The sequence below is a fragment of the Thermoactinospora rubra genome (genome assembly GCF_002093975.1).
GTDB classification, from domain to species: Bacteria; Actinomycetota; Actinomycetes; order Streptosporangiales; family Streptosporangiaceae; genus Nonomuraea; species Nonomuraea rubra_A.
In genome coordinates, this window is sequence record NZ_MSZZ01000005.1 from 57,672 (window position 1) to 282,270 (window position 224,599).

Annotated in this window: 213 protein-coding genes, 4 tRNA genes and 1 riboswitch (2 of these 218 only partly in view); of the genes, 120 read left to right on the forward strand and 97 right to left on the reverse strand. The window is 72.1% G+C overall.

Features of this window, described 5'->3' with window-relative positions:
* From BSB02_RS41510 to BSB02_RS17245, 5 genes are all read left to right on the forward strand, one after another.
* Positions 1–1,150, forward strand: the 3' portion of a protein-coding gene (locus BSB02_RS41510; RefSeq protein ID WP_206184753.1) for a serine/threonine-protein kinase. The gene continues 959 nt to the left of window position 1, outside the view; 1,150 of the gene's 2,109 nt are visible here — the last part of the coding sequence; the start codon falls outside the window, past its left edge; its stop codon occupies positions 1,148–1,150.
* Positions 1,151–1,157: 7 nt separating this feature from the next.
* Positions 1,158–2,921 (forward strand): serine/threonine-protein kinase, encoded by a 1,764-nt coding sequence (locus BSB02_RS17230; protein WP_084960004.1) that lies wholly within the window; start codon positions 1,158–1,160, stop codon positions 2,919–2,921.
* Positions 2,922–2,988: 67 nt separating this feature from the next.
* Positions 2,989–4,287: a serine/threonine-protein kinase gene (locus BSB02_RS17235; RefSeq protein WP_084960005.1), complete on the forward strand. Its 1,299-nt coding sequence runs from the start codon at positions 2,989–2,991 to the stop codon at positions 4,285–4,287.
* Between the two features lie 250 nt (positions 4,288–4,537).
* Positions 4,538–5,317, forward strand: coding sequence for an electron transfer flavoprotein subunit beta/FixA family protein (locus tag BSB02_RS17240; RefSeq protein ID WP_084960006.1), 780 nt, complete (start codon positions 4,538–4,540; stop codon positions 5,315–5,317).
* Between the two features lie 20 nt (positions 5,318–5,337).
* Positions 5,338–6,291, forward strand: a complete 954-nt coding sequence (locus BSB02_RS17245; protein WP_084960007.1) for an electron transfer flavoprotein subunit alpha/FixB family protein — start codon at positions 5,338–5,340, stop codon at positions 6,289–6,291.
* Positions 6,292–7,149: 858 nt separating this feature from the next.
* On the opposite strand, the gene BSB02_RS40615 is transcribed toward BSB02_RS17245, so the two are convergent.
* Entirely contained in the window at positions 7,150–7,320 is a 171-nt protein-coding gene (locus tag BSB02_RS40615) for a hypothetical protein (protein ID WP_158088660.1), read from the reverse strand.
* Positions 7,320–7,658 (reverse strand): hypothetical protein, encoded by a 339-nt coding sequence (locus tag BSB02_RS17250; RefSeq protein WP_084960008.1) that lies wholly within the window; start codon positions 7,656–7,658, stop codon positions 7,320–7,322. Before BSB02_RS17250 ends, BSB02_RS40615 begins: the two co-directional genes overlap by 1 nt.
* 224 nt (positions 7,659–7,882) lie before the next feature.
* Here BSB02_RS17250 and BSB02_RS17255 point away from each other — a divergent pair, with 224 nt between their 5' ends.
* The 4 genes from BSB02_RS17255 to BSB02_RS17270 all read left to right on the forward strand — a co-directional run bounded on the left by BSB02_RS17255 (position 7,883) and on the right by BSB02_RS17270 (position 10,320).
* The gene (locus BSB02_RS17255) at positions 7,883–8,941 is read left to right on the forward strand and encodes a helix-turn-helix domain-containing protein (RefSeq protein WP_240506476.1); all 1,059 of its coding nucleotides are present in this window, start codon (positions 7,883–7,885) and stop codon (positions 8,939–8,941) included.
* Positions 8,942–8,953: 12 nt separating this feature from the next.
* Positions 8,954–9,529 (forward strand): HD domain-containing protein, encoded by a 576-nt coding sequence (locus BSB02_RS17260; RefSeq protein ID WP_084960009.1) that lies wholly within the window; start codon positions 8,954–8,956, stop codon positions 9,527–9,529.
* Between the two features lie 62 nt (positions 9,530–9,591).
* Positions 9,592–9,810 (forward strand): VOC family protein, encoded by a 219-nt coding sequence (locus tag BSB02_RS17265; protein ID WP_240506477.1) that lies wholly within the window; start codon positions 9,592–9,594, stop codon positions 9,808–9,810.
* Between the two features lie 102 nt (positions 9,811–9,912).
* A complete protein-coding gene (locus tag BSB02_RS17270) occupies positions 9,913–10,320 on the forward strand; it encodes a hypothetical protein (RefSeq protein ID WP_084960010.1) in 408 nt (135 codons plus the stop codon).
* Between the two features lie 27 nt (positions 10,321–10,347).
* Here BSB02_RS17270 and BSB02_RS17275 read toward each other — a convergent pair whose 3' ends face one another.
* Complete coding sequence (locus BSB02_RS17275) at positions 10,348–11,541, reverse strand: MFS transporter (protein WP_084960011.1); 1,194 nt, start codon at positions 11,539–11,541, stop codon at positions 10,348–10,350.
* A gap of 71 nt (positions 11,542–11,612) precedes the next feature.
* Positions 11,613–12,113 (reverse strand): TetR/AcrR family transcriptional regulator, encoded by a 501-nt coding sequence (locus BSB02_RS17280; protein WP_143590803.1) that lies wholly within the window; start codon positions 12,111–12,113, stop codon positions 11,613–11,615.
* Between the two features lie 97 nt (positions 12,114–12,210).
* On the opposite strand from BSB02_RS17280, the gene BSB02_RS42285 reads away from it, so the two are divergent.
* From BSB02_RS42285 to BSB02_RS17290, 3 genes are all read left to right on the forward strand, one after another.
* Entirely contained in the window at positions 12,211–12,537 is a 327-nt protein-coding gene (locus BSB02_RS42285) for an ATP-binding protein (RefSeq protein WP_240506479.1), read from the forward strand.
* Between the two features lie 26 nt (positions 12,538–12,563).
* Entirely contained in the window at positions 12,564–13,652 is a 1,089-nt protein-coding gene (locus BSB02_RS17285; protein WP_240506480.1) for an ATP-binding protein, read from the forward strand.
* Between the two features lie 106 nt (positions 13,653–13,758).
* The gene (locus BSB02_RS17290) at positions 13,759–14,913 is read left to right on the forward strand and encodes a cysteine desulfurase family protein (protein ID WP_084960012.1); all 1,155 of its coding nucleotides are present in this window, start codon (positions 13,759–13,761) and stop codon (positions 14,911–14,913) included.
* Here the strand turns inward: BSB02_RS17290 and BSB02_RS17295 are convergent.
* Positions 14,906–15,961 carry a DUF695 domain-containing protein gene (locus BSB02_RS17295; protein WP_084960013.1) on the reverse strand — a complete coding sequence of 352 codons (1,056 nt, stop codon included), beginning with the start codon at positions 15,959–15,961 and terminating at the stop codon, positions 14,906–14,908. The genes BSB02_RS17290 and BSB02_RS17295 overlap by 8 nt on opposite strands.
* Positions 15,962–16,029: 68 nt before the next feature.
* Between BSB02_RS17295 and mnmA the strand changes: the two genes are divergently transcribed.
* Positions 16,030–17,088, forward strand: a complete 1,059-nt coding sequence (gene mnmA / locus BSB02_RS17300) for a tRNA 2-thiouridine(34) synthase MnmA (RefSeq protein WP_084960014.1) — start codon at positions 16,030–16,032, stop codon at positions 17,086–17,088.
* On the opposite strand, the gene BSB02_RS17305 is transcribed toward mnmA, so the two are convergent.
* Complete coding sequence (locus BSB02_RS17305; RefSeq protein ID WP_084960015.1) at positions 17,075–17,710, reverse strand: MBL fold metallo-hydrolase; 636 nt, start codon at positions 17,708–17,710, stop codon at positions 17,075–17,077. The genes mnmA and BSB02_RS17305 overlap by 14 nt on opposite strands.
* A gap of 59 nt (positions 17,711–17,769) precedes the next feature.
* On the opposite strand from BSB02_RS17305, the gene BSB02_RS17310 reads away from it, so the two are divergent.
* Both BSB02_RS17310 and ligA read left to right on the forward strand, forming a co-directional pair.
* The gene (locus BSB02_RS17310) at positions 17,770–18,756 is read left to right on the forward strand and encodes a methionine synthase (protein WP_084960016.1); all 987 of its coding nucleotides are present in this window, start codon (positions 17,770–17,772) and stop codon (positions 18,754–18,756) included.
* Positions 18,757–18,855: 99 nt separating this feature from the next.
* Positions 18,856–21,030: an NAD-dependent DNA ligase LigA gene (gene ligA / locus BSB02_RS17315; RefSeq protein WP_084960017.1), complete on the forward strand. Its 2,175-nt coding sequence runs from the start codon at positions 18,856–18,858 to the stop codon at positions 21,028–21,030.
* Positions 21,031–21,266: 236 nt separating this feature from the next.
* On the opposite strand, the gene BSB02_RS17320 is transcribed toward ligA, so the two are convergent.
* Positions 21,267–22,607 carry an FAD-binding oxidoreductase gene (locus BSB02_RS17320; RefSeq protein ID WP_084960018.1) on the reverse strand — a complete coding sequence of 447 codons (1,341 nt, stop codon included), beginning with the start codon at positions 22,605–22,607 and terminating at the stop codon, positions 21,267–21,269.
* Positions 22,608–22,769: 162 nt separating this feature from the next.
* Between BSB02_RS17320 and BSB02_RS17325 the strand changes: the two genes are divergently transcribed.
* On the forward strand, positions 22,770–23,663 hold the full coding sequence (locus tag BSB02_RS17325) for an RNA polymerase sigma-70 factor (protein ID WP_084960019.1): 894 nt from the start codon (positions 22,770–22,772) through the stop codon (positions 23,661–23,663).
* Positions 23,664–23,691: 28 nt separating this feature from the next.
* On the opposite strand, the gene BSB02_RS17330 is transcribed toward BSB02_RS17325, so the two are convergent.
* Positions 23,692–24,561, reverse strand: coding sequence for a bifunctional helix-turn-helix transcriptional regulator/GNAT family N-acetyltransferase (locus tag BSB02_RS17330; protein ID WP_084960020.1), 870 nt, complete (start codon positions 24,559–24,561; stop codon positions 23,692–23,694).
* Between the two features lie 47 nt (positions 24,562–24,608).
* Here BSB02_RS17330 and BSB02_RS17335 point away from each other — a divergent pair, with 47 nt between their 5' ends.
* From BSB02_RS17335 to BSB02_RS17360, 6 genes are all read left to right on the forward strand, one after another.
* Positions 24,609–24,824, forward strand: a complete 216-nt coding sequence (locus BSB02_RS17335) for an EF-hand domain-containing protein (RefSeq protein WP_084960021.1) — start codon at positions 24,609–24,611, stop codon at positions 24,822–24,824.
* Positions 24,825–24,984: 160 nt separating this feature from the next.
* On the forward strand, positions 24,985–27,030 hold the full coding sequence (locus BSB02_RS17340; RefSeq protein ID WP_084960022.1) for a putative bifunctional diguanylate cyclase/phosphodiesterase: 2,046 nt from the start codon (positions 24,985–24,987) through the stop codon (positions 27,028–27,030).
* A 142-nt stretch (positions 27,031–27,172) separates the two neighbouring features.
* Complete coding sequence (gene gatC / locus BSB02_RS17345; RefSeq protein WP_084960023.1) at positions 27,173–27,472, forward strand: Asp-tRNA(Asn)/Glu-tRNA(Gln) amidotransferase subunit GatC; 300 nt, start codon at positions 27,173–27,175, stop codon at positions 27,470–27,472.
* A gap of 76 nt (positions 27,473–27,548) precedes the next feature.
* Entirely contained in the window at positions 27,549–29,039 is a 1,491-nt protein-coding gene (gene gatA / locus BSB02_RS17350) for an Asp-tRNA(Asn)/Glu-tRNA(Gln) amidotransferase subunit GatA (RefSeq protein ID WP_084960024.1), read from the forward strand.
* An 8-nt stretch (positions 29,040–29,047) separates the two neighbouring features.
* Positions 29,048–30,535 carry an Asp-tRNA(Asn)/Glu-tRNA(Gln) amidotransferase subunit GatB gene (gatB, locus tag BSB02_RS17355; RefSeq protein WP_084960261.1) on the forward strand — a complete coding sequence of 496 codons (1,488 nt, stop codon included), beginning with the start codon at positions 29,048–29,050 and terminating at the stop codon, positions 30,533–30,535.
* Between the two features lie 230 nt (positions 30,536–30,765).
* A complete protein-coding gene (locus tag BSB02_RS17360) occupies positions 30,766–32,064 on the forward strand; it encodes an MFS transporter (protein WP_240506481.1) in 1,299 nt (432 codons plus the stop codon).
* Here BSB02_RS17360 and BSB02_RS17365 read toward each other — a convergent pair.
* From BSB02_RS17365 to BSB02_RS17375, 3 genes are read right to left on the reverse strand one after another with little or no spacing between them, the layout of a single operon-like run.
* Positions 32,039–33,556, reverse strand: coding sequence for a tripartite tricarboxylate transporter permease (locus BSB02_RS17365; RefSeq protein WP_084960026.1), 1,518 nt, complete (start codon positions 33,554–33,556; stop codon positions 32,039–32,041). The two genes, BSB02_RS17360 and BSB02_RS17365, sit on opposite strands and share 26 nt — an antisense overlap.
* On the reverse strand, positions 33,557–34,114 hold the full coding sequence (locus tag BSB02_RS17370) for a tripartite tricarboxylate transporter TctB family protein (RefSeq protein ID WP_084960027.1): 558 nt from the start codon (positions 34,112–34,114) through the stop codon (positions 33,557–33,559).
* Complete coding sequence (locus BSB02_RS17375) at positions 34,114–35,091, reverse strand: Bug family tripartite tricarboxylate transporter substrate binding protein (protein ID WP_084960028.1); 978 nt, start codon at positions 35,089–35,091, stop codon at positions 34,114–34,116. The genes BSB02_RS17370 and BSB02_RS17375 overlap by 1 nt, the downstream gene beginning before the upstream one ends.
* Positions 35,092–35,227: 136 nt before the next feature.
* On the opposite strand from BSB02_RS17375, the gene BSB02_RS17380 reads away from it, so the two are divergent.
* From BSB02_RS17380 to BSB02_RS17390, 3 genes are all read left to right on the forward strand, one after another.
* On the forward strand, positions 35,228–36,757 hold the full coding sequence (locus tag BSB02_RS17380) for an ATP-binding protein (protein ID WP_240506482.1): 1,530 nt from the start codon (positions 35,228–35,230) through the stop codon (positions 36,755–36,757).
* On the forward strand, positions 36,754–37,446 hold the full coding sequence (locus BSB02_RS17385; RefSeq protein ID WP_084960029.1) for a response regulator: 693 nt from the start codon (positions 36,754–36,756) through the stop codon (positions 37,444–37,446). Before BSB02_RS17380 ends, BSB02_RS17385 begins: the two co-directional genes overlap by 4 nt.
* Before the next feature lie 112 nt (positions 37,447–37,558).
* Complete coding sequence (locus tag BSB02_RS17390; protein ID WP_084960030.1) at positions 37,559–39,526, forward strand: VanW family protein; 1,968 nt, start codon at positions 37,559–37,561, stop codon at positions 39,524–39,526.
* On the opposite strand, the gene BSB02_RS17395 is transcribed toward BSB02_RS17390, so the two are convergent.
* Positions 39,523–40,569 (reverse strand): PQQ-dependent sugar dehydrogenase, encoded by a 1,047-nt coding sequence (locus BSB02_RS17395; RefSeq protein ID WP_084960031.1) that lies wholly within the window; start codon positions 40,567–40,569, stop codon positions 39,523–39,525. The two genes, BSB02_RS17390 and BSB02_RS17395, sit on opposite strands and share 4 nt — an antisense overlap.
* 18 nt (positions 40,570–40,587) lie before the next feature.
* Here BSB02_RS17395 and BSB02_RS17400 point away from each other — a divergent pair, with 18 nt between their 5' ends.
* The 5 genes from BSB02_RS17400 (at position 40,588) to ilvC (ending at position 47,997) form a co-directional block, all read left to right on the forward strand.
* Entirely contained in the window at positions 40,588–41,481 is an 894-nt protein-coding gene (locus BSB02_RS17400; RefSeq protein ID WP_084960032.1) for a 2-hydroxyacid dehydrogenase, read from the forward strand.
* A 257-nt stretch (positions 41,482–41,738) separates the two neighbouring features.
* Complete coding sequence (locus BSB02_RS17405) at positions 41,739–44,354, forward strand: putative bifunctional diguanylate cyclase/phosphodiesterase (RefSeq protein WP_240506483.1); 2,616 nt, start codon at positions 41,739–41,741, stop codon at positions 44,352–44,354.
* A 379-nt stretch (positions 44,355–44,733) separates the two neighbouring features.
* Positions 44,734–46,461: an acetolactate synthase large subunit gene (locus tag BSB02_RS17410; protein WP_084960033.1), complete on the forward strand. Its 1,728-nt coding sequence runs from the start codon at positions 44,734–44,736 to the stop codon at positions 46,459–46,461.
* Positions 46,458–46,982, forward strand: coding sequence for an acetolactate synthase small subunit (ilvN, locus tag BSB02_RS17415; protein ID WP_084960034.1), 525 nt, complete (start codon positions 46,458–46,460; stop codon positions 46,980–46,982). The genes BSB02_RS17410 and ilvN overlap by 4 nt, the downstream gene beginning before the upstream one ends.
* Positions 46,983–46,995: 13 nt before the next feature.
* On the forward strand, positions 46,996–47,997 hold the full coding sequence (ilvC, locus tag BSB02_RS17420; RefSeq protein ID WP_206184754.1) for a ketol-acid reductoisomerase: 1,002 nt from the start codon (positions 46,996–46,998) through the stop codon (positions 47,995–47,997).
* A gap of 12 nt (positions 47,998–48,009) precedes the next feature.
* On the opposite strand, the gene BSB02_RS17425 is transcribed toward ilvC, so the two are convergent.
* Complete coding sequence (locus BSB02_RS17425; protein WP_084960035.1) at positions 48,010–49,410, reverse strand: MFS transporter; 1,401 nt, start codon at positions 49,408–49,410, stop codon at positions 48,010–48,012.
* Positions 49,410–50,351, reverse strand: coding sequence for an NAD(P)-dependent oxidoreductase (locus BSB02_RS17430; protein ID WP_084960036.1), 942 nt, complete (start codon positions 50,349–50,351; stop codon positions 49,410–49,412). The genes BSB02_RS17425 and BSB02_RS17430 overlap by 1 nt, the downstream gene beginning before the upstream one ends.
* An 84-nt stretch (positions 50,352–50,435) precedes the next feature.
* On the opposite strand from BSB02_RS17430, the gene BSB02_RS17435 reads away from it, so the two are divergent.
* Positions 50,436–53,621 (forward strand): AfsR/SARP family transcriptional regulator, encoded by a 3,186-nt coding sequence (locus tag BSB02_RS17435; protein ID WP_084960037.1) that lies wholly within the window; start codon positions 50,436–50,438, stop codon positions 53,619–53,621.
* A 609-nt stretch (positions 53,622–54,230) separates the two neighbouring features.
* On the opposite strand, the gene BSB02_RS40625 is transcribed toward BSB02_RS17435, so the two are convergent.
* The 5 genes from BSB02_RS40625 to BSB02_RS17460 all read right to left on the reverse strand — a co-directional run bounded on the left by BSB02_RS40625 (position 54,231) and on the right by BSB02_RS17460 (position 56,456).
* Positions 54,231–54,401, reverse strand: coding sequence for a hypothetical protein (locus BSB02_RS40625; protein ID WP_158088661.1), 171 nt, complete (start codon positions 54,399–54,401; stop codon positions 54,231–54,233).
* A 161-nt stretch (positions 54,402–54,562) separates the two neighbouring features.
* Complete coding sequence (locus tag BSB02_RS17450) at positions 54,563–54,868, reverse strand: hypothetical protein (RefSeq protein WP_084960040.1); 306 nt, start codon at positions 54,866–54,868, stop codon at positions 54,563–54,565.
* A 9-nt stretch (positions 54,869–54,877) separates the two neighbouring features.
* A complete protein-coding gene (locus BSB02_RS17455) occupies positions 54,878–55,519 on the reverse strand; it encodes a hypothetical protein (RefSeq protein WP_143590805.1) in 642 nt (213 codons plus the stop codon).
* A 440-nt stretch (positions 55,520–55,959) separates the two neighbouring features.
* Entirely contained in the window at positions 55,960–56,130 is a 171-nt protein-coding gene (locus BSB02_RS40630; protein ID WP_158088662.1) for a hypothetical protein, read from the reverse strand.
* Positions 56,130–56,456, reverse strand: coding sequence for a hypothetical protein (locus tag BSB02_RS17460; protein WP_084960042.1), 327 nt, complete (start codon positions 56,454–56,456; stop codon positions 56,130–56,132). Before BSB02_RS17460 ends, BSB02_RS40630 begins: the two co-directional genes overlap by 1 nt.
* 280 nt (positions 56,457–56,736) lie before the next feature.
* Between BSB02_RS17460 and BSB02_RS17465 the strand changes: the two genes are divergently transcribed.
* Complete coding sequence (locus BSB02_RS17465) at positions 56,737–57,468, forward strand: phospholipase D-like domain-containing protein (protein ID WP_206184755.1); 732 nt, start codon at positions 56,737–56,739, stop codon at positions 57,466–57,468.
* An 8-nt stretch (positions 57,469–57,476) separates the two neighbouring features.
* On the forward strand, positions 57,477–57,944 hold the full coding sequence (locus tag BSB02_RS17470; RefSeq protein ID WP_084960044.1) for an NUDIX hydrolase: 468 nt from the start codon (positions 57,477–57,479) through the stop codon (positions 57,942–57,944).
* 480 nt (positions 57,945–58,424) lie between these two features.
* Here BSB02_RS17470 and BSB02_RS17475 read toward each other — a convergent pair whose 3' ends face one another.
* Entirely contained in the window at positions 58,425–59,216 is a 792-nt protein-coding gene (locus BSB02_RS17475) for a CAP domain-containing protein (protein ID WP_084960045.1), read from the reverse strand.
* 264 nt (positions 59,217–59,480) lie between these two features.
* Positions 59,481–61,013: a D-alanyl-D-alanine carboxypeptidase/D-alanyl-D-alanine endopeptidase gene (gene dacB, locus BSB02_RS17480; RefSeq protein ID WP_084960046.1), complete on the reverse strand. Its 1,533-nt coding sequence runs from the start codon at positions 61,011–61,013 to the stop codon at positions 59,481–59,483.
* 167 nt (positions 61,014–61,180) lie between these two features.
* Between dacB and BSB02_RS17485 the strand changes: the two genes are divergently transcribed.
* Positions 61,181–62,470, forward strand: coding sequence for an MFS transporter (locus tag BSB02_RS17485; protein WP_084960047.1), 1,290 nt, complete (start codon positions 61,181–61,183; stop codon positions 62,468–62,470).
* Here the strand turns inward: BSB02_RS17485 and BSB02_RS17490 are convergent.
* Complete coding sequence (locus BSB02_RS17490; protein WP_084960048.1) at positions 62,439–62,993, reverse strand: DUF1707 and FHA domain-containing protein; 555 nt, start codon at positions 62,991–62,993, stop codon at positions 62,439–62,441. The genes BSB02_RS17485 and BSB02_RS17490 overlap by 32 nt on opposite strands.
* Positions 62,994–63,079: 86 nt before the next feature.
* Between BSB02_RS17490 and BSB02_RS17495 the strand changes: the two genes are divergently transcribed.
* Genes BSB02_RS17495 through BSB02_RS17505 form a run of 3 tightly spaced genes read left to right on the forward strand, consistent with a single transcriptional unit; the run spans position 63,080 to position 66,785 of the window.
* Positions 63,080–63,586: a PadR family transcriptional regulator gene (locus BSB02_RS17495; RefSeq protein WP_084960049.1), complete on the forward strand. Its 507-nt coding sequence runs from the start codon at positions 63,080–63,082 to the stop codon at positions 63,584–63,586.
* On the forward strand, positions 63,583–64,257 hold the full coding sequence (locus BSB02_RS17500) for an ABC transporter ATP-binding protein (RefSeq protein ID WP_084960050.1): 675 nt from the start codon (positions 63,583–63,585) through the stop codon (positions 64,255–64,257). Before BSB02_RS17495 ends, BSB02_RS17500 begins: the two co-directional genes overlap by 4 nt.
* The gene (locus BSB02_RS17505; RefSeq protein ID WP_084960051.1) at positions 64,254–66,785 is read left to right on the forward strand and encodes an ABC transporter permease; all 2,532 of its coding nucleotides are present in this window, start codon (positions 64,254–64,256) and stop codon (positions 66,783–66,785) included. Before BSB02_RS17500 ends, BSB02_RS17505 begins: the two co-directional genes overlap by 4 nt.
* On the opposite strand, the gene BSB02_RS17510 is transcribed toward BSB02_RS17505, so the two are convergent.
* Positions 66,766–67,521 (reverse strand): class I SAM-dependent methyltransferase, encoded by a 756-nt coding sequence (locus BSB02_RS17510; protein WP_084960052.1) that lies wholly within the window; start codon positions 67,519–67,521, stop codon positions 66,766–66,768. The genes BSB02_RS17505 and BSB02_RS17510 overlap by 20 nt on opposite strands.
* Before the next feature lie 73 nt (positions 67,522–67,594).
* Positions 67,595–68,461 carry a hypothetical protein gene (locus BSB02_RS17515; protein ID WP_084960053.1) on the reverse strand — a complete coding sequence of 289 codons (867 nt, stop codon included), beginning with the start codon at positions 68,459–68,461 and terminating at the stop codon, positions 67,595–67,597.
* 247 nt (positions 68,462–68,708) lie between these two features.
* Here BSB02_RS17515 and serA point away from each other — a divergent pair, with 247 nt between their 5' ends.
* Positions 68,709–70,298, forward strand: coding sequence for a phosphoglycerate dehydrogenase (gene serA, locus BSB02_RS17520; protein ID WP_084960054.1), 1,590 nt, complete (start codon positions 68,709–68,711; stop codon positions 70,296–70,298).
* A gap of 431 nt (positions 70,299–70,729) precedes the next feature.
* Here serA and BSB02_RS17525 read toward each other — a convergent pair whose 3' ends face one another.
* The 3 genes from BSB02_RS17525 to BSB02_RS17535 all read right to left on the reverse strand — a co-directional run bounded on the left by BSB02_RS17525 (position 70,730) and on the right by BSB02_RS17535 (position 74,592).
* On the reverse strand, positions 70,730–73,168 hold the full coding sequence (locus BSB02_RS17525; protein ID WP_084960055.1) for a PEP/pyruvate-binding domain-containing protein: 2,439 nt from the start codon (positions 73,166–73,168) through the stop codon (positions 70,730–70,732).
* Complete coding sequence (locus BSB02_RS17530; RefSeq protein WP_084960056.1) at positions 73,165–73,863, reverse strand: TetR/AcrR family transcriptional regulator; 699 nt, start codon at positions 73,861–73,863, stop codon at positions 73,165–73,167. Before BSB02_RS17530 ends, BSB02_RS17525 begins: the two co-directional genes overlap by 4 nt.
* 159 nt (positions 73,864–74,022) lie before the next feature.
* The gene (locus BSB02_RS17535) at positions 74,023–74,592 is read right to left on the reverse strand and encodes a C40 family peptidase (protein ID WP_158088663.1); all 570 of its coding nucleotides are present in this window, start codon (positions 74,590–74,592) and stop codon (positions 74,023–74,025) included.
* Positions 74,593–74,620: 28 nt separating this feature from the next.
* Positions 74,621–74,767: riboswitch (cyclic di-AMP (ydaO/yuaA leader) on the reverse strand.
* Between the two features lie 100 nt (positions 74,768–74,867).
* Between BSB02_RS17535 and BSB02_RS17540 the strand changes: the two genes are divergently transcribed.
* Together BSB02_RS17540 and BSB02_RS17545 are read left to right on the forward strand one after the other, a co-directional pair.
* Entirely contained in the window at positions 74,868–75,920 is a 1,053-nt protein-coding gene (locus tag BSB02_RS17540) for a 3-isopropylmalate dehydrogenase (RefSeq protein ID WP_084960058.1), read from the forward strand.
* 164 nt (positions 75,921–76,084) lie between these two features.
* A complete protein-coding gene (locus BSB02_RS17545) occupies positions 76,085–77,182 on the forward strand; it encodes a branched-chain amino acid aminotransferase (RefSeq protein WP_084960059.1) in 1,098 nt (365 codons plus the stop codon).
* Between the two features lie 516 nt (positions 77,183–77,698).
* Here BSB02_RS17545 and BSB02_RS39710 read toward each other — a convergent pair.
* Positions 77,699–78,928, reverse strand: a complete 1,230-nt coding sequence (locus BSB02_RS39710) for a WD40 repeat domain-containing protein (protein WP_143590807.1) — start codon at positions 78,926–78,928, stop codon at positions 77,699–77,701.
* Between the two features lie 1,052 nt (positions 78,929–79,980).
* Here BSB02_RS39710 and BSB02_RS17550 point away from each other — a divergent pair.
* Entirely contained in the window at positions 79,981–80,949 is a 969-nt protein-coding gene (locus tag BSB02_RS17550; protein WP_143590809.1) for an NsdA family TPR-like regulatory protein, read from the forward strand.
* Positions 80,950–81,197: 248 nt separating this feature from the next.
* On the opposite strand, the gene BSB02_RS17555 is transcribed toward BSB02_RS17550, so the two are convergent.
* Positions 81,198–82,355 (reverse strand): SRPBCC family protein, encoded by a 1,158-nt coding sequence (locus BSB02_RS17555; RefSeq protein WP_143590811.1) that lies wholly within the window; start codon positions 82,353–82,355, stop codon positions 81,198–81,200.
* Positions 82,356–82,622: 267 nt separating this feature from the next.
* Here BSB02_RS17555 and BSB02_RS17560 point away from each other — a divergent pair, with 267 nt between their 5' ends.
* Positions 82,623–83,390, forward strand: coding sequence for a bestrophin-like domain (locus tag BSB02_RS17560; protein WP_084960062.1), 768 nt, complete (start codon positions 82,623–82,625; stop codon positions 83,388–83,390).
* On the forward strand, positions 83,378–83,890 hold the full coding sequence (locus tag BSB02_RS17565; RefSeq protein ID WP_084960063.1) for a hypothetical protein: 513 nt from the start codon (positions 83,378–83,380) through the stop codon (positions 83,888–83,890). Before BSB02_RS17560 ends, BSB02_RS17565 begins: the two co-directional genes overlap by 13 nt.
* On the opposite strand, the gene BSB02_RS17570 is transcribed toward BSB02_RS17565, so the two are convergent.
* Both BSB02_RS17570 and BSB02_RS17575 read right to left on the reverse strand, forming a co-directional pair.
* Entirely contained in the window at positions 83,891–84,463 is a 573-nt protein-coding gene (locus tag BSB02_RS17570) for a Uma2 family endonuclease (protein WP_084960064.1), read from the reverse strand.
* Positions 84,464–84,565: 102 nt separating this feature from the next.
* Positions 84,566–85,204: an O-methyltransferase gene (locus BSB02_RS17575; protein WP_084960265.1), complete on the reverse strand. Its 639-nt coding sequence runs from the start codon at positions 85,202–85,204 to the stop codon at positions 84,566–84,568.
* A gap of 23 nt (positions 85,205–85,227) precedes the next feature.
* Here BSB02_RS17575 and BSB02_RS17580 point away from each other — a divergent pair, with 23 nt between their 5' ends.
* The gene (locus BSB02_RS17580) at positions 85,228–85,896 is read left to right on the forward strand and encodes a DsbA family protein (protein WP_084960065.1); all 669 of its coding nucleotides are present in this window, start codon (positions 85,228–85,230) and stop codon (positions 85,894–85,896) included.
* Positions 85,897–86,056: 160 nt separating this feature from the next.
* The gene (gene cimA, locus BSB02_RS17585) at positions 86,057–87,634 is read left to right on the forward strand and encodes a citramalate synthase (protein WP_084960066.1); all 1,578 of its coding nucleotides are present in this window, start codon (positions 86,057–86,059) and stop codon (positions 87,632–87,634) included.
* A 46-nt stretch (positions 87,635–87,680) separates the two neighbouring features.
* Here the strand turns inward: cimA and BSB02_RS17590 are convergent, their stop codons facing one another.
* Complete coding sequence (locus BSB02_RS17590) at positions 87,681–89,312, reverse strand: heparinase II/III family protein (protein WP_240506484.1); 1,632 nt, start codon at positions 89,310–89,312, stop codon at positions 87,681–87,683.
* Positions 89,313–89,478: 166 nt separating this feature from the next.
* Here BSB02_RS17590 and BSB02_RS17595 point away from each other — a divergent pair, with 166 nt between their 5' ends.
* Positions 89,479–90,060, forward strand: a complete 582-nt coding sequence (locus tag BSB02_RS17595; RefSeq protein WP_084960067.1) for an HD domain-containing protein — start codon at positions 89,479–89,481, stop codon at positions 90,058–90,060.
* A 6-nt stretch (positions 90,061–90,066) separates the two neighbouring features.
* Here BSB02_RS17595 and BSB02_RS17600 read toward each other — a convergent pair whose 3' ends face one another.
* From BSB02_RS17600 to BSB02_RS17615, 4 genes are all read right to left on the reverse strand, one after another.
* Positions 90,067–90,672, reverse strand: coding sequence for a nitroreductase family protein (locus tag BSB02_RS17600; protein WP_084960068.1), 606 nt, complete (start codon positions 90,670–90,672; stop codon positions 90,067–90,069).
* Positions 90,672–91,919, reverse strand: a complete 1,248-nt coding sequence (locus BSB02_RS17605; RefSeq protein WP_084960069.1) for a metal-dependent hydrolase family protein — start codon at positions 91,917–91,919, stop codon at positions 90,672–90,674. Before BSB02_RS17605 ends, BSB02_RS17600 begins: the two co-directional genes overlap by 1 nt.
* A gap of 117 nt (positions 91,920–92,036) precedes the next feature.
* Positions 92,037–93,488 carry a golvesin C-terminal-like domain-containing protein gene (locus BSB02_RS17610; RefSeq protein ID WP_143590813.1) on the reverse strand — a complete coding sequence of 484 codons (1,452 nt, stop codon included), beginning with the start codon at positions 93,486–93,488 and terminating at the stop codon, positions 92,037–92,039.
* Between the two features lie 115 nt (positions 93,489–93,603).
* Positions 93,604–95,034 (reverse strand): N-acetylmuramoyl-L-alanine amidase, encoded by a 1,431-nt coding sequence (locus BSB02_RS17615; RefSeq protein WP_084960071.1) that lies wholly within the window; start codon positions 95,032–95,034, stop codon positions 93,604–93,606.
* 140 nt (positions 95,035–95,174) lie between these two features.
* On the opposite strand from BSB02_RS17615, the gene BSB02_RS17620 reads away from it, so the two are divergent.
* Together BSB02_RS17620 and gltX are read left to right on the forward strand one after the other, a co-directional pair.
* Complete coding sequence (locus tag BSB02_RS17620) at positions 95,175–95,939, forward strand: fumarylacetoacetate hydrolase family protein (RefSeq protein ID WP_084960072.1); 765 nt, start codon at positions 95,175–95,177, stop codon at positions 95,937–95,939.
* Positions 95,932–97,305 (forward strand): glutamate--tRNA ligase, encoded by a 1,374-nt coding sequence (gene gltX, locus BSB02_RS17625; RefSeq protein WP_084960073.1) that lies wholly within the window; start codon positions 95,932–95,934, stop codon positions 97,303–97,305. Before BSB02_RS17620 ends, gltX begins: the two co-directional genes overlap by 8 nt.
* Here gltX and BSB02_RS17630 read toward each other — a convergent pair.
* Positions 97,199–98,470 carry an MATE family efflux transporter gene (locus BSB02_RS17630; RefSeq protein ID WP_084960074.1) on the reverse strand — a complete coding sequence of 424 codons (1,272 nt, stop codon included), beginning with the start codon at positions 98,468–98,470 and terminating at the stop codon, positions 97,199–97,201. The two genes, gltX and BSB02_RS17630, sit on opposite strands and share 107 nt — an antisense overlap.
* Positions 98,471–98,526: 56 nt before the next feature.
* On the opposite strand from BSB02_RS17630, the gene BSB02_RS17635 reads away from it, so the two are divergent.
* Together BSB02_RS17635 and BSB02_RS17640 are read left to right on the forward strand one after the other, a co-directional pair.
* Positions 98,527–99,072, forward strand: coding sequence for a PadR family transcriptional regulator (locus BSB02_RS17635; protein ID WP_084960075.1), 546 nt, complete (start codon positions 98,527–98,529; stop codon positions 99,070–99,072).
* Between the two features lie 17 nt (positions 99,073–99,089).
* Positions 99,090–99,884 (forward strand): NAD(P)H-binding protein, encoded by a 795-nt coding sequence (locus tag BSB02_RS17640; RefSeq protein ID WP_084960076.1) that lies wholly within the window; start codon positions 99,090–99,092, stop codon positions 99,882–99,884.
* 47 nt (positions 99,885–99,931) lie between these two features.
* Here BSB02_RS17640 and BSB02_RS17645 read toward each other — a convergent pair whose 3' ends face one another.
* The gene (locus BSB02_RS17645; protein WP_084960077.1) at positions 99,932–101,905 is read right to left on the reverse strand and encodes a M3 family metallopeptidase; all 1,974 of its coding nucleotides are present in this window, start codon (positions 101,903–101,905) and stop codon (positions 99,932–99,934) included.
* Between the two features lie 150 nt (positions 101,906–102,055).
* Between BSB02_RS17645 and BSB02_RS17650 the strand changes: the two genes are divergently transcribed.
* From BSB02_RS17650 to BSB02_RS17660, 3 genes are all read left to right on the forward strand, one after another.
* Positions 102,056–102,127 (forward strand) — tRNA-Gln (locus BSB02_RS17650).
* Between the two features lie 211 nt (positions 102,128–102,338).
* Positions 102,339–102,414: transfer RNA gene (locus tag BSB02_RS17655), tRNA-Glu, on the forward strand.
* Between the two features lie 20 nt (positions 102,415–102,434).
* Positions 102,435–102,507, forward strand: a tRNA-Glu gene (locus BSB02_RS17660).
* Positions 102,508–102,855: 348 nt separating this feature from the next.
* Here the strand turns inward: BSB02_RS17660 and BSB02_RS17665 are convergent.
* Both BSB02_RS17665 and BSB02_RS17670 read right to left on the reverse strand, forming a co-directional pair.
* Complete coding sequence (locus tag BSB02_RS17665; protein WP_084960078.1) at positions 102,856–104,571, reverse strand: hypothetical protein; 1,716 nt, start codon at positions 104,569–104,571, stop codon at positions 102,856–102,858.
* 60 nt (positions 104,572–104,631) lie between these two features.
* The gene (locus tag BSB02_RS17670; protein ID WP_084960079.1) at positions 104,632–105,348 is read right to left on the reverse strand and encodes an IclR family transcriptional regulator; all 717 of its coding nucleotides are present in this window, start codon (positions 105,346–105,348) and stop codon (positions 104,632–104,634) included.
* A gap of 83 nt (positions 105,349–105,431) precedes the next feature.
* Here BSB02_RS17670 and leuC point away from each other — a divergent pair, with 83 nt between their 5' ends.
* From leuC to BSB02_RS17690, 4 genes are all read left to right on the forward strand, one after another.
* The gene (gene leuC / locus BSB02_RS17675; RefSeq protein WP_084960080.1) at positions 105,432–106,817 is read left to right on the forward strand and encodes a 3-isopropylmalate dehydratase large subunit; all 1,386 of its coding nucleotides are present in this window, start codon (positions 105,432–105,434) and stop codon (positions 106,815–106,817) included.
* Between the two features lie 10 nt (positions 106,818–106,827).
* Entirely contained in the window at positions 106,828–107,415 is a 588-nt protein-coding gene (gene leuD / locus BSB02_RS17680; RefSeq protein ID WP_084960081.1) for a 3-isopropylmalate dehydratase small subunit, read from the forward strand.
* Positions 107,394–107,624 carry an SCO5555 family protein gene (locus tag BSB02_RS17685; protein WP_084960082.1) on the forward strand — a complete coding sequence of 77 codons (231 nt, stop codon included), beginning with the start codon at positions 107,394–107,396 and terminating at the stop codon, positions 107,622–107,624. The genes leuD and BSB02_RS17685 overlap by 22 nt, the downstream gene beginning before the upstream one ends.
* 91 nt (positions 107,625–107,715) lie before the next feature.
* Positions 107,716–108,015: an HU family DNA-binding protein gene (locus BSB02_RS17690; RefSeq protein ID WP_084960083.1), complete on the forward strand. Its 300-nt coding sequence runs from the start codon at positions 107,716–107,718 to the stop codon at positions 108,013–108,015.
* Between the two features lie 39 nt (positions 108,016–108,054).
* Here the strand turns inward: BSB02_RS17690 and BSB02_RS17695 are convergent, their stop codons facing one another.
* Positions 108,055–108,261: a hypothetical protein gene (locus tag BSB02_RS17695; RefSeq protein ID WP_084960267.1), complete on the reverse strand. Its 207-nt coding sequence runs from the start codon at positions 108,259–108,261 to the stop codon at positions 108,055–108,057.
* A 57-nt stretch (positions 108,262–108,318) separates the two neighbouring features.
* Here BSB02_RS17695 and BSB02_RS17700 point away from each other — a divergent pair, with 57 nt between their 5' ends.
* Positions 108,319–109,536 carry an MFS transporter gene (locus tag BSB02_RS17700; protein WP_158088664.1) on the forward strand — a complete coding sequence of 406 codons (1,218 nt, stop codon included), beginning with the start codon at positions 108,319–108,321 and terminating at the stop codon, positions 109,534–109,536.
* Here the strand turns inward: BSB02_RS17700 and cofC are convergent.
* Entirely contained in the window at positions 109,502–110,134 is a 633-nt protein-coding gene (cofC, locus tag BSB02_RS17705; protein ID WP_084960085.1) for a 2-phospho-L-lactate guanylyltransferase, read from the reverse strand. The genes BSB02_RS17700 and cofC overlap by 35 nt on opposite strands.
* An 82-nt stretch (positions 110,135–110,216) precedes the next feature.
* Between cofC and BSB02_RS17710 the strand changes: the two genes are divergently transcribed.
* Genes BSB02_RS17710 through BSB02_RS17720 form a run of 3 tightly spaced genes read left to right on the forward strand, consistent with a single transcriptional unit; the run spans position 110,217 to position 113,066 of the window.
* A complete protein-coding gene (locus tag BSB02_RS17710; protein ID WP_143590815.1) occupies positions 110,217–110,951 on the forward strand; it encodes a lysophospholipid acyltransferase family protein in 735 nt (244 codons plus the stop codon).
* Between the two features lie 4 nt (positions 110,952–110,955).
* On the forward strand, positions 110,956–111,966 hold the full coding sequence (locus BSB02_RS17715) for an NAD(P)H-dependent glycerol-3-phosphate dehydrogenase (protein ID WP_084960087.1): 1,011 nt from the start codon (positions 110,956–110,958) through the stop codon (positions 111,964–111,966).
* Positions 111,967–111,977: 11 nt separating this feature from the next.
* The gene (locus BSB02_RS17720; RefSeq protein ID WP_084960088.1) at positions 111,978–113,066 is read left to right on the forward strand and encodes a D-alanine--D-alanine ligase family protein; all 1,089 of its coding nucleotides are present in this window, start codon (positions 111,978–111,980) and stop codon (positions 113,064–113,066) included.
* A gap of 20 nt (positions 113,067–113,086) precedes the next feature.
* Here BSB02_RS17720 and BSB02_RS17725 read toward each other — a convergent pair whose 3' ends face one another.
* Both BSB02_RS17725 and BSB02_RS17730 read right to left on the reverse strand, forming a co-directional pair.
* Entirely contained in the window at positions 113,087–113,506 is a 420-nt protein-coding gene (locus tag BSB02_RS17725) for a DUF3515 family protein (protein WP_084960089.1), read from the reverse strand.
* Positions 113,503–113,736, reverse strand: coding sequence for an Lrp/AsnC family transcriptional regulator (locus tag BSB02_RS17730; protein WP_084960090.1), 234 nt, complete (start codon positions 113,734–113,736; stop codon positions 113,503–113,505). Before BSB02_RS17730 ends, BSB02_RS17725 begins: the two co-directional genes overlap by 4 nt.
* A gap of 127 nt (positions 113,737–113,863) precedes the next feature.
* Here BSB02_RS17730 and BSB02_RS17735 point away from each other — a divergent pair, with 127 nt between their 5' ends.
* The 3 genes from BSB02_RS17735 to thiD all read left to right on the forward strand — a co-directional run bounded on the left by BSB02_RS17735 (position 113,864) and on the right by thiD (position 116,960).
* The gene (locus tag BSB02_RS17735) at positions 113,864–114,814 is read left to right on the forward strand and encodes a thiamine-phosphate kinase (RefSeq protein WP_084960091.1); all 951 of its coding nucleotides are present in this window, start codon (positions 113,864–113,866) and stop codon (positions 114,812–114,814) included.
* 138 nt (positions 114,815–114,952) lie between these two features.
* Complete coding sequence (locus tag BSB02_RS40635; RefSeq protein ID WP_158088665.1) at positions 114,953–116,161, forward strand: hypothetical protein; 1,209 nt, start codon at positions 114,953–114,955, stop codon at positions 116,159–116,161.
* A 4-nt stretch (positions 116,162–116,165) separates the two neighbouring features.
* Positions 116,166–116,960, forward strand: coding sequence for a bifunctional hydroxymethylpyrimidine kinase/phosphomethylpyrimidine kinase (thiD, locus tag BSB02_RS17745; protein ID WP_084960093.1), 795 nt, complete (start codon positions 116,166–116,168; stop codon positions 116,958–116,960).
* A 33-nt stretch (positions 116,961–116,993) separates the two neighbouring features.
* Here thiD and BSB02_RS17750 read toward each other — a convergent pair whose 3' ends face one another.
* From BSB02_RS17750 to rpmB, 3 genes are all read right to left on the reverse strand, one after another.
* Complete coding sequence (locus BSB02_RS17750; protein ID WP_084960094.1) at positions 116,994–117,419, reverse strand: PIN domain-containing protein; 426 nt, start codon at positions 117,417–117,419, stop codon at positions 116,994–116,996.
* On the reverse strand, positions 117,416–117,691 hold the full coding sequence (locus tag BSB02_RS17755) for a hypothetical protein (protein WP_084960095.1): 276 nt from the start codon (positions 117,689–117,691) through the stop codon (positions 117,416–117,418). Before BSB02_RS17755 ends, BSB02_RS17750 begins: the two co-directional genes overlap by 4 nt.
* 168 nt (positions 117,692–117,859) lie before the next feature.
* Positions 117,860–118,045 (reverse strand): 50S ribosomal protein L28, encoded by a 186-nt coding sequence (gene rpmB / locus BSB02_RS17760; protein WP_084960096.1) that lies wholly within the window; start codon positions 118,043–118,045, stop codon positions 117,860–117,862.
* Between the two features lie 216 nt (positions 118,046–118,261).
* On the opposite strand from rpmB, the gene BSB02_RS17765 reads away from it, so the two are divergent.
* From BSB02_RS17765 to BSB02_RS17835, 14 genes are all read left to right on the forward strand, one after another.
* Positions 118,262–119,815: a DAK2 domain-containing protein gene (locus tag BSB02_RS17765; protein ID WP_084960097.1), complete on the forward strand. Its 1,554-nt coding sequence runs from the start codon at positions 118,262–118,264 to the stop codon at positions 119,813–119,815.
* A 44-nt stretch (positions 119,816–119,859) separates the two neighbouring features.
* Entirely contained in the window at positions 119,860–122,037 is a 2,178-nt protein-coding gene (gene recG, locus BSB02_RS17770) for an ATP-dependent DNA helicase RecG (protein ID WP_084960098.1), read from the forward strand.
* 471 nt (positions 122,038–122,508) lie between these two features.
* Positions 122,509–123,072 (forward strand): 16S rRNA (guanine(966)-N(2))-methyltransferase RsmD, encoded by a 564-nt coding sequence (rsmD, locus tag BSB02_RS17775; RefSeq protein WP_084960099.1) that lies wholly within the window; start codon positions 122,509–122,511, stop codon positions 123,070–123,072.
* 14 nt (positions 123,073–123,086) lie between these two features.
* Entirely contained in the window at positions 123,087–123,563 is a 477-nt protein-coding gene (gene coaD, locus BSB02_RS17780; RefSeq protein WP_084960100.1) for a pantetheine-phosphate adenylyltransferase, read from the forward strand.
* A gap of 54 nt (positions 123,564–123,617) precedes the next feature.
* Positions 123,618–124,181 carry a YceD family protein gene (locus BSB02_RS17785; RefSeq protein ID WP_084960268.1) on the forward strand — a complete coding sequence of 188 codons (564 nt, stop codon included), beginning with the start codon at positions 123,618–123,620 and terminating at the stop codon, positions 124,179–124,181.
* Position 124,182: 1 nt separating this feature from the next.
* Positions 124,183–124,362 carry a 50S ribosomal protein L32 gene (gene rpmF, locus BSB02_RS17790; RefSeq protein WP_084960101.1) on the forward strand — a complete coding sequence of 60 codons (180 nt, stop codon included), beginning with the start codon at positions 124,183–124,185 and terminating at the stop codon, positions 124,360–124,362.
* Between the two features lie 217 nt (positions 124,363–124,579).
* On the forward strand, positions 124,580–125,323 hold the full coding sequence (gene rnc / locus BSB02_RS17795; protein ID WP_420855864.1) for a ribonuclease III: 744 nt from the start codon (positions 124,580–124,582) through the stop codon (positions 125,321–125,323).
* A 2-nt stretch (positions 125,324–125,325) separates the two neighbouring features.
* Positions 125,326–126,186, forward strand: coding sequence for a bifunctional DNA-formamidopyrimidine glycosylase/DNA-(apurinic or apyrimidinic site) lyase (gene mutM / locus BSB02_RS17800; RefSeq protein WP_084960102.1), 861 nt, complete (start codon positions 125,326–125,328; stop codon positions 126,184–126,186).
* Positions 126,183–126,467 (forward strand): acylphosphatase, encoded by a 285-nt coding sequence (locus BSB02_RS17805; protein WP_084960270.1) that lies wholly within the window; start codon positions 126,183–126,185, stop codon positions 126,465–126,467. The genes mutM and BSB02_RS17805 overlap by 4 nt, the downstream gene beginning before the upstream one ends.
* Before the next feature lie 190 nt (positions 126,468–126,657).
* Positions 126,658–126,852, forward strand: coding sequence for a hypothetical protein (locus tag BSB02_RS17810; RefSeq protein WP_084960103.1), 195 nt, complete (start codon positions 126,658–126,660; stop codon positions 126,850–126,852).
* Between the two features lie 237 nt (positions 126,853–127,089).
* Positions 127,090–130,839 carry an AAA family ATPase gene (locus BSB02_RS17815; protein ID WP_084960104.1) on the forward strand — a complete coding sequence of 1,250 codons (3,750 nt, stop codon included), beginning with the start codon at positions 127,090–127,092 and terminating at the stop codon, positions 130,837–130,839.
* Positions 130,840–130,883: 44 nt separating this feature from the next.
* On the forward strand, positions 130,884–132,059 hold the full coding sequence (gene ftsY, locus BSB02_RS17820) for a signal recognition particle-docking protein FtsY (RefSeq protein ID WP_084960105.1): 1,176 nt from the start codon (positions 130,884–130,886) through the stop codon (positions 132,057–132,059).
* 353 nt (positions 132,060–132,412) lie between these two features.
* Complete coding sequence (locus BSB02_RS17830) at positions 132,413–134,038, forward strand: tetratricopeptide repeat protein (protein WP_084960107.1); 1,626 nt, start codon at positions 132,413–132,415, stop codon at positions 134,036–134,038.
* 4 nt (positions 134,039–134,042) lie between these two features.
* Complete coding sequence (locus BSB02_RS17835; RefSeq protein WP_084960108.1) at positions 134,043–135,254, forward strand: MFS transporter; 1,212 nt, start codon at positions 134,043–134,045, stop codon at positions 135,252–135,254.
* On the opposite strand, the gene BSB02_RS17840 is transcribed toward BSB02_RS17835, so the two are convergent.
* The 4 genes from BSB02_RS17840 to BSB02_RS17855 are packed head-to-tail and all read right to left on the reverse strand — an operon-like array spanning position 135,208 to position 138,421.
* Positions 135,208–135,597 (reverse strand): pyrophosphohydrolase domain-containing protein, encoded by a 390-nt coding sequence (locus BSB02_RS17840; RefSeq protein WP_084960109.1) that lies wholly within the window; start codon positions 135,595–135,597, stop codon positions 135,208–135,210. The genes BSB02_RS17835 and BSB02_RS17840 overlap by 47 nt on opposite strands.
* Before the next feature lie 10 nt (positions 135,598–135,607).
* Positions 135,608–136,390, reverse strand: a complete 783-nt coding sequence (locus BSB02_RS17845) for an ABC transporter ATP-binding protein (RefSeq protein WP_084960110.1) — start codon at positions 136,388–136,390, stop codon at positions 135,608–135,610.
* A gap of 1 nt (position 136,391) precedes the next feature.
* A complete protein-coding gene (locus tag BSB02_RS17850) occupies positions 136,392–137,432 on the reverse strand; it encodes a FecCD family ABC transporter permease (RefSeq protein ID WP_240506485.1) in 1,041 nt (346 codons plus the stop codon).
* Positions 137,429–138,421, reverse strand: a complete 993-nt coding sequence (locus BSB02_RS17855; RefSeq protein WP_240506486.1) for a FecCD family ABC transporter permease — start codon at positions 138,419–138,421, stop codon at positions 137,429–137,431. Before BSB02_RS17855 ends, BSB02_RS17850 begins: the two co-directional genes overlap by 4 nt.
* Before the next feature lie 98 nt (positions 138,422–138,519).
* On the opposite strand from BSB02_RS17855, the gene BSB02_RS17860 reads away from it, so the two are divergent.
* On the forward strand, positions 138,520–139,482 hold the full coding sequence (locus tag BSB02_RS17860; RefSeq protein WP_084960112.1) for an ABC transporter substrate-binding protein: 963 nt from the start codon (positions 138,520–138,522) through the stop codon (positions 139,480–139,482).
* Between the two features lie 14 nt (positions 139,483–139,496).
* Here the strand turns inward: BSB02_RS17860 and BSB02_RS17865 are convergent, their stop codons facing one another.
* Complete coding sequence (locus BSB02_RS17865) at positions 139,497–140,570, reverse strand: PLP-dependent cysteine synthase family protein (RefSeq protein ID WP_084960113.1); 1,074 nt, start codon at positions 140,568–140,570, stop codon at positions 139,497–139,499.
* Positions 140,571–140,800: 230 nt separating this feature from the next.
* Here BSB02_RS17865 and BSB02_RS17870 point away from each other — a divergent pair, with 230 nt between their 5' ends.
* The gene (locus BSB02_RS17870) at positions 140,801–141,379 is read left to right on the forward strand and encodes a sigma-70 family RNA polymerase sigma factor (RefSeq protein WP_143590817.1); all 579 of its coding nucleotides are present in this window, start codon (positions 140,801–140,803) and stop codon (positions 141,377–141,379) included.
* A gap of 12 nt (positions 141,380–141,391) precedes the next feature.
* Here the strand turns inward: BSB02_RS17870 and BSB02_RS17875 are convergent, their stop codons facing one another.
* Both BSB02_RS17875 and BSB02_RS17880 read right to left on the reverse strand, forming a co-directional pair.
* Positions 141,392–142,249 (reverse strand): ATP-binding protein, encoded by an 858-nt coding sequence (locus BSB02_RS17875; RefSeq protein ID WP_084960115.1) that lies wholly within the window; start codon positions 142,247–142,249, stop codon positions 141,392–141,394.
* Positions 142,250–142,262: 13 nt separating this feature from the next.
* Entirely contained in the window at positions 142,263–143,096 is an 834-nt protein-coding gene (locus tag BSB02_RS17880; RefSeq protein ID WP_084960116.1) for a DMT family transporter, read from the reverse strand.
* Between the two features lie 32 nt (positions 143,097–143,128).
* Here BSB02_RS17880 and BSB02_RS17885 point away from each other — a divergent pair, with 32 nt between their 5' ends.
* The 4 genes from BSB02_RS17885 to BSB02_RS17900 all read left to right on the forward strand — a co-directional run bounded on the left by BSB02_RS17885 (position 143,129) and on the right by BSB02_RS17900 (position 146,923).
* Positions 143,129–143,704, forward strand: a complete 576-nt coding sequence (locus BSB02_RS17885) for a helix-turn-helix domain-containing protein (RefSeq protein ID WP_084960117.1) — start codon at positions 143,129–143,131, stop codon at positions 143,702–143,704.
* Positions 143,705–143,834: 130 nt separating this feature from the next.
* Entirely contained in the window at positions 143,835–144,632 is a 798-nt protein-coding gene (locus tag BSB02_RS17890) for a polysaccharide deacetylase family protein (RefSeq protein WP_084960118.1), read from the forward strand.
* 45 nt (positions 144,633–144,677) lie between these two features.
* Positions 144,678–145,328 carry a DUF2461 domain-containing protein gene (locus tag BSB02_RS17895; RefSeq protein WP_084960119.1) on the forward strand — a complete coding sequence of 217 codons (651 nt, stop codon included), beginning with the start codon at positions 144,678–144,680 and terminating at the stop codon, positions 145,326–145,328.
* 137 nt (positions 145,329–145,465) lie between these two features.
* Entirely contained in the window at positions 145,466–146,923 is a 1,458-nt protein-coding gene (locus BSB02_RS17900) for a DUF2079 domain-containing protein (protein ID WP_084960120.1), read from the forward strand.
* On the opposite strand, the gene BSB02_RS17905 is transcribed toward BSB02_RS17900, so the two are convergent.
* The 3 genes from BSB02_RS17905 to BSB02_RS17915 form a co-directional block, all read right to left on the reverse strand.
* Positions 146,904–149,420 carry a hypothetical protein gene (locus BSB02_RS17905; RefSeq protein WP_143590819.1) on the reverse strand — a complete coding sequence of 839 codons (2,517 nt, stop codon included), beginning with the start codon at positions 149,418–149,420 and terminating at the stop codon, positions 146,904–146,906. The two genes, BSB02_RS17900 and BSB02_RS17905, sit on opposite strands and share 20 nt — an antisense overlap.
* 127 nt (positions 149,421–149,547) lie before the next feature.
* Positions 149,548–151,401, reverse strand: a complete 1,854-nt coding sequence (gene typA / locus BSB02_RS17910) for a translational GTPase TypA (protein WP_143590821.1) — start codon at positions 151,399–151,401, stop codon at positions 149,548–149,550.
* Positions 151,402–151,485: 84 nt separating this feature from the next.
* Positions 151,486–152,049 (reverse strand): TetR/AcrR family transcriptional regulator, encoded by a 564-nt coding sequence (locus tag BSB02_RS17915; RefSeq protein ID WP_084960123.1) that lies wholly within the window; start codon positions 152,047–152,049, stop codon positions 151,486–151,488.
* Between the two features lie 90 nt (positions 152,050–152,139).
* On the opposite strand from BSB02_RS17915, the gene BSB02_RS17920 reads away from it, so the two are divergent.
* Positions 152,140–152,880 (forward strand): AMP-binding protein, encoded by a 741-nt coding sequence (locus BSB02_RS17920; RefSeq protein WP_084960124.1) that lies wholly within the window; start codon positions 152,140–152,142, stop codon positions 152,878–152,880.
* A 9-nt stretch (positions 152,881–152,889) separates the two neighbouring features.
* The gene (locus BSB02_RS17925; protein WP_206184756.1) at positions 152,890–153,669 is read left to right on the forward strand and encodes an alpha/beta hydrolase; all 780 of its coding nucleotides are present in this window, start codon (positions 152,890–152,892) and stop codon (positions 153,667–153,669) included.
* 203 nt (positions 153,670–153,872) lie between these two features.
* Here BSB02_RS17925 and BSB02_RS17930 read toward each other — a convergent pair whose 3' ends face one another.
* Complete coding sequence (locus BSB02_RS17930; protein ID WP_084960125.1) at positions 153,873–155,306, reverse strand: aldehyde dehydrogenase; 1,434 nt, start codon at positions 155,304–155,306, stop codon at positions 153,873–153,875.
* A gap of 197 nt (positions 155,307–155,503) precedes the next feature.
* Here BSB02_RS17930 and BSB02_RS17935 point away from each other — a divergent pair, with 197 nt between their 5' ends.
* Both BSB02_RS17935 and BSB02_RS17940 read left to right on the forward strand, forming a co-directional pair.
* A complete protein-coding gene (locus BSB02_RS17935; RefSeq protein WP_084960126.1) occupies positions 155,504–156,394 on the forward strand; it encodes a coiled-coil domain-containing protein in 891 nt (296 codons plus the stop codon).
* A 107-nt stretch (positions 156,395–156,501) separates the two neighbouring features.
* Positions 156,502–157,098, forward strand: a complete 597-nt coding sequence (locus tag BSB02_RS17940) for a dihydrofolate reductase family protein (RefSeq protein ID WP_084960127.1) — start codon at positions 156,502–156,504, stop codon at positions 157,096–157,098.
* Here BSB02_RS17940 and BSB02_RS17945 read toward each other — a convergent pair.
* Together BSB02_RS17945 and BSB02_RS17950 are read right to left on the reverse strand one after the other, a co-directional pair.
* On the reverse strand, positions 157,074–157,598 hold the full coding sequence (locus BSB02_RS17945) for a GNAT family N-acetyltransferase (protein ID WP_084960128.1): 525 nt from the start codon (positions 157,596–157,598) through the stop codon (positions 157,074–157,076). The genes BSB02_RS17940 and BSB02_RS17945 overlap by 25 nt on opposite strands.
* A complete protein-coding gene (locus tag BSB02_RS17950) occupies positions 157,595–158,941 on the reverse strand; it encodes a GH1 family beta-glucosidase (RefSeq protein ID WP_084960129.1) in 1,347 nt (448 codons plus the stop codon). The genes BSB02_RS17945 and BSB02_RS17950 overlap by 4 nt, the downstream gene beginning before the upstream one ends.
* A 45-nt stretch (positions 158,942–158,986) precedes the next feature.
* Here BSB02_RS17950 and BSB02_RS17955 point away from each other — a divergent pair, with 45 nt between their 5' ends.
* A complete protein-coding gene (locus BSB02_RS17955) occupies positions 158,987–159,613 on the forward strand; it encodes a TetR/AcrR family transcriptional regulator (RefSeq protein WP_084960130.1) in 627 nt (208 codons plus the stop codon).
* A gap of 84 nt (positions 159,614–159,697) precedes the next feature.
* On the opposite strand, the gene BSB02_RS17960 is transcribed toward BSB02_RS17955, so the two are convergent.
* A complete protein-coding gene (locus BSB02_RS17960; RefSeq protein ID WP_084960273.1) occupies positions 159,698–160,627 on the reverse strand; it encodes an aldo/keto reductase in 930 nt (309 codons plus the stop codon).
* A gap of 90 nt (positions 160,628–160,717) precedes the next feature.
* Here BSB02_RS17960 and BSB02_RS17965 point away from each other — a divergent pair, with 90 nt between their 5' ends.
* Both BSB02_RS17965 and BSB02_RS17970 read left to right on the forward strand, forming a co-directional pair.
* Positions 160,718–161,077: a MerR family transcriptional regulator gene (locus tag BSB02_RS17965; protein WP_084960131.1), complete on the forward strand. Its 360-nt coding sequence runs from the start codon at positions 160,718–160,720 to the stop codon at positions 161,075–161,077.
* Between the two features lie 36 nt (positions 161,078–161,113).
* On the forward strand, positions 161,114–162,550 hold the full coding sequence (locus BSB02_RS17970) for a penicillin-binding transpeptidase domain-containing protein (RefSeq protein WP_084960132.1): 1,437 nt from the start codon (positions 161,114–161,116) through the stop codon (positions 162,548–162,550).
* Between the two features lie 18 nt (positions 162,551–162,568).
* On the opposite strand, the gene BSB02_RS17975 is transcribed toward BSB02_RS17970, so the two are convergent.
* Positions 162,569–164,431, reverse strand: a complete 1,863-nt coding sequence (locus tag BSB02_RS17975; RefSeq protein WP_084960133.1) for an ABC transporter ATP-binding protein — start codon at positions 164,429–164,431, stop codon at positions 162,569–162,571.
* Between the two features lie 230 nt (positions 164,432–164,661).
* On the opposite strand from BSB02_RS17975, the gene BSB02_RS17980 reads away from it, so the two are divergent.
* The 3 genes from BSB02_RS17980 to BSB02_RS17990 all read left to right on the forward strand — a co-directional run bounded on the left by BSB02_RS17980 (position 164,662) and on the right by BSB02_RS17990 (position 167,760).
* The gene (locus BSB02_RS17980; protein WP_084960134.1) at positions 164,662–165,948 is read left to right on the forward strand and encodes an ABC transporter substrate-binding protein; all 1,287 of its coding nucleotides are present in this window, start codon (positions 164,662–164,664) and stop codon (positions 165,946–165,948) included.
* A gap of 61 nt (positions 165,949–166,009) precedes the next feature.
* Positions 166,010–166,894: a carbohydrate ABC transporter permease gene (locus BSB02_RS17985; RefSeq protein ID WP_206184757.1), complete on the forward strand. Its 885-nt coding sequence runs from the start codon at positions 166,010–166,012 to the stop codon at positions 166,892–166,894.
* On the forward strand, positions 166,891–167,760 hold the full coding sequence (locus BSB02_RS17990; protein ID WP_084960136.1) for a carbohydrate ABC transporter permease: 870 nt from the start codon (positions 166,891–166,893) through the stop codon (positions 167,758–167,760). Before BSB02_RS17985 ends, BSB02_RS17990 begins: the two co-directional genes overlap by 4 nt.
* Here the strand turns inward: BSB02_RS17990 and BSB02_RS17995 are convergent.
* Complete coding sequence (locus BSB02_RS17995; protein WP_084960137.1) at positions 167,735–168,733, reverse strand: DUF5937 family protein; 999 nt, start codon at positions 168,731–168,733, stop codon at positions 167,735–167,737. The genes BSB02_RS17990 and BSB02_RS17995 overlap by 26 nt on opposite strands.
* 58 nt (positions 168,734–168,791) lie before the next feature.
* Here BSB02_RS17995 and BSB02_RS18000 point away from each other — a divergent pair, with 58 nt between their 5' ends.
* Entirely contained in the window at positions 168,792–169,982 is a 1,191-nt protein-coding gene (locus BSB02_RS18000; RefSeq protein WP_084960138.1) for an MFS transporter, read from the forward strand.
* On the opposite strand, the gene BSB02_RS18005 is transcribed toward BSB02_RS18000, so the two are convergent.
* Positions 169,960–170,934 (reverse strand): LacI family DNA-binding transcriptional regulator, encoded by a 975-nt coding sequence (locus tag BSB02_RS18005; RefSeq protein WP_420855865.1) that lies wholly within the window; start codon positions 170,932–170,934, stop codon positions 169,960–169,962. The two genes, BSB02_RS18000 and BSB02_RS18005, sit on opposite strands and share 23 nt — an antisense overlap.
* A gap of 82 nt (positions 170,935–171,016) precedes the next feature.
* Here BSB02_RS18005 and BSB02_RS18010 point away from each other — a divergent pair, with 82 nt between their 5' ends.
* The 3 genes from BSB02_RS18010 (at position 171,017) to BSB02_RS18020 (ending at position 173,965) form a co-directional block, all read left to right on the forward strand.
* Positions 171,017–172,186 carry a CynX/NimT family MFS transporter gene (locus tag BSB02_RS18010; protein ID WP_084960140.1) on the forward strand — a complete coding sequence of 390 codons (1,170 nt, stop codon included), beginning with the start codon at positions 171,017–171,019 and terminating at the stop codon, positions 172,184–172,186.
* Positions 172,187–172,227: 41 nt separating this feature from the next.
* Positions 172,228–172,869 (forward strand): (2Fe-2S)-binding protein, encoded by a 642-nt coding sequence (locus tag BSB02_RS18015; protein WP_084960141.1) that lies wholly within the window; start codon positions 172,228–172,230, stop codon positions 172,867–172,869.
* Positions 172,870–172,930: 61 nt separating this feature from the next.
* Positions 172,931–173,965 (forward strand): glycerophosphodiester phosphodiesterase, encoded by a 1,035-nt coding sequence (locus BSB02_RS18020; protein ID WP_240506487.1) that lies wholly within the window; start codon positions 172,931–172,933, stop codon positions 173,963–173,965.
* Here the strand turns inward: BSB02_RS18020 and BSB02_RS18025 are convergent.
* Together BSB02_RS18025 and BSB02_RS18030 are read right to left on the reverse strand one after the other, a co-directional pair.
* A complete protein-coding gene (locus BSB02_RS18025; RefSeq protein ID WP_084960143.1) occupies positions 173,940–174,437 on the reverse strand; it encodes a cysteine dioxygenase in 498 nt (165 codons plus the stop codon). The two genes, BSB02_RS18020 and BSB02_RS18025, sit on opposite strands and share 26 nt — an antisense overlap.
* A complete protein-coding gene (locus BSB02_RS18030; RefSeq protein ID WP_084960144.1) occupies positions 174,421–175,290 on the reverse strand; it encodes an amidohydrolase family protein in 870 nt (289 codons plus the stop codon). Before BSB02_RS18030 ends, BSB02_RS18025 begins: the two co-directional genes overlap by 17 nt.
* 179 nt (positions 175,291–175,469) lie before the next feature.
* Here BSB02_RS18030 and BSB02_RS18035 point away from each other — a divergent pair, with 179 nt between their 5' ends.
* Complete coding sequence (locus BSB02_RS18035; RefSeq protein ID WP_240506488.1) at positions 175,470–176,426, forward strand: LacI family DNA-binding transcriptional regulator; 957 nt, start codon at positions 175,470–175,472, stop codon at positions 176,424–176,426.
* 33 nt (positions 176,427–176,459) lie between these two features.
* Here the strand turns inward: BSB02_RS18035 and BSB02_RS18040 are convergent, their stop codons facing one another.
* Together BSB02_RS18040 and BSB02_RS18045 are read right to left on the reverse strand one after the other, a co-directional pair.
* A complete protein-coding gene (locus tag BSB02_RS18040) occupies positions 176,460–177,833 on the reverse strand; it encodes an aromatic amino acid lyase (RefSeq protein ID WP_084960146.1) in 1,374 nt (457 codons plus the stop codon).
* Between the two features lie 36 nt (positions 177,834–177,869).
* Positions 177,870–178,244, reverse strand: a complete 375-nt coding sequence (locus BSB02_RS18045; protein WP_143590829.1) for a phage holin family protein — start codon at positions 178,242–178,244, stop codon at positions 177,870–177,872.
* 133 nt (positions 178,245–178,377) lie between these two features.
* Between BSB02_RS18045 and BSB02_RS18050 the strand changes: the two genes are divergently transcribed.
* Positions 178,378–178,653, forward strand: a complete 276-nt coding sequence (locus BSB02_RS18050; protein WP_084960148.1) for a hypothetical protein — start codon at positions 178,378–178,380, stop codon at positions 178,651–178,653.
* Here the strand turns inward: BSB02_RS18050 and BSB02_RS18055 are convergent.
* Complete coding sequence (locus BSB02_RS18055) at positions 178,650–179,309, reverse strand: FAD:protein FMN transferase (protein ID WP_158088666.1); 660 nt, start codon at positions 179,307–179,309, stop codon at positions 178,650–178,652. The genes BSB02_RS18050 and BSB02_RS18055 overlap by 4 nt on opposite strands.
* 165 nt (positions 179,310–179,474) lie before the next feature.
* Here BSB02_RS18055 and BSB02_RS18060 point away from each other — a divergent pair, with 165 nt between their 5' ends.
* The 3 genes from BSB02_RS18060 to BSB02_RS18070 all read left to right on the forward strand — a co-directional run bounded on the left by BSB02_RS18060 (position 179,475) and on the right by BSB02_RS18070 (position 181,182).
* Positions 179,475–179,867: an OsmC family protein gene (locus tag BSB02_RS18060; RefSeq protein ID WP_084960150.1), complete on the forward strand. Its 393-nt coding sequence runs from the start codon at positions 179,475–179,477 to the stop codon at positions 179,865–179,867.
* A 272-nt stretch (positions 179,868–180,139) separates the two neighbouring features.
* Positions 180,140–181,063: a nucleoside hydrolase gene (locus tag BSB02_RS18065; protein WP_084960151.1), complete on the forward strand. Its 924-nt coding sequence runs from the start codon at positions 180,140–180,142 to the stop codon at positions 181,061–181,063.
* A 45-nt stretch (positions 181,064–181,108) separates the two neighbouring features.
* Positions 181,109–181,182: transfer RNA gene (locus BSB02_RS18070), tRNA-Lys, on the forward strand.
* Positions 181,183–181,264: 82 nt separating this feature from the next.
* Here BSB02_RS18070 and BSB02_RS18075 read toward each other — a convergent pair.
* Positions 181,265–182,392: a TolB-like translocation protein gene (locus BSB02_RS18075; RefSeq protein WP_084960152.1), complete on the reverse strand. Its 1,128-nt coding sequence runs from the start codon at positions 182,390–182,392 to the stop codon at positions 181,265–181,267.
* A 118-nt stretch (positions 182,393–182,510) separates the two neighbouring features.
* Positions 182,511–182,894, reverse strand: coding sequence for a hypothetical protein (locus BSB02_RS18080; RefSeq protein ID WP_084960153.1), 384 nt, complete (start codon positions 182,892–182,894; stop codon positions 182,511–182,513).
* Between BSB02_RS18080 and BSB02_RS40640 the strand changes: the two genes are divergently transcribed.
* Complete coding sequence (locus BSB02_RS40640; RefSeq protein WP_158088667.1) at positions 182,872–183,045, forward strand: hypothetical protein; 174 nt, start codon at positions 182,872–182,874, stop codon at positions 183,043–183,045. The genes BSB02_RS18080 and BSB02_RS40640 overlap by 23 nt on opposite strands.
* A gap of 156 nt (positions 183,046–183,201) precedes the next feature.
* Here the strand turns inward: BSB02_RS40640 and BSB02_RS18085 are convergent, their stop codons facing one another.
* The 5 genes from BSB02_RS18085 to BSB02_RS42300 form a co-directional block, all read right to left on the reverse strand.
* Positions 183,202–184,107, reverse strand: coding sequence for an NAD(P)-dependent oxidoreductase (locus BSB02_RS18085; RefSeq protein ID WP_084960154.1), 906 nt, complete (start codon positions 184,105–184,107; stop codon positions 183,202–183,204).
* A 347-nt stretch (positions 184,108–184,454) separates the two neighbouring features.
* Positions 184,455–184,928 carry a hypothetical protein gene (locus BSB02_RS39720; protein ID WP_143590831.1) on the reverse strand — a complete coding sequence of 158 codons (474 nt, stop codon included), beginning with the start codon at positions 184,926–184,928 and terminating at the stop codon, positions 184,455–184,457.
* Positions 184,929–184,935: 7 nt separating this feature from the next.
* Positions 184,936–186,657 carry an alpha/beta hydrolase gene (locus BSB02_RS18090; RefSeq protein WP_084960155.1) on the reverse strand — a complete coding sequence of 574 codons (1,722 nt, stop codon included), beginning with the start codon at positions 186,655–186,657 and terminating at the stop codon, positions 184,936–184,938.
* Positions 186,658–186,945: 288 nt separating this feature from the next.
* Complete coding sequence (locus BSB02_RS42295; protein ID WP_338064349.1) at positions 186,946–187,266, reverse strand: RidA family protein; 321 nt, start codon at positions 187,264–187,266, stop codon at positions 186,946–186,948.
* Entirely contained in the window at positions 187,188–187,352 is a 165-nt protein-coding gene (locus BSB02_RS42300) for a hypothetical protein (protein WP_240506489.1), read from the reverse strand. The genes BSB02_RS42295 and BSB02_RS42300 overlap by 79 nt, the downstream gene beginning before the upstream one ends.
* Positions 187,353–187,460: 108 nt before the next feature.
* Here BSB02_RS42300 and BSB02_RS18100 point away from each other — a divergent pair, with 108 nt between their 5' ends.
* The 6 genes from BSB02_RS18100 (at position 187,461) to BSB02_RS18125 (ending at position 195,574) form a co-directional block, all read left to right on the forward strand.
* On the forward strand, positions 187,461–188,393 hold the full coding sequence (locus BSB02_RS18100) for an SUMF1/EgtB/PvdO family nonheme iron enzyme (RefSeq protein WP_084960156.1): 933 nt from the start codon (positions 187,461–187,463) through the stop codon (positions 188,391–188,393).
* Positions 188,394–188,636: 243 nt separating this feature from the next.
* Positions 188,637–190,346: an ATP-binding protein gene (locus BSB02_RS18105; RefSeq protein ID WP_143590833.1), complete on the forward strand. Its 1,710-nt coding sequence runs from the start codon at positions 188,637–188,639 to the stop codon at positions 190,344–190,346.
* A gap of 11 nt (positions 190,347–190,357) precedes the next feature.
* The gene (locus tag BSB02_RS18110; protein ID WP_084960158.1) at positions 190,358–191,497 is read left to right on the forward strand and encodes an exonuclease SbcCD subunit D; all 1,140 of its coding nucleotides are present in this window, start codon (positions 190,358–190,360) and stop codon (positions 191,495–191,497) included.
* Positions 191,497–193,914 carry an AAA family ATPase gene (locus tag BSB02_RS18115; protein WP_084960159.1) on the forward strand — a complete coding sequence of 806 codons (2,418 nt, stop codon included), beginning with the start codon at positions 191,497–191,499 and terminating at the stop codon, positions 193,912–193,914. Before BSB02_RS18110 ends, BSB02_RS18115 begins: the two co-directional genes overlap by 1 nt.
* The gene (locus BSB02_RS18120; protein WP_084960160.1) at positions 193,911–194,852 is read left to right on the forward strand and encodes a hypothetical protein; all 942 of its coding nucleotides are present in this window, start codon (positions 193,911–193,913) and stop codon (positions 194,850–194,852) included. The genes BSB02_RS18115 and BSB02_RS18120 overlap by 4 nt, the downstream gene beginning before the upstream one ends.
* A gap of 134 nt (positions 194,853–194,986) precedes the next feature.
* Positions 194,987–195,574: a hemerythrin domain-containing protein gene (locus BSB02_RS18125; RefSeq protein WP_084960161.1), complete on the forward strand. Its 588-nt coding sequence runs from the start codon at positions 194,987–194,989 to the stop codon at positions 195,572–195,574.
* On the opposite strand, the gene BSB02_RS18130 is transcribed toward BSB02_RS18125, so the two are convergent.
* The 3 genes from BSB02_RS18130 to BSB02_RS18140 are packed head-to-tail and all read right to left on the reverse strand — an operon-like array spanning position 195,571 to position 199,289.
* A complete protein-coding gene (locus tag BSB02_RS18130; RefSeq protein ID WP_084960162.1) occupies positions 195,571–196,416 on the reverse strand; it encodes an amidohydrolase family protein in 846 nt (281 codons plus the stop codon). The two genes, BSB02_RS18125 and BSB02_RS18130, sit on opposite strands and share 4 nt — an antisense overlap.
* Positions 196,417–196,421: 5 nt before the next feature.
* The gene (locus BSB02_RS18135) at positions 196,422–197,270 is read right to left on the reverse strand and encodes a DUF4429 domain-containing protein (RefSeq protein ID WP_084960163.1); all 849 of its coding nucleotides are present in this window, start codon (positions 197,268–197,270) and stop codon (positions 196,422–196,424) included.
* A gap of 18 nt (positions 197,271–197,288) precedes the next feature.
* A complete protein-coding gene (locus BSB02_RS18140; RefSeq protein WP_084960164.1) occupies positions 197,289–199,289 on the reverse strand; it encodes an amylo-alpha-1,6-glucosidase in 2,001 nt (666 codons plus the stop codon).
* A gap of 61 nt (positions 199,290–199,350) precedes the next feature.
* On the opposite strand from BSB02_RS18140, the gene BSB02_RS18145 reads away from it, so the two are divergent.
* Positions 199,351–200,406 (forward strand): glycosyltransferase family 4 protein, encoded by a 1,056-nt coding sequence (locus BSB02_RS18145; RefSeq protein ID WP_084960165.1) that lies wholly within the window; start codon positions 199,351–199,353, stop codon positions 200,404–200,406.
* Here the strand turns inward: BSB02_RS18145 and BSB02_RS18150 are convergent.
* The 9 genes from BSB02_RS18150 to BSB02_RS18190 all read right to left on the reverse strand — a co-directional run bounded on the left by BSB02_RS18150 (position 200,387) and on the right by BSB02_RS18190 (position 210,155).
* Complete coding sequence (locus BSB02_RS18150) at positions 200,387–201,052, reverse strand: response regulator (RefSeq protein ID WP_084960166.1); 666 nt, start codon at positions 201,050–201,052, stop codon at positions 200,387–200,389. The two genes, BSB02_RS18145 and BSB02_RS18150, sit on opposite strands and share 20 nt — an antisense overlap.
* 19 nt (positions 201,053–201,071) lie before the next feature.
* A complete protein-coding gene (locus tag BSB02_RS18155; protein WP_143590835.1) occupies positions 201,072–202,193 on the reverse strand; it encodes a sensor histidine kinase in 1,122 nt (373 codons plus the stop codon).
* Positions 202,194–202,219: 26 nt separating this feature from the next.
* A complete protein-coding gene (locus tag BSB02_RS18160) occupies positions 202,220–202,933 on the reverse strand; it encodes an ABC transporter permease (RefSeq protein ID WP_084960168.1) in 714 nt (237 codons plus the stop codon).
* Entirely contained in the window at positions 202,930–203,817 is an 888-nt protein-coding gene (locus BSB02_RS18165) for an ABC transporter ATP-binding protein (protein WP_084960169.1), read from the reverse strand. The genes BSB02_RS18160 and BSB02_RS18165 overlap by 4 nt, the downstream gene beginning before the upstream one ends.
* A gap of 78 nt (positions 203,818–203,895) precedes the next feature.
* Complete coding sequence (locus BSB02_RS18170; RefSeq protein WP_084960274.1) at positions 203,896–204,156, reverse strand: dsRBD fold-containing protein; 261 nt, start codon at positions 204,154–204,156, stop codon at positions 203,896–203,898.
* Positions 204,157–204,212: 56 nt separating this feature from the next.
* A complete protein-coding gene (locus BSB02_RS18175; protein WP_084960170.1) occupies positions 204,213–205,130 on the reverse strand; it encodes a sugar kinase in 918 nt (305 codons plus the stop codon).
* Entirely contained in the window at positions 205,127–206,236 is a 1,110-nt protein-coding gene (locus tag BSB02_RS18180; RefSeq protein WP_084960171.1) for a winged helix DNA-binding domain-containing protein, read from the reverse strand. The genes BSB02_RS18175 and BSB02_RS18180 overlap by 4 nt, the downstream gene beginning before the upstream one ends.
* A gap of 11 nt (positions 206,237–206,247) precedes the next feature.
* Positions 206,248–209,631: a protein kinase domain-containing protein gene (locus BSB02_RS18185; RefSeq protein WP_084960172.1), complete on the reverse strand. Its 3,384-nt coding sequence runs from the start codon at positions 209,629–209,631 to the stop codon at positions 206,248–206,250.
* A 38-nt stretch (positions 209,632–209,669) separates the two neighbouring features.
* Positions 209,670–210,155, reverse strand: coding sequence for a shikimate kinase (locus tag BSB02_RS18190; protein ID WP_084960173.1), 486 nt, complete (start codon positions 210,153–210,155; stop codon positions 209,670–209,672).
* Between the two features lie 37 nt (positions 210,156–210,192).
* Here BSB02_RS18190 and BSB02_RS18195 point away from each other — a divergent pair, with 37 nt between their 5' ends.
* Both BSB02_RS18195 and BSB02_RS18200 read left to right on the forward strand, forming a co-directional pair.
* Positions 210,193–210,438, forward strand: a complete 246-nt coding sequence (locus tag BSB02_RS18195) for a DUF6458 family protein (protein ID WP_084960174.1) — start codon at positions 210,193–210,195, stop codon at positions 210,436–210,438.
* A gap of 1 nt (position 210,439) precedes the next feature.
* Entirely contained in the window at positions 210,440–210,835 is a 396-nt protein-coding gene (locus BSB02_RS18200) for a ChaB family protein (protein WP_084960175.1), read from the forward strand.
* 63 nt (positions 210,836–210,898) lie between these two features.
* On the opposite strand, the gene BSB02_RS18205 is transcribed toward BSB02_RS18200, so the two are convergent.
* Genes BSB02_RS18205 through BSB02_RS18215 form a run of 3 tightly spaced genes read right to left on the reverse strand, consistent with a single transcriptional unit; the run spans position 210,899 to position 214,040 of the window.
* Positions 210,899–212,725, reverse strand: coding sequence for a transketolase (locus BSB02_RS18205; RefSeq protein WP_084960176.1), 1,827 nt, complete (start codon positions 212,723–212,725; stop codon positions 210,899–210,901).
* A gap of 20 nt (positions 212,726–212,745) precedes the next feature.
* The gene (locus BSB02_RS18210) at positions 212,746–213,768 is read right to left on the reverse strand and encodes an SDR family oxidoreductase (protein ID WP_084960177.1); all 1,023 of its coding nucleotides are present in this window, start codon (positions 213,766–213,768) and stop codon (positions 212,746–212,748) included.
* A 2-nt stretch (positions 213,769–213,770) separates the two neighbouring features.
* Positions 213,771–214,040, reverse strand: coding sequence for a hypothetical protein (locus BSB02_RS18215; RefSeq protein WP_084960178.1), 270 nt, complete (start codon positions 214,038–214,040; stop codon positions 213,771–213,773).
* A gap of 70 nt (positions 214,041–214,110) precedes the next feature.
* On the opposite strand from BSB02_RS18215, the gene BSB02_RS18220 reads away from it, so the two are divergent.
* The 4 genes from BSB02_RS18220 to BSB02_RS18235 all read left to right on the forward strand — a co-directional run bounded on the left by BSB02_RS18220 (position 214,111) and on the right by BSB02_RS18235 (position 217,794).
* The gene (locus BSB02_RS18220; protein WP_240506490.1) at positions 214,111–215,106 is read left to right on the forward strand and encodes a DNA topoisomerase IB; all 996 of its coding nucleotides are present in this window, start codon (positions 214,111–214,113) and stop codon (positions 215,104–215,106) included.
* Between the two features lie 67 nt (positions 215,107–215,173).
* A complete protein-coding gene (locus BSB02_RS18225; RefSeq protein ID WP_084960179.1) occupies positions 215,174–215,422 on the forward strand; it encodes a BON domain-containing protein in 249 nt (82 codons plus the stop codon).
* Positions 215,415–216,137 carry a metallophosphoesterase family protein gene (locus BSB02_RS18230; protein WP_206184758.1) on the forward strand — a complete coding sequence of 241 codons (723 nt, stop codon included), beginning with the start codon at positions 215,415–215,417 and terminating at the stop codon, positions 216,135–216,137. The genes BSB02_RS18225 and BSB02_RS18230 overlap by 8 nt, the downstream gene beginning before the upstream one ends.
* A gap of 100 nt (positions 216,138–216,237) precedes the next feature.
* Complete coding sequence (locus BSB02_RS18235) at positions 216,238–217,794, forward strand: amidohydrolase family protein (RefSeq protein ID WP_084960181.1); 1,557 nt, start codon at positions 216,238–216,240, stop codon at positions 217,792–217,794.
* On the opposite strand, the gene BSB02_RS41090 is transcribed toward BSB02_RS18235, so the two are convergent.
* The gene (locus BSB02_RS41090; protein WP_020543887.1) at positions 217,784–217,933 is read right to left on the reverse strand and encodes a GPGG-motif small membrane protein; all 150 of its coding nucleotides are present in this window, start codon (positions 217,931–217,933) and stop codon (positions 217,784–217,786) included. The two genes, BSB02_RS18235 and BSB02_RS41090, sit on opposite strands and share 11 nt — an antisense overlap.
* A 60-nt stretch (positions 217,934–217,993) precedes the next feature.
* On the opposite strand from BSB02_RS41090, the gene BSB02_RS18240 reads away from it, so the two are divergent.
* Positions 217,994–218,947 (forward strand): LLM class F420-dependent oxidoreductase, encoded by a 954-nt coding sequence (locus BSB02_RS18240; RefSeq protein ID WP_084960182.1) that lies wholly within the window; start codon positions 217,994–217,996, stop codon positions 218,945–218,947.
* A gap of 1 nt (position 218,948) precedes the next feature.
* Here BSB02_RS18240 and BSB02_RS18245 read toward each other — a convergent pair whose 3' ends face one another.
* Together BSB02_RS18245 and BSB02_RS18250 are read right to left on the reverse strand one after the other, a co-directional pair.
* Positions 218,949–219,431 (reverse strand): DUF6328 family protein, encoded by a 483-nt coding sequence (locus BSB02_RS18245; protein ID WP_084960183.1) that lies wholly within the window; start codon positions 219,429–219,431, stop codon positions 218,949–218,951.
* Positions 219,428–219,910 (reverse strand): DUF1360 domain-containing protein, encoded by a 483-nt coding sequence (locus BSB02_RS18250; RefSeq protein ID WP_240506491.1) that lies wholly within the window; start codon positions 219,908–219,910, stop codon positions 219,428–219,430. The genes BSB02_RS18245 and BSB02_RS18250 overlap by 4 nt, the downstream gene beginning before the upstream one ends.
* A 60-nt stretch (positions 219,911–219,970) precedes the next feature.
* Between BSB02_RS18250 and BSB02_RS18255 the strand changes: the two genes are divergently transcribed.
* Entirely contained in the window at positions 219,971–220,567 is a 597-nt protein-coding gene (locus tag BSB02_RS18255) for a nucleotidyltransferase (RefSeq protein ID WP_084960184.1), read from the forward strand.
* A 77-nt stretch (positions 220,568–220,644) separates the two neighbouring features.
* On the opposite strand, the gene BSB02_RS18260 is transcribed toward BSB02_RS18255, so the two are convergent.
* The 3 genes from BSB02_RS18260 to BSB02_RS18270 form a co-directional block, all read right to left on the reverse strand.
* Complete coding sequence (locus BSB02_RS18260; RefSeq protein ID WP_084960185.1) at positions 220,645–221,007, reverse strand: PRC-barrel domain-containing protein; 363 nt, start codon at positions 221,005–221,007, stop codon at positions 220,645–220,647.
* Positions 221,008–221,076: 69 nt separating this feature from the next.
* Positions 221,077–223,263: an accessory Sec system translocase SecA2 gene (gene secA2 / locus BSB02_RS18265; RefSeq protein WP_084960186.1), complete on the reverse strand. Its 2,187-nt coding sequence runs from the start codon at positions 223,261–223,263 to the stop codon at positions 221,077–221,079.
* Positions 223,264–223,364: 101 nt separating this feature from the next.
* On the reverse strand, positions 223,365–224,243 hold the full coding sequence (locus tag BSB02_RS18270) for a DMT family transporter (RefSeq protein ID WP_084960187.1): 879 nt from the start codon (positions 224,241–224,243) through the stop codon (positions 223,365–223,367).
* Between the two features lie 207 nt (positions 224,244–224,450).
* On the opposite strand from BSB02_RS18270, the gene BSB02_RS18275 reads away from it, so the two are divergent.
* On the forward strand, positions 224,451–224,599 hold the start of the coding sequence (locus BSB02_RS18275) for a VOC family protein (protein ID WP_084960188.1). It continues 220 nt past the right edge of the window; only the first 149 of its 369 coding nucleotides appear in the window; it begins with the start codon at positions 224,451–224,453; its stop codon lies off the right edge, out of view.

The following is a 224,599-nucleotide window of genomic DNA, read 5'->3' on the forward strand; positions in this document are numbered from 1 at the left end:
TCCCGGGGCCGCGAACCCGCCTGTTAATCCGCCCGCGAGCCCGCCTGTGAGCCCGGCGGGGAGCCCCGCGACGGGCGGGCACCCGGCCGCCGACGCCACGCCGCCGGTGTCGGCCCGCACCGACCGGCAGCGCGCCGACCAGCAGCAGGGGGCCCAGCAGCATGGCGCCCCCCAGCACGGCGCTCAGCAGCCCGGAGCCCAGCAGCACGGCGCCCCCCAGCACGGCGCCCGGCAGCCCGGGTCGGGGCCGCAAGCCGCGCCGCCGCAGCCCGACCAGGGCGACCCGTTCCCCACCCGCCGCGTGTCTCCGGAGGAACTGCGCAGGATGCGGGAGGAGTCCCAGCCCTGGAACAACCACGCCGCCCCGCCGCCCGAGGGCGACGTGCCCACCCGCAGGGTCCGCTCCGGCGCGTCCGACTTCGCCCGCGTCAGCGCCCCCCAGCCGCCGCCCTACGTCCCGCCCCCCGCGCCGCCGCCCCAGACGCCGTATCCGCCCGACCTGTCCACCAAGCGCGAGCCGTACATCCCGGGCGCCCGGCCAGGGCGCGCGCTCGAACGTTCCAGGGCGTACGGCGCGGCCGGGGCGATGCTGCTGATCGTCATGATCGTCGTCGCGGCCCTCGCCCCGGTGCTGGTCGCGGCCGTCGTCCTGCCCGCGGCCGTGCTGCTGCGCGCCGCCGACCTGGCCCAGCAGCAGCTCATCGGCCGGCGGCCGACCGGGCTGGCCGCCTTCGACGTCCTGCGCGTGCTCGCCTACCCCAAGGCGCTGGCCAAGTCGATCGGCGTCACGCTCGCCCTGGTCTTCTACGGCGCCATCCTCGCCCTGCCCGTCACGCTGCTGCTGACCGTGATCGTCAAGATGCAGCCGGCGAACGCGCTGGCGTGGGGCGCGGCGGTGGCGCTGTGGACCATCTGCGCCGGCCCCGGCGTGGAGGGGCCGAGCCGTCAGATGCGCAGAACCCTGTCCTCCCTCGTACCCTCGAGGGCAGGGGCGATCGCCATGGCGGGGGTCTTCGGCGTGATCGCCGCGCTGTCCTTGGTGCTGGCGTACCAGACAGTGGGCGACGACCCGCCCCGGGAGGCAAACTGGACACCAGTGGACGTCGAGCTGGTGACTGACAGGCTCGACGAACTGCGAAACAGGGGGTAGCAGCCGGATGAGCGCAGGCAACACCCAGGCACCCGAGCGGATTGGCCCGTACCGATTGGTCAGGAAGATCGGCGAAGGTGGCATGGGTGTTGTCCACCTCGGGCTCGACGAGGACGGCCGCGAGGTCGCCATCAAGGTGCTCCACCCGCACGTGGCGGCCGACCTCAAGGCACGCGACCGGCTGATCCGCGAGGTCGAGACCATGCGGCGGGTGCGCAGCCCGTTCGTGGCCTCGGTGCTCGACGCCGAGCTGGTGGGGCGGGAGCCGTACGTCGTGACCCGCTTCGCCCCCGGCCGCACGCTCGAGGACATCGTGCTCAGCGACGGCCCGCTGGGCGCCCGCGAGGTGATCCGCCTGGCCCAGGGCCTGTGCCAGGCGCTCGTGGCCATCCACGCCGCCGACGTCATCCACCGCGACCTCAAGCCGTCCAACGTCATGATGGTCAACGGCGAGCCGCTGGTGATCGACTTCGGCATCGCGCACCTGGTCAACGCCACGCGGCTGACCCAGACCGGGATGTTCGTCGGCACGCCCGGCTACCTCGCCCCCGAGATCATCCGCGACGCCGAGATCACCCAGAAGGCCGACGTGCACGCGCTGGCCTCCACGGTGTTCTTCGCGGCCGCCGGGGTGCCGCCGTTCGGCACGGGCGCGTTCGAGGTGATCTGCTACAACATCATGGAGGGGCGTCCGCAGCTGGACAAGGCGCCGGTGTGGCTGCGCGGCTGGCTGGCCAGGGCGCTGGCGGTCGACCCCGACGAGCGGCCCACCGCCCAGGAGCTGCTGCGCATGGCCCGCGCGCTCGACCCGCGGGTGACCACGTTCAACGAGGTCCCGCCGCCGAACCGGTCCACCCCGTCGGGCACGAAGGTCCTGCCCAGCAAGCAGACGTACTCCGACCTGCTGCCCCCCGTGGAGTACGGCAGGCCCGCCCCCGAGCCGCCGCGCACGCGCCGGCAGCCCGAGGTGAAGCCGCCGCCGTACGTGCCCGCGCCGATGAGCGCCCGCCCGGTCGCCCCGCCGCCCCGTCCCGACCAGCGGGTGGCCGGGTATCCGGCGCCGCCGTACACCCCGCCGGCCTACACCCCGCCACGGCAGCGCAAGAAGTACGTGGTCGGCAGCCAGCTCGTCGGCGGGCTGCTGCTGGCGGCCCTGGTGGGGCTCACGGTGATGATGCCGGTCGTGATGAGCGTCGTGGGCATCACGCTGGCGCTGGTGCTGCGCATGGGCGAGTACCTCTTCGGCGACCTGGTCAAGCGCCGCCAGGCGCGCGGCGGCGCCAGCGCGGCCGACCCGCTGCTGGTCGTCGTCGGCACGCCGTGGGCGCTGGTCAAGTCCTTCCTCATCACGCTGGTCCACGTGCCGCTGGCGCTGCTGTTCGGCCTGTGCGTGTACGGCGTGGCCCGCTGGGGCGGCGGGTTCGACACCAACCAGGCGATCGCCTACGCGGCCGGCGGGCTGGTGGCGGGGCTGTTCGTGCTGCCCGGCGGCGGCGCGCCGCGCAAGGCCGTCGCCCGCACGCTGACCTCGGTCCTGCGCACGCCCGGCGCCGCCCTGGTGGCCGCCCTGGTGGCCGGTACGGCGGCGGTCATCGTGGTGATGTTCGCGCTGGGGCAGGAACCCACCTGGGAGCCCTGGCGCGCGCCGAGCACCGTGCTGAAGGAGCTCACCGACAACGCCAGGGACAGCGCGACGGGCCTGGTCACAGGGATGATCGACGACCTGATGCGCAGCCTGGGCCTGGGATTCCTGTCTCCCTGGGGTCCATGACGGTCTCCCGGGGGCGCTGAGGGAAGGGCGGCCTGTCCGGGTCGTCCGGGTCGCTGAAGGGAGCGGCATGGGCGAGACCACTCTGGGGCCCTACCGGCTGCTGTCGGAACTGGGCGCCGGAGGCTTCGGCCGGGTGTACCTCGCGCTCGACCCCGAGGGGCGCACGGTGGCGGTCAAGGTGCTCCACCCCCAGGTGGCCGCCGACGCGGCGGCGCTGGCCAGGCTGGCGCGCGAGGTGGAGACCATGCGGCGCGTGCGGGGGCCGCACGTGGCCGAGGTGCTCGACGTCTCGCTCGACGGGGCCAGGCCGTACCTGGTGACCCGTTACATCCAGGGCAAGCCGCTGTCGGCCCTGCCGCTGCCGGTGGCCGACCTGCCGCGGCTGGCGCGCGGCCTGGCGGCGGCGCTGGCCGCGATGCACGACGCCGGGGTGGTCCACCGCGACCTCAAGCCCGCGAACGTCATCATGTCGGAGGGCGAGCCGGTGGTGATCGACTTCGGCATCGCGCGGGCGTTCGACTCGCTGGCGGCCACCGCGCCGGGCGCGGTCATCGGCACGCCGGGGTACCTGGCTCCCGAGGTGATCGAGGGCCGTCCGGCGGGGCCCTCGGCGGACGTGTTCTCCTTCGGGGCGACGCTGGCCTTCGCGGCGACGGGGCGGCATCCGTTCGGGGAGGGGCCGCTGCCGGCGGTGGCCTATCGGGTGGTGCACCACGAGCCCGACCTGGAGGGCGTGCCGGGCTGGCTGGCGCCGCTGCTGGCCGACTGCCTGCGGCGGGAGCCCGCCGAGCGTCCGACGGCGGCGCTGATCCGCGAGCGGCTGGGGGTCCTCGCCGGTACGGCGGCGCCGTACCGGGACGTCGTGGAGGCCGTGCCCGCGGGCGCATCCTCCCCGGTGGTGGGCACGTCCCCCGGCGTGTCCTCCTGGGACGCCCGCTCCCGGGACCGTGGGGCGTCCGGCGGTCCGGGCGTCCACGACCTGCCCACCAGGCAGTGGGGTGCGGCCAGGCGCCGGGGCTCGTCGGTCGAGGAGGCGCTGGCCCGGCAGCGGGAGAAGGTGCGCAGGCGCTGGGTGATCGGCTCCGGGCTGTTCGTGTCGCTGCTCGCGGCGGCGGCCAGGACGCCGCTGCCCGAGGTGTCGCTGTTCCTCATCGCGGCCTACGCCCTGGCCGTGGTGGCCGACGCGGGGGTGGGGCTGGTGTCGCGCAGTCCCTTCAAACGGGCGCGCCTCGTCGTGGACTTCGCGGGAATCGCCGGGACGGCGGTGCTGTGGCTCGTGCTGAGCAGCGTGTTCAGCCCCTTCACGCTGGCGCTGTTCGCCGTCACCGTGCTGGTCGCCGGGGTGATCTTCCTGTTCACGGCCTGAGGAGCTGCTCCGGAACAAAGTTCGGTAAGGTGCGGGGTGGGAGAGTTTGCCCCGAAGCTACCCATGGGTAACATAACTCGGGAGACCGCTGTTATGAGCCCGCGGGGCACCTGGCAGTCTGGTCGGGGGGAGGGAGCCGACCCGGACCCTGGGAGCGGCGGAGCCGGTCCAGGGGGCGAGGCGAGGCGGACTCGACCCAGCAGTGAAGCAGGAATCCGAGCATGCGATCACGGGAGGTCGGCCACCGGCCATGAACATCGTCGTCTGCGTGAAGCAGGTCCCCGACACGGCGACCGAGCGCAAGCTCCGGTCCGATGACAAGACGCTCGACCGCGACGCCGCCGACGGCGTGGTCAACGAGCTTGACGAGTACGCGGTCGAAGAGGCGCTGAAGCTCAAGGAGGCTCACGGCGGCGAGGTGACCGTCCTCACCATGGGCCCGGCCAAGGCCACGGAGACCATCCGCAAGGCGCTGGCCATGGGCGCCGACAAGGCGGTCCACCTCAGCGACGACGCGCTCCACGGCTCCGACGCGCTGTCCACCTCCTACGCGATGGCCCAGGCGCTCCGCAAGATCGGCTTCGACCTGGTGATCCTGGGGTCGGAGTCCACCGACGCGCGCACCGGCGTGCTGCCCGCGATGCTGGCCGAGCGCCTCGGCGTGCCCCAGCTCACGCTGGCGCGCAAGGTGGAGGTCGACGGCTCCTCGATCGCCATCGAGCGGCTGACCGACTACGGCTACGACAAGGTCGAGGCCTCGCTCCCGGCCGTCGTGTCGGTCGTGGAGAAGATCAACGAGCCGCGCTACCCGTCCTTCAAGGGCATCATGGCGGCCAAGAAGAAGCCGGTGGAGACGCTCGGCATCGCCGACGCCGAGATCGACGCCGCCCAGGTCGGCCTGGGCGCCGCCTGGTCGGAGGTCGTCGACTTCGCCGCCGCCCCGCCGCGCGCGGCCGGCACGATCGTCAAGGACGAGGGCGACGGCGGCGCCAAGCTCGCCGACTTCCTCGCGTCGAAGAAGTTCATCTGAGAGCCGGGGTTTGAGCTGACATGTCGGAAATTCTCGTACTCGTTGAGCACGTCGACGGCGAGGTCAAGAAGGTCACCCTCGAACTGCTGACGCTGGCCCGCTCCCTGGGCACCCCGGCCGCCGTGTGGGCCGGGCCGGGCTACTCCGGCGACGCCAAGGCCAAGCTGGCCGAGTACGGCGCGGAAAAGATCTACGTCGCCTCGTCCCCGGACATCGTGGACTACGTCGTGGCCCCGAAGGCCGAGCTGCTCGCCCAGCTCGTGTCCTCGGCCTCCCCGGCCGCCGTCCTGGTCGCCGCCACGGCCGAGGGCAAGGAGATCGCGGGCCGCCTGGCCGTCAAGACCGACTCGGGCGTCATCACCGACGCCGTCGGCCTGGGCGAGGGCTTCGTCGCCGACCAGTCCATCTTCGGCGGCGGCGTCAACGTCCACTCGCGCGTCACCAAGGGCACGCCCATCGTGGCGGTCCGCCCCAACTCCACGCCTCCCTCCCCCGCCCCGGCCGCCGGGACCGAGGAGGAGGTCTCCGTGACCCTCTCCGACGCGGCCCGCGCGGCGCGCATCGTCGACCGGGTCAAGCAGGAGAAGGGCGCGCGGCCCGAGCTCACCGAGGCCGCCATCGTGGTCTCCGGCGGGCGCGGCGTCGGCTCGGCCGAGAACTTCTCGATCATCGAGGAGCTGGCGGACTCGCTGGGCGCCGCCGTCGGCGCCTCGCGCGCCGCGACGGACGCCGGGTGGTACCCGCACCAGTTCCAGGTCGGGCAGACGGGCAAGACGGTCTCGCCGCAGCTGTACATCGCGGCCGGCATCTCCGGGGCCATCCAGCACCGGGCCGGCATGCAGACCGCGAAGACCATCGTGGCGATCAACAAGGACCCGGAGGCGCCGATCTTCGAGCTGGCGGACTTCGGCGTGGTGGGGGACCTCCACCAGGTCGTCCCGCAGCTCACCGAGGAGATCAAGAAGCGCAAGTAGCGCTTCACTGCTGGCTCGGCCCATGCCCTTGTGTTCCACAAAGGCATGGGCTTCGCTCCGCGCCTGAGTGCTCAGGTTGCGCTTCGTGGGAGGCGTCCTTCGGACGCCTCCCACGCCCCCGATGCGAGGGGACTGCCATCCCCTCGCGCTCCCGGGGCGCGAACCCGCTCCAGAATCGCTGATTGTGTGACCGTGCCGGGCATGGCCTTCGGGCGATCAGGTGATTCGACACCGGATCTGGTGGCGGGCGAAGCCATGGGTCCGGTTACCAGTGGCTCTCACGCTTCTTGTGCCACTCTCGGCTGACTGGTGCGGATTCTTGTGGCCTCTATGGCAAGGGCGAACCCGTGGCCGTCGCCGAAACCCGGAGGACGTAGCGCTGCGGGATAATGGGGATGTTTAGCTCTATCTATATAGATATCTTTACTTAAAGGTGATTGTGGACTTAATGGTAGAAATGTCTTGCTAGCCGAAAGTGCTCCAGAACGACCTCTCCGTCGTCTAAAGTTGCAGGTCGCTCAGTATGCTCCCCGCGCGCGGGGATGGTCCTCGACGTGACGATCAGGTCGACGCTGTCGTCGGATGCTCCCCGCGCGCGCGGGGATGGTCCCGGAGATCGCGATACAGCTCTAGCCGTACTGCAATGCTCCCCGCGCACGCGGGGATGGTCGCAGCTTGGATGATCCGGCCCACGCTCTTGGAAGGGGTACGGCGGCGCGGGATGCGGCGTTGTTCCAGCCACCCGGAAGGCTGGAAGATCACCGCGCCGCCGTACCGTGTGCGGGCGCGATGGAGCGGGGACGGGGCATCCTCGTGACCGCGCCCACCCGAGGATGTGCCGCCCCATCGCGCCCCGTCTCAGGGGTCGAGGTCGTCAGGCAGGGCGAGGTAACGAGCGATCACTGCGCGGCCATCCGAGCTGGCCAAGGCATTCTCCCAGGAGCCGAAGAAGGTGATCAGACAGTCACAGACGTACTGCGAGCTGGGCGAACCGCTGGTCAGCGAGAAGAGGCTCGACACCGAGTACATCAACGGTCACCGTCCTCGACTGCTGTTGACTTGTCATGGGTGGCGCGCAGATCCCGGTACCGGAAGGCGATGCGCTGGGCGGCCCGCTCCGGGTCGTGAGCCGGATGCCAGGCGTAGACCGTCCTCTTCCGGCGGTCGTCCCAGCTCGCACGCCACCAGAACCGGTCACCGTCGCACCACACCACCAGGCCCACCCAGACGGACACCAGAGCGAGCCCGTACCCGTCGTGAACGTCGGCCTCGATGCCCAGTTCCCGCAGAGCCAGCCGTAGCCGCACGGCTGACGCCACGGGGGCTGGCTCATCGGCGGGCGTGGCCGTGTCATAGAGCACCTGCATGATTCCATCCGGATCAGTCGGTTCGGGTGACCGTTGAGAGTTACGCTGGGTTGTGCTGTCCGCGCTGGTCGTAACGGTAGGGCCGGCGTATCCGACGGAAAACTGACCGGATGTACGAGTGGTGACGGTGATGGTAGGGACTCATGACTCCTCCTGGCTCCGCAGCACTGACCAGCGGTCGGGGTAACGCGGAACGCGCCCGAGAGGGCCGCATCTCAGGCTATGTGCTGAAGGTCATCCGAGAGTCGATCGGTCTTACCCAGGAGCAGTTCGCCGAGCACCTCGGCGCGGACACGACGACGATTCAAGGGTGGGAGACGGGCAGGCGGCCGCTCATGGCGATGCCTCTCGGCTCCTTCTTGCGGCTGCGTCACGTGCTGGTTCGCATGGGGACACGTTCGCAACTGATCACACAGTTGGAGACCGCGCTTGAGGCGGACCGCTTCATCGGCTACGTCATGGGATGTGAGCGAAATGACCCCATCCGGCCTGACCACCTTCTGGCGACATGGGTGATCACTCGTCGCTTCACCGACTTGTTGGTCTGGCCGTTCACGCAGCAACCTCCGTCGGTGCTGGCCGACGCGAGCAGGACGATCACTCGGCGAGGCCCGGTCGCCACTGCCCCCCGTCTCCTCCCCGAGGAACGGGCGCACTTCTTCGACCATCTCAAGATGGCGGCCGAGCGCGCCGACATCGCCGATGCCTCCGGCCTTCTGCTCCGTCGCCAGGCCCGTTACGTGGCCGGTTTCGATGACCGCCCGGACACCGCCGAGTGGCTGCGGCACATGCAGAAGGCCGAAGAACGGCGCGCCGGCAGAAGCCGCGAGTGGACACCCGCATGGGCAGTCATCCGGTCGGGTGCGCACTCCCTTGCCCGGCTCGGTGACCGTGAGGGGCTGCGCCACTTCATTCGCACAAGGCTCGCAGACGAGCCCTGCGAGGTCGCCAACCTCAACTACTGGGCGTACTGGCTCGGCGAGGTTCCCGACTCGCAGACCACGGACCTTTTCATGGTCGAGCTACGACCCGAGCAGTGGCGGGGGACCACCGTCCTGCGCCACCTCGCCGGCAAGCTGGACATGGCTAATCCCTACGTCGATGTGGTCGTGCACACGATCTGGGCGCTGGTCATGCTGTGCCCTTCAGCGCTTCACGGCCGACTCTCGGTGGAGCTCGAAGACGGCGCAACGCGCATGCTGGACGAACCGGAACTCTCATCCCAGGCTCGCCGCGAGCTTGAGGCAGTCCTCTACGCTCTGCGCATGATCCACCGAGGTTGAGAGGAGCCCCACGTGACGGACGACCTGTCCCGGCTGTCGGGATGGCTGAACGAGGTCGGCCTGCTCAAGCGGTACAAGCGGACCGGATGGCTGATAGCCGGGGTCCGTGACCCCGAGAGCATCGCGGAGCACTCCTTCCGCACCGCCGTGATCGCAGCCGTGATCGCCGCCTTGGAGGGGGCCAACCCGGAGCGAGCGGCGTTCCTCAGCCTCTTCCACGACACCCAGGAAACCCGAGTCACCGACATCCCCTACATCGGCAAGCGCTACCTCAAGGCCGCCGCAAACGAGGACGTCACCACTGACCAGATGCGGGGACTGCCCTCCTCTGTCGCTGACACGATCACCAACGCGGTTGGGGAGTACGAAGAGAAGATTTCTCGCGAAGCGGTCTGCGCACGCGATGCCGACAAACTCGAATGCCTCATCCAGGCGATCGAGTACCGCGAGCAGGGGCATCAGAACGTGCAGCCATGGATAGACAGCTCACTGGCCGCACTCAGGACCACCTCGGCCAAACGGCTGGCCGAGGCAGCCCAAAGCCGCGGCACGCTGGAATGGATGGATCGCGTTCTGTACGGCGACTGAAGGCGGGCTCCGGCATTCGCCGTACTGGCTGGACCCAGTGCGCGCCCGGCTGCACCTGGCGGGTGCGGGCGATACGGATCGACAGGCTGGACCACCTGGTCCTCACCGTCGCCGACGTCGAGACCATGGTCGACTTCTATACCCGGGTCCTCGGCATGACCCCGGTCACCTTCGGAGACGGCCGCCGGGCGCCCTTCCGGCGCACGGGCCCGATCGACAGCGTGTACCTGCGCGATCCCGACGGCAACCTGATCGAGATCGGCGTCCCTTCGCCGGCGTGAGCCCATCGGGCGCCTCGATTACGCATTCCCCGCGCATCAGGTCGGTGGACCGAGATGGCGACGACATGGGCGCCCTTGGGTACAAACCCGCCTGAGAGCGACATGCTGCACTGGCACTGCTACACATGGACCGGCGCCGGCGACGACCTGCGAGGGGAAGTCGAGCGGCGACCCGACTCGCCCGGGTTCCCCAGCTCGCCGGTGCCGCCCATGCTGACCGGCGACTGGCTGGCCAAGCCGCGCACCCGCATCGCCGCCACCTTCACCGACCTCGCCGAGGTCGTCGCCTGGCTGCGGCAGCAGTACGGCTCGGCCCGCCAGTTCTTCCCGCGCCCCGCCGACGAGGCCCGCATCGGCCTGGACGCGCGGCTGGACCTGGCGCGAGACCTGCTGCCGCGCGGTGTGGACGTCCAGTGGGGCTTCTGGCTGACCGGCGGGCGTTTCACCACCATCGCGGCGATCTGCTGCCCCAACCGGCACGTCTCCCATTCTTGCCCGTCTCGTGGCTGACCGCCGTGCGCGATGTCCGGTCGATCGTCACGCGGCGCGGGCGAGTTCGCGTTCCTCCTCCGCCACCGGCGCCCGGACGGCGATGCGGGGGCGGGGGAGGAGGCGGGAGGCCGCGGCGATGGCCAGGCCGAGCACGACGGCCAGCCCGAGCGCGGTGCGCAGCGAGGTGACGTCGGACAGGAAGCCGATCACCACCGGGCCGAGCAGCAGGCCGGCGTAGCCCATGGCGCCCGCCTGGGCGATCGCCGGGCCGGGCCGGTCGGTGGCGGTGCCGGCCAGCGACATCGTCATGGGCGCGATGGTCGCCACGCTGACGCCGACGAAGAACATCGCCGAGACCGCCACGAGCGGCGTGCCCGCGGTGAGTACGACGGCGTAGAAGGCGGCCGTGGCCAGGCCGGAGACCGTCATCATGCCCTTGGCGCCGAAGCGGCCGCGCAGCCGGTCGCCGGTCACCCGGGCCAGCAGCATGCCCAGCTCGAACACCGGGTAGCCGAGCGCGGCCACGGCCTCGGGCGCGCCGAGCGAGTCGCGCACGAACAGGCCGTTCCAGTCGGCCACCGCGCCCTCGACCATGAACGCGAAGAACATGATCGCGCCCAGCATGTAGACGACCGGCGGCATCCTCCTGCGGTCCGCCGGGCGGGAGGCCGCCGCGGCGGGCGTGTCGGGCAGGTAGGTACGGCCCAGCAGCACCACCAGCGGCAGCGACACCAGCGCCACGACGGCCAGGTTGGCCTCCAGCGACAGGCCCAGCGCGATGGCCAGCGAGCCGAGCAGGCCGGCGGCCATCGCGCCGACGCACCAGCCGGCGTGCATGCCGTTCATCAGCGGCCGGCCGTAGGCCTGCTCCACCGTGGAGCCCTGGGAGTTCATGGCCACGTCCATCACGCCGAACGACATGCCGAACAGCGCCGAGGCGAGCACCAGCAGCGGCAGGTCGGGCGCGAGGGCCAGGCCGAGCATGGACAGCGCGGTCAGGGGTCCGCCGATCCGCAACACCGCCTTGCTGCCCATGCGCGCCATCACCGCGCGCATCGACTGCATGGTCACCAGCGCGCCGAGACCCCACGCGAGCAGGATCCCGCCCACCGCCGCCTCCGACAGGCCGAGTTTGTCGGTCAGCGCGGGGATGCGCACGGTCATCGTGCCCACCATCAAGCCAGCAAGGACGAAAGTGAGGATCGCCCCGTAACGGGCCGTCCTCAGAGCGCGGGTCATGGCAGACTCCTTTCACCACAAAACAGGCACGGCTCAGCCGTGCCGGGAGACGGACTTCAGAAGGAAAAGGGCTACAGCAGCGCCAGCAGGCGGGCCTCGATCGCCCGCAGCTCGGCCTCGGTGTTGAGGTCGGGGTCGTGCGAGGCCACGTCCCACAGGCCCTCGCACGCCAGACGGACGATCTTGGACGACACCGGGTCGGGCTCGCTGTCCAGCTCGGCCGTGTGCCAGCGGCGCATGGCCTCACGCAGCGGCGCGAGCGTGAACATGTTGCCGGAGGCGCCGGTGACCACGGCCCAGCGTCGCAGCCGGCCTGAGCGGATCGCGGCCATCGTGGCCGCCAGGTAGCGCTTGGTGTAGGTGTCGTACGGCTGGGCCGCCAGCAGTTCGTCGAAGTCGCTGATCAGGCGCTCGACCATGCCTTTGATGAGGGCTTCCTTGCTGTTGAAGTGGTACAGCAGTCCGCCCTTGCTCACCCCCGCCCGGTCGGCCACCGCGGCCAGGGTCAGGGCATCGGAGCCCTGGACGCACAGCAGGTCCTCCGCGGCGTCCAGCAGCTCGTCCCTTCTCACCCCTCTACTGTACCGTCCGGACGGTACAGTAGCAACCGGAACGTCTGAATGTAGGAGTACCTTCGACGAAGTACATTCCTATATTCGCGGAGGTAGCGTGATCCAGAAGCCCCCGCGCATCTTCGACCGCGAGTTCGAGTGGCGTCACCTGTCGGCCTTCGCGGCACGGGTCGCGGACCGTCCACAGCTCGGCGTGGTGAGCGGGCGGCGGCGTCAGGGAAAGACGTTCCTCCTGGAGGCGTTGACCAGGCAGGCGGGAGGGTTCTACTTCGGGGCGACGGAGGCGACCGAGGCCGAGTCCCTGGCCCTGTTCTCTTCGGCGCTGGCGGAGTTCGCCGGTGCCGTCGTGCCGACCAGGTTCGCCGACTGGGGGACGAGGCCGTCAGGCACCTTTTCACAGCGGCCAAGCGCCGGCTGGTGGTGATCGACGAGTTTCCGTACCTCAGCAAAGTGACGCCCGCGCTTCCCTCGATCATCCAGCGTGAGGTCGACCGGGCGGTGTCCGCCGACGAGCCCGTCTCGCTGCTCTTGTGCGGGTCTGCGATGTCCGTCATGGGCGGTCTGCCGGCGGGCGGCGCCCCGCTGCGGGGGCGGGCGAGCCTCGAACTGATCGTCCGGCCGTTCGACTACCGGCTGGCCGCGAAGTACTGGGGCATCGACGACCCTCGGCTGGCCGTCCTGGTGCATGCCGTGGTCGGCGGCACACCGGCCTACCGCCGTTTCGTCAACGACGACAGCCCCGCCGGCCCTGACGACTTCGACGACTGGGTTTGCCGGACCGTGCTCGACCCGGGGACGCCGCTGTTCCGCGAGGCCCGATATCTCCTGGAGGAGGAGGCCGACGTGCGGGACACGGCCCTCTACCACTCCGTGCTGGCCGCCGTGGCGAACGGCAACACCACCCGAGGCGGGATCGCCGGGTACATCGGCCGCAAGGCCCCCGACATCGGCCATCACCTCAACGTGCTGGAGGACAGTTCGCTCCTGCGGCGCGAGCCTGACGTCTTCCGTTTCTCCCGGTCGGTGTACCGGGTCTGCGAGCCGCTGATCACCTTTTACCAGGTGGTGATGCGGCCAAGGTGGGGGCTCCTGGAGAGCGGGAGAGCGGCGAGCGTGTGGAAGGACGCCCGAGGGCGTTTCACGGACCAGGTCGTCGGTCCCCACTTCGAGGAGCTGTGCCGCCAGTTCGCCAGGGTGGAGCCGGTCTTCGGCGAACTGCCCGGCGAGGTGGGCTCCGGGGTCGTCGCCGACCCGGCCGGCCGTACCCAGATCGAGGTCGACGTGGTGGTGTTCGCTCCCGCGGAGCCCGGGCGCCCGCCCCGGGTGCTCTCCTTGGGGGAGGCGAAGTGGGGCAAGACCATGGGGCCCGGTCACAGTGCCCGGCTCCGGCGCGCCAGGGACCTGCTGGCCGCCAAGGGGTATGACGTCAGGGACACGGTCCTGGCGTGCTACAGCGGCGCGGGGTTCGACGCGGAGTTGCTCGCCGAGCCCGACGTCCGCGCCGTTGGGCTTGGAGAGCTCTATTCGCCCGCTCCTTGAGCCGGACCCGGCCCTGGGTCGAGATACCCTGGGCGCGTGAGCGAGCTTGTGAGCGAACCATGAACACAGCAGCGCTGGCGGTCACGGGCTCGACGAGGGAGAGTTCGTGACCGCCTACCTTGATCATGCGGCGACCACGCCGATGCTGCCCGAGGCGATCCAGGCGATGACGGAGCACCTGGGCCGGGTCGGCAACGCCTCCTCCCTCCACGCCGCCGGGCGCAACGCCCGCCGGGTGGTCGAGGAGTCGCGTGAGAGCATCGCCGAGGCCCTCGGCGCGCGGCCCAGCGAGGTGGTGTTCACCAGCGGCGGCACGGAGGCCGACAACCTGGCGATCAAGGGGCTGTACTGGGCGCGCGCCCCGCGCCGGCGGATCCTCATCAGCGCGGTCGAGCACCACGCCGCCCTCGACCCCGCACGGTGGCTGGCCGACCACCAGGGCGCCGAGCTGGAGCTGCTGCCCGTCGACGAGCACGGCAGGCTCCACCCCGACACGCTGCGCCAGGCCATCGAGCGCGACCCCGACGACGTCGCCCTGGTCAGCGTCATGTGGGCCAACAACGAGGTGGGCACCGTCCAGCCGGTGCGCGTGCTGGCCGCCATCGCCCACGACCACGGCATCCCCTTCCACACCGACGCCGTCCAGGCGGTGGGCCAGCTGCCGGTCTCCTTCGCCGACTCCGGCGCCGACGCGCTCACGGTCAGCGGCCACAAGATCGGCGGCCCCATGGGCGTGGGCGCGCTGCTGCTGGCCAGGGGGCTGACCCCGCTGCCCGTGCTCCACGGCGGCGGTCAGGAGCGCGACGTGCGCTCCGGCACCCTCGACACCCCGGCCATCGCGGGGCTGGCCGCCGCGGTCCGCGTGGCCGTCCGCGAGCAGCCGGAGCTGGCCGAGCGCCTGACGGAGCTGCGCGACGAGCTCATCGCCCGGGTACGGCAGGCCGTCCCCGGCGTGGTGCTCAACGGCGCGCCCGACGACAGGCTGCCCGGCAACGCGCACTTCTCCTTCCCCGGCTGCGAGGGCGACGCGCTGCTCATGCTGCTCGACGCCAAGGGCGTGGAGTGCTCCACGGGCTCGGCGTGCTCGGCGGGGGTGGCCCAGCCGTCCCACGTGCTGCTGGCGATGGGCGCCGACGCGGTCGGCGCACGCGGCTCGCTGCGCTTCACCCTCGGGCACACCTCGACGCACGAGGACGTCGACCGGCTGATCGAGGTGCTGCCCGGCGTGGTGGAGCGGGCCCGGCGCGCCGGGATCAGCTGAGGAAGGGGCCGACCGCGGTCCAGCCGGGGTCGCTCGTCACGTCGACGCGCGGCTCGCCTTCCTCCCAGCTGACGATGAGCTCCTTGGCGTGGATGGCCGCGTCGCCGCCCGGATCGGCGTAGAGGTGGATCACCCGGTGGCCCTCGGCGCTGACGTGGGCGGCCAGCACCGCCTCGCCCTGCAGCTTGAGGATGCGCGCCGCCAGCCGTTCCTCGAAGTCGCGCAGCGCCTCCAGCGACTCGCCCACGGGCAGGCCGTTCTCGTCGCGGTGGGAGTAGGGCAGCGTGATCTCGATGTGCTGGTCGCACAGCGGGTAGTCGACCGGCCGCAGCGGATAGCGGGTCGTGGCGATCAGCGGCGCGCCGCTCGCGGTCTGGCCCTCCAGCAGCGCCCACTGCTCCTCCGCCCACTCCGAGGCGACGTCGGCCACCACGGCGGGCAGGTGGACGGCCGCGACCGCGTCGATCGGCTCGAAGGCGGCCGCGGTGATCTCGCCGATCCAGCGGGCCACCTCGTCCTCGCCCAGCAGCCAGTCGAGGGCCAGCAGCGTGGTGTCCATCCGGGTCTCCTCGTCGAGCTCGGCGAAGAGCGGATGGTAGGCCGCGACGTCGACCCGGGGCGCGCCGTGCGGCACCCGCAGGCCGAACACGAGCTTGCCGAACTCGAAGGAGTGGCCGCCCACGTCGATCGTCAGCTCCAGGACCTGCGGGTTGGCCTGGCGCGAGGGGTGGAACTCCCACAGCAGGTCGGCCGGCGGGGCGGCCTTGGCCCAGCGGTGGGCCAGCGGCCGCAGCTCGGGGTCGCCGGCGGCGGTGACCACGAGCGCGTGCGCGGCGTCGCGGCCGGGCGCGATCTCGTAGACCAGGCCGGGGTGCAGCGCGGCCACGGCGGGCGCGACCAGCTCCGCCAGCCGCTCGGCGTCCTCCGCCGCGACCAGCGCGTCCAGCTGGGGACGCGCCTGCTCCCACCACGTCCAGAAGTCGGCGATGTGGTCGCCGGGCAGCGGCTCCCGCGCCTCCCCGTCGTCCCTGCGCCCGAACAGTCGCATAGCCCGTCATTCTCCCACGTGCCCGGCGAGGGTCGCGCCCGCGGCACGCCCGGTACCCTGGAGGGGTCATGGGACTTCGCGTGCTTGCCGCCATGTCGGGCGGCGTCGACTCCGCCGTGGCCGCCGCCCGCATCGCCGAGGCGGGCCACGACGTCACCGGCGTGCACCTGGCGCTGTCGCCCAACCCGCAGTCGCACCGCACCGGCGCACGCGGCTGCTGCACCCTCGAGGACTCGCGCGACGCCCGCCGCGCCGCCGACGTCATCGGCATCCCGTTCTACATCTGGGACATGGCCGAGCGCTTCCAGCGCGACGTGGTCGAGGACTTCGTGGCCGAGTACGCCGCGGGCCGCACGCCCAACCCGTGCCTGCGCTGCAACGAGAAGATCAAGTTCGCCGCGGTGCTCGACCGCGCGCTGGCCCTGGGCTTCGACGCCGTCGCCACCGGCCACCACGCCCGGCTCGAGGACGGCGTGCTGCGCCGCAGCGTCGACGCCGCCAAGGACCAGTCCTACGTCCTCGGCGTGCTGACCAGGGAGCAGCTGAGCCACGCGATCTTCCCGCTGGGCGGCTCCACCAAGGCCGAGGTGCGCGCGGAGGCCGCCCGCCGCGGGCTGGCCGTGGCCGACAAGCCCGACAGCCACGACATCTGCTTCATCGCCGACGGCGACACCCGCGGCTTCCTGGCCGAGCGCCTGGGCGCCGCGCCCGGCCCGATCGTCGACGAGGACGGCACGGTCCTCGGCACCCACGAGGGCGCCTACGCCTTCACGGTCGGCCAGCGCAAGGGCCTGCGCATCGACCGGCCCGCCGCCGACGGCAGGCCCCGCTACGTGCTGTCCATCGAGCCGGTCTCCAACACCGTCACCGTCGGCCCGCGCTCGTCGCTGGAGGTCACCACGATCCGCGCCGTCCGCCCGGTCTGGAACGGCCCCGAGGTCCGCGAGGGCCTGACCGTCCAGCTGCGGGCCCACGGCGAGGTGTACGGCTGCCGCGTGCTCGACCTCGGCGACGAGCTGAGCATCGAGCTCGACTCCCCGGCCAGGGGCGTGGCCGCCGGGCAGGCGGCCGTGCTCTACGCCGGCGACACGGTGGTCGGCTCGGCCACGATCGCTAGCGCAGCGTGACCGAGCCGCCCGGCTCGATGCGGCGGATGTCGGCGCCCTGCTTGTCGGCCTCCATCTTCAGCCACGTGTCGACCAGGCGCAGGCCCGTCTCGTTGTAGAGGCCGTCATGGGTGGAGTAGGCGCGGGCGGGCCTGATCGTGCGCAGGTACTCGACGACGTCGGCCAGCTTCAGCCACGGCGCGCCGGTCGGCACCAGCAGCGTGCCGACCGGCGCCTCCGGCACGGTGAAGGCGTCGCCCGGGTAGAACAGCTCCTCCTCCACCAGGAAGCCGACGTTGTTGGCGATGGGGACGTCGGGGTGGTTCAGGGCGTGCCACTCGCCGAAGACGCGGACCGAGAAGCCCGCGGTGTCGAAGGCGTCGCCGTGCCGTACCACCTGGACCTTGGCGGGGATGTCCCGTGCGGCGGTCTCGGCGACCTCGGCGCAGGTCCACACCTCCACGTGCGGCGGCAGGGCGGCCAGCTTGTCGCGGTCGGCGTGGTCGAAGTGGTTGTGGGTGACCAGCACCGCGTCGGCGCCCTCCACGGCGGCGGCCTCGGAGAAGGTGCCGGGGTCGACGACGAGGACCTTGCCGTCCTTCTCCAGCCGCACGCAGGCGTGCCCGAACTTCGTGAGCTTCATCCTCCTCACCCTAGACCGGACGGCCGGCCCGCCCCGCTGACGGGCCTAGGCTTTGAGGCATGTTCGCTGCCACGGGCGTGGGATCCCATCCGGGAGAGGACCATCTGGAGGCGTTGCGGGTCGTCTTCGGCGAGCTGCCCGGCCTGCCGTACCTTCCGGAGCTGCCGGCGCGCGGCGTCGGCGCCGACATGATCGGCAGGACCGCGTCGTTGCTGGTGGACCTGCCGGTGGAGGTGCAGCCGTCGGGCTGGCGGCTGACCGGCCGGCCGGGGCGCGACCACCGGCGCGCGGTCGACCACCTGGCGCGCGACCTCGACGGGCTGGAGGAGGTCGCGCACGACTACAGCGGGCCGCTCAAGCTGCAGGTCGCGGGGCCGTGGACGCTCGCGGCCGCCGTCGAGCTGCCGCACGGCGACAAGGTGCTCGCCGACGCGGGAGCCGTGCGCGACCTGATCCAGTCGCTGGCGCAGGGCGTGGCCGACCACGTCGCCACGGTCCGCCGCCGGGTGCCCGGGATCACCGAGGTCGTGCTCCAGCTGGACGAGCCCTCGCTGCCCGCCGTCCTCGCCGGCACGGTGCCGACCGCCTCGGGGTTCGGGCGGCTGGCCGCCGTGGAGGCCTGGCGGGTGGCCGAGTCGCTGCGGCCGTTCGACGCGCCCGTGGTGCACTGCTGCGCGCCCTCCGTGCCGATCTCCGAGCTGCGTACGGCGGGCGTGCGCGGCATCTCGCTCGACGCTTCCCTGCTGCGGCGGCGCGAGGAGGACGCGGTCGGGGAGGCGGTCGAGGCGGGCCTGCTGTTCTTCCTGGGGGTCGTGCCCGGCGTCGACACGCGGCTGCCGGAGTCCTCGGCCGTGGCCAGGCCGGCCGTGGAGCTGTGGCGGCGGCTCGGCTTCCCGCCCGACCGCCTGGCCGGGCAGGTCGTGTTGACGCCCGCGTGCGGGCTGGCGGGCGCCTCGCCCCGGTACGCCAGGGCGGCGCTGGCGGCCTGCCGGGAGGCGGCCCGGGTGCTGCGCGACGACCCCGCGAGCGAGCTGCGGGCGGGCTGAGCGCGGGCGCCGGTGGGTTGTTAAAGGCGAGGTCGGGGGCCTGTAATTGTCGGCGCTCGGCGATAGCGTTCTCCCTGTAGGTGTGACGGAGGGAGCCCCATGACCGAGACGCCGGTGGAGGCGCGCAAGCGGCATGCCGAGCTGAGCGAGCTGGTGGAGGAGGCGCGCTGGCGCTACTACGTGCTCGACCAGCCGACGGTCAGCGACGCCCAGTTCGACGAGTGGTTCCGCGAGCTGCTGGCGCTGGAGGAGGCGCATCCGGAGCTGCAGACCCCCGACTCGCCGACCCAGAAGGTCGGGGCGCCGGTCGCGGGCGACTTCGCCAAGGTGCGGCACCTGCAGAAGATGGAGAGCCTCGACAACGCCTTCACGGCCGAGGACATGGCGGCGTGGGTGGCGCGGGCCGAGCGGCTGGCCGAGGGCGACGCGGGGCCGTACCTCTGCGAGCTCAAGATCGACGGCCTGGCCGTCGCGCTGGTGTACCGCAACGGCAGGCTGGAGCGCGGCGCCACGCGCGGCGACGGCCGCACGGGCGACGACGTGACGGCCAACGTGCGCACCATCCGCGACGTCCCCCACCGGCTCAAGGGCGACGACGTGCCGTCCCTGGTGGAGGTGCGCGGCGAGGTCTACATCCCGGTCGAGGACTTCAAGAAGCTCAACGAGCAGCTGGTCGCCGAGGGCAAGCCGCCGTTCGCCAACCCGCGCAACTCCGCGGCCGGCACGCTGCGCCAGAAGGACCCCCGCATCACCGCGCAGCGGCCGCTGCGCATGCTCGTCCACGGCATCGGCGTGTGGGAGGACGGCGGGGCCGCCCCGCCGCGCGCCCAGTCGGAGGTCTACGACCGGCTGCGGTCCTGGGGGCTGCCCGTCAGCGACCTCTACCGCGTGGTCCCGGGGCTTGAGGAGATCAACGAGTACATCGCCTACTACCAGGAGCACCGCCACGACCCCGCCTACGAGATCGACGGCGTGGTCGTCAAGGTCGACCGCTTCCAGGTGCAGCGGGAGCTGGGCTCCACCTCGCGGGCGCCCCGGTGGGCGATCGCCTACAAGTACCCTCCGGAGGAGGTCAACACCAAGCTCCTCGACATCCAGGTCGGCGTGGGCCGCACCGGCCGGGTGACACCCTTCGCGATCATGGAGCCGGTCGTGGTGAGCGGGTCCACGGTCGAGCGGGCGACGCTGCACAACGCCGCGATCGTCAAGAAGAAGGGCGTGCTCATCGGCGACACGGTCGTGCTGCGCAAGGCGGGCGACGTCATCCCCGAGATCGTGGGCCCCGTGGCCGCGCTGCGCGACGGGTCAGAGCGCGAGTTCGTCATGCCCACGCACTGCCCCGAGTGCGGCACCGAGCTGGCCTACGAGAAGGAGGGCGACGCCGACCTGCGCTGCCCCAACGCGCGCGGCTGCCCGGCGCAGATCCGTGAGCGGCTCTACTTCGCGGCGCGGCGCAACGCGCTCGACATCGAGGGCCTGGGCTACGTGGCGGCCACGGCGCTCACCCAGCCGCTCCCGCCGCAGGAGCCCGCCGTGCGCACCGAGGCCGACCTGTTCGACCTCACGCTCGACAAGCTCGTCCCGATCCGGTCGGTGGTGCGCGACCAGGAGAGCGGCCTGCCCAAGATCGACCCCAAGACCGGCGAGCAGAAGGTCGTCACGCTGTTCTCCAACGCCGACGGCAGGCCCAGCCAGCTGGCGCTGATGGTCATGGACGAGCTGGAGCGCGCGAAGAACTCCGAGCTGTGGCGCGTCCTGGTGGCGCTGTCCATCCGCCACATCGGCCCGCCCACCGCCCGGGCGCTCGCCGACGCCATGCGCTCCATCGACGCGATCATGAACGCGTCGGAGGAGGAGCTGGCCGCGGTCGAGGGCATCGGGCCGCGCGTGGCCGCGACGGTGAAGGAATGGTTCGCCGTCGACTGGCACCGGGAGATCATCGAGCGGTGGCGCGCGGCCGGGGTGCGGATGGAGGACGAGCCGGCTCCGGCCAAGGGGCCGCAGACCCTCCAGGGGCTCACCTTCGTCGTCACCGGATCGCTGTCGGGGTTCACGCGCGAGTCGGCCGCGGAGGCGATCGCCAGCCGCGGGGGGAAGGTGTCGGGGTCGGTGTCGAAGAAGACCTCGTTCCTCGTCATGGGGGAGAACGCCGGGTCGAAGTACGACAAGGCGGTGTCGCTCGGGGTGCCGATCCTGGACGAGGACGGCTTCCGCGTGCTGCTGGAGCAGGGGCCCGAGGCGGCGGCCGAGGTGGCGGTCAAGGAGACCGGCTGAACTTTTCGCGCTGTGACGGCTTGGGCCTTCGCTGACGGCCCGGCGGCGCCCACAGTCACGCTCGACCGCTTCCCGCCGCTCCTCGAAGCGCTGGCCGACCAGCCTCTGGGCCGCCGGTCACCGTGTTTTCGCGCCACCGCTCGGCCGAGGCCGGCGTGTCCAGGCTGACCCGCTCCGGGAACGCCCCGCCGGCCGGCGGCGGCGTCCCGCGGGCGTGCCGGGTCATGCCCCCGATGTCACTCGGGCCGGATGTTGTGGTTGAGGGAGAACAGGTTGGCGGGGTCGTACTGCCGCTTGACCGCCGCCAGCCGCTTGTAGGTCTCCACCGGGTAGATCGCGGCGACGTCCTCCTCGGAGGCCGAGGCGAGGAAGTTGGCGTAGGCGCCGTTGACGTGAGGTGCGAGCCGCGCCCAGATCGCGTCCAGAGCCGGGCGGGCGGCCTGGACGACCGGGGCGGGACCCGCCGTGGTGGTCACGATCATCAGCTCGGCCCGGCGGTGGGCGAATGCGGTGGCGTCCTCGGGCACCCGGGCCACGGCGCCGCCGACGCTGCGCACGGCGATGATCGGCGACCCCTGCGCCGCCCCGACCTCGGCCAGGATCCGCAGCGCGCCCTGCACCCCGTCCTCCTCGACGAAGCCGCTGCGGGTGTCCAGCTGGATGCCGGGCGGCGGAGTCAGGCCCTCGACCAGGACCTCCGCGTAGGGGACCAGCGCGACGTCGTCGCCGATCACCGTCCCCAGCCGGCGGATCGGGTCGAGCGCCTTCGCGGCGAGCTCGGGGTCGTCGCCGTCGAAGGCGACCAGGATCTCGACGGGCGCGTCGGGACCTCCGGCGAAGGGGTTGGCGAAGCTCACGATCGAGGTGAGCTCCTCGGGCGCGGTGCGCAGGTAGTCGGCCCAGCCCTGGAGCACCCCGGCCGCCTCGGCGGCGGGGAAGGAGATCTTGCCGTAGAAGACGTCGGTCGTCGGGTGGGCGGCGAACTCGAAGGCGGTCACGATCCCGAAGTTGCCGCCGCCGCCCCGGAGCGCCCAGAACAGCTCCGTGTTGTCATCCGCGCTGGCGCGCACCAGCTCTCCGCCGGCCGTGACCAGCTCGGCGGCGACCAGGTTGTCCAAGGCCAGGCCGTACTTCCTGACCTTCCAGCCGATGCCGCCGGTCAACGTCAGGCCGCCCACGCCGACGCCCCTGGTGTCGCCCGAGGAGATCGCCAGGCCGTGCGGGGCCAGGGCGTCGGCGACCTGTCCCCAGGTGGCGCCGCCGCCGATCCGCACGAGGCGCCGGTCGGGGTCGGTGACCTCCACGGTGGCCAGGCCGCGCAGGTCGATCACGACGCCCCCGTCGTTGGTGCCGAAGCCTGCGAAGGCGTGGCCGCCGCCCCGCACGGACAACACCAGCCCCGCGTCGGCGGCGAACCTGACCGCCGCCCGCACGTCGGCGACGCTCTCGGGCCGCAGCACGTAGGCCGGGCTTCCCGAGGCCAGGACGGTACGGCTGGCCGATGCGTAGTCCGCGCCGTCCGGCTCGATGACGGCGCCGCCGAAGTCGCGGCGCAGGATGTCGAGCGCTGAACTCATCAGATCGTTCCTCTGCTGTGGTGAGTGGTCGGCATGAGATGCCGGCGGCCCGGTCCCTGTGACAGCCCATGGGTGTGACGTGTGCCACACGCCGGGCATGTCACAGAAGGGCGGGGTCCGGCGTCCCGTGGGAAACACCGTCGAGACGAACAGGAACCGCCCATGCCTGGGGACCGCAGCGAGGGCGAGCGGCCGGACACCGCCACCGAGATCTTCGTCGCCCACCGCAACCTGCTGTTCACCGTCGCCTACGAGCTGCTCGGCTTGGCCGCCGACGCCGAGGACGTGCTGCAGGAGACCTGGCTGCGGTGGGCGGGCGTCGACCTCGGCACGGTGCTGGACAAGCGCGCCTACCTGGTCAAGATCACTACTCGGCAGGCGCTGGGCCGGCTGCGCACGCTGGGCCGTCGCAAGGAGTCCTACATCGGCCCCTGGCTGCCCGAGCCGCTGCTGACCACTCCCGATGTGGCCGAGGACGTGGAGCTGGCCGACAGCGTCTCGATGGCGATGCTGCTGGTGCTGGAGACGCTCACGCCGACCGAGCGGGCGGTCTTCGTGCTGCGCGAGGTGTTCGAGCTGGAGTACGACGAGATCGCCGAGGCCGTCGACAAGACCCCGGCCGCCGTCCGCCAGATCGCCCACCGGGCACGGGCCCACGTCGCGGCGCGCCGCCCGCGCGAGGTCGTCTCCCCGGCCGAGACCCGCGGCGCGCTCGAGGCGTTCAAGCGCGCGATCGAGACCGGGAACCTCCAGGGACTGCTCGACATCCTCGCGCCCGACGTCGTCCTCCTGGCCGACGGCGGCGGGATCAGGGTGGCCGCGCCAGAACCGCTCGTGGGGGCCGACGCCGTGGCCGGCCTGCTGCGCCGGAGTGATGCGCCCGCGCCCGAGCTCGTGCAGATCAACGGCTACCCGGCGCTGGTCTTCCGGCGGGACGGCGAGATCGAGACGGTCATGGCCGCGCGCGTCGAGAACGGCCTCATCACCGGGCTCTACGCCGTGCGCAACCCCGAGAAGCTGTCGCGCGTCGAGCACGAGACCCCGGTGAGCCGCTGATCATGTGTCCCATCGCGTCGGCGGCGGCTCACAGGCGCTTCTCGAACCAGTGATGGGCGTAAGGCTCGGCGTTGAAGGCGGGCACCTCGGTGAATCCCGCCGACCGGTAGAGGTTGATCGCCTCCCGCAGCGCCCGGTTGGTCTCCAGGCGCAGGCGGGTCACCCCGCGGTCGCGGGCGTGCTGCTCCAGCTCGTGCAGCAGGCGGCGGCCGACGCCCAGCCCGCGGGCGGCGGGTGCGACCCACATGCGCTTGATCTCGGCGGTGTCGCCGTCGAGCTTGAGCGCGCCGCAGCCGATCGGGTCCTCGGTCAGCCGGGCGACGAGGAACAGCCCGGCGGGCTCGGTGAGCTCGGCGGCGGTGGCCGGGCGGGTGTGGCCGGGGTCGAAGCCCGCCTCGAAGCGCGTGGCGAGCTCGTCGTAATAGGCCTGGAGGCAGTGCTGGGCGGCCGGGCTGCGCGGATCCTCGATCGCCACCCTGACCAGGCCGGCGGTGAGCAGCCGCTCCACGGTCCCCATCGCCTCGACGAGGGTGCGCCGCTGCGCGTCGTTGAGCGAGGCGAGCAGGGAGCGGGCCGCCTGGTCGCCCGCGTGGTCGACCTCGCGCAGCGCCTCCAGGCCGGCCGGGGTGAGGCGGGCGGTGCGGACCCGGCGGTCACGCGGGTCGGGCTCGACGACGACCAGGCCCTCCTGCTCCAGCGAGCGGAGCAGGCGGCTGAGGTAGCCGGAGTCCAGATCGAGGCGGGCGCGCAGGCTCCGGACGTCCGCGCCCGCCGTACCGATCTCCCAGAGCAGGCGGGAGGCGCCGAGGGAGCGGCCGAGGGACAGGTATTCGTCCTGCAGGGCGCCGATGCGATGGGCGACGATCCGGGTGAAGGATCGCACGGGGGCAACGTCCATATGTCTGACAATAGTCAGATATTTCGCGCCATGCCAGACTGGTCGGCATGTCTACGGAACCCACGGCCGAGCGCCTGGCCGAGCTCAGGAAGAAGTTCGACGAGATCGACGAGAGCGGCGACGGCTTCATCACCGAGGCGGAGTTCGTGCGGCACTTCCCCCACGTCGCTCCCGAGGCGCGTGCCGCCGTGAGCGGGTCGATGGACGCCGACGGCGACGGGCGCATCTCGTTCGAGGAGTTCGTCCGCCTCCTGGGCGGCTGACGCCGCAGGCGGCGTACGGGGGACGGAGCGGTACGGCAAAAGCCGACCAGTGCTCGGGGGGCGAAACTAGCGAAAAGTAACCGAACGTACCCAACCGGTTTCGCGAAGTCGCCCAAAGGCCGTACTCTCCCATAGTGACCGCATGGGGGTTATGTTGCCGATGACCGACCCGACCGACACCCGTGACACGGGGCCGCGCGTGGGGACGCCTCTGTGGGCGTACCTGGCCGGCGTGACCGTGATCGGGCTCACCGCGCTCGTGGTGGCCCAGCTGCGCCTGGACCCGGGGGACCTGGCGGAGCTGGCCCGCTCGCCGCTGTTCTGGGTGCTGGGCGCGCTGGTCGTGCTGGGGGAGCTGCGCCCGGTCATGCTGTCGTCGCAGGCGTCCGTCGGCGGCACCTACCCCTCGACGATGTTCACCTTCGCCGCCCTGCTGCACCTCGGCCTGCCGGTGGCCGTGCTGATGCAGGCGGCCGCGGTGCTGATGAACGGCGTGGTCACCCGCAGGGCGTGGCACCGGGTGCTGTTCAACACCTCCCAGTCCACCCTGGCGCTCACCGCCGCGGCCGTGGTGCTGGGGCTGTTCGGCATCGTGCCGGCGCCCGCGCAGCCGTGGGTCCCGGCGGGCACCGACATGCTGGCGATCGCCGTGTCCGGCGTGGCGTACTTCGTGACCCGCGCCCTGCTGGTCTGCGCCGCGGTCGCCCTGCACGAGCGCCGGTCGCTGATCCGCGTCCTGCGGTCCACGGCCGGGCCGCAGAGCCTGGTCTACGCGGGGCTGCTGGGCCTGGCCCCGCTCGTGGTGATCGTGATGGAGGAGTCGCCCGGCCTGGTGCCGCTGTTCGTGGCGCCGCTCGCGGCCGTGTACTTCACCGCGACGCTGTCCATGCGCCGCGACCACCAGGCCATGCACGACGAGCTGACCGGCCTGCCCAACCGCAAGATGCTGGCCGTGGCCACCGAGGAGGCGCTGGCGGAGGCGCGCGAGGGGGAGAAGGTCGGCTTCTTCCTGCTGGACCTGCACGGGCTCAAGCAGGTCAACGACACGCTCGGCCACCCGGTCGGCGACCGGCTGCTGCAGCTGATGGCCCACCGCCTGACCCACACGGTACGGCCCGGCGACGTCGTGGCGCGGCTGGGCGGCGACGAGTTCGCGGTGCTGCTGCCGAGGATCAGGGACGTCCAGGCGGCCAGGGAGGTCGCGGCCCGGCTGCGGGTGGCGCTGACCGAGTCGGTGCGGCTGGAGGGCATGTCGTTCGACCTGGACGGCTCGGTCGGCATCGCGCTCTACCCCGACCACGCGCCCGACTTCGAGCTGCTGCTCCAGCGCGCCGACGTGGCCATGTACCTGGCCAAGGAGGCCCGCACCGGCGTCGAGCTGTACCAGGCCGACAAGGACCGCAACTCGCCCGAACGCCTCGGCCTGTTCGGCGACCTGCGCCGCGCGCTGGACAACCGGCAGCTGCGCCTGCACTACCAGCCCAAGGTGCGGCTGGAGGACGGCCGCGTGCTGGGCATGGAGGCCCTGCTGCGGTGGCGGCACCCGACGCGCGGGCAGGTGCCTCCGGCCGAGTTCGTCCCGCTGGCCGAGCAGTCCTACCTGATGCGCCAGCTCACCGAGTACGTCATCGACGCCGCGCTGGAGCAGGCCGCCCGCTGGTGGCACACGGGCCTGCGCGTCCAGGTCGCGGTCAACGTCTCGGCCCGCGACCTGCTGGACTCGGCGCTGCCCGAGCAACTGGAGATGGGGCTGGCCCGCTTCCGGCTGCCGCCCGAGGCGGTCCAGCTGGAGGTGACCGAGCGCGTGCTGACCGGCGAGCAGGCGCACGACACGATCAAGGCGCTCGCCGCGCTGGGCGTGCCGCTGTCGCTCGACGACTTCGGCACCGGCTACTCCTCCCTCATCCGCCTGCAGCGGCTGGCGGTGTCGGAGGTGAAGATCGACGCCTCCTTCGTCAGGCGGATCGTGGAGTCCCAGGACGACGAGCGGATCGTGCGGTCCATCGTGGACCTGGTGCGCTCGCTGGGGCTGCGCTCGGTGGCCGAGGGCGTGGAGTGCGAGGAGGTGGCGGGCCGCCTGGCCGAGATGGGCTGCGACGTGGCGCAGGGCTGGCTGTACTCGCGGCCCATGCCGGCGGCCGAGGCGACGATCTGGCTGCGGGAGCGCTACCAGGCGCCCGCGCTGGAGGCCACGGGCCTGGGCTGAGGCCGGCCCGGATGGGTGTTGCCGGGAGGTAAACGGTTCGGCCACGCTCCGTCGTGCCCCCTAGGATGGCATCCAAGGGACCGTTCGCGCGTCCCGGAGGTTCTGACCGACAACAACCAACCACGAAACGGGTTCACGACTCATGTCCGCCATAACCCGCGACGAGGTCGCCCACCTGGCCCGGCTGTCCAGGATGGCGCTCACGGACGAGGAGCTCGACCACTTCGCGACCCAGCTCGATGTCATCATCGGCGCCGTCGCGAAGGTGTCCGAGGTCGCCGCCCAGGACGTGCCGCCGTCGTCGCACGCGCTCCCGCTGACCAACGTCTTCCGTCCCGACGAGGTGCGGCAGTCCCTGCCGCCGCAGCAGGCGCTCTCCGGCGCCCCCGCCGTCGAGGACGACCGGTTCCGGGTGCCGCGCATCCTGGGGGAGGAGATGTGAGCGTGCTTGTCGAGCGAACCGTCAACCACAGCGGCCCCGGCTCAGTTCCGGCCGAGCCGTCGGGCGAGGTGAGGACATGAGCCTGATCCACAAGACCGCCGCCGAGCTGGGCGCGATGATCGCGGCCGGCGAGGTGAGCGCGGAGGAGGTCGCGGCCGCGCACCTGGACCGCATCGAGGAGACCGAGCCGAAGATCCGCGCGTTCCTCCACGTCGACCGCGAGGTCACGCTGGCCCAGGCGCGCGCCGTCGACGCCCGGCTACGCAGCGGCGAGAAGCTGGGGCCGCTGGCGGGCGTGCCGCTGGCGCACAAGGACATCTTCGTCACCAAGGACATGCCGACCACGGCCGCCTCCAAGATCCTGGAGGGCTGGCGCCCGCCGTACGACGCGACCGTCACCGCGCGGCTGCGCGAGGCCGGGTTGGTCTTCCTCGGCAAGACGAACCTCGACGAGTTCGCGATGGGCTCCTCGACGGAGAACTCCGCCTTCGGGCCCACCCGCAACCCGTGGGACCTCAGCCGGGTGCCCGGCGGGTCGTCGGGCGGCTCCAGCGCGGCCGTGGCGGCCTACCAGGCGCCGTTGTCGACCGGCACCGACACGGGCGGCTCGATCCGCCAGCCGGCCGCCGTGACCGGGATCGTGGGCATGAAGCCGACCTACGGCGGGTCGTCCCGCTACGGGCTGATCGCGTTCGCCTCCTCGCTCGACACGCCGGGCCCGTTCGCCCGCACCGTGCTGGACGCGGCGCTGCTGCAGGAGGCCTTCTCCGGCCACGACCCGCTCGACTCCACCTCCATCGACCGGCCCGTGCCCAAGGTCGTCGAGGCGGCCAGGAACCCCGACGTGGCCGGCATGCGGATCGGCGTGGTGAAGGAGTTCGACGGCGAGGGCTACCAGCCGGGCGTGCTCAACCGCTTCCGCGAGGCGGTCAAGATGCTGGAGGCGCTCGGCGCCGAGATCGTGGAGGTCTCCTGCCCGTCGTTCACGGTCGCGCTGCCGGCGTACTACCTGATCGCCCCCTCCGAGTGCTCCTCCAACCTCGCCCGTTTCGACGCCATGCGGTACGGCCTGCGCGTCGGCGACGACGGCACCCGCAGCGCCGAGGAGGTCATGGCGCTCACCAGGGCCGCCGGGTTCGGCCCCGAGGTCAAGCGGCGCATCATGCTCGGCACCTACGCCCTGTCGTCCGGCTACTACGACGCCTACTACGGGCAGGCGCAGAAGGTCCGCACCCTCATCGCCCGCGACTTCGAGGCGGCCTACCAGAAGGTCGACGTGCTGATCTCGCCGACCACGCCGACCACGGCGTTCCCGATCGGCGAGCGCGCCGACGACCCGATGGCCATGTATCTGGCCGACCTGTGCACGATCCCGTCCAACCTGGCGGGCAACGCGGCGATCTCGGTGCCGTGCGGGCTGGCCGACGAGGACAACCTGCCGGTGGGCCTGCAGATCATGGCCCCGGTGCTGGGCGACGACCGCTGCTACAAGGTCGGCGCCGCCCTGGAGAAGGCGTTCGAGGCGCGCTGGGGCGGTCCGCTGCTGAAGGAGGCTCCCGCGCTGTGACGACCATCATGGCCTACGACGAGGCGCTCGACCGCTTCGAGCCGGTGCTCGGCCTGGAGACGCACGTCGAGCTGGGCACGGCCTCGAAGATGTTCTGCGGCTGCAAGACCACCTTCGGCGCGCCGCCCAACACCCAGGTGTGCCCGACGTGCCTGGCGCTGCCCGGGGCGCTGCCGGTCGCCAACGAGAAGGCGATCGAGTCGACGATCCGCATCGGCCTGGCGCTGAACTGCTCGATCGCCGAGTGGTGCAGGTTTGCCCGGAAGAACTACTTCTATCCGGACATGCCGAAGAACTACCAGATCTCGCAGTACGACGAGCCGCTGTGCTACGACGGCTACCTCGACCTGGAGGTGGAGGGCCAGACCTTCCGCATCGGCATCGAGCGCGTCCACCTGGAGGAGGACACCGGCAAGTCGACCCACGTGGGCGGCGCGACCGGGCGCATCCACGGCGCCGACTACTCCATCGTCGACTACAACCGCGCCGGCATCCCGCTGGTCGAGATCGTCACCAAGCCGATCACAGGCACCGACCGGCTGGCCCCGCAGGTCGCCCGCGCCTACGTCACCGAGCTGCGCGAGATCATGCGCTCGCTGGGCGTCTCCGACGTGCGCATGGAGGAGGGCTCGCTGCGCTGCGACGTCAACGTCTCGCTGATGCCGCGCGGCTCCTCGGAGTGGGGCACCCGCACCGAGACCAAGAACGTCAACTCGCTGCGGTCGGTCGAGCGTGCCGTACGCGGGGAGATCGAGCGGCAGGCGGCCATCCTGGCCGACGGCGGGAAGGTCGTGCAGGAGACCCGCCACTTCCATGAGGACACCGGCACCACCACCTCCGGCCGGTCCAAGGAGGAGGCGCAGGACTACCGCTACTTCCCCGACCCCGACCTGGTGCCCATCGCGCCCGACCCGGCGTGGGTGGCCAAGCTGAAGGCCGAGCTGCCGGAGCTGCCGAGCGTACGGCGCAAGCGGCTGCAGGCCGAGTGGGGCGTGTCCGACCACGACATGGAGTCGATGCACAACGCGGGCGCCATCGAGCTGGTCGAGGCCACCATCGCGGCGGGGGCCCCGGCGGCCGACGCGCGCAAGTGGTGGATGGGCGAGCTGGCGCGCCGCGCCAACGAGTCCGGCGTCGCGCTCGCCAACCTGCCGGTCACCCCGGCCGACGTCGCGCGGGTGACGGAGCTGGTGGCTTCGGGGGCGCTGAACGACAAGCTGGCCCGGCAGGTGTTCGAGGGCGTGCTGGCCGGCGAGGGCACCCCGGACGAGGTGGTCGCGGCCCGCGGCCTGGAGATCGTCAGCGACGAGGGCGAGCTGCTCGCGATCATCGACCAGGTGATCGCCGACAACGCCGACGCGGCGGAGAAGGTGCGCGGCGGCAAGGTCGCCGCCGTGGGCGCGCTCGTCGGCGGCGTCATGAAGGCCAGCCGCGGCAAGGCCGACGCGGCCCGTGCCCGCGAGCTGATCCTGGAGAAGCTGGGCGTCTCGGGCTGAGGCATCCGTGACAGGGCCCCGGCGGCAGGTCCGCCGGGGCCTTCGTCGTGCGTGCGGCCCGGCACGATGCTCGTGCGGTACGGCCAGCCCGATGGTGCGTACGGCTCGGCCCGACATAGGTCCACATAGGTCCATTTCCCTAGGACCTTCGCTGGATCCGCCCGGAGCCGTCCGCGCGTAGCCTCCAGGCCATGACGAGAAAAGCATTGACGACGGGTTTGGTGGCTTTGGTGTCACTCGTCGCCTTCGAGTACATGGCGGTCGCGATCGCCATGCCGATCGTGGCGAAGGACCTGGGCGGCGGGCACCTGTACGGCCTGGCCTTCAGCGGCGCGATGGCCGCCGGGGTGCTGGGCACGGTGCTCGGCGGCAGGTGGGCGGATGTGAAGGGGCCGGTGCCGGCGCTGTGGACGGGGATCGCCGGCTTCGGCGGCGGCCTGCTGCTGGCCGGACTGGCCTGGAACATGGAGGCGCTCATCGTGGGCCGGTTCGTGCAGGGCTTCGGCGGCGCGCTGGTCAACGTGGCGCTCTACGTGGTGGTGGCCCGCGCCTACCCCGAGGAGCAACATCCCAAGATCTTCTCGTTGTTCGCGACGGCCTGGGTGGTGCCGTCGATGGCGGGCCCGGCGGTGGTCGGCGCGATCGTGGAGACCGTGGGCTGGCGGTGGGTCTTCCTGGCGGTGCCGATCCTGACCGTGGCGGGCGCCGCGCTGCTGTGGCGGGGCGTCGCCGGCCAGCCGATCTCCGGCGGCCAGGCCGCGCCCGCGCCCGGGCTGGGCCGCAAGCTGGGCTGGGCGGCGCTGACCGCCGTGAGCGCGGGCCTGATGCAGTACGGCAGCACCCTGAGCATCCCGATGCTGGTCGCCGGCTTCGTGCTGCTCGCGGTGGCGCTGCCGAGGCTGCTGCCCGCCGGGACGCTGCGCGCGGCCAGGGGCCTGCCGGCGGTGGTGTCGCTGCGTGGCCTGTCGGCGGGCGCGTTCTTCGCCGCCGAGGTGGTCGTCCCGCGCATGCTGATCGACGAGCGGGAGATGTCGGCCGTGGCCGCCGGGCTGGCGCTGACCGGTGGCGCGCTCACGTGGTCGTTCGCGTCGTGGCTGCAGGGCCGCGAGGTGTTCACCCGGATGACGAACCTGGTCGGCGGCACCGCCGCCATCGTGACCGGCCTGGTCGTGGCGGGCGCGGTGACGTTCGACGCGATGCCGGTCGTGCTGATCTACCCGGCGTGGATCGTGACCGGGTTCGGCATGGGGCTGGTGTACCCGACGCTGTCGGTGCTCACGCTGGAGCTGTCGGCCCCCGGCGAGCAGGGCGTGAACAGCTCGGCGCTGCAGGTCGGCGAGATGGTGTTCTCGGTCGTCGCGGTCGCCGTCACCAGCGCGCTGTTCACGGCGGCGGGGTCGGCCTACTGGGTGGTGTTCGCGATCACCCTGGCCCTGGCGCTGGCCGGGCTGTGGGCGGCGCCCCGCCACCGGGTCGCGGCGGCGGGGCACAAGGCGCCGGTCGCTATACCGGCGGCGACGGGGTCGTGACGGCCTGACGGCGGCGCCTGGCCGCCCACAGCTTCCTGAACAGCGGGGTGAGCAGCGCCAGCGCCGACAGCACGTAAAGCGTCACCGCGATCGGGCTCTGGACCAGCACGCCGACGTCTCCGGCGCCGATGGCCAGGGCCCGGCGCAGCTGCTTCTCCGCCATCGGCCCCAGGATGAGCCCGATCACCGCGGGCGCGATGGGCAGGCCGAAGCGCCGCATGGCGTAGCCGAGCAGGCCCAGCACGAACAGCACCAGCAGGTCCACCGCCGAGGCGTTGAGCGCGTAGACGCCCAGCGCCGCGAACACGACGATCCCCGCGTACAGGTAGGGCCGCGGCACGTGCAGGACCTTGGCCCACATCGGCGCCAGCGGCAGGTTGAGCACCAGCAGCATGGCGTTGCCGATGAACAGCGACGCGATCATGGCCCACACCAGGGCGGGGTTGTGGTCGAACAGCTGGGGTCCGGGTTGCAGGCCGTACTGCTGGAAGGCGGCCAGCAGGATCGCGGCGGTGGCGCTGGTGGGCAGGCCCAGCGACAGCAGGGGCACCAGGGTCCCGGCCGCGGAGGCGTTGTTGGCGGCCTCCGGCCCGGCCACGCCCTCGATCGCGCCCTTGCCGAACTCGCGGCCCTTGGCCAGCTTCTTCTCCACCGCGTAGGAGAGGAAGGTGGGGATCTCCGCGCCGCCGCCGGGCAGCGCGCCGAACGGGAAGCCGAGCGCGGTGCCGCGCAGCCACGGCCGCCACGACCTGGCCCAGTCCCGGCGGCCCATGACGGCGCGGCCCACCGGGATGACGTCCGGCGGCGCGTGGCGCATCCGCGAGGCGACGTAGAGCGCCTCCCCGAGCGCGAACAGCCCGACCGCGACGACGACCACCTCGATGCCGCCGAGCAGCTGGGGCAGGCCCAGCGTGAGCCGGGCCTGGCCGGTCTGCTCGTCGATGCCGACCAGGCCGATGACCAGGCCGAACCCCAGCGACGCCAGGCCGCGCACGACCGAGCGCGACATCACGGAGGAGACCGCGGTGAAGGCCAGGACGGCCAGCGCGAAGTAGTCCTCGGCGCCGAAGGAGATCGCGAAGTCCACGATGAGCGGCGCGGCGGCGACGAGCAGCCCGGTGGCGATCGTGCCCGCGACGAACGACCCGATCGCGGCCGTGGCCAGCGCCTGGGCGGCCCGGCCGCGGCGGGCCATCTTGTTGCCCTCCAACGCGGTGATCATCGAGGCGGACTCGCCGGGCGTGTTGAGCAGGATCGACGTGGTGGACCCGCCGTACATGCCTCCGTAGTAGATCCCGGCGAACATGATGAACGCGCTGGCCGGGTCCACGGTGAAGGTGATCGGCAGCAGGAGGGCGACCGTCATGGCCGGGCCGATGCCGGGCAGGACGCCCACCAGCGTGCCGAGGGTGACGCCGACGAGCGCGTAGAGCAGGTTCTGCACCGTCAGGGCGGCGGCGAAGCCCTCGAGCAGGAGCTGCAGCGACTCCACTCACATCACCCCGCTGAGGATGCCGTTCGGCAGGGTGACGCCCAGGCCCTTGACGAACACCAGGTACGTGCTCACGCCCAGGACCACGGCGATGACCGCGGTCCGGACGAGGTGGCGCGCGCCCAGGGCCACGGACAGGGCGAAGAACAGCAGGGAGGCGGACAGGACCCAGCCGAGCCAGTTCAGGATCGCGACGAAGCCCAGGAAGATGCCGCTGACCAGCAGCACGCTGCGCCAGTCCGCGGGGGCGTGGGTGTCCACGTCCTCGCTCTCCTCCGGGTCGCCGTGGCCGCCCCGCAGGACGTCGGCCACGTAGAAGACGCCGATGACCACCATGGAGCCGCCGACGAGCATGGGGAAGAAGCGCGGGCCCACGCCCAGCCGGGAGGCGGCGGCGGTCACCTCCAGCGTGCCGACGATGACGAACACGCCCAGGGCGAGGACCGCGAGCGCGAGGACCAGCTCGGGCCGCCACCGCCGCCGTCCCTCCCCGCCGCCGGTGCCCCTGCCGTCCGAGCGGGGTGCGGGAATCTGAGGGGAGGGGGCCGGGGAGGACATCAGGACACGAGCCCCATCTCGGCGATGACGGTCTTGATGCGGGCCTGCTCGGCGTTGAGGAAGGCCGCGAACTCGTCGCCGGTCTGGAAGGCGTCGATCCAGCCGTTCTTGGCGAGCGCGTCCTTCCACGCCTGGGAGTCGTGCATCTTCGTCACCAGGTCGATCAGCTTCTTCTTGTCGGCGTCGCCGATCCCGCCCGGCGCCACCATGCCGCGCCAGTTGGCCAGCTCGACGTCCAGGCCGCTCTCCTTCAGCGTCGGCGCGTCGACGGCCTCGATCCGCTTCGGCGCCGTCACGGCCAGCGCGCGGAGCTTGCCGGACTTCACGTGCTCGGCGAACTCCCCGACACCCGAGATGCCGATGGAGACCTTGTTGCCCAGCAGGGCGTTGAGCGCCTCGCCGCCACCGGAGTGCGCGACGTAGTTGACCTGCTTGGGGTCGACCCCCGCCGCCTTGGCCATCAGCCCGGCGACGATGTGGTCGGTGCCGCCGGCCGAGCCGCCGGCCACGGAGACCTTGGCGGGGTCCTGCTTCCAGGCGGCCACGAGGTCGGAGACCGACTTCAGTGGGGAGTCGGCCGGGGTCACGATGATCTCGTACTCCTCGGTCAGCTTGGCGATCGGCGTCGTGTCGGCCAGCGTGACCTTGGACTTGTTCTGCTCGATGGCGCCCACCATGACCAGCCCCATGGTCATCAGCAGGTTGCCGTTGCCCTTCTCACGCGCCAGCTGGGCCAGGCCGATGGTGCCGCCCGCGCCCTCCACGTTGAAGACCTCGACCCTGCGCCCGGGCTCCACGGACTTGATGGCCTGCTCAGCCGTACGGGAGGTCTGGTCCCAGCCGCCGCCCGGTGCGGCGGGAGCCATGATGCGAAGCGCCGCGCCCGACCCGCCGGCGCCCGTGGTCGTCCCCTGACCACAGGCCGCCAGGGCGGCCACGGCGATGGCCGCGGCGGCGGCGAACTTGCTGATACCCATGGGTAGCTCCACATGTACTCACAGAGATGTGGAATGGATGGTGAGGGGGATATGCCCTGACGTCGATGCTTAATGTGATTGAGGTCATATTGTTCGTATTGGTCATCCGTGACCTCGAGATGAGTGACTGTCAACGGTGAGACTCGGCACGCAGCTGTTCCTGCTCCAGATGGTGATCGTGCTGCTGGCGGCGGCCGGCACGGCGGTGGTCTGGGCCCAGAACACCCGCAGGAACCTCGACCACCAGTACCAGCAGCGCGCGCTGACCATCGCGCTGTCCGTCGCCGCGCTGCCCGAGGTGCGCGCCGCCTTCAAGCGGGAGCGGCCGGAGACCGTGCTGCAGCCGCTCGCGATGAGCGTGCAGCGGGCGACCGGCGCCGACTACGTCGTGATCGCCAACACCCAGCAGATCCGCTACGCCCACCCCAACCCCGAGCTCATCGGCCGCCGCCTGTCCACCGACGGCTCCGCCGTGCTGACCTCGGGCAGGACCTGGACCGGCACCGAGACCGGCACGATCGGCAGGACGCTGCGCGGCAAGGCGCCCATCTTCGACGAGCACGGCGCCGTCATCGGCCTGACCTCGGTGGGCGTGCTGGAGGGCAGGGTCGCCGACCAGCTCGCCGGAGCCCTGCCGCCGCTGCTGTGGACGGCGCTCGCGGTGCTGGTCGCCGGGGCGCTCGCCGCCTGGCTGATCGCGGCGAGGGTGCGCAGGCAGACGTTCGGCCTGGAGCCGCGGGAGATCGCGGCCCTGCTGGAGCAGCGTGAGGGCGTGCTGCACGGCGTGAAGGAGGGCGTGCTGGCGCTCGACCTGGCGGGCAGGGTGACGCTGGTCAACGACGCCGCCAGGGAGCTGCTGGGCGAGGTCGGGGACACGCTGGCCGACATGCCGGTCTCCGACCGGCTGCGCGACGTGCTGGGCGGCGCCGACCCGGGCGAGGACCGGATCGTGCTGCACCGCGACCGGGTGCTCGTGCTCAACCGCACCCCGGTGTCCGTGCGCGGCCAGCACCGGGGCTGGGTGGTGACCCTCCGGGACCGCACCGAGCTGGTACGGCTGTCGCGCCAGCTGGATGAGGCGGGCAGCGCGACCGAGGCGTTGCGCGCGCAGGCACACGAGTTCGCCAACCGCATGCACACCGTCGTGGGACTGCTGGAGCTCGGCGAGCACGAGGCGGCGATCGGATACATCACCCGCACCACGCTCAGCCCCTACGCGGTCGGCATCCGCGAGCGCATCGGCGACCCCACGCTGGCGGCGCTGCTGCTGGCCAAGTCCGCCGAGGCGGCCGAGCGGGGCGCGACGCTGGTGCTGGCCGACGACACGAGCGTGCCCAGCACGCTCGCCGATCCGCAGGACGCGGTGCTGGTGGTCGGCAACCTGGTGGCCAACGCCATCGACGCGCTCGACGGCGCGCCGGGCACCATCGAGGTCAGCCTCCGCGCCGAGGAGGACGGCCTGCGCGTGCGCGTCCGCGACACCGGCCCGGGCGTGACGCCGGACCTGGCCGAGGAGGTCTTCCGCGAGGGCTACACCACCAAGGCGGCGCAGTCGGGGCCGCGCGGGCTCGGGCTGGCGCTCACCCGGCAGGCGTGCCTGCGCCGCGGCGGCTGGGTGACGGTGCGCAACGAGGGCGGCGCCGTGTTCACGGCGCTCCTGCCATGACCGGGCCCGCCGTGACCGGCCCCGCCGTCAGGGTCCTGGTCGTGGACGACGACTTCATGGTGGCCAGGATCCACGGCGGCTACGTCTCGCGCGTGCCCGGCTTCGAGGTGGTCGCCACCGTCCACACGGGGGCCGACGCGCTCGCCGCCGTCGAGCAGCACCGGCCGGACCTGGTGCTGCTGGACATCTACCTGCCCGACGTGTCCGGCCTGGAGGTGCTCAAGAAGCTGCACGACGTGGACGTCCTGGTGGTCAGCGCGGCCCGCGACGTGCCGACCGTGCGCGAGGCCGTCCGCGGCGGCGCGGTCAACTACCTGATCAAGCCGTTCTCCGCCGCCGCCCTGGCCGAGCGGCTGGAGCAGTACGCCGAGTCGCGCCGCCGGCTCGCCGCCATCGGCCCCGAGGTGCGCCAGGACGACGTCGACCGGCTCTTCGGCGCGGCCAGGCCGGCGCCTTCCCCCGGGCCGCTGCCCAAGGGCCTGTCGCAGGCGACCTGCGGCCTGGTGGCCGCCGCGCTGCGGGACGCGGACGGGGACCTGTCGGCGGTGGAGGTGGCCGAGCAGGTGGGCCTGTCGCGCGTCAGCGCCCGCCGGTACCTGGAGTACCTGTGCGACACCGGGCGTGCCGAGCTGCGCCCCAGGTACGGCACGGCCGGCCGGCCCGAGCACCGCTACCGCTGGGTCGGCTGAGCATCGGTTCCGCGACGATCCGCGACAAACTGTCGGCTTCTCGTGACATTTCTGGATCTGCGTGCCGTACTGTTGCGTGAGGAGAGCTTGCGGAGAGGGAGGAGACTGTGGCGTGCGCAACGCCGGACCGATCCATTCGCCGACCGACCCGTTCGCCGCGGTTCCGTTGCCCGAGTCCGCCACGATCAAGAAGCCACGGATCGAGGGCCTGCAGCCGGGCGTGACGCCCGAGCTCGGCCCGGAGCCGGACGTCGCCGGCCCCGTCAAGCTGCCGCCCGTCGCGCAGCCTCCGCAGCCCTGGCCCATGACCAAGGAGCAGCTGCCGGAGCCGCCGCCCCCGCCCGCGCCGGTCTTCGGCGTGACCCCGCCGTCCGACGCGCCCAAGGCCGTCGTCGTCGAGCACCCCAGGCACCGCCTTCTCCCCTCTCTCCTGCTGGTCGCCGGGGTGCTCGCCGCGCTGGCCTACCTGGTGCCCGCGGTCATGATGTCGGGGTCGGTGCTGCGCGGCACCACGGTCGCGGGCGTCGACATCGGCGGGCTGTCGGTGACCGAGGCGGCCGACAAGCTGCGTGCCCAGCTCGAACCGGTGATCAACCAGCCGCTGACCATCGACGTGGCCGGCAGGCGCGAGTCGCTGCACCCCGACGCCGCGGGCCTGGAGCTCGACGTCGTGGCCACCATCAACCAGGCCTCCAGCGGCTTCCCCTCGCCGCTGGAGGTGTGGCGCGGCCTGACCGGCACCACGCCGCTGCAGCCCAAGATCGCGGTCAATGACTCCCAGCTGGCCAGGACCGTCGAGGGGCTGGCGCAGTCCTTCGACCGGCCGGCCAAAGAGGGCCGGGTCGTCTTCGCGGGCCTGGAGCCCCGGCCCGTCTACCCGCGCGCGGGCGTCGTGCTCGACAAGCAGGCCGCGACGCGCCTCCTGCAGCAGGCCGTGCCCGCCACCGGCCAGGTGGTCACGCTGCCGGTGAAGACGGCCGAGCCGCGCACGAGCAAGGCCGCGGTCGACCGCGCCGTCGAGCAGGCCAGGACGGCGGTGTCCGCGCCCGTCGTGCTCACCCTGCACGGCCGCAGCGTCCAGCTGTCCCCGCAGGTCATCGCGGCCAACCTGACCTTCGTCGCCGGAGAGGACGGCGAGCTGGCGCCGCGCTTCGCCGCCGACAGGGTCCGCGCCGCCGTCGAACCGCGGCTCGTGGACGCCGCCCAGGCCCCCAGGGACGCCACCTACCAGGTGGCAGGCGACCGGCTGGTCCTGGTCCCGGCGCGCAGCGGCAGGGGCGTCGACGAGGAACGGCTGGCCGCCGACGTGGCCAAGGTCGTCACGCGCGCCGACGGCCGCGTGGTGCCCGTGGCCCTGTCCGTCGTACGGCCCCGCGTCACCGACGACGCGCTGGCCGGCATGGGCATCAAGGAGAAGGTCGCCGAGTTCGCCACGCCGTACGAGTGCTGCCCGCCCCGCACGGTCAACATCCGGCTCATGGCCGAGCGGCTCGACGGCCACCTGGTCAAGCCGGGCGAGACCTTCTCCCTCTACGAGACCGTCGGCGAGCCGACCGCCGAGGCCGGGTACGTGCCCGCGCCCCAGCTGGTCGGCGGCAGGATGGCCACGGTCGTCGGTGGCGGGGCGTCGCAGGTCGCCACGACCCTGTTCAACGCGGTCTACCGGGGCGGGTTCGAGATCGTCGAGCGGCACCCCTTCGACCAGTACATGCCCCCCTACCCCGAGGGCGTGGACGCCGCGGTCCTCTACCCCAAGATGGACCTGAAGTGGCGCAACGACTCCGAGTACGGCGTGCTGGTCAAGGTCAGGGCCACCGGCACGTCCGTCGCCGTGTCGCTGTGGAGCACCCGGCGCTACGACAAGGTCGAGGTGATCCAGTCCGCCCGCCGGGCGGTGACGCCGTTCACGAGCGACACCAGCAGCGCGCCCGGGTGCGTGGCGCAGGCCGGGCAGCCCGGCTTCACCGTCGACGTGACGCGCGTGCTGTACGCCGGCGGCAAGGAGGTCAGGCGCGAGGACCGGCAGACCGTCCGCTACCGTCCCCGCGCCCAGGTGACCTGCGCCTCCAGCCCGGACTAACGGCCCGGGGACACGCTCAGGATCCTGTCGTCGCCGCGCCGGGGCGAGCCCCTGCCGTCGTGGTTGCTCGTGCCGAACCACAGGGAGCCGTCCGGCGCCGTGGCGACCGCGCGCAGCCTGCCGTACCTGTCCTGGAAGTGCGCCACGGGGCGGCCCGCCGTACCGTCGCCGGACAGCGGCACCTGCCACAGCCGCTCGCCGCGCAAGGCGGCCACCCACAGCGAGCCGCCGGCGAAGGCCATGCCGGAGGGGGAGGCCTCGCCGGTGGTCCAGGTGACGATCGGGTTGATGTAGTCGGGGTCGTCGCCCCTGCCCTCGACCTCGGGCCAGCCGTAGTTGCCGCCCGGGCGGATCAGGTTGACCTCGTCGTAGGCGTTGGCCCCGAACTCCGAGGCGTACAGGCGACCCGCCGAGTCCCAGGCCAGGCCCTGCACGTTGCGGTGGCCGTAGCTGTAGACGAGCGTGCCGAAGGGGTTGCCGGGGGCGGGCTTGCCGTCCTCGGTCATCCGCAGGATCTTGCCGCCCAGCGAGTCGCGGTCCTGCGCGCGGGGCCGCTCGCCCGCGTCGCCCGTGCTCGCGTACAGGTGGCCGTCGGGGCCGACGGCCAGGCGCCCGCCGTTGTGGATGCCGGCCTTGGGGATGCCCGTCACCAGCGTCGTCGGCTGCGACAGCCGGTCGCCGTCCAGGCGGTAGCGGACGATCCGGTTGTCCTGCTCGGCCGTGAAGTACACGAACACGTACGGGCCCTTGACGGCCAGGCCCATCAGCCCGCCCTCGCCGCCGGGCCGCACGCCCTCGATCGTGGCCAGCTCGGTCGCCCTGCCTTGCCGCAGGCGCAGCAGCCGCGCCGAGTCCCGCTCGGTGACGAGCGCGTCGCCGCCGGGCAGGAACGCGATGGACCAGGGCACGGACAGGCCGGTCGCGACCTCGCCGACGCCGCCGGGAGGCGGCGCGGTGACGGCGGCCGTGGGGACGACGTCGCCGCCGGAGGCCGCCGAGCAGCCGGCGAGGAGGAGCACCGCGGTGATCCAGAGACGTTTCATACCACCCATACTGGTTCCATGCTGATCTGGGTTCCCTCGCCTGCCGTCGCCGACGTCCTCGCCGACCTTCCCCGCGTGGAGTGTACGGTCGACCGGCCGGAGCGGCTGGCCGACGTGGAGGTGTGGGTGCCGCCGCTGATTCCGGTGCCCGACATTCCCGGACTCATGCGGCAGATGACGGGATTGCGGCTCGTGCAGACGGTCACCGCGGGCGTCGAGCCGTACCTGCCGCACCTGCCCGAGGGTGTGACCTTGTGCAACGCCCGCGGCGTGCACGACGCGGGCACCGCCGAGTGGGCGGTGGGCGCGATGATCGCCGTGCTGCGGGAGTTCCCCGGCTTCGCCGAGGCGCAGCGCCGGGGCGAGTGGACCTACCACCACACCGGCGCGCTGGCCGACTCCACGGTGCTGATCGTCGGCTACGGCTCCATCGGCGCGGCCGTCGAACGCCGGCTGGCCGGGTTCGAGGTGGAGGTGATCCGGGTGGCCCGCACGGCCCGCGACGGCGTCCACGGCCTGGAGGACCTTCCGGCGCTGCTGCCCAGGGCCGACGTGGTCGTGCTGCTCGTGCCCGCCACCCCGGCCACGGCCGGCATGGTCGACGCGGCCTTCCTGGCCGCCATGAAGGACGGCGCCGTGCTGGTCAACGCAGCCAGGGGCGGCGTGGTCGACACCGAGGCGCTGCTGGCGGAGACCAAGACCGGCCGGCTGCGCGCCGCCCTCGACGTCACCGACCCCGAGCCGCTGCCGCCCGGCCACCCGCTCTGGAACGCGCCGGGGGTGTTCATCACCCCGCACGTCGCCGGCAGCACGCCCGCCTCCCAGCGCCGCATGCTCAAGCTGGTCCGCTCCCAGATGCTGCGGTACCTGGCGGGAGAGCCGCTGAACAATGTGATCACCGACGTCTACTGAGAAACCCGCTAACCAGATTCCCGAACGTGGCTGCGTCGTGACCTTCAGTGCGTACGGTGGGTCCACTGCCAAGGTTTCCTTGACTGGCTGTCAAGGCGATTCCGTGGGAGAAGTGGTCTGTGTGGTTATCAGATCGGTGACGACATCGGCGTTGTCACTACCCGAGCGCGGGAAACCGCACACACTAGCGAGGTGACCGGGCACAGGCCCGGTCATCCGGCACCTGTGGTCCGAACGGCACTGGATGGGCAACGACATTGATCCGCTGGCGTGATCCCCGAGCGCCGCTGACCGCCGCGGCGGCGATCGGCGCGGCGAGTTTCGCGGCTGCCCTGGCGGCCGGAGCGCAGCCGCTCACGATCGGTGTCACCGTCGCGCTGCCGGTCATGGCGGCGCTCATGCTGCTGCGCTCCTCGCGCGTGCTGACGGACCACCGGCCCGCCGTGCTGGCGACCCGGTGGCTGGCCGGAGGCGCGCTGCTGTGGGCCGCCGGGGTGGGGGTGCGCCCCCTCGCCGAGAGCTCCAGCCTCGTCGTCACCTTCGCCGACGTGCTCGTGCTGCTCGGCGCCGGCCTGCTGGCCGCCGGATCGGTGCTGGCCGCCCGGCGCGGGCCGGGGATCAGGGCGGTGCTGCGCCGCCTGCCCGACGCCTACATCTGCACCGCCGCGCTGTTCCTGATCGGCTGGGTGCTGGCGATCAGCCGGATCGACGGCGGCCCGCCGGGGTTCGGGTTCGTGCTGCTCACGCCGATGCTCTGCCTGCTGCTCACGTGCACGGCGGCGCTCGCGGCGGCCACCGGCACCTCCGCCGCGCGGCCGCTGGGCCTGGCCGCCGCGGGCGCGCTCGCCGCGGTGACCGCGGGCGAGCTGGTCACCGGGGTGGCCAGGCTCACCGGCGGCGCGCCGCCGGCCTGGGCCGTCATGCTCGCCCCCGTGGCCCTGCTGCTGCTCGGCGCGGTGCCGTGGGCCGCGCTGCGCCACGCCGGCTCCGAGGACGCGCGCGAACCGGCCGGCCCGGTCGTCGACCACCTGCTCGCCGCCCTGCCCATCGCCCTGGCCGTCGCCGCGGCCTGCGCCCTGGTCGTGCACGTGGCGCGGTGGGCCGGACGGCCGCCGGTCACCGCGGTCGCGGTCGTCGCCGCCTCCATCGTGCTGATCTTCGCCGTGCGGCTGTTCGTGCTGATGGCGGCCAACGCGCGGCTGCGCCGCCTGGTCTCCCTGGGCGACCGCCAGCTGCGGCAGCTGGCCGAGAGCTCGGGCGACGTCGTGCTGCTGTGCGACTACGAGGGCGTGATCCGCGAGGTCGGCCCCGGCGTCGAGGCCACGTACGGCTACCTCGCCGCCGACGTGGCAGGCCGCTCGATCTTCGACTACATCCACCCCGAGGACGTGCCGGGCATCCAGGGCGCGCTGGCCGGCATGCACCTGGAGGACGAGCCGGGCCCCGCCGCCTGCCTGATCGCCTGCCGGGTCCGCGCGGCCGACGGCACCTGGCGGCCCACCGAGTCGGTCGCCACGCGCCACGTGGGCGGCGAGGACCTGATGCTCGTCACCACCCGCGACATCAGCGACCAGGAGGCGCTGCGCCACCAGGTGGTGCACCTGACCTTCCACGACGGCATCACGGGCCTGCCCAACCGCGCCTACTTCGAGGAGCGCACCCGCGAGGTCCTCGACACCGGCAGAGACGCGGTCGCCGTGATCTTCCTGGACCTCGACGGCTTCACCGCCGTCAACGACTCCGTCGGCCACGCCAGCGGCGACTACCTGCTCGGCCAGGCGGCCCGGCGGCTGCGCGCCGCCGTACGGCCCGACGACACGCTGGCCCGCTGGGGCGGCGACGAGTTCGCCGTGCTGGTGGAGACCGAGGCGCAGTCCGCGGTCGACCTGGCCGAACGGCTGGTCAGGGCGGTCTCGCAGGAGCCGTTCCGGGTGGCCGACCGCGACGTGGCGCTCACCGCGAGCGTGGGCGTGGCCTTCGCCGAGGACGGCGTGCCCTCCGGCGACCTGATCCGCAACGCCGACGTCGCCATGGCCCGCGCCAAGGAGCTCGGCGGGCGCCGGGTCGAGGTGTTCGCCGCCCACATGCACGCCGACGTGGTGCGCCGCCTGGAGATCGCCGCCGACCTGCAGCGGGCGCTCATGGAGGGCCAGTTCGCCATCGAGTACCAACCCGTGGTGGACCTGGCCACCTCCCGCGTGACCGCGGTGGAGGCGCTGGTGCGGTGGTGGCGCGGCTCCACCTTCGTGCCGCCCGAGCAGTTCCTCGGCCCGGCCGAGGACACCGGCCTCATCGTGCCGCTGAGCGAGTGGATCCTGCGCGAGGCCTGCCACGAGGTGGCCGCCTGGCGCGCCTCCTCCTGGGACATCGGGCTGTCGCTGAACCTTTCCGCCCGCCAGATCACCGCCCCCCGCTTCGTGGAGACCGTCGAGCAGGCGCTGGCCGACAGCGGCCTGCCGGCCTCCGCGCTCACCCTCGAGGTGATCGAGGAGATGCTGGTGGAGGACGCCGAGGAGACCATCAGCCGGCTCTCGGAGCTGCGGTCCCTGGGCGTACGGCTGGCGATCGACGACTTCGGCACCGGCTACGCCTCGCTGGCCTTCCTGCGGCAGCTGCCCGTCGACATGATCAAGATCGACCCGTCCTTCGTGTCGGGCCTCGGCAGGGACGACACGCTCACGCTGCTCACGCGCACGATCGTCCGGCTCGGGCACGACCTCGGCCTCATCGTGGTCGCCGAGGGCATCGAGCGCCCCGAGCAGCTGGAGCTGCTGCGGGAGATGGGCTGCACGCGCGGCCAGGGCTTCCTGGTGGCCAGGCCGATGGCGGCGCGCGGGGTGGACTCGCTGATGCGGACCAGCCTGACCGTCTGACGGCCCGGGCGGCGGGCCGGCACGATCGCCTCGCCGGGTTCGGCGTGCCCGGAGACCGGCGCCCACCCGTGGCCGACATGCCTCCCATGGAGCAGAACCCGCCCGCGACCGTCCTGGATGACCACTCCGGTTCCGGGCCGGATGTCCACCACTCAAGTATGCTGGGTCTCAGCCAATGAGACATGCGTCCCATCAGGTTGACGTTGAGGCCTGTGGAGCGGCTATGGTGGTTGCCATGCTTCGCAGTGGGATTCTCGTAGTACTTCGCTGGCGCGCAGGTCGCCGCTAGCGAAGCACTCGGACCTGCGCGCCGCCCCAGTCCCGCCGACCGGCGGGGAGGGGCGTTTTTTATGTCCGCATGCCAAAGGGAAACGAGCCGATGACCGAACGGATGACAGGTGCACAGGCCCTGGTGAGGGCGCTGGAGCACGTGGGTGTCGACACCGTGTTCGGGATCCCGGGCGGGGCGATCCTTCCCGCCTACGATCCCCTGTACGACTCCGTCAAGGTCCGGCACGTCCTCGTACGGCACGAGCAGGGCGCCGGACACGCCGCGGAGGGGTACGCGCAGGCCACCGGCAAGGTGGGCGTGTGCATGGCCACCAGCGGCCCCGGCGCCACCAACCTGGTGACGCCGCTGGCCGACGCCTACATGGACTCGGTGCCGATCGTGGCCATCACCGGCCAGGTGCCCAGCGGCGCCATCGGCACCGACGCCTTCCAGGAAGCCGACATCTCCGGCATCACCATGCCGATCACCAAGCACAACTTCCTGATCACCGACGCCGCCGACATCCCGCGGACGATCATGGAGGCCTTCCACATCGCCTCCACGGGCCGCCCGGGACCGGTCCTGGTGGACATCTCCAAGGACGCGCTGCAGGCCGAGACCGACTTCCACTGGCCGCCGGCCATGCACCTGCCCGGCTACCGGCCCGTCACCCGGCCGCACTCCAAGCAGATCCGCGAGGCGGCCAAGCTGATCGCCGAGTGCAAGCGGCCGGTGCTGTACGTCGGCGGCGGCGTCCACAAGGCCCGCGCCTCCGCCGAGCTGCTGCAGCTGGCCGAGCTCACCGGGATCCCCGTCGTCACCACGCTGATGGCGCGCGGCACCTTCCCCGACAGCCACCCGCAGCACCTGGGCATGCCGGGCATGCACGGCAGCGTCGCGGCGGTGGGCGCGCTGCAGAAGGCCGACCTGATCATCGGGCTGGGCGTCCGCTTCGACGACCGCGTCACCGGCCAGCTGTCGACCTTCGCCCCCCACGCCAAGGTCGTCCACGCCGACATCGACCCGGCGGAGATCTCCAAGAACCGCCACGCCGACGTGCCGATCGTCGGCGACTGCAAGGAGGTCCTCACCGACCTCATCGCCGCCGTCGAGCGCAAGGGCGACTACACCGCGTGGTGGCAGGTCCTCGACCACCTCAAGAGCACCTACCCGCTGGGCTACGAGGAGTTCGACGACGGCTCGCTGGCCCCGCAGTACGTCATGGAACGGCTCAGCGCCCTGGTCGGCCCGGACGCGATCTACGTGGCGGGCGTCGGGCAGCACCAGATGTGGGCCGCGCAGTTCATCGGCTACGAGAAGCCCGGCACGTTCATCAACTCCGGCGGCCTGGGCACGATGGGCTTCGCCGTCCCGGCCGCGATGGGCGCCAAGATGGGCCGCCCCGACGCCACGGTCTGGGCCATCGACGGCGACGGCTGCTTCCAGATGACCAACCAGGAGCTGGCCACCTGCGCCATCGAGGGCGTGCCGATCAAGGTCGCGGTCATCAACAACGGTAACCTGGGCATGGTCCGGCAGTGGCAGACGCTCTTCTACAACGAGCGCTACTCCAACACGGATCTGAAGACACTCCAGCGCATCCCCGACTTCGTCAAGCTCGCCGAGGCCTATGGTTGTGTGGGGCTGCGGTGCGAGCGTCCCGAGGACGTGGACGCCGTCATCAAGCAGGCCATGGAGATCGACGACCGCCCGGTGGTCATCGACTTCGTGGTCCACCAGGATGCGATGGTCTGGCCGATGGTGGCGGCCGGCACGAGCAACGACGACATCAAGATCGCGCGGGACATGGCTCCGAAGTGGGAGAGCGAAGAATGAGCAGGCACACGCTGTCGGTGCTGGTGGAGAACAAGCCCGGCGTCCTGGCCCGGGTGGCGGCGCTGTTCAGCAGGCGCGGCTTCAACATCGACTCCCTCGCCGTCGGGCCCACCGAGCACGACGACATCTCCCGTATGACGATCGTCGTCAACGTCGAGGACCTCCCGCTGGAGCAGGTCACCAAGCAGCTCAACAAGCTGGTGAACGTCCTCAAGATCGTCGAGCTGGACCCGTCCCAGTCGGTGCAGCGCGAGCTGATGCTGATCAAGGTCAGGGCCGACGCCGACAGCCGGTCCCACGTCCTGGAGCTGGTGCAGCTCTTCCGCGCCCGCTGCGTGGACGTGGCGGCCGACGCGGTGACCATCGAGGTCACCGGCACTCCGGACAAGCTGGAGGCCTTCATCAGGGTCCTCGAGCCGTTCGGGATCAAGGAACTCGTCCAATCCGGGATGGTGGCCATCGGCCGCGGCGCCCGCTCCATCACCGACCGCTCGCTCAGGGCACTGGACCGTACCGCCTGAACACCTGAAAGGTATGCAACAAGTGGCAGAGATCTTCTACGACGACCAGGCCGACCTGTCGATCATCCAGGGACGCCACGTGGCCGTGCTGGGGTACGGCAGCCAGGGCCACGCCCACGCCCTGTCCCTGCGTGACTCCGGCGTCGACGTGCGCGTCGGCCTGCCCGAGGGGTCCAAGAGCCGCGAGAAGGCCGAGAACGACGGCCTGCGCGTGGTCACCCCGGCCGAGGCGGTCGAGGAGGCCAACCTCACCATGATCCTCGCGCCCGACCACGTCCAGCGCGACCTGTACAACCAGCACGTCAAGCCCAACCTCGTCGAGGGCGACGCGCTGTTCTTCGGCCACGGCCTCAACATCCGCTACGGCCTCATCGAGGCGCCCGAGGGCGTCGACGTGTGCATGGTCGCCCCCAAGGGCCCCGGCCACCTGGTGCGCCGCCAGTTCGAGGCCGGGCGCGGCGTGCCCTGCCTCGTCGCGGTCGAGAAGGACGCCTCCGGCAAGGCCTGGGACCTGGCCCTGTCGTACGCCAAGGGCATCGGCGGCACCCGCGCCGGCGCGCTGAAGACCACCTTCACCGAGGAGACCGAGACCGACCTGTTCGGCGAGCAGGCGGTGCTGTGCGGCGGCGTCTCCGAGCTGATCAAGGCGGGCTTCCAGACCCTCATCGAGGCCGGCTACCAGCCCGAGGTCGCCTACTTCGAGTGCCTGCACGAGATGAAGCTGATCGTCGACCTCATGTACGAGGGCGGCATCTCGAAGATGTACTGGTCGGTGTCCGACACGGCCGAGTACGGCGGCTACACCCGCGGCCCGCGCGTCATCACCGACGAGACCCGCAAGGCCATGCGGGAGATCCTCGCCGAGATCAAGGACGGGCGCTTCGCCCAGGAGCTCGTCGCCGAGTTCGACGGCGGCCAGAAGGAGTTCCAGCGCCACCGCGAGGAGCTGGCGGCCGACCCGATCGAGAAGACCGGCGCCAAGCTGCGCCCGATGATGAGCTGGCTCAAGGGCTGAGGTCCCCCCGCGTCACGGCGCCGCCCTTTTCGGGGCGGCGCCGTTCGCATAGGCCAGCCCCAACGCCGCGGCCACCAGCAGGGCCAGCCCGGCGTGGACACTGCCCTCGAAGTAGACGAGCCCGGTGACCGTGACGCCGAGGACGCCGCCGAGCTCCTGCACGGTGCCCAGCACGCCCGCGGCCGTCCCGGACCGGGCGGGGGACACGGTGGCCAGGGCCTTGTTCAGCAGCGGGGACATCGTCAGCCCCATGCCGGCCCCGGCCAGGAACAGGCCCGGGACCAGGTGTGTGACCGGGTCGTCCAGCGCCAGCGCGACCAGGGCGAACCCGGCGGCCAGGGCCGGCGCCCCGGCGGCGGACAGCCGGGCGGCGCAGCGGCGCGCCAGCAGGGAGGCGACCAGGAAGCCGGCGTTGAGCGAGGTGAAAACCGCGCCGGAGGCCATCGGGCCCAACCCCCGGTGCTCCTGCAGGTGCAGGGCGAGCACGAAGGACAGCCCGGAGGAGCTGCCGAACAGCAGGACGACGGCGACCAGGCCGCGCGCGAACCCGGGCGAGCGGAAGATCGTCAGGTCGAGCAGCGGCTGGGAGATACGGCGCTGGCGGTCGGCGAACGCCTTCAGCAACGGGATCGACGCGGCCAGGCACAGCCAGGACCACGCGGGCCAGCCCTGCTCGCGGCCGTACGCCAGGGGCACCACCAGGGCCAGCAGCCCGGCGGCGACCATGGCGGCGCTCACCGGGTCCACCCTGGGCCTCGGCTCCCTTCCTCTTGTTCCTTCTGCTCCTTCTGCACGGCCGGCGGCGCGGACGGCCCGGGGCAGCGTCCTGGCCAGGACCAGGGCGGCGAGCCCGATCGGCAGGTTGACCAGGAAGCACGCCCGCCAGCCCAGGCCGCCCGGGTCCGAGGCGATCAGCAGGCCGCCGACCAGCTGTCCGCTCACGCCCGCCAAGCCGACGGCTCCGCCGTACCACGCGAAGGCGCGGTCGCGGTCGGGCCCCCGGTAGAGCGCGTGGAGCAGCGCGAGCACCTGCGGGGCCATCAGCGCCGCCGCGGAGCCCTGGATCACGCGGGCGACGACGAGCACGACGGGGGACGGCGCGAGCCCGCAGGCCAGGGAGGCCAGGGTGAACAGCGCCAGGCCCGCGACGAACACGCGGACCGCGCCGGCCACCTCACCGAGGCGGCCGGCGACGATCACTCCGGCGGCGTAGGCCAGACCGTACCCGGCGATCACCAGTTGCGCCGCGCCCGCCCCGGCCCCCAGGTCGGCGCGGATCGCGGGCAGCGCGACGTTGGCCACGAAGAAGTCGAGCGTGGTGACGAAGGCGGCGGTGAGCAGGACCGGAAGCGCCCAGCGGGGGCGGGCCGCCTGCCGCGGGAGGACGGGGGCGGGCGGCGGCGCGAGGACCATCAGCGCCGCCCGCCCCCGGCGTCGGCCCTCGCGGCGTCCCCTGCGCCGGTCCCGGTGTCGTCCCCGGTGTCGTCCCCAGTGCCGGGTGCGGTGCCGGCCACGGTGTCGATCACCGCCGACAGGTCCTCCGAGCCGCGGCCGTCGGCCACGAGCCGGTCGAAGGCGGCCCGCAGCGGGGCCAGCAGGCCCAGGTCCACGCCCTGCTCGCGGGCGGCCCGCTCGATGTTGGCCAGGGCGACCTGGTTGACCTGGGCGTTGGCGTCCCCCGGCGGATGCTCGCCGCTGTCGATCTGCCGCGCCATGCCCGGGAGCAGCCCGGTCATCGCGCCGACCCAGGGCACCAGCAGCTCCTCGGTGAACCCGGTGACCTCGATCTTCTCGGTGCGGACCATCGCGGCGGCGTGAAAGAACCCGGCGAACAGGCCGTACATGCCGCTGAGCAGGGCCAGGTCGTGGAGGGCGGCCAGGCCGGGGTCGGCGCCGACGTACCTGGCCGCGGCCAGCGTCTCCAGGGCCTCGCGGTGCCGGTCCAGCGCGGCGCGCGAGCCGCTGTAGAGGATCAGCGCCCCCGGCCGGCCGATCATGGAGGGGACGGCCATGATGCCGCCGTCCAGGTAGTCGGCGCCCCGGGCGGCGGCCCACTCGGCGGCCTGCCTGGCCTCCAGCGGGCGGCCGTTGGTGAGGTTGACCAGGACCCGGCCGCGCAGGTCGGCGCCCTCCAGCGCCTGCCGGACCGCCGGGTAGTCGAGCACGCACACGATGACGAGAGGAGCGGCCTCGACGGCCGCGGCGGCGCTGGGGGCGGCGGTCGCGCCCATGGCCACGAGGGGTTCGGCCTTGCTCGCCGTACGGTTCCAGACCGTGACGCGGTGGCCGGTGTCGAGCAGGCGCGCGGCCAGGGCCCGGCCCATCGCGCCCAGTCCGATGACGGTGACATCCATGCCCGTCACCTTCGAGCGGATGAGTTATGAACCAGTTCTGGCGGAGTTTCGGTTCTGTCGGTGCCGATCGTTAGCCTGACGGGCATGAGATTCGGGGTGCTCGGGCCGCTCGAGGTGTGGGGCGACGACGGCCGGCCGGTCAGGATTCCGGAGGCGAAGGTGCGCGCCCTGCTGGCCGATCTGCTGGCGGCCCAGGGGCGTCCGGTCTCCGCCGACCGGCTCATCGACGACCTGTGGGGTGAGCGCCCGCCCGCCAAACCCGCCGCGGCCCTGCGGGTCAAGGTCTCCCAGCTGCGCAAGGTGCTGGAGGAGGCCGAGCCGGGCGGCAGGCGGCTGCTGGTGTTCCGCGCCGCCGGCTATGAGCTCGCTGCCGAGACCGACGCCGACCGGTTCCTGGAGCTGGCCGCGCGGGCCCGCCGCAGCGACGACCCCCGGATCAGGGCGGGCCTGTTCGCCGACGCCCTGGCGCTGTGGCGGGGCCCGGCCTATGCCGACTTCCGCGACGAGGAGTTCGCCCGGCCGGTGGTCGCCCGGCTGGAGGAGGAGCAGCTGGTCGTGCTGGAGGAGCAGGCCGAGGCCCGCCTGGAGCTCGGCGAGCACGCGGTGCTGGCCGCCGAGCTGGCCGACCCGGTGGCCGCCCATCCGCTGCGCGAGCGGCTGCGCGCCGCCCACATCCGGGCCCTCTACCGGGCGGGCCGCCAGAGCGAGGCGTTGGCCGCCTACGCCGACCTGCGCGACCGGCTGCGCGACGAGCTCGGCGTGGATCCCAGCCCCGAGCTGGTGGCGCTGCACCAGGCGATCCTGGTCCAGGACCCGGCGCTCGCCCCGGCGGGCCGCCCGCGCACGAACCTGCCCGTCCCGCTGACCGAGCTCATCGGCCGCGACGCGGCGGTGGCGGAGGTCAGGGCGTTGCTGCGGGCCAACCGGCTGGTGACGCTCACCGGCGCGGGCGGCGTGGGCAAGACCCGGCTCGCCCTGGAGACCGCCTCCGGCCTGGAGGGCGACTTCCCCGACGGCATCTGGCTCGTGGAGCTGGCCGCGGTCGACCGCGCCTCGGAGATGGGCGTCCTCCACGCGCTCGCCGCGGCGCTGCACCTGCGTGACGACGCCATCGGCGCCCAGCGCGGCGCCGCCAAGTCCTGCCGGGTGATGGACGCCCTGAGCGGCAAGCACCTGCTGCTGGTGCTCGACAACTGCGAGCACGTCGTCGAGCCGGTGGCCGAGCTGGTCGAGCCGCTGCTGCGCTGGGCGCCGAAGGTGCGGGTGCTGGCCACCAGCCAGGAGCCGCTGAACCTCACCGGCGAGGTCCTCTGGCCGGTGCCCCCGCTCGACGTGCCGGAGACATCGGCCGACGTGGCGGCGCTGCGCCGGTCCAGCGCCGTGCGCCTGCTGCTGGCCAGAGCCCCCGGGCTGGTGCTCGACGAGGGCAACGCCGAGGCCGTGGCGGCCATCTGCCAGCGCCTCGACGGCATCCCGCTGGCGCTGGAGCTGGCGGCCTCCCGGCTGCGCGCGCTCGGGCCGCGGCAGCTGCTGGAGCGGCTCGACGACCGGTTCCGGCTGCTCGCGGCGGGCAAACGCGACGCTCCCGCCCGGCAGCAGACCCTGCGCGCGATGATCGACTGGAGCTGGGAGCTGCTGTCGGAGCCGGAGCGCGTCGTGCTGCGCCGCCTCGCCGTACACGCCGACAGCTGCTCGCTGGAGGCCGCGGAGGCGGTGTGCCCGGGAGACGGGGTGGCCGAGGGCGACGTGCTCGACCTGCTCGCTCGCCTGGTCGACAGGTCGCTGGTCGTCATGGTGTCCGGAGGCCGCTACCGGCTGCTGGAGTCGGTGGCCGCCTACTGCGTCGAGCGCCTGGCCGAGGCCGGCGAGCTGGAGGAGGTCCGTCGACGCCACTTGACCTACTTCACCGCGCTGGCCGAGCGCGCCGACATCGCGCTGCGGGGCCACGGCCAGCGCGAATGGCTCTCGCTGCTCGACGCCGAGAGTCCCAACATCCGTGCCGCCATCGAAAACGCCGCCACCGCCGGCGACGCCGTACGGCTGGCCAACGCGATGGGGTGGTACTGGACCCTGCGCGGCCGTTTCGAGGAGGGCCGTCAGGCCATCGAGGCGGCGCTCGCGCGGCCCGGCTCCGTCGCGCCCTCGCCGCACGCCGAGGCGACGGTCTGGCGTGCCGGGCTGATCCTGCAGTTCAACGGCTGCGACAGGGCCGTGCAGGAGGCACTGCCCGTCCTGGACAAGATCTCTGATCCGGTACGGCAGGCGCGGATGCGCTGGTATCTCGCGTACTCCCTGTGGGGCCAGGGCGACCTCGGGCCCGGCGAGACGCTCGCGCGTCAGGCGCTGGCGGGGGCGGAGGCGGCAGGCGACCGGTGGGGCGTCGCGGCGGCGCTCAGCTCCCTCGCGGCGGCGGCGAGCACCCGGGGCGACCTGGCGGAGGCCGCCCGCGACGGCGAACGCAGCGCGGAGCTGTTCACCTCGCTCGGCGACCGGTGCGGCCTCCTGCAGGCCAGCGCGCAGCTGGCCCAGCAGGCGGAGATCGTGGGCGACTACGACCGGGCCGCCGTGCTCCACCAGCAGGCGCTGACGGTCGCCGAGGAGCTGGAGCTGTGGCTGCGGGTCTCGTGGAGCCTGTCGGGGCTGGGGCGCATCGCGCTGCTGCGCGGCGACTACGCGCAGGCCGACGAGCTGCACGAGCGGGCCAGGCGGCTGGCCGTCGAGCAGTCCAACCGGTTCGCCGAGCACTTCGCCGAGGTCGGGCTCGCGCTGTCGGCCCGCCGCCAGGGCCGCCTCGACGTGGCCGAGCGCCACCTGCGCCGCTGGCTCGACTGGCTGCGCATGATCGAGGGCGCTCCCGGCGCCGCCCTGGTGCTGGCGGAGCTGGGCTTCATCGCCGAGCTGCGCGGGCGGGTGGAGGAGGCGCTGGCCCTGCACAAGGAGGGCTACGAGCAGGCGATCTCCACCGACGACCCCCGCGCGATCGCCCTCGCCCAGGAGGGGCTGGCCGGGGCCCGCGCCCTGGCGGGCGACCACCGGCTGGCGGCCCGGCTGCTCGGCGCGGCGGCGTCGCTGCGGGAGTCCGTGGGCGCGCCGCTGCCGGAGGCCGAGCGCGGGGACGTCGACAGGATCAGCGCCTCGGTGCGGGAGGCGCTGGGGGAGGACGGCTTCCTGGCGGAGTTGCGTGCGGGGGGCCTTGAGTCCCGTAACACGGTTCTTCACCGTTGGTCTCACGATGGGGGTCCAGCACAGGCGGCATTGGCACAACGCTGACGTGGTTCACCTAGGCCAACCGCTGCGGCTGCGCAGACCTGTGGTGAGACTGGTGCCTTCTCCGTGCCTCCGATCGCGTCGCCTGGCGGGACAACACCGTACGGCGTGGAGCTGCCACGTAGATGGTGCCCGTACCAGGATGGCTCGGGACCGGCGCGCTTGGTGGACCACGGCGTGCTCAGTCGGCAGGGAGTAGGGTGAGACGCTGCCCTTTAGGGAGGTGACGTGGGGCGACGATCTGGAAGTCTCGCCGATCGAGAGCAGCTACCTCCCGGAGGTCGAATCGCTCAGCAAGAGCCACCACGCAAGCATCGACCGCCTGTAGGCGGATGGAGGCATAGGCCGACATAAGTTCGGACATGTGCCGCTAGTCGTGCGGGGTGACCTCGATCACCCGCAGTTCGTCCGCTGCGATGGCTGCACAGAACTCCGCCGCCAGAGCGCTGCTTCCTCTGCGAAGAGGATCAGAGAGCAGATGGCAGACCTCTGTGACCGCCAGAGAAGGGATGACCAACCGCGTCCAGTTCTCAGCCAAGAACCGAACGCATCGTGCATGGTCGTTGTCTGCCCTGTTGAAGGCCGCGACCAGGGGGCCGATGTCGCAGAGGATCACGCGGAGGCCATTCCTCCGCTCTCCTCTCGCCCCTCAGTGAAGCTCAGATATTTGTCGTGGTTGCGGCCGAGATCCGCAGGCCCCTGCAGCGCACCGACCAGCGTGGCCAAGTGGCGTGGCAACTCGGGCTGCTCCTCTTCGTCTGAGAAGGGCGTGTTCTCGGTCATGAACCGAGTGTATGCCTCTGCTACGGGCCAAGGCGGCAGAATCCCGTCCTCGTCAGCCCATGTCACCGGCCAAACCGCTCACAGCGGGCTAGCTAGCGGTCCTGATACACGTACTGTCGGGCCTGTTCCGGCGTTGGGGTGAAGGCTGTCATCTCGCCTGCCTACAGATCATCACGCCGATCGGCCCACAGATCGGGCACGTCCTCGGGTGCGGGACCGGCACCGGCCCAGTACGGCTTGTTGTCCTCGTCGTAGATGACGACGACCGGCGTGCGTTCCAGCGCCCAGGCGATCGCTTCGGCGTCGGTGTCGAACCGGGGCATCTGGGCCACCATGCCCGGTTCGGCGCTGTGGCCGGCACGGGCGCGGTCGATGTACCCGGTCCAGCACCACGCGCTTTCCAGATCATCCGGGTTGCGGCGTTCGCGGTACACGTAGGCGGTCCCGTACTCGGTGTGTTCGGCCACGAGGAATCCTCACAAGGGAAACTGGCACGGGATGGTGCGTCGGGAGCGGCATTCGATCCGGCCCGAGACCTCGTAGGCGTGCCAGTAGCCATCTGGGTTGTTCGGATGCCGGTCAGAGGTGGGCTGCCATCCGAAGTCGAACGATACTTGGAAGTTGTCGAAGTCGGCGGGGGCGTAGGCGTTCTTGGTGCAGGAGTAGGTGGACCGTCCCAGCGGGCCGCTTGGCCCGCAGCTCCTGGAGTCCCACTCGGTCACACCCGGAGGTGTCACCTCCTGGAAGGTGACCCGGAGCTTGGCTGTCGCCTCTGGGCCAGCGCTTCGCTTGATGCCGAACTCTGTCACGCGGATCTGCCGCCCGTTCAGCGACACCACGTATCGGGTGAACATCTCGCCGATGGGCGTCTCATTGATGCCGTAATAGAGCTTCCCGTGGTAGAGGTACTTGGTCGCGGACTCCCGGCTTCTCACCGGGTTGGAGGAGTCCTGGCGTGCCGTGGACCGCACCGGCTCGTAGCAGGCCCACGGCCCAGACCGGCCGGTGAGGGGTCCCAGTTCGGCGCATGCCGCCGGAGCCGTGGGGTCGGGTGTGCCTGGACCGGGCAAGCCGGCGGACAGGAGCATCATGCCGATGAGGATGCTGACCGTATTCACGCGAACACATTAAGTGATCTACCTGTGGACTCCAAGCCCGACATGGCACCCGCGCCACGTTGGGACGCGGGCTGAGGTCCGTACCCCCGCCCCCGCACGCCCATTGTTCGTGTCCCTCGGTCGGCGTCAACTCCGGCTGTGCGGCTCGGGGGTGTGGCCGCGTGGAAGCCGGACGGGGGACCGGCGTCGGAAGCCGGAGTTGACACCTCGGTCGGGACACACAATTGGGCGGCTGTGCGGGGGCGGGGGGAGGAGTGGGCCGTGGGATGATCCGGCCCACGCATGGGGGTACGGCAGCGCGGGATACGGCGTTGGTCCAGCCACCCGGAAGGCTGGACGATCACCGCGCTGCCGTCCCGCTGCGGGCGCGACGGGACGGGGACGGGGCATCCTCGTGACCGCGCCGACCCGAGGGTGTGCCGTCCCATCGCGCCCCGTCTTTAGGGGTCGAGGTCGTCAGGCGGGGTGAGGTAGCGGGCGATCACCGCGCGGCCGTCCGGACTGGCCAAGGCGTTCTCCCAGGAGCCGAAGAAGGCGATCAGGCAGTCCTGGACGTACTCGGGGCTCGGAGAGCCGCCCGACAGCGGCAGGCGCACCGGAACCGAGTACATCAGCATCCGCCTTCCCGGACCGCTGGGGACGGGCCGTCCGTGGCGCGCAGATCCCGGTATCGGAAGAAGACGCGGCGGGCGGCATGCTCGGGGTCATGGGCGGGGTGCCAGGCGTAGACCGTCCGCCGGCGTCGTTCGTCCCAGCCCGAGCGCCACCAGAACCGTTCACCGTCGCACCACACGACCAGGCCCGCCCAGACGGACACCAGCGCGAGCCCGTACCCGTCGTGAACGTCGGCGGCGATGTGGTGTTCCTGAAGCGCCAGCCGCAGCCGTTCCGCCGACGCGCACGGATCAACGGCGACCAACGCGGGAGCGCCCGGCATCTCTGCCCTCCGATCAGTCCTCTTCTGATCGGTCGCGGGGGTGTCCAGCCTTTTCCATACGCGCCCGGCACCCCTCAGCCAAAGAGGCGCGCTATAAGGGAGTCACCCCCGCGACCTGGTCATTGACCACAATCAGTGAACCGAGATGACAGGGACCTTTGAACTTCGCTGTGGGGCGTAGCCAGGACGTCTTGTGCCTCTTTAAACGTCCCGCCACGGCCTTGAAACGTCCTGGGACGTCGGGGACGCTTGGTGCGTGAACGAACGCCTACGGAGTGCGATGCTGCGTCACGGCGTATCCCTTGAAGACATGGCGGAGGCTTGTGACGTCGAACCCAAGACTGTCGAACGGTGGATCAACACCGGCCGCTTACCGCACCGTCGCCATCGGTGGGCGGCGGCCAAGCTGCTGTCGGCGGATGAGACCTACCTGTGGCCGGAGGTCCTGAACGTCTCGGGCGTGCGCAAGGACCACGCCACCAGGTCCGAACTGGTCGAGCTGTTCCCCGACCGCGCCAGCGTGCCGCGGGAGGTCTGGCTGCGCCTGATGGAGGAGGCCCAGGAGCACATCGACGTGCTGGTCTTCTCCGGCACCTTCTATGCTCAGACTCAACCCAAGGTGGCCAGGATGCTCGCCGAGGCCGTGGCGCGAGGAACACAGGTCCGGTTGTGCTTCGGCGATCCAACATCGGAAGCCGTAGCGATCAGGGATCGGGAGGAAGGGCTCGGGGGCACGCTGACCGCCAAGATCCGGTCCTCACTGACCTACTACCGGGGACTTGTGGACCTGGACGGATGTGAGCTCAGGCTCCATGCGACGACGCTGTACGCCTCACTGTTCCGCTACGACGATGAGATCATCGTCAACCCGCACGTCTTCGGTGAGCCAGCGTCGGCCAATCCGGCGTTCCACTTCCGGCGGCTCGACGGAGGAAGCGTTGCGGATCATTACATCGCCTCGTTCGAGCGCGTCTGGGCGTCGGCCGTGCCATGGGCTGGCTCGGAAATTTAGGAGGGACAGTGGGACGGGTTGAGTTCTGGAACGACCCCGAGGCACCCAAGGCCAACAGCCTTGTGCCGGCGTGCGGCACGGTCACCGTGGACGAGCAGGGCCACATTCTGTTGCAGCGCCGCCGCGACACCGGCCAATGGGCGCTGCCGATGGGCAAGATGGAGATCGGCGAGACCCCCAGCCAGTGCGCGATCCGCGAGACCTATGAGGAGACCGGCGTCCTGGTCGAGGTGACCGGCATCTTGGGGATCTACTCCGATCCCGGGCACATCGTCGCCTACACCGACGGAGAGGTCAGGCAAGAGTACGAGGTCATGCTGACCGCCCGCCCGGTCGGCGGGGCTCCGGAGGCCAACGACGAGGCCAGCGACGTACGGTGGGTCGCGCCTGCCGATCTTGCGGAACTCGACATCCACCCCACGCAGTGGCGGCAGTTGAACGACTACCTCAACGGGGCCTTCCCGCACGTGGATTGACACACTCAGGGGATCGCTCGCGGGCGATCCACCGGCGGTGTGCCAGACCTCGAAGGCCCCACCCGATCGATCTTCCCGTCACTCGAACGGACGAGGGCCGTGAACGGCGATGCCTTGCAGCCCGCACCCGATGGGAGTTGTGCATCTGGACGGAGGGAAACCGCGGGCCTTCGCGGCTTCCATGCCACCGCCCACAACGTGCACTGCGTGCGACGGCCGGCCACGGCAGGACCGGGGCGGGCGGGGAGCGTCGAACGGCTTGACGGGTGAGGGCCCGCTCGCGAACTCGGGTGCGGCGGAGACGCGAGCGGGCCCTCAAGGGGGACGCCGGGGCGCAAGCCGGCCGTCCCCCGGGAGGGCGCCGGAAGTGTGCGGGTGCCGGCGGCCCTCCATCGGAGTGAGCGCCGCGGGCCGCGTGCAAGGGGATGCGGCACGGGGTGGAAGGGCGGCGCTCGAAGGGTCGGGAGGGGTCGGGAGGGGCTAGTGGCGGGCGAAGACCTGGGTCCAGTGCGGGCCGCTGGTCACGTGCCCGACGCCGATGTGGGTGAAGTTGCAGTTCAGGATGTTCGCCCGGTGCCCGGGGCTCTTGAGCCAGCCGTCGACGACGGCCGCGGCGGTGCCGTACCCCTTGGCGATGTTCTCACCCCACGCGCTGATGGGCGAGAAGCCGGCGGCCTTGATGCGGTCGCCGGGGTTGCGCCCGTCGGGCGAGGTGTGGTCGAAGTAGCCCTTGGCCGCCATGTCAGCCGAGTGCCCCTCGGCCGCGGCCTGCAGCTTGGGGTCGTGCGTGAGGGGGCCGCAGCCGTTCTGCGCCCTGGCGGCGTTGGTCAGGCGGACGACCTCTTCCTCGACGCTCGAACCTGGAGCGCTGCCGGTGGGGGAGGGGGCCGCGGTGGGCGAGGCGGAGGGCGACGGCGAGGGGCTGGGCGTCCCGGTGGAGGGGCCGCAGGCCAGCCGCGCGGCGGCCGAGTTGCGGATGTGGCCGCGGTAGTCCAGGACCTGCACGTAGTAGGTGCGCGGGGTGTCCGTGCAGCGGAGGCCCACGGTGATCGAGCCGTTCGCCAGGCGCTTGGAGGCGCTCTTGAGCGTGCGGTCCGGGCCGCGCCGGGCCTGCTTGATGCGTACCCGCAGGAGGGCGTTGTCGTCGCAGCCGCTTCTGAGGCCGGTTCCGCGGATCATGCCCTTGGCGTCCAGGTACGGCTGGGCCGCGCTGACCCGGCACTCGTTCTTGGGGCTGGCCGCCGAGGCGTGGGCGGCGACGGGGGTGCTCAATGCCGCAAGACTGCCAAGGCAGGCCAGTGCCTGGAGCTGTCTGCGCACGATGTCCTCCGATGGGGGATAGACGCTGTGTCGAACCCGCATTCTGGTGTGCGCAGAACGGACATGTCACGAAAAACTCAGGTATTCCTGGAGCTCCATGTTGCTCAACCGTAACATCGGCCGGTAAACCGATCACCGGCCGCAGGCGTCACGGCAGCTACCAGAAGGCCCGGTGTTCCCCACGAAGCGCACCGGGCCGGCTCTGGTCGGAAGGCGTCAGCACTCAGCGGGCTTGAGCCACGAGCACTCCAGGTCGGGGTAGGTCTGCTGGGTGCGCAGCTCGGCTGCGGGCGCGGCGTCCGGCGCCGTGCGGCTGAACCGCGCCAGCCGTACCGCGATCTTGTCCTCGATGTCCTTGGGCGAGCTGGACAGGTACTGGTTCAGCATGATCGAGAACACCAGCGGCTCGCCCTCGGCGCTGGTGACATAGCCCGACAGCGAGGTCACGCCGGTCAGCGAGCCGGTCTTGGCGCGCACGTTCCCGGCGGCCGGGGTGCCGCGCATGCGGTTGCGCAGCGTGCCGCCCACGAACCGGTCGGGGTTGCCCGCGACCGGCAGCGAGTCGTACCACGCCTGGTACCACGGCTTGCCGCGCACCGCCAGCAGCAGCTGGGCGATCGAGGCGGCCGTGACGCCGTCGCGGCGCGACAGGCCCGAGCCGTCACGCAGGTTGAGCACCTGCACCCCCAGGCCCCGTGCGAAGTCGCCGGTCACCTTGAGCCCGGCCGCCCAGGTGCCCTGACCGGCCACCTTGCGCCCCATGGCCTTGGTGAGGATCTCGGCGTGCATGTTGTTGCTGAGCTTCATGAACGGCACGAGCAGCTCGCTCAGCGGCATGGACTCGTGCTCGGCCAGCTCGGCGGCCCCCTCGGGCGCGGCTCCGGAGACGGTCGGGCCGAGCACGCGCACGCCGTGCTTGGCCAGCGCCGAACGGAACAGCGAGGCGGCGTAGCGGGCGGGGTCGTCGACGGTGATCCACTCCGAGTACGGCTCGGCCACCGTGCCGGTGATGAGGACCGTGTTCGTGCCGTGCTGCCGTTCGATGAGGACGTCGGTGGACGAGCCGGCGGTCGCCTTGTTCACGATCTTGAGGTAGTCCGTCTCGGGCGTGGTGCCGACCTTGACCTTGCCGTCGGAGGCGGACACGGACACGATCACCGTGCCGGGGTCGTAGTCGCGGTCGGGCGAGGCGGTGAGGGCGGAGATCTGGGCGGCGTAGTACCAGGACTCGTCGTCCCAGGCCCAGTCCTGGCCCAGCCGTACCGAGTCGAACCACGTGTCGTCGGCGACCAGCTTGCCGGTGACGAGCTTGACGCCCTTGGCGGCCACGGCGGCGGCCAGCTTGTCGTAGTCCTCGGCCAGCATGGTGGGGTCGCCGGTGCCGCGCAGCACCAGGTCGCCGGTCACGACCGAGCCGGTCTGCCGCCCGGCGCGCAGGACGCTGGTCTGGAAGCGGTAGTCCAGGCCGAGCACCTCCGCCGCGGCGGCCGAGGTGAACAGCTTGGCGTTGGAGGCCGGCGTCATGAGCTTGCCGGCGTCGGTGGAGTAGAGCTCCTCGCCGGTGGCCGCGCTGCGGACCACCACCGCCGAGCGGGCGATGGCCAGGCGGTCGTCGCCGAGGATGAGGTTGATGTCCTTGGTCAGGTCGGCCACGCCTGGGGACGGGTCGACGGCGGTGGCGGGGCTGGAGCCCCACGCGAGGATCGCGACGAGCGCGCCCGCGACGAGCGATGCTGAGGTGCGCCGCATGGAATCTCCAAGGTGGGCTGAGGGTACTCGCTCGATCATGGGCGCGGGCGGCGCTCATGCAATCCGCAAATCTCCGTATTTTCGTGCGGTGCCGTTCTCGGAGGTCTGTCATAGATCGGCGGCATCTGCTCCTTCCCCCCAAGCGACCGCTCGGCTGTAATGTGGCAATGGTTCCGCGCAGCGTCCGCATCGGGTACGGCATCGGCTCCTTCTGCACGGGGACGTTCTCCACGGTCCCCGGCCTGTTGCTGCTGTTCTACCTGACCAACCACCTCGCCGTCCCGGCATGGCTGGCGGGCGTGGTGGTGTTCGCCCCCAAGGCCTGGGACATGCTGATCAACCCCTTCGTCGGCCAGTTATCCGACCGCGGCGGCTCGCGGCGGCCGTGGCTGCTGGCCGGCGCCCTCGCGCTGCCCCCGGCCTTCGCCCTCACCTTCGCCGCCCCGGAGCTGCGCGGCGTCCCGGCGGCGCTGTACGTGGGGGCGTTCTTCTTCCTCGCCGCCACGGCCTACGCCTTCTTCGAGGTGCCCTACAAGGCCATGCCCGCCGAGATGACCGACGACTACCACGAGCGCTCCTCGCTGCTGCAGTGGCGCATGATCTTCCTCGGCATGGCCATCCTGCTGTCGGGCGCCGTGGCCCCCGTGCTGGCAGGCGGCCCCGGCTACCACGTCATGGGCGTCGTCGTCGGCGTGGTGCTGCTGGCGGCCATGCTCGGGACCTACGCCGGTACGGCACGCGCCCCGGTCGTCGGCCACAGCGAGGCCGAGCCGTCCCTGGCCAGGCAGCTGGCCGTGGCGCGCACCAACAAGCACTTCCTGACGCTCCTGGGCCTGAGCTGCGCGCAGATGCTCGCGGCGGGCACGATGCTGGCGGCGGCGCCGTACCTGGCCACCTACGTCGTGGGCGACCCCGAGGCCACCACCACGCTGTTCGCCAGCCTGGTGGGGCCGATCCTGCTGACCATGCCGCTGTGGGTGTGGCTGGCCAGGCGGCTGGACAAGAAGGGCGCGATGCTGCTGTCGTCGGCGCTGTTCCTGGCCGGGGCGGCGGCCCTGGTGCTCACCCCGGCGCTCGGCGCGGTGTACGCCCACCTGTGCGTGCTCGTCGTGGGCGTCGGCTACGCGGGCATCCAGCTGCTGCAGTTCTCGATGATGGCCGACGTGATCGCCCACGACAACGCGACGACGGGCAGGCGCCGGGCGGGCGTGTTCACCGGGTTGTGGACGGCCTGCGAGACGGTCGTCTTCGCCCTGGGCGCGCTGGTGCTGAGCTGGGTGCTGGGCTGGGGCGGGTTCATCGAGTCCGACCCGGCCACGCCGGTGCGGCAGCCGGATTCGGCGATCCTGGCGGTGCAGCTCGGCGGCACGCTGCTGCCGGCCGCCTGCGTCGCGGTGGCGCTGGCGCTGACGCTGCGCTACAGGCTCACCGCGGCACAGATGGCTGCCCGGAGCTGAGCAGGAAGCCGCAGTCGCCGAAGGACACCTCGTCACCCGAGCGCACGCGGGCGGGGCCGACCAGGCGCCAGCCGTTCAGCCTGGTGCCGTTGAGCGAGCCGAGGTCGATGAGCATCCAGCTGCCGTCGGCCTCGCGCCGCAGCTCGGCGTGGACGCGCGAGACCGTCAGGTCCGACAGCACCAGGTCGCAGGCCGAGCCGCGGCCCACCACGAAGCGGTCGCGGGTCTCGGGCAGCGCCAGCTTGGGCAGCCTCGGCCGCCGCCAGGCGGACTGCACCCTGGCCACGAACTCCGACACCGACGCGACGGCGTCGGTCACGCGCTGCCGGAAGGTGTTGCGCGGCGGCAGGTCGGCGACCAGGTCGTCCAGTTCGTGGCGGCTGCGGGCGCGCAGGGCCATGTCGACGCGGCCGATGAAGGTCTCGGGGGACAGCCGTCCCTCGACGGCGCGGTCACGGAGCTCGTCGATGGCGCGATCGCGATCGCTGTCCGACGCCCGATACGGAGGTTGCGTCGAGCCCATGGTCCAGAGTATCGGGCGGAACCGCGGGCCGTGTCCAGAAAGCCCACTGTTGCCCTAGGCATACTGAGTATGCATACTGAGTATCCATGTCGATCAGATACGGTCTGCTCGCGTTGCTGAGCCGCGGCCCGCGCCACGGCTACCAGCTCCGCCAGGAGTTCGAGGCGTCCACAGGGGCGACCTGGCCGCTCAACATCGGCCAGGTCTACACGACGCTCTCGCGCCTGGAACGCGACGGCCTGATCCGGCAGGGCGAGGCCGACGAGCAGGGCCGCGTCGTCTACGAGATCACCGAGGCCGGTCGGGCCGAGGTCGAGCGATGGTTCGGCACCCCCGTCACTCCCGCCGACCGGCCTCGGGACGAGCTCGTCATCAAGCTCGCCATGGCCGTCGCCACGTGCCCGGACGCGCTGAAGGTGATCCAGGCCCAGCGCACCGCGTCCATGCGCGCCATGCAGGAGCTCACGCGCGCCAAGCGCGACACCGCCAGTCCCGCGCAGCGGCTGGTGCTCGATTCGATGATCTTCCAGGTGGAGGCCGAGCAACGCTGGCTGGACCACTGCGAAGCCGTGCTCAGGGAGGAGCAGTCATGACTGTCGTACGGCTGGCGAACGTCAGCCGGTCCTATGGGGAGGTCCACGCGCTCAGGAACGTGGACCTGGAGGTCGCCGCGGGCCGGCTTGTGGCGGTGATGGGTCCCTCGGGCTCGGGCAAGTCCACGCTGCTCAACCTGGCCGGCGGGCTCGACCTGCCCACCTCGGGCACGGTGACGCTGGAGGGCGTGGACCTGGCGGCCGTCAAGGACCTGGCCGCGCTGCGCCGCAGGAGCGTCGGCTACGTCTTCCAGGACCTCAACCTGATCCCGTCGCTGACCGCCGTGGAGAACGTGATGTTACCCCGCGAGCTCGACGGCGTCCGCGCCCGCCAGGCCAGGGCCGAGGCGCTTGCCGTACTGGAGGAGGTCGGGCTGGCGGAGGCGGCCGGCCGGTTCCCCGACGAGCTGTCCGGCGGGCAGCGCCAGCGCGTCGCCATCGCCCGGGCCCTGGTGGGGGAGCGGCGGCTGGTGCTGGCCGACGAGCCGACCGGCGCGCTGGACACCCGCACGGGCGACGAGATCCTCCAGCTGCTGCGCGGCCGGGCCGACGCCGGGGCCGCGGTGCTGCTGGTCACGCACGAGTCGCGCTACGCGGCCTGGGCGGACCGGGTGGTGTTCCTGCGCGACGGCGAGATCGCGGACTCCGCGCTGCTGGAGGAGGTCCGATGAGGGCGCTGCTGCGGCTGGCCTGGCGGGAGGCGCGGCGCACCAAGGGACGCAGCGCGCTCATCATCGCCCTCGTCGCGCTGCCGGTGGTCCTCGCGACCGGCCTGCTCACCGGCGGTCACACCGCCGACGTCTCCCTCCGCGAAGGGCTGCCGTCCCGGCTGGGCTCCGCCGACGCCTACGTCCGGGCCACCGAGACCGACGGGCCCGTGGAGCAGGACGCCGACGGCAGTTCCTACTCCTCCGGCGATCCCCGGGCCGCGCCGAGGACCGTGACCGCGCGGGAGGTGGCCGCCCTCCTCCCCGGCGCGCGGCTGATCCCCGTCTCCTACGGCTCCCTGTACGGCGTCGCCGGCCTGGACTTTCTCGGTGTGCTGGAGGCAGACCTCCGCGACCCCATGACGGCCGGAATGCGGCGGTTGGTCGAAGGACGGCTCCCGAGCGCGCCCGACGAGGTCGCGGTCTCGCCTCCGCTGCGCGGTCGCGACACGCTCACCACGCGGGTCGGCACGGTGCGGGTCGTGGGCGTGGTGGAGGACCCCTTCCACCCGCGGCGCCCGGAGCTGGTCGCGCTCCCGGGCAGCGTCCTGCGGACCGACGAGCGGTACGACGGGGAGAGCGCCTGGCTGGCGGACACCCCCGGGCCGGTCCTGTGGTCCGACGTGCGCCGGCTGAACAGCCGCGGCCTCGTGGTGTTCTCGCGAGCGGTGATCCAGAACCCGCCGGAACCGCCAGAAGACGAGGACCCGGCGGAGATCTCCATGGTCGTGGGCATCGGCGTGGCGATCTTCATGATCGTCCTGGAGACCGTGCTGCTGGCCGGGCCCGCCTTCGCCGTGGGGCTGCGCAGGCGTCGCGCGGAGCTCGCGATGATCGCCGCCCAGGGCGGGTCGGCGCGGCACCTGCGAGCCGTCGTGCTCGCGGACGGGCTCGTCCTCGGCGGGCTGGCGGCCGTCGCCGGCACGGGCCTCGGGATCGTCCTCGGCTGGGCCTTGGCCTGGGTGCTCAGCCGGTTCGGCGGGGCGCTGGGCCCGCTGGAGGTGCCGTGGTGGCCGGTGCTTGGCTGCGCGGCGCTTGGGCTGGCCAGCGGCGTGACCGCCGCGATCGTGCCCGCCGTGCAGGCCGCCCGGCAGAACACCGCCGCGGTCCTGGCGGGCCGATGGCCGCAGGCGCGCGCCCGGGCGGGCAAGCCGGTGCTGGGCCTGGCGCTCCTGCTGGCCGGGATCGCCGCGACCGCCGCCGCGCTGCGCGTCGGCGAGGTGTGGATCTTCGCGGCCATGGTCCTGGCCGTGGTGGGCCTGGTGGCGCTGATGCCGTGGCTGGTGGCCCGATCGGCGCGGGCGACCGGCCGCCTGCCCCTCCCGCTGCGGCTGGCCGTCCGCGACGCCTCCCGCCACCGGGTTCGTACGGCTTCCGCCGCCGCCGCGGTCATGGCCGCCACCACCGCGGTGCTGGCCTTCGGCATCGGCTTCTACTCCAACTACGTGGACAACCGCGACGCCTACTGGCCGGGAGCGCCCCATGGCACGCTGTTCGTCGGCGCGTGGCCGCGCACCGACGACGCGCGCTGGGCCTCGATCAAGGAGCAGGTCGCGCGGCGCCTGCCGGGAGTGCGTTTCGTCGAGGCCCGCGAGGCGGTGGGCCCGGGCAGCGGCGCCCGCGTCCGCCTGGCGCTGTGGCAGGACCTGTCGGCCTGTCCGCACCGCTGCAAGAACTACGCCGCCAACGGCGACCACGTCCCGATCGGCGACCAGCGGCTGCTCCGGCTGCTCCAGGGCCGCGACGACCCGGCGGCCGCCGCCGCGTTCGCGCGGGGCCGGGCCGTGGTGTTCGACCGCGACCTGGTCAGGGACGGCAAGCTACGGCTGAGGGTGCACAGCGACGGGCCCGGGCCGGGCCCGGATGTGGTGGAGGTGCCCGCGGTGCTCGCCGAAGCGGCCCAGCCGCGGCAGGGCGGCGCGGTGCTGCCCACCGCCGCGGTCGAGGAGCTGGGCATGAAGACACACGAACGGCGCCTGTACGCGCACTACCCGGCGGACGACGACGGGTTGCGCGAGGCGCTCGCCGACGCGGAGGTCCACCTGGAGACCGGCTACGAGAACTACGTCGAGCCGCAGCTGTGGGTGCTGTTCGGCGCGGCGCTGTTCCTGGTGCTGGGCGGCACGTTCGTGGCCACCCGGCTGGCCGCGGCCGACGCCCGCCCGGACCTGGCGATCGTCCACGCCATCGGCGGCACGCCCGGGCTGCGGCGCATGATGCTGGCCGGCCAGGCCGGCTACATCGCCGGACTGGGCGCGCTCACCGGCGCCGTGTCCGGCGCCGTCACGGGCGTCGCGCTGGCCTGGCCGATGACGGGCATCAGGAACGTGGGGACCTTCGGTCCCGGCCAGGCGTGGCCGGGACCGGCCGTGATCGCCGTCCCGTGGCCCTTCGTGGCCGGGGTCGTGATCGGCCTGCCGCTGCTGGCCGCGCTGGTGGCGGGGCTGTGCACGCGCAACGCCCCGCCGCCGCTCACCCGCCGGCCAACCTGAGACGGATCTTCGACTGCTTGTGCCGCCCCTCCCAGTCCTGCATGAACTCCCCGCGGAACCCGTGGCGGGCGGCCAGGTCGAGCAGCGTCTCGGTGCGGTAGTAGAAGTCCTCCCGCAGCACCTGGTGCTCCTTGCCCTCGGTGCGGTCGAAGGTGAAGTCGAACCAGCCGTCGCGCTTCATCACCCGGCCGACGTGCGCGAAGCACTCCTCGATCACCTCCAGCGGGGAGTGCGAGAAGACGCTGTGGGCGTGGACGACGTCGAAGTGGTCGTCGGGCAGGAAGCCCAGCCGCAGGTCGCGCACCGGCGTCAGGTGGGGCAGCTTGGCGGCCAGGCCGTACCTCTCCAGGGTGGCCTGCGCCTCGAACAGGATGTCCGGCGAGATGTCGATGCCGTAGTAGTTGCCCGTGTGGAGGTAGTCGATGAACAACCGGCCCGCGCGCAGGTTGCCGCAGCCGATCTCCAGCATGCGGTGCTCCGGCTTGAGCCCGTGCTCGACCAGGTAGTCGAACTGCAGCTGCCCGAGGGCGAGCCAGCGTTTGTGCGAGTGGGAGCCGACGGCCCCCTCGGGGCTGCGCGCGGTGTCGGACTTCATGACCGCGCGGTAGTAGGCGATGTGGTCGGGGGTGCGCAGGCGGTACCAGGTGTCCCTGGCCAGCCTGCGGACGTGCGGCACTATCCGATCCGGGTGCCGGATGGCGTACTGGATCTGGTGCAAGGGGTTGGTGCGCTTCATGCGGTCTCCTGAACCGTTCCCGCGGATTCAGGAAGCATAGCGTGGCGCGATTGCTCCCAGTGACGCAGTGATTTCAGTCCGTGACATCGGCGCATACCACGTGCGCCCCTATCTCGATCATCCGCCGCTCGCTGCGCGCGTCGGCGACGCGGGCCATCAGGATGGGCGCCTCGCTGGCCGCCAGCTGGGGCAGCCGGGCCCTGACGCCCCGGTGCAGGTCCCGCACGACGTCCTCGGCCGCCGACATGTGGACCTTGACGTGCAGCATGATCCCGGGCACGCCGGAGGCGGTCCGGGCCTCGGAGATCCACACGTGGTGGACCAGGGGGAAGTCCGCCAGCAGCGTGGCGATCGCCTTGCGCAGCGCGGGCAGGATCGGGTGGGTGCACCGCCGGTACCCGGGGTCGACCTGCTGCATCGGCCCGGACAGGTGGGGCCGGGGAGCGGGGACCCAGGCCTGCGCGGGGAAGGCCGCGGGGGCCGGGGCGGGCCACGGCTCGGCTCGCTCGGTCGTGGTGTTGCGCGACACGGTCGCCATGGCGCCGGTGGCGTACGCCGCGGGCACGGCCCCCGACAGGACGGGCGTGGGCCCGGTGCGGGTCGAGCGCAGGAAACGCCGCAGGTCCTCGATCGGTACGGCGGCCGCCGCCGGCCCCGCCGCGTCGATCACGATCTCCCGCACGCCGGTGACGCGCTGGATGTCGAGAATGGTGTCGGCGTCGCAGGCCGACAGGGAGTGGCTGCCGCGGTGGCGCGCGTAGGTGTCGGGCCCGGTGTAGCCGAGCAGCACCCTCTCGCCCGCCTGGGTGGTGCCCAGCACGACGGACCGGTCGGGCCGCACGGCCACCAGGACTCCGCCGTCGGCGAGCGCCGCCAGCAGGCTGTGCGGGGAGCCATGCTGGCGCAGCACGTTGGCGAGAGCGGGGTTCCCGATGCTCATATGACGCACCATAGGTAGTCGGCCACGACTTATCAGGCTAATGGCCAAGAAATCTACCGATCAAGACAAAGATGGAAGCGGCTTGAATGAGCCGCCGGGCCCCTGGGTACTGCCCACATCCTGGGACTCTCGTGAACGCATTCACAAGGGCCGATAGACTTTGAGGGATCCCATCGGGGGCCCGTCGCCGTGCCTCCGCCTGCCCGCCACTGTGTCAGCCACTGTGCCCGCCCAAAGGATCTCATCAGTGAACAAGCCCGTCGTCCTGGTCGCAGAGGAGCTCTCGGAGGCCGGTCTGGCCGTGCTCTCCGCCGACTTCGAGGTACGCCACACCGACGGCGCCGACCGCGCCCGGCTCCTGCCCGCCCTCGCCGACGTGGACGCCCTGATCGTCCGCTCCGCCACGCAGGTCGACGCGGAGGCCATCGCCGCCGCGCCGAAGCTGCGCGTCGTGGCCCGGGCCGGCGTCGGACTCGACAACGTCGACGTCGAGGCCGCCACCAAGGCCGGCGTGATGGTCGTCAACGCGCCGACCTCCAACATCACCAGCGCCGCCGAGCACACCGTCGCCCTCATCCTGGCCGCCGCGCGCAACGTCCCGCAGGCCCACGCCGCGCTCAAGCAGGGGGAGTGGAAGCGGTCCAAGTACACCGGCGTCGAGCTCGACGGCAAGGTCGTCGGCATCCTCGGGCTGGGCAAGATCGGCCAGCTGGTGGCCCAGCGCCTGCAGCCCTTCGGCGTCGAGCTGATCGCCTACGACCCCTACCTGCCCCCGGCCCGCGCCGCGCAGATGGGCGTGCGGCTGGTGGCCCTGGAGGAGCTGCTGAAGGCCGCCGACTTCATCACGGTGCACCTGCCCAAGTCCAAGGAGACCCTCGGCCTCATCGGCGACAAGGAGCTGCACCAGGTCAAGCCGACCGTGCGGATCGTCAACGTGGCGCGCGGCGGCATCGTGGACGAGAACGCCCTCTACTCGGCCATCAAGGAGGGCCGCGTCGCCGGCGCCGGCCTGGACGTCTTCGCCAAGGAGCCCTGCACCGACAGCCCCCTGTTCGAGCTGGACCAGGTCGTCGTCACCCCGCACCTGGGCGCCTCCACCCACGAGGCCCAGGAGAAGGCCGGCACCCAGGTGGCGCGCAGCGTCAAGCTGGCGCTGGCGGGCGAGTTCGTGCCCGACGCGGTCAACGTCCAGGGCGGCGTGGTCGCCGAGGACGTCAAGCCCGGCCTGCCGCTGGCCGAGAAGCTGGGCCGCGTGTTCACCGCGCTGGCCGGCGAGACCGCGACCAGGCTCGACGTGGAGGTGCGCGGCGAGATCGCCTCGCAGGACGTGCGGGTGCTGGAGCTGGCCGCGCTCAAGGGCGTCTTCACCGACGTGATCGAGGAGCAGGTCACCTACGTCAACGCCCCGCTGCTGGCCAAGGACCGCGGCCTGGCCGTGGAGCTGGTGACCAGCTCGGAGAGCCCCGACTGGCGCAACGTCGTCACCGTCCGTGGCGTGCTGGCCGACGGCCGCCAGGTGTCGGTGTCGGGCACGCTGTCCGGCCCCCGGCAGATCCAGAAGATCGTCGAGGTCAACGGCTACGAGATGGAGATCGAGCCGACCGACCACCTGGCGTTCTTCGCCTACACCGACCGGCCCGGCATCGTCGGCGTCGTCGGCCGCATCCTCGGCGACCACGCCATCAACATCGCCTCGATGCAGGTGGCCCGTGACGTGAAGGGCGGCAAGGCCCTCATCGCGCTCACCGTCGACTCGGCCATCCCCGCGGACGTGCTGGAGCAGATCGCGCAGGAGATCGGCGCGGAGAGCGGGCGTTCGGTCGACCTCACCGAGTAATCCCTGGTGGACGTCCTAGCATCTCACCATGTGAGATGCTAGGACGTCCTACGAGACGGGCTGGTATCCTGGCGGGAAATGCGCCAGGTACTCGTACTCATTACCTGCCGCGGCGAGGCCTGTTAGGGCAGGTCGACAACTCGCCGCGGTGTGTGGCGTTGCGTCGGCCGGTAAGTCCCTACCCGTCCCGGGGTCCCGCGATCCGGGCCCGTGGACACCAGGCCCGGTTGGATTCGCGACCGGAGTCCGACTCCCACCCCGTACGCCCGCGAACTGAGACGAGTAACACCATGTACGACATGTATCCGTGGAACCGCGCCGACGAGAGCGAGAACGAGGCCGCCGAGGCCCTGCAGACCGCGCTGGACCGGCGGGACAACGGCGGCCAGCCCCAGCACTGAGCCCGTCCGGGGCCGCCGCTGAGCCTGGCCTTAGGCCAGGATCTCCACCGTCCCGCGCCCGCCGTCGACCCTGATCCGGTCGCCGTCGTGGATGCGCGCCGTCGCGTTGCCCGTCCCGACGACCGCCGGGATGCCCAGCTCCCGCGCCACGATCGAGGCGTGCGACAGCGGCGCGCCGACGTCGGTGACGACCGCCGCCGCGCGGGGGAACAGCGGCGTCCACCCCACGTTGGTGATCGTGGTGACCAGGATCTCGCCCTGCGCGAGCCGGTCGCCCTCGGCCATGGAGCGGATCACCCGCGCCGTCCCCTCCACCACGCCCGCCGCGCCCGCGAACCCGGTGATGGTGCTCGACGGCGGCGAGCTCTGCGCGGTCTCGTCGAACAGGTCGGCACGCCGGTCCGGATCGGCGGCCCACCGCTCGGGGCTGAAGCGTCCCCGGATCAGCCCGGGGTACGGCGGCAGCGACCGGTAGTGCTCATACGCCGCGCGCCGCCGGGGCACCCGCGCGAGCGGCTCGCGCGAGCCGCGCAGCACCCGGAGGATCTCCGGCAGGGTGAGGAAGAACACGTCCTCGCCGACGCCGCTCACCTCGCCCGCGCGCAGCACGAACGCCCGCAGCACCCAGAACGCGCGGATCATCTCCGAGCGGGTCTCCTCCCGCTGCTGCACGATCCGCCCCCAGCGCTCGATCTTGCGCCGCGTCCTGGCGGCCAGCCTGGGGTCGCGCTCGCGGAAGCGCCGCCAGGCCGCCTCGGCGGCCTCGTCCTGGCGCCGCAGCAGCTCGGCGGGGTCGGTGGTGAGCCCGGCCAGCTGCTTGTCGATCCAGCCGGGGTCCTCGGCGGGCCGCGGCGCCGACACCTCGAACTCGTCCGGGCACCGGTGCCCGTAACGCCGCGCGTAGGTCTCGCGGTCGATCTCGCCGCGCTTCAGCCGGGCCAGCCCCAGCAGCGGGCCCAGGCTCTCCAGCCGGTTGCCGCCCACCTGGATGCCCGAGGTCAGGGCGTTGGCGTCGGCCTCGCCGACCAGCCTGGCCAGCCGGTTGCGGAGGAAGACCAGCGCCCCGCCGTCCTGGCGTCCCGCGGCGGCCAGCATGTGGTTGCACTCGCGGAAGTACGGCTCGATCTCGCGCGTCCACAGCGTCACCAGGTCCTCGCTGGCCGCGATCCTGTCGCGCAGCGCCTGGCTCCGGTCGGCCGCGGTGGCGACGAACTCCGGGATCCGCTTGACGTATTTGCCCAGCGCCACACGGCCCCGCAGGATCGGCGGCAGCTCCCTCAGCACGCGCCACCGCGACATCGGCAGCAGCGGGACCTCCAGGCCCTCGGGCAGCCTGCCGAGCACCGGCTCCTGCGCGGCCTGCAGCTTCTTCCTCATGCCCAGCGCCGCCGCCAGCGACGCCGTGGCGCTGAGGTTCATGTAGAAGCGGCCGCCGATGTTCCCGCACAGGGGATGCCCGGCGAGCTCGCTGAAGATCATGACGTCCTTCATGAACCGCTGCACGAGCGACCAGGTGCAGGGCGTCATGACGCTGGGGATCGCCTCGCCGAGGTTGGTGTTCGTCCACAGGTAGTCGCCCCTGAGCGAGTCGTTCCACTCCTCCCGCTGCCCGGTGATCGGCCTGGCCTGCAGGATGGCGAACTCGCCGTCGCGCAGCGCCCACTCCACGTCCATGGGCACGCCGTACAGCTCCTCGATCCGCATGCCCAGCCCGGCCAGCCGTACGGCCTGCTCGGCGGACAGGACCGGCCGGTCGCGCAGGCCGGCGGGCACGGGCTCCTCGCGGGTGCCGTCCTCGGTCCGCACGGTCCTGACGGCCTTGGCGGCGACCTTGTGGTCCACCACGGTACGGCTGCCGCGGTCCACGGTGATCGTGTCGGGGGTGACGAGCCCGCCGACGACGGCTTCGCCGAGTCCCCAGGCGGCGTTGACGACCAGGCGGCCGCCCTCGTCGGTGAACATGACGCCGGCGGCGTCGGCGGGGACGAGCTCCTGGACCACGACGGCGAGCGCGACCTCCTCGTGCGGGACGCCGTTGCGTTCGCGGTAGGCGATGGCGCGCTCGGTCCACAGCGAGGCCCAGCAGCGGCGCACCGCCTCCAGCAGCCGTTCGCCGCCGCGGACGTTGAGGAAGGTCTCCTGCTGCCCGGCGAACGACATGCCCGGCAGGTCCTCGGCGGTCGCCGACGAGCGCACGGCCACGGCCGGCTCGCCGCCGAGCTTGGCGTAGGCGGCCAGGACGTCGCCGGCCAGGTCGGCGGGGATCTCGTGCTCGGTGATGAGCCTCGCCATCTCCTGCGGGCGCCCGGTCAGCCCGTGCTCGGCCACGAAGCGCCGGTAGGCGTGGGTGGTGACGTGGAAGCCGTCCGGCACCGGCAGCCCGGCCCGTGCCAGCCGGGCGAGCGAGGCGCCCTTGCCGCCCACGGTCGGCAGGTCGGCTCTGGGGTCGTCCAGCGCAAGCGTGTTCATAGGCTCATGTCCAGTTTCCTCCGGGCGATCTCCAGAGCCCGGTCGAGGTAGTCGGTGGTGGCCGCGACGACCCGCTCGGCGACCTGCGGCGTGATGGGGCTGCCGGATTCCAGGGTCCGCTGGATGGTCTCGGCGAGCAGGTCGGCGCGGCGTTCGACGCCGACGGACGCCGACGGCGGGGTGAGGAAGAAGCCGTACAGGGCGGTCAGGAGGACGTCCTGCTGTTCCTCGGGCGTCAGGTCCTGGCGTAGCAGGCCGTGCTCGCGCATGGCCTCCAGGTAGCTGTGGACGGCGGCGAGGGCGTCGGCCATGCGGTCGGGGTTGTCGTGCTTGAGCCTGAGCAGCGAGCCGAGGATCTCGCGGTCGTCGAACATGAACGCCCTGAGCAGTGGCCGCGCCAGCACCTCCAGGGCCATCAGGCGCATGAGCGAGCCGACCGACTCGGCGTGGTCGGCCATGCGCTCCCGCAGCGCCTCCAGCAGGGAGACGCGCTCCCGGCGCAGCAGCGCGGCGAACAGCTCGTCGCGGCTCTTCCAGTGCAGGTAGAGGGTTCCCTTGGCGACGTGCGCGGCCCGGGCGACGTCGTCGAGCGTGGTCTTGTCGTAGCCCCAGCGCTCGATCAGCTCGGCGGCGGCGTCGAGGATCCGGTTCGCGCGCGCCCGCCGTTGCTCGGGGGTCTGCCGCCGTCGATCCATGATGACTCCATGACTAGATGTTCTCTTCTAGTCATACATCTGAGAAACGGCGGGCGACAACTCGGGGTGGGTTTGTGGCGGAAACGACAGAATCCGCAAGGGGGTCGATCCCCTTGCGGATTCTGAGGATTCCGCGGCCTGCCTACAGGGCGGTGTGCTCTATAGGGCCGTGGCGACGGGCATCGCGGGCGGCGGCTCCTGCCGTTCCTTGACGAGCCGGATCCACCGGGCGACGCCCTGCGGGTCGGGCCGTACCGCGCCCACGAAGGCCCGGCGCCGCCAGGCGCTCAGCTTCTCCTCCTTCACCACCTCGCCGGTGCGCGGGGAGTGGACCATGTAGCCGGGCCGGGAGATCATGCCCACGTGGCCGAGGTTGCTGAAGAAGACCAGGTCGCCGGGCCTGAGGTCGTCCCAGGCGATCTTCCTGGAGAAGGCGTGGTACTGCTGGGCCGCGGTCCTGGGCAACCGGATGCCGGCGCTCTCGTAGGCCCGCAGCATCAGGCCGGAGCAGTCGTACCCGCGTTCGCTGGCTCCGCCGTACACGTAAGGCGTGCCGCGCTTGTCCAGCGCGTAGTCGAGTGCGACCTTCCAGGCGGGGGTTCTGGTCGGCTTGGTGCGGATCTGCTGGAGCTCGGCGCCGGTGAGCGTCAGAACCGAGGGGTCCGAGGCGGCCTGCGCCGGAGCGGGAGTGAGGGAAAGGGCGATCGTTGTGAATGCGGTTGCCGACACGGCAACGGCGGCGATGCGAGACAGGGGGAGATTCCTTCCATCCTGCCTACCGGGTTAGCTGACGGGCGCGGGCCTGGAAGTGGCCCTACGGCATGCGAGCCGATTAGCCCCAAGGGGAAAGGGTGGGTCCCCGGTTCCACCGCGAACGGCGCGGTGGATTCGGCCCGACGGACTCTAACGAAACGGTCAAAAGACCGCAAATCTGACAAAGGGCTCGTGTCCGCGAATTGAGACGATGTGCTCGTACGGCGAGACGGACCCGGTAAGGTACCTCCATGGAGTCGAGCAACATCCGCCTGGCCGTCATCCCCGGAGACGGGATCGGCCCCGAGGTCGTCGCCGAAGGGCTCAAGGTCCTCGGCGCGGTCGCCGCCAAGGTCGAAACCGTTCACTACGACCTCGGCGCGGCCCGCTACCACCGCACCGGCGAGACCCTGCCCGACTCCGTCCTCGAGGAGCTGCGCGGCTACGACGCCATCCTGCTCGGCGCCGTCGGCGACCCCAGCGTGCCGCCCGGCGTCCTGGAGCGCGACCTGCTGCTGCGCCTGCGCTTCGAGCTCGACCACTACGTCAACCTGCGCCCGGTCAAGCTCTTCCCCGGCGTGGAGACCCCGCTCGCCGACACCCGGCCCGAGGACATCGACATGATCGTCGTCCGTGAGGGCACCGAGGGGCTCTACGCGGGCGCGGGCGGCGTCCTGCGGCGCGGCACGCCGCAGGAGATCGCCACCCAGGAGTCGTTCAACACCGCCTACGGCGTCGAGCGCGTGGTCCGCTACGCCTTCGCCAAGGCCGCCGCGCGTCCCCGCAAGAAGCTCACGCTCGTCCACAAGACCAACGTGCTGACCTACGCCGGAGACCTGTGGCAGCGCACCGTCAACCGCGTCGCCGCCGAGTTCCCCGACGTCACCACCGACTACCAGCACATCGACGCGGCCTCGATGTTCTTCGTCAACCAGCCGCAGCGCTTCGACGTGATCGTCACCGACAACCTCTTCGGCGACATCATCACCGACATCGGCGCGGCCATCGCCGGCGGCATCGGCCTGGCCGCCAGCGGCAACGTCAACCCCGACCGCACCGCGCCCAGCATGTTCGAGCCGGTCCACGGCAGCGCGCCCGACATCGCCGGTCAGGGCAAGGCCGACCCCACCGCGACCATCCTGTCGGTCGCCATGCTCCTGGACCACCTCGGCCTGACCGCCGAGGCGGCCCGCGTCGAGCAGGCCGTGGCCGACGACATCATCGAGCGCCAGACCGGGTGGCAGGCCCGCACCACCCACGAGATCGGCGACGACATCGCGGCACGAGTAGCCGGCGGCGCCTGACCGCCGCACGCGGCCGGGCGCCTTCAGGGCTCGGCCGCCTCGCCTCACCCAACGCCTGGTGGCAGCAGAGCCACCAGGCGTTCTTTTTACGTCCTAGTAAATGCCCTACCCTGTGCAACGCAGGATGGGTTCACGTCCGCACAGCAAAGAGAAGGATTTCCGCCATGACCACCGCTTCGCAGCTCAGCTTCCACGTGCAGCTCTCCGACCACGCTCGCACCGCGGCCGAGCGCGAGCAGGTACTGGCCAACCCCGGCTTCGGCCAATACTTCACCGACCACATGATCGCGATCGACTACACCGAGGAGCGCGGCTGGCACGACGCGCGGCTCCAGCCGTACGCGCCGCTCGTCCTCGACCCGGCCACCGCGGTGTTCCACTACGCGCAGGAGCTCTTCGAGGGGCTCAAGGCGTACCGCCAGGCCGGCGGCTCGATCGTGACCTTCCGCCCCTACGCCAACGCCGCGCGCTTCAACAAGTCCTGCCGGCGCATGGCGATGCCGGAACTGCCCGAGGAGACCTTCGTCGAGTCGCTCGAGCTGCTCGTCCAGACCGACCGCGAGTGGGTGCCCACGACCGAGGGACACAGCCTCTACCTGCGCCCCTTCGTCATCGCCACCCAGGTCGGCCTGGGCGTGAACTACCCGTCCAAGAGCTACCGCTTCATGGTCATCGCCTCGCCGGCCGCCTCCTACTTCGCGGGCGGGATCAAGCCGGTCTCGGTGTGGCTGTCGACCGAGTACACGCGCGCCGCGCCCGGCGGCACGGGCGCGGCCAAGTGCGGCGGCAACTACGCGGCGGCCTTCGTCGCCCAGCGGCAGGCGGTCGAGCAGGGATGCGACCAGGTGGTCTGGCTGGACGCGGTCGAGCACCGGTTCGTCGAGGAGATGGGCGGGATGAACCTGTTCTTCGTCTTCGGCGACAAGCTGCTCACCCCGGCGCTCACGGGCACGCTCCTGCCGGGCATCACGCGCGACTCCATCCTCACCCTGGCCGGGGACCTCGGCCTCGAAGCCGTGGAGGGCCGCATCTCCATCGAGGAGTGGCAGGCCGGATGCGAGTCCGGGGAGCTCACCGAGGTGTTCGCGTGCGGAACCGCGGCCGTCGTCACGCCCGTGGGGACGGTCAAGGGCGCCGACCGGGCCTGGACGGTGGGTGACGGGACGCCGGGGCCGGTGACCATGCGGATCCGGGAGGAACTGCTCGGCATCCAGTACGGCATGCGTCCCGACCGGCACGGGTGGATCCACAAGATCGCTTAGCTCGTTTCGGGAAGTCCAGGCGCCTTCGCCCACCCGTTGCGCGCCTGGACTTCCACGCGCCTGGCGGCGTACCGCTCGGGGCTGCGCCCCTCGCTTGAAAACCTGTCGTGCGCCTGAACCCCTACGCGCCTGATGCCCATCCTGGTTGCGTGCCCTGGCGGCGCCTCTCCGCGCGAGCGTGCGGCCTTCGGAGCCGACTCACGCGGGAGCAGCGCGGCCCGGCGAGAGCAGCGGACGCGATCAGCGTCATGACTTGGACAGAGTGTCACCCGAGATGCGGCAGCGTGCGTGCCCCCATGGTAAGTGCCACCGGCGGACTCGGCTCCGGGATGACGGCGGACGTGATCACGGTCGTCGGTGGCTGCGGTAAGCCCGAGCAGACCAGGGCCAGAAGCCAAGATCGTTCCTCCAGCGGGGGCCTCCAGCCTTGACCCCTGGCCCGCCTGCCCTCCGGTGGACCCCGGATGAGCTCCGGGTGGACGAAGGAGAGCGGAGAGGCTCGGATGAGGCCTCGCTTCAGCTCTCAATAAACACCGAACCCAGGGATACGGCTTCACCGGGGTTCAAGCCCAGATCCCGTATCCTGCGTGAGGCGCCGGACTCAACATTTACCCGGTAATAGCCGAAAGATCCCCCTGGCTCCGGCGTTTCAGCTTGAACGATGTATTCAGATTTATTTAGCCAGGCGTAGCCGATCGCGTCGCTGGGCTCTGACAGCAGTCGAAGCCTCAGCTTTTTGATGATCTTTCCCGTCACGGCATCATGAGTGATGAGATACTCGTCATCGTCGGCGCCGATGCTGGAGTGTATGGCGACAAGAAAGCGGCCGTCTGGAGAAAGGTTGCCTACGAACTGGGCTCCAGTCCACTCGCCGACGACCGTACCATCGCGTTTCAAGATGGTAACTGTGCCGGCTGGAGTGAGGTCGTCGTCAGAGCACTCTTTATGTGCGGCGATGCGGGACGCGGAGTTGCTGAGCCCAAGAACGCCACAAAAGCCTGGTAGTGTCGTGGTCTTGCCGGTGGAGAACTCCGTGATCAGCAGGCGGGGCTGACTGCCGGCGAACGAGACTGCGAAAAACTCGCCGTCGTGTGATATCTCCACGCCGCGAAGGTCGTCAAGTGCCCGGGCGTCGAGACGCGGAGAGATGGGCTTCATCTGAGCTGACGGCAGATCCCATCCGACAAGCTGCAGATATTTCTTGCTGAGGTAGGCAACGCGATGGCCGTCGCGGGACACTCGGAGCGGCATGCCTCGGCGTTCGCTACGGCTTAGTTCCACCTGGCTAGCCGCATCGTAGAGTTGAATGTCGCTCGTGCAATCATCGTCGCCTACGCTGGCTTCTCCTCTGTAGCCGCCACAACCAGCAGCATAGGGAATGCCTATACTCTGGTTTCCTCTGCCGCGCGTGTAGTTGACCCGCAACCGCCACTCCGTGCACGTAATCAATGGAGGCTCGGTTTCCTCGTCCTCGGGGCGAGAAAACCAGCTGTGGCACTCGGCGTTCTCCGGCACGAATGCATATTGCACAGGCGGGTCATAGGGCTCGGGATTCCACTCCCAGGCATCGGACCGGGTGTTGGTGTCACGATTCAAATAGAGGAGACCGCCTGCAAGGAAGCAGAGGACTCCCAGAACGCCGGCCCATCGCGCCAAGCCATGCTTGGAAGTGCGCCGCATATCGCGGGCCCTGACGTCGAACCCGTTCTCCCCGTTGGGTCCTGGATCGTTCACATCGACTGACATGGTCGAGTACCCGCACCTCCGCCCCGGACGATTCCGAAGGATCACTGTAGGTCAGGGCTGTCACGACTAGATCACAGGTTTGGACCATACGGGGCTGGGGAGGGGCGCGCACGAGTCAGCGGAGATTCAACGAATCTGCCGACATCGATGCTTCCAGCCGGTGACGGTACGTGAGTCGCCACCGACAGCCCTATTCGTCACCGGCTGAGATCCACCACAGGATCGTGTGCCCATTCGGAAAGAAGCATGCAATCAGCGGAGACCAAACGATGCTTTCACCCCCGTGCTTGGCATACATGGATTGCTGCCCGTACCTCGCGCCCATTGCTCGTGTCCCTCGGTCGGCGTCAACCCCATCTGTACGGCATGGGTATGGCCGCGTGGAAGCCGGAGTTGACCCCTCGGTCGGGACGCACAATCGGGCGGCTGTGCGGGGGCGGGGGAGGAGTGGGCCGTGGAATGATCCGGCCCACGCCGGGTGGTACGGCGGCGCGGGAGGCGGCATCGTTCCAGCGCACCCGGAAGGCTGGAAGCGCACCGCGCGGCCGTCCGGACTGGCCAAGGCGTTCTCTCGGGAGCCGAAGAAGGCGACCAGGCAGTCCCGGACGTATTGCGGGCTGGGCGAACCACTGGTCAGGGAGAACAGGACCGGCACCGCGTACATCAGGAGCCATCCCCCTGTCCCTGGAGCGGCACCGGGAGGGGACGTGTGGCCCGCAGGTCTCGATACCGGAACGCGATACGGCGCGCGGCACGGCTCGGCTCGCGGGCCGGATGCCAGGCGTAGACCGGCCGCTTACGCCGTTCGTCCCAGCCGGAGCGCCACCAGATGTGTTCGCCGTCGCACCAAGGCCACCAGCCCGACCCAGACGGAGATCGCGGCCAGGCCGTACCCGTGCGAGTGGGGGAGACTGGGGGAGACGCACGCCTGGGCCGTACGCCTGCGCGCCGAGCGGCGAGAGCGCCTGTGGACTCAGCGGGATCTGGCCAGGCGGCTGGCCGAGGTCGCGGCCGATCACGCCCGGTTGCCCGAGCGCGAGTCCCTGATCCGGATGATCAAGGATTGGGAAGCCGGACGGCACCAGCCGAAGGACCCCTACCGGCTCCTGCTGTGCCGAGTGTTCGACGCCAGCGAGGCCGAGCTGTTCCAGACGCCCCAGGACGCACCGGCCACCAGCCCGGATGAGGTACTCGCGCGATTGCTCGGTGACGGCGAACGCCTCACCCCTCATGCCAGCCGCGGCGGCCGGCGGCTGGGGAAGAGCACTGCCGTCGATCTGTCCGCCCGGGTTCACGGCCTGCGCCTGGCCGACGATGTGATCGCGGGCAAGGATCTGATCCGGCTCGCCTTCCGGGAGCTGGACACCGCCGTGCGCCTCTACCGGGGGAGCAGCTTCACCGCAGAGACGGGGCGCGCCCTGCTGGTCGGCATCGGCGAGCTTGCGCAGATCACGGGATGGATCGCCAGCGACGCCGGAGCGCACGAGCAGGCGGCCCGCACCTACCGTCTGGGGATCGGCGCGGCCCGCGAGGCGGGGGATCGCACCCTGGAGTCCAACCTCATCGGGTCCCTGGCCTACCAGGTGACCAACAGCGGCGATCCCGGCGAGGCCGTCGAGCTGGCGCAGGCGTCCGTATCCGTGGCCGAACCACACGCGCCCGCCCAGGCCCGCGCGCTGGCCTGGGACCGGCTGGCCTGGGCACAGACCCGAGCCGGGAACGCTCAAGAGGCCATGCGCGCCCTCGGCGAGGCGGAGGCGGCCATCGGCGAGCGCAACGGTGAGGCCGCCCCGGGCTATCTCTACTGGGTGGACGCCGGCGAGCTCCAGGTCATGGAGGCCCGGGTCTACACCGAGCTGCGCCGCCCGCTGCGTGCCGTACCGCTCCTGCGAGATGTCCTGGGCCGTTACGACCCCACGCACACCCGCGAGCTTGCGCTGCTTCTGAAACCCGTTCAGGCTCCCTGGGCGCCGAGAGCCTCATGGCCAGGCGGGCGCAGCCAGGGCCGGCGCTCGTCGTGACGCCGCTCGCCATCCCGTGCGACCTCACCGAGCATCCCGTACGACCTCACCGAGGTCGTCCACGGCGTCTCTCGGCATCGGCCGCCGGCGACGCATGGTCCAGGCGTTCACAGGTGTGCGGTCCAGGAGTTCGCGAGGTGGCCGACGATACTCGGCCATGACGCCCGTGGAAGGCCGGAGAAAGGGCGGGGCCTTGGATCCACGGCCCCGCCACCTCACCAGAACGAGCAACCGCACTCGCCGAGGATTCACACCCTGACCCGCTGCCGCCCCTCGATGTGCTCCTTCAGCCGCGTGAGATCCTCGCGCAGCTTCCTGGCCGGGTCCGCGCCGAGCAGGCGCGCCACCGCGTGTCCCGCCGCGCCCGCGACCGGGTTGTACGCGAGCTGCACCTGGACGCGAGTGCCGCCGCCCTCCTCCGGGTCCAGCCGGACCGCGCCCGTGTGCGCGATCAGCTGGCCGTCGACGGTCTTCCACGCGATCCGCCTGCCCTCCTCGCGGGCCGTCTCGACGGCGTCGAAGCGGACCGGGATGCCGGCGGGGCCGCTGATCTCCCAGTGCGACCTCGTGCCGTCCTCCGAGCGGCGGACCTGCCGGACGTCCGGCAGGATCTGCTCGAACATGGAGTAGTCGCTCACGAGCGGCCAGATCTGCTCGGGCGGCGCGGCGATCGAGATCGCGTCGGTCACGTCCACGGCTCGCCGTCCCGCGTTGATGCCCGTGAGCCGCCGCAGGGGCAGGTTCGTCGCCGCCCGTGCCGCCAGCACCGAGCCCGCGCAGCGCATGGTCCACGCGAGCGGCGCCGGCATGCGCCGGGACATGCCCCACAGCGAGGCGGCAGCCGTACCGGCCAGGAAGCGGGCGGTGGGCGACCAGTGCTCCTGGAGCAGTTCGGGCACCGGGCGGCGGGCGCGGCCGGGGCCCTGCAGCGTGGGGACGCCGGAGGCGTCGCGGTGGACCCGCCAGCGGATGTCGACGTCGCGAACGCCCGGGATGCGGCGTACGGCGCGGCGCACCCGCTGGTCCTCTCCGGCGAGCACGTCGCCGGACAGCCTGACCATGCCGTCCTCCACCTGGACCTCGACGGCATGCGGATGGCCGAGGTAGAGGCCCAGCTGCGCGCGGACACGTTCGAACAGGATGCGGTCGTCGGCCTCGCGGCCGGCGAAGCGGTAACGCGCCGTGGCGGCCAACCCCTTGCTGCGGTTGGCGAGGTCGCGGCCGAGCACCCCCAAGCCGCCCATCACCTCGTGCGTCGTGTGCGCCATCTGGTCGCGCGCCCGCGCCCGGCGGGCCCTGCCCCGGTCGGGGTCCATGAAGTAGGCGCCCACAGCGCCGACGCAGGCTCCCGCCCCCGCGGCGCCGGCTGCTCTGCCCCATGGTGACCGGCGTGCTGTCGTGCGCATGACGATCACTTCCCTCCTCTTTTCCGGGCGCTACCCGGCCTCGTACCCGTGCTAACCGGCTACGGCGGAGTGATGGAGGGTGTTCGGGCAGTCGCACCGGCGGCCCCGATCGGAGGGGGAAGGATCGGAGCCGCCGGTCCAACCGAGACCCAGCCTAGAGCCGGCGAGCCGGAATGGGAGCATTCCCGGGGTCAGGCATGCCTAGCCTCGACTACATCATGTGATGGTAATCTTTCCCTCCGTAGTCATTCTGGCACTGGGGGTGGCATGCCTGAGTACCTCATGGCCGCCGGATGCGCGCTCGCCGTGGTGGCGATCGCCGCCGTCCTGACCAGGCGGGCGCGACGGGCCGCCGACGACGGCGATCCCGGCGGTCCCACCGTCGGGCACTCCGGCGCGATGATCTCGGCGCTGTTCCTCATCGCCTTCGCCATCGCCATCGTGGTGCCGTGGACCACGGCCGACGCGGCCCGGCTCAACACCTATGCCGAGTCGCAGGCGATCGCCGAGGCGTCGTGGGCCGCGGCGCGGATCCCGGATCCCGACGGCCAGGCGGTGCGCAACCGCCTGCTGGACTACGCCAAGTTCGTCAAGGACACCGAGTGGGCGCTCATGGCCGAGGGCAGGCTCAGCCCTGAGGGCTGGTGGCGGCTGGAGGACATCCGCCGCACCGTCGCCGGGCTCGACCCGCGTGGGCAGGAGGCGCAGGACGCCAGGGCCGAGGTGCTCCAGCGCGTCGGCGACATCTCCGCCGCCCGGCGCCAGCGGGCCATGGACGCCGCCACGACGCCGCCGCGCGGGCTGCTGGTGATCACGGTCCTCACGGGGCTCGCCGTGACCGTGCTGCCGCTGCTCGGCGGGGCCCGGCCACGCGGCATGGCGCTGGCACCGCTCGCGCTGATGGCCGCGATGCTGGGGGCGGGGGTCTACCTGACCATGGACATCTCGCGCGTCTTCACCGGGGCGCTGGCCGTGCGGCCCGACGCCTTCGTGGGCGTGCTGTCGGAGCTCCAGCGCATCTCGTGGAGCGGCTGACCGTGGTCCGGGTGGCGGCAGCCGTACTCCTGGTGCTGCTGACGGCGGTGGCCGCCGCGCCCGCCGCGGTGGCCGACCGCGGGATCGAGAGGGCCGACGGCGGGATCGACGTGTCGTTGTGCCTCGACGTGGCGTCCTTGGTGTCCATCCGGCTGGGGTGCGGGTGTCCCGGCGAGGAGTGCGCCGAGCCTCCGCCCTGCGGGGTCTGCCGGCCCACGCCCACGCCCTCGCAGGTCCGGCCCTCGCCCAGGCCGACGCCCACGTTCCGGCCGAGGCCGCCCGTGCGCCGCCCGGCCACGCCGCGTCCCGTCGTCCGGGAGGTCGTGCCCACGCCGGCGAAGACCGCGCCCGCGACGCCGAGGCCGTCGATCGTGGTCGCCCGCAAACCCCACGCCGCCGCTTCCCCGCCTCGCCGCCGCAATCCGCTGACCACGCTGGCGGTCGTCGTGGTGCTGGTGTCGGCGATCGCGACGGGGACGGCGCTGGCGTTCGCGCGGTGATCAGTCGATCAGCTTGCCGGTGTCGAGGGTGAGGTTCCAGGGCTCGGGGAGCTGGAGGGGCTCGCCGATCTCGACATGGTGCTGGTCGCGGTAGCCGGCCTTGGCGGGATGGCTGAAGAGGCAGGCGGTGTTCTTCAGCGGGTCGATGCGCAGGAGCAGCGGCACGCCGCCCGCGGCGTAGTTCTTGGGCTTGATCTCGTAGTCGTCATGAATGCTGCTGGATGAGACGACCTCGACCGCCATGAGTACGTGATCCGCGTAGACCTCGTCCTCACCCCACATGCGAGGATTCGAAGCGACGACCACGAGATCGGGAATGTAGCGATCGCTCTGCGCACCCATGAAGACCTTGATGAGTGGCCAGGGTTCCCAGCCCCGTTCGGCGAGAAAGGCGGCGATCTGCAGAATGAGCCGTCCGATGATCTTGTTGTGGACTCCGGTCGGCATCTCGCTCACCACGATCCGGCCGCTGATGAGCTCGACACGATGCTTGGGGAACAGGTCGCACACCTGCTGATAGAGATCCTGCACCGGCGGAGTCTCCGTGGTAGGGCGGTCCAGCAGCTTAGCCATGGGTTCATCATCCCCTCCCGAGAGGCGAACGGAAAGTGCTTGGCGCGACACACAAGGTAGCCGCTCGATCCAAGCCCCGGGCGGGAATCGGCAAAGTAATCGTCAGTTCTTTCGAATCATGGTGACGCCGTCGCGGATCGGCAGCATGACGGTCGTCACCCGGGGGTCGTTCATCACCAGGTCGTTGAACTCCCGGATCTGCACCGTCGTCTCGTCGTCCTTCGCCGGGTCCGCGACGTGCCCGCTCCACAGCGTGTTGTCCACCAGGATCAGACCGCCCGGCTCCATCCGAGCCATGATCAGCTCGTAGTACGCCGGGTAGTTGCCCTTGTCGGCGTCGATGAACGCCAGGTCCACCGGTCCCTTCAGGTCGTGCAGCGTCTCGGTGGCCGGGCCGAGGGTGAGCGTGATGCGGTCGCCGACCCCGGCCCGCTCCCAGTAGCGCCGCGCGATGGACGTCCACTCCTCGCTGACGTCGAAGCAGTGCAGCCGCCCGCCCGACAGCCCGCGGGCGATGCACAGCGACGAGTAGCCCGTGAACGTGCCGACTTCCACCGCCACCTCCGGCCTGACCAGCTGGGTGATCATGGTGAGGAAGCGCCCCTCGTCGGGCGAGATCTGCATGCTCGCGCTGGCGCCCGTCACCCGGGCGGTCTCGGCGGCCAGCTCGGCCAGCAGTTCGTCATGGCGTGTCGTGTGGTCCAGAATGTACTGCTCGACGGCGGGGTCGATGAACGTCATGGACGACAGCATAGGGAGCGGGCGTGGTGAAGAAGGTGGCGGTCGGCCTGGCGCTGGCGGCCGTGCTGGCGTGGACGGCGTTCGCCGGGGGTTCGGAGCCCGCGCAGACGGCGCAGGCGGCGCGCGCGGCACAGGCGCCGCTCACCCGCCAGCCCGACGGCACGCTCGTGCTGGCCCGGCCGGGCGTGACCGAGCCCGTGCTGGACCTGTACGAGGACTTCGACTGCCCGGTCTGCCGCGAGCTCCATCGCAGGGTGAACGCCACGCTGCTGAGGCTCGCCGACGAGGGCCGCGTCAAGGTCGTCTTCCACCCGGTGACGATCTTCCGGGACGAGCCCATGCGCTCCAACTCCGTCCGCGCCGCCGCGGCCGCGCGCTGCGTCCCCGCCGAGCAGTGGCTCGCCTACCGCGACGAGCTGTACGGCATGCAGCCCGAACCGCACGGCACGGCCGGCGGTTTCGCGGTCGAGGACCTGGTCGAGGCCGGTAGGCGCGTGGGCGTGCGCTCGCCGGGGTTCGACGCCTGCGTGACGCGCCAGGAGCGGGCCCAGGCGCACCTGAGGGACAACCCCAGCCTGGAGGGCACCCCCACGGTCCGGCTCAACGGCATGGACCTGGGCGGGCTTGCCTTCGAACCCAAAGCCCTCGCCCAGCTCGTGACCGGGATGGGTAAAAGGTATCTCGAATCCTGAGATCAATGTGCCGAATGCTGGCCAGGTGTGGCAGACTCGCAAGCACCATGCTCAAGAGCCTGCTCATTATCGGCAGGCGCGCTGGCTGACAGGGACATAGCCAGCGCGCAGACCTCTCACGTCCGTGAGGGGTCTTTTTCGTTTCCGGGAGACTTCACAGATGGCCGACGACCGCTTCCACGTCTACGACACCACGCTGCGAGACGGCGCTCAGCAGGAGGGGCTCAACCTCAGCGTCGCCGACAAGCTCGCCATCGCGCGTCACCTGGACGACCTGGGCGTCGGCTTCATCGAAGGGGGCTGGCCGGGCGCCAACCCCAAGGACACAGAGTTCTTCAGGCGTGCTCGAACGGAGCTGGACCTGAAGCACGCGCAGCTCGCCGCGTTCGGCGCGACCCGCCGGGCCGGTGTGAAGGCAGCCGACGACCCTCTGGTGGCCGCTCTGCGCGAATCCGGCGCGCCGGTCGTGACCCTTGTCGCCAAGAGCCACGACCGGCACGTGGAGCTGGCCCTCCGCACGACCCTCCAGGAGAACCTCGCGATGATCCGCGACACGGTCTCTCACCTTCGTGCGGAGGGCCAGCGAGTCTTCCTCGACGCCGAGCACTTCTTCGACGGCTACCGGTCCAATCCAGCCTACGCGCTGGAGGTCGTCCGCACCGCCGCCGAAGCCGGGGCCGACGTCATCGCCCTGTGCGACACCAACGGCGGCATGCTGCCCGACGAGCTGGCGGAGGTCGTGCATGAGGCCGTGCAGACCAGCGCCCGGGTCGGCATCCACTGCCACGACGACACCGGCTGCGCGGTGGCCAACACGCTCGCGGCGGTCAAGGCGGGCGCCACGCACGTGCAGGGCTGCGCCAACGGGTACGGCGAGCGCTCCGGCAACGCCAACCTCTTCACCGTCGTGGCCAACCTCCAGCTCAAGCGCGGCTTCGACCTGGTGCCGCCGCAGGCGCTGGCCGACATGACCCGCATCGCCCACGCGATCACCGAGGTCACCAACGTCACGCCGAACTCGCACCAGCCGTACGTCGGCATGTCGGCCTTCGCGCACAAGGCCGGGCTGCACGCCAGCGCCATCAAGGTCGACCCGAACCTCTACCAGCACATCGACCCCGCCCTGGTCGGCAACGACATGCGCATGCTCGTCTCCGACATGGCCGGCCGCGCCAGCGTCGAGCTCAAGGGCCGGGAGCTGGGCTACCAGCTCACCCCGGAGACGACCAAGGTCCTCGTCGAGCGGGTGAAGGACCTGGAGTCCAGGGGCTACACGTTCGAGGCCGCCGACGCCTCCTTCGAGCTGCTGCTCCGCGACACCGTCCACGGCGAGCGCCGCCGCCACTTCGAGGTGGAGTCCTGGCGGGTCATCGTCGAGCGCGCCAAGGGCGGCGAGCTGGTCTCCGAGGCCACGGTCAAGCTCCACGCCAAGGGCGAGCGCATCGTCGCCACCGGCGAGGGCAACGGCCCCGTCAACGCCCTGGACAAGGCCGTACGGCTGGCGCTGGAGAAGCTCTACCCCGAGCTGGCCAAGCTGGAGCTCGTCGACTACAAGGTCCGCATCCTCGAGGGCACCCACGGCACGGGCGCGGTCACGCGGGTCCTCATCACCTCCAGCGACGACACCGCCGAGTGGGCCACGGTCGGCGTGGCCGAGAACATCATCGAGGCCTCCTGGCAGGCGCTGGAGCAGGCGGTCACGTACGGCCTGCTCAAGGCGGGCCGCGAGGCCGGCTGACGCCCCCGGCCCGGGCGGCGACGAGGCCAGCCGGGCCGGCGAGGTCTCAGAGCAGGTCGCTGGAGAAGCTCACCGGACCGGTGGCGGTCTGCACCGTCACCTTGCCGCCCGAGCAGCGCACCTGCGGGTCCTCCACGCCGGGCACGACGATCGTGAGCAGCTCGGGGGCGGCGGGGGAGACGACGACCGTGGCGGGAGTCTTGGACAGGTAGGTGGGCGACACCCAGCCCAGCTTCCCGCCGCGCTCGACCCGCTGCCCGCCGACCGGCTTGCACGAGGCCAGCTGCACCAGCGACACCTTGAACTTGCCGTCGGCCAGCACGACGTGCCCGCGCTCGCTGGAGACCTGCTTGAGCGCCTCGTCGAAGCGCCAGATCGACCGCACCTTCCTGCCGCCGCCCGCGGTGTCGCGCACCGCCATCACGTCCTGCTCGTGGTTGACCAGCACCGACCTGGTGCGGCTCACGCCGTAGGCCTTGTCGGTCAGCCGGAAGGCCTGGCGGCCCTTGCCGTACACCGCCTTGGTCAGGCTGCTGGCGGTGCGCGGGCGGAAACGCGCGCCCACGACGGTGGGGACGTTGTGCGCCTCGGGGGACATGGTCCAGTAGCGGTAGGCGCTGCGCTCGTAGGAGTGGAAGCCCGCGTCGACGAGGATGTCGCGGCCCTGCGCGTAGTAGGTGACGCCCAGGTGGTCCTCGTGGCCGTGGTACTTCATGCCCGGGCCGAACCTGATGGAGTAGTAGGCCGACTCCGGCTTGCCCCAGGCCGTGCGGCCGTAGACGTAGCCGGCGCGGTAGACCTTGACCTTCGCCTCGGGCGTCCCGGCGTCCATCTTCGGCTCGGTCTCGGCGCTGCCGTCGCCGATCGGCACCATGTAGCCGTTGGGCTGGGTGGAGTGGGCGATGAAGTCCTTGAGCGACTCGGCCCGCCTGGCGATCTCGGCCGGGACCCTGCGGTCGCACGCCTTCATGTTGGCCATCGCGACCTGGAGCCTGCCGTACACGTAGACGGCGTACCGCGGCGCCTGCTCGCGCAGCGCCCCCTGGGAGTCGACGTCGAGCTTGACCGTGCCGGTCAGGCGCCTGGTCGCCAGGTCCTCCCAGCCCTTGCGGTGCAGGCGGCAGCCGATGGAGAACAGCGCGATGTCCTGGTCGATGCCGTGGTTGTGGCCCTTCTTGTACAGGGCCGGATTGGCCAGGTATCCGGCGTGCTGGGCGAGGCTGTCGGTCAGCCACTTCTCGTCGACGTGCATGCTGAGGCACACCAGGGCCTGGGTGCGCAGCGAGACCGGATGGTCCTTCCACACGTACGGCTTGGCCGCGCCCGGCTTGTTGTGCTTGACCCAGTCGGCGGTGATCTCCTTGGCGCGTTCGAGGAACCGCCTCTCGCCGGTGTTCTCGTAGGCGACCACGAGCGTGCCCATCCAGCGCAGCGAGTGGAAGACGTACTCCCACGAACGGTTCTTGTAGGGGCTGGCGTCCCAGTCGATGGTCTTGCCGAGCTTGAACGCGGGCAGGCCGACCAGGGAGATCTCGCCGCGCATGACGTCGTCGGCCGTGGGCGTGCCGGGGATCCAGTCGCCCTGGCACTGGGCGGTGCGTTTGGCCGCATGCGCCGTCCCCGTCAGACCGCCGAGGACGAGCGGCAGCGCGAGGGCGAGTACGGCGAGGCGGCGCACGGGGGTCCTTCCCAGGAAAAGGTGCTGAGGGAGCGGCGTACATGTTTTCGGGTCGAAGGCCCATGGTCAAGTTGAGTGCGGGGATCGTTACGGGTGGCCGGATCTCATCGCTAAGTGGCGCGCGGGCCGCTCGCCGGGCACGGGAGCCCCGGACACAATCGCTGCCATGCACTTTCCCGACACTCCCGCCTGCCGGGCCGCGCTCGAAGTCGCCACGGCCTACCACACGCCCTCGCTGCTCAACCACTCCATCCGGGCCTACCTGTGGGCGGCCGACCACGCCGAGCGGAACGGCATCGCCTTCGACGCCGAGCTGCTCTACGTCGCCGCGATGCTCCACGACATCGGGATGACGCCGGAGTTCGACAGCCACACGGTGCCCTTCGAGGAGGCGGGCGGCCACGTGGCGTGGGTCTTCGGCGCGGGCGCCGGGTGGCCGGCGCAGCGGCGCGAGCGGGTCGCCCAGGTCATCGTCCGGCACATGTGGGACGAGGTGGACGTGACGCAGGACCCCGAGGGGCACCTGCTGGAGCTGTCCACGGCCATGGACATCTCCGGGCGGCGCACCGAGGAGATCCCGGCCGAGGTGCGCGAGCGGGTGCTGCGCGAGTACCCGCGGCTGGACCTGGTCAAGGAGTTCGCCGCGTGCATGGTGGAGCAGGGCGAGCGCAAGCCGTCGAGCCTGGCCGCGGGCTTCGTGCGCAGCGGCCTGCCCGACAGGCTCGCGCGCAACCCGCTCAACGGCTGACCCGCCTCAGTGGCGGCCCCAGGCGCCGCGGTGGACGACCTCCTCGACCGGGCGCCTGCCGCGCTTCAGCGACGGCGACGGCTTGTCGTGCGCGCGGTACCCGATGCTGACGACCCCGATCGGCGTGTAGTCGTCGGGCACCCCGAACGCGGCCTTGACCTTGGTCGTCCGGTCGCCCGGCGGGATGCCGAAGAAGCACGCCCCGAGCCCCTCGTCGACGGCGGTCAGCAGCATGAGCAGCGACGCGAAGCCCGTGTCGATGTGCCAGTACGGCACCGGCCAGCGCGACTCGTCCATGTCGGTCCACCCCTTGTCGGGCGCCGCGTAGCGCTCCAGATACGCCCGCTTGCACGACATCGGGATGATCAGCAGCGGCGCCCGGCGCAGGCCCTTGCCCCACGGGTCGTCGGGGTCCTCGGCGGACAGCTCCCAGAACCGCGCGATGTCGGCGGGCTCCTCCAGCACCAGGAACGCCCAGCCCTGGCTGAACCCCGCCGACGGCGCGTGCAGCGCGTTGGCCAGGATCCGCTCCCGCACCTCCGGTGGCACCGGCCGGTCTGGGTCGTAGTTGCGCACCATGCGCCGCCGCCGGACGACCTCTTGAAACTCCATCAGGCTCCCTTCGCCGCGGACTTCACCCGGCGCCCAGCCTTCCAGACCCCGGTGACGTTTGCGGGGTCGGCCAGCACCGAGATGTCGGCCAGCGGGTCGGCCGCCAGCGTGATGAGGTCGGCGTCGTAGCCCTCGGCGAGGATCCCGCTGCGCGGCGCCTGCGCGCCCAGCGTCAGCGGGCCGTGGGCGGTGGCCGCCCGGATGGCCTCCAGCGGCGACAGGCCGCAGTCGACCAGGTGGACCAGCTCGCGGCCGTTGCGCCCCCAGGAGTTGGGCCGGTGCCGGCCGCTGACGAAGATGTCGGTGCCCATGGCCAGCTTGACCCCGCGCGAGTGGGCCAGCGCGACCGCGTCGGCGTGGACCTCGGCCACGGCCTTGAGCTTGTCCATGTAGATCGGCGGCAGCGAGGCGTCGGTGATGAGCTCGTCGATGATGGTGCGGGTGGCGACCAGCAGCGCGTCCTTCTCCCGCATCAGGTCGCACACCTCCTCGTCCAGGAAGGTGCCGTGCTCGATCGTCCGCACCCCGGCCTCCAGCGCGGCGATCATGCCGGGCTTGCCGTGGCAGTGGGCGGCCACCGAGCGCTCGGCCATGGCGGCCACCTCGACGATGGCGCGCATCTCCTCGAAGGTGAACTGCTGGTGGATGGGGTGGTCCAGGTCCGACAGCACGCCGCCGGAGGCGCAGATCTTGATGACCTTGGCGTTGCGCCGCAGCTGCTCGCGCACCGCTCGCGCGCACTCGTCGGGTCCGTCGGCCAGGCGCAGCTCGCCGCCGCTCGCGCCGTACTCGCACACCCACGAGTGCGGCAGGCCGTGCAGGTCGCCGTGGCCGCCGGTGGCCGACAGGATCGCGCCGGCGGGGTAGATCGAGGGGCCTTCGACCGAGCCGTCGGCCACGGCCGGCGCGAGGTAGACGCCCAGGCCGCCGACCTCCCTGACGGAGGTGACGCCCGCGTCGAGGGCGGCACGCAGGTCCGGCACGCACCTGGCGGCCCTGAGCGGCATCGGCACCGTGGCCACCCGGCCGGGTTCCAGGTCGGTGAGGCCGAACAGGTGGCCGTGGCAGTCCCACAGGCCCGGCATGACGACCGGCGCGTGGGTCTCGACGTCGGCCCGGGGGTCGGCCGGGGGCGCGCCGTCCGACGGCCCCGCGTAGACGATCACGCCGTCGTCGACGACCACGGTGCCCTGCCGTACGGGATCGCCGTCGCCAGGAATGAGCAGATCTGCTGTTATGCGCTCCATGGCGAGAATCTAGTACGGCACCCCGCACGGGGAGGGGCGGTGGTGAGGGGTCCGCCCCTCCCCGTGCGGCGCTTGCACGGCTGTCCAGCTCTCCGGCTTTCCAGCCCGTCTACGGCTCTACAGCCGGGTGATGCGGACCGCGTCGGCGATGACGTAGCCGACGCCGCTGGTCCAGCGGCTGACGCCGACGACGTTGTAGGTTCCGGCGTTCAGCGTGAACGTGCCGATCGACTTCCACGTGCCGCCGCCGGTGCGCTGGTTGACGCGCACGCTCTGGTTGCCGCTCGAGGTGGCCACGATGTACGGCGTGGAGTCGTTGTAACCCGGGTCGGCCGGGTGCCAGACGTCCACGCGGTAGGTGCCCGCGCTCGGGATGCTCGCGCGGAACCAGGCCGGGTCGCTGATCGCCTCGGGGTTGGCGAAGCGGTAGTCGGCGCCGTACTTCTGGCCCGACCAGGTCGAGGTGCCCCAGTTGGCGCTGGCGGTGGGACTGTCGACGGTGGTGGACCAGGTCCCGCCGCCGCCGGTGACGTACTGCATGTACTTGCCCCAGTCCCAGTGGGGGCCGGGGTCGGTGTGCGTGGCGCCCGGCACCTCGTTGTGCCCGATGATGTAGCTGCGGGTCTTGGGGATGCCGTACTTGTCGCAGATGGCCCGGGTCAGCGCGGCCGAGGCGCGGTACATCGCCTCGGTGAACCACGACGGCTGGCTGACCCAGCCCTCGTGCTCGATGCCGATGGAGCGGGTGTTGTAGTTCCAGTTGCCCGCGTGCCAGGCGATGTCCTTCTCGCGCACCATCTGCGTCACGTCGCCGTCGGAGGAGCGGATGACGTAGTGGGCGGAGACGTTGGCGCTGGGGTTCTGGAACCAGGAGATCGTGCCCGCGTAGGAGCCCTGCGTGACGTGGATGATCACGCGGTCGATCGCGTAGGACGACGGGCGGCTGGAGACGGTGTAGTTGCCGGAGTTGGCCGGCACCCAGTGGGCGGGCGGGTAGTCGGTGCTGAGCACCTCGGCGAAGCTGCGGGCGTGCTCCAGCTCGCCGCGCTTGGGCGCGACCGGGTTGGCGGCGACGGAGACCTCGCCCTGCACGCCCTTGGCGAGGACCTCGTAGACCGCGTCGGCGTACAGGCGCGCCACCTCGGGGGTGGAGGCGTTGCCGTACTTGGCCACGGCCGGGTACCAGGCGGCGACGTCCTTGCGGTCGATGCCCTCGGCGAGCGAGGACAGCACGGCGGCGCCGCCGAGGATGTTGGCCTCGGTGTCGGTGCGCAGCTCCTCGACGCTGCGGCCGGTCAGCTCGGCGGCCTTCTCCAGCGTCTTGGTGGTGGGGTTGCTGACCAGGTGCATGACGCCGTAGCCGCCGCTGGCGCTGGGCTTGCCCTCGTGGTCGTCCAGCCGGGTCTCGGCGTAGGCCAGGGCCACGAGCAGGTCGCGCGGCACGTCGTAGGCCTGGGCGGCCTTGGCGAAGGCGGCGTCAAGCGGGGTGCGGGCGGCGGCCTGGGCGGGCTGGACCTGGAACAGGAGGAGGACCAGGGCAACGGCGGCCGCTAATCGGATGGGCTTCATGGCTCTCCTTCGGGGGGTGAGGAACCGGGGGTGACGAAGCCTTGACCGCACCATACGATCGACGGTCAGAAATGTCGATAATTGACATCCGATCAACGGCATCCGAAACTTTTCATCACATCTTGGTGATCCGCACCGCGTCGGCGATCACATATCCCTTGCCGTCGGTCCGCCGGCTCACGCCCACGACGTTCTGGCTTCCGGCGGGCAGCGTGAACGTGCCCAGCGTCTGCCAGGACCCGCCGCCGACCTGCTGGTTCATCCAGATGACGTTGTCCTTGACCAGGTAGGGCGTCCAGGCGTTGTAGCCGGGGTCGGCCGGGTACCACACGTCGACGCGGTAGCGGCCCTCCTTGGGCAGAGTGGCCCTGAACCACGCCGGGTCGGCGGTCTGGGCGGGCTTGGCGAAGCGGTAGTCCGGGCCCTGCTTCTGCCCGGAGAAGGCCGAGGTGCCCCAGGCCGGGCCCGCGGAGGGGCCGTCGACGACGGTGGACCACGTCTGCTCGCCGCCGGCGACCAGCTGCATGTACCGGGTCCAGTTCCAGTGCCGCCCTGGGTCGGAGTGGGTGGCGCCGGGCACCTCGTTGTGGCCGACGATGTGCCTCCTGTCCTTGGGGATGCCGTACTTGTCGCAGATCGCCCGGGTCAGCGCGGCCGAGGCCCGGTACATCGCGTCGGTGAACCACGTGGCGTTGCCGACGTACCCCTCGTGCTCGACGCCGATCGACCGCCGGTTGTAGGAGCCGTTGCCCGCGTGCCAGGCCACGTCCCTGTGCCGGACCATCTGCGTCACGTCGCCGTCCCGCGACCGGATGACGTAGTGCGCCGACACGCGGGCGCGCGGGTTCTGGAACCAGGAGATGGCGCCCGCGTAGGAGCCCTGCGTCACGTGGATGACGACGCGGTCCACCTTGGTACGGCTCGCCCTGGCGTAGTTGCCCGAGTGCGCGGGGATCCAGTGCGCCGCCGGATAGTCGGCGCTGAGCGTCTCGGCGAAGCTGCGCGCCTGCTCCAGTGGCCCGCGCTCCGGCTGTACGGCGGAGGCCGCCACGGTGATCGTCTCGCCGCCCGCGGTCGCGCGCAGGCCCTTGGCCAGCACCTCGTACACGGCGTCGGCGTAGAGCCGCTGCACGGTGGCGGACTGGGCGCCCGAGTACCGCGCCACGACCGGATACCAGGCCGCCAGATCCTTGCGGTCGACGCCCTGCGCCATGGACCCCAGCACGGCGGCTCCGCCGAGGATGTTGGCCGCGTCGTCGGCGCGCAGCCGCTGCGCGGGCTGGCCGGTCAGCTCGGCGGCCCGCTCCAGCGTCCCGGGGCTGACCAGGTGCATCATGCCGTACCCGCCGCCGGCGCTGGGCTCGCCGTCGTGCCCGTCGAGGCGGGTCTCGGCGTAGGCGACGGCAACCAGGAGGTCGGCCGGGACGTCATAGGTGGCGGCGGCTTTCGCGAACGCCTCCGCCAGGGGCCCCGCCGAGGCCCGGGCGGGCAGGGGAAGGAGGGCGAGCAGCAGCACGGCGGCCGCCGCCAGCCGGGCGGTCAGCATGGGGAGGTCTCCCTTCGGGACGATGACCCGTCACCCTAGGGAGTCGGATGGTGATAAATCGCCCCATGTGACTAATGAGCTATACCGGCTTGACACGGCGGCAGGACGCCCTCGCGCCGGCGGACCGATAGCCTTTACTAGTGCGTATTGCGAGGTTCTCCACAGGTGAAGGCGTCGCGTTCGGCGTGGTCGAGGGCGAGTTCATCTCGACGATCGCGGGCCACCCGTTCAACCAGATCCAGTTCACCGGCGAGCGTTTCCCGCTGGCCGAGGTGCGGCTGGTGGCGCCGATGCTGCCGAGCAAGGTGGTCGCCGTCGGCCGCAACTACGCCGAGCACGCCGCCGAGCTGGGCAACGAGGTGCCGGAGGAGCCTCTGCTGTTCATGAAGCCCTCCACGTCCGTCATCGGTCCCGGCGAGGCGATCGCCTACCCGACGTCGCTGTCCCAGCGCGTCGACCACGAGGGCGAGCTGGCCGTGGTGATCGGCCGGCTGTGCCGGGAGGTGCCGCGCGAGCGCGTCAAGGACGTCGTCTTCGGCTACACCTGCGCCAACGACGTCACGGCGCGCGACCTGCAGAAGAAGGACGTGCAGTTCACCCGCGCCAAGAGCTTCGACACCTTCTGCCCGATCGGTCCGTGGATCGAGACCGTCCTGGACCCGAGCGACCTGGCCGTGACCACCACGGTCAACGGCGAGGTACGGCAGAGCGGACGCACCAGCCAGTTGATCCACGACATTCCCGCGCTGGTCTCCTACGTGAGCGCGGTCATGACGCTGATCCCCGGCGACGTCATCCTCACCGGCACCCCGGCGGGCGTCGGCCCGCTCCAGGTCGGCGACGAGGTCAGCGTCACCGTCGAGGGCATCGGCACGTTGACGAACAAGGTGGTCTCCCGTGACTGAGGTACGGGTGCGCTTCGCACCGTCTCCAACCGGTTACTTCCACGTGGGCGGCGCCCGCACGGCGCTGTTCAACTGGGCGCTGGCCGAGCAGACCGGCGGCCGGTTCATCCTGCGGATCGAGGACACCGACGCCGCGCGCAACCGGCCGGAGTGGACCGAGGGCATCATCTCCGCCCTGTCCTGGATCGGCATCAGCGGCACCCACCCGGCCTTCGAGGGCCCCTACTTCCAGTCCGCCTTCGAGCCGCAGCACCGCGAGGCGGTGGCCAAGCTGCTGGCCGGCGGCCTGGCCTACTACTGCGACTGCACCCGCGAGGCGCTCGAGGCCCGCACCGGCTCGGAGCACAAGGGCTACGACGGCCACTGCCGCGACCGCGGCCTGACCTCCGGCGCGGTGCGCTTCCGCACGCCCGACGAGGGCGTCACCGTGGTCGACGACGTGATCAGGGGCCGCGTGGAGTTCCCCAACAACGCCCAGGACGACTTCGTCATCGCGCGCTCGGACGGCTCGCCGCTGTATGTGCTGGCCAACGCCGTCGACGACATCACCCAGGGCATCACGCACGTGCTGCGCGGCGAGGAGCACCTGTCCAACGCGGCCAAGCAGCAGCTGCTGTGGCCGGCGCTGGGCGCCACCCCGCCGGTGTGGGCGCACCTGCCGGTCATCGTCAACGAGCAGCGCAAGAAGCTGTCCAAGCGCCGCGACAAGGTGGCGCTGGAGGCCTATCGCGCCGAGGGCTACCTGCCCGAGGCCATGGTCAACTACCTGATGCTGCTGGGCTGGGGGCCGGGCGGCGACCGCGAGATCATGCCGTGGTCGGAGATGGTGCCGCTGTTCAAGCTGGAGAACATCAACTCCGCCAGCGCCTTCTTCGACGAGAAGAAGCTGCGTGCCTTCAACGCCGAGTACATCAGGATGCTGCCGCTGGAGACCTTCGAGGAGCGCTGCCTGCCGTTCCTGGACCCGGAGTGGGACGTGGAGACCTTCAGCCGGGTCGCCCCGCTCGCCCAGACGCGCATCTCGGTGCTGTCGGAGATCACGCAGTACGTCGACTTCCTGTTCCTCAAGGAGCCGGTCTTCGACCAGGCCTCCTGGGACAAGGCGATGAAGAACGCCCCGGTGGAGATCCTCGGCGACTACCTGGAGCGGCTGGAGGCGGTCAGCTGGGACCCCGAGTCGCTGAAGCAGATGCTGGAGGAGGTCGGCGCCGCGCACGGGCTCAAGCTGGCCAAGGCGCAGGCGCCGGTCCGCGTCGCGGTCATGGGCCGGGCCGTCGGCCTGCCGCTGTTCGAGTCGCTGGAGGTGCTGGGGCGGGAGCGGACGATCGACCGGATCCGCGCCGCGCTGTCAAGGCTCCGAGGCTGAGTACGGCTCCCGCCGCCGTCGCCAGCCACACGCCCGTGACGCCGAGCCAGAAGCTCAGCGCGTAGGCCAGGGGCAGTTGCGCCGCGAAGCCCGCCAGCGTGGCGGCCAGCACGCGGCTGCCCCTGCCACTGGCCTGCAGCACGCCGCCGATGGCGATGAGCCCGCCGAACGGCACGAGGTAGAGCGGCATCCAGCGCAGGAAGCCCACCGCCTCGGCGGCCACCGCCGGGTCGTCGGTGAACCACGCCGCGACGGGCGCGGCCACCGCGTTGAGGACGACCGCCACGACCGCGCCCGCGACGAGCCCGGTGCGCAGCGGCGAGCCGACGGGCTCCGAGCGCGCCGTCCTGATCATCGCCGCCTGCCGCAGCGCGTAGAAGGCCATGACCCCGGCAAGCATGATCTTCAGGCCGATGCCGTACCCGGCCTGGGCCGCCAGCCCGAACCTCGCCACGACGTCCACCATCAGCATGCCCACCACTGCGCGGGCCAGGAAATCTCCCGACATCGGCAGGCCGGTCCCGACGATCTCCCAGCCGCCGGCCCATCCGGCGGCATCGCGCGGCGCCAGCCGTACCAGAGTCCGCAGAGAGACGGCGAGCGTCACGGCGCGCGCCAGCACGGTGGCCAGCGCGGCGCCCTGGACGCCCAGGCCGAGCCCGTAGATGAGCAGCGGGTCCAGGGCGATCACCAGCACGTTGCAGATCAGCGCGTTGCGCATCGGGATCTTCGTGTTGCCCTTCCCCTTGACGACGGCGTCGGCGAGCGCCTGGGCGAAGTACACCGGCAGGCCGCCCAGCGAGATCAGGTAGTAGCCGGCCGTCAGCGCGGCGGTGCCCGCGTCGGCGGCGAACAGGCCGGCCAGCGGCTCGCGCGCCAGCACCCCCGGCACGGTCACCGCCACGCTGACGACGGCCCACAGCAGCCAGCCGGTCCTGACCACCGGGCTGACCGGCTCGCGCCCGTCGCGCCTGCCGACCAGCACGGTGACGCCCGTCGCCACGGCCAGGAAGAGGCCGAGGGCCAGGTATTCGGTCGTGGTGGCGATCGTGACGGCGGCGATCGCCTCCGCGCCGAGACCGGAGACCCACAACAGGTCGATGACGCTCACGGCGACGACCGCGGTCAGCAGTTCGACGTAGATCGGGAAGGCCTGCCTCAGCATGATGTGTGCCTCGTTTCGAGTTATCTCGTTTAGAGATATAGCGCTACGATGCACCCATGTCCAGAGGAGGCGACCTCGCGCTGATGATCCTCGGCTTCCTCAACCGCGAGCCGATGCACGGCTACGAGCTGAAGTCCAGGATCGCCGCCCTGTCCGGGCACCTGCGGCAGGTCAGCGACGGCGCGCTCTACCCGGCCATCGCCAGGCTGGAGGCGGACGGCCTGGTCGAGCGGCACGAGGAGCAGGGCGCGGCGGCCGCCCCGCGCCAGGTCCTCACGATCACCGGCAAGGGCCGCGCCGAGCTCATGCGCCGCCTGCGCGAGCCGAAGGACGCCGAGATCACCGACCAGACCAGGTTCTTCGCGCTGCTGACGTTCCTGTCCGCGCTGCCCTCGCGCGAGGACCAGGTGCGGGTGCTGCGCCGCCGGCTGGAGTTCCTGGAGCAGCCGTCGAGCTTCTTCTACGAGGACGGGCGGCCGGTCCGCGCCGAGGAGGTCGCCGACCCCTTCCGCCGCGGCATGCTGCTCATCGCCCGGGCCACCGGCAAGGCGGAGATCGAGTGGCTTCGCCGTACGATCGAGGAACTGTCCTTGCCGCAATAGCTCCTAGCGTGAGCCGCATGACGATTCTCGTAACCGGAGCCACCGGCACCGTCGGCCGCCACGTCGTCCGCGAGCTGCTCGACCGCGGCGCCACGGTGCGCGCCCTGACCCGCGACCCCGCGACCGCAGACCTGCCCGCCGGGGTGGAGGTCGTGCGGGGCGACCTGACGCGCGCCGACACCCTGGCGCCCGCCCTCGAGGGCGTGACCGGCGTCCACCTCATCGACGCCGCCGACGACGACTACACGACGCTGCCGAACGGCGAGGAGATCGTCAAGCTCCTCGACGGCCGCAAGGTCACCCTGCTCAGCGCCATGGGGCCGGGCACGCTGGAGCCCGCGCTCAGGGCGAGCGACCTGGAGTGGACCTACGTGCAGCCGACCGAGTTCATGTCCAACGCGCTGGAGTGGAGCGAGCCGGTGCGCGCGCACGGCCGCATCGAGGAGGCGTTCCCCCGCACCAAGACGTGCATGGTGCACGAGGCGGACATCGGCGCCGTGATCGCCACGGTGCTCACCTCGGACGGCCACGCCGGCCAGACCTACGGGCTCACGGGGCCGGAGCGGCTCGACGTCTACGACAAGGCCCGCATCCTCGGCGCGGCGACCGGCCGGGAGATCGAGGTGGTCGAGCTCACCCTGGACGACCTGCGCGCCCGCGGCGTCCCGCAGCAGTACCTGGAGTTCCTGAGCATGGCCTTCGACGTGCCCGAGGACGCCTACCAGGTGGTGGACACCGTCGAGCGGGTCACCGGCCGCGCCCCGCGCACCTTCGCCCAGTGGGCCGAGGAGCACGCCCCCGCCTTCAAATGAGCCGCCCGCCGTACCCCTGGGGTGGCCCAGGGGTACGGCGGAGCCGGTCACTTCAGGCCGCGGCGCTCCAGCAGCGGCTCGATGCGCGGCTCACGGCCCCGGAAGTTGCGGAAGGCGGCCAGCGGATCCATGCTCCCGCCCACCGACAGCAGCGTCCTGCGGAAGTGGTCGCCGTTCTCCCGCTTGAGCCCGCCGTTCTCCTTGAACCACTCCACGCTCTCGGCGTCGAGCACCTCGCTCCAGATGTAGGAGTAGTACCCGGCGCTGTAGCCGCTGACGTCGGAGAAGATGTGCGCGAAGTAGTTGGTGCGGTAGCGCGGCGGCACGAGCGGGAAGGCGATCCCGGCCTCCTCCAGCGCCCGCGCCTCGAACTCCCGGGCGTCCTCGACCTGCTCGCCGGCGGCCAGCTTGTGCCAGGCCCAGTCCAGCAGCGTGGCCGCCAGGTACTCCACCGTGCGGAAGCCCTGGTTGAACTTCTCCGCGGCCTGGAGCCTGCCGGCCAGCTCGGCGGGCATGGGCTCGCCCGTCTCGTGGTGCCTGGCGTAGTTGGCCAGCACCTCCGGCCAGGTCGCCCACATCTCGTTGACCTGGGAGGGGTACTCCACGAAGTCGCGTGGCACGTTGGTGCCCTCCACGCGCGGGAAGCGCACCTGCGAGAACAGCCCGTGCAGCGCGTGGCCGAACTCGTGGAAGGCGGTGGTGACCTCGTCGAAGGTCAGCAGCGTCGGGCCCTCGGCGGGCTTGGTGATGTTGAGGTTGTTCATGACCACGGGCCGATCGCCCAGCAGGAACGACTGCTCGACCAGGTTGTTCATCCACGCGCCGCCCCGCTTGGTGGGCCGGGCGTAGGGGTCGAGCAGGAACAGGCCGAGCGGCGAGCCGTCCTCGTCGAACACCTCCCAGATCCGCGTGTCCGGGTGGTAGCCCTTGAGGTCGGGGCGCTCGGTGAAGGTGATCCCGTACAGCCGCGTGGCCGCGTAGAAGACGCCGTCGTCGAAGACGCGGTTCAGCTCGAAGTAGGGTCGCAGCGCGTTGTCGTCCAGGTCGTAGCGGGCCTTGCGCACCTTCTCGGCGTAGAAGGACCAGTCCCACGGCTCGATCGGGAAGCCCGCCTGCTCGGTCAGCGCCTCGGCCTCCTGCCTGGCGTTGCGTACGGCGGGGCCGACCAGCTGGGCGAGCATCTCCTCGACGGCCTCCACGGTCTTGGCCGTCTGGTCGGCCACCGTGTAGGCGGCGTGGTTGGGGTAGCCCAGCAGCGCGGCCCGCTCGGCGCGCAGCCTGGCCAGCTTGATCGCCAGCTCGAAGTTCTCGGGCGCCCGCTCCACGCTCAGCGTGAACAGCCTGCGCCGCGTCTCGCGGTCGGTCAGCACGGCCAGCGCCGGCTGGTTGGTGGTGTTGAGCAGCGGCAGGACGTACTTGCCGTCCTTGTGGATGGCCTTGAGCTCGGCCTCCTCCAGGCCGTCGAGCTCGGCGGGGTCCTCGGTGACCAGCGCCGAGTCCGTCTTGGCCCTGAGCAGGTTCTGCGCGAACTCGGTGGACAGCGTGGCCAGCTGCTCGTTGAGCTCCTTGAGCTTGGCCTGCTCGGCCTCCGACAGGTCGGCGCCCGCCTTGATGAAGTCCGTGCGGTACCGCTCCAGCAGCCACGCCTCCTCGGGGTCGTCGGTGGCGACCTGCTTGATGCGGGCCCACAGTGCCCGGTTGAGGTGGATCTCGTCCCGGTGCTGGGCCAGCCGCGGCGCGATCTCCTTCTCGATCTCCCTGATGCCGTCGGTGGCGTCGGAGGCGGCGAGGCTGAAGAACACGGTGGCCGTGCGGCTCAGGATCCGCCCCGACCGCTCAAGCGCCGCGACGGTGTTGTCGAAGGTGGGCGGCTCCGAGCTCGTCGCGATGGCGTCGACCTCGGCCAGCTGCTCCGCCATGCCGCGTTCGAAGGCCGGCAGGAAGTGCTCCTCGCGGATGGCGGCGAAGTCGGGCAGCTGGTACGGCAGGCTGCTGGGTGCGAAGAACGGGTTCTCGGTCAACGCTCGGGCTCCTCAGCGGGGTGATTTTGTCCCCCCCCAGCTTGGCATGTCCGTGCTGCGGCCCGGCCTTCCGGCAATCGTTTTGGTGATGGGGGCCAAGCTGGGCTATTCTTTCGGACGTCGCCGAGCGAGCCCCAGGGTTCGCCGCGGTGGGGTGTGGTGTAATTGGCAACACTACGGATTCTGGTTCCGTCATTCTAGGTTCGAGTCCTGGCACCCCAGCTTCCGAAGCGGACGTCCGGAGGGCGTCCGCTTCTCGCGTTGTGGAGGGGTTCCGCGTCCGCCCCGGCGTGGCCGCAGGGGCGCACGGGGAAGCGGGTGCCCGTGCACCGGCCGGAGCCCATGCCGGGGTAAAGCGGTTTGGAGTGGTCCTCGGGGTACGGTAGAGTTACCACCGCTGCCGGGGCAGGCCCCGGCACATCGCTTGTGACAGGGTCCCGTCGTCTAGTGGCCTAGGACGCCGCCCTCTCAAGGCGGTAACGCCGGTTCGAATCCGGTCGGGACTACCACCCTGTCACCCGCGCTCCGCGGTCCCGTCGTCTAGTGGCCTAGGACGCCGCCCTCTCAAGGCGGTAACGCCGGTTCGAATCCGGTCGGGACTACTGTGTTGCCTTTGTCGCGCCTGCGGCGCTCCGTGTTCGGGCGCTGAGAAGGCCCGATCTTCCCTCGTCGCGGCTCTGGCGCTGGGCGCCCTCACCGCTCCTCAGTCCAGATCGGGCCGCGCCCTCACGGGGGCGTCGCTTTCCGTTCGTTCGGGGTGCTCATCGTCTTCCGCTGGGTTGCTCGTCGTCTCCCGTTGGGTGGCGTCATCGTTTGTAACCGTTGTAACCGCGTCCATGCCAGGATGTCGAAGGCATTCCCGTGCCTCGGGTTGTGGGCATGAAGAGCTGCGGGCATGAAGGCGGCTGCCGCACCGGCGCAGGCGGTGGCCTTGCCGGTGCGGCAGGGCGTTAGGCCCGGGAGGCCGAGCGGGCCTTGAAGAGCGTGCGCTTGGCGGCCTTGGCGACCCGCTTGTCCGGGTGGACCTGCGAGATGAGGTCCAGCAGCTCCTCCACGTGCGGGTGCGGGATCTTCCACATCACCTCGATGAGGTCGTCCAGCAGGTCCGGCCCGATGTCGCGCAGGCTGCTGACGAACTCCGACCGGCCCAGGCCCGCCGAGATGGTCCACATGTCGAGGATGAGCCAGTGGGTGTCGTCCTGGGTGGGCTCGGGGGCGCCGGGGACGCCGAGCTGCGTGAGGTGCGTGGCGGCGTAGGGGCGCAGCGAAGGCTCCGACAGCACGGCCTGCCAGGCCGGGATCGCCGCCTCGCCCAGCGTGCCCACCACGCTGGCGGCCTGGACCCGGATCAGGGCGTCGGCCGGGTCCTCGGCCGCCGCGTCGAGCAGTTCCTTGGCGGCCTTGGCCGGGTCGCGCAGCCGCATCCACGCGGCCAGCTCGGCGTCGGCCTCGTCCTCCGGCAGCTCGGCGCTCAGGGCGAGCAGGTCCAGCGCGCTCATCGAGTCGATCGCCGGGCGGGCGTCGACGTCGACGTCGGCCTCGTCGACCAGGTGCACCACGCCGTCGGTGCCGAGCGGCGTGAGCGAGACGGTCGAGCCGGACACCGTCACCATGCCGTAGCCGACCAGCCAGTCGATCACCGGGGCGAGCGGGTCACCGTACAGCTCGGTGGCCGTGTCCCAGGCGTCCTGGCCCAGCTCGTCCAGCTCGGCGGCGGCCTGGGCGAGCTCCTGGCGCAGCCCGGCCAGCTCCCGCGAGCCGCCCGCGAGCAGCAGCCGGATGAGCAGTCCCCGGGTGAGCCCGGCCAGCGCCATGGTCAGGTCGTCGTCGGGCAGCTCGGGGTCGGCGTAGTCGATGGAGTGCAGCCCCAGCGACCACGCCTCCAGCACGTCCTCGTCGTCGGCGAACGGCCACTCGGCCGTGTCGTCCATCACCCGGACCGTGTCGTCGTCGCCGGAGCCGAGGAACTCCAGGTCGACGGCCAGGTTCCAGATGTTCCACAGCTGGGGGACCGCCTCGGACAGCGGCCCGGAGGTGGCCGGCCTGGGCAGTCCCACCACGGCCAGCGCCTCCTCGACCTCCGCGTCGGGCAGGACGGCGTCGCCCGCCATCTTGCGCGAGGGGCCCACCCACAGCGCCAGATCGCGCGCCTTGGCGATCAGCGGCACCCGGCGCGCCGCCTCGGCCAGCTCGGAGTCGGGGCGCAGCCGGATGGTCGGCAGCGCGGCCAGCTCCTCGGCGAACTGCTCGACGTCCCCCAGATCGCCGAGCTCGTCGTCCTCGTCCTCGGCCAGCTCGTCCATGAGGTCGACGAACTCGTCCTCCACGTCGGCCAGCTCCTCCAGCAGGTCCTCCAGCGGGTCGGAGCGGCGCGAGAGTCTGCCGGTCCCCGACAGGAACGTCAGGTACGCCTCCAGCGCCGCCACCATGCCGTCGGCCGCCGCGTCGGGGTCCTCGACCACGTCGGGCATGCGTTCGAGCATGAGCCCCCGGACGTGGTCGCGCTTCCACGTGCCGGCATCGTCGGAGTAGGCCAGCCGGTGCCACAGCATGACGGGGCCCACAAGTTCGGGGGCGCAGCCGGGCTCGTTCTGCTTGGCCCAGACGATGAACTCCTCGAGCAGGGGTCGCAGCTCAGCTGCCGCTACCTCGATGCGATCTGTCACCCACCCAGGCTAGACCCAGGACGTGGGCGTTCGCTTCTCGATTCAGGCGGCGCCGCGTGTTCAGGACGAGCGCCGCATCGCCTCCGTAATGCGCTCGGCGGCGGCCATGACCGGCGCGGCGTGCAGCCGACCAGGGGTTCTGGTCAGGCGCTCGATCGGCCCCGACACCGACACGGCCGCGATGACCTTGCCGCCCGCGCCTCTTATGGGCGCTGAGACGCTCGCCACACCCTGCTCCCGCTCGCCCACGCTGTGGGCCCAGCCGCGCCGCCGTACCGAGGCGAGGGTGGCGGCGGTGAACTTGGCGCCGCGCAGGCCGCGGTGCAGCCGGTCGGGCTCCTCCCAGGCCAGCAGCACCTGCGCGGCCGAGCCGGCGGTCATCGGCAGCGCCGAGCCGACCGGGACCGTGTCGCGCAACCCGCTGGCCCGCTCGGCGGCGGCCACGCACACCCGCTCGTCGCCCTGGCGGCGGTAGAGCTGCGCGCTCTCCCCGGTCAGGTCACGCAGCTGGGTCAGCACCGGCGCGGCGACCGCGAGCAGCCGGTCCTCGCCCGCCGCGGTGGACAACTCCGACAGCCGGGGGCCGAGCACGAAACGCCCCTGCGTGTCGCGCGACACAAACCTGTGAAATTCCAGCGCGACGGCCAGCCGATGGGCCGTCGGCCTGGCCAGGCCGGTGGCCTGGACGAGCTGTGCCAAGGATGCGGGGCCCGCTTCGAGCGCATTGAGAACGAGAACGGCCTTGTCCAGTACGCCGACTCCGCTAGAGTTGTCCATACACCGATACTGCCGTCTCAGCATACGAGAGAGCAAGTCGCCGGGAGCGCTGGAGGCGCGACCAGTAGACACAGGGAGATCCAATGGGCCGCACACTTGCGGAGAAGGTCTGGGAGCAGCACGTCGTACGACGAGCCGAGGGCGAACCGGACCTGCTCTACATCGACCTGCACCTCATCCACGAGGTCACCAGCCCCCAGGCCTTCGACGGCCTGCGGATGGCGGGGCGGAGCGTGCGCAGGCCCGATCTCACCATCGCCACCGAAGACCACAACGTTCCCACCGTGCTGGGCCCGATCGAGGACCCGGTCTCCAAGACCCAGGTGGAGACCCTGCGCAAGAACGCCGCCGAGTTCGGCATCCGGCTGCACCCGATGGGCGACGCCGGGCAGGGCGTCGTGCACATCATCGGCCCGCAGTTCGGCCTGACGCAGCCCGGCATGACGATCGTCTGCGGCGACTCCCACACCTCCACGCACGGCGCGTTCGGCGCGCTCGCCTTCGGCATCGGCACCTCCGAGGTCGAGCACGTGCTGGCCACGCAGACGCTGCCCGCCTACCGGCCCAAGACCATGGCCATCGAGGTCAAGGGCGAGCTGCCGGTCGGCGTCACCGCCAAGGACCTGATCCTGGCCATCATCGCCAAGATCGGCACCGGCGGCGGCCAGGGTCACATCGTCGAGTACCGCGGCGAGGCCGTACGCAAGCTCTCCATGGAGGGCCGGATGACGATCTGCAACATGTCGATCGAGGCCGGAGCTCGCGCGGGCATGATCGCCCCCGACGAGACCACCTTCGCCTACCTCAAGGGCCGCCCGCACGCGCCCAAGGGCGACAAATGGGACCAGGCGGTCGAGTACTGGAAGACGCTCAGGACCGACGACGACGCCGTGTTCGACAAGGTCGTCGAGATCGACGCCGCGACGCTCACGCCGTACGTCACCTGGGGCACGAACCCCGGCCAGGGCCTGCCGCTGGGTGAGGTCGTGCCGGACCCCGCGGCGATGACCGACCCCACGGAGCGGGCGGCGGCCGAGCGGGCGCTGGAGTACATGGGCCTGACCCCCGGCACGCCGCTGCGCGAGATCGAGGTCGACACGGTCTTCGTCGGCTCGTGCACCAACGGCCGCATCGAGGACCTGCGCGCCGCCGCCGAGATCCTGCGCGGGCGCAAGGTCAAGACCCGCACGCTCATCGTCCCCGGCTCCATGCAGGTCAAGCTGGAGGCCGAGAAGGAGGGCCTGGACAAGGTCTTCCAGGAGGCGGGCGCCGAGTGGCGCCAGGCCGGCTGCTCGATGTGCCTGGGCATGAACCCCGACACGCTCAAGCCGGGCGAGCGCAGCGCCTCCACCTCCAACCGCAACTTCGAAGGGCGCCAGGGCAAGGGCGGCCGCACCCATCTGGTCTCGCCCGCCGTGGCCGCCGCCACCGCCGTCACCGGCCGTCTGACGGCCCCGGCCGACCTGTAGAGGACCGACCATGGAAGCTTTCACCACCCACACCGGTACGGCGGTGCCGCTGCGCCGCAGCAACGTCGACACCGACCAGATCATCCCGGCCGTCTGGCTCAAGCAGGTCAGCCGCACCGGCTTCGAGAAGGGCCTGTTCGCCGCCTGGCGCGAGGACCCGGGCTTCGTGCTCAACAACCCCGCCTACGACGGCGCCACGATCCTGCTGTCCGGCCCCGACTTCGGCACCGGCTCCTCGCGCGAGCACGCCGTCTGGGCCCTCCAGCAGTACGGCTTCCGCGTGGTGATCTCCGCCAGGTTCGGCGACATCTTCCGCAACAACGCCACCAAGATGGGCCTGCTCCCGGTGGTGCTCGACGGCAAGGTCGTCGAGGAGCTGCAGGCCGCGGTCGAGGCCGACCCCGCCACGCCGATCACCGTCGACCTGGTGGAGCGCGAGGTGCGGCTGGGCTCGGACGCCTGGAGCTTCGAGATCGACGACTACACCCGCTGGCGGCTGATGGAGGGCCTGGACGACATCGGCCTGACCCTGCGGCACGCCGACCAGATAGCGGCATACGAGAATGGTCGGCAGCCATGGCTGCCGACGACCGTCTAGAAGACGACTCACTGGCGCGGCGGTTGCGCGAGGCGCACCGCCGCGTCCGCATGCTCCCGCCCGCCGACCGCGAACGCCTGGCCAGGCGCTATCTGGCCATCTGCGACCTGGCCAAGCGGGATCCCCGGCGGGCCTCCACGCGCCTGGATGCGTTCCTGGCGGAGGTGGCCGACACGCCACGCGCCCAAGAAAACGCGGACGGTGATTGAGTTCCAGTGCATTCCCCCCTAATTTCGAGCGCGTAAGGGGTTTCTATCGATGACGTCTGTGTTGGAACCCCGGGCCAATTCAGGGGGATAGATGAACAAGCGGGAACTCGTCGACGCCATCGCAGGCCGGGTGGGGGACAAGAAGACGGCCGCCGAGGCGGTCAACGCGATTCTCGAGACCATTCAGAAGGCGGTCGCGAGCGGCGACAAGGTCTCCATCACGGGCTTCGGCGCATTCGAGATGGTCCACAAGCCGGCGCGTTCGGCCAGGAACCCTTCGACCGGCGCGGAGATCAAGGTCGCCGAGAGCTGGGCGCCCAAGTTCCGCCCGGGCTCCGACTTCAAGGAGCTCGTCAACGTCGAGGGCAAGAAGCTGGCGAAGCGGAAGTAGGCCAGGCCACCGGGAAACGGCCCCCGCGGGGGCCGTTTTTCATTCGCCGGGAAGCGGGAAAGTCGACAGCGTGATGTAGGTGATCACGCCGTCGGCCACCGCGAGGTTCACCCGCTGCCCGGCGCGCAGCAGCCTCAGCGGCCCGGCGTCGAACGCCCGCGTGCCGTACTCCAGCACCGTCCCGTCGTCGAGGAACACCGTCCCCGAACGGGTGACCGGATCGAAGGTGCGCACCGTCCCCTGCACGCCCACCAGAGTAAACGGTTTGACCCGCGGGCGGCGAGACCGCCAGGATCGCTCGGCGTGGAAGATCTGTGGCGCGGCCCGGCGTTCCGGCGGTACCTGGCCGCCGACGCGCTGAGCCAGGCGGGCACCCAGGTGACGCTCGTGGCGCTGCCGCTGACGGCCGTCATCACGCTGCAGGCCGGGCCGTTCCAGCTGGGCGTGCTGACGGCCGCGGAGATGATCGCGTTCCTGCTGATCGGCCTGCCCGCCGGGGTGTGGGTGGACCGGATGCGCCGCCGCCCGATCCTCGTGGCCGCCGACCTGGTGCGGGCCGCCGCGCTGGCGAGCGTTCCCCTCGCCGCCGTGGCCGGGGTGCTGTCGCTCGCGCAGCTCTACGCCGTCGCGCTCGTCACGGGCGTGTGCACGGTGTTCTTCGACGTCGCCCACATGAGCTTCCTGCCCTCGATCATCGCCAAGCGCGACCTGCCGCGCGGCATCGGCGCCCTGGAGACCCTGCGCGGCGTCGCCGGCGTGGCCGGACCCGGTCTGGGCGGCTGGCTCGCGCAGCTGCTGACCGCCCCGGTGGCCCTCCTCGCCGACGCGGTCTCCTACCTGGGCTCGGCGCTGCTGCTGCGCGGCGTGCGGACGAAGGAGAGCCCCGCCCCGCCCGAGGCGCGCCGCAGCCTGCGGGCCGAGCTGGCCGAGGGCGTGCGGTACGTGGCCGGCCACCCCGTGCTGCGCCGCGTCGCCGCGGTCGGCGCGCTCAACATGCTCGCCAACGGCGTCTGGGCGGTCGTCCAGCCGCTGTTCCTCATCCGCCACCTCGGCGTCGGCGCCGGGCTCTACGGCCTGATCCTGTCCGGCTACGCCGTGGGCGGCGTGGCCGGCGCGCTGCTCGCGCCCAAGCTGACCGCCCGCTTCGGCCTGGGCAGGGCCATGTACGGCGGAGCGGTCCTGGCCTCGGTCTTCCCCCTGCTGCTGCCGCTCACCGGCGAGGGATGGCGGCTGGCCGTCTACCCGCTGGCCTCGGCGCTGTGGCTCGCCGCCGCGATGGTGTTCAACGTCGGCCAGGGCAGCTACCGCCAGGCGGTCACGCCCGACCACCTGCGCGGCCGGATGAACGCCAGCATGCGCTTCCTCATGTGGAGCGCCATGCCGTTCGGCGGCATCCTGGGCGGCCTGCTCGCCGAGCGGCTCGCGATCGGGTCGATGCTCTGGATCGCCTGCCTGATCGTCACCGTCGCCCACGCGCCGATCTACCTCACCCCGTCGATCGGAAACCTCCGAGCGAGCTGACCACCTCGGCGGTGTGCGGCCCCAGGCCCAGGGCCATCGCCGCGCGCAGGTCGTCGGGGGTGTCCACGTCCCGCCTGACCGACTCGATGCCCTCCAGCGCCAGCTCCTTGGCCCCGCCCGCCAGGTGCCTGGCCCGCGACTCGCCGCCGAAGCGCGGGCGGAACGGCACGCCCCGCCGTACGCCGTAGAAGGTCGTGCCGACCTCCTGCGCGTCGGGCACGAACGCCTGCTCGAACTCGGCCGCCGCGGCCAGCACCCGCGCCAGCTCGGCGGGCCGCAGCGCCGGCAGGTCGGCCTGCAACGCGCCGACCGGCCCCTCCGGGGCGTGGGCGGCGCCGGTCCTGAGCGCGGTGTTGAGCCCCCGGTCCGGGTCGTGCACCACCTCGGCCCCCAGCCGCGCCAGCGGCCCCGCGGCCAGCGGATCGGAGGTCACGACGATGACCCGGGCCACCAGCGGGCACGCCAGCGCCGCCGACGTGGTGTCGCACGCCACGGCCACCGCCAGCCGGGCGCGGTGCGGCCCCAGGGCGGCGGCCAGCCTGGTCTTCGCGGCGACCAGCGTCTTCACCGGGATGACCAGCGACCAGTGGTTGCTCATAGGCTTAAGCATCGCGCCTCGACATCCCGGTCGAGCACGGGGAGACTTGGGGCGCGCCCCCGCACGTCGTTGGAGGAATCCCGTGGCACGTCCCGATCGCCCGTCCCGCTTCTGGGAGTATCTGGCCGTCGTCGTGGTCAAACCGCTCTCGTGGCTCCTGGTGAAGAAGGACTGGCGGCACGGCGAGCGCATCCCGCGCAAGGGCGGCATCATCATCGCCGCCAACCATCTGTCGTGGACCGATCCGGTGCTGCTGGCGCACTTCCTGTACAACAACGGGCGCTGGCCGGTCATCCTCGCCAAGTCGGGGCTGTTCTCGGTGCCGCTGCTCGGCACGGCCGTGCGCGCGCTGCTGGCCATCCCGGTCTACCGGGGCAGCACGGAGGCGGCCAAGTCGCTGGAGATCTCGCGGCAGCGGCTCAACAGCGGCGCGGCGGTGCTGTTCTACCCCGAGGGCACCTGCACCCGCGACCCCGAGCTGTGGCCCATGGCGGGCAAGACCGGCGTGGCGCGGCTGGCGCTGGAGACCGGCGCGCCGGTGATCCCTCTCGCCCACTGGGGCGCCCACGAGCTGCTGCCGTACGGCGAGACCAAGCCCAGGCTGTTCCCGCGCAAGACGTTCCGGGTGTCGGTGGGCGAGCCGGTGGACCTGTCGAAGTACGCCGGCCAGCCGCTGCGGGGCAAGGTGCTCAAGGAGGCCACCAACGAGATCATGATGGCGATCATCGCCCAGCTGGCCGAGCTGCGCGGCGAGAAGGCCCCCGACAAGCCGTGGGAGCCCGGTCTTTCCGGCGCCCCGGACGGCCGGGCGGAGTGAGGCCATGACGAGAGCGGCGGTGTTCGGGGCCGGGTCGTGGGGGACGACGTTCGCCATGATCCTGGCCAAGGCCGGTGTGGAGACGGTCCTGTGGGGCCGGCGCGCCGAGCTGGTCGAGGCGATCGGCGAGCGCCACGAGAACCCCGACTACCTGCCGGGCGTCGTGCTGCCGGAGACGCTGCGCGCCACCACCGATCCCGAGCGCGCCCTCCACGGTGCCGACTTCGTGGTGCTGGCCGTGCCCTCCCAGACCCTGCGCCGCAACCTCACCGACTGGAAGCCGTACCTGCCGCCCGACGCCGTGCTGGTGAGCCTGATGAAGGGCATCGAGCTGGGCACGACCAAGCGGATGAGCGAGGTCATCTGCGAGGTGGCCGAGGTGCCGGCCGAGCGGGTGGCCGTCGTCTCCGGGCCGAACCTGGTGGGCGAGATCGTGCGCGGCCAGCCCGCGGCCACCGTGGTGTCCTGCCCCGACGAGCGGACGATGGAGCGGCTGCAGGAGGCCTGCCACGTGCCGCCGTGGTTTCGCCCCTACACCAATCCCGACGTCGTCGGCGTGGAGCTCGGCGGCGCGGTCAAGAACGTCATCGCCCTGGCCGTCGGCGTGGCCGTCGGCATGGGGATGGGCGACAACGTCACGGCCATGATGATGACCAGGGGCCTGGCCGAGATCTCCCGGCTCGGCGCGGCGCTCGGCGCCGATCCCCACACCTTCGCCGGGCTGGCCGGCATGGGCGACCTCATCGCCACGTGCAGCTCGCCGCTGTCGCGCAACCGCACCTTCGGCGAGAAGCTGGGCCGCGGCATGTCGCTGCAGGAGGCCATCGCCTCCACCAGGCAGACCGCCGAGGGCGTCAAGTCCTGCGAGTCGGTGCTGGAGCTGGCCAGGAAGCACGACGTGGAGATGCCGATCACCGAGGTGGTGGTCGCCGTGGTCCACGACGGGATGCCTCCGGCCGAGGCCGGCGTGTTGCTCATGTCGCGCTCACCCAAGCCGGAGCGGTACGGCGTGTAGATTCGGGAGCCATGAGCAAGCCACGTGTCGCTGTCGTTTTCGGAGGTCGCAACTCCGAGCACGCCGTCTCCCTCATGGGGGCCGGCAGCGTGCTCCAGGCGATCGACCAGAGCAAATACGAGGTGATCCCGATCGGGATCGCCCAGGACGGCAGGTGGGTGCTCGCCTCGGAAAACCAGCGCTTCGCCATCGAGAGCGGGCAGCTGCCCGTCGTGCAGGACACGGGAGCCGAGCTGGCGCTGCCCTCCGGCTCGCTGGTGGCACTCAAGCCCGGCGCCATCCCCAGGGAGCTGGGCGCGGTGGACGTGGTCTTCCCCGTCATGCACGGGCCCTTCGCGGAGGACGGCACGATCCAGGGGCTGCTGGAGATGGCCGGGGTCCGCTACGTCGGCTCCGGCGTGCTGGCCAGCGCGGTCGGCATGGACAAGGCCTTCATGAAGCTCACCATGGGGGCGGCCGGGCTGCCCGTCGGCCGCTACGTCGTCGTGCGGGAGCGCGACTGGCGGCTGGAGCGGGACCGCGTGCTCAAGGAGGCCGAGGAGCTGGGCTGGCCGGTGTTCGTCAAGCCGGCCCGCGCCGGGTCCTCCAGGGGCATCTCCAAGGCGCACGACCGGGCCTCGCTGGAGGCCGCGGTGGAGCTGGCCCGCGAGCACGACCCCAAGGTGCTCATCGAGGCCGCCATCGAGGGGCGCGAGATCGAGTGCGCCGTGCTGGAGTCGCCCGGCGACGAGCCGCCCCTGGCCTCCCAGCCGGGCGAGGTGATCGTCGAGGGCGGGCAGGAGTTCTTCGACTTCGAGGCCAAGTACTACCCCGACCAGATGTCGCTGCGGGTCCCGGCCGACCTGCCCGCGAAGGTGTCGGAGGAGCTGCGCTCCATGGCCGTGCGCGCCTTCGAGACGCTGGGCTGCGAGGGCCTGGCCCGGGTGGACTTCTTCTACACGCCCGAGGGGAAGCTGATCTTCAACGAGATCAACACGATGCCGGGCTTCACCTCGCTGTCGGTGGCGCCCCAGCTGCTGGCCGCCTCCGGCATCGGCTACCCGGAGCTGGTCGACCACCTCATCCAGCTGGCCCTGCACCGCCCGGCCGGGCTGCGCTAGCCGTACCCGGCCGGGCGGTGTCAGCTCGTCGCGGTCAGGATCGGCTTGGCCAGGTCGACCAGCACCTCGCCGGGCTCGTGGGTGCGGGCGATCGTCACCTCGACGTAGGCCGTGTCGGTCACCGCCGTGAACAGCGTGGGCACGTCGGGGTCGGCGAACCAGCCCACGCCGTCGATCTCCTGGAGCTGGGCGGTGGGCGCCATCCTCGCGGGCCGGGGCACGCCGCAGCGCAGCGCGATCTCGCCCTCCCCCCAGACCGCCACGTAGGGCGACTCGGGGGTGGACTCCCCGCGAGGCGTCCCGTCGAGCGTGGCGGGGAGCATGCCGCTCAGCCGCGTGCACGCCGCGACGGCGGGGCCCTGCGGAACCGGGGGTTCCACCTGGACGGCTCCGCCGCATCCGGCGAGCGCGAACAGGATCAGCAGGGCGGCCCACCTCATATGTGCACGATAGGGCACGTCAACGTGCGGGTGATCCCCTCCACGCCCTGGATCTGGGCCACGACCAGCTTGCCGAGCTCGTCCACGTTGTTCGCCTCGGCACGCACGATCACGTCATAGGGTCCCGTCACGTCCTCCGCCTGGGTGACACCGGGGATCGCCGCGATCTCCCTGGCCACGTCGGCGGCTTTGCCGACCTCGGTCTGGATGAGAATGTAGGCCTGCACCATTGCGTCCTCCCGGGCAATTGGATCACGCCGAAGGGCCACCGTACCCTGTTGATGGTCGAGTCCGCCTCACCTGGCATCCTGGCGTCCGGATCGGTATGGGCTCCTTGTCGCCTCCAGGAGGTGCGCCATCACTGTCGGAGATCTCGGCGAATTCGGTGTCATAGCTCGTATTACCAGTCGCCTGCCACAGGAAACGGGTGTGCTGCTTGGTCCGGGAGACGACGCGGCTGTCGTCAGCACACCCGACGGGCGGGTCGTGGTGTCGACGGACCTGCTGCTTGAGGGTAGACATTTCCGCCGAGATTGGTCCAGCGGCTACGACGTGGGGCGCAAGGCCGCCGCGCAGAACCTGGCCGACGTGGCCGCCATGGGTGCCCGCCCCACTTCGCTCGTGGTGGGCCTCGGCATGCCGGCCGACCTGCCGGTCGCCTGGCTCGACGCGCTGACCGACGGGCTGCGCGACGAGTGCGCCGTGGTGGGGGCGAGCGTGGCCGGCGGCGACGTGACCCGCGGGGAGCTCGTCGTGCTGGGCGTCACGGTCCTGGGCGACCTGGAGGGGCGCTCGCCCGTCCGGCGCTCCGGCGCCCGGCCCGGCCAGGTGGTGGCCGTGTGCGGGCGGCTGGGCTTCGCGGCGGCCGGATGGGCGCTGCTGGAGAAGTTCGGGCCGGGCGCGCGGGGCGAGGTCGTGACGGCGCACCGGCGACCGGCTCCGCCGTACGCCGCGGGGCCGCAGGCGGCCGAGCTGGGCGCGACGGCGATGCTGGACGTGAGCGACGGCCTGGTGCAGGACCTCGGCCACGTCGCGGAGGCCAGCGGGGTGGGCGTCGAGCTGGACCCGGCCGCCCTGCCCGTGGCCGAGCCGGTCGCGGCCGCCGCCGCCGAGCTGGGCGCCGATCCGCTGGACTGGGTGCTCACCGGCGGGGAGGACCACGCGCTCGCCGCCGTCTTCCCCGAGGAGGTACGGCTGCCGCCGGAGTGGACGGTCGTCGGCCGCGTCGTGGCGGGCCAAGGCGTGCAGGTCAGAGGGCGGGCGATCGCCTCGGGCGGCTGGGACCACTTCCGCGACTCCCTGTCATGAACCGGTGTGACTCTCGGGAAAGTTGTGACAAAGGCGTAGCAAAGGTGTTATGAAGATGGGCGGCCACCGTACCCGGCAGAAAGGTCGACTATGGGCCGCCACGGCGCAGGCGGATCGGAGAGCGAACATCAGCGGGGGATGGACCAGACAGATCCCTCGGCGACGTGGTCCGTTCCGCAAGACCCGATCTCCACGGGCGCGTTCTGGGCTCAGGGGGAGCCCGCGCCCCGCGTGCACGAGCAGCCGCCGGCGCAGCACGGCTGGCCGCTCCCGCCCGAACAGCCCGAGGTGACGGGGCGGCTCACCGGCCTCCCGCAGGCGCCGCCGCCCGCCGGATCGCTCCCGCCGGAGCCGGGCGACGTCAAGGTCGCCGGATCTCCCACCCTCGCCAACGCCCCCGCGTGGGCCGACGCCAAGACCACGTTCCTGGGCTCCGGCTGGTCCTCCGAGGAGGACCTGGACGCGGACCTGGACGACGACCTCGCGCCACGCCGCCGTGGCCGCCGGCGCCCGGCGGGCCAGGAGCGCCCGCCGTCCTCCGGCAGGGGGCGGATCGCCGTGCTCGCGGTGACCGCCGTCGCGATCGTGCTCGGCGGATCCGTGGCCGGCGTCCGGATGATGAGCTCCGGCGACCCCGCCTCCGACTGCCCGGGCGGCACCTGCGCGGCGGCCTCCAACCAGCCCATCCCCACGTTCTCGGACACCGAGCCGGCGCCCGAGGAGGACGCCGCCGAGGCCTCCGAGCCTCTGGCGGAGGAGGAGTCCTCGCCGACGCCCACCGCGGCGCCGCAACGCGCGCCCCGCCGTACGCCCGCGGCCAGACCGACGGGCACCACCAAGGTCAAGGCCAAGCACAGCCAGGAGCCCGCCGAGGAGGCCTCCGACGAGTCCGGCGAGCCGGACGCCAGCCCGCAGGGCACCGACACGCCGACCATCGTGGGCAACGTGGACACGGGCACCGAGCCCTCGCCCACCTCCTCCTCGCCCGCCACCTCCTCGCCCACGGCCGCCCCGACCTCCGAGCCGTCGGTCTTCTCGCAGAACGCCGGATCCGTCAGCGTCACCTTCGACGTCGTCCGGCGGCGCGGCTCCGCCTACACCGCCCGCGTGGACGTCACCAACACCTCCGCCGGGCCCCTGTCGGACCTGACCGTCTCCATGCCGGTCGGCGGCGAGGTGGCCGACGTCCAGGGCGCCGACTGGACCCAGGACGGCGACCTGCTCATCCTCGAGCTGCCCGGCAGGCTGGAGGCGGGGGCGTCGGTGGACGTCCTCGTCAGGGCGTACGGCGCCGCCAGGACTCCCCGGACCTGCGGCGCGATCGGGGCGGACTGTGTGATGGGATAAGGGCGTGTCACACGTCGCCCCTCCCCTCGTCCTGACCGTGGCCGGATCGGACTCCGGCGGAGGCGCGGGCATCCAGGCCGACCTGAAGACGATGCTCGCCCTCGGCGTCCACGGCATGAGCGTCATCGCCGCCGTCACGGCGCAGAACTCGCTAGGCGTCCAGGGCTACTGGGAACTGCCGCCCGAGGCCGTCAAGGCGCAGCTCGACTCGGTGCTCGGCGACATCGGCGCGCACGCCGTCAAGACGGGCATGCTCGCCTCGCCGGTGCTGGTGGAGACCGTCGCGTCGGCCCTGGCCGCCTACGGCGCGCCGGTCGTGGTCGACCCGGTCGGCGTGTCCAAGCACGGCGACCCGCTGCTGGCGCCCGAGGCCGTCGAGGTCGTCAGGTCCCGGCTGCTGCCCGTGGCGACCGTGGTGACGCCGAACCTGTGGGAGGTCGAGCAGCTCACCTCGGTGAAGGTGGAGGACGAGGCGGGGCTGCGCCGTGCCGCGGACGCGGTGCTGGAGCTGGGGCCGACGTGGGCGCTGATCAAGGGCGGCCACCTGCCCGGCGAGCCGGTGGACCTGCTGACCGACGGACGGGAGGAGCACTACTTCCGCGCCGAGCGGCTGGACAACCGGCACACGCACGGCACGGGGTGCACCCTGGCCTCGGCGGTGGCGTCGTACCTGGCGCTGGGGGAGGACGTGCCCTCGGCGGTGGGGAAGGCGAAGGAGTACGTGACGGGGGCGATCGCGCGCGGCTTCCCGCTGGGCGGCGGGATCGGCCCGGTGGACCACGCCTGGCGGTGGCGCTAGAAGGCCCGGCCTCGCGGTCGCCGGGCCTTCGGGTCAGACGTCGACGATGGCCGGGTGGAGATCCGGATCCACTCTGAGGATGTCCGATCGGTCGGCGGTCAGGACGACGGCGTCGACGGCGCCCGTCACCTGGTTGCGGGCGCAGAGCGCCACGTTCACGTCGACGATGTCGTCGTGGCCGCACTCGCCGATCTTCTTGCCGATCTGCCGTGCCCGGTCCGGCGTCAGCTCGTCGATGGTGAGCTGTTCGGTGGCCGGCGCCTCGGCGAGGCGGAGCAGCCGGGCCAGGTGGGCCTGGCGGGACCCGCCGCGCCACACCTCGGCGATCACGACGCGAGGCACCACCGCTCGCGCCCGGCCACGGCGGATGTGCTCCACCAGGCGGATGAGGCGGCGGTCCTGGCGCTCGAGCTTGATGAGCGCGCCCGTGTCGAAGACATAGCGCGGCCCGGCGATCATGACGCCTCCGAGCGGCTGCCGGGGTCGCGGCCCTCGGCGAGCGCCTGGGCACGCCTGAGCACGTCGTCCGCCCAGGCGACCTCTTCCGGCGTCGGCTCGCCGAACTCGGCCTTGAGGTCGGCGACCAGCTCGGCGAGCCCCTCTCGCTGGCGGCGGGCGGCCAGCGTGTCTGCGATCATCCCGGAGACCGAGTCGGCACGCCCTTCCTCGACGCTGGCCTGGAGCCAAGCGTAGAGGTCGTCGGGCAGACTGATGCCGATCTTCTTGGTCATACTGTCAGTATAACCAGGAGGGGAGTACGTGATAGTCACGGAAAGACGATAGATCACTCACTCTGGGTAGCGCGATCGGTTTCGCGACTTCCGCCACCAGCGAGTCCCTGTGTCCGCGCACGACGAAAAGCCCGGCGGAGACTCCCGCCGGGCTGTCGGCAAGACGGGCTAGCGCGTGACCTTGCCCGCCTTGATGCACGAGGTGCACACGTTCAGCTTCTTCGGCGTGCCGCCGATGACCGCGCGAACCGTCTGGATGTTGGGGTTCCAGCGCCGGCGGGTGCGACGGTGCGAGTGGGAGATGTTGTTGCCGAAGGTCGGGCCCTTGGCGCAGACATCGCAGACGGAAGCCACGGTATCGCTCCTTAACACAGTCGATATACAGCCCGGTCCGCTGATGTTTGGCCTTGCGGAGGGCATGCCGGGACAACCGGCGAGCTAGTCGAGGATATCCGATCCCGGCACCTGGTCGCCACGCGAGCACGAGCGGGCGGTTCGCGGACCGGCGTGGTGCGGACGTCGAGGATATTCTCCTCCATAAAGGTACCGCACACCGAGGAGCGCGCGAGGGTGAGCACGCGAGCGGACAGGACGGCGGTCCTCGAGCCGTCCGCGGTGCGGCGCTGGGCCCGGTTGTCGGCCGACACGCTCGGCAGGGCCAGAGGCGAGATCGACGCGCTCAACGTGTTCCCCGTCGCCGACGGCGACACCGGCACCAACCTCCACCTGACCATGCTGTCCGCCGCCGAGGCCGTGGAGTCCCTGCCGGAGGACGTGGACCCGGCGGTGGTGTGGCAGACCCTGGCGTACGGCGCGCTGGTCGGGGCCAGGGGGAACTCCGGCGTGATCGTGAGCCAGGCGTTGCGCGGCCTGGCGGAGGTGCTCAAGGAGGACGGTTCCGGCCTGCGCGAGGGGCTGGTGAGGGCGGCCGCGCTGGCCAAGGGTGCGGTGGCCAGGCCCGTCGAGGGGACCGTGCTGAGCGTGCTGGAGGCCGCGGCGGGAGCCGTACGCGAGCTGGACGGGGACCTGGCGGCGGTGGTGAGGGCGGCGGCAACGGCGGCCAGGACGGCGCTGCGCCGTACCCCCGAGCAGCTCGACGTGCTGGCGCGCAGCGGCGTGGTGGACGCGGGCGGCGCGGGGCTGGCGATCATCCTGGAGGCGCTGGAGTCGGTGATCACCGACTCCTATCCCGAGCGGTACGAGGTCCCCGCGCCGACGGCGGCGGTCGTGCCGATGACCGAGGCCGGGGCGGGCTACGAGGTGATGTACCTGCTCGACGCGCCGGAGGTGGACAAGCTGCGCGAGGAACTCGACGCGCTGGGCGACTCGCTGGTGATCGTGGGCGGCGACGGGCTGTGGAACGTGCACGTCCACGTGGCCGACGCCGGCGCGGCGATCGAGGCGGGGCTGCGCGCGGGCCGGCCGCACCGGATCCGCGTCACCTACCTCGCCGAGCGGACGCACCGGGCGAGCGCCGGGCGCGGCGTGGTGGCGGTGGCCGCGGGCGAGGGCATCGCGGCGCTGTTCGAGCAGGCCGGGGCCGTGGTGGTACGGCGGGAGCCCGGCACGAGCCCGCCGCTTCCCGCGATGCTGGCCGCGATCCGCGAGGCGGGCCAGGAGGTCGCGGTGCTGCCCAACGACGAGGGCGTGCGCGCGGTGGCGGTGGCGGCGGCGGAGATCGCCCGCGAGGACGGCGTGGTGGTCAGCGTGCTGCCGACCAAGGCCACCGTCCAGGGGCTGGCGGCGATGGCCGTGCACGACCCGCTGCGCCGCTTCGACGACGACGTGGTGGCGATGACCGACGCGGCCGGGCACACCCGCTACGGCCACCTGACCGTGGCCGGCCGCGAGGCGGTGACCAGCGCGGGCGTGTGCCGTCCCGGCGACGTGCTCGCGCTGATCGACGGCGAGGTGGTGGAGATCGGCTCCGGCCTGCGCGAGACGGCGGTCCGGCTGGTGGAGCGGATGCTGGCGGGCGGCGGCGAGCTGGTGACCCTGGTCACGGGCGCCGAGGCCCCGGTACGGCTGGCCGAGGAGATCAGGCGCCGCCTGGAGCCGGTCGTCGAGGTGGTCGTGTACGAGGGCGGACAGGGCGGTTACCCGCTGCTGATCGGCGTGGAGTGAATGCCGGGTCAATCTGTCGGTCGGGGGCGGTAGAACTGTTTGTCGTGAGCAGGTTCGACGAGCCTCTGGGCAAGGCGCTCGACCCCAAGACCGCCAAGCTGCTGCACGCCGTGCTCGGCCTGGAGACGGTGGGCGACCTGCTGCGCCACTATCCGCGCCGCTACGCCGAGCGCGGCGAGCGGACCTCGCTCGACGCGCTGGTCGTCGACGAGCACGTCACCGTGGTCGGCGAGGTCACCAGGGTGATGCGCAAGCCGATGCGCAACCGCGGCGGCACCTGGCTGGAGGTCGAGGTCGTCGACGGCGACCGCAACAAGATCTACCTGGCCTTCTTCGGCCGCGGCTCGCATGTGGCCGAGTCCAGGCTCAAGCCGGGACGGCGCGGGATGTTCGCCGGCAAGGTCGGGCTGTTCGGCGCGCGCTCCAACCCGCGCTGGCAGCTGGCGCACCCCGAGTTCGAGCTGTTCGAGGAGAGCGAGGCCACGGCCGAGGAGTTCGCCAGCGCGCCCGTGCCGATCTATCCGGCGGGCAAGGACCTGACGCCGTGGGTGATCAGGCGCGCGGTCGGCGTCGTGCTCGACACGCTGGGCCCGCTGGAGGACCCGCTGCCCGCCCAGCTGCGCGCCAGGCACCGGCTGATCCCGCTGGCCGAGGCCCTGGAGGCGGTCCACCGGCCCAAAGACTTCGGCGACGTGACGCGGGCGCACAAGCGGCTGAAGTTCGACGAGGCGTTCGTCCTGCAGGCCGTGCTGGTGCAGCGCCGGATGGCCGCCACCGCCTGGCCGGCCAAGCCGCGTCCGCGCCGGGGCGACGGCCTGCTGGCCGACTTCGACGCCCGCCTGCCGTTCTCCCTCACCGAGGGACAGCTCGCCGTGGGCGAGGAGATCGCCCGCGACCTGGCGAGCGAGCATCCCATGCACCGGCTGCTCCAGGGCGAGGTCGGCGCGGGCAAGACCGTGGTGGCCCTGCGGGCCATGCTGCAGGTCGTCGACGCGGGCGGGCAGGCCGCGCTGCTCGCGCCCACCGAGGTGCTGGCCCAGCAGCACCACAGGTCCATCACCGCCATGCTGGGCGACCTGGCCGCCGGGGGCATGCTCGGCGGCACCTCGGTGGCCCTGCTGACCGGCTCCATGGGCGCCGCCGCCCGGCGTTCCGCGCTGCTCGACGTGGCCTCGGGTACGGCCGGCATCGTCGTCGGCACGCACGCGCTGCTGCAGGAGCACGTGCAGTTCGCCGAGCTGGGGCTGGTGGTCGTGGACGAGCAGCACCGCTTCGGCGTGGAGCAGCGCGACGCGCTGCGGGAGAAGGTCTCGGGCGGGCGCCCCCACGTGCTGGTGATGACCGCCACGCCGATCCCGCGCACGGTCGCCATGACGGTCTTCGGCGACCTGGAGGTGTCGACCCTGTCCCAGCTGCCCTCCGGGCGCGCGCCGATCACCACCCACGTCGTGCCGGCCGCCGAGAAGCCGCACTACCTGGAGCGCACCTGGCAGCGAGTGCGGGAGGAGGTCGCGCTGGGGCGGCAGGCCTACATCGTGTGCCCGCGCATCGGGGACGTCGAGGGAGACGAGGGAGACATGTCGGGGGCGCCGCCCGACGACGAGCGCCGGCCGCCGCTGGCCGTCCTCGACGTCGCCGCCATGCTGGCCGAGGGGCCGCTGGAGGGGCTGCGGCTGGCGGTCCTGCACGGGAAGCTGCCTCCCGAGGAGAAGGAGGCGATCATGCGGGCGTTCTCCAAGGGCGAGGTCGACGTGCTGGTGGCGACCACGGTCATCGAGGTCGGCGTCGACGTGCCCAACTCCTCGGTGATGGTCATCATGGACGCCGACCGCTTCGGCGTCTCCCAGCTCCACCAGCTGCGCGGGCGCGTGGGCCGGGGCGGGCTGCCCGGGCTGTGCCTGCTGGTGACGGAGTTCCCGGAAGGCACCCCGGCGCGGGCCCGGCTGGACGCGGTGGCCGCCACCCTCGACGGCTTCGAGCTGTCGCGCGTGGACCTGGAGCAGCGGCGGGAGGGCGACGTGCTGGGAGCGGCGCAGTCGGGCAAGCGGTCGTCGCTCAAGCTGCTGCAACTGCTGCGGGACGAGGAGGTCATCGAGACCGCCCGCGCCGAGGCGGCGGCGCTGCTCCAGGCCGACCCGGAGCTGTCCTCGCACCCGGCCCTGCGGGCGGAGATCGAGCGGCTGCTCAAGGACGAGAAGGCCGACTACCTGGAGAAGGCCTGACGAGCTTGGGTGCACCGCCGGAATTTCGCGAGCCGAGGATCTACAAACGTTTCGCGGCTCGGGCCCACAGAACGTCTCGGCCCACAGAACCCCGTGCGGACGTGCAGGGCCGTGACCCGCGAGGGGCGCGACCCGCTCTGGACCGAGGAGCGGTGAGGGCGCCCAGCGCCCGAGCCGCGACGAGGGAAGAGCGGGTCTTCCCGGCGCCCCTCGCACGGAGCGCCGAAGGCGCGACCATAAGCACAGCGCGGGGACGGCCTCCCCCCGAATGCCGTCCCCGCCCTGGGCCCACCCTCGGGTCAGGTGCCGAGGGTTCCGGCGTGCGGAAGGGCTCACGATCACGCCGGGCGGCCTCCATGGGTCACCTCGGAAGCCGCAGTCATCATCATGCGGGCACTCCAGGACGATGGGAATCATCCTTGCGCACTCGAGGCCGACACTTGTCCAGTCTTGACCTGCGAGGATGAACCCATGACTCGGATCATCGCGGGCAGCGCGGGAGGACGGCGGATCCAGGTCCCGCCTGGGCGGGGCACCAGGCCGACCAGCGACAGGGCCCGGGAGGGGATCTTCTCGACGCTGGGATCCATGGCCGGTCTGGAGGGCGCCCGCGTGCTGGACCTGTACTCCGGCTCCGGCGCGATCGGCCTGGAGGCGGTCTCCCGCGGCGCGGTCCACGCCACGCTGGTGGAGTCCGACCCCCGGGCGGTCCGCACGATCAGGGCGAACATCCAGGCCCTCGGCTTCCAGGCGCGGGCCGAGCTGGTCGCCGACCGGGTCGAGCGCGTGGTGGCCAAGCCGTGCGCCGAGCCGTACGACATCGTCTTCGCCGATCCGCCGTACGCCCTGGACGACCCCGGCCCGGTGCTGGAGGCCCTGCGCGGCAACGGGTGGCTGGCCGAGGGCGCCGTGGTGGCGTTCGAGCGGGAGAGCAGGGGGAAGGACATGGTCTGGCCCCCGGGCTACGTTGAGGACAGGGTCCGTCGCTACGGGGAAGCGGCCGTTTGGTACGGTCGCGCCGCCGGGTACCCGTAGCAAGGGGAGGCGTCTTGCGTCGCGTTGTCTGCCCGGGGTCCTTCGACCCCATCACCAACGGTCACCTCGACATCATCGGCCGGTGCGCCCGGCTGTACGACGAGGTGATCGTCGCGGTGCTGATCAACATCGAGAAGAGCAGCCTGTTCACGGTCGACGAGCGGATCGACATCCTCCAGGCCGTGACGAAGGAGTATCCCAACGTCAGGGTCGAGAAGTTCCACGGCCTGCTCGTGGACTTCTGCAAGCAGAACGACATCCCCGCGATCGTCAAGGGCATCCGGGTGGTCAGCGACTTCGACTACGAGCTGCAGATGGCGCAGCTCAACTACCGGCTGTCCGGGGTCGAGACGCTGTTCATGCCCACCAACCCGGAGTACTCCTTCCTGTCTTCCAGCAGGGTCAAGGAGATCGCCCGCTACGGCGGCGACGTGTCGGGCCTGGTCCCCGACCTGGTCCACAAGCTGCTGGCGGAGCGTCTTCGGGGCTGACCGGCGCCTGGTATTGTTTCTATTCGGCCTTGTACGACGGCGATGGTTTTCGCCATGCCTAGCGAGATCAGGATGACCCAGCACCTCGACCCCCGCAGCCCGTGGGTACTGTCCACGCATGACCTGGGCAGGCGGGCCGGGTCGATGCGCGAGGTCAGCCTGGTCCTGCCGGCTCCGGCGGACCTCGGCGTCGACATGATCGGCGTCCCCAAGGACGCCGATGTCGGGCTGGATCTCCGGCTCGAAGCGGTGATGGAGGGCGTGCTCGTCTCGGGCACGGCGCGGGCTCCCCTGACGGGGGAGTGCGCGCGGTGTCTCGACCCGATCTCCTCGGAGGTCGTGGTCGACCTGCAGGAGCTGTTCTTCTACTCCGACGAGGACGTCTCGGAGGAGGACTCGCTGCTCGACGGTGAGTTGCTCGACCTCGAGCCGACGTTCCGCGACGCGGTGGTGCTCGCACTGCCGTTGAGCCCCGTCTGCACGGACGACTGTCTGGGGCTTTGCGTGGAGTGCGGGATCCGCCTGGCCGACGCCGGGCCGGACCACCGGCACGAGAAGCTCGACGCCCGCTGGGCGTCGTTGCAAGGTTTGGTAATCGACAACGATCAGGAGAAGTGACGTGGCCGTCCCGAAGCGGAAGATGTCGCGGAGCAACACTCGCCACCGCCGCTCCCAGTGGAAGGCGACTCCCGTCGCGCTGGTGAGCTGCCCGCGGTGCCGTTCGCCCAAGCAGCAGCACATCGCCTGCCCGACCTGCGGCACCTACAACGGCCGTCAGGTCATCGAGCCGTCCGCCTGATCGCCGCCGGCGAAAGACGCACACGACCTGGTGCCGACCGGATGCGATGAGGATCCGGTCGGCGTTATGGTCTGCGATGCGACGCGGTGGCGGTCCGCCCGCGGCCGTGGTGGACGCCGGAGCTTCGGGGACACCCCGTCCCTTCCCGACGCCCACCACGTTTTCGGGCATCTCCGGCCATCGCGCGGTGCTGGAAGATGTCCGAGGAGGAAAGCCCGTGGGCGCAGCCCCCAAACCCATCGCCGTCGAGGTGGCCAGGGACGAGATCGAGCGGGTGCTCGAGGTCAGGCTCGACGCCGACATCCTCGAGCGGGCGCTGACGCACCGCTCGTTCGCCTACGAGAACGGCGGCCTGCCGACCAACGAGCGCCTGGAGTTCCTGGGTGACTCGGTGCTGGGCCTGGTCGTCACCGACACGCTGTACCACAACCATCCCGACCTGCCCGAAGGCCAGCTGGCCAAGCTGCGGGCCGCGGTGGTCAACATGCGTGCGCTGGCCGACGTGGCCCGCACCCTGGGCCTGGGCCGCTTCCTGCGGCTGGGCAGGGGCGAGGAGGGCACCGGCGGCCGTGACAAGTCCTCGATCCTGGCCGACACGCTCGAGGCGCTGATCGGCGCCATCTACGTCGACAAGGGCCTGGACGAGGCGTTCCGCGTGGTCCACGTGCTGTTCGACCCGCTGATCATCCGCTCGGCGTCGCTGGGCGCGGGCCTGGACTGGAAGACCTCGCTGCAGGAGCTCACCGCCTCCGAGGCGCTCGGCGTGCCCGAGTATCACGTCCAGGAGAGCGGGCCCGACCACGCCAAGTCGTTCACCGCCGAGGTGCGGGTGGGCGGCCAGCCGTACGGCAGCGGCACCGGGCGCTCCAAGAAGGAGGCCGAGCAGCAGGCCGCGGAGGCCGCCTGGACCCGCATCCGCGCCGCCCGCGAGGCCCGCGAGTCGCAGCCGGCCGGATCGTAGCGATGCCCGAGCTGCCCGAGGTCGAGGTCGTCCGGCGGGGCCTGGCCCGCTGGGTCGCCGGCCGTACCGTGTCGGCGGCCGAGGTGCTGCACCCGCGCGCCATCCGGCGCTTCGCCGACGGCGTGACGGCCTTCTCCGCCGCGCTGGCCGGGCGGACCGTGGTGGACGTGCGGCGGCGCGGCAAGTACCTGTGGCTGCCGCTCGACGGTTCCGACGCTTTGCTGGCGCACCTGGGCATGAGCGGGCAGCTGCTGGTGGTCGACCCGGCCTCGCCGCTGGAGAAGCACCTGCGGGTACGGCTCGGCTTCACCGACGGCGGCCTCGACCTGCGCTTCGTCGACCAGCGCACGTTCGGGCACGTCATGATCGCCCCGCTGGTGGAGGGCATTCCCGCCCCCATCACGCACATCGCGCCCGACCCGTTCGAGGACGCCTTCGACGAGGACCTGTTCGCCCGCCGCCTGCGTGCCCGCCGCACGGAGATCAAGCGCGCGCTGCTGGACCAATCCTTGATCAGCGGTGTGGGAAACATTTACGCCGACGAGGCGCTCTGGCGGGCCAGGTTGCACTGGGCCCGCCCCACCTCGACGCTGAGCAGGCGGAAGATTTCCGAGCTCGTTGCCGCCGTGCGGGAGGTCATGACCGAGGCTTTGGGGCAGGGCGGCACATCCTTTGACAGCCTCTACGTCAACGTCAACGGCGAGAGCGGTTACTTCGACCGTTCCTTGGCGGTGTACGGCAGGCGCGACCAGCCCTGTTCGCGCTGCGGCACGCCGATCAGGCGCGACCCGTTCATGAACCGCTCCTCCTACAGCTGCCCGCGGTGTCAGCGACCGCCCCGGCCGGGAGCCGCACCGTCGTGAGCGAGGACGGCGTCGTCCGCCTGACCGCGTGGGTGCGCGGCCGGGTGCAGGGGGTGGGGTTCCGCTGGTGGACCCGGGCCAGGGCGCGGGAGCTCGGCCTGGCCGGCTGGGCGCGCAACCTGCCCGACGGCCGGGTGGAGGTCGTGGCGGAGGGATCCAGGGCGTCCTGCGTCAAGTTGCTGGAGCTCCTCAGAAGTTGCGACACGCCTGGGAGGGTCGATGGAGTAGTAGAACGCTGGAGTGAAGCCCGAGGTAATTTGGCGGGATTCGTGGAGCGGTGACCCTTCCCCAAAACCCACCAAATGGGGTATATTTGTATGTCGGGAGTGCCCATCGGTAGGCCACCAAGGAGCGTTCGACTTGACCGCCCCCACTGCCGGTGCGACTCTTGTTAGGTACCACGCGCACCCCTCCCGCGGAAACAAAAGTGCGCGAACCAGTCTGGTCACTCAGCGTGGAGGACCCTTTACCATGGCGAAGGCTCTACTCGGCCACGTCGGCGGTCCTGACCCTCGTATGGTCTCGGAGATGCGCCGCCTGCAGCAGCGGATCCGGGATCTGGAGGCAGAACTCATCCGGCTCCAGGCCCAGAACGACGCTCTTGCGGCCCAAACCCGGGATGAGGCGATCGACCGCCTGCAAGAGCGCGAGCCGGCACTCACCTGAGTGATCGGAGAGCGCTAGTGTCAGGGACGTCACGTGAAGCATTACGCGAGACGTCCCTTCGTCATTGGTAGGCACCTTCTGAACGGCTGACCCGGCGCGGCGGATTCGCGTCGGGCATTCGTCGTGCTCGCCGTACCCCCTCAGCTCCTCCGAGGCGTCTCGCCGTTCCCGCGAACGACTGTCGGTGGGGGCCAGTAGGCTTTCCCGGAGGTCCGCAGGGAAGAAGGGGGGCACGGCTTGTATCTCAAGACGCTCACCCTGCGCGGCTTCAAGTCCTTCGCCTCCGCGACCACCCTCCGGTTCGAGCCGGGCATCACCTGCGTCGTCGGGCCCAACGGCTCCGGCAAGTCCAACGTGGTCGACGCCCTGGCCTGGGTGATGGGCGAGCACAGCGCCAAGTCGCTGCGCGGCGGCAAGATGGAGGACGTCATCTTCGCCGGCACCGCCAGCCGGCCGCCGCTGGGCCGCGCCGAGGTGACGCTGACGATCGACAACTCCGACGGCGCGTTGCCGATCGACTACACCGAGGTGACGATCAGCCGCCTGATGTTCAGGAGCGGCCAGAGCGAGTATGCGATCAACGGCGACACCTGCCGCCTGCTCGACATCCAGGAGCTGCTGTCCGACTCGGGCATCGGCCGCGAGATGCACGTCATCGTGGGGCAGGGCCAGCTCGACACCGTGCTGCACGCCGGGCCGGAGGAGCGGCGGGCGTTCATCGAGGAGGCCGCCGGCGTCCTGAAGCACCGCAAGCGCAAGGAGAAGGCGCTGCGCAAGCTCGACGCCATGCAGGCCAACCTCACGCGCGTGCAGGACCTCGCCACCGAGCTGCGCCGCCAGCTCAAGCCCCTGGGCCGGCAGGCGGAGATCGCCCGCAAGGCCGCGGTCATCCAGGCCGACCTGCGCGACGCGCGGCTGCGGCTGCTGGCCGACGACGTCATCAGGCTGCGAGAGACGCTGGAGCGGGAGGCGGCCGACGAGGCGGCCGTCCTGGCGCGGCGGGCCGAGGTGGAGGCCGCGCTGGCCGAGGCGCAGCAGCGGGAGGCGGCGCTGGAGGCCGCGGAGGCGGAGGCGCAGCCGCGGCTGGCCGCCGCCCAGGAGGCCTACTTCCGGCTGTCGTCCCTGCGCGAGCGCATCGCGGGCCTGGAGCAGCTGGCCGCCGAACGGCACCGGCACGCCCTCGACGCGGCGGCCATCGAGCGGCGCGGGCGGGATCCCGAGGAGCTGGAGCGGGAGGCCGCCGAGGCGCGCGAGCAGGAGCTCATCCTGGCCGCCGAGCTGGAGCACGCCCAGGAGCTGCTGGAGGAGGCCGTCGCGCGGCGCTCGGAGGCCGAGGCGGAGCTGGCGGCCGAGGAGCAGCGGCTCGCCGCCGCCGCGCGTGCCGCCGCGGACCGGCGCGAGGGTCTGGTACGGCTGCGCGGCCAGGTCGACTCGGCGCGCAGCCGGGTGCGGGCGGCCGAGGAGGAGATCGGGCGGCTGCAGAAGGCGGTCTTCGACGCCGCCGAGCGGGCGCGCCTGGCCAGGGAGGACTTCGAGGCGTCGCGGGCGGAGGAGCCGCAGGCCGATCCGGCGCTGGCGGAGGAGCTGGCGGTCGCGGAGGAGGCCGTCGCGCGGGCCCGGGAGGCCGCCGAGGCGGCCCGTGACCGGGTCGAGGCGGCGACGGCGGCGCTGGCGGGCCCTCGGGCGGCGCTCCAGGCCGCGAAGGCGGCCGTCGCCACAGCGCGGGCGGCCGACCAGGAGGCTCAGCGGGCGGTGGCCGCGCTGGAGGCTCGTCGCGACGCTCTGGAGCTGGGGCTGGCCCGAGGGGCGGACGGCGGGGCGGCGCTGCTGGCGGCGGCGCTGCCGGGCGTGCTGGGGCCGCTCGCCGCCTCGCTGACGGTCGCGCCGGGCGCCGAGGCGGCCATCGCCGCGGTGCTGGGCGCATCCGCCGACGCTGTGGCCGTCAAGTCGCTGGACTCGGCGGTGGAGGCGCTGGAGCACCTGCGCGCCGTCGACGGCGGCCGCGCGTCCCTCGTCGTCGCCTCCGCCGGGGGACCCCGCCCCGGTACGGCGACGCGGGCCGTATCCGGTGGAGGACCCAACCGAGAGCTCAGCGGAGGGCTCAGCGGAGGACCCGGCGATGGGCTCGGCGAGGGCGGCCGGTGGGCCGCCGACCTCGTCACGGTGCCCGCGGAGCTGCGTCCCGCCCTCGACCACCTGCTCGCCGGCGTCGTCGTGGTCGACACCCTCGGCCAGGCGCGGGCGCTCGTCGAGCGAGAGCCCGGCCTGCGGGCCGTGACGCGGGACGGCGACCTCGTGGGCGCCTACACCGCGCAGGGCGGCGACACGGCCGGAGCGTCGGCCCTCCAGATGCGAGCCGCCCTCGACGAAGCCGTCGCCGCCCTCGACGAGGCGCGCCGGACGGCGGAGGCGACCGCCGAGCGGCTGGAGACGGCGCTCGCCGCCGAGCACGACGCCCAAGCCGCCCTGGAGGCCGCGCAGGCCACGGTCGCCCAGGCCCAGCAGGAGGCGGGCGCCGCCCAGGCCGCCGTCAACACCGCCCAGCAGGCCCTCGACCAGGTGCGCGCCCGGCAGCGGGAGGCCGACCAGCGCTCGGCCGCGGCGGCCAAGCGCCTCGCCCAGCTCGAAGCCGCCGCCCGGGCCGCCGAGGCCGAGGCCGACCGCCTGGGCACGAGCGTGCTGGCCGCCGAGGAGTCGCGCGCCGCCGCCCAGGAGGAGCTGGCCGAGCTGGAGATGCGCCTGGCCGAGGCCGAATACGCCCAGGAGCTGGAGGCCGAGCCCACCACCGAGCGCCGCGACGAGCTGGCGGCCGGGCGGGAGGCGGCCAGGCAGCGCGAGATGGAGGCCCGGCTGCAGGTCCGCACCGCCGAGGAGCGCCTGAAGGGCGTCGAGGGCCGGGCCGACGCGCTGATGGCCGCCGCCCAGCGCGAGCGCGACGAACGCCGCCAGGCGGCCGAGCAGCGCGAGCGCCGCAGGAGGCAGGCCCGGCTGGCCGAGTCGGTCGCCGCGGCCGCCAGGCAGGTGCTGGAGGCGCTGGCCGTGTCGGTGGAGCAGGCCGCACGGGAGCGCGACGAGGCGGACCTTGCGCGGGTGGCCGTCGACGCCGAGCTCAAGCAGGTCCGCGTGCACGTCCGCGAGCTGGGCCAGGAGCTGGACAAGCTCGTCAACCGCGTCCACGGCAGCGAGGTGGCCCGCACCGAGCAGCGGCTGCGCCTGGAGCAGCTGGAGCAGCGCGCCATGGAGGAGTTCGGCGTCGAGACCGAGGCGCTGGTCGCCGAGTACGGCCCGCACGTGCCGGTGCCGGGCGATCCGCCGGTGCCGTACGTCAGGGAGGAGCAGGAGCGGCGCGCCCGCACGGCCGAGAAGCAGATGGCGCAGCTCGGCAAGGTCAACCCGCTGGCGCTGGAGGAGTTCGCGGCGCTGGAGGAGCGGCACGCGTTCCTCACCAGCCAGCTGGAGGACCTGAAGAAGACCCGGCGGGACCTGCTGACCGTGGTGAAGGAGGTCGACGACCGGGTGGAGCAGATGTTCGCCTCCGCCTTCGAGGACGTCGCCCGCGAGTTCGAGCAGATCTTCACCCGGGTGTTCCCCGGCGGCGAGGGCCGGCTGGTCCTGACCGACCCCGAGGACATGCTGACCACGGGCGTGGAGGTGGAGGCGCGCCCGCCGGGCAAGAAGGTCAAGCGGCTGTCGCTGCTGTCGGGCGGCGAGCGGTCCCTGACCGCGGTGGCGTTCCTGATCGCCATCTTCAAGGCGCGCCCGTCGCCGTTCTACGTCATGGACGAGGTCGAGGCGGCGCTCGACGACACCAACACCCAGCGGCTGCTGACGCTGTTCGAGGAGCTGCGGCAGAGCTCGCAGCTGATCGTCATCACGCACAACAAGCGGACCATGGAGATCGCCGACGCCCTGTATGGCGTGTCCATGCGCGGTGACGGTGTGACGCAGGTGGTCAGCCAGCGACTGCGGGAGCGCGAATCGGCCTGAGCCTCGGCCCGAGCATCGAGAACGATCTGGAAAACTGGCTTCTTGTGAGTGACTCTCTCCTCATCATCGTGATCGTCGCTGTGGTCGCCCTGCTGGCGGCCGGCGGCCTGTTCTTCCTCTACCGGCCGGGCCGCAAGGCGGCGCCGCCGCCCGTGGAGCCGCCGGAGACCCTTCCCGCGGAGGAAGCGGAGGCGGCGCCGCGCGGAGCCGTCGAGGAAGGCGAAGGCGGAGCCACCACCACCGTGCCGCCGCCGCCCGCCGAGCCGATGGTCAAGGCTCCCGAGGTCGAGGCGCCCCCGCCGTCCGCCGGCCGCATGGTGCGCCTGCGCGCCCGCCTGGCCCGCTCGCAGAGCACGCTGGGCCGTGGCCTGCTGGAGCTGCTGTCGCGCGACCGGCTCGACGACGAGGTGTGGGAGGAGATCGAGGAGACCCTCATCACCGCCGACGTGGGCGTGGCGCCGACGCAGGCGATGGTGGAGGAGCTGAAGACCAGGGTGAAGGTGCTCGGCACCCGCTCGCCCGAGGAGGTGCGCGGGCTGCTGCGCGAGCAGTTGCTGGCGCAGGTCAACCCCGACCTGGACCGCACGCTGCACGTCGACAAGCACGGCGAGCGCCCGGCCGTGGTGCTCGTGGTCGGTGTCAACGGCACCGGCAAGACCACCACGACCGGCAAGCTGGCCCGCGCGCTGGTGGGCGACGGCAAGAAGGTGGTGCTCGGCGCCGCCGACACCTTCCGCGCCGCGGCGGCCGACCAGCTGCAGACCTGGGGCGACCGCGTGGGCGCCGAGGTCGTGCGCGGCCCGGAGGGCGGCGACCCGGCGTCGGTGGCGTTCGACGCGGTGGCCGCGGGCATGGAGCTCAAGGCCGACACGGTGATCGTCGACACCGCGGGCCGGCTCCACACCAAGACGGGCCTGATGGACGAGCTCGGCAAGGTCAAGCGGGTCATCGAGAAGCGCGCGACGGTGGACGAGGTGCTGCTCGTGCTCGACGCGACCACGGGCCAGAACGGCATGCGCCAGGCCCAGGTGTTCGCCGAGGCGGTCAACATCACGGGCATCGCGCTGACCAAGCTCGACGGCACGGCCAAGGGCGGCATCGTCATCTCGGTCCAGCGGGAGCTGGGCGTCCCGGTCAAGCTGGTCGGGCTCGGCGAGGGGCCCGACGACCTGGCGCCGTTCGACCCCGAGGTCTTCGTCGACGCGATCCTCGGCGACTGAGCGCCGGCGGAGTTTCGGATGCCCCGGGTTATCGCCCGGGGCATCCGTTTTTATGAGGAAATGTCCCTTATCGGGTGAAGTATTGATCTCTGGCGCTGCTCGTGCTGACATGGGGCGTCGTCAAGGAGATCGCGGCGGCAGCGCAGTCCGCCCGCGGTCTCTTGTCGTCCCTTACCGAGAGGTGCCCATGAAGAAGGTCGTCGTGTACAAGCCCGGAACCGTCAAGCTCACGGGGGCGGCTGCGCCCAGGCACACGCCGTAGGGCGACGTGGCGGCCGGTGGTCCGGACAGGGGGCCGGCCGCCACGCGGACCGCCGCCGGAGCCGGCTTCGTCACGAGAGACCGGGTGCACATTGACGACCATCGACGCGGACCGCCGCCTGCGCGGGCCGTACACGTTCGCCGCCGCGCTGCTCGACCTGCTGGTCCCCGGCGCGCCGCCGGACCTGGTGGCCGCGCACGACATCGAGATCCGGGCCGCCGCTCCCCATCTTGGCGTCGCGCCGCACAGGACCTCTCTAGCCCAGACGCTGCCCCGAGAGCAGCGCATCCTCATCCCGGGCGCCCGCCGTACGCTCAGCCTCGCCAACGGCCTGGCCGAGTTCGTCAGGGACCGCCTCACCGAGCCGCTCACCGTCGTCGTCCACAACCTGGCCGAGGCCGACCAGACGGATCGGGAGCTGGTGGACGTGCTGCGGCGGCGCGTGCCGGACCTCACGATCGTGGAGGGAGACGCCAGGCCGTCCACCGCGCCGCTGCCCGCCGACTTCGACCGGTTCCGCGACGAGGGCTTCCACCACGCCATGGCCGAGAGCGGGCTGGCCGCGCTCACGGAGGCGGCCGAGGACTGGGTCCTGCTGAACAGGACGGCGAACGCCCTGACCGCCATCGAGCGCGAGGACGAGGCGTGGCAGCTGCTCCAGCGCGCCAGGAGGGCGTGCGTGGACCCGGTCCATAGCGCAACGATCGCCTGCTCGATGGCCACGCTGCTCGTGCGGCACTCCGATCCGGCCAGGCGCGATCCCGAGCAGGCGTTGGGTTGGATCAACGAGGCCATCGCGATCACCTCCCTGCTGCCCGGCCGCCGCGAGCGCGCCTTCCACCTCGGCTTCGACCTCAACGCCAAGGCTCTGGTCCAGGTACGGCGGGGCCGCCTGGACGAGGCCGAGCGCCTGGTCCAGGAGGCCATCGCGCTGGCGGAGGCCGACCTGGGCGACGAGCACCCCATCCACCGCCTGGTCCTGTACGCCAACCGGGCCCAGCTCGCCGCGGCGGCGGGCCGTGCCGAGGAGGCGCTGGCCGACTACGGCAGGGCCATCGCCATGGACCCCGGCTATCCCGACTACTACCTGGACCGGGGCAACCTCCTGGCCAGGCTGGGCCGTGCCGAGGAGGCGCTGGCCGACTACGAGACCGTGATGCGGATCAGCCCGCCCAGCCCCGAGCCGTACTACAACCGGGCCGGGATCCGCTTCGCCGGGGGCGACCACGCGGGCGCGCTGGCCGATCTGGACTACGCCGTGGAGCTCGATCCCGGCTTCGCCCCCGCCTACGTCAACCGCTCCGGGCTGCTGGCCGCCATGGGCGAGTACGGCGGCGCCAGGCGGGACGTGGTGCGGGGCCTGGAGCTCGAACCGCGCAACGCCCACCTGCTGTGCGTGCTCGGGCAGGTGGAGGCGGCCGAGGGACACCACGCGCGGGCGAGGGCGGCCTTCGACGCGGCCCTGGAGCTTCAGCCGGACCTGGCGGAGGCGTGGGCGAGCCGGGGAGCGCTGGCGTTCGAGCTGGGCGAGGCCGAGGCGGCGGTCGCCGACCTCACCCAGGCCATCAAGCTGACCGAGACGGCCGAGCTGCTGTTCAACCGGGCGGTCGCGCTGCGGGCCTGCGGGCGGGCGGCGGAGGCCAGGGAGGACCTGCTGCGGGCCGCCGAGCTGGCGCCGGACGACCCCGACGTGCGGCGGGCGCTGCGGGAGGGCTGAGCCGGTGGGCAGGAGGTACTGGCTGCTCCTGGGCGGCTATCTCGTGTCCTCCACGGGAACGTGGATCTACCGACTGGCCCTGCCGCTGATGGTGCTCGACATGACGGGCTCGGCGCTCAGCACCGGCGCCGTCTACGCGCTGGAGTACCTGCCGTTCCTCGTCCTCGGTGTCGCGGGCGGGGTGATCGCCGACCGGTTCGGCCGCAGGCGCGTCCTGGTGGCCGGCGACCTGGCGGCCGGGCTGTTCGCGCTCGCGCTGGCGTGCCTGGTGTCGTCCGGGCGTCCGCCGCTGTGGCTGGTCTACCTGCTGGTGCTGGCGCTGTCGTGCGTCGATCCGCTGTACCGCCCGGCCTTCAACGCGGTCGTGCCGTCGCTCGTCCCGCCGGACCGGCTGCCGCCCGCCAACGCCCGGGTGCACATCGGCGAGCACGGCACCAACATGCTGGGCCCGGTGCTGGGCGGCGCCCTGATCGCGGCGTTCGGCTACCAGACCGCGATCTACGTCGACGCGGCGACCTTCCTGCTGTCGGCCGCGATGATGGCGTTGATCGGCGAGGTGCCCGCCGCCGTGACGCGGGGGCGCTCGGCGATGGCCGATCTGCGGGAGGGCCTGCGGTTCCTGTTCCGCGAGCGGCGCGAGGTGCTGGTCACGGCGGTGGCCTCCTGCGGGCTCAACTTCGGGGTCTGGCTGCTGCTGGCGAACGTGGTGTACTACCTGACCGCCCACCACGGCTTCACGCCGGGACAGATCGGCGCCGTCTACGCCTTCCAGGGCGCGGGCGCGGTGACCGGCGGCCTGCTCGGCAGCCGCCTGCTGCGGGTCCTCCCGCCATGGGCGCTCATCAGCGGCGGCACCGCGCTGGGCGGGCTGTCCATGCTGCTGATGATCCCCGCCCGGGGTCCGGTGCTGATCGGGCTGGCGTGGCTGGGGCAGTTCGCCGGCGCGGGGATCGGCATCGTCGCGACGGTGACGGTGCGCCAGCACCTCGTTCCCGGCCATCTGCTCGGCCGTGTCCTCGGCACGGCGCGGGTCATCGCCTTCGCCTCGATCCCGCTGGCCGCGCTCGCCTCCGGCGCGTTCGAGACGGCCGTGCGCAACCCCGCCGCGATGATGGCCTTCGCGGGGGCGAGCTGGCTGCTCATCGCCCTGCTGCTGGCGCGCTCCTCGCTCAGGGACGTGCGGCTCGCACCACAGCCTCGATCTCTTCCAGGCTGACGTCGCGGAACCCCTCGGGCTTGAGCACCTTGCCGTCGGCGCGGCGCTCGACCCTGCCGGTGCGCGGGTCGACCTTGCGCATGTTGGCCTCGTGGACCAGCTGGAAGACCCGGTCGAGCGGGATGCCGAGCCGGTCGGCCGTGCCGTACACGACGTAGAGCAGGTCGGCGAGCTCCTTGGCCAGGCGCGGCAGGCTGCCTCGGCCCTCGATCGCGGCGAGCAGCTCGGAGCGGACCTCGGCGCACTCCTCCTCGATCAGCGCCAGGCGCAGCCGCAGGTCGACGGGCGAGCCGTCGTCGGTGGCGGCGTGCCAGCGGGCCAGCGCCTCCATGGGGTCGAGCATGCGGGCCAGCCTAGTGACGGACGCCGACGGGGACGACCAGCGGCGTGCCGGCCACCGGGTCGGGGATGACCTTCGCCTCCAGGTCGAACACCTTGCGCAGCAGCTCCTCGGTGAGCACCTCGTGGGGCGTGCCCGCGGCGACCACCCGGCCGTCGCGCATGGCGACCAGCCGGTCGGTGTAGCGGGCGGCCAGGTTGAGGTCGTGCAGCACCATGACGATCGTGCGGCCGGCCGAGGAGTGCAGGCTGCGCACCAGCTCCAGGACCTCCACCTGGTGGGCCAGGTCGAGGAAGGTGGTCGGCTCGTCCAGCAGGAGCAGGTCCGTGCCCTGGGCGAGGGCCATGGAGATCCACGCGCGCTGGCGCTGCCCGCCCGACAGCTCCTCCAGCGGCCGGTCGGCCAGGTCGGACAGGCCCGTCATGGCGAGCGCCTCGGCGACCGCGTCGGCGTCGGAGGAGGACCACTGGCGGTACCAGGTCTGGTGCGGGTGGCGGCCACGCGCCACGAGGTCGGCGACGGTCAGGCCCTCGGGGGCGGAAGGCGCCTGGGGCAGGACGCCCAGGACGCGCGCCACCTCGCGGGTGGGCAGCCTGTCGATGCGCTTGCCGTCGAGCAGCACCTGGCCGCCGGAGGGCTTGAGCAGCCGGCCCAGCGCGCGCAGCAGGGTGGACTTGCCGCAGCCGTTGGGCCCGATGATCGTGGTGACCGTGCCCGCCTCGATGCCGAGGTCGAGCCCGTCCACCACGACGCGGTCGCCGTACCCGAGGGTGACGTCGACGGCCTGGAGTCTCATGTCAGCGACCCTTCCCGCGGAGACGGACGAGCAGGTAGATCAGGTACGGCGCGCCGAGGACGGCGGTGACGACGCCGACGGGCAACTCGACGGGCGAGAAGGCGGTGCGGGCGATGAGGTCGGCGGCGGCGGTGAGGACGGCGCCGAGCACCGCGGAGGCCAGCAGCGGCGGGCGGCCCGAGCCGATCAGGCGCAGGGCGATCTGCGGCGAGGCGAGGGCCACGAACGCGATCGGCCCGGCCGAGGCGGTCGCGGTGGCCGCGAGCAGGACGGCGGCCAGGACGAGCAGCCCGCGGGCGCGGTTGACGCGCACGCCGAGCGAGACGACGGTGTCGTCGGAGAAGCGCAGGGCGTCCAGCGTGCGGGCGCCGAGCAGGGTCAGGGGGATCAGCGCGGACAGCGCCAGCGCGACGGGCGCGACGTGCTCCCAGCCGCGGCCGTTGAGCGAGCCGGAGATCCACACCATCGCCCGGGTGGTGTCGTTGACGTCGCCCACGGTCAGCAGCCAGTACTTGATGTTGGTGAACACCGCGGCCACCCCGATGCCCACCAGGACCAGCCGGTACCCGTCCAGCCCCTGCCGCCAGGCGAGCGCGTAGACGGTGACCGCGCCGGCCAGGCCGCCGGCCAGCGCCAGCGCCGGGATGCCGAGCGACAGCAGCAGGCCGCTGGCCCCGCCGTACGCGCTGCCGCTGGCCACCACGCCCGCCACGACGGTGACCGAGGCGCCGGTGGTCACGCCCAGGATCTCGGGGCTGGCCAGCGGGTTGCGGGCGATGGCCTGGGTGATGGCCCCGGCCAGCGCGAGCGCCGCGCCGACGAGCGCGCCCGTCAGCGCGCGGGGCAGGCGCAGGTCCATGACCACGAAGTGGCCGGGATCGCCCGCGTCGACGGTGGCGCGCAGCACCTCGGCCAGGGACATGGGGATGTCGCCGATGCGCATGTTCATCGCCATCAGCAGCACGAGCAAAGCCAGCCCGGTCAGCGTGACGGCGACCGCGCGGGGCCGCGAAGGGCCGTACAGCCTCACGGGGAACCTCACAGCCGCACCGGCTTCCTGCGCCGGACCAGCGCGACGAAGAACGGCGCGCCGATCAACGCGAGCACCACGCCCACCTCCAGCTCGCCCGGTGGGGCCACGACGCGGCCGATCACGTCGGCGAGCAGCAGCAGGGCCGCCCCGACGAGGCCGGAGTACGGCAGGAGCCACCGGTGGTCGGCGCCGGACAGCGGCCGGACCAGGTGGGGCACGATGAGGCCGACGAACGACAGCGACCCGCAGGCGGCCACGGAGGCGCCGGTCAGCAGCGTCACCGCGGCGACGCCGACGGCCCGCGTGCGGTTGACGTTCTGGCCGAGCCCGCGCGCCACGTCCTCGCCCAGGGCGAGCGCGTTGAGGCCGGGCGCGTTGAACGCGGCCAGCAGCAGGCCGGCGAGCACGAACGGCGTTACCTGCCAGACCGCGTCGGCCCCGCGCGCGGCGATCGATCCGGCCTGCCAGAAGCGGAAGACGTCCATCGCCTGCTCGTCCAGCAGCACGATGGCCGAGGTCAGGGCGTAGAGGAAGGCGCTGACGGCGGTCCCGGCCAGCGCCAGCGTCACCGGCGTGGGACCGCCCCGGCCGCCGGCCATGCCCAGCGCGAACACGCCCGCGCTGGCGACCAGCGCCCCGGCCAGGCCGAACCAGATGTAGGTGTAGAGGGTCGAGGTGCCCAGCAGGATGATCGAGGCCACCATGGCGAAGGCCGCGCCCTGGGTGACGCCCAGCAGTCCCGGGTCGGCCAGCGGGTTGCGGGTGTGGCCCTGCATGAGGGCGCCGGCGACGCCCAGCGCCACCCCGGCGAGCACGCCGATCAGCGTCCTGGGCACGCGCAGCGAGCGGACGATGATGTCGTTCTCGGTGCCGGTGGGGGCGGTCAGCGCCTGCCACACCTCGCCCGGCGGGACGGTCTTGGCGCCGACGGTCACGCTCAGCACGACGGCGCCGGCCAGTGCGGCGAGGAGTACGGCGAGCACGCGCGTGCGCCTCACTGTGCCTCCTCCTGGTTGCCGGTTCCGCTGAAGTATGCCAGCTTAGGCATGGCTTACATAACTTAGGTTTACCTAACTAGAGGATGCTAGGAGATCGGATGAAGCTCGTCCGCGCGGCGGCCCTCGGCCTGCTGCTCGCCATGGGCCTGACCGCCTGCGGGTCGTCCGCGCCGGCGACCCAGGAGGGCGCCCAGCCGTTCCGCACCGTGAAGCACGCCATGGGGGAGACCAGGATCCCGGCCGCGCCCAAGCGTGTCGTGGCGCTGGACCAGAGCTTCGTCGACGCGGTGCTGACCCTGGAGACGCCGGTCGTCGGGTACACCACCTACCGGTCGATCGACGACGAGCTGCCCGATTACCTCGGGGCGGTGGCGGCCCGGCACGGCAAGGAGGCGACCCCGGTCGGCACGCTGGAGCAGCCCAGCCTGGAGAAGATCAAGGCGCTCAAGCCCGACCTCATCGTGTCGGCCAAGGTCAGGCACGAGGCGCTGTACACCAAGCTGGCCCAGATCGCGCCGACCGTCTTCAGCGAGACGACCGGGGCCATCTGGAAGGAGAACCTGCGCCTCATGGGACAGGCGCTGGGCAAGGAGGCCCTGGCCGAGACCAGGATCAAGGAGTACGAGGAGCGGGCGGCGAAGATCGGGGCGGCGATCAGGCAGGCCTCCGGCGGGTCGCTGCCGACCGTGTCGATCGTGCGCTTCGCCGGAGAGCCCACCGTGCGGCTGTACGTCGAGAAGTCCTACTCCGGGATCGTGCTGAAGGACGTCGGGTTCCCGCGCCCGCAGGGGCAGCCGACCAAGGACGACGCCATCGCCGTGGACGTCTCCCAGGAGCGCATCCTCGACCTGGACGCCGACCACATCTTCGTCGCCACCTACCCCGATCCCGCCACCGAGGAGCCCAAGCGGAAGTTCGTGACCAACCCGCTGTGGGCCAAGCTCAAGGGAACCAAGCACGAGGTCAGCGACCTGACGTGGATGAGCGCGGTGGGCATCCAGGGCGCGCACGCGATGCTGGACGACCTCGCGAAGATCTTCTCGGTGGATCCGGCGCGTTAGGGGCGGCCCGCCGGTCACTCGGTCAGGAACGCGCGCAGGTCCTCCAGGTGCGGGGCGAGGTCGAGGCCCTGGGCGGCCACCCACGAGTCGTCGCAGTAGGTGCCCCGGTAGCGTTCGGCGCCGTCGCAGATCAGCGTGACGACGCTGCCCTTCTCGCCCGCGGCCCGCATCTCCCTGATGACGTCCACGGCCGCCGCCACGTTCGTGCCCGTGGAGCCGCCCACGGCCAGGCCGGTCACCTCGCGCACCCACCGCATGGCGGCGATCGACCGGGCGTCGGGCACCCGGACCATCCGGTCGATCACCGACGGCACGAACGACGGCTCGACCCGTGGCCGCCCGATGCCCTCGATGCGCGACCCGCACGCGGTGACCGACGGGTCGCCCTCCACCCACGAGGAGTAGAACGCCGAGCCCTCCGGGTCCACCACGGCCAGCCGGGTGGGGTGACAGCGGTAGCGGATGTAGCGGCCGATGGTCGCCGAGGTGCCGCCGGTGCCCGCGCCGACGATGATCCAGCTGGGCTCCGGGTACGGCTCCCGCGCCATCTGCTGGAAGATCGACTCGGCGATGTTGTTGTTGCCCCGCCAGTCGGTGGCGCGCTCGGCGTAGGTGAACTGGTCCATGAAGTGCCCGCCGGTCTCGGCGGCCAGCCGGTGGGACTCGGCGTAGATGGAGCCCGGGTCGTCGACCAGGTGGCACTTGCCGCCGTAGAACTCGATGAGGGCGATCTTCTCCGGCGAGGTGGACGCCGGCATGACGGCGATGAACGGCAGGCCGACGAGCCGGGCGAAGTACGCCTCGCTGACGGCGGTGGAGCCGCTGGAGGCCTCGACGATGGTCGTGGCCGGCCCGATCCACCCGTTCGCCAGGCCGTACAGGAAAAGCGAACGGGCCAGGCGGTGCTTGAGTGAACCGGTGGGGTGCACCGACTCGTCTTTCAGGTAGAGGTTTACCCCCCAGCGCGAGGGCAGCGGGAAGACATGGAGATGGGTGTCAGCGCTCCGATTGGCGTCGGCCTCCACCTTGAGGACGGCTTCGGCGACCCACCGGCGTGCCTGACCGTCGTGCCGGTCCACGAAATTCATGGCACTTACGCTAGCCGATGTGAATCTGGCCACATTCAGCGCTCAATTGAATGGAGAGTGTTATGATTACGAGACTTGTCCGGCCGTGGACGTGACCACGCACGCCGCGAGCACACGGAGAGTTCACCCCACTGACCACCTAACACGCCTCTTAGGGCGCGTCTGTCAGCATGGACTCCGGCGGGTGCGCCGGATCGGGGGAAATCGCGAGGGGGAAAACCTTGATCACTATGACCGATGAGCAGAGGCAGGACTGGTTCGAGCGCGACGTCGTGCCGGTGACCTCGCAGCTGTTCGCCTCCGCGATGCGTCTGACCCGCAACACCGCCGACGCCGAGGACCTGGTGCAGGAGACCGTCGCCAAGGCTTACACGTCCTACCACCAGTTCCGCGAGGGCACCAACCTGAAGGCGTGGCTGCACCGCATCCTCACCAACAACTTCATCAACGACTACCGCAAGAAGCAGCGCTCGCCGAAGCTCTCGGCCGCCGAGGAGATCGAGGACTGGCAGCTGCACGCGGCGGAGTCGCACACCTCCACCGGGTTGCGCTCGGCCGAGACGGAGGCGCTGGAGCGCCTGCCCGACAGCGTGGTCATGAACGCGCTGCGCTCGCTGCCCGAGGAGTTCCGCGTCGCGGTCTACCTCGCCGACGTGGAGGGGTTCGCCTACAAGGAGATCGCCGAGCGCATGGGCACCCCGATCGGCACCGTCATGTCCCGCCTGCACCGGGGCCGCCGCCAGCTGCGCTCCATGCTGGAGGGGTACGCGCTGGAAGAGGGCGCCATCCCCGCGCAGCACGCCGCCTGAGACCGGGACCGCCTAGCTCAGGCGCATGTGGAGCCGCACCCGCAGAGCGTCCCGGCCGCTGCGCACCTCCACCAGATCGCACAGCTGCCGGCTGATCCACAGCCCGTATCCGCGCTGGGAGCCGGGCTCCGGCGGCAGGTAGCCGGGCAGCGGGTCCGCCAGCGACCCGCCCGGGTCGGCGATCTCGCACACCACCTCGCGCCCGTTGGTCCACATCTTGACCGTGCCGTGGCCCGCGCCGTGCTCGACGCTGTTGGCCGCCACCTCCGAGACGCTGAGCACCAGCGACGGGATGAGGTTGCGATCCATCCCGGCCGCCCTGGCGTAGTCGGCCACGGCCCGGCGCAGCGTGGCCAGCTCGGCGCGGACGCCGAACCGCGCGACGCGCACCTCGCCCTCCGGCTCGGGCAGCGGCGCGCGCTCTCCGGCCAGGACCAGCTCGTGCGGCTCGACGTAGCTGTCGCTGCGCCGTACGCCCCGGTCGTCCAGCACGGCGGGATGCGTCAGCAGGGCGTGCCGCGGCTCCCGGCGGAACAGGCACAGCGCGATGCACTCGTATCCGCGCAGGGCGGCGTTGAGCACGGAGTCGTACCGGATCCACGCCTCGCCCTCCGGCGGCTGGCCGACCACGAGCGTCGGCTGTCCCTTGGCGTACTCGCACAGGGCCGCCAGCGCGCGGTGCGGGTGCTCGTACCACTCCCGCGGGTCGCGGCGCTCCACGCCGGGGCCGAGCGGCGGCAGGGAGGCGATCACCAGCGTCCGGCGGCCCTCCTCGAGCGCCTGCCGCAGGTGGGGACGGATGAGCCGCAGAGCCTGGTCGTCGGAGTCGTACGGCACCGCCAGGTGCGTGAACGACTCAGTGCGTCGCACGCAGGGGAACCTACTACGCCGCCGCGATCAGCGCCACCGCTCCCAGCGCGCACGCCACGCCCGTCACCTGCACCGGCCGCAGCCGCTCGCCCAGCACGTAGCGGGCCAGGACGAGGGTGCTCGCCGGGTACAGCGACACCAGCACCGCCACCAGGCTGAGCAGCCCGTGCCGGGTGGCCAGCAGGTACAGCACGTTGGCCGCCATGTCCAGCACGCCGGCGAGGGCGATGACGGGCAGCGCACCGGGCCCGGGGCGCAGGGTCCGCCGGGTGACGAGCGCGCCGAGGGCGACCAGCGCGATCGAGGCGATCCTCGCGCCCGCCAGCGGCCACATGCCCGTCCCCTCCGGCGCCTGGTCCAGCAGGATGAAGAACCCGCCGAACCCGGCGCCCGCGCACAGCGCCGCCGTCACGGCCCCGGCGGAGGTCCGCGCCCCATCCGACGGGCTCCTGCTGACCAGCGTGACCGACACCAGCGCCAGCGCGATGCCCACCAGCGCCCAGAACTCGGGCCGCTCCCCGGTGGCCAGCCCGAACACCACCGGCAGGGCGGCCGAGGTGACCGCCGTCGTCGGCGCCACGACGGACATCACGCCGGTGGCCAGCGAACGGTAGAACAGCACCAGGCCCACGGCCCCCGCGACGCCCGAGGCCATGCCCCACCCCAGCGCCTCCGCCGAGAAGTGGCCGGGCAGCGCCGGCAGCAGCATGGCGATCAGCGCCAGGCCGGCCAGCTGCGACAGCACGACGACGGCCAGGACGCGGGACCTGCGCGTGGCCAGGCCGCCGAAGAAGTCGGCCGTGCCGTACACCACGGCACACGTGGTCGCTAGAATGACGGCGGTCACAGTTCACTCCAATGCACTTTTAGGTCAGTATATTGGACGATACCGCGGCGATCACCGCCGCCATCGCGACGAACGTCCGGGCGCAGCGCACCCACCGGGGCCTGACCCTCGACGCCCTGGCCACCCGCTCCGGCGTCAGCAAGGGCATGCTCGTCCAGATCGAGCAGGGCAGGACCAACCCCAGCGTCTCCACCCTCACCCGCGTCGCCTCCGCGCTCGGCACCACCGTCGCCAAGCTGGTCGAGGTCTCCGACGTCCCGACGGTGCGCGTCGTCCGCCGGCAGGACGTGATGACGTTCACGCACGGCGGCTCGGTGGCCAGGCTGCTGGTGGGCGCCGACCAGCCGATGATCCTGGAGCTGTGGGACTGGCGGCTGGCCCCCGGCTCCCACCACGACGGCGACGCCCACCCGCCCGGCACCCGCGAGATGCTGGCCGTCCTGGAGGGCGAGCTCACGCTCACGGTGTACGGCAGGAGCCACGCTGTGGGGCCCGGCGACGCCGTCATGTTCACCGCCGACCGGCCGCACCGCTACGCCAACGAAGGGGCAGCCGAGCTCCGGTTCGTCATGACGGTCGTGGAGCCGCGCGAACTGCCGGATCACTAGAGGCGCGTCGCGTGCGCGCGTGCGCGCGGATATCCCACGATGGGGGGAGAACCGATCATGCAGTCGCGGGGGGACTCGGGTCGGAGCTCGTCCGTGATGCGGCCCCCGGTGCGCGCCTTCGGGGGGAAGCATGCGGCGCTGGGCGGCGCTTCCGGCCGTGGTGACGGTGGCGGCGGGGTGCGTGAGCCCCCGGGCGACGCTCCACGCCGAGCCGCCGCGCGTGCCGCCGGCGGTCGACGCCCAGACGCTGGCCAGGCGGCTGGCCGCCATGGACCCGCTCTGGCCGGGGCACGCGCACGAACCCGTCGACTGCGCCACGCGCGAGTGCGTCGCCCTCACCTTCGACGACGGCCCGGGCAAGCACACCGGCAGGCTGCTGGACCTGCTCAGGGAGCACGGCGTCCGGGCGACGTTCTTCGTGCTCGGCGAGAAGGCGGCCGAGGACCGCCACGGCACCCTGCGCCGCATGGTCGACGACGGCCACGAGCTCGGCAACCACACGTGGACCCACAGGCAGCTCACGACCCTGTCCAGCGCCGGGATCCGGAACGAGCTGCGGCGGACCCAGCGCCTCGTCGAGCACCTCACCGGCGTCCGCATGCGGATGATGCGCCCGCCGTTCGGCGCCACCGGCCGGCGCGTGGCAGCGGAGAGCCGCCGCGAGGGGCTGGCCCAGGTCCTGTGGGACGTCGACACCGTCGACTGGCGCGACCGCGTCCCCTCCGTCGTGGCCCGCCGCGCCGGCAGGGCGCGGGCCGGCTCCGTCGTGCTGCTGCACGACATCCACCGCAGCACCGTCGAGGCGATGCCCGAGCTGCTGTCCCGCCTCTCGCACAAGGGCTATGCGTTCGTGACCGTCTCGGAGCTGTACGGCACGCCGCTCGCCCCGGGGCGCGAGTACCCGGACAGGCAGGACGCCCGGCGATGACCGGCGGCGGCCGAGGCTGTCGGCGCTTCGTGGCAGGCTTACGCCATGGCGTTCACCGGTTTCCCCGACGAGGCGTTCATCTTCTACGAGGGCCTCGAGGCGGACAACTCCAAGACGTACTTCACGCGGCACCGGCAGATGTACGAAGAGGCGGTCAGGGCCCCGATGACGGCCCTGGCCGAGGAGCTCGCGCCCGAGTTCGGGCCGGCCGAGCTGTTCCGCCCGTATCGCGACGTGCGTTTCTCCAAGGACAAGTCGCCCTACAAGACCCACCAGGGCGCCTTCGTCAGGGTCATGCCGGGCATCGCGCTCTACGTGCAGATCGGCGCCGACGGCCTGTACACCGCGGGCGGGTTCTACACCTCGGCGCCCGACCAGGTGGCGCGCTACCGCGAGGCGGTCGACAACGACCTGACCGGCCCGGCGCTGGAGAAGATCGTCGAGGAGCTGCGCGCGGAGGGGTATGCCGTCGAGGGCGATCGGCTCAAGACCCGCCCCCGCGGCGTGCCGGAGGACCACCCGCGCCTGGAACTGCTCAAGCACAAGTCGCTATACGCGGGACGCCGCTTCGAGCCCGAGCCGTGGGTGCACACGCCCGAGGTCGTCGACCGGGTGCGGGAGACCTGGCGCGCCTACGGGCCGCTGCTCGATTGGATCTGCGCCCACGTGCGGGGCAGCGAGCAGCCGCCGCGATGAGGGCACAGCGGGGGCACGGTGATGGCGCGGCGATGGCGGTGATCGCGGCGATGGCGGTGGTCGCGGTGATGGCGGTGGTCGCGGTGATGGTCCGGTGGTCGTGGTGATGGCCCGGTGGTCGCGGTGATGGCCCGGTGATGGCGCGCGTGCTCGGGGGCGCGGCCGCCGCCCGTGACGCCACCCTGCCCGCCGCCCGGCGCGACCGCCGCGTCCTCGCGGCGATCGTCGTCGCGGGCGCGGCCGTCTACTCGGCGCTGTCCCTGCTGAAGATGGCCGACTTCCGGGCGAGCGCCTACGACCTGGTGATCTTCGACCAGATCGTGCGGTCCTACTCCCGCTTCCAGCCGCCGATCTCGCCCACCCTCGGCGTCCACAGCGACCTGGGCCCGTCCTTCGTCGCGTTCGGCGACCACTGGTCGCCGATCCTGGCCACCCTGGCGCCGCTGTACTGGATCGCCGACGACCCGCGCACCCTGCTCGTCGCCCAGGCGGTGCTGCTGGCCTGCTCGGCGATCCCGCTGTGGGTGTTCACCCGGCGAGCCCTGGGCGTCGCGGCGGCCCACCTGATCGCCGTGGCGTACCTGCTGTCGTGGCCGGTCGTGGAGGCCGTGGCCTTCGACTTCCACGAGGCGGCCTTCGCGCCCCTGCTCACGGCCGTCATGCTGGAGCGCTGGCAGGCCGGGCGGCGCGTCGCCATGGTGCTCGCGGCGGCGGGCCTGCTGTGCGTGAAGGAGGACATGGGGCTGCTGGTGGCGGGCTTCGGCGTGGTGCTGCTCGTCCACCGCGGGTGGCGCGTCATGGGGGCGGCGTTCGTGGCGGGCGGGCTGGCGTTCACGTGGCTGGCCACGCAGGTGCTGATCCCGCTGTTCGGCGGCAGGCCCGACTCCGACGTGGCCTACGGCGCGCTCGGCGGCTCGGTACCCGGGATCGTCAAGACCGCCGTGACCGATCCCCTCAAGGTGCTCGCCCAGCTCGGCACCCCGCCGGTCAAGCTGGGCACGCTGGCGTTGCTGCTCGGGGTCACGCTGCTGGCCGCGCTGGCCTCGCCGCTGCTCCTGGCCGCCGTGCCGCTGCTGGCCGAACGCCTGCTGGCCAGCGCCTTCGGCAACTGGTGGGTGCCGGAGTACCACTACAGCGCGTTCGTCGTGGTCGTCGTCTTCGCCGCCGGGGTCGACGGGGTGGCGCGCGTGTGCCGTACCGAGGCGAGAGCCCGGTGGTGGGCGGCCGGGGTGCTGGCCGTGGCGGTGGCGAGCGTGCCGTTCTTCTCGCTGGCCACGCTGGCCGACCCCGAGACCTACCGGCGCGACGCGCGGGAGCGGGCGGCCGCCGCGGCGGTGGCCGTGGTGCCCGACGGGGTGACGGTGGAGGCGGCCAACAACCTCGCCCCCGCCCTCAGCTCGCGCACCACGGTGCTGCTGTGGGACCGCACGCCGCGCGGGGCGCCCTGGGTGGTGGCCGAGGTCGGCAGGAGGGTCTTCCCGTTCAGGACCGAGGCCGAGCAGCGCGACCGGGTGGCCGCGCTCCAGGCGGCCGGATACCGGGTGCGCTACTCGGCCGGGGGATACGTCGTGCTCGCTAGGGCACCTGCCCGGTGACCTCCTGCCCCTTGAGGATGCGCTCCACGGTCTGGCCGGCCACGGTGGTGGCGGCGGTCGTGCCGACGGCGATGAGCACCGCGATCAGCGGGGTGGCCAGGCTCCGGATGCTGCGGATGTTGCGCACCCGGCCCCACGGCTCGCCGGCCAGGTGCATGATCCGCCACTCCCAGTAGAGCCCGAGCCCGATGCACGCCAGCGCCGTCTGCCCCACCACGATGGCGACGAGCTGCGCCTTGTCGGCCACGCCGATGTCCGGCTCGAACATGGCCGAGATGTAGGCCGACAGCTCGGTGGCGGTCGCGGCGGCCATCAGGTGGAGCGCCTTGGTCATCGGCTGGGTGCCGCGGATGCGGGGGTAGAAGTAGCCGAAGAGGAAGCCGAAGCACGGCAGCGCGAGCAGCCCCCGCGCGTCGAAGGCGAAGGCGCTCAGGTGGCTGCCCGCGGGCAGGCCGAAGATGAACGCGAACGGCAGCGTCAGCACCAGCGTGACGGCGAAGGCCATGACGCCGTTGTGCCACGGCGTGCAGCCGGCCGAGGTGGTGAAGGCCGTTTCCGGCCGGTGCGACTCCCCGCCCAGGGCGCGGTCGATGTCGTGGCGCTGCCGGTCGAAGTCCTCCAGCGTCATCTCGGCCGCGCCCAGCTTGCCCCGGCCCAGCCGGTAGAGCTCCTGCTTGGCCTGGAACAGCAGGCGCCGGTGCAGCGCCTCCCTGATGAGGTCGCGGTGCTCGACGGGGGAGCGCGGCTCCACGAAGTGCGGGCGCTCGCCCGAGATCAGCCAGCCGGCCCCGGCCCAGGCGACCAGCGAGGTGATGGCCAGCAGCGGCAGCGGGACGCCGACGTCGAGGTCGCCCCTGCGCGGGGTGAGGTAGACGACCATCAGCGTGGCCATCATCGTGTCCTGCACGACCGGGTTGGCCAGCATCTCCGGCGTGGTGCCGAGCCGCCGCAGCCGCAGGACCATCAGGACGAACGCCAGCAGCAGCAACCCGAGGGCGCCGCGCAGCACCGGCGTCGGCCAGGGCTCGCCGCTCGCCAGGTCGGCGGGGGCGATGTTCCACGACCCGGCGTCCAGCCACTCGGTGGGCCAGCCCTGCACCAGGAGCCCGGCCAGCACGCCGAAGGCGACCACCGCACGCGACCAGTGGCGGGTGGCCACCGCGATCCCCGCGATCGGGATCAGCGACCATCCCAGCGCCAGCATCAGGCGGACGCTGTCGGGCGGGAAGACGCCGTGCATGAGCGCCCGCATCCACAGCGCGAACGCCAGCGCGCCCAGCGCCACCCCGGCCGCGACGACGGCCAGCCGTACCACCACCGAGGGGGCGCCCAGGTCGGCGGCGAAGGCGACGGCCGACCCGGCAGCCGCCAGCGCCGCGACCGTGCCGGCCGTGACCAGCGTGGCCAGGGGCAGCTGGCCGTACAGGGCCGACCAGATCAGCATCCCGCCGCCGACCGCCACGCCCGCGCCGGTCACCACGAGCAGGTCGGTGGTGGTCCACGGCGCGGGAGCGGGCACCACCTTGGCCGCGTGGCGCAGGCTGACCGCCGGCAGCAGCGCGAACAGCACCAGGTAGGCGGCCAGGTCGAGCGAGTCGGTGACGGCGGCGGCGCCCAGCGTGACGGCGCACACGGCGATCCCGGCGGCCAGCACGCGGTTCAGCACCGGCCGCCACCACGCGACCGACAGCGCCCGCAGCAGCAGGGTGCCCAGCACGATGGCGGTCAGCACGCCCAGCGCCGCCGCCCAGCTGGGGTCGTTGTCCTGGTGGGCGTCGGTGAAGCCCTGCGTGCGGTACGCCAGGGAGACCCGCACGGGATAGGGGTTGAGCGTGACCTCGATCCCCGTCGCGGTCTCCTTGTCGGGGACGAAGTCGGGCGTCTGGACGACGGTCCAGTCGGCGGACCGGATGCCGATCGTGCGGCGGTCGACCAGGAGCGGCTGCTCCGCCGGCACGTGGAAGGTCAGGGACAGCAGCTCCTCCGGCTCGACCTGGCGGAGCATGGTGAGCGTGTAGGTCGCGGTCGTCTTGCCGCCGGCGGTGACGAGGACGGGCGCGTAGCGGGTGGTGGGGCCCAGGCCCGCGCCGCTCGCCCGCACCGCGCCGAACAGCGCGTCGGTCTCGGACTGCAGGGAGGCGGGGAAGTCGTACTTGGTGCGGATCCGGCGCAGCAGGGCCTCCTGGCCGGCGTCGGCCGTGAGGGTGTGCTCGACCGTCACCTTGACCTGGTGGAGGCCGACGTCGATGCGGCCCTGGGGGACGCGGGCGAGGTCGGCGTCGGTGGCCCGGGCGACCGTGACCCTCGTGGCGATCTCGGGCGGCTCGCCGGGGGCGGCGGACGGGCCGGGGGTGGCGGCGAAGGTCTCGCCGCGGGGGCTCGGCGCGGCGTCGGCCGGCGCGACGGGGACCTTGCGAGCCGAGTAGGCGGCCCACGCGATCGCCAGCACCGCGACGGCGGCCAGCACATAACCGATGACCACCCGTAATGTCCGCATGTAAAGGATGATCCGCTTCGGGGGCGGAAGGTTCCACCGGCTGGCGTAACGGTCTTATTACTGCGGTCCTGTCACTGCCGTCTCACAGCCGTCTCACAGCCGTCTCACAGCCGTCTCACGGGCGCGGTCAGGTGGCGCGCTTGGCCCGGGCGGCCGTGCGGGCGCGGGTGGCCGCGTCGAGCACGACCTTCCTGAGGCGGATCGCCTCCGGCGTGATCTCCACGCACTCGTCGTCCCTGATGAACTCCAGCGCCTGCTCCAGGGACAGCGCACGCGGCGGGATGAGCTTCTCTGTCTCCTCGGCGGTGGAGGAGCGCATGTTGGTGAGCTTCTTCTCCTTGGTGATGTTGACGTCCATGTCGTCGGAGCGGGAGTTCTCGCCGACGATCATGCCTTCGTACACCTCGGTGCCCGGCGAGACGAACAGCGAGCCGCGCTCCTGCAGGTTGAGCATGGCGAAGGCGGTCACCGGGCCGGAGCGGTCGGCGACCAGGGAGCCGGTGTTGCGCGTGCGCAGCTCGCCGAACCACGGCTCGTAGGAGTCGAAGACGTGGTGGACCAGCCCGGTGCCGCGCGTCTCGGTCAGGAACTCGGTGCGGAAGCCGATGAGGCCGCGGGCCGGGACCACGAACTCCATGCGGATCCAGCCCGTGCCGTGGTTGGTCATGTGCTCCATGCGGCCCTTGCGCACGGCCAGCAGCTGGGTGACGGCCCCGAGGTACTCCTCCGGGCAGTCGACGGTCAGCCGCTCGACCGGCTCGTGCAGCCTGCCGTCGATGGTCTTGGTGACGACCTGCGGCTTGCCGACGGTCAGCTCGTAGCCCTCCCGGCGCATCTGCTCGACGAGGACGGCCAGCGCCAGCTCGCCGCGCCCCTGCACCTCCCAGGCGTCGGGCCGGTCGGTGGGCAGGACGCGCAGTGAGACGTTGCCGACCAGCTCGCGGTCGAGGCGGTCCTTGACCATGCGGGCGGTGACCTTCGAGCCCTTGACCCGGCCGACGAGCGGCGAGGTGTTGGTGCCGATGACCATCGAGATCGCCGGCTCGTCGACGGTGATGAGCGGCAGGGGGCGCGGGTCGTCGGGGTCGGCCAGCGTCTCGCCGATCATGATCTCGGGGATGCCGGCGATGGCGATGATGTCGCCGGGCCCCGCCTCCTCGGCGGGCTTGCGCTCCAGCGCCTCGGTCATCAGCAGCTCGGTGATCTTCACACGCTGGATGGAGCCGTCGGTGCGGCACCAGGCCACCTGCTGGCCTTTCCTGATGACGCCCTGGTGGATGCGGCACAGCGCGATGCGGCCCAGGTAGGAGGAGGCGTCGAGGTTGGTGACGTGGGCCTGGAGCGGCGCGGTGGGGTCGTAGGTGGGCGCCGGGATGGTCTCCTTGATGACCTGGAACAGCGGCTCCAGGTCGGGGGAGTCGGGCATGGCCCCGTCGGCGGGCTGGGTCAGCGAGGCGCGCCCGGCCTTGGCGCTGGCGTAGACGATCGGGAAGTCGATCTGCTCCTCGGTGGCGTCGAGGTCCATGAACAGCTCGTAGACCTCGTCGACGACCTCCTTGATGCGGGAGTCGGGCCGGTCGACCTTGTTGATGCACAGGATCACGGGCAGCTTGGCGGACAGCGCCTTGCGCAGCACGAAGCGGGTCTGCGGCAGCGGCCCCTCGGAGGCGTCGACGAGCAGGACCACGCCGTCGACCATCGACAGCCCCCGCTCGACCTCGCCGCCGAAGTCGGCGTGGCCCGGGGTGTCGATGATGTTGATGGTCATGTCGCCGTGCCGGACCGCGGTGTTCTTCGCGAGGATGGTGATGCCCTTCTCGCGCTCCAGGTCGTTGGAGTCCATAACCCGGTCCTCGACGTCCTGGTTGGCGCGGAACGCCCCGGACTGCCACAGCATGGCGTCGACCAGCGTGGTCTTCCCGTGGTCGACGTGCGCGATGATCGCGATGTTGCGCAGGTCGTCGCGGCTCTTCAAAGGCATGGTGGAGTCTCGCTCTGTGATCGTGGGGGCTGTCCGCGCGAACCCGCGGCTCATCCATTTTAGGTGATCCCGCCGTGCCGCCTGTCACGGGAGCAGCGAGACCAGGTGCCGCCGGGCGAACTCGCGGGCCTGCTCGTCGGTCTCCAGCGGCACCACGCTGTCGGGCGTGAGCAGGAAGGACAGCGTCAGGCGGGCGAACAGCTCGGCCACCTCCGGCGGCAGGTGCGCCGACAGGAAGTCCCTGGCGACCGCCAGGAACGGCCCGGCCCCCAGCGTGAGGTGCGGCAGGATCGTCTCCGGCTCCTCGCGCAGCAGCCTGCCCAGCAGGGGATGCCCGCGCACGGCGCGCAGCGTGAAGGCGAACCCCTCCGCGACCCGGTCGGCCATCGTCGGCAGCGGGGACACGGCCCGCTCGAAGTCCCGCAGGAAGGCGCGCAGCTCCCGCAGGATCACCGCGTCGACCAGGTCGCTCTTGCGGGCGAAGCGCCGGTAGACGGTGATGCGCGACAGCCCCGCGTGCCGCGCCACGTCGTCGACCGTCGTACGGCGCAGCCCCGCCGCCACGAACCGCGCGTAGGCGGCGTCGAGGATGCGCTCGCTCGTCTCGTCCGCGGCCTCGGCGGCGAGCAGCCGGTCGAGCAGGGTCATGCGCCCAGCCTACGAGCGCCCCGCGCGGCGGCCGGCCGGAAGATGCGCGATTCCCGGGGCAGGGGGTGCCGGTGCGGCTACGTTCAGCCTATGAACTGGACCGAGACGGTCTTCGGCGCCGTCCCGCACTGCGGTGACCTGCCGGCCGTGACCGAGGTCAGGACCGGAGAGTCGCTGACCCACGCGGCCTTCTCGCGGCGCGTCATGCAGGCGGCGGCCGGGCTGCGCCGCGGCGGGCTGCGCCCGGGCGAGCGGGTGATCGTCGAGCTGCCGCCGGGCGCCGGCCTCCTGGTCGCCGTCCACGCCGCCGCCTGGGCCGGCGGGGTCGTGGCGCTGTCGCGCGGCGAGGGTGCGGCGGCCGTGCTCGTCACCCAGGCCGATCCCGACCCCGGCGCCACCGGGGCGCGGCTGGTGGTCACGATGGAGCCGCGGCCGGGCGCCACGCCGTTCGACGAGCTGGCCGGCGAGCAGGCCCTGGAGTTCGGCCCCATCGTGGGTCCCGCCATGGTCCTGCGCGGCGAGGTGCTCACCCACGCCGCGCTGGGCGAGGGGCTGCGGCGCCTGGCCAAGGGCTGGGCGCCGCAGGCCGAGCAGACCGTCGTGGTCGCCGTCCCCGACCGGTTCCGGCTGCTGCGGGCGTGCGAGCTGACCATCATGGCCGGCGCGCACGCGGTGATCGCCCACGAGCCGAGCCTGGTCGGCTGCCGCGTGCTGGTCGGCGAGTACCGCGCGGCGGCCGCCGTCGTCCCGGCCGAGGTGGGCCGGCGGCTGGCCGCCGCGTTCCGCGGGCTGAGGGTGGTCGACGAGGCCGTGTTCGGGCGCAGACCTTAGGCTCTTGACATGCCCCTCGCCGCGACCTTCCCCGTCATGCTCGTGACCAAGGACGGCGTGCGCATCGACGGCGCGCACACCCCGGGCCCGCCCGAGCTGGGGATCGTGCTGGCCCACGGCTTCACGGGCTCGTGGCGGTGCAGGGACACCCGGCGCATCGCCCACGTGCTGAGCCGGTTCGGCGGCGTGGTGGCCTTCGACTTCCGCGGCCACGGCCGCTCCGGCGGGCAGACCACCGTGGGCGACCTGGAGGTCCTCGACGTCGACGCCGCCGTACGGCACGCGCGCGTGATCGGCTACCGCCGGGTGGCCGTGGTGGGCTTCTCGATGGGCGCGGCGACGGCCGTCCGGCACGCGGGGCTCCACGGCGGGGTCGACGCCGTGGTGTCGGTGAGCGGCCCGGCGCGCTGGTACTACCGCGGCACGCGGCCCATGCGGCAGGTCCACTGGGCGATCGAGCGGCCGGTCGGCAGGTGGGCGGCCCGGGTGGTGAAGCGCACGAGGATCGCCCGCGGGCCGTGGGACCCGGTCCCGATGCCGCCGCACGAGGCCGCGGCCCTCATCTCGCCCACCCCGCTGCTGGTCGTGCACGGCGACGCCGACTCCTTCTTCCCCGTGGAGCACGCGCACCAGCTCTTCGCCGCGGCGCGGGAGCCCAAGGAGCTGTGGATCGAGCCGGGGTACGGCCACGCCGAGTCGGCCGCCTCGCCCGACCTCGTCCGGCGCATCGGCAGGTGGGTGTCGGCCGCCGCGTCGGAGGTAGGTTCCGAACCTTTCCGGGACAACTGACGTCTACCTAGAGCGGATGGATCGATACCCCCGGGAGAAGTTCCTTGGGGACGGCTCCGTCATGCGCGGCGAGCCTAGGACATACTTCTACGTAGTCGGGTGGTCGCCCAGCGTCGCGGGGGCGCGCTGGGTGCGATCCGTCCGCGGGCTCCGGTACGGCATGCCGTACCGGAGCCGCCGCTTTTCCGGGACGCTCGGGCGCCTCAGCCCAGCCGGGCGATCGACTTGTACTCCAGGTAGCCGGTCAGGCCCTCGGGACCGAGCTCCCGGCCGATGCCGCTGGCCTTGTAGCCGCCGAAGGGCGTGTTGGGCTCCAGCATGAAGCAGTTGACGCCGTAGGTGCCGGTCCTGACCCGGCGGGCGATCTCCATGCCGTGGTCGGGGTCGGCCGTCCACACCGTGCCGGCCAGGCCGTAGTCGCTGTCGTTGGCGATGCGGACGGCGTCGTCCTCGTCCTCGTAGGGGATGACCGCCAGGACGGGGCCGAAGATCTCCTCGCGGGCGATGCGCATGTCGTTGTTCGCGCCCGCGAAGACCGTGGGGGCGACGTACCAGCCGCGGTCGTGGGGCCGGTCCAGCCCGCCCACGACGACCTTGGCGCCCTCGTCCATGCCGATCCTGATGTAGCCCTCGACGCGCTCCTGCTGCCGCTTGGCCACCAGCGGGCCGATGCCGGTGGCGGGGTCCTTCGGGTCCCCCACCCGCTGGCCGGCGACCATGGCGGCCACGGCGTCCACGACCTCGTCGTAGCGGTTGCGCGAGGCCAGGATCCGGGTCTGGGCCACGCACGCCTGGCCGTTGTTCATGAGGGAGGCGATGGCGAGCATGCCCATGCTGGAGGCCAGGTCGGCGTCGTCCAGGATGATCGCCGCCGACTTGCCGCCCAACTCCAGGCTGACGCGCTTGAGCTGCTCCCCGCAGATGGACGCGATGCGGCGGCCCGCGGCGGTGGAGCCGGTGAAGGCCACCTTGTCCACGCCGGGGTGGGAGACCAGGTGCTCGCCGGTCTCCCGGCCGCCGGGGACGATGTTGAGCACGCCGTCGGGGACGCCGGCCTCCTTGGCCATCTCGGCCAGCAGGTAGGCGTCCAGCGGGGTCTCGGGCGCGGGCTTGAGCACGATCGTGCAGCCGGCCAGCAGCGCGGGGGCGACCTTGGTCATGGTGACGAACTGCGGGACGTTCCACGGCACGATCGCGGCGACCACGCCCACCGGCTCGCGGCGCACCGTCACCGGGCCGAACAGGCCGGGGCGCTGCTCCTCCTGCTCGAACGTCCTGCCGTACTCCGCGTAGAACTGCAGCATGCCCAGCGGCTGCGGCGCCTGGGCGAGCTGGGAGAAGGTGATCGGCGAGCCCATCTCCTCGGTGATCAGCTCGGCCATCTCGGACTGCCGGGCCGCGTAGATCTCCGCCAGCCGCCCGATGACCTCGGCGCGCTCGGCGAAGCTGAGCCGCGGCCACGGGCCACGGTCGAACGCCTCGCGGGCGGCGGCCACGGCCCGGTCCATGTCGGCGGGCGTGCCGTCGGGCACCCGGCCCACGACTTCCTCGGTGTGCGGGGAGATGACGTCGATCGTGCCCGTACCCGCTGGGTCGACCCACTGGCCCCCGATGAAGAACTTGTCGCGGCGGTGCATGGCGCCTGCCTCCTGCGTTGACCGAATGCTTGCTTGGCTGAGTCTCCTCCTCCTAAACCGAACCATGTTCTGCCGCTGCGGACAAGCCCCACAAACTGGTAGATAGTTCGTCAATGGTGCGGGAGTTCCGGGGTTCCGGTGGCAGCCACCAAGATCAGCTTCTATAGTTTCGCCCGTCAGCGAGGGGAGGCACGAGCGTGAGAAGGGGTCGCTACGCCGTCTGCGCCGCGCTCCTGGTCGCGCTCACGGCCGCCCCGCTGTCCTCCGGGCCCGCCGCCGCCGACCCCGACCTGCGCAAGCTCACCAAGCAGGCGGCCGCGCTCAACAAGCTCTACCGCGGCCAGCTCCAGTCGCTGGAGGACCTCAAGCTCCAGGTCAAGAAGGCCTCGGCGGAGTCCGCCCGGCTGGCCGGGCTGCTGGCCACCGCCCGCGGCGACGTCAGCGCGATCGCCGAGACCACCTACATCGCCGGCCCGCTCGACCCCACCCGGTTGCTGAGCTACGACGGCGAGCCCCACGAGGTCCTGGGCCAGATCGCCAGCATGTCCTACCTCGCCTCCGAGCGCGCCAGCCGCCTGCAGCGGCTCAAGGAGCTGGCTGACAACGCCAAGAAGGCCCAGGCGCGGGCCCGGGAGAAGATCGGCGATCTGGAGAAGGAGATCAAGGACCTCCAGGGCCGGCGCCGCGACGTGGAGCGCCTGCTGGCCAAGTACGGCTTCCAGCAGCCCGGCGGCACGGCCAACCTCACGCCGCGGATGGTGACGGTCCGAGACGAGGTGCTCAGGAACTTCCCCATGCCCTACGGCTACGGCTGCTTCCGCGCGGGCGACCCCGGCGAGCACGGCAAGGGCCGGGCGTGCGACTTCATGATGAGCCGCGGCGGCACGATGGCGACCGGCGAGGACGCCGACCGCGGCGACGCGCTGGCCCAGTGGCTCATCGACAACGGCGACCGGCTCGGCGTGATGTACATCATCTGGAAGCAGCGCTACTACGACGTCCGCTCCGGCGGCGGGTGGGATCCCATGTCGGACCGCGGCGGGGTGACCGCCAACCACTGGGACCACGTCCACGTGTCGGTGTTCTGACCCTCTTGAGGGGCCGTGTGAATTCTTCACCCGCAAGAGGTGAGCCGGGCACTGCACACGCCCCGCCGGAGGTTGCGACGATACGGGCCTCGAAAGGAGAACTTCCCATGCGCAAGCTGATCGTGGCCAACATCGTCTCGCTCGACGGCTACTACGAGGGCCCCGGCAACGACGTGATGGCGTTGCCGTTCGACGAGGCCTTCGACCACTACAACGCCGAACGGCTCCGCGCGGCCGGCACGCTGCTCCTCGGCCGCAGGACCTACGAGGGGTTCAGGAGCTACTGGCCGCCGGTCGCCGACAACCCCGGCGTCCGGCCCGTCGAGCGCGAGATCTCCCGCCTCAACACCGCCATCGCCAAGGTTGTGGTCTCCGACAGCCTGACGCTCCGCGGCGGCGAGCCCTGGGCGGACACCACGGAGGTCGTCAAGCGCTCGTCCGCCCATGAGCGGGTGGCCGAGCTCAAGCGGGGCACGGGCGGCGACATCCTGGTCTTCGGCAGCCGCACCCTGTGGAACGACCTGCTGGTGGCCGGCCTGGTGGACGAGGTGCACCTCATGGTCGGCTCCGCCTTCCTGGGCGGCGGCACCCCGGTCTTCGGCGGCCCCTCCCGCGTGCCGCTGCGCCTGCTGGAGGCCCGCCGTTTCGAGGGCGCCGAACTGGTGCTGCTCAGGTACGGCTACACGCCGAAGGCCGAGGCGTAGCGGATGGTGCCGCCCGGCACCGGCCGCGAGGCGTCGAACACCAGCGCCATCATGTGCCGGTCCTCGACCTCGAACGGCGGGCGGATGCCGTAGCGCGAGGCCGGGGTGAAGCCGAAGCGAGGGTAGTAGTCGGCGTGGCCGAGAACGAGCACGAGGTTCTCCGCCCGCTGCCTGGCGGCCTCCAGCGCGGCCCGGATGACGGCGGTCCCGGCTCCCCGTCCCTGCCACTCGGGCCGGACCGCGCAGGGGGCCAGCGCCAGCGCGGGCGCGCCGTCCACGTGGCACCGGGTGAGCAGGGCGAACCCCGCGAGGCCGCCGCCGGGCGCCTCGGCCACCCACGACAGGCCCGGCAGCCACGCATCCGGGTCGGCGCGCAGGGCGTCGACGAGGTCGGCCTCCTGCGGGGTGGGGAAGGCGGCGAGGTTCACCTCGCGGATCTCCGCGAGGTCGGCCTCGGTCTCCGGGCGGGTCGTCCACGACTGCGGCGTGCGGTCCGTCATGTGCTGATGCGTTCCCTGAACCAGTGGAAGGACGCCTTGGGCGTGCGGCGCTGCGTCGCGAAGTCTACGTGGACCAGGCCGAAGCGCTGGTGGTAGCCCTCGGCCCACTCGAAGTTGTCCAGCAGCGACCACACGAAGTAGCCCCGCACGTCGACGCCTTCGGCGCGGGCCCGGTCGAGGGCGGCGATGTGGCCGTCGAGGAAGGCGATGCGGGCCTGGTCGTCCACGACGCCGTCCTGGCCCGGCACGTCGGGCTGGGAGCAGCCGTTCTCGGTGACGTAGACGGGCGGCAGGGCGGCGCCGTACCGCTCCTTGAGGGCGACCAGCAGTTCGCGCAGCCCGTCGGGGACGACCGGCCAGCCGAAGGCGGTGGTGGGGTAGCCGGTCAGCGGGACGATGTCGAACGGCAGGACGTCATCGGGGCAGGGGGCGGCGAGCAGGGTGGGGTTGTAGTAGTTGACCCCCAGGCCGTCGATCGGCGTGGCGATGACGTCGAGGTCGCCGTCGCGGACGCAGCCGAGCGTGACGCCGAAAGACGGCTCCCCAGACGACGAACCAGGTGACAAACCAGACGGCAAATCGGGATATGTCCCAAGAAAGAGTGGATCGTTGAACAGCCAGTTGTGCAGCGTGGCATAGGCCTCGGCGGCGGCCCGGTCCGCCTCGCTCGACGGGGACGCGGGCCGGGCGGGGGAGCAGTTGTTGGCGATCCACACCTCCGGGGCGCCCGCCGCCCGCAGGGCCCGCACGGCCAGGCCGTGGCCCAGCAGCTGGTGGTGGGCGACCGGCAGCGCGTCCAGCATGAGCGCCCGGCCGGGCGCGTGGACGCCCAGCGCGTAGCCCTGCACCATGTGGACGAAGGGCTCGTTGAGCGTGATCCACCGGGAGACCCGATCGCTCAGCCTTTCAGCCACGACGGCCACGTAATCGGCGAAATATCCGGCCGTGTCGCGGTTCAGCCACCCGCCCCGGTCCTCCAGCGCCTGCGGCAGGTCCCAGTGGTAGAGGGTGGGCACCGGCGCGATCCCGGCCTCCAGCAGCGCGTCGACCAGCCGCTCGTAGAAGTCCAGCCCCTTGGGGTTGACCGCCCCCGTCCCCTCGGGCAGCACGCGGGGCCAGGCGATCGAGAAGCGGTAGGCGTCCACCCCCAGCTCGGCCAGCAGCGCCACGTCCTGCGGCCAGCGGTGGTAGTGGTCGCAGGCCACGTCGCCGGTGTGGCCGTCGCGGACCCTGCCGGGCTCGTGGCTGAAGGTGTCCCAGATCGACGGCCCGCGCCCGTCCTCGTCCGCCGCGCCCTCGATCTGGTAGGCGGCGGTCGCCGTACCCCAGATAAACGTGTGCATGGCTCATGTTAAGCCTACCGCCTGGTAGTAGGCCAGGATGGAGCCATGACGACTACCCTGCGCCGTCGTCCGGCCCAGCGCCGCAGTGCGGAGCGCGTGGAGCGGATGCTCGACGAGTGCGCCGCGCTGCTGGACGAGGTGGGTTACGAGGCGCTGACCACCAAGGAGGTCGCGCGGCGGGCCGGGGTGCCGATCGGCACGTTCTACCAGTTCTTCCCCGACAAGCGGGGGCTGGTGCGTGCGCTGGCGTTGCGCAACCTGGAGGCGTTCCTGGCCCGCGTCGCCGACCGGATCGCCGCGATCGGCCCCGAGCACTGGACCGACCTGGCCGACCTGGCGATCGACGAGTTCGTGGCGATGAAGCGGACCACCCCCGGGTTCGGGGTGGTGGACTTCGGCGAGGTGCTGCCCACGCCGGGCGGCCCGGCGATGCCCGGCACCAACCACATGCTCGACGCCGTCCGCGAGAACAACGCCATCGTGGCCGACCGGCTGCGTGAGCTGATCGGCGTCCCGCCCGGCCCGGAGACCGACCGGGCGCTGCTGGTCGCCGTCGAGGCGACGGACGCGGTGCTCAAGCTGGCCTTCCGCGCCCGCCCCGACGGCGACCCCGCCCTCATCGCCGAGTGCAAGCAGCTGGTCAGGAGGTACCTCGCCGGCCATCTGCCATGACGTCGGGAACGAACCACGCGCCGCCGTGCCCGGCGAAGAACTTCCCCGCGGTACGGCGGCGCCGCCCGCGCCGTGGCCTGAGCCTCACGCCGGCTCCTCCAGCCGGGCCATGAGCTCCTGGTCCAGCTTCACCCGCGCGGCCCCGACGGCCTCCTCCAGCTGCTCCATGCGGCTCACGCCGACGATGGGCACGATGCCCTGGGCCATCAGCCAGGCGAGCACGACCTGGTTGGGCGTCGCGCCGAGCTCGCCGGCCACCTCCCGCAGCACCCGCAGCCGCGCGGCCGTGCCGGGGTGGTCGTAGGCCTCGGGCATCCGCTCCGGCCGCGTGTAGGCGCCGAAGATCAGCGTGGAGTACGCCCACAGCGTCAGGTCCGGCTCGTGCCGCACGTAGTCCAGCGTCTCGTCGGAGACCTGCGTGTGCCCGCCCTCCGGGAGCCTGGCCCAGGGGCGCGGGCGCAGGTAGCTGTGCCGCAGCTGCAGGTGGGTGTAGGGGAGCCAGCCGTTCGACCGCGCCAGGGCCCTGGCCCGCTCCAGCCGCCATGCCGGGATGTTGCTCGCGCCCACGCGGTCGACCTTGCCGGCCCGGTGCAGCTCGTCGAGCGCTCCCAGCGTCTCCTCCAGCGGCACCGACCTGTCCTCGATGTGCGTCCAGTACAGGTCGATCCGGTCGGTTCCAAGCCGCCGCAGGCTGCCCTCGACCCCCTTGGCGATCGCCTCGCGGGACAGGCCCTCCGCCGAGTCCAGCGTGCGGTCGCCGGGGACCGCCGGGCGGGCGCCGACCTTGGTGCTCAGGACCATCCTGTCGCGGTTGCCGCGGGCGGCCAGCCAGGCGCCGATCGTCTGCTCGCTCTCGTCGCCCGTGCGGCCCTCCAGCCAGAACGGGTAGTTGTTGGCGGTGTCCAGGAGCGTGCCGCCCGCCTCGGCGAAGCGGTCGAGGATGGCGAAGGAGTCCTCGGGCGACACGGTGCTGCCGAAGGGAATGGTGCCGAGTGCGAAATTCAGGGAGTCCATGGAGTCCATGGACACGACCGTGCAACCTGGAGCGCACTCCATGTCAAACCCGTTGACCTGGAGTGCGCTCCAGGTGCGAGGCTAGGCTCCGTGAGCGTGTACACCCCTTCGGAAGTCGTCGAGGAGACCGGGTTCAGCCTCGACACGTTGCGCTACTACGAGAAGATCGGCCTGCTGGAGCGCGTCCACCGCAACGCGGCCGGCCAGCGGCGCTTCACCAGCGAGGACGTGAGCTGGCTGGGGATGATCCGCTGCCTGCGCGACACCGGCATGCCGATCGCGGAGATGCTGCGCTTCGCCGAGCTGGTCCGTGAGGGAGACCACACCATCGCCGACCGCGTCAAGCTGCTGGAGGAGCACGACCGCAGGGTGGAGGACCAGATCGCCACGCTGCGCGAGCGGCAGCGGTACCTGCACAGGAAGATTTCCTACTACCGCAGCGTGCTGTAGCCCAGGCTTGGGGATGGCCGTGTTAGACCAGGGCACATGGCAGGAGCGAGGGCCAGACGGCTCAACGTCCCGCTGCGCCGCGTTGCCGCGGCCTGCGCGGTGTCGCTGTTCCTCCTCCTGGCCAACGTCACCTGCCTGCAGAGCTTCCGCGACGACGAGCTGACCTCCGACCCGCGCAACCGGCGCGCGCTCATCGCCCGCTTCGACCGGCCGCGGGGCGACATCCGGGCCCACGGCGGCACGGTGCTCGCCACCAGCGTGAAGACCGGCGGGACCTTCGCCTACCGGCGCGAGTATCCGGGCGGCGAGCCGTACGCGGCGGTGACCGGGCACCTGTCGCTCTACGGCGCCGCGGGTCTGGAGCGGGCCGAGGACGCGGACCTGTCGGGCAGCGACCCCAAGGTGCGGGTGAGCTCGCTGGTCGGCGTCGGCGCGGCGCGGGGGGCCGACCTCACCCTCACCGTCCGGGAGCGGGTGCAGCGCGCCGCCTACGACGGGCTGCGCGCGGCCGGCCGCCCGGGCGCGGCGGTCGCGGTCGAGCCGGTCACCGGCGCGATCCTGGCCCTGGTCTCCTACCCCTCCTACGACCCGGGCGGCTACGCCGTCCTGGACTCCGCGCGGCTGGCCGAGACCGACGCGCGGCTGCGCGGGGATCCCGCCGAGCCCCTGCTCAGCAGGGCGCTGAGCCGCACGTACGCGCCGGGGTCGGCCTTCAAGGTGGTCACGGCGGCGGCGGCGCTGTCCTCCGGCGAGTACGTCCCCGGCACCCCGGTGCCCGCCCCCGACCGGCTGCCGCTGCCGGGCAGTGAGGAGATCGTCGAGAACGGCGAGCCCTGCGGCGACGGCCGTCCGAGCCTGGCGGGAGCCCTCGCGCTGGCGTGCGACACGGCCTTCGCCTCGATCGGGCTGGACCTCGGCCAGGACGTGCTGCGCGACCAGGCCGAGGCGTTCGGCTTCAACGCCGAGGACCTGACCGTGCCCCTGCCGGTCGCGGCCAGCGTGTTCCCCCCGGACCTGGACCGGGCGCGCACCGCCCTGTCGGCCGTCGGGCGCGACGGGGACAGGGTCACGCCGATGATGCTCGCCATGGTGGCCGCCGCCGTCGCCAACGACGGCGTGCTCATGCGGCCCTACCTGGTGGAGGAGGTACGGCTGGCGGGCCGCGTCCTGCGGCGCGCGCAACCCGGCGAGTACCGCACGGCCATGGCGGTCGAGACGGCCCGGGATCTGACCGCGATGATGGTGGTGGCCACCCGGCCGGGGGGCGCCGCGGAGGCGGTGGCCCTGCCGGGCGTGGCGGTCGCGGGGTACGGGGGGACGGCGCGGGACGCCTCGGACGACGCGGCGTTCACGGCCTTCGCCCCGGCCGACGCCCCGGAGATCGCGGTGGGGGTGCTGGTGGAGGACGCCGCACCGGCGGCGGAGTCGGCGGCGCCGATCGCGCGGGCGATGCTCCAGGCGGCCCTGGAGTGACGGCTGCCAGGCGGGGCGTCAGCGGTAGGCGGCGGCCTGGAGGCCGTAGAGGTCGGCGTAGAGGCCGTCCAGCCGCATCAGCTCCTCGTGCGTGCCCTCCTCGACGACCTTGCCGTGGTCCAGCACGTAGATCCGGTCGGCGTACCGCACGCTGGCCAGCCGGTGCGTGATCAGCACGACCGTGCGCCCGTCGGCGTGCGAGCGGATGCGCTCGAACAGCGCGTGCTCGGCCCGGGCGTCGAGCGCCGCCGTGGGCTCGTCGCAGATGAGCAGCGGCGCGTCCCGGTGGAAGCCCCGGGCCACCGCGATGCGCTGCCACTGGCCGCCCGACAGCTCGTGCCCGTCCTTGAACCGCCGGTCGAGCAGCGTGCCGTACCCGTGGGGCAGGCCGGCGACCACCTCGTCGGCGCCCGCGACCCGCGCGGCGGCCTCCAGCGCCTCCTGGCCCTTGTCCGTCCCCATCGTGATGTTGTAGCGGGCCGTGAGCGGCCAGCGCGTGTGGTCCTGCGCGATCACGGCGATGCCGTGCCGTACCGTCTCCGGATCCAGCTCACGCAGGTCCACGCCGTCCCACGTGATGCGCCCCGAGTCGGGTGAGTACAGCCCCGAGAGGATCTTGGCGAGCGTCGTCTTGCCCGAGCCGTTCTCCCCGACCAGCGCGATCACCTCGCCGCGGTTGATCTCGGCGCTCACATCGGTCAGGGCCGGCGAGTCCGCTCCTGGATAGGTGAAGGTGACGTCCTCGGCCACGATGCGCTCGAAGGAGGCTGGCGCGGCGCGGCGGCGCGCCGCCGGCAGGCGCCGCTCGGCGTCGGCGCAGAAGTCGAGGAAGTCCGTGAAGTAGAGCCCGTCCTCGTACAGGCGGTTGGTGGCGAACATCAGGTTGCCCAGCGAGGTCTGCCCCTGCCGGATGGCCAGCACGGCGGTCCCGGCGACGGCCAGCGGGATGGCGCCCACGGCCAGCAGGACGCCCAGCGCGGCGTAGACCAGCCCGGCGCCGAGGCCGCCGAGGGCCTCCCCGGTCAGCCGGGCCAGCGTCTGCCGCCTGGCCAGACGCAGCATCACCTCCTGCTGGGCGCGGGCGACGGCGTCGTAGAAGCGCAGCAGGAAGCCGCGCATGGTGAAGGAGCGCACCTCCGCCGCCGACTCCCGCCGGGCCAGCAGGTCCGCGATGATCCACTTGCGGCGGGTGGCGGGGATGAGCGAGTACATGGTCATGTAGCGCATCCGGGCGGTGCGCACGGCGGCCCAGGCGTCGGGCAGCACGGCCAGCACCAGCAACGGCAGCAGCACCGGGTGCAGCACGCTGAGCACGCCCGCCACGGCAGCCAGGCCGACGAAGGCCGTGACGACGTTGATGGTGCTGCTCACCACGACGTCGGCCACGTCGACCCCGCGCAGCCTGGCCCGCTGCAGGGCGTCGTGGAAGTCGTGGTCGTCGTAGGAGACGAGGTCGACCCGGCTGGTCAGGCCGTACAGCCGCTCCTCGGCCAGGCGGGCGATCTGCGGGTCGAGGCGGGACTGCGCCCAGCCGGCGACCGCCTGCGTGGTCGTGCGGAGCGCGGCGGCGCCCGCCACCAGCGCCAGGCTGGGCAGGGCGGCGCGGACCCGCTCGGGCGTCGGCCCCTCGCGGAAGAGCGCCTCCAGCACGCCGGTCGTGGCCAGCAGGCCGAAGGCGGTGAAGACGCCGCCGAGCAGGTTGAGCGACACGGTGACCAGGGTGTCGCGCCGGTTGGCCTGCCACGCCAGGCGCATGGCCTGGCCGATGAGCGCCGGCAGCCGCTTGGCAATGGTCAGGAAGCGCACCGAGGCCAGCTTGTCGGCGTGGGCGTGCCAGTCGGACAGGGCGATCTCGCCGAGCTCGAGCTCTTCGTCGGCCATACACGTAGTGTGCGCCTCGGGGCCGACATTCGATCTACGTTCTCTGGCACGCCGTACCGGGAGCGGTCTAGGCTCGCGAGAGAGCGTTTTCCTCCTTATCGGATTATGCGGACCTGTTATCCGCCTCGCCTTGACGTCGTTCGGCACGAGGTGGGTTGATGGGCCCTACGGGCAATACTGACAACGTTGTCAACGGGCGACCGACAGGGCGTTCGAGAGGACGGTGTGCGATGCGACGATGGTTGGCGACCGCCGCGATGGCCGGCCTGCTGGCCCTTTCCGCCTGCGGCGGTCAGGAGCCCGGCGGCACCCAGGCCACGGGCGGCACCGCGGGCGGCAAACAGCAGGTCGAGGTCTTCTCCTGGTGGACCGGGCCGGGCGAGGCCGACGGCCTGAAGGCCATGGTGCAGATATTCCAGAAGCAGTACCCCAACTACCAGTTCTTCGACGCCGCCGTCGCGGGCGGCTCCGGCGACAAGGCCAAGGCCTTGCTGAAGACCAAGCTCGACGGCAACCAGCCGCCGGACACCTTCCAGGGCCACGCCGGCGCCGAGCTGCAGGGCTACATCCAGGACGGCAAGCTGGAGGAGCTGAACTTCCTCTACGACGAGCTCAAGCTCAGGGACGTCTTCCCGAGCCAGCTCGTCGAGCAGATCAGCGTCGACGGCAAGATCTACTCCGTCCCGGTGAACATCCACCGGTCCAACGTCATGTGGTTCAACCCCAACGTGCTGAAGGAGGCCGGGATCACGGCCCCGCCCAAGACGCTGGACGAGTTCATCGCCGCGCTGGAGAAGGTCAAGGGGACGGGCAAGATCCCGCTGTCCATCGGCTCGGAGTGGACGGTCACCCACCTGCTGGAGAGCGTCCTGCTCGGCTCCATGGGCACCGACGCCTACAACGCGCTGTTCAAGCCGGGCGCCAACTGGGCCAGTCCCGAGGTGAAGACGGCGCTGGAGAAGTTCAACACGATCATGTCGTACGCCGGGGACCCGCAGGACGACTGGCAGCCCGCCGCCAAGCAGGTGGCCGACGGTCAGGCGGCCTTCAACATCATGGGTGACTGGGCCTACGGCTACTTCCACAACCCGCCGGAAGGCGGCCTGGGCAAGAAGTCCAAGGTCGACTTCGACTGGGCGCCCTCGCCCGGCACCGAGGGCACCTACCTGTGGCTGTCGGACAGCTTCACCCTCCCCAAGGGCGCCAAGAACCGCGAGGGCGCGATCGCGTGGCTCAAGGTCGCGGCCAGCAAGGAGGGTCAGGACGCCTTCAACCCCAAGAAGGGCTCGATCCCCGCGCGCAAGGACGCCGACAAGTCCCTCTACACCGACTACCTGGCCGACGCGCTCGAGGACTGGAGCGGCAACAAGCTGGCCGGGTCCATCCAGCACGGCGTGGCCGTGAACCAGCCGTGGCTGGCCTCGATCAACGAGGCGGTCGGCCTGTACCTCGGCACCAAGGACGTGGCCGCCCTCCAGCAGGCGCTCGACGCCGCGGCCAAGGCCAACCTGCAGTAGCCAAGGCGAGGGGGTGCGGCGCCCGCCGTACCCCCTCAAGAACCCGAGGGGTGTGCGGACAGTGAGGCGGGCACGCACGTGGTTGCCCGGACTGCTCCTGGTGGCGCCCTCGATCGTCGCGATCGGGGTCTTCGTGTACGGCATGCTCGGCTGGAACTTCCGCCTGGCGATGACCGACCGGCACAGCACGCGCCAGCCAGAGGAGCATTTCGTCGGGCTCGAGAACTTCATCAACATCTGGAGCGAGGCCAGGTGGCACCTGTCGGTCCGGCACGCGGTCGTCTTCACGGTCGTCTTCGTGCTGGGCGCCCTGCTGCTGGGCTGGTTCCTGGCGTTCCTGATGGAGAAGGGCATCAAGGGCGAGGGGACGTTCCGGACGATCTATCTGTTCCCGATGGCCATCTCCTTCGTCGCGACCGGCATCGTCTGGCGCTGGCTGATGAACTCCGGCCAGGACGAGCGGGCGGTCGGGCTGAACCGGCTCTTCGACGCCATCGGGCTGCCCCAGTGGGCGTGGTTCCGGGATCCCGAGTGGGGGATGGCCGCCATGGCGATCCCTGCAATCTGGCAAATGTCGGGATATGTCATGGCGCTCTTCCTGGCAGGCTTCCGCGGCGTGCCGGAGGAGCTGCGTGAGGCGGCCCGCGTCGACGGCTGCACGGAGTGGGGCGTCTACCGGCACGTGGTGCTGCCGATGCTCCGCCCGGTGACGCTGTCGGCGCTGATCATCCTCGGGCACATCTCGCTGAAGGTCTTCGACCTCATCGTGGCGGTGTCCGGCAAGCAGATCATCACGGACGTGCCCGCGGTCTACATGTGGGTGGCGGTCTTCGACTCCGACGACCCGGCCAAGGGCGCGACCATCGCGGCCTACATCGTCCTGGCCGTGGCGGTGTTCGTGATCCCCTACCTGGTGTGGTCGGTGCGGAAGGAGAAGCAGTCATGACCGCCGTGGCGGTGCGGAGCGTGGGCCGGCGCCGCGTCACGGCCGGGGTGAAGCTGTTCTTCCTCGTCGCCTTCGTGATGATCTTCCTGATCCCGGTCTACGTGCTGCTGGCCACCAGCTTCAAGCCGCTGTCGGAGGCCGACCCCTCCCAGGCGTGGAACCTGCCGCAGACCTGGACCGCCGAGGCCTGGCGGGTGGCCTGGGAGAAGCTGCGGCCGGGCATCTGGAACAGCATCCAGCTGGCCGTCCCCGGCTCGCTGCTGTCGTGCGCGCTGGGGTCGATGAACGGCTACGTGCTGTCCAAGTGGCGCTTCCCGGGCGCGGACGTGCTGTTCACGCTGTTCCTGTTCGGCATGTTCATCCCCTACCAGGGCGTCATGATCCCGCTGGTGCAGCTGCTGGTGAACCTGGACTCGCTGGCCGGCACCCAGGGCGTCTTCTATGGCGGCATCCCCGGCCTGGTGCTCGCGCACGTCGTCTACGGCATCCCGATCTGCACGCTGATCTTCAGGAACTACTACGTCACGATCCCGACCGAGCTGATCGAGGCCTCCCGCGTCGACGGCGCGGGCATGCTGCGCACGTACTGGTCGGTCGTCCTGCCGGTGTCCGGCCCGGCCATCGCCGTGGTGATCATCTGGCAGTTCACGTCGCTGTGGAACGACTTCCTCTTCGCCGTGTTCCTCACCAGCCCGCAGAACTGGCCGACGACGGTCATGCTCAACAACATCGCCGGGGCGCAGGCCACGCCGTACAGCCAGCAGATGGCCGCGGCGATCCTGGCCTCGATCCCGACGATGGTGATCTACGTGGTGCTCGGGCGGTTCTTCATGCGCGGCCTCATGGCCGGCGCGCTGAAGGGTTGAGCGCTGAAGGGTTGAGCAGGGCGTCGCCCAGCGGCGTGCGGCTGTAGAGCACCTGCCGTCCGGCGCGGGCCCCGGCCACCAGCCCGGCCCGGCGCAGGGCGGCCAGGTGCTCGCCGGTCGTGCCGACGCTCTGCCCGAGCAGCGCGGCGAGCTGGGTGGTGGAGGCCGGGGCGTCCAGCTCGGCGAGGATCCGCGCGCGGCTGCGCCCGACGAGCCCGGCCAGGTCCCGGCTCACCGGCGGCGCCGCCGCGATCCCGCGCGCCGGGTAGACCAGCGCGTACGGCCAGGCCTCCGCCAGGTAGGCGGTCATGCGGCCGGGGAAGACGGTCGGCAGGAACAGCAGCCCCCGGCCGTCGAGCCGGAGCGTGCCCTCGGGGGTGACGTGCACCTCGATGCGGCTCGGCGGCACCCAGCGCACGTGCGGGCTCAGATCGTCCAGCGCCGCGGCCCAGCCGTAGGCGGCCAGCCGCCCGGCCCGGTGCGCGATGTCGCGCTGGAGGACGGCGTGGAAGCGGGGCCACTCGGCCGAGACGATCTCCCGCCACAGCGCCTCCATGGCCTCGGCCAGCAGCTCGACGATGTCCGGCCCGAGCAGCAGCCGCCGCTCCGCCTCGCCGGCCCGTGGCCCGGACGCCAGGACCCGTGCGATCTCGTCGTGCGCCTGCTCCAGCGGGACCGCGCGCATGGCCGCCAGCTCCGCCTCGAACGGCACGTCGATCCCCGTGGGCGGCGGCGCGAGGAAGTCCACGTTCGCCGCGCCCCTGTTGCCGCAGATCAGCCGCATCAGCCGCAGTCCCGGCAGGGCCCGCCTGAGCCGCAGGTACGGCTCCCGCCACCGGTCCCGCCACGCGCGGTGCACTCCGGCGGCCCGCTTGCCGTCCAGCACGAGCTGGGCCTGCATGGTCTCCACCAGCGGCGAGACGGCGAAGCGGCTGGCGGCCACGTCCTGCGGCGTCACCAGCAGCGTGTACATCTTTCGGTTATATCCGAAAGATTCGCCGGGGCGGCGGGCCCGGGGCCACGCTGGCCCGGTGACCCAGGCGCAGGAACCCCGGACCCAGGAATCCCGAGCTCAGGAACGCGGCGCGAGATTCGGCGAGGTCTTCGCCGTCGGCGAGTTCAGGGTGCTCTTCGGCAGCTTCGCGCTGCTGATAGCGGGGGACTCGATGAAGATGCTGGCGCTGTCGGTGCTGGTGTACGCCAGGACCGGCTCGCCGGGCCTGTCCGCGGCGGCCTACATGGCGGGCTGGCTGCCCTACGTCGTCGGCGGGCTGTTCCTGCTGTCGCCGGCCGACCGCCTGCCGCCGCGGCTCCTCATGATCGCCGGTGAGGTGACGCGCCTGGTCACCTGCCTGCTGATCGCCTTCGCCGGGCTGCCGATCTGGGCGATGCTGGCGCTGGTGCTGGCCGGTGGGCTGTTCACCCCGATGTTCATGGCCGCGAGGTCGGCCATGCTGCCGGAGATCCTGCCGGGCGACCTGTTCGTGCTCGGCCGGTCGGTGCTGGGCGTGACCTCGGCCGGCGGGCAGGTCGCGGGCATGGCGCTGGGCGGCGCCGTCATCGCCGCGGCCGGGCCGGAGGGCGCGCTGGCCTGCACGGCGGCGCTGAGCGCGCTGTCGGCGCTGGTGCTGCGGTTCGGCCTGCCGTACCGGAAGGCCAGGGGCGGGGCGGGCGGCACGCTGGCGGTCAACAGGCGGCTGCTGGCCGACGCCCGGGTGAGGCGGCTGCTGCTGGCGCAGTGGGCGCCGGTGGTGTTCCTGGCCGGGGCCGAGGCGATGGTGGTGCCCTACCTGGGCGGCCAGGCGGGCCTGGTGCTCGGGATGGCCGCGGCCGGGATGGCGGCGGGGGAGTTCGCGGTGGGCCGCTTCGCCGCGCCGCGCCTGCGTGAACGGCTCTCGCGGCCCCTCGCGGTGGCGATGGGCCTGCCGTGGCTGGTCTTCGCCGTGCGGCCCGGCCTGGCGGTGGCCGCCGTCTGCGCGGCGCTGTCGGCGGCCTGCCTGGCCTACACCCTCGGCCTGCAGCGGGCCTTCCTGGAGGCGGTGCCGCGGGAGGTGCGCGGGCAGGCGTTCGGCCTGCAGTTCACCGGGCTGATGACCGGGCAGGCGCTCGGCGCCGCGCTCGTCGGAGCCCTGGGCGAGGCGCTGGGCCCGCACCTGGCGATCGCGGCGGCCGGCGCGGCGGTGATGCTCCTGGCCGTCCTCACCGTGCCACGGACCCCCTGACGACCAGCCGGACCGGCAGCCGGACGTGCTCGGCCGGGCCACGGTCGCCCGCGATCCGCCGGAACAGCAGGTCCGCCGCCATCCGTCCCATGCCCACCGGGTCCTGCGCCACCACCGTCACGCCGGGGGAGAGCAGGTCGGCCAGCTCGAAGTCGTCGAACCCGACCAGCGGCAGCCACCTGCCGCACATCGCGCGCAGGACCGTCACGGTGATCCGGCCGTTGCCGGTGAACAGCGCCGTCGGCGGGTCCTCCAGGGCCAGCATCCGCTCCAGGTCGGCGCGGACCGACTCCGGGGTGGGCGGATGCATGGCCACCAGGCGCTCGTCGAACAGCTCGCCCAGCGTCTCGCGGTAGCCGCGCAGCCGCTCGGTCGCGGTGTAGATGGCCGGGCTGTCGCCGAGGAAGGCGATGCGGCGGTGGCCGCCCGCCAGGAGGTGCCGGACCGCCAGGGCCGCACCGCCCGCGTTGTCGCACAGCACGGTGTCGGCGTCCAGGCCCGGGCCCGGCGGCCGGTCGACGAAGACCGCGGGGACGCCGGCCTCCAGCTCGGGCCGCAGGTAGGCGTGGTCGTCCCCGGCGGGCACCACGATGAGGCCGTCCACGCGGCGGTTGCAGAAGGCCAGCACCAGCTCGCGTTCGCGGGCGGGGTCCTCGCCGGAGGAGCCGGTCAGCAGCAGGCACCCGTGCCGGATCGCGGCGTCCTCGACCGCCCGGCTCAGCCCGGAGTAGAAGGGGTCGGCGACGTCCTCGATGACCAGCCCGATGGTGGAGGTCCTGCCGCTCCGCAGCATCCTGGCGCTCTCGTTGCGGCGGTAGCCCAGGCGCGCGATGGCCTCGCGCACCCGCTCCGCGGTCGCCGGGCGGACGCCGGGCTCCCCGTTGACGACCCGGGAGACGGTCTTCAGCGCGACCCCGGCCGCCTCCGCGACGTCCTTCATCGTTGGCCTCACGCCAGGATCATCGCCCAGCGGGGCCCGGCGGACAACGTTGTCAGCGGTCCGCCTACGCTGGATCACGATGCCACCCAGCGCCATGCCACCCAGATCTGCGCTCCGCTCCGCGTTCCTGCTCGCCGGGATCGTGCTGGCCGCGCTCAACCTCCGCCCCGCCCTCGCCGGCGTCTCGCCGCTGTTCGACCAGATCATGGTGGACGTCGGGCTCAGCCCCGCCGGGGCGGGCGCGATCACCACCGTCATGGTCGTCTGCCTCGGCGTGTTCGGGCCGGTCGCCCCGCTGCTCGCCCGCCGGGTCGGCGCGGACCGCACGCTGCTGGCCGGGCTGCTGCTCCTGGCGTTCGGCGCGGTGGCCCGCACCCTCGACGGCCCGCCCGCCCTCTACCTGGGCTCGGCCGTCGCGGGCACGGCCATCGCGATCATGAACGTCATCATGCCCGGTGTGGTCAAGCAGCACTTCCCGACGCGGGTGGGCCCGTACACCAGCCTCTACGTCACCGCACTGGTCCTCGGCGCGGCGTCGGCCTCGGCCCTGGTCATCCCGCTGGAACACCTCACCGGGTACGGCTGGCGCGGCGTCAGCGCGCTGGTCGCGGTCCCGGCCCTGGCCGCCGCGCTGTTCTGGCTGCCCCAGGCGTTCGGCAAGCAGGCCGCCCCGCCCGGCGGGCCCAGGCCGTTCCGCGCCCTGCTGCGCAGCCGCGTCACCTGGTTCGTGACCGCCTTCATGGGCCTGCAGTCGCTCACCTTCTACGTCATGCTGGCCTGGCTGCCCACGATCTTCCAGGAGGCCGGGCTGCCTGCCGAGCACGCCGGCTACCTGCTCGGCCTCACCTCGCTGGCGCAGGTCGCCGGCACCTTCGGCGCGCCCATCTTGGCCGGAACGCGCGCCTCCCAGGCCCCGCACGTGCTGGCGGCCACCGGCCTGACCGCCCTGGGCTACCTCGGCGTGCTGCTCGCGCCGACCACGCTGCCGTGGCTGTGGATGGTCGTCCTCGGCGTCGGCCAGGGGGCCTCGCTGGCGCTCGCGCTGCTCATCATCACGCTCCGGGCGCCCGATCCCTCCTCGGTGACCGCCCTGTCGGCCGTGGCGCAGTCGATCGGCTACGTGCTGGCGGCGACCGGGCCGCTGGTGATCGGCGCCCTCCGCGAGGCCACGGGCGGCTGGACCGTCCCGCTGGTGGCCGGGCTGGCCTTCTGCGCGGCGCAGGGGGCGGCCGCCTGGCGGGCGGGAGCCTGCTATCGTTCTTAGGTAAGCCTTACCTATGGCTTTACCTCTGGGAGGGGTCAAGCGTGCTGACCGCTGTGCTCGAACGCTTCGCCGCCGAACGCGAAGGCGTCCTGGGCGTGGTGCCCGGCCTGGTGATCGAACCGGACGACAGCTGGACCCCGGTCGCCGACCTGCTGGGCACCCCGTTGCTCGGCCGGCTCGTGGACGAGACGGCGGCCCGCTGGAACGCCCCCCGCCATGTGGGGGCCGCCCTGCTGTGGAAGACCTACTCCTACTGGCACACGCTGCCGATGGCCGTGGGCTGGGCGCTGGACGGCCGCGTGCCGATCATGAAATTTCAGGACACGTGGTTCAAGGTCTCCCCGGCCGGCGTCACCATCGGCGCCACCTCGGTCACCTGGTCCGACGTCTCCGCCATCCGGCCGGCCCTGCTGGAGTCGCAGGAACCGCTGGTCAAGGAGCTCAGCCGGATCGCCCGCGTCGGCGAGCGCACGCTGTGGGGCTCCACGGCCGAGGCCGTCGCGCACCCGCTGCAGACCTACGTCCCCGGCGACTACATGCGGCTGCTGAGCGAGATCGGCAAGCCGGTGGACGGGCTCATCCGCCGCACCGCCGACGGCTACCTGCGCAGGACCTGCTGCCTGTGGATCACGTTGCCGGATGTTGAGCCCTGCAGCACCTGCTGTGTGCTCTCCGGTAACTGAGCCTCCCTAGCCTGCGCCCATGATCCTGCGCAGGCTTGTGGCCATTGGTACCGTCGCGCTCGTGCTGATCCAACCCGAGCCCGCCGCCGCCGAGCGCCGCCACGGCGAGCCCATCGTCATCGCCCACCGGGGGGCCAGCGCCCTGCGGCCCGAGCACACGCTGCTGTCCTACGAGGCCGCCATCGCGATGGGCGCCGACTACATCGAGCCGGACCTGGTCGCCACCAAGGACCACGTCCTGGTCGCGCGCCACGAGAACGAGATCTCGGGCACCACCGACGTGGCCTCCCGGCCGGAGTTCGCCGGCCGGCGCACCACCAAGACCATCGACGGCCGGCCGGTGACGGGCTGGTTCACCGAGGACTTCACGCTCGCCGAGCTGAAGACCCTGCGCGCCAGGGAGCGGGTGCCCGACCTGCGGCCCGCCAACGCCGCCTTCGACGGCCTGGCCGAGATCCCCACCTTCGAGGAGGTCGTCCAGTTGGCCCGCCGCCACGGCGTCGGCGTCTACCCCGAGACCAAGCACCCGACCTACTTCGACTCCATCGGCCTGTCGCTGGAGGAGCCCCTGCTGGAGATCCTCGGCCGGTACGGCATGCGCAAGGTCTTCATCCAGTCCTTCGAGACCGCCAACCTGCGCGAGCTGCGGGGCAAGACCAAGCTGCCGCTGATCCAGCTGATGACCTTCGGCGGCAAGCCGTACGACTGGGTGGTCTCCGGAGACCCGCGCACCTACGACGACCTGGTGACGCCGGAGGGGCTGCGCGAGGTGGCGCGCTACGCCGACGGGATCGGCGTCGACACCCGCCGCGTCGTCCCCGCCGGGCCGGACGGCAGGCTGGCGTCGCCCACCACCCTGGTGCGCGACGCCCACCGGGCGGGCCTCGACGTGCACGTGTGGACCATCCGCAACGAGAACTCCCAGCTGCCCGCCGACTTCCGGCTCGGCGACCCGGCGAGCCCCGTCTACGCCCGCGCCACCGGCGACGTGATGGGCTGGCTCGCCAAGCTGCTCGACCTCGGCGTCGACGGCGCCTTCTGCGACGACCCCGGCATGGGCAGAGCCATCGTCACGCAACGTTCTCGATGGGCCTGAGCTCGTCGGCGTAGCTGACCGAGACGCGGCGCATGACCCCGTCCTCGTCGATGGAGTACTGCCCCAGCCGCCACAGCGGCGGCGAGTAGGCGTGGATCGAGACGCTGCGGTCGACCGCGCCGGTCAGCCGGTGGATGTGGTCGGGGCCGAAGCAGAACGACTGGCCCTCGGTCACGACCGTCTCCAGGTGCCGGCCGCCGATGCGCGGGTTGCACTCGCGCAGCGCGCCGCGCACCACGCGCACGGCGCCGGAGGAGATGTCGTGGTCGTGCCAGCCGGTGTCGTCCTCCGGGCGCCAGCACAGCAGCCAGATGTCGACGTAGGCGTCGCGGTACAGGGAGGCGTAGTGACGACCGCCGCCCTCCTCGGGGAAGGCCACGTGCTCCTCCCAGCGCGAGGGGTCGGCGGCCAGCTCGTCCACCAGGTCCCGCAGCTCGCGCTTGTCGAGGACGCGCTCAGGAAGCGGTTTCACGCTCGTTCTCCTTTCCGGTGCCGTAGAGCAGGCGTCGGGGGTTGGCGACGCGGATGGCGTGGGCCGCCGCCGGGCCCAGGCCGGGGTCGGGGGCCGTGGCGTACGGCGCGTCCGAGCCGTTCACCACGACGTCGATGCCGAGCTCGCGGACGATCGCGTCGATCGCGCGCGGGCCGTAGCTGGAGGTCTCGACGAAGAAGTCCGGATCGACCCGGCCGCGCGTGCCGCCGCCGCGGGCGATCAGCCGTTCGGAGTGCAGCGGGGCCAGCCCGGCGAGCAGGGCGAAGCACACGCGCAGGCGTGGGTGGCGGGGGCGGACGACCGCGTGGAAGTAGTGCCAGGTGGCGTGCATCTGCTGGACGTACGGCACGACCGCCGGCCACCACGGCGTGGGGGAGGGGCCGGCCGCGGGACCGGGGTGGACGAACAGCGGCAGGTCGAGCGCGGTGAGCACCTCCAGCAGCCGGTCATCGGGTACGGCCGTCGCCGGAAGCTGGAGCCCCGCGAAGCCGCGCGCCAGGTCCCCGGCCAGCCGGTCGGGGTCGGGCTCGCTGACGCAGGTGGCCGCCCAGGCGCCGAACCCCTCCGGCAGCTTCAGGGCGCCTTCGTGGTAGGCGTCGATGAGCGGCCAGGCCTCCTCGGGCGGGAGCGACTCGATGCCGAGCGGGCTCGACAGCGAGACGAGCGCCAGGTCGCCGGTGTCTCGGGTGGCCGGGTCGTGGTCGGCGGGGTCGACCTGGTACGGCGGCTCGCCGTCGAGCAGGAGCGTCCAGCCGTCGAGGCGGGGCGGGCGGGCACGCTCGCGCAGCGCGTCGACGAACGACGGCGTCCACAGGTGCTGGTGCACGTCCACGCTCGCTCCTCCCTATATTTCCGACTGATATTACAGGTAATTCGCCAGCCTGCGACAACCTGGGACCGGGTTCTTGTGAAGCGATTCAGTGATGCGTTTCAGTGAACCGCTTCACCCCATGTCGTGTCAACGGGCGTTACGCTGACGGGATGCCGCGGAAACGAGCGACGATCCGTGAGGTGGCACAGGCGACGGGGCTCTCACCCGCCGCCGTTTCCTATGCGCTGCGCGGCCTGCAGGTCTCCGAGGAGACCATGGAGCGGGTCCGAGCCGCAGCTGCCGAGCTCGGCTACGAGGCCGACCCCATCGCCAGGGCCCTCGCCAGCGGCAAGACCGGCACCATCGGGCTGCTGTCGGGCTCGCTGGAGGACCTGTGGCAGCAGGCGCTGGCGGTCGGCATCGGGCGCGGGCTGCGCGAGCAGGACCGCTACGCGCTCATCCTGGACGCGGCCGGAGATCCCGACCGGCAGCACACGCTCGCGCAGCAGCTTCGCGACCAGCGCGTCGACGCGATGATCGTCCAGCCGATCGACCCGGCGGCGCCGTTCTGGAGCCGGCTGTGCGAGTCGGTGCCGGTGGTGGCGATCGGCGACTCGCTGCCGGGCACCGCGGGCGAGGTCGTCTTCGACAACCGGCGCGGCGTCACCCTGGCGCTCGAACACCTGCTCGCGCTCGGCCACCGCCGCGTCGTCCTGCTCACCCCCACGATGGCGAGCACGCCCGACCGGCCCGCCGAGGTGCACGTGCTGGCCGAGGCCGAGCGGCTCGGGCAGACGGTCGAGGTGGTCACCGCCCCGCAGGACCTGGAGGGCGCCACTCGCGTCGCGCGGAAGGTCCTGTCGTCCGGCTCGGCGACGGCCGTCTTCTGCTTCGCCGACTCGATCGCCTACGGCGTTTACGCGGCGGCCTCGGCTCTGGAGCTGCGCATCCCCGACGACGTGTCGGTGCTGGGGTACGACAACCATCCCGTGTCGGCGCTGCTCACGCCGGGGCTGACGACCGTGGACTGGGACATCGAGGGGATCATCCGGGCTTCGGTGCGGCTGGTCGTGGCGGCGGCCGACGGCGCCACGCGCCGCCGCCGCGTGGTCCAGCAGCCGACGCTGGTTTCCCGCGGCTCCGTCCGGAGCCTCTGACCGGCTTTCTCGGTCACCGGAGCCCGGGGCGCCCTACGGCTCCGCCGAGCGCAGGGCGGCACGGGCCCGCGCCAGATCGCCGTCGAGCGGCCGGTCCGGTCCCGCCTCTCCCAGCGCCCGCCGCGCCGCGACCGCCTCGCACGCGAGCACCACCTCCAGCGGCTCGGCGCACCGCAACGCCAGCCGGGCGGCCTGCGTGGCGAACGAGGCGTGGTCCTCCACCCCCCGTGAGATCACCGCGGTGCCCGTGGACACCGGGCCCGCCAGGTGCCGCAGCTCCGCCAGGGCGTCCTGGGCGACGTACTCCAGGATCATCGCCCCCGACCCGCCCGCCCGGTCCGCCAGGAACGGCGGCTTGCCCGTGTAGGCCGGCTCCATCAACGTCGCCAGCCGAGCCGTGCTGAGCTGCGCGACCCCCACGACGGCCGCCCGGAGCGAGTCGAGCGCCACCGCCACCGGGGCGCCGTGGAAGTTCCCGTTGTGCCAGGCCGAGGACTCGGCGATAAGCGGGTTCTCCGTCGCCGCGTTCATGTCCGTCTCGACCGCCTGCCGCGCCCGCTCGGCGGTTTCCAGGGCCGTGCCGTGCACCTGGGGGAACGCGCGGTAGCCGTACGGATCCTGCACTCTTGCGCGCCCTCCGGCCACCAGATCGCGCAGCTCAGCGGCCGCCCTCGCCTGCCCGGGATGCGGCCGCGCCTGCTGGACGGCCCGCGCCAGCGGCTCCGCCGAGGCTCCCACGGCCGCGAACGACCGGGCGGCCACTCCCGCCGCCGCGCCGAGCAGCGTCGACAGCTCGTGGCAGGCGATCGCGGCGTCCGCCAGCGTCGCCGCCCCGGAGCTGATGAACGGCAGGGCGTCGCCAGAGGCGAGCGCGAAACGCGGCCCGGCGGGGGACGATTGGGCGCGGGATGGTCCGACGGAGGACGACCCGGCGGGGGACGGCCCGCGCCAGGCGACCTCGCCCAGCAGGCACAGCGCGGTGGTCGCCAGGGCGGTCAGGTCGCCGGTGCCGATGGCGCCGTAGCGGCGCACGGGCGGGGTGAAGCCGCCGTTCACGGCCTCCGCCAGCACGGGCAGCACCCCAGGATCCACGCCCGACCCGCCCACGAGCAGCTGGTTGATCCGGACCGCCAGCATGGCGCGGGCACGCTCCTCCGGCACCGGCGGCCCCGCCCCGCCCGCGTGGCTGCGCAGTACGTCCCACCCGCCCTCGGCGAGGGTGACGTCCTTGTTCGCCCCGACGCCGGTCGTCCGCCCGTAGACCGGCCCGGCCAGCGCCCGCGCGCTCTCCCAGGCGCGCCGCGCCCGGTCGGCGGAGCCGAGGACGACCCCGGCTCCGCCGTACCCGATCCGGTGGACCTGCGCGCAGGTCAGGCCCGCGCCGGTGAGCTCCACTGGGGCGCTCATCTACCGCTCATCTACCGCTCATCTACATCGTCACGGTCAGTCGGGGATGATCAGCCCGAGCAGCCAGGTGACCACGCTGATGACGATCGAGCCGAGCACGGCGGCGGGCCAGAAGTTGTCCACGTGGAACGGCACGTCCAGCTGCCCGGAGATCCAGCTGGTCAGCAGCAGCATGGCGGCGTTGATGACGATCAGGAACAGGCCGAGGGTGAGCACGATGAACGCGCAGCCGAGGGTCTTCACGATGGGCTTGACCACGGCGTTGATCACGCCGAAGATCAGCGCGACCACCACGAGCGTGCCCCAGTACGTGGGGTTCGAGGGGTTCCCCTGGACCTCGACGCCGGGCACGAGCTGGGTCGCGACCCAGAACGCCACGGCGGCCGCCAGGACCTTGAGAATGATTGTCACGCTGCCTGATCCTCGCATCTCTGATCGCCTCTTCGATAGAGGCTCTCCGTCGCGGGCACGGCCGACGATCACCCGGCCGGGTCGTTAGTCGCGCCCGGCACCGGGAAGACCGGCGGGAGGAGGGAGGAGCGAGATGGACGTCGAGGCTCTGGAATCGCTGCCGGCCAGCGAGCTGCACGACCGTGCGGTCCGCTACGCCGTACGCCACGGGGACCTGGGGTTCCTGTGGGAGCTGCTCAAGGTGATACCCGCGGCCGAGGCCGCCAGCGGGCACAGCCGCGAGAGCGCCGCGGACCTGAGCCGGGTCTCCGCCCTCCTCAGCGACGCGATGGCCGCGGGCGAAGGCGAGCTTGGCGAGGCGCTCAAGCCCGTCTACATCGCCTACCTCGCCAAGCACCCCGACGCCTAGCCGGCCAGGCTCGGCTCCACCCCGCCGTGCACCCTCGCGCCGTCCCGGGTGAGGATCAGCGTCTGGTACGGCAGGCGGCGGGCGAAGCGCCTGGCGCGGGCCGGGCCCATGCGGTGCATGGCGGCGGCGTACGCGGCGGCCACGCCCAGGTCGGGGCCGGACACCGTGATCTCGCCCACGCTGGCGGCGGCCAGGTCACGGGCGATGAGGACCTTGCGGACGACGTCCTCGTGCGGGTCGCGCACACCGATGCGCCAGGGACGGCCGGGGGAGGCGCAGCCCCTGACGCGCACGTCGCCCCCGGCGTCGATGCGGTGGTCGACCGCGCCCGCGGTGCTCAGCGCGCGCGAGAGCCGTTCGATCGCCCAGCCGCGCAGGTAGGCGGTGTGGTCGGCCTTGTCGAACCACCCGCCGGTGGCCTCGTACAGCTCGTCGCAGCGGTGGAGCACCTCGATGACCTCGGGAACCTGCTCGATCGTCTGGCCGCCGTGGAAGCGCTCGAACTCGTGCGCCAGCGTGTCGCCCACCCAGCGCAGCCAGGAGAAGGCGTCCTCGAGCATGGGCGCCAGCTCCCGCTCGGGCAGCGCGGTGCGGATGTCCACCATGACCGGGACACCGATGGCCAGGTCCAACCGGGCGGCTCCGGGAAACGTCATACAGCACCTCCAAAGTCGAGGTAACGCTTCCATAACATCCGTAAGCTCCGGCTAAGGGTTTTACTCGGCAGCCTCTTGTATATCCCGCTCCTCTATCCCGCTCCGCACGGCGTCGCCGTGGGACGGCGGTGGAAGAGGCGGGCCTGCCGGATGGTTGGGTGGAGCATGGCTAAAGTGCGTGTCGAACGAACCGACGACGGTGGCTTCCGCGCCACCAACGACCGCGGCGCCGAGGTCCTCATCGGCGGCGGCGACCAGGACGGCGTGTTCACCCCCGTCGAGCTGCTGCTGGCGGCGGTCGGCGGGTGCAACATCGTCACCGTCGAGCCGCTGACCGCCCAGCGCGGGCACCGGCTGGTACGGCTGGCGACGACGGTCCAGGCGGACAAGGCCGAGAAGAACCTCCTCGGGCCGGTGACCGTCACCTACGACGTGGAGCTGCCCTCCGAAGCCGCCGACGAGGTCTACCGGTCGGTCGCGGCGCGCGTGCACGAGAAGCACTGCACGGTCAGCCGCACGCTCCAGGAGGGCACTGAGGTGCGCTTGGAGCTTCCCTAGGGACTTTGGGGACATAATCGACCGCGTTATGACGGGTCCGTTGCCTTCGCGTCTGTAGTGTCGAAGCAGGTCAAGGGTGCTGCGACTGACTTGCAGGCTTTTGCCGATGCGGACGCGGAGGGGGACCGCCGTCTGCAGGAGCGGGACCGCCGGCTCTTTTGGGGGAAGGAGCCGGCCTGGACCGCCGTAAGAGGAGGCCGGGTGGTTCTTGGGGGAGGCCACCCGGCCTCTGCTTGTCCCGCCTGCCGTACGTGACGCATACCTTGTGAACCGTGACACGCACCCCCGTACTGATCGACTGCGACCCGGGCATCGACGACGCGCTCGCCATCGCGCTGGCCGCCGCGTCCCCGGAGCTGGAGCTCGCCGGCATCACCACCGTCGCGGGCAACGTCGGCCTCGCGCAGACGACCGCCAACGCCCTGGCGCTGCGGGAGTTCCTGGACCTCGGCGACGTGCCCGTCGTGCCGGGCTGCGGCCGCCCCCTGCTCCGCGACCGGATCCACGCCGTCCGGGTACACGGCGCCTCGGGGCTCGGCGACGCCGTCCTGCCCGCGCCGCTCCGCGCGGCGACCGAGGGGCACGCGGCGGAGTTCATCGTCTCCACGCTGCGCGAGCGTCCCGGCGAGATCGTGCTGGTGGCCGTCGGGCCGCTGACCAACGTCGCGCTCGCCGTACGGCTGGAGCCCCGCATCGTGGAGTGGGCCCGGCAGCTGGTCATCATGGGCGGCTCCTCCACGCGGGGCAACCACAACCCGGCGGCGGAGTTCAACATCCTCACCGACCCGGAGGCCGCGGCGATCGTGTTCACGGCCGGGTGGACCGTGCGGATGGTCGGGCTGGACGTGACCCTGACGGCCCGGGTGACGCCGCAGGTGCTGGACCGCATGCGCGTGCTCGGCCGCCTGTCGGACCTGCTGGTGCCCTGCTGCGAGTACTACGGGGCGGTGGCGGCCGAGGGCGGCCCGGCCCTCCACGACACCTGCGCGGTCGCCTCCGTGCTGGAGCCGTCGTTGCTGACGTGGGAGCCCGCCCGGGTGGAGGTGGAGACGTTCGGCCGGTACACGGCGGGGATGACGGTGACGGACTTCCGCGCCCCGCGGCCCAACGCGGAGGTGGCCACGTCGATGGACGTCCGCCGGTTCTGGGAGATCGTGCTGGGGGCGTACTCGCGGCTGGGGAGCCGGCTCGGGTGATGTGCGTGTGGTGCTCGGGGGCTGGTACAGTTACAGGCGTCGCGAGCGCCGCTAGCTCAGTTGGTCAGAGCAGCTGACTCTTAATCAGCGGGTCCGGGGTTCGAGTCCCTGGCGGCGCACATCGCGGAAACCCCAGGCCGATGCTCTTCGGCCTGGGGTTTCTTGGTGTGGCGGGTGCCGCGGCGTCCTCGGCCGCCGCCGTCAGTCGCAGCCGCGTTTCCCTGGCTTGGCCACCGCGCCGCCCGCCACCTGATGCTGGACCGCGGCGTAGCCGCCCACGACCAGGCGGTCCTCATAGATCCGCTCGCCGGTGGACAGCTTGGCGAGCAGCCGGGACGCGCCGGTGGAGACGTTCATGGCGTACACGTAGGAGCCGACGGGCATGTCCGGCCCCTTGCCGGGGCGCTCCCGCCCCGCCGCCGCGACGATCTCCTCGGGGCTCAGCCAGTCGATCACGTCGGCCCGGTAGACGTCGGCCGGCAGCCGTGGCTTGACCTTGGCCATCTTCCCCGTCCGGGTGGAGAACACGGCCAGCCACATGGGGGTCATGTCCGGGCCGCAGGCGGGCGGGTCCTTGGGCACCAGGTTGGCGGCCCTCCCGTCCCGCGCGGCGAAGGCGCCCCAGATGAGGTGCTTGCCGGCCTTCTCGGGAATCTTGGCGGTCGTGCTGCGGCCGCCTTCCACCGTGCGGAACGTCCCGCGGCCGTCCAGCCCGGGCGGCCGGAGCAGGGTCGTGCGCCCCGTCTGGGGATCGGCGTCCAGGACCGTCCAGCCCTTCGGCATGCGCCGTGCCGTACCAGCCTCGACCTGGGCGAGAATGACGGCGGGAACCTCGGCGTCGGCGGGGGTGATCGCCAGCTGGCTGCCGTCCCGCACGAACCTCAGCGAGAACGGCGAGCCGACCGAGCCGCGCGGCACCCGGTAGGAGATCGTCCAGACCTCTCCGGACGTCAGGTCGCGGACCACGATGCGGTCGTCGCCGGCCCGGTGGTAGGCGACGCGCGTGCCGTCCGGGCTGATCGCGAAGGCGCCCGCCTCTCCCACCTCATCGGGGTTCTTGCTCTTCTCCCAGGCCAGCGCGTCGGGCACGGAGAAGATCTGTTCGTCGGCGGTCACCAGCCGCCACGTGTCGCACGGTCCCGACGGGAGCCGGTCGGGGTCCTTGGGGTTGGCGCACAGGTAGGCGAAGGCGGCCGTACCCGCGCCGGTGTCCGGTAACGCGGGCGGACGGCGCGGCGCCACCGCTCCGGCGGCCGACGCGGGTACGGCACAGCCGGCCACTGCCAGGGCGATCGCCGCGGTGGTCCGTAATTGCAGGCTGAGGCTCATCTTTCCCCCGTTTCGACGTGGTTGTCGTACATCCTTAGAGGGTGCGGAATCGGGGGAAGTTCGCGCGTTGCGGAGCCGTGATAGGTCGACGCTGGAGTCAGCTGCGTCGGCGAGGGAGTCAGCGCAGGAGGCGGCGCAGGAGTTCGTCCACCACGGTCTCGGCGGTGCGGGTGGCCGTGCCGGGGTCGTCCGATCGCGCGACGAGCAGGGCCACCTCGTTGAGCGACGCCAGCAGCGCGTGCGCGAAGACGTCGACGAGCTCGGGGCCGAACGCCCGCGTCGCCTCCAGAGCCGCCCGCAGCATGCCGAGGGCATAGCGTTGCTCCATCTCGCGCCAGCGCTCCCAGCCGATCACCGACGGCGCGTCGATGAGCAGGATCCGCTGGACGACCGGGTCGCTGGCGAGGCGGATCCAGACGAGCGCGCCCGCGCGCAGGGCGGCGGCCGGATCGGCCTGCCCCTGGGTGGCCTGGAGGGTCTTGCCGGCGGTCTCGGCCTCCACGTTCTTCGAGTCGCGGTGGGCGTACTGGCTGCGCGACACCATCCCGGGCGTCACCGAGGTCGTCGAACTCGACGGCACCAGGCTGTTCTTTCCCGACGAGCGCGCCGCCGAGTTCGTCCCCCATCTGCGCCGTCATTGGTCGGCGCACTGACGGCGCATGGGGAATCGGGTCACCGCTGCCCGGCAGGCCGTCCGCTGAAGCGGGCACATGCCGGGTCCACAGCCGCTCCGGCCGCAGATCGGCGATCTCCGGATCCGCCGTCGTCGGCGCCTGCGCACCGCGAGGACGAACGGCGGCCATGCCTGTCTACGAATGCGGCGAATCGGTGGCGGTCTCCGCCAGGTGACGGGTCCTGGCCTCGATGGCGTGGACGACGGCCGCCATGTCGGCATCGCCGTACCCCAGCGAGAGGGTTTCGCCGAACAGGGCGAGACAGACGTCGAGCAGGGGCGAAGCCGTACGGGAAGCGCGTGCCGCCTCGGCGATCAGCCGGTTGTTCTTCAGCACGTCGGCGATCGCGGCCTGCGGGCTGAAGTCGCGCGCGACCAGCTTGCCGGCCTTCGTCCGCGAGACGGCGCTGGCCATCGGCCCCGAGTCGAGCACGTGCAGCAACGTGCCCAGATCGAGGCCGTGCCGGGCGGCGAAGTGCACGGCCTCGGCCAGACCGCCGACCATGGTGATCAGGAAGAGGTTGACCGCGAGCTTCATCAGCAGGGCCGAGGGTACGGCGCCGCACACGACCGTCTCGTGGCACATCGGCCGGAGCAGGGGCCGTACCTCCTCCACGGCCGCCGGCTCCCCGGCGAGCATCGCGACCAGTTGCCCCGCCTCGGCCGGACCGCGCGACCCCGAGACGGGCGCCTCAACGTAGGCGCCACCGGCGGCCCGGACGTCTTTCTCCAGGGCCGCCGAGTAGCCGGGTGCGGTCGTCCCCATGTGGACCACGACGTGCCCCGCGACCTTCGCCGCGAACCCGGGCGTCCCGCGCTCCAGCACGTCGTCCATCGCCGCCTCGTCCGCCAGCATCAGGATCACCACACGGGCCTGGGCGAACACCTCGGCCGGACCGGCCGCCACCTTGGCACCGGCCGCCGCCACGGCGTCGCACCTGCCGGGGGAGCGGTTCCAGACGACGAGCGGGGTGCCCGCCTTGGCGAGGTTGAGCGCCATGGGCTGACCCATGAGCCCAAGGCCGAGGAAACCTACATCCATGATCCACCTCCGGCCGCTCCCTGTGGCGATATGTCGGTTGTAGCGGCAGGTGAGGGCGTAGGTCTTGAACGGATGTGCGGCTGGACGGCGTGGCGGTCATTCCATACGGGAGTCAACGGTTCATGCCGCAACGCGCAGCCAGCTAGAGCTGGCAATGGGCGTTGACGTGGAAGACATCACTTGCTCCGATCCGCATGCCCGAAGGAGTGCCCAGCCAGTTGCGGGAAGAGTCGCTTGCTGCGGCGGGAACTGTCCGATGGTCAGAGGGGTCGGTTATCGGCCACCTAACTTCTAGTTGAGCCTAGATCTTCATGATCTCTTCGGGGCGAAGATCTTGTAGTGCTCCATCAGCTGCTTTTGGACGATGGTGTTTCGTCTGGCCAAACGCATGGTGAAGTGGCGGCGAGATAGAGGTTGTCACCTTCCGTCCAGGAAAGGGCAAGGATGAACCCGTCAGGATGGGACTCTCCGCTTAGATCCGGATTCTTGGGACCTCCGGAGCCGACAATGCGATGGCCTTGCTTCTTCCAGTAGGCCCGAACCTGATGTGCGATGCTCATGGTCTCGTCCTTGGGGATGCCGCGCAGCCAGTACTTCCGATTGATTACTACCTGTCCCTGAGGCTTTCCTGAATCCAAACAACTGCCAGGTGTGGTGGACGACGGAATCAATTCTAGTCGCGGTTTGGGTGTGAGTGTATTGGCGGTTTCATGAATGAGCTGGTCAACACGTGCAATAGCTTCGGATTGGGTGATTGTGCTCTCGTTTATCGTGCATCCTGACAACAGAAGGATGAAAGTGACAAAAAAGGTGTAGGGCATGACGGTTTCACCTATCCTGCTTAAATGTGGAGTTGGAGGAGAATTCCGGCATTAGGAGCTGTGGTTGATCTAGGTATGATTTAGGCTGAATGAGCCTGTCGTATTGACCATTGATAATCCGTCCCATGTTGCGTAGCGACGGGGAATCCTGGTTCCAGTAGCTGCTGTGGGCGGCGGTCCAGAACTCCCTGCCGACAGGGAAGCGTTGGGCGCCGAAGGCGTCGCGTCCCGGATCGGTTCCGAAACGGCCCAGAGCAGCCACCGGGTCTCCGCCTGCCTCTCCTACCCACACATGCTTGGGACTGATCCCCAACTGCGACACGTGATCCACGCCGACTCCCGGGCTGCCGAGGAAGATGAGGGTGTCGGCGAGCCGGCCCGGGCGGAGGACGGCGGCGTGGCCGGTGGTCAAGGAGCCGTAGCTGTGGCCGATGACGACGGCGCGGGCCGTACCGGAGGGCACGTGGGAGGCTCGCAAGCCGTCGGTGAAAGCGGCCAGGCCCGCGCCGCCCGTGGCGGCGGCGTGCGAGAACGCGACCGACTTGGCCGGATCCAGAATCCCCGGGTCCAATTGCGGTGCGCTGTAGCCCAGCCAGGTGATGGAGGCGACGGTGCGGTCGCCGCTGAACGCGGTGGACTGCTGCCACAGTGCTCGGGAGCGTTCCAGGTCGCCTGCGGCGGCGTCCAGGCCCGAGGTGAGTCCCGAGACTGAGGTGACCGTGATGTCTGCGGTGTCGGGGTCGCCCCAGGAGACGATCAGGCGGCCGAGGCCGTTCAGGTCGAAGGCCAGCAGCAAGAGCGGCGGATGGCCGGGGACGGGGCGCAGGGAGCGCTCGATGAGCTCGACGCGGCGCAGTTGGTTGGCGACACGCTCCCAGTGGCCCAGCAGGAGAGGGTCGTCCAGGCGCAGCAGTTCGGCCGTGGCGGCGCCGAGCTCGCGGGTGAGACGCGCCTTCTCGGCGGCCAGCCAGCGGCGGTTGGCCGCGTCGCGGACCGTCGCCGGCAGGCCGTTCAGCAGGCCGAACCCCGCCAGGTCCAGCAGGCGTTCCCGGAGCTCGGGGGCGAGCGCGTGCCACCATCCGTTCACCCGGGCCGCCAGCCCCGGGTCCTGGCCGCGTTCCTGTACGGCGAGCAGTTCGCGCACCGCCCCCGCATCTCCGGCGGTGATGCGGCCGAGCAGCGCCCCCGCGCCGCCCTGATCACCACAGTGGGCGGAAAAGAGGTCGAACGCGGCGACGCCGGCGGGCAGCGAGTCCCAGGGGACGGTCTGGCGGATGCGGGTGAGGCGGCGTCGCAGGTCGCCGGTCTGGGCGGTGGCCCACTCCGCGACCTGGCCGATCGTACGGCCGGGCACGCCGGACAGGCCCTGTCCCGACAGCTCGGCGGCGATCCGGGCGCCGACGGGCGCGAGCGCGTGGCCGGCATGGTCGAGCGCCGAGACGAGGGCGGTCATGGCGGCCGGGTCGATGCCCTGGAAACCGCCCGGCGCGGCGCTCGCCACGGTCAGGGAGCTGTGCAGGGACGGAACGGCCGGAGCGGGGCCGCCGTGCCGTACCACCAGCTCCGCGAGCGAGTGCAGGGCGCTGGAGAGGGCCGTCTGAAGGGCGGAGCGTTGGCGGGTGAGGTCGGTCAGGAACGCCGGGGCGCCGCCGCCGACCCAGGCATGCGCCTGCATGAGCCGTACCGCGGGGTCCAGGGCGGCATGGTGCTCCGAGCAGAGGGCCGCCACCCGGTCGAAGGCCGCCCGCGCCGCCCAAGCCGTCTGTCCGGCGGCACAAGCCGTCTGCCCCGTGCCGCAGGCCGTCTGTCCCGCACCAGAAGCACCAGAAACCGTCCGTCCCGGCGTATCAGCCATCTGTCCCGCCATGTGAGCCGCCATGACACCCACAAGGGTGACAGGACGGCCGCCGCCTTCTCAGGTGATCGGCGGCTCACCCTGGAATGTGGGGAATGTCCAGGTGAGGTCTCGTAGTGGCCGGGGCCGTGGAAGCGCCGCTGCCGAGGATCTCGGGTGGGTTCAAGGCAGGGCAGCGGTCAGGTCGAGCTCGACGAGCTGGCCGGTGAAGCCCAGCCCCGCCACGCCCAGCAGGGTGCTCGCCGTGGTGGAGGCCGGGGCGAGCGGCGATTCCCGCAGCCGTCTCCACACCCCGGCCAGTACGGCGGTGTCCTCGCTGACGACGTAGATGACGGACCGGACCACCCGGTCGGGCCGTGCGCCGACGGCGGCCGGCGCGGTGAGGGAGTTGGCCACCACCTGGTTCACCTGCGCGTCCACGTCCCCCTCGCCGACCAGCTCGCCGCCCGCGTCCAGTGGGCACTGCCCGGCCAGGAACGCCAGCCGTACCGCCTCGACCAGGGTGACGTGGCTTGGCTGTAGCCGGGAGTGGGGTGGAGCGCGTCGGGGCTGATCCTGGTGATCGCCACGCGGCGATTATCCCGAGGTCCCGATATCTCCGAGGTCCCGAGGTCCCGGGTCGTCCGCCCAGGCGTCCGGAGGCCGCCCACCCGGGGTCCCGCTATCTTGGGCCTGCTATGCATGACCGCCCCGCTCCCTGCTGCGCCCCTCCGGCCGTACGGCCCGCCGCCGGACGCGCAACCCCGTCCGGCATGCCGCCCGCCCGCCAGGACGGCGACCTCGACGGCATGGTCCTCCTCCCCGGCGGCGAGTTCCTCATGGGCGGCGACGACCCCGATGGCATCCCCGCCGACGGCGAGGGGCCGGTGCGGCCGGTGCGGGTCGAGGCGTTCCACATCGACGTCCACGCCGTGACCAACGACCGCTTCGCCGCCTTCGTCGAGGACACCGGCTACGTGACCGAGGCCGAACGCATCGGCTGGTCGTACGTGTTCGCCGGGTTCCTGCCCGCGGCGCTGCGCCGTACCTCTCCCAGGCTTCCCGACGCCCCGTGGTGGTGCGGCGTCGCGGGGGCCTGCTGGCGGCGGCCGGAGGGGCCGGGCAGCGACCTGGACGGCCGCGGGAACCACCCCGTGGTGCACGTGTCCTGGAACGACGCCGACGCCTACGCCCGGTGGGCGGGCAAGCGGCTGCCGACCGAGGCGGAGTGGGAGTACGCGGCGCGTGGCGGGCTGGAGCAGCGCCGCTACCCCTGGGGCGACGAGCTGGACCCGGGCGGGGAGTACCGGTGCAACATCTGGCGCGGGCGGTTCCCGGTCAAGAACACCGCGGCGGACGGCTACCGCGGGACGGCTCCGGTGGATGCGTTCCAGCCCAACGGGTTCGGGTTGTACAACGTGTCGGGCAACGTGTGGGAGTGGTGCGACGACTGGTGGACCACCGACCACGCCGCGCCGCGCCCGGCCTCCGGTACGGCCAAGGCCATGCGTGGCGGGTCGTACCTGTGTCACGAGTCGTACTGCAACCGCTACAGGGTCGCCGCGCGCACGGCCAACACGCCTGACTCGTCGAGTGGCCACACCGGCTTCCGCTGCGCTCGCGACGCTTGACGGGGGAGTCTCGCCGAGGCTCGCCGACGTTCCTGCTCCGCCGTACCGGACGCTGAGCTCCGCCGAGGGTGCGGGAGTCGGCGAAGCCGATAGCGAGGGCGGAACCGCGAGGCGTTCGAACGGCTGTGTGGATTCCCCGCGGAACACGCCTGGAAATCCGGACGTACGCTCCCAGGGCCACTACCCTGTGAGCAGGGAGGGGCAGTGACAGTAAACGGAGTGGCGAGCCGCAGCGAAGCGACCGTGACTGGTGAGACGGTCGGCAGGGTCCTCGGCACGCAGGCCGCCTCCCCGCTGTCCTTCTGGATCGGCCTGGAGCCCGGCAAGGTCGTCCAGCTCGACGACGTCGTGGTGACCAGGCGCGAGGTGCCCGGCTACGGGCCCGTGCTGGTCGCGGGCGTGGTGACGACCGTGGAGGCCAGGCACGAGGGCGCCGCCTACGACTCCGACGTGTTCCTGATCGCCGACGGCGCGCTGCCGGCCGCCGTGGTGGAGGTGGCCGAGGTGCGCGTCACCCGGGTCGAGCCCGAGGTGTTCGTGCCGCCGTTGCCGGGCGCGAAGGTCTACCTGGCCTCCTCGGGCGACCGGGACCAGGCGCTGTACTTCGACGTGATGGAGCGCCGCATCCCCCTCGGCATGGGGCGCGACGGCCTGCCGCTGTATGTGAACTTCGACTTCCTCGACGGCACCCGCGGCGCGCACGTGTCGATCTCGGGTGTGTCCGGCGTGGCGACCAAGACGTCGTTCGCCACCTTCCTCCTCTACTCGATCTTCAACTCGGGCGTGCTGGGCGGCGAGGCGGCCAACACCAAGGCGTTGATCTTCTCGGTGAAGGGCGAGGACCTGCTGTTCCTCGACCACGCCAACACCCGCCTGGACGACGCCGCGCGGCGGGCGTACGACAGGCTCGGCCTTCCGGCCCGGCCGTTCGGCAGCGTCCACGTCTTCGCCCCGCCCCGGCCGAACGACCCCAACGGCGTGCCTCACGTCGCCGCCCGCACCCAGGGCGTGAGCGCCTTCTACTGGACGCTCGTGGAGTTCTGCCAGGAGGAGCTGCTGCGCTTCGTGTTCGCCGACGCCGACGACGAGCGCGCGGGCTACTCGCTGCTCGTGGGGCAGATCTCCGCCCGGCTCAAGGCCTGGGCCGAGCCGGTGGGCGACGGCGGCGCGGTCATGGTCAGGGGTACGGCCTGCCGTACCTTCTCCGACCTGGTGGAGCTGCTGTCGGACCAGCTGCAGGACGACGAGTCACGGCCGGAGTGGACCGGCGCGCAGACCCCGCTCGGCACGGTGAACGCCTTCCTCAGAAGGCTGCGCAGCGCGGTGCGGCCGCTGGCGCCGATCGTGCGCGGCGACCTGCCCTTCTACCGCAGCCACTCCATCAGCACCTCCGACGCCCAGGTCTCCATCGTCGACCTGCACAACCTGCCCGAGCGGGCGCAGCGGTTCGTGGTGGGCGTGGTGCTGCGCGGGGAGTTCCACCGCAAGGAGTCCTCGGGTACGGCCAGGCCGCTGCTGTTCGTCGTGCTGGACGAGCTCAACAAGTACGCCCCGCGCGAGGGCGACTCCCCGATCAAGGAGATCCTGCTCGACGTGGCGGAGCGGGGCCGGTCGCTGGGCGTGATCCTCATCGGCGCCCAGCAGACCGCCTCGGAGGTCGAGCGGCGCATCGTCGCCAACAGCGCGGTGCGGGTGGCGGGCCGCCTGGACCCGGCGGAGGCCACGCGGTCGGAGTACGGCTGGCTGCCCCCGGCGGTCCGCGACCGGGCGACGATCGCCAAGCCGGGCACGATGTTCGTCGCCCAGCCGGAGATCCCGGTGCCACTGGCGGTCGCCTTCCCGTTCCCGGCGTGGGCCACCCGCCCCTCGGAGGCGGCGCCGGCGGCCGTCAAGACCACCCAGGACCCCTTCCAGGGCCTGCCCGGCGCCGAAGACGACGTCCCCCCCTTCTAAGTAGGAGAAGCGTGAAGATCCTGCACACCGCCGACTGGCACGTGGGCAAGGTCCTCAAGGGCCGCTCGCGGATCGACGAGCACCGGGCGGTGCTGCGCGAGCTGGTCGGCGCGGCCCGCGAGCACGACGTGGACGCCGTCATCGTGGCCGGGGACCTGTTCGACACCTCCGCCCCCACGCCCGAGGCCCAGTCGCTGGTGCTGCCCGCGCTGCTGGCGCTGCGCGAGGAGGGCCGCCAGGTGGTGGTGCTGGCGGGCAACCACGACAACCCGCACCTGCTGGAGGTCTACCGGCCCGTGCTGGGCGAGCTGGGCCTGCACGTGGTCGGCTCGTTCCGCCGTCCCGACGCGGGCGGCACGCTGGCCTTCACCGCCCGCACCGGGGAGCCGGTACGGCTGGCCGTCCTGCCGTTCCTGTCCCACCGCTACGTGGTGCGGGCGGCCGAGGTGCTGACCGGCACGCCCGCCGAGCACAACCGGGACTACGCCGCGCGGATCGGCGAGCTGATCGCCGCCCTGACCGCCGGCTTCCAGGCCGACACGGTCAACCTCGTCGCCACCCACGGCACGCTGCCCGGCGGCCGGTTCGGGGGCGGCGAGCGCGAGGCGCAGTCGATCTTCTCCTACTACTTCGAGGCGACCGCCTTCCCGCCCGCCACGCAGTACGCAGCCCTGGGCCACCTGCACCGCCGCCAGCAGATGCCGGGCCCGTGCCCGATCTGGTACAGCGGCTCGCCGATCGCCGTCGACTTCGGCGAGGAGGCCAACACGCCGGGCGCGCTGCTGGTGGAGGTCTCGCCCGGCCGCCCGGCGGTGGTGCGGGAGCTGACCTTCTCCTCCGCTCGCCGCCTGCGCACGGTCAGGGGCACGCTGGAGCAGCTGGAGACGCTGGAGGCGGGCGACGACTGGGTCAAGGTGATCGTCGAGGAGAAGCCCCGGGTGGGGCTGGCCGACCAGGTCCGCGAGGTGCTGCCCGGCGCGATCGACGTCGTGCTGGACGAGCGGTTCCGCCCGGTGCGCGCCGTACGGCAGGCCGGCGGGGGCGCCCGCAGCCCGCGCGAGCTGTTCCGCGACTACCTCAGCGCCACCGGGCGGGAGGACGACCGCGTGGCCGCGCTGTTCGACCGGCTGTATGACGAGGTGACCGGCTGATGCGTCCCCTGCTGCTGCGTCTGGACGGCTTCGGCAGCTTCCGCGAGCCCACCGAGATCGACTTCTCCGACGTCGAGTACTTCGCGCTCGTCGGGCCGACCGGCGCGGGCAAGAGCACGATCATCGACGCGCTGTGCTTCGCCCTCTACGGCACGGTGCCGCGCTGGGGCAAGGAGAACGTGATCGCCCACGCGCTGGCGCCCTCGGCCGCCTCCGGCAAGGTCGGGCTGATCTTCGAGAGCGAGGGGCGCCGCTACGCGGTCGTCCGGGCGCTGGCACGCGACAGTAAGGGCACGGTCCGCACCAAGGAAGCCAGGCTGGACGAGCTGGACCCGCGCGAGGCGACCTTCGAGTCGGTCCTCAAACCGGTGGCCGAGGGCGACGACGTCACCGCCGAGGTGCAGCGCGTGACCGGGCTGGAGTACAGGTTCTTCACCCAGTGCGTGGTGCTGCCGCAGGGGGAGTTCGCCCGCTTCCTGCACGCGGCCCCGCGCGAGCGGCAGGACCTGCTCATCCAGCTGCTGGAGGCCGACGTCTACGACCGGATCAGGCAGCGGGCGGTGCGCGAGGAGGAGACCGCCCGGCAGGCCGCCGCCTTCGCCCGCGACCAGCTCGCCCAGCTGGCCGGCGCGACGCCGCAGGCCGAGCGGGAGGCCGAGGAGCGGGCGCTGGCGCTGCGCGCGCTGGCCGACGGCATCGGCACCGACCTGGAGCTGCTGCGCGCCAGGAACGCCGAGATCCAGCGGACCCAGGAGGCGCTGCGGGAGCTGACCGTGCGCATCACCGGGCTGCGGTCGCTCACGATGCCGCCCGAGGTGCCCACGCTGGCCGCGACCGCGCGGGAGGCGGCCGAGGCGGTGGCCGCGCTGGAGGCGGAGGCCGCCGCCCTGGACGCCGACGAGCGTGCGGCCGAGCGGGCGCTGGCCGAGCTGGGGGAGCGGGGCGAGCTCATGGCCGCGCTGGCGGCGCTGGAGGCGCACGAACGGCTCTCGCGATCCCTGGAGCGCGCCCGCGAGACCGCCGACGAGGCGAGGCGGGCGCTGCCCGGGCTGGCCGAAGCCCTCCGGCGGGCCGAGCAGGCGCTCGCCGCCGCCGAGCGGGAGCGCGACCGGCTGCGTGACGCGCACGCCGGTGCCGGCCTGGCCGCCCGGCTGGCCGTGGGCGAGCCCTGCCCGGTCTGCCTGCGCGCCGTGACCGAGCTGCCGCACCACGGCTCGCTGTCCGACCTGGGTACGGCCGAGCGCGCCGTCATGCTGGCCCGCGGGGAGGCCGAGCAGGCCAGGGCCGCGCACGGCAAGGCCGACAGCTCGGCCGCCGTGCTGGCCGACCAGGCCAGGCGCCTGGAAGCCGAGCTGGCCGCGCTGCCCAGGCCCTCGATGGACCGCGCGTCGATCCAGGCCGGGCTGGAGGCCGTCGCCAAGGCCGAACAGCTCGTCTCGGATGCCAGGAAGGCCGCGCGCGCCTGCCGTACCCGGCTCGACCAGGCCCGGGCCCGCGCCCAGCAGGCGGCGCGGCAGGCCGAGGACGCCTGGCGGGCCCTGGAGGCCGCCCGCGACCGGCTGCTGGCGCTGGGCCGCCACGCCGACGTCGCCCCGCCGCCCGTCGACCGGGCCGACCTGCACCGCGCCTGGCAGGACCTCATCGAGTGGCGCAACCAGGAGGGCATCGCCACCCGCGCCGTGGCGGACGAGACCGAGCAGGCGCTGGCCGGCCTGAAGGCGGACCGGGACGCCGAGCTGGCCCGGCTGTCCGCGCGGCTGGCCGAGCACGGCGTCACCGCCCCGGACCAGCCCGACCAGCCCGACCAGATCGCCGCCGCCGTCGCCGCCGCGGTCACCCGGGCCGAGGGCGCGCTGGAGCGGATCAGGGAGCAGCGCTCCCGCGCGGCGCGGCTGGAGAAGGAGGTGGCCGAGAAGGAGGAGGCCGCCAAGGTCGCCCACGAGCTGGAGCTGCGGCTGCGCGCCAACGCCTTCGAGCGCTGGCTGTGCGCCGAGGCCCTGGCCACGCTCGTGGCCACCGCCTCCGACACGCTGCGCGAGCTGTCGGACGGCCAGTACGAGCTGGCCCTGGGCGACCGCAGCGAGATCGAGGTGATCGACTACGCCGAGGCCGGGATGCGGCGCAGCGCCCGCACCCTGTCGGGCGGGGAGACCTTCCAGGCCGCCCTCGCGCTGGCGCTGGCCCTGTCGGGCACGGTGGCGCGCGGCCTGGAGTCGATCTTCCTGGACGAGGGCTTCGGCACGCTCGACCCGGCCACGCTCGACACCGTCGCCACCACCCTCGAACGGCTCGCCGCCGGGCAGGAGCGCATGGTCGGGGTCGTCACCCACGTCCCGGCGCTGGCCGAGCGGGTGCCGGTGCGCTTCGCGGTCAGCCGCGACACCAAGGGCTCGCACGTGCGGAGGGTCGGACCGTGACGGCCTTCACCGTCGACCCCTGGGACCCCGGCTACGCCGCGGCCCTGGCCGTCGAGGCGCTGTCGGAGCTGGGCGCCACCAGCGCGGAGCTCGTTCTGGACGTGGAGCGGCCGCCGCACGAGTGGCGGCCCGTCACCCCGCGCGGCGAGCCGCCCCGGACGCTGCTGGTCGCCGACGGCGTGCGCAGGATCGACGCCCGGCTGTGGGTGCACTCCGAGGAGGAGCCCATGCCGCTGCCCGGCATCGCCGCCTCCTACGCCGCCGGGATCGTCCGCTGCGGCCCGGAGGGCGCCGACCTGGTCGCGGTCGAGGTGAACCGGACGCTGATCAGCGCCTCGCCGTACACGCCGGAGGTCAAGACCCCGCACGCCACCTACCACCCGTGCCAGGCCGCCGACTCCAGCATGGAGGAGCTGTCGCTGGCGCTGCAGCGGCAGGTGACGCGGCTGGAGGTGGAGCTGGCCGTGCGGCACCGGGCGCGGGCCGACGACATGCTCCTGGTGGACGGCCCGCTGCGGGGCCGCGGCCACCTGCCCGCCACGGTCGGCTACATCAAGACCCACCACACCGCCTACCTGCCCGCCCCGCAGTCCGCGGTGGTCGCCGCGCTCGCGCCCGGCCAGCGCACGCCGGTCTTCCTCATGGGCACGAGCTGGCGGCGGCACGCCTGGTACGTGCGGCTCCCGGTCGCCTCGCCGGCGCCGTGGGCCGGGATCGCGCGCTGCGAGGCGGGCGCGGACCTGCCGGCCGAGGAGGTGGTACGGCTGGCCGACGCGGTGACGCTGGCCCTGCTGCCGCTGGCCGGGGTGGACTACAAGGATCCCCGCGCGCCGCAGAACCTCGTGCCCATCGGCGGCCTGGAGAAGCTGCTGCGCCACCACCTGGGCGACGCGCAGCTGCTGTATCGGGCGCTGCGCACGGCCGGCGGCCAGGACTGACCGGCCCGCAGGCGGCGGGCAGTCTCGACGGTGACGTGTCCGTGTTCTTGACAACTCCAGCGGTGGGGGAATCGCTGATAAGGAATTAAGCCGATTTTGACTCGTTTGTCGTGTTATGCGGAAATCATCGCTACATGCCTGATGTCGTGAAGCTCATCACCAGCGATCATCGAGAGATCGAGGCGCTGTTCGCCCGGCTGCGGGACCGCCCGCACAACCGCAGGGCCGATCTCGTCAAGCTGGCCGCGCTGCTGACCGCCCACGCGCGGGCCGAAGAGGACCGCGTCTACCCGGAGCTGCGCAAGGCCGTTCCGGCCGGGGACGGCGACGTCCACCACGGTTTCGAGGAGCACAAAGAGGCCGAGGTCATCCTCGACCGGCTCAAGTCGGCCGAACCCGGCGGCGCCGAGTTCGACCGGACGCTCAAGAGGCTCGTCCAGTCCGTCTCCCGCCACATCAAGGAAGAGGAGAACGAGATGCTTCCGGCCCTCGGCAGGGCCGTCGGGCGCAAGCGGCTGCAGGAGCTCGGCAAGGCGTTCAAGGAGCGCAGGGACCAGGAGCTGGCCGCGCTCATGATGCCCGTCCAGGCGCGCAGGGGCTCGGCCTCCCTGCAGAGCATGTCCAAGGCGGAGCTGTACCGCAGGGCGCAGGACGCGGACCTGCCGGGCCGCTCGCGGATGTCGAAGGAGGAACTGGCGGACGCCCTTCGCCGGCGCGGCTAGGGTGCCCTGAGTTTCAGGCCGTAGACGTCGATCGCCGTGCCGGCGTGGATCCTGGCGCGCTCGTCCCCCGACACGCCCGCCAGGCATTCCCCCATGACCTCCAGAGCCTGCCGGTAGGACGCGACCAGCTCGCACACCGGCCAGTCCGAGCCGATCATCAGCCGCTCGGGCCCGAACAGCTCCAGCGCCTCCTCCACGAACGGCCTGACGGCCTCGCCCGTCCAGCCGGGACCCGCCTCCGTGAGCAGCCCCGACAGCTTGGCGCTCACGTTGGGACAGGCGGCCAGCGGGGCGACCAGCTCGCGCCACTCGGCCAGGCCGCCGGCGTCGATGCGGGGCTTGCCCAGGTGGTCCAGCACGAACGCGGTGCCGGGCGTCGCCGCCGCGGCCGCCGCGCACGCGGGCAACTGGTGCGCGCGCACCACCAGGTCGCAGGCCAGCCCGGCGGCGCCGATGGCGGCCAGGTTCGCCCGCACGTCGGCGCGGGCCAGGAAAGCGGGGTCCGCCACGCCCTGCACCTGGTCGCGCAGCCCCACCAGCAGCTCGCCGCCGGGCAGCGACCGGTAGCGCTCCAGCGTCGCGGCGATGTCGGGATCGGCCAGCGACACCCAGCCCACCACCCCGGCGATCTCGGGCGTGGCGGCGGCCGTGGCGAGGAAGCCGGCGGTCTCCTCCGCCGCGCACAGCCCGCCCTCCACCAGCACCGTCGCCCGGACGCCGCTGCCGTCCAGGACCCGGCGCAGGTCGGCGACGGTGTAGTCGCGGCGGATCGGCTCCAGCCCCGGCTCGGCCAGCCACGGGTAGTCGCCCCGCCAGAGATGGTGGTGCGCGTCGACGATCACGCCGCTCACCCCAGCCGGCGCAGGATGGCCTGCTTGGCGGCGGCGAACTCCTCGTCGGTCAGCACCCCGCTTCTGTGCAGCTCGCCCAGCTCGGCCAGGCGGCGCAGCACCGCGTCCTGGTCGCCGGGCGCGGGCGGCCCGCTCAGCGCGGCGGGGGCCTGGCGGGTCAGGCGGGCGTGGACCGCGGCGGCGACGAGAGCCGTGGTGCCGCCGAACTTCTGCAGCCCCCAGGAGACGCACCGCAGGTCCTTGGTCGGCGGCTTGGTGTCCCGCTGGTCCTTCAGCCGGAAGCGCAGGCTGCCGTATCCGGCCCCGGCCAGCGGCGTCCACTCCACGCCGACGACCTCCGACAGCAGGAACTCCTGGGGCCCTGCCGCCTCCTTGACCGAGGTGGCCATCCAGGTCCACTCCAGCCGGATCCGCTCGCCGTCGAAGGTGACCGTCGCGTCGCCCGCGGTGGCCGACACCGGTACGGCGGGGCCCGGCATGAGATAGCTCTCACAGGGGCCCGGCGGGACCTGCCAGATCCGCAGCGCCTCCCGCACCTCGTCGGCGAAGTATTCGGCGGCGCCCGTCCGGTCCTTGGGCACCGCCAGCCGGTAGGGGTCGGCGGGGGCCGCCAGGCCGCCCGCCGCCACGTCGGTCAGCGGGTCGGCGCCAGGGCGCAGGCGCAGCCGTAAGTGCCCGCCCTTGCGGCCGGGTTCGAACGCCACGCTCGAGACGGCCTCCAGCGGCACCGCCAGCTCACCCAGCACCTTGCGGATCTCGTGCACGCCGGACCCGCTGCCCGGGGTGATGCGCAGGGTCTCGTGGTCGAACGCCCACGACCCGTCGGGGACTGTGATCTCCGCCATGAGACAAGTATCGGCCCCTCACCCGACCACGAGACGCACCGATTCCGGCAGGCCGGTCACCTCGATCTCCTCGCCGATGTCGACGGTCACGCGCGAGCCGCCGATGGTCATGCCGGAGATCCGCATCGGCCCGAAGCCCTCCGGCAGCGCCGGGTCGATGCGCACCGTGCCCTCCGGGACGTCGGGGACGAGCCTGAGCAGCGTCCGCAGCAGCTCGATCGGGGCCGCGGCGGCCCACGCCTGGGGCGAGCAGGAGGTTGGGTAGGGCACCGGGACCGGGAACTCGTCCCGGCCGAAGCCGCAGAACAGCTCGGGCAGCCGCCCCCCGAAGGCCCGCGCCGCGTCCAGCAGCCCCAGGGCGATGCGCTGGGCCTCCTCGACGAAGCCGTACCGCATGAGACCGGCGGCGATCAGCGCGTTGTCGTGCGGCCAGACCGAGCCGTTGTGGTAGCTCATCGGGTTGTAGGCGCCCATCGTCGAGGCGAGGGTGCGCACGCCGTACCCGGTGAACATGGCGGGCGACAGCAGGTGCTCGGCCACCTGCGGGGCCTTGTCCTCGTCGACGATGCCGGTCCACAGGCAGTGGCCCATGTTGGAGGCCAGGCCGTCGACCGGGCGGTCGTTGCCGTCGATGGCGATCGCGTAGTAGCCGCGCTCGGGCAGCCAGAACCGCTCGTTGAAGTCCCGCTTGAGCTGCTCGGCCTTGTGCAGCCACTTGTCGGCGTCGCCGAACAGCGCGCGGGAGCGGTAGGCGGCGTAGACGTACCCCTGCACCTCGGCCAGGGCGATGGGCGGCTTGGCCAGCGTGCCGTCGGCGTGGTTGACGCCGTCGCCGGAGTCCTTCCAGCCCTGGTTGACCAGTCCCTGGTCGCTCTTGCGGCGGTAGGCCAGGAACGGGTCGGCGTTGGCGGTGATCCACTCCATCGCGCGGTCGGCGGCCGGGAGCAGCTCCTGGACGGCCCCCCCGTACAGGCCCCACCGGCACAGCTCGCCCAGCAACATGACGAACAGGGGCGTGGCGTCGACCGAGCCGTAGTAGGCGCTCGCGTTGACGCCCAGCGACAGCACGCCGTGCCGCAGCTCGTGGAGGATCTTGCCGGGCTCCTCCTCGGTCAGCGGGTCGTCGACGCGGCCCTGCAGCGCGGCCAGGCGCCGCAGCGTGCCCAGGGCCAGCGACTGGTCCAGCGGCAGCGCCATCCACGAGGTGATCAGCGAGTCGCGGCCGAACAGGGTCATGAACCACGGCGCGCCGGCCGCCACCGACCCGTCGGCCAGCCGCAGCGCGCCCAGGTCGTCGCGGGACCGCTCGAGCGTCCTGGCCAGCACCTTGTGCGGCGTGGTGACCACGGGGCTCGACCGTGCCCACTCGGCCCGCCGCCGGACCGGCTCGGCGTGCTCGACCGGCTGGTGCGCGGCGAACCACGCCGTGGACTCCTCGCCCTCCACGATGGGGTTGACCTGCAGGATCACGCTCCACTGGGCGCGCGGCGGGATGGCCACGCGGAAGGTCAGCAGCCCGGGCACGGCCACCACGCCGTCGCCGGCCACCACCCGGGTGCCGCGCCCCCTGCTGTCGGCGTACATGCGCAGGCCGTCGGGCGTGGGCGTCATCGCCACGTCGGGCACGTGCTGCACACGGTCGCCCTTGACCTCGAACAGGTCCGCCATGTCGGATCCCACGTGGACGGCCACCACACAGCCCACCGGCTCGTCCGACAAGTTGCGCAGCGAGAGGTCCTCGCGCAGGCCCGCGCCCACGTAGCGGTCCCTGACGACGAGCAGGCTGCTCTCCGCCCGGCCCGGCCGCGGCCGGGCGCGGCCCAGGAAGGTCGCGTGGTACGGCTCGCCCGAGATCACCTGCAGCGTCTCCACCGGCTCGTCGTCCACACGCAGCTCCCAGCGGGACACCAGCCTGGTATCCGCGTGGAACACGCCGTGCGATCCGCCCGCATGGATGTCGCCGTTGAAGGACGACACGCAGAACGAGCTCCCCTCGACCAAAGTCACGGTCGTGTCCATGGATCACATCTCCTCTCTAGGGGTAGGTGGGAGGACGTTTCCCTTGTTCGGAGGACTGTCAATGCAGCCACTATCCCCGCTTCGCGTCGCGATTGTCGCCCCGCCGTGGTACGACCTGCCGCCCCACGGCTACGGCGGCATCGAGGCTCTGGTGGCCGATCTGGCCGGGGCCCTCGTCGAGCGTGGTCACGACGTCACGTTGATCGGCGCGGGTAAGGCCGACACCCCTGGCAGTTTCGTAGCCACCTACCCAACAGCCCCCTCGGATCGCATCGGCGAACCGTTGCCCGAGATCCTCCACGCGGCGGCGGCCGCTCGGGAGATCGCCAGGCTGAATCCCCACATCGTTCACGACCATACCCTCGCGGGGCCGCTGATGGCGGCGGCTCGCGCCGTGCCGACGCTGGTCACCGTGCACGGCCCGGTCGAGGGGGAGCTCGGCGACTACTACCGGGCCCTCGGCGACACCGTGTACCTGGCGGGGATCTCCGAGGCGCAGCGCACGCACGCCCCGGACCTGAACTGGGCGGGCGTGGTCTACAACGGCATCGACGTCGGCACGTTCCCGTTCCGGCGGGACAAGGAGGACTGGGTGCTGTGGCTGGGCCGGTTCACCCCCGACAAGGGCCCCGATCTGGCCATCGAGGCGGCCCGGGCCGCCGACCGGCGGATCGTGCTGGCCGGCAAGCTGACCGAGGACGCCGAGCGGCAGTACTTCGCCGAATGCGTCGAGCCGCTGCTGGGTCCCGGCGTGGAGTACGTCGGCGAGGCCGACGCCGACCGCAAGCGCGACCTGCTCGCGCGGGCCCGCTGCCTGGTCTTCCCCATCCAGTGGGAGGAGCCCTTCGGCCTGGTCATGGTCGAGTCGATGGCCTGCGGCACGCCGGTGGTGACCCTGCGGCGCGGGTCGGCGCCGGAGGTGGTGGAGGACGGCGTCACCGGCTTCGTCCTGCCGGACGCCGCGGGCATGCCCGAGGCGATCGAGGCGGCGGGGCGCCTCGATCCGTGCGCCTGCCGGGCGCACGTGGAGCGCCGCTTCGACGTGCCGGTGATGGCCGAGGGCTACGAGCGGCTCTATCACCGGGTGCTCGACGAGGCTACGGCCCGGCGGCGGTGACCAGGCCCGACTCGTAGGCGAAGACCACCAGCTGGGCCCGGTCCCGCGCGCCGAGCTTCGTCATCGCCCTGGCGACGTGCGTCTTGGCCGTGGCGGGGCTGATGGACAGCCTCCTGGCGATCTCCACGTTCGTGAGCCCGCCGCCCACCAGCGTGACGATCTCCCTCTCCCGCTCGGTGAGCAGGCCGAGCTGGTCGGCCAGTCCCGGAGCGCGCCGGGGCCTGGCGGCGAACTGGGCGATCAGCCGCCGCGTCATCCGGGGCGCCAGCAGCGCCTCGCCCGCCGCCACGGTCCGCACGGCCCGCCGCAGCTCCTCCGGCTCCAGGTCCTTGAGCAGGAACCCGCTCGCCCCGGCCCGCAGCGCGGCGTAGAGGTACTCGTCGAGCTCGTAGGTCGTGATCACCACCACTTTGGTGGCGGCGAGGCTCGGGTCCCCGCACACCCGTTCCGTCGCGGCCAGGCCGTCCAGGCGCGGCATGCGCACGTCCATGAGGGCCACGTCGGGCCGGGTGCGGCGGATCAGGGCCAGCGCCTGCTCGCCGTCGGCGGCCTCGCCCGCGACGGCGATGTCGCCGGCCCGCTCCAGGATGGCGCGGAAGCCCTCGCGCACCAGGGGCTGGTCGTCGGCTATCACGACGCTGATCATCCGGCCTCCTCCAGCGGGGTCATCCGGCCTCCTCCAGCGGCAGCCTGGCGTGGACGCGGAAGCCGCCCGCGCCGGCGGGGCCGGCCGTCAGCGTGCCGCCCACGCTCGTCACCCGTTCCCGCATGCCGGCCAGGCCGAAACCGCCGCCCGGGCCGGACCCGCGCTCCGTGCCGTCGTCGGCGACGTCCACGACGAGCGCCCCGTCCTCGACGCCGATGCCGACGCGCACCTCGGCGGCGCCGGCGTGCCTGATGACGTTGGTCAGCGCCTCCTGGACCACCCGGTAGGCGGTCAGCTGGAGCAGGGGCGGCACCGGCGCGTCGGGCGGCGGGAGGCTCAGCCGTACCCGGAGCCCGGCGCGGCGGGCCTGATCGGCCAGCTCCGCCAGCCGGTCCAGCCCCGGCTGGGGAGCCACGCCCTCGCCGCCGCGCAGGAGCTCCAGCGCGGCCCGCACCTGGGGCCTGGCCTTCTTGGCCGCCGCCCGCACCGCCTGCATGGCCGCGCGCGCCTGCTCGGGATCGCTGTCGAGGGCGTCGAGCGCCAGCCCGCTCTGCACGGTGATCGTCGCGATGGTGTGGGCGAGGACGTCGTGCACCTCGCGGGCCACGGCCAGCCGGTCCTCGGCCAGCCGCCGGGCCGCCTCGGCCCTGGCGTGTTCCACCCGCTCGTCGGCGGCCAGGCGGCGGGAGCGGGCGGCCGAGCCGAGCACGGCCATCCACGCCATGGCGGCGCTGGGCCCCAGGACCGGGAAGGACGTCCACGGCATCGGGTGCGGGGGCAGGGTGGGGATGAGCGAGGCCGCCCCGACCACGGCCATGCCGGTCGCCAGCGACCAGGGCGAGCGGCCGTAGGCGGTGATGGAGTAGCAGGCGGCGAACAGCGGCAGGGCGGGGGCCAGGCCGGGATACCCGGCGGCGTTGTAGGCGAGGGACGCGGCCAGCCCGGCCAGCGCGGCCAGGAGCGGAGCGCGGCGGCGGGCGACCAGCGGCGCGCTCGCGGCCAGGGCCAGGGCGTAGGCCCACGGGGCGGGGGGATGCGGCCGGACCGTGGCGGCCAGCTCGGTCGCCACCCCGATCACGGTGATGGCGCCCACGGCTGCCGTGAGCGCCTGGTCCACGCGGGTCTCCTGCCACGGCCTCACCCGCGCAGGATAGATCGCAGAAGAGATCACCGCAGCCGCCGGTAGGCCAGCAGCGCGACGGCGCCCAGCAGGGCCGTCCAGGCGGCCAGGATCCCGATCGCCGGCCACAGCGCGGGCGCCGGTCCGAGGAGCTGCCAGCCCAGGTCGGCCAGGCGGTTGGAGGGCAGCCAGCCGGAGACGGCGCGGAAGGATTCCGGCAGCTGCGCGGGCGGGATCCACAGGCCGCCCACGGCCGAGGTGACCATGTAGAGCCCGTAGCAGACGACGTAGGAGGCGTCGGCGTTGACCGCGTAGCCGATCGCCACGCCGAGGGCGGCGAACGGCGCGGTGCCCAGCCACATGGCGGCCACGAGCGCGGTCCAGTGGGCGGCGTCGAGCCGTACGCCCTTGACGAGCGCGGCGGTCAGGCAGACGGCGAGGATGGCGGGCAGCGCGGTGGCGATCCCGGCGGCGGTCTTGGCGGCGAAGACCTGCCAGGCGGGCACGGGCATGGCCCGCAGCTGGGTCAGCCAGCCGAGCTCGCGCTCCTGGGCGATGCGCGGGCCCGTGGTGGACAGCACCGCCCAGATGGCGCCGTAGGCGGACATGGCGACCATGAGGTCGCCGGGAACGCCGGGGCCGTGCCCGAACAGGGTGGCGAACAGCAGGTAGAAGCCGATGGGCGTGGCCACGGCCAGCGCCAGGTAGCGGGGGTCGCGCAGGGCCCGGACGATCTCCAGGCGGACCAGGATCGCGTTCATGCGGCCGTGCCTTTCTCGGGCTCCTCGGTCAGCATCAGGAAAGACTCGTCCAGGGACGCCGGGCTGACGCGCAGGTCGCGCCAGTCCAGCGGCGCCAGCGCGCGCACGGTGGCGTCGCAGTCGGCGGTGTGCAGGGTGACGCGCTCGCCCTCGGCCTCGACCCGGGTGACGCCGGGCAGCGCGGCCAGGCCGTCGTGGGGACCGGGGCGGGTCAGGCCGACGGTGCCGCCTCCGGCCAGGCGGCGGATCTCGGCCGGGGTGCCGTCGGCGACGATCCGGCCGCGCGCCATCACGACCACGCGCGTGGCGTTCTGGTCGACCTCGTCGAGGTAGTGCGTGGCGAACAGGACGGTGCGGCCCGTCGCGGCGAAGGCCCGCATCGCCGCCCAGAACTCCACCCTGGCCTTGACGTCCAGCGCCCGGGTGGGCTCGTCCAGCACGAGCACGTCGGGGTCGGCCACGACCGCGACCGCGAAGCGCAGCCGCTGGGCCTGCCCGCCCGACAGTTTGTCGACGCGGCGAGCGGCCAGGCCGTCGAGCCCCGCCAGGCGCAGCGCCCGCTCGGCGGGCAGCGGGCGGGGGTAGCAGCGCCGGGCCAGCTCGACCAGCTCGCCGACCTTGACGCCGGGCATCATGCCGGTGTCCTGGAGCATCGCGGCGATCCTGCCCTCGGCGACCGCCCGCGACGGCTCTGCGCCGCACACGGCGACCCGTCCGGCGTCGGGAGCCGTCAGGCCGAGCAGCATGCCGATGGTGGTCGACTTGCCCGCGCCGTTGTGGCCCAGGAGCGCGACGGTCTGGCCCGGCCGCACCTCCAGGGACACCTCCTGTACGGCGCGCACCGCGCCGTACGACTTGCTGACTGCGTGAAGGCTGATGGACATGCACCGAGCATGCGGCCGGGGCCGCCGCCCGGTCGTCAGCCGGTGACGGTGTCCGCCGTACTCAAATCGTGGTACGGCTCAGCGGACCGGGCTGGCGTACTGGGCCACGTCCGCCGCGCCGTCCTCGATCAGCTTCGCGGCCAGGTCCGACAACGCGCGCCCGACCGCCAGCTCGTCCCCGATGGCCGGCACCGGGCGGTCGCTGGGGTTGCGCCGGGCGTGGGCGACGCTCTCGTGCCGCATCCCGTCCTCGGTGATCAGCATCGCCCTGGCCGTCGTGATGGTGTCGCTGTCATCCTCGGTGATGGCGATCTGCACGTTCCACTGCTTCTGTTCCATGGTGACCATCTCCCTGCTTCGAGACTGCGCCCGTGCGGCGGCGCGGGTCAACCCGGCTAGCGGCGCACCCCGTCCGCGGCCGGCTCCAGCAGCTCCAGGTCGGACCGGGTGGGCAGGCTCTCCCAGTCGCCCTGGGAGGTCACGGCGAACGCCCCGGCGGCGCAGGCGGTGCGCAGCCGCTGCTCGGGGTCGGCCCCGGCCAGCCACTCGGCCAGCCAGCCCGCCGCGAAGGCGTCGCCCGCCCCGACCGGGTCCACCTCGGTCACCCGGTACGGCTCGGCGTGCCGGACCCGGCCGCCGGCGTGCTCGGCCGCGCCCCGGGCGCCGAACTTGAGCACCACGTGCGCGGGCCCGAGGTCCTGCGGCCGGTCGCCGATGAGCGCCGCCTCCGCCTCGGTGGCGAACAGCACGTCCACCTCACGGACCGCCTCGCGCAGCCACGCGCCGGCCTCCTGCGGCGACCACAGCGCCCGCCGGTAGTTCACGTCGAGCGACACCGTCACCCCGGCCGCCCGCGCCTCCTCGATCGCGTGCCGTACGGCGTCGCGGGCGGTGGCCGACAGGGCGGGGGTGATGGCCGAGACGTGCAGCACCCGGGCGGACCGGATCAGCTCGGGGTCCAGGTCGGCGGGCGACAGCCGCGAGCCCGCGCTGTCCCTGCGGTAGTAGCGCACGTCGATCATGTCGGCCGTGCGCCTGCCCTTGATCATCAATCCGGTCGGCGCGGAGGGATCGACGACGGCATGGGTGCGCACCCCCTCGCCGCGCAGCGTGGCCGCGACCAGCGTGCCGAACTCGTCGTCGCCCACGCGGCCCACCCAGGTGGCGGTGGCGCCCAGGCGCGTGACGCCGATGGCCACGTTGGACTCCGCGCCGCCGATGCCCAGCTCGAAGTCGCGGGCGAAGCGCATCGGCCCGGTGCGGCGCGCCGAGAACAGCGCCATGGTCTCGCCGAAGGTGATCAGATCGGTCATGTCCGCGAGCTTCCCACACGGGTGAGGACCTCGTGCCCGTCGCCGGGGGCCAGGAACGCCAGCAGCCGCCGGGCCTCGGCGACGGCCGCCTCCAGGTCGCCGGGGGCGAAGGACCGCCACTGGTGGATCGTGAGCGTGGTCGTGCCGCCGGCGCGGCTCGTGGTCCAGTCGCCCATGGTGAAGCCGTCGACGAGAATGAGCCGCCACATCACGTTGGCCTTGACGAAGGCGGGCGAGACCTCCTTCAGCGCGGTCTCGGTGAGGACCCGGGAGCGGTCGTCGTGCGACAGGAAGAGGTTGTCGAAGTCGTACATGAGCCGCACGGGGACCGGCAGATCGGGGTCGGGCCGGGCCGCGTCGGGCAGGTCGTACAGCACCCGGCCCTCCTCGTCGCGGAAGCGGGGCAGGTCCATGCCGTCCACGACCTCCTTCAGCCGGGTGAGCCCCGACCAGGTCTGCACGTCCTTGACCGAGGCGGGGCCGAAGGCGGCCAGGTAGCGCCGCACCAGCTCGGCCGGGGTCATGGGCGGCGCCTCCAGGCCCAGCCAGTGCTCGGCGCTGGTGTGGGCGACGGGGCCGCTCCTGCCCCACAGCCCGCGCGGCGGCACCTGGACCAGCGGCACGAGCCAGCGCACGCCCTGCCCGAGCGCGTGCGGGTCGTTGCCGGGCCACCGGGCGGCCAGCGCCTTGCCGAGCTCGGCGAAGGTCATCGGCCGCTCCTCGACCAGGGCTCGGCCCACGGCGGCCAGCTCCTCCAGGTCCACCCCGGCCAGGCGCCTGCCGAAGGTCGTGCGGGTCATCCGGGCGATCACCGGCTCCAGCAGGGGCCGCATCGCCAGGCAGTCGCGCGCGGTGACCAGGTGGATGGTGCCGCGCTGGAGCGCGATGCGGACCAGCCGCCGCGTCTCCAGCAGCCGGGAGGCCTCCTCGGCGCGGAAGCCCTCGATGCGGTTCCACAGGCCGGTGTACCAGCTGTGCGGGGTCTGCGCCTGCAGCCCGGCCAGGTGCTCGACCATCTCCGGCGTGGACATGCCGGCCCGCTCGACGAGCCATTGCCGCCGGAGCGTGGCCCGGTTGAGCGCGCGCCGGGTGAGGAGGGGGTCCATGGGGGATCACCCTAGCCGCACTGGCCAGGCAGGTAGCCGGCCTCGGGGATCCACTCCCGCCACTCGGCCTCGCCGAAGGCCCCGCCCGCCCGCGCGCACACCGCCTCCACGGCCAGGGCGGGGTCGACGGGCGCCTCCTGCACCGCGCCGTCGGCGAGCACGCCGCGCAGGCGCCGCCCGTCGGGGCTGAAGGCCAGCTCCCTGGAGTACTGGCCGATCGGCACCCGGCCGACCTCGCGCAGGCTCGCCACCTCCCACAGGCTGACCCACTGGCCGTCGACCGCCAGCAGGCGGCCGTCGGGGGAGTAGCGCAGCGCGCCCACCTGGCCGTCGCCGATCACGACCGTTCCCGCCGCCCGGCCCGAGGTCAGGTCCCACAGCCTGACCCGGCCGGACTCCAGGCCGTATGCCACCGACCGGCCGTCGGGGGAGAAGGCCACCGAGGTGGGCGTCAGCCGCCGGACGTCGGCGGGGTCGCGGGTGATCCGCCCGCTCGCCAGGTCCACCAGGTCCGCGCCGACCGCGAGCGTCCCGCCGTCGGGGGAGAAGGCCAGCACCAGGCCGGTGAGGCCCGCCACCGAGCGCAGCAGGCGGCCCGCGCGCACGTCCCACACCTGCACGTCGGCCGGCCCGGCGGCGGCCAGCAGGCGGCCGTCGGGCGACAGGGCGATGGCCTGCCGGTCGCCGCCCGCGTCGAGCGCGGCGATGCGGCTCCTGGTGTCCACCCGCCACACCGTGACCGGGTCTCCCGCGATGGCCATGACGGCGCCGTGGGCGTCGAAGGCGGGCGCGCCGCGGGCCTCGATCGTGCCCAGCGGGCGGCGCTCCTCGGCGTCGGTGAGCTGGATGGCGGCCCCCGTCTCGGCGGCGGCCACCCGCCCGTCGGCCGAGAGCGCGGCCACGGAGCTGTCGAGCACCGGCGCCACCGGGTCGGGCCGGTCCACGGCGGCCGACACGTCGAGCGACACCACGCCGCCGTCGCCCGTCAGGTACAGCAGCCGCCGCCCGTCGGGGGAGAAGGCGTAGTCGCCGGTCGCCCGGCGCGTGGGATAGGTCGCCAGGATGTGGCGGTCGGCCAGCCGCCACAGGTCCACGCCGTCGCGTCCCTCCACGGCCAGGAAGCGGCCGTCGCGGCTGAACACCGGCGGGTGCGGGGCGGTGGCCCGCAGGATGTCGCCCTCGGCCCGGCCGGTGGCGGTGTCGACCAGCGTGGTGCCGCGGCTGCCGACGATCGCCAGCAGCCGTCCGTCGGCGCTGAAGGCCGCCGGGGGAGCGCCCGCGTCCTCGGTGACCGGCGGGTCCACCCGGCCGGTGTAGGTTCTGGTACGGCTGCGCAGGTCCCACAGCTCCACGCGCCCCGAATGGTCGGCGAGCGCGGCCCAGCGCCCGTCGCCGGACACGGTCAGCTGCCGGTCCCCGGCCTCCAGCACCGCCGCGCCGTCCCCGAGGGAGTGCAGCACGGTCCGGCCGGACCGGTGGATCGCGGCCCAGCCGGGGGCGTCGAAGAGCGTGACGCCGTCGCCGGCCGGAAGAGCGGCGCCCGCCTGCCGCCCGCCGGCCAGGTCGAAGACGACCGTGCGCCCGGCCCGCACCCCGGCCGCGCGCCGCCCGTCCGGGCTCAGCTCCGACGGCTCGGCCAGGTCCGGCGGCAGGGTGTGGCGGGCGGTGCGCTCGCCGGTGCGGGCGTCGAACAGGGTCACCTCCTCGCCCGCCCACTTGATCAGGGCGTCGCCGCGCGAGGACAGGCGGTAGTGGGCGGCGGTGTCGGCGTGCGGATCCGCTACGACGGCCAGCTCCGGCTGGGCGAGGGAGCGCTGGAGCGCGGCGCGCGCCTCGAACACCGGCGACAGCTTCCAGGCCGCCACGCTCAGCCGCATCGCCGCTCGCGGATCGCTCGCCCGGACGCTCTCGGCCCGCGCGGCCACCGCCCTGGCGTTCGCCGCGGCCAGCTGCGTGCCGAGCTGGTCGCGCTGCCGCATGACGGTCACGCCGGCGGCGACGCTGACGGCCAGCATCGCGGCCATGCCCGCGGTGACCAGCGCCCTGACCCGGCCGCGCCGCCGGGAGGCGGCCGAGCAGGCGGCCAGGAACTCGCGCTCCAGCCGGTTGGGCGCCAGGTGGCGGCGGCCGGTGGCGGCCCAGGTCAGCGTCTCCTCCAGGGCCGAGCCGTGCAGCAGGTCGGCCCTCCTGCGGCCGCGCTCGTGCCAGTGGCGGGCCGCGGCGCGCAGCCGCCGGTGCGTCTCCAGGCCCGCCCGGTCGTCGCGCAGCCAGGTCCGCAGCCGCGGCCAGGCGTGGTACAGCGCCGCGCTGGCGGGCGCGACCGTGTCGCCGCCCACCGCGACGAGCCTGCCGGTCTCGGTCTCGACCGGCTCGACGGCGACGCTCCGCCGTACCAGCAGACCGGCCGCCACCAGCCGGTCGACCAGCTCGGCGTCCTCGGTCTCGGCCAGCGGCATGGGGCGGACCGAGCCGTCCTCGGCCATCCGCAGCAGCAGCTCCGGCAGGGCCTCCTGCTGGCGGGGCGGCAGCGAGGCGTACAGCTCCTCGGCCACCTCGCCCAGCGGCCTGGGGGCCGCCAGGCCGGGCGGCGGGCGCAGCGCCACCTCGGCCCGCTCGCGCGGCTCCGGGCTGCCCAGCAGGTTCAGCAGCAGCTCGTGGGCCTGGGGCCGGTCGGCGGGGTCCTTGGCCAGCGCCCGGGCGACCAGGTCGCGCAGCGGCTGCTCCAGCGGGCTCAGGTCCGGGTCGAGGGTCAGCACCCGGTGCATGACCCCGCCCAGGCTCTCGGCGTGGAAGGGGTCCTGTCCCGTGGCGGCGTAGAGGATCACCCCGCCCCAGGCGAACACGTCGGCCGGCGGCCCGGCCCTGTTCCCGGTGAACACCTCCGGCGCCATGTAGGCCGGCGTGCCCCCCAGGAAGCCGGTGCTGGAGGTCTGCCCCGACCTGGCCACCCCGAAGTCGATCACGCAGGGGCCGTCCGGGCCGAGCAGCACGTTCTCCGGCTTCAGATCGCGGTGCACCACGCCCGCCCGGTGCACAGCGGCCAGGGCCGTCGCCAGCGCGGCGGCCAGCCGATGCAGCGCGTCCCCGTGGTAGGGCCCGTGCCGCTCGACCGCCTGCCGCAGGCTGGGCCCCTCGACGAACTCGCTCACGATGTACGGCTGGGCCGCCTCCAGGCACACCTCGACGACCCGGGCCGTGCAGAAGGACGCCACGAGCCTGGCCGCCCTGGCCTCCTTGGCCAGTTGCTCCGGCACGCCGCCGTGGAGCACCTTGACGGCGTACCTCAGCCCCTGCTCGTCGTAGGCGTCGTAGACCACGCCCTGGCCGCCCGCGCCGAGCCGGCCTGCCAGCCAGTAGCCGCCAAGCCGTTGGGGGTCGCCGGGGAGCAAGCGCATCGTCACTGCAGCTTAGATGCGCTCACAAGGTCGTTTGTTTAGCCTTCCAGGGCCGCGAGGATGATTTTCACGACCTGCTCCGGGCGGTTGGCGGCCACGTCGACCTTCAGGTCGGCCACCTCGCGGAAGTACGGCTCCCGCCGCCCCCGCAGCGTCGCCGGGGCGAAGGACGGGCGGTGCGCGCTGGACTTCATGCGCTCGGCGAGCACCTCGTCGGGGGCGTCGAGCCAGACGACGAACGCCTCGCCCATCGCCTGCCGTACCGCCGGGTCCTCCACCACGCTGGCCGCGGCGGCGATCACCTTGGGCGCGCCCTCGAGCTCGGTGAGCACGTGCCGCGCCTCCCGCTCGTGCAGCACGCCGACGTCGCGGGACATCTCCGCCGCGGTGGCACCGTACTGTCCGGCGAGCCAGTCGTCGCTGTCGCTCATCGGCAGGCCGAGGGCCCGGCTCAGCAGGTTCGCCACCGTGCTCTTGCCCGAGCCCATGAGGCCGACCACGACGACGGGTTTGATTTTCGACATGGGGATAGAGGTTCCTCGGTGCTAAGGAGGTAATCCGATGACCATCGCAGGGAGCATCTTCCTCATCATGCTCGGCGCGGTCCTCACGTGGGCGGTGGAATTCGACATCGCCGGACTCGACATCAACATAGTCGGCGTCATCCTCATGCTCGGGGGGATCGCGCTGCTGCTGTTCGGGCTCTACAGGGTCAAGGTGACCCGGGAGATCGTCCGTCCCGTGGGCCCGGAGACGCAGCGGGAGACGGTGTACGAAGAGCGCCGGTACGTCGACCCGGAGGTGTGACATGCCAGCTCGTGAAGAACTTCCCTCGACCATCGCCAGGTCGCCCAAGAAGGCGCAGGAGACCTGGATCAAGGCGCACGACAACGCGGTCAAGACGTACGGCGAGGGCCAGCGCGCCCACCGGACCGCCTTCGCGGCGCTGAAGCACTCCTTCGAGAAGGTGGGCGACCACTGGGAGCCGAAGGGCAGGAAGGGGCCCTCGGACGCGCAGGCCAAGAAGAGCACGCCGCGCGCCGGCAAGACCGCCGAGGGCGTCGACGCCAACGCCAGCAAGGAGCACCTGTACGGCGTCGCCTCCCGGCTGGGCATCGCCGGGCGGTCGCGCATGACCAAGGCCCAGCTGGTGGACGCCATCAAGAAGGCCAACCGCAAGGCCACCGCCAAGGCGCGCGGCTGACCGCCCGCCGCTGAGCGGGGGACCACGACGGAGGGTGGTCGGGCGGGCCGGGCCCGGGGCGGGCTACAGCAGCCGCTTCACCGCCCGCACGATCGCCTCGCGGTCGATCCCCGCGTCGGCCAGCTGCTCGGCCGGGGTCGCCGAGCCGGGGAGGTTGCGCACCGCGAGCTTGACCACGCGCGGCCCCAGCTCGCACACCGCCTCCAGCACCGCGTCGCCCAGCCCGCCCTCGGGCCGGTGGTCTTCCACGGTGATGAGGTTGCCCGTGGTCTCGGCCGCCTCCCGGAGGGCCGCCACGTCCACGGGCTTGACCGAGTACAGGTCGATCACCCCCACCGCGATCCCCTGCTCGGCCAGCGTGTCGGCCGCCGCCAGGGCCTCGTGCACGGTGACCCCGGCCGCCACGACGGTGGCCCGGTCCTCGGGGGAGCGCCGCAGCACGCGCGAGCCGCCCACGGGGAAGCTCTCGCCCGCGCCGTAGATCACCGGGGTCTCCCCGCGCGTGGTGCGCAGGTACGTCACGCCCTCACACGAGGCCATCTCCGCCACCAGCGCCGCCGTCTGGTTCGCGTCGCACGGGTACAGCACCGTGCTGCCGTAGGCCGAGCGCATCATCGCCAGGTCCTCCAGCCCCATCTGGGAGGGGCCGTCCTCGCCGATGGCCACGCCCGCGTGCGAGCCGACCAGCCTGATGTCCGACCCGCTGATCCCGGCCATCCTGACGAAGTCGTGCGCCCGGGTCAGGAACGCCGCGAACGTCGCCGCGAACGGCATCCACCCGCGCGTCTGCAACCCCATGGCCGCGGCCACCATCTGCTGCTCGGCGATGTAGCACTCCACGAACCGATCGGGGAACGTCTCGGCGAACTTCTCGGCCTTGGTGGAGTCGGCCACCTCGCCGTCCAGCGCCACGACCTCGCCCCGCGCCTGGCCCAGCGCCACGAGCGCGTCGCCGTACGCGCTCCTGGTCGCCACCGTGGCGCCCACCTCGTACTCGGGCATCTTGAGAGGCCCGCCGTCGAAGCGGCGCGGCGAGCGCGACTCCTCCGGCGCCCGCACCCGCACGGTCAGCTCGCGCCGCCCGCCCAGCTCCTCGACGGCCGCGTCGGGGTTCTTGAGCGGCTTGCCGTGCCTGCCCTCGCGGTTGTCCACCTCCTTGACGCCCCTGCCCTTGTGGGTGCGCGCCAGGATCACGGTGGGCCGCCGCCTGGTGCGCACGGCTTCGGCCAGGGCGAAGTCGATCTCGACGGGGTCGTGCCCGTCGATCTCGACGGTGTGCCAGCCGAAGGCGCCGAAGCGGCGGGCGTAGGCGCCGGTGTCCCAGCCGTGGCGGGTGGGGCCGCGCTGGCCGAGCCGGTTGACGTCCACGATGGCGGTCAGCCGGTCCAGCCCCTCGACGCCCGCGTGCTCGGCGGCCTCCCACATCGAGCCCTCGGCGAGCTCGCTGTCGCCGCACAGCACCCACACCCGGTACGGCAGGCGCTCCAGCCGCCCGGCGAGCGCCACGCCCACCCCGACGGGCAGGCCCTGGCCGAGCGATCCGGTGGCGACGTCCACCCACGGCAGCCGGGGCGTGGGGTGCCCCTCAAGCCTGCTGCCCCGCTTCCTGAAGGTCAGCAGCTCCTCGTCGGTGATCGCGCCGGCCGCCTTGAACAGCGAATACAGCAGCGGCGACGCATGCCCCTTGGAGAAGATCAGGTGGTCGTTGAGCGGGTTGCCCGGCTCGTCGAAGTCATAGACCAGATGCCGGGCGAACAACACCGCCATCAACTCGGCCGCCGACATCGAGGACGTGGGGTGGCCCGATCCCGCGGCCGCGGCGGCGCGGATCGAGTCCACCCGCAGCTGCGCGGCCAGGTCGCACAGATACTGGGTGTCGAGCTCCGGCATGGGTCCTCTCCTCCCTGGAACTACCTCCGGTTGCCGGTACGGCGCAGCAGCACGGCGACGGCCGTCCCCGACGCCAGCGCCGCCAGGACCGGCCCGCGGTGCCGGGAGAGCCACAGCTGGAGGCTGCGGGGGTGCGAGCGGTCATCGAAGGAGCCGTGGGCGCCGTGGTCGCGCCACTCGTCGGCCGGCTCCCACAGGTTGCCCGGCCCCCGGAGCGGCTCGCTGTCCGGTTTGTCGCCCTGGACCTGCTGGGACTTCTCACCCGTCCGCGCCAGGTAGCGGTCCACCAGCGCGGGGGCGACGCGGTTGGCCAGCAGCGTCATGACGGTCGGCGTGCCGACCCAGTACTCCTTGCGCTCGGGGTGCTCGGCCGCGTGGACGATCGCGCGGGCGGCCACCTCCGGCTGGTAGATGGGCGGCACGGGCTGCGGGTGGCGGCGCAGCTTGGAGCGCACCCAGTCGAACTGCGGCGTGTTGAGCGCGGGCAGCTGCACCATGGTGATGCTGATGGGGCTGCGCTCGGCCAGCAGCTCCACGCGCACGGACTCGGTGAAGCCCTTGATGGCGTGCTTGGCGCCGCAGTACGCCGACTGCAGGGGGATCCCCCGGTAGGACAGCGCGGAGCCGGCCTGCACGATGGCGCCCCGCCCGCGCGGGCGCATGAGGTCGAGGGCGACCTTGGTGCCCCACACGTAACCGAGGTAGGTCACCTTCGTGGTGCGCTCGAACTCCTCGGGCTCGATGTCGCGGAACCTCGCGAACACCGAGGAGAACGCCACGTTGATCCACACGTCGATGGGGCCGAGGTCCGCCTCGGCGCGTTCGGCGGCCCGCCGTACCTCCTCGTAGACGGCCACGTCGGCCTCGTAGGCCCGGGCGTCGCCGCCGGCCGCGCCCACGTCCACGGCGGCCGCGCCCAGCCCCGCCTCGCCGCGGGCGATCAGCGCGACCTTGGCGCCCCGGGCGCCCAGCTCCCGCACCACGGCGCGGCCGACCCCGCCGCTGGCGCCCGTCACCACCACGACCTTGTCACGCAGCGACATCGTCAGCCGGCCTCCCCGGCGCCGCGCGCCTTCTGGCGGCGTGCGGCCAGCACCATGTCGATGATCGTGATCACCGCGACGGCGCCCGCCACCCATGTGATGACTGGCGCGTGGGCGATGAGTCCGAGCACTCCGATGGCGAACGCGAAGATCAACACGAACGAGCCCACACGGATGTGGACGACGTCGCGCGGGGTCGCGGGCACCATGGGCTTGCCGGTCTTCGAGAACTCCTCGCGACGGATGTCCTCGGGGCGTTCGTGCTTGGCCATGTCGATTCCTCCCTGTCCGCCCCGCCTACCCGGGCCGTTTGCCGGTTAACGCGCCGGGTAGCGCAGCGGTGTGCCCGAGCTGCATCCCAGCGACCAGAACGAGCCGGGGATCGTGCGCCGCCGCCACGGGCGTGGGTTCGCCTACTACTACGCCGACGGCAGGCGGGTGCGGTCCCCCTCCACGCTGCGCAGGATCAGGGCCCTGGCGATCCCGCCGGCCTGGAAGGACGTGTGGATCTGCGCCTCGCCGTGGGGCCACCTGCAGGCGGCCGGGACCGACTCGGCGGGCCGCCGGCAGTACCGCTACCACGACCTGTGGCGCGAGCAGCAGGACCGGATCAAGTTCGACCGGGTGCTGGAGATGGCCGAGCGGCTGCCGGACTTCCGCAGGACGGTGGAGGAGCACCTGGCCCGGCGCGGGCTGAGCCGCGAGCGGGTGCTGGCCGCGGCGGCGCGGATGCTCGACGTCGGCTTCTTCCGCGTCGGCACCGAGAGCTACGACACCTACGGCCTGGCCACGCTGCGCATGGAGCACGTCACCTGCGTCAACGGCGGCGTGCTGTGCTCCTACCAGGGCAAGGGCGAGGTGCCGCAGGAGGTGGAGATCGCCGACCCCGCGGTGTGCTCGGTGATCCGGTCGCTGAAGTCGCTGCGCTCGGAGGGCGAGCTGCTGCGCTACCGCGGCGAGGACGGCTGGGCCGACGTGCGCAGCCAGGACATCAACGACTACCTGCGCGAGACCATCGGCTGCGAGGTGACCGCCAAGGACTTCCGCACCTGGCACGCCACCGTGCTGGCGGCCGTGGGCCTGGCCGTGTCGCCCCGGCGCACCAGGAGTGCCGTGGCCAGGGTGATGAAGGAGGTGGCGGAGTACCTGGGCAACACCCCGGCCGTGGCTCGCGCCTCCTACGTGGACCCGCGGGTGGTGGAGGCCTTCGAGCGGGGCCGCACGATCCCGGTGGCCGAGCTGGGGGCGGGCGCCGACCTGGGCCGGCCCGCCACGCACGGCGCGGCCGAGCGGGCGGTCATCGAGCTCCTGCGGTCCCACGCGGGCGATCGGCCCTGAATCCGGGCCGTTTGGCGGGTTGCCTGCCGGGCATGCGGGCAACTGAGTCGAGGAGGCATCGAACGTGATGGAAGCTCCGCAGTACGTCGCGGCGAGGGTCCAGCGGGCGCTCGCCGAGGACTCCAGGACGCACGAGCTCGGCATCCGGGTCGACGTGCGAGGGGACCAGATGTTCCTGCGCGGCCAGGTGTCGGGCGAGGAGCACCGGCAACGGCTCGCGGCCGTCGCCCAGGAGGTGGCGCCGAACCTGAAGGTGCACAACGAGATCAAGGTCGTCGAGGTCACCCGGCCGGGGGAGGATGAACATCTTGACTGAGCTACGCATCGCCGCAGTGGGTGACGTCCACCTGGGTGAGGACGTCAGGGGACACTACCGCCAACGGCTTGAGGGGATCGGGGAGCGCGCCGACGTGCTGCTGCTGGCGGGCGACCTGACCAGGCACGGGACGGCGGAGGAGGGCCGGCTGGTGGCCCAGGAGTTCCGCGACCTGCCGGTGCCCGTCGTGGCCGTGCTGGGCAACCACGACTACCATTCCGACGCCCAGGACGAGATTGCGGCCGAGCTGCGCGACCACGGCATCACGGTGCTCGACGACGACGGCACCGTGCTGGAGATCAACGGCAGGACGCTCGGCATCGTCGGCGGCAAGGGTTTCGGCGGCGGGTTCGCCGGCAAGTGCGCCAGCGAGTTCGGCGAGCGCGAGATCAAGAGCTTCGTCCGCCACACGCGGACCATCGCCGAGTCCTGGCAGCTGGCGCTGAAGGAGATCGAGGCCGACCGCAAGGTGGTGCTGTCCCACTACTCGCCGATCAAGGAGACGCTGGAGGGCGAGCCGCTGGAGATCTACCCGTTCCTGGGCAGCTACCTGCTGGCCGAGGCGGTCGACAGCGTCGGCGCCGACCTGATCCTGCACGGCCACGCGCACAAGGGATCGGAGAAGGGCATGACGCCGGGCGGCATCCGGGTGCGCAACGTCGCGCTGCCCGTGCTGGGCCGCGCCTACGGCGTCTACTGCCTCAACGGCGGCTGACGTCCTTGGTCTACTGCCTCGGCGGCGGGCTGAGGCCCTTGCCGTAATAGCGAGCAGGGCTCATATTGAGGGTACCCCCCAGTAACTTCAGAGGTGCCCCATGGCCCGTCGCCTGCTCCCCCTGCTCGCGGCCGTCTGCCTCGTGCTGGCCGCCCCCCTTCCCGCCGCCTCGCGAACCGCCGGACCGGTCAGCGGTTTCGTCGACGCCCACAGCCACCTGATGTCCTTCGAGGCGTTCGGCGGCATGCTCATGTGCGGCCGGCCCTTCCACCCCGGCGGCATCGCCCGCGCGCTGGTCGACTGCCTGGACCACTACCCGAACGGCGAGGCGGCCTGGTTCGAGAACTTCACCAGGACCGGATCCCCGACCGGCACCCACGACCCCGTCGGCTGGCCCACCTTCCGGGACTGGCCGGCCCACGACTCGCTCACCCACCAGCAGGCCTACCACGAGTGGATCGAGCGCGCCTGGCGCGGCGGGCTGCGCGTCATGGTCAACGACCTGGTCGCCAACCGGCAGCTGTGCGAGATCTACCCGCTCAAGCGCAACTCCTGCGACGAGATGGCCACCATCCGCCTGGAGGCCAGGCGTACCTTCGAGATGCAGGACCACATCGACTCCTTGCACGGCGGCCCCGGCCGCGGCTGGTTCCGCGTCGTCCGCTCGCCCGAGGAGGCCCGGCGGGTCATCGCCGAGGGCAAGCTCGCCGTGGTCCTCGGCGTGGAGACCTCAGAGCCGTTCGGCTGCCGCACCACGCTCGGCGTCCCGCACTGCACCAGGGCGCAGATCGACCGCGGCCTGGACGAGCTGTACGCGCTCGGCGTGCGCAGCATGTTCGTCTGCCACAAGTACGACAACGCGCTGTGCGGCGTCCGCTTCGACTCCGGCACCCAGGGCGCGATCGTCAACCTGGGCAACCTGCTGTCGTCGGGCGGCTTCTGGCGCGTGGAGAAGTGCACCGGGCCGGAGCGCGACAACACCATCACGCCCGCCGTCCTGCCGCCGGAGCTGGCCCGGCTGCTGCCGCCCGGCGTCGGCCTGCCGGTCTACCCGCCCGGCCCGCACTGCAACGTCAAGGGCCTGACGTCACTGGGCCGCCACATGATCGAGGGCATGATGCGGCGCGGGATGATCGTCGAGATCGACCACATGAGCGTCAAGGCCGCCGACCAGACGCTGGACATGCTCGAAGCCGCCGGCTACGCGGGCGTCATCTCCTCCCACAGCTGGGCGGATCCCGGCTACTTCGAGCGGATCTACCGGCTGGGCGGGATGATCACCTCGTACGGTCACCGCGCCGACGGCTTCACGGCCGAGTGGCGCCGCACCAAGGAGCTGCGCGACCGGCTCGGCCTGACGGGGTTCGGCTACGGCCTCGACGCCAACGGGATGGGCCCGCTGCCCGCGCCCCGACCGGGGAGCGCGGTCACCTATCCGTTCGCCTCCCACGACGGCTCGGCCGCCTTCGACCGGCCGTCCACGGGCCAGCGGACCTGGGACTACAACCACGACGGCGTCGCGCATTACGGCCTGGTGCCCGACTGGCTGGAGGACGGCCGGGCGATCGCCGGCGAGGACTTCATCCGGGACATGGCGGCCGGCGCCGAGGCCTACCTGAGGACATGGGAGGCCGCCATGTCCTCCCCTAGACGTTGAAGATGCTCACGCCACCGGGGCCGACGAGGAATCCGAGGACGATGAGGACGATCCCCCACAGGAGATCGCGACGCGCCAGGATCACATAGATCCCAGCGATAACCAGGATGACGGCGATAATCCACAGCAATGTAGCCATGCCTGGCAACTGCCCTGGGAGCGCGTGTCTTAACATGCCGACCTGGGGCAGGGGCCGGGCATGACCACGTTCGGATACTTCCTGAGCAGCGAGGAACACACGCCCCAGGAGCTGGTACGGCAAGCCAAGGCGGCCGAGCGCGCCGGGTTCGAGGCGCTGTGGATCTCCGACCACTTCCACCCGTGGATCGACGAGCAGGGCCAGAGCTCGTTCGTCTGGTCGGTCATCGGCGCGATCTCGCAGGCCACGTCGCTGCCGATCACCACGGCGGTGACCTGCCCGCTCGTCCGCATCCACCCCGTGATCGTGGCCCAGGCCGCCGCGACCTGCGCCATGCTGACCGGCGGCAGGTTCCGCCTGGGCGTGGGCACCGGCGAGGCGCTCAACGAGCACATCGTCGACAGCCGCTGGCCGCCCGCCGAGGAGCGGCTGGAGATGCTGGAGGAGGCGGTCGGGCTCATGCGGGACCTGTGGACCGGCGAGCTCGTCACGCGCCGCGGCACGCACTACCGCGTCGACACCGCCCGCATCTACAGCCTGCCGGAGGAGCCGCCGCCGATCTACATGTCCGGCTTCGGCAAGAAGTCCGTCGAGCTGGCCGGCCGCATCGCCGACGGCTACATCAGCACCGGCCCCAGCGCCGAGATGGTGGAGCTGTTCCACAAGTCCGGCGGCGCGGGCAAGCCCGTCCAGGGCGGACTCAAGGTCTGCTACGCCGCCGACGCGGCCTCGGCCCGCAGGACGGTCCACCGCCTGTGGCCCACCCAGGGCATCCAGGGGGAGGCCTCGCAGCTGCTGCCGCTGCCGCGGCACTTCGAGCAGCTCGCGCAGGGCGTCAGCGAGGAGCAGGCGGTCGGCTCCAGCCCGTGCGGCCCCGACCCGGAGGCGCACGTCCAGGCCATCAGGCAGTACGTCGAAGCGGGCTTCGACGAGGTCTACGTCAACCAGATCGGGCCGGAGCAGGACGCCTTCTTCGACTTCTACGCCCGCGAGGTCCTGCCCCGGCTGCGGTGAGTCAGGAGTCGTCGCGGCGGCGCAGGTCGAGCAGCGGCTGCAGCAGCCAGAACCAGCCGCCGGTCGCCGCGACGGCGCCGCCGAAGATGGCCGCGGGCCAGTTGTTCAGCACGACCTCGGCGACCAGCGCCACCGCGGCGGTCATGGCCACCAGCAGGAACGCCGATCCGGCGACGCCCAGCCGGTTGGCGCGGTGCAGCATCCGCTCCTTCAGCCCCGTGCGGAACAGCAGCCGGTGCTGCGCCGCCGGGGTGATGAAGCAGACGGACGCCAGCGCCGAGGACAGCAGGGCGATGAAGAACAGCCACCGGCCGACGGTGTCGACCTTGCCCCAGCCCTGCTGGAAGGGCACGGTGAGCAGGAACGCGAACAGCACCTGCACGCCCGTGACGGCCACGCGCAGGCCTTGCAGCAGCTCGCCGAGCTCGCGGTCGACCCGTTCCTTATGGGATTCGCCCGGCTCTCCTGTCTCGATCTGGGTCATGATGCCTCTTTCATGAGCTTGGCGTAGGCGAGCTGGAGCCAGTCGGAGATGGCCACGGCCGTCATCGTGGCGCCGAACAGGCGGGTCAGGCGGGGAGCGAAGACCAGGCCGGCGGCGTAGCCGGTGGCCGTCCACTGCGCCAGGCAGAAGGGGCAGGCCAGCAGCTCGCCCATGGCGTTGCGGGGCTCCTCCTTCAGCTCCGCGGGGCCGCTGACGCCCTGAAAGCGGGTGAAGGGCGCGCGCAGCGGGCTGGTGACCGGGTCCTTGGCGATGAGCCGGGACAGCTTGTGCGTGGAGACTCCCATGACCAGCATGTCCATCAGGCCCACGCGGTCGGGCGGCCGGCGGCCGGTGAGGGCGGCCAGGCCGGACAGCGCCGCGACGGCTCCGCCGTACACGGCCATGATCCGCAGGTAGGGCCCGAGAGGGCCGTGCTGGTAGCGGCGTTCGGTTTCCTTCAGCGCGTCTTCCGTAAGCACATCGGGGCGCTACCCCTCATCGGCACGCCTAGTCGTCGGCGGCGCGGGTAGCGATGAGGCATGGGCAGCCACGGCCATGAGGTCACTGACGCGCTCCTGGACACCCTCAAACGGGCGAGTTCGCGATTGAAGGAGGCCGGCGTGAAGTTCGCGCTGGCCGGCGGATGCGCCGCGTACGCCAGGGGCGCCGCGCCGTCCCTGCACGATGTGGATTTCGTGGTGACGGAGAAGGACGCGAACGTCGCCCTGGAGGCGTTGCGCGAGATCGGCTTCCGCACCGAGAAGCCGCCGGAGGACTGGCTGGTCAAGGCCTACGACGAGGACCGGCTGGTGGATCTGATCTTCCGGCTGGCCGACCGCCCGGTGACCGAGGCGCTGCTGGAGCGGGCCGAGCCGCTGACGGCCTCGGCGGTGATCGTGCCGGTGCTGGAGGCGACCGACCTGGTCATCTCGTGGCTGCTGCCGATGTCGGAGCACGCCTGCGACTACGGCGGCCTGCTGGCACAGGTCAGGGCGATGCGCGAGCAGGTCGACTGGCGGCGGGTGGCGGCGGTGACCGAGCACTCGCCGTACGCCTTCACGTTCCTGACGTTGCTGGAACGGCTGGGCGTGATCGAGCACCCGGAGTGCCCGTACGGCGATCCCACCTGGCCGTGAGTCCGCCGGATATAACCGGACATAAGAGGACCGCGTCCCCTTGAAGGGGGACGCGGTCCCTTTTCTCGGCGGCCCGATCAGAACGTGGCGCCCGGGCCCGCGGGGAACCGGCGGTAGTAGTCGCCCAGCCGGTTGCGGTACTCGGGCTCCTTGAACGCCGCCTCGTCGAACTCCGGCGCGTCCTTGATCTCAGCCTTCGTCCGGGAGACGTAGACGTTGCGCTCCTGCGGATCGATCTGGGTGATCACCGAAGCCGGGAGCATCACCTTCTTGCCGAAGATCCACGGGCCGGTGTCGACGATGAGGTAGCTCTCGCCGACCTCGTAAGTCGCCTCGTCGACCGAACCGATCTTGCCGTCGGTCGCCTGGACGTGGTAGCCGACCAGGTCGAGGGACTTGCTGCGGTCGTAGACATCGGGCCGGTAGTCCCAGAGCTCCATGAGGATCGCTCCTTTCGTCCGATTAATCCGCCAGCTACCCCCTCACCGGGTGCCAAACATCCCGCAAAGTCAGCGCTTGCCGGCCACGCGCTTGGCCAGGCGCTCCCACTCGGTGCCGAACGGGTTGTCGTTGACCATGTAGGTCCAGGTCGCGCTGGGCCGCTTGAGCTCGCGCTCGGGCGCCTCGAACGACTCCAGCGACCGGCGCTCGATCTCGGCCATGAGCGTCTTGTACTCCGCCACGGCCTCGCGGTGGAACTCGTCCAGCGGGCTCATCCGGCCCAGGGCCCGCAGGTGGATGCCCTCGCGCAGGTCGGTCAGGTAGGCCAGGTGCTCGGTCCAGCAGCGGTCCAGGTGGTACAGCACGATCTGCCGGGCCGTCTCCTCCCGCGTGTCCTCCGGCATGGCCGCCCACCGCTCGGGATCGGCCGCGGCCAGCGCCCTGGCCGCGGCGTCGCCGTGCAGGACCTTGTCGCGCCACTCCAGGACCAGCTCGCGCTGGTGCTCCAGCAGGCGGGTGTAGCGCCAGGTGTTGCGGTGGATCTCCAGGCCCACGCCCTCGGCCACCCGCTGCGCGTGGGCCACGATGTAGGCGCCGCGGCGGTGCCGTACCACGCCGTCGGGGTCGGCGGCGGGCGGGCGCTCGTCGGGCGCGAACTGGGTGACGAGGTCGTCCTCCATGCTGACGAAGAACACCGAGCCGCCGGGGTCGCCCTGGCGCCCGGCCCGGCCGCGCAGCTGGTCGTCCAGGCGGCTGGAGGCGTGGCGGCCGGAGCCGATCACGTACAGGCCGCCCAGCTCGGCCACGCCCTCGCCGAGGCGGATGTCGGTGCCGCGGCCGGCCATCTGCGTGGAGACGGTGATCGCGCCCTTCTGGCCCGCCTGGGCGATGATGGCGGCCTCCTCGGCGTCGTTCTTGGCGTTGAGCACGACCGGCTCCAGCTTGCGCCGCCGCAGGAGCTTGGCCAGGTGCTCGGACTCGGCCACGTCCAGCGTGCCGACGAGGATGGGACGGCCGGTCTCGTGGACCCGCTGGATCTCCTCCACCAGCGCGGCCGTCTTGTCCGGGACCGTGGGGTAGATGCGGTCCGGCGCGTCCTGCCGGATGCAGGGCCGGTTGGGCGGGATGACCGCGACCTTCAGGCCATAGAACTCGCCCAGCTGCTCGCTGACCGCCACCGCCGTCCCGGTCATGCCGCACACCCGCGGATACCTGCGGATGAGGCCCTGGACGCTGATCTGGTCGAGCACCTCGCCCTTCTCGGTGGGCGCCAGCGCCTCCTTGGCCTCCACCGCCGCCTGCAGCCCGTCGGGCCAGCGCTGCAGCAGCGCCACCCGGCCCCGCGAGGGGTTGATGAGCTGGACCTTGCCGTCGCGCACGATGTAGTCGACGTCGCGGGTGAGCAGGGCGTGCGCGTGCAGGGCCAGGTTGACCTCGATCAGCGTGCCGGGCTCGTTCTCGTCGTAGAGGTCCACGCCGAGCGCGTTCTCCACCATGGCCGCGCCCTTGGCGGTCAGGTAGACGTTGCGCCCCTGCTCGTCGATCTCGTAGTGGTAGCCGCGCACCAGGGTCCGCACCAGCGCGGCCAGCTCCGGGACCGTGGTGCCGAGGTCGGCCGCCCCGGCCAGCACCAGCGGCACGCGCGCCTCGTCCACCAGCACCGAGTCGGCCTCGTCCACCAGCGCCACCTCCGGCGGCGGCACGATCTGCCGGCCCGGGTCGGTGGCCAGGCGGTCGCGCAGCACGTCGAAGCCGATCTCGCTGACCGGCCCATACAGCACGTCCTTGGCGTAGGCCGCGCGGCGCTGCTCGGGGGTGGAGTTCTGGTCGATGTAGCCCACCGACACGCCCATGGCCTCATAGAAGGGCGCCATCCACTCGGCGTCGCGCTTGGCCAGGTAGTCGTTGACCGAGATGACGTGCACCTTCTTGCCCTGCAGCGCGTACCCGGCCGCGGCCATCGCGCCCGACAGCGTCTTGCCCTCGCCGGTGGCCATCTCGGCGACGTGCCCGTCGAGCAGCGCGAGCGTCCCCATCAGCTGCACGTCGTACGGCCTGAGCCCCAGGGTCCGGTCGGCGGTCTCCCGCACCAGCGCGCAGAACCCCGCGAGATCGGCCAGATCCAGGTCCTCCAGCGCCACCGTGCGGCCGGCCGCCTCCCTGACGACCTTCCGGTAGGGGGCGATGTTCACCCCGCCCGGCCGGTCCAGCAGGTTCTTGAAGATTCCGGAGATCGAGGACCTTTTGCCCGCCACAGTCCCTCCAACGAGTGATACGCCGGGCCTGTTCCTTGGTGACCTTCCTGGTGCCCCCGCAGGGTCCGGTACGGCATGCGCCCGCCGTACCGGACCCTAACTCACCCGCGCTGGTGCGCGGTCAACACCACGACGGCGCACAGCAGCACGCCGCCGCCGATCGCGGCCTGGAGCGTGAGCGGCTCGCCCAGCACCAGCACGCCGAGCGCGGCGGCGCCTACGGCCTCGCCGAGCGAGAGCACCGACGCGGTGGTCGCGCTCACGGCCGTCAGCGCCCTGAAGAACAGCGCGTAGGCCAGCGCCGTGGGCACCGCGCCCAGGTAGAGCAACAGCAGGACCGACTCGGCGGTCAGCTCCGGCAGGAGCCGGCCGGTGAGCGCGAACGGGATGAGGCACGCCGCGCCGACCGCGAAGCCGCCGACCGTGGTGGCCGTCGGGTCGGCGCGGTGCCGCCTGCCGTACAGGGTGACGGCGCCGTACCCGGCCGCCGAGCACAGCGACAGCGCGACGCCGAGGGCCGTGCCGCCGGACCCCGCGCCGCCGTTGCCCGTGCCGGTGGCGAGCAGCGCCAGCCCGGCCAGCGCCGCCACCAGGGCGGCCAGGCCCACGCGGCCGATGCGCTCGCCGAGCAGCACGCGGCCCGCGGCGGCGACCACGATCGTGGTGCCGCCCATCGTCACGACGGTCGCCACGGCGACGCCGGCCTCGGCTATCGCGGCGAAGTACGCCGTCTGGTACAGGGCCATCCCGGCGCCGACGAACGCGATGTGCCTCTTGCGCGCCGCGCGCAGGGAGGTGACCAGCCCGCCCGTGCCCAGGAGGAACAGGGCGCCCAGCAGGTAGCGCCACAGCGAGACCCCGACGGCGTCCAGGCCGCCGGAGGCGAACAGCAGCTTGCCCGCGGCGCCGCCGGTGCCCCACGCGGCGGCGGACAGGCAGACGTAGAGCGCGCCACGGCGCGCGGAAAGAGAGGTTGACAACGGATCTCTCCGGATCGGTGGTCGTGGCAGGAACCCGGAACGCGGGCAGCGACCACCGCCGGATCAGCGGATCCGGCTTTCGAACCAGGAGACGCCGCCCGCTAGGAGGCGGCGGGGGGAGAGATCACGTGGAACGGCACGGTGCCAGCATAACCGCTCACGGCGAACCTGACGTGAGCTGTCAGGTATGCCGGGCAGGCTGACCCCATGACAACCAAGGCCAAGCTCCTTGCCGTGACCATCGACTGCGTGGAGCCGCGGCGGCTCGCGGAGTTCTACTCCAAGATCACCGGCTTCGACGTCACCTACGCCGAGGACGACTACGCGGCGATCGGCGACGGCACGACGAACATCTA

Bases quoted from the DNA above. Each gene is read 5' to 3' on its own strand.
- BSB02_RS39710 (WP_143590807.1), bottom strand. From the start codon at position 78,928: ATGTCAGTCGATGTGAACGATCCAGGACCCAACGGGGAGAACGGGTTC.
- BSB02_RS18260 (WP_084960185.1), bottom strand. From the start codon at position 221,007: ATGGAGCTCTGGGACTACCGGCCCGATGTCTACGACCGCAGCAAGTCC.
- BSB02_RS18180 (WP_084960171.1), bottom strand. From the start codon at position 206,236: ATGGACCCCCTCCTCACCCGGCGCGCGCTCAACCGGGCCACGCTCCGG.
- typA (WP_143590821.1), bottom strand. From the start codon at position 151,401: ATGCCTTTGAAGAGCCGCGACGACCTGCGCAACATCGCGATCATCGCG.
- BSB02_RS17500 (WP_084960050.1), top strand. From the start codon at position 63,583: ATGACTGTCGTACGGCTGGCGAACGTCAGCCGGTCCTATGGGGAGGTC.
- BSB02_RS17510 (WP_084960052.1), bottom strand. From the start codon at position 67,521: ATGAAGCGCACCAACCCCTTGCACCAGATCCAGTACGCCATCCGGCAC.
- BSB02_RS17515 (WP_084960053.1), bottom strand. From the start codon at position 68,461: ATGAGCATCGGGAACCCCGCTCTCGCCAACGTGCTGCGCCAGCATGGC.
- BSB02_RS17860 (WP_084960112.1), top strand. From the start codon at position 138,520: ATGAAGCTCGTCCGCGCGGCGGCCCTCGGCCTGCTGCTCGCCATGGGC.
- BSB02_RS17540 (WP_084960058.1), top strand. From the start codon at position 74,868: ATGGAGTCGAGCAACATCCGCCTGGCCGTCATCCCCGGAGACGGGATC.
- BSB02_RS18190 (WP_084960173.1), bottom strand. From the start codon at position 210,155: ATGTCGAAAATCAAACCCGTCGTCGTGGTCGGCCTCATGGGCTCGGGC.
- BSB02_RS17920 (WP_084960124.1), top strand. From the start codon at position 152,140: ATGAACTGGACCGAGACGGTCTTCGGCGCCGTCCCGCACTGCGGTGAC.
- BSB02_RS39720 (WP_143590831.1), bottom strand. From the start codon at position 184,928: ATGCCCTACACCTTTTTTGTCACTTTCATCCTTCTGTTGTCAGGATGC.
- BSB02_RS17865 (WP_084960113.1), bottom strand. From the start codon at position 140,570: ATGAATTTCGTGGACCGGCACGACGGTCAGGCACGCCGGTGGGTCGCC.
- BSB02_RS40630 (WP_158088662.1), bottom strand. From the start codon at position 56,130: ATGTACTCGGTTCCGGTGCGCCTGCCGCTGTCGGGCGGCTCTCCGAGC.
- BSB02_RS17925 (WP_206184756.1), top strand. From the start codon at position 152,890: ATGCCCCTCGCCGCGACCTTCCCCGTCATGCTCGTGACCAAGGACGGC.
- BSB02_RS17575 (WP_084960265.1), bottom strand. From the start codon at position 85,204: ATGACGTTCATCGACCCCGCCGTCGAGCAGTACATTCTGGACCACACG.
- gatB (WP_084960261.1), top strand. From the start codon at position 29,048: ATGGCCTACGACGAGGCGCTCGACCGCTTCGAGCCGGTGCTCGGCCTG.
- BSB02_RS17975 (WP_084960133.1), bottom strand. From the start codon at position 164,431: ATGGCCGACGAAGAGCTCGAGCTCGGCGAGATCGCCCTGTCCGACTGG.
- BSB02_RS18200 (WP_084960175.1), top strand. From the start codon at position 210,440: ATGCCAGCTCGTGAAGAACTTCCCTCGACCATCGCCAGGTCGCCCAAG.
- BSB02_RS17930 (WP_084960125.1), bottom strand. From the start codon at position 155,306: ATGCACCGCCGCGACAAGTTCTTCATCGGGGGCCAGTGGGTCGACCCA.
- BSB02_RS17370 (WP_084960027.1), bottom strand. From the start codon at position 34,114: ATGTCCTCCCCGGCCCCCTCCCCTCAGATTCCCGCACCCCGCTCGGAC.
- BSB02_RS17720 (WP_084960088.1), top strand. From the start codon at position 111,978: ATGAGCAAGCCACGTGTCGCTGTCGTTTTCGGAGGTCGCAACTCCGAG.
- leuD (WP_084960081.1), top strand. From the start codon at position 106,828: ATGGAAGCTTTCACCACCCACACCGGTACGGCGGTGCCGCTGCGCCGC.
- BSB02_RS17485 (WP_084960047.1), top strand. From the start codon at position 61,181: ATGGTTCCGCGCAGCGTCCGCATCGGGTACGGCATCGGCTCCTTCTGC.
- BSB02_RS17595 (WP_084960067.1), top strand. From the start codon at position 89,479: ATGCACTTTCCCGACACTCCCGCCTGCCGGGCCGCGCTCGAAGTCGCC.
- BSB02_RS18125 (WP_084960161.1), top strand. From the start codon at position 194,987: ATGCCTGATGTCGTGAAGCTCATCACCAGCGATCATCGAGAGATCGAG.
- BSB02_RS18175 (WP_084960170.1), bottom strand. From the start codon at position 205,130: ATGACCGATCTGATCACCTTCGGCGAGACCATGGCGCTGTTCTCGGCG.
- BSB02_RS18010 (WP_084960140.1), top strand. From the start codon at position 171,017: ATGCCACCCAGATCTGCGCTCCGCTCCGCGTTCCTGCTCGCCGGGATC.
- BSB02_RS17230 (WP_084960004.1), top strand. From the start codon at position 1,158: ATGAGCGCAGGCAACACCCAGGCACCCGAGCGGATTGGCCCGTACCGA.
- BSB02_RS17670 (WP_084960079.1), bottom strand. From the start codon at position 105,348: ATGGACAACTCTAGCGGAGTCGGCGTACTGGACAAGGCCGTTCTCGTT.
- BSB02_RS18215 (WP_084960178.1), bottom strand. From the start codon at position 214,040: ATGGCCAAGCACGAACGCCCCGAGGACATCCGTCGCGAGGAGTTCTCG.
- BSB02_RS18050 (WP_084960148.1), top strand. From the start codon at position 178,378: ATGGACGTCGAGGCTCTGGAATCGCTGCCGGCCAGCGAGCTGCACGAC.
- BSB02_RS17235 (WP_084960005.1), top strand. From the start codon at position 2,989: ATGGGCGAGACCACTCTGGGGCCCTACCGGCTGCTGTCGGAACTGGGC.
- BSB02_RS17690 (WP_084960083.1), top strand. From the start codon at position 107,716: ATGAACAAGCGGGAACTCGTCGACGCCATCGCAGGCCGGGTGGGGGAC.
- BSB02_RS17870 (WP_143590817.1), top strand. From the start codon at position 140,801: ATGACCGATGAGCAGAGGCAGGACTGGTTCGAGCGCGACGTCGTGCCG.
- gatC (WP_084960023.1), top strand. From the start codon at position 27,173: ATGTCCGCCATAACCCGCGACGAGGTCGCCCACCTGGCCCGGCTGTCC.
- cimA (WP_084960066.1), top strand. From the start codon at position 86,057: ATGGCCGACGACCGCTTCCACGTCTACGACACCACGCTGCGAGACGGC.
- BSB02_RS18085 (WP_084960154.1), bottom strand. From the start codon at position 184,107: ATGGATGTAGGTTTCCTCGGCCTTGGGCTCATGGGTCAGCCCATGGCG.
- BSB02_RS17375 (WP_084960028.1), bottom strand. From the start codon at position 35,091: ATGGGTATCAGCAAGTTCGCCGCCGCCGCGGCCATCGCCGTGGCCGCC.
- BSB02_RS18165 (WP_084960169.1), bottom strand. From the start codon at position 203,817: ATGTCCATCAGCCTTCACGCAGTCAGCAAGTCGTACGGCGCGGTGCGC.
- BSB02_RS17730 (WP_084960090.1), bottom strand. From the start codon at position 113,736: ATGGTGCAGGCCTACATTCTCATCCAGACCGAGGTCGGCAAAGCCGCC.
- BSB02_RS17560 (WP_084960062.1), top strand. From the start codon at position 82,623: ATGCCTGAGTACCTCATGGCCGCCGGATGCGCGCTCGCCGTGGTGGCG.
- gatA (WP_084960024.1), top strand. From the start codon at position 27,549: ATGAGCCTGATCCACAAGACCGCCGCCGAGCTGGGCGCGATGATCGCG.
- BSB02_RS17810 (WP_084960103.1), top strand. From the start codon at position 126,658: ATGGCGAAGGCTCTACTCGGCCACGTCGGCGGTCCTGACCCTCGTATG.
- BSB02_RS17725 (WP_084960089.1), bottom strand. From the start codon at position 113,506: ATGAGGTGGGCCGCCCTGCTGATCCTGTTCGCGCTCGCCGGATGCGGC.
- BSB02_RS17430 (WP_084960036.1), bottom strand. From the start codon at position 50,351: ATGGATGTCACCGTCATCGGACTGGGCGCGATGGGCCGGGCCCTGGCC.
- BSB02_RS17570 (WP_084960064.1), bottom strand. From the start codon at position 84,463: ATGGCTAAGCTGCTGGACCGCCCTACCACGGAGACTCCGCCGGTGCAG.
- leuC (WP_084960080.1), top strand. From the start codon at position 105,432: ATGGGCCGCACACTTGCGGAGAAGGTCTGGGAGCAGCACGTCGTACGA.
- BSB02_RS17685 (WP_084960082.1), top strand. From the start codon at position 107,394: ATGGCTGCCGACGACCGTCTAGAAGACGACTCACTGGCGCGGCGGTTG.
- BSB02_RS40635 (WP_158088665.1), top strand. From the start codon at position 114,953: ATGGACCAGACAGATCCCTCGGCGACGTGGTCCGTTCCGCAAGACCCG.
- BSB02_RS18225 (WP_084960179.1), top strand. From the start codon at position 215,174: ATGGAAGCTCCGCAGTACGTCGCGGCGAGGGTCCAGCGGGCGCTCGCC.
- ilvC (WP_206184754.1), top strand. From the start codon at position 46,996: ATGCAACAAGTGGCAGAGATCTTCTACGACGACCAGGCCGACCTGTCG.
- ilvN (WP_084960034.1), top strand. From the start codon at position 46,458: ATGAGCAGGCACACGCTGTCGGTGCTGGTGGAGAACAAGCCCGGCGTC.
- cofC (WP_084960085.1), bottom strand. From the start codon at position 110,134: ATGAGCAACCACTGGTCGCTGGTCATCCCGGTGAAGACGCTGGTCGCC.
- BSB02_RS17340 (WP_084960022.1), top strand. From the start codon at position 24,985: ATGACCGACCCGACCGACACCCGTGACACGGGGCCGCGCGTGGGGACG.
- BSB02_RS17915 (WP_084960123.1), bottom strand. From the start codon at position 152,049: ATGACCCTGCTCGACCGGCTGCTCGCCGCCGAGGCCGCGGACGAGACG.
- BSB02_RS18195 (WP_084960174.1), top strand. From the start codon at position 210,193: ATGACCATCGCAGGGAGCATCTTCCTCATCATGCTCGGCGCGGTCCTC.
- BSB02_RS17905 (WP_143590819.1), bottom strand. From the start codon at position 149,420: ATGCGGACATTACGGGTGGTCATCGGTTATGTGCTGGCCGCCGTCGCG.
- BSB02_RS18210 (WP_084960177.1), bottom strand. From the start codon at position 213,768: ATGTCGCTGCGTGACAAGGTCGTGGTGGTGACGGGCGCCAGCGGCGGG.
- BSB02_RS17755 (WP_084960095.1), bottom strand. From the start codon at position 117,691: ATGACCAAGAAGATCGGCATCAGTCTGCCCGACGACCTCTACGCTTGG.
- BSB02_RS17275 (WP_084960011.1), bottom strand. From the start codon at position 11,541: ATGACCCGCGCTCTGAGGACGGCCCGTTACGGGGCGATCCTCACTTTC.
- BSB02_RS17330 (WP_084960020.1), bottom strand. From the start codon at position 24,561: ATGGACGTTGCCCCCGTGCGATCCTTCACCCGGATCGTCGCCCATCGC.
- BSB02_RS17335 (WP_084960021.1), top strand. From the start codon at position 24,609: ATGTCTACGGAACCCACGGCCGAGCGCCTGGCCGAGCTCAGGAAGAAG.
- BSB02_RS18255 (WP_084960184.1), top strand. From the start codon at position 219,971: ATGGGCAGCCACGGCCATGAGGTCACTGACGCGCTCCTGGACACCCTC.
- BSB02_RS18205 (WP_084960176.1), bottom strand. From the start codon at position 212,725: ATGCCGGAGCTCGACACCCAGTATCTGTGCGACCTGGCCGCGCAGCTG.
- BSB02_RS17635 (WP_084960075.1), top strand. From the start codon at position 98,527: ATGTCCAGAGGAGGCGACCTCGCGCTGATGATCCTCGGCTTCCTCAAC.
- BSB02_RS17465 (WP_206184755.1), top strand. From the start codon at position 56,737: ATGCTGCGTCACGGCGTATCCCTTGAAGACATGGCGGAGGCTTGTGAC.
- BSB02_RS17525 (WP_084960055.1), bottom strand. From the start codon at position 73,168: ATGAACACGCTTGCGCTGGACGACCCCAGAGCCGACCTGCCGACCGTG.
- BSB02_RS17495 (WP_084960049.1), top strand. From the start codon at position 63,080: ATGTCGATCAGATACGGTCTGCTCGCGTTGCTGAGCCGCGGCCCGCGC.
- BSB02_RS18135 (WP_084960163.1), bottom strand. From the start codon at position 197,270: ATGGCGGAGATCACAGTCCCCGACGGGTCGTGGGCGTTCGACCACGAG.
- BSB02_RS17955 (WP_084960130.1), top strand. From the start codon at position 158,987: ATGACGACTACCCTGCGCCGTCGTCCGGCCCAGCGCCGCAGTGCGGAG.
- BSB02_RS18185 (WP_084960172.1), bottom strand. From the start codon at position 209,631: ATGCGCTTGCTCCCCGGCGACCCCCAACGGCTTGGCGGCTACTGGCTG.
- BSB02_RS17240 (WP_084960006.1), top strand. From the start codon at position 4,538: ATGAACATCGTCGTCTGCGTGAAGCAGGTCCCCGACACGGCGACCGAG.
- BSB02_RS17750 (WP_084960094.1), bottom strand. From the start codon at position 117,419: ATGATCGCCGGGCCGCGCTATGTCTTCGACACGGGCGCGCTCATCAAG.
- BSB02_RS17895 (WP_084960119.1), top strand. From the start codon at position 144,678: ATGGCGTTCACCGGTTTCCCCGACGAGGCGTTCATCTTCTACGAGGGC.
- BSB02_RS17640 (WP_084960076.1), top strand. From the start codon at position 99,090: ATGACGATTCTCGTAACCGGAGCCACCGGCACCGTCGGCCGCCACGTC.
- BSB02_RS18040 (WP_084960146.1), bottom strand. From the start codon at position 177,833: ATGAGCGCCCCAGTGGAGCTCACCGGCGCGGGCCTGACCTGCGCGCAG.
- BSB02_RS17270 (WP_084960010.1), top strand. From the start codon at position 9,913: ATGCTGCACTGGCACTGCTACACATGGACCGGCGCCGGCGACGACCTG.
- BSB02_RS17435 (WP_084960037.1), top strand. From the start codon at position 50,436: ATGAGATTCGGGGTGCTCGGGCCGCTCGAGGTGTGGGGCGACGACGGC.
- BSB02_RS17245 (WP_084960007.1), top strand. From the start codon at position 5,338: ATGTCGGAAATTCTCGTACTCGTTGAGCACGTCGACGGCGAGGTCAAG.
- BSB02_RS17555 (WP_143590811.1), bottom strand. From the start codon at position 82,355: ATGCGCACGACAGCACGCCGGTCACCATGGGGCAGAGCAGCCGGCGCC.
- BSB02_RS17900 (WP_084960120.1), top strand. From the start codon at position 145,466: ATGGCGCGCGTGCTCGGGGGCGCGGCCGCCGCCCGTGACGCCACCCTG.
- BSB02_RS17990 (WP_084960136.1), top strand. From the start codon at position 166,891: ATGACCGCCGTGGCGGTGCGGAGCGTGGGCCGGCGCCGCGTCACGGCC.
- BSB02_RS17605 (WP_084960069.1), bottom strand. From the start codon at position 91,919: ATGGAGCGCATAACAGCAGATCTGCTCATTCCTGGCGACGGCGATCCC.
- dacB (WP_084960046.1), bottom strand. From the start codon at position 61,013: ATGCGGCGCACCTCAGCATCGCTCGTCGCGGGCGCGCTCGTCGCGATC.
- BSB02_RS18245 (WP_084960183.1), bottom strand. From the start codon at position 219,431: ATGACCCAGATCGAGACAGGAGAGCCGGGCGAATCCCATAAGGAACGG.
- BSB02_RS17460 (WP_084960042.1), bottom strand. From the start codon at position 56,456: ATGCCGGGCGCTCCCGCGTTGGTCGCCGTTGATCCGTGCGCGTCGGCG.
- BSB02_RS17980 (WP_084960134.1), top strand. From the start codon at position 164,662: ATGCGACGATGGTTGGCGACCGCCGCGATGGCCGGCCTGCTGGCCCTT.
- mnmA (WP_084960014.1), top strand. From the start codon at position 16,030: ATGGGACTTCGCGTGCTTGCCGCCATGTCGGGCGGCGTCGACTCCGCC.
- BSB02_RS17385 (WP_084960029.1), top strand. From the start codon at position 36,754: ATGACCGGGCCCGCCGTGACCGGCCCCGCCGTCAGGGTCCTGGTCGTG.
- BSB02_RS17995 (WP_084960137.1), bottom strand. From the start codon at position 168,733: ATGTACACGCTGCTGGTGACGCCGCAGGACGTGGCCGCCAGCCGCTTC.
- BSB02_RS18060 (WP_084960150.1), top strand. From the start codon at position 179,475: ATGGCTAAAGTGCGTGTCGAACGAACCGACGACGGTGGCTTCCGCGCC.
- BSB02_RS17310 (WP_084960016.1), top strand. From the start codon at position 17,770: ATGTTCGCTGCCACGGGCGTGGGATCCCATCCGGGAGAGGACCATCTG.
- BSB02_RS17295 (WP_084960013.1), bottom strand. From the start codon at position 15,961: ATGCGACTGTTCGGGCGCAGGGACGACGGGGAGGCGCGGGAGCCGCTG.
- BSB02_RS18240 (WP_084960182.1), top strand. From the start codon at position 217,994: ATGACCACGTTCGGATACTTCCTGAGCAGCGAGGAACACACGCCCCAG.
- BSB02_RS18160 (WP_084960168.1), bottom strand. From the start codon at position 202,933: ATGAACGCGATCCTGGTCCGCCTGGAGATCGTCCGGGCCCTGCGCGAC.
- BSB02_RS17600 (WP_084960068.1), bottom strand. From the start codon at position 90,672: ATGGAGTTTCAAGAGGTCGTCCGGCGGCGGCGCATGGTGCGCAACTAC.
- BSB02_RS18150 (WP_084960166.1), bottom strand. From the start codon at position 201,052: ATGATCAGCGTCGTGATAGCCGACGACCAGCCCCTGGTGCGCGAGGGC.
- BSB02_RS17250 (WP_084960008.1), bottom strand. From the start codon at position 7,658: ATGCAGGTGCTCTATGACACGGCCACGCCCGCCGATGAGCCAGCCCCC.
- BSB02_RS17320 (WP_084960018.1), bottom strand. From the start codon at position 22,607: ATGAGTTCAGCGCTCGACATCCTGCGCCGCGACTTCGGCGGCGCCGTC.
- BSB02_RS40625 (WP_158088661.1), bottom strand. From the start codon at position 54,401: ATGACCGAGAACACGCCCTTCTCAGACGAAGAGGAGCAGCCCGAGTTG.
- BSB02_RS17305 (WP_084960015.1), bottom strand. From the start codon at position 17,710: ATGAAGCTCACGAAGTTCGGGCACGCCTGCGTGCGGCTGGAGAAGGAC.
- BSB02_RS17630 (WP_084960074.1), bottom strand. From the start codon at position 98,470: ATGCTGAGGCAGGCCTTCCCGATCTACGTCGAACTGCTGACCGCGGTC.
- ligA (WP_084960017.1), top strand. From the start codon at position 18,856: ATGACCGAGACGCCGGTGGAGGCGCGCAAGCGGCATGCCGAGCTGAGC.
- BSB02_RS17410 (WP_084960033.1), top strand. From the start codon at position 44,734: ATGACCGAACGGATGACAGGTGCACAGGCCCTGGTGAGGGCGCTGGAG.
- BSB02_RS17550 (WP_143590809.1), top strand. From the start codon at position 79,981: ATGATCAAGGATTGGGAAGCCGGACGGCACCAGCCGAAGGACCCCTAC.
- BSB02_RS17945 (WP_084960128.1), bottom strand. From the start codon at position 157,598: ATGACGGACCGCACGCCGCAGTCGTGGACGACCCGCCCGGAGACCGAG.
- BSB02_RS18115 (WP_084960159.1), top strand. From the start codon at position 191,497: ATGCGTCCCCTGCTGCTGCGTCTGGACGGCTTCGGCAGCTTCCGCGAG.
- BSB02_RS17395 (WP_084960031.1), bottom strand. From the start codon at position 40,569: ATGAAACGTCTCTGGATCACCGCGGTGCTCCTCCTCGCCGGCTGCTCG.
- BSB02_RS17425 (WP_084960035.1), bottom strand. From the start codon at position 49,410: ATGGTCCTCGCGCCGCCGCCCGCCCCCGTCCTCCCGCGGCAGGCGGCC.
- BSB02_RS17785 (WP_084960268.1), top strand. From the start codon at position 123,618: ATGCCTAGCGAGATCAGGATGACCCAGCACCTCGACCCCCGCAGCCCG.
- rsmD (WP_084960099.1), top strand. From the start codon at position 122,509: ATGACTCGGATCATCGCGGGCAGCGCGGGAGGACGGCGGATCCAGGTC.
- BSB02_RS17970 (WP_084960132.1), top strand. From the start codon at position 161,114: ATGGCAGGAGCGAGGGCCAGACGGCTCAACGTCCCGCTGCGCCGCGTT.
- BSB02_RS17490 (WP_084960048.1), bottom strand. From the start codon at position 62,993: ATGGGCTCGACGCAACCTCCGTATCGGGCGTCGGACAGCGATCGCGAT.
- BSB02_RS18075 (WP_084960152.1), bottom strand. From the start codon at position 182,392: ATGAGCCTCAGCCTGCAATTACGGACCACCGCGGCGATCGCCCTGGCA.
- BSB02_RS17545 (WP_084960059.1), top strand. From the start codon at position 76,085: ATGACCACCGCTTCGCAGCTCAGCTTCCACGTGCAGCTCTCCGACCAC.
- BSB02_RS17950 (WP_084960129.1), bottom strand. From the start codon at position 158,941: ATGCACACGTTTATCTGGGGTACGGCGACCGCCGCCTACCAGATCGAG.
- BSB02_RS41090 (WP_020543887.1), bottom strand. From the start codon at position 217,933: ATGGCTACATTGCTGTGGATTATCGCCGTCATCCTGGTTATCGCTGGG.
- BSB02_RS18235 (WP_084960181.1), top strand. From the start codon at position 216,238: ATGGCCCGTCGCCTGCTCCCCCTGCTCGCGGCCGTCTGCCTCGTGCTG.
- BSB02_RS18145 (WP_084960165.1), top strand. From the start codon at position 199,351: ATGCAGCCACTATCCCCGCTTCGCGTCGCGATTGTCGCCCCGCCGTGG.
- BSB02_RS18170 (WP_084960274.1), bottom strand. From the start codon at position 204,156: ATGGAACAGAAGCAGTGGAACGTGCAGATCGCCATCACCGAGGATGAC.
- BSB02_RS17840 (WP_084960109.1), bottom strand. From the start codon at position 135,597: ATGCTCGACCCCATGGAGGCGCTGGCCCGCTGGCACGCCGCCACCGAC.
- BSB02_RS18100 (WP_084960156.1), top strand. From the start codon at position 187,461: ATGCATGACCGCCCCGCTCCCTGCTGCGCCCCTCCGGCCGTACGGCCC.
- BSB02_RS17610 (WP_143590813.1), bottom strand. From the start codon at position 93,488: ATGAAGCCCATCCGATTAGCGGCCGCCGTTGCCCTGGTCCTCCTCCTG.
- BSB02_RS17400 (WP_084960032.1), top strand. From the start codon at position 40,588: ATGCTGATCTGGGTTCCCTCGCCTGCCGTCGCCGACGTCCTCGCCGAC.
- BSB02_RS18140 (WP_084960164.1), bottom strand. From the start codon at position 199,289: ATGGACACGACCGTGACTTTGGTCGAGGGGAGCTCGTTCTGCGTGTCG.
- BSB02_RS18055 (WP_158088666.1), bottom strand. From the start codon at position 179,309: ATGACGTTTCCCGGAGCCGCCCGGTTGGACCTGGCCATCGGTGTCCCG.
- BSB02_RS17615 (WP_084960071.1), bottom strand. From the start codon at position 95,034: ATGCTGACCGCCCGGCTGGCGGCGGCCGCCGTGCTGCTGCTCGCCCTC.
- BSB02_RS17960 (WP_084960273.1), bottom strand. From the start codon at position 160,627: ATGGACTCCCTGAATTTCGCACTCGGCACCATTCCCTTCGGCAGCACC.
- BSB02_RS17845 (WP_084960110.1), bottom strand. From the start codon at position 136,390: ATGAGACTCCAGGCCGTCGACGTCACCCTCGGGTACGGCGACCGCGTC.
- BSB02_RS17325 (WP_084960019.1), top strand. From the start codon at position 22,770: ATGCCTGGGGACCGCAGCGAGGGCGAGCGGCCGGACACCGCCACCGAG.
- BSB02_RS17505 (WP_084960051.1), top strand. From the start codon at position 64,254: ATGAGGGCGCTGCTGCGGCTGGCCTGGCGGGAGGCGCGGCGCACCAAG.
- BSB02_RS17530 (WP_084960056.1), bottom strand. From the start codon at position 73,863: ATGGATCGACGGCGGCAGACCCCCGAGCAACGGCGGGCGCGCGCGAAC.
- mutM (WP_084960102.1), top strand. From the start codon at position 125,326: ATGCCCGAGCTGCCCGAGGTCGAGGTCGTCCGGCGGGGCCTGGCCCGC.
- BSB02_RS17940 (WP_084960127.1), top strand. From the start codon at position 156,502: ATGCGCAAGCTGATCGTGGCCAACATCGTCTCGCTCGACGGCTACTAC.
- BSB02_RS17890 (WP_084960118.1), top strand. From the start codon at position 143,835: ATGCGGCGCTGGGCGGCGCTTCCGGCCGTGGTGACGGTGGCGGCGGGG.
- BSB02_RS17715 (WP_084960087.1), top strand. From the start codon at position 110,956: ATGACGAGAGCGGCGGTGTTCGGGGCCGGGTCGTGGGGGACGACGTTC.
- BSB02_RS40615 (WP_158088660.1), bottom strand. From the start codon at position 7,320: ATGTACTCGGTGTCGAGCCTCTTCTCGCTGACCAGCGGTTCGCCCAGC.